This is a genomic window from Pseudomonas sp. AFG_SD02_1510_Pfu_092 (assembly GCF_003331055.1).
Taxonomy (GTDB): domain Bacteria; phylum Pseudomonadota; class Gammaproteobacteria; order Pseudomonadales; family Pseudomonadaceae; genus Aquipseudomonas.
Genome location: NZ_PUQD01000003.1, coordinates 1 through 162,308 on the forward strand (window position 1 = coordinate 1; position 162,308 = coordinate 162,308).

Below are 162,308 nucleotides of genomic sequence, written 5' to 3' on the forward strand. Positions count from 1 at the left end.
CTACCCCCCCCCTAAATTATAAAACAAAACAACCCCACAACCCCCAAAAACCCCCCGGGGGGCGCCCCCCCCCCCCCCCCGCTTCTTGTTCAGCCCTTACAGGCTAGGGAACGCGAACTGCGATGCCTCATGGCTGGCCCGCTGCGGCCAGCGCTGGGTGATCGCCTTGCGCCGGGTATAGAAGCGCACGCCATCCGGGCCATAGGCATGCAGGTCACCGAACAGCGAACGCTTCCAGCCCCCGAAGCTGTGGTAAGCCACCGGCACCGGCAGCGGTACGTTCACACCGACCATGCCCACTTCGATCTCGTCGCAGAACAGCCGCGCCGCTTCACCGTCGCGGGTGAAGATGCAGGTGCCATTCCCATATTCATGGTCGTTGATCAGCTGCATGGCCTGCTCCAGGCTGTTCACGCGCACCACGCACAGCACCGGGCCAAAGATCTCTTCTTTATAGATACGCATCTCGGGGGTCACGTTGTCGAACAAGGTGCCGCCCACGAAATAGCCGTCTTCATTACCGGCCACACGGTAGCCACGACCATCCACCACCAGCTTGGCGCCAGCAGCGACACCCTCATCGATGTAGCCCACCACCTTGTCCCGCGCCGCAGCGGTCACCAACGGGCCCATGTCCAGGCCGCACGAGGTGCCGGCACCAATCTTCAGCGCCTTGATCTGCGGTTCCAGCTTGGCGATCAGGGCATCGGCCACCTGGTCGCCCACACACACCGCCACCGAAATGGCCATGCAGCGCTCGCCACACGAACCGTAGGCCGCGCCCATCAGTGCGCTGACCGCGTTGTCCAGGTCGGCATCGGGCATCAGCACCGCGTGGTTCTTCGCACCACCCAGGGCCTGCACACGCTTGCCGCGCTTGGTACCTTCGGCGTAGATGTACTCGGCGATCGGGGTCGAACCGACGAAGCTCAGGGCTTTCACCTCTGGCGCTTCGATCAGCGCATCCACCGCTTCCTTGTCGCCATGCACCACGTTGAGGATGCCCTTCGGCAGGCCGGCCTCCAGCAGCAGCTGGGCGATGAACAGCGTCGAGCTCGGGTCACGCTCGGAAGGCTTGAGGATGAAGGCGTTACCGCAGGCAATGGCCAGCGGGTACATCCACAGCGGCACCATGGCCGGGAAGTTGAACGGGGTGATACCGGCAACCACGCCCAGCGGCTGGAAGTCGGACCAGGCATCGATATTCGGCCCGACGTTGCGGCTGTACTCGCCTTTGAGCACTTCCGGCGCGGCGCAGGCGAACTCGACGTTCTCGATGCCACGCTTCAGTTCACCGGCGGCATCTTCCAAGGTCTTGCCATGCTCTTCGCTGATCATCTGCGAGATACGCGCTTCGTTCTGCTCCAGCAGCTGCTTGAAGCGGAACATCACCTGGGCACGCTTGGCCGGTGGGGTGTTGCGCCAAGCCGGGAAGGCCGCCTTGGCCGAGTCGATCGCTGCCTGCACGGTCGCGCGGCTGGCCAGCTCGACCTTGCGCACGGCCTGGCCGGTGGACGGGTTGAAGACATCGGCGGTGCGCTCACCTTTGGTAACCAGTTCGCCGTGGATCAGGTGCTGAACAATGCTCATGCAAAACTCCAGATAAAGAAGGTTGAGCCAGGCGCGCGGTGTTCACCCGCCTGGCATCAGAATCGGAAAGATCAGTCGATCAGGTTCAGGGTTTCGCCCACTGCGTCGAACAGGCGGTCCAGCTCTTGCGGCTTGGTGTTGAAGGTTGGGCCGAACTGCAGGGTGTCGCCACCGAAGCGCACATAGAAGCCCGCCTTCCACAGTTTCATCGCCGCTTCGTACGGACGCACGATGGCATCACCGTCGCGAGCAGCGATCTGGATCGCCCCGGCCAGGCCGTAGTTGCGGATATCGACGATGTTTTTCGTACCTTTCACGCCATGCAGCAGCGTCTCGAAGTGTGGCGCCAGCTCGGCGGAAGACTGCACCAGGTTCTCTTTCTGCAGCAGGTCCAGCGCGGCGATACCAGCGGCGCAGGCCACCGGGTGCGCCGAGTAGGTATAGCCGTGCGGGAATTCCACGGCGTATTCCGGGGTCGGCTGGTTCATGAAGGTCTGGTAGATCTCGCTGCTGGCAATTACCGCACCCATCGGGATGGCGCCGTTGGTCACCTGCTTGGCGATGCACATCAGGTCCGGGGTAACGCCGAAGGCTTCCGAGCCGGTCATGGCGCCCATGCGGCCGAAACCGGTAATCACCTCATCGAAGATCAGCAGGATGTTGTGCTGGGTGCAGATTTCCCGCAGGCGCTTCAGGTAGCCCTTTGGCGGTGGCAGCACACCGGCCGAGCCGGCCAGCGGCTCGACGATCACCGCGGCGATGTTGGAGGCATCGTGCAGCTCGATCAGCTTGAGCATTTCGTCAGCCAGGGCGATACCGCCCTCTTCCGGCAGGCCTTTGGAGAAGGCGTTCACCGGCAGTACGGTGTGAGGCAGGTGGTCGACATCCAGCAACTGGCCGAACAGTTTGCGGTTACCGTTGACCCCACCCAGGCTGGTCCCAGCAATGTTCACCCCGTGGTAACCACGGGCACGGCCGATGATCTTGGTCTTGGTCGCCTGGCCTTTCAGGCGCCAGTAGGCACGCACCATCTTCAGCGCGGTGTCGGCGCACTCGGAACCGGAGTTGGTGTAGAACACATGGTTCAGGTCGCCCGGGGTCAGCTGGGTAATCTTCTCGGCCAGCTGGAACGACAGCGGGTGGCCGAACTGGAAGGCCGGGGAGTAATCCAGGGTGCCGAGCTGGCGGGCCACCGCCTCGGTGATTTCCTTGCGGGTGTGCCCGGCGCCGCAGGTCCACAGGCCCGACAGGGCATCGAAGATCTTGCGCCCCTTGTCGTCGACCAGGTAGTTGCCTTCGGCCGCCACGATCAGCCGTGGGTCACGCTGGAAGTTGCGGTTGGCGGTGTAGGGCATCCAGTGGGCATCCAGCTTCAGCTGGCTGGCGATACCGGTGACGGCGGTTTCGGGCATGTTCATCGGCGGTTCCTCGGAAAACGAATAGGCAACGATGGATGTTGTTGCGGCTAAATTGGCACGGAGATAAAGTCTGAAAAAGCCAACATTTCTAATCTTCAGACAGCCCACGACTAAACTGATGAGCCGACGCCCCGACCCACTCGCACAAGTCAGCGATTTCGACATCCGCCTGTTGAAGATCTACCGCAGCGTAGTCGAGTGCGGTGGCTTTTCGGCCGCCGAAAACGTGCTGGGCATTGGCCGTTCGGCCATCAGCCAGCAGATGAACGACCTCGAACAGCGGCTCGGCCTGCGTTTATGCCAACGCGGGCGCGCCGGCTTCTCGCTGACCGAAGAAGGCCGCGAGGTCTACCACTCCGCCCTGCAACTGCTCAGTGCCCTGGAAAGCTTCCGCACCGAGGTCAACGGCCTGCACCAGCACCTGCGCGGCGAGCTGAACATCGGCCTGACCGATAACCTGGTGACCCTGCCGCACATGCGCATCACCCATGCGCTGGCCGAACTCAAGGACCGCGGCCCCGATGTGCGCATCCAGATCCGCATGATCGCGCCCAGCCAGGTCGAGCACGGCGTGCTCGACGGCAGCCTGCATGTCGGTGTGGTGCCGCAGACCAGCCCATTGTCGGGTCTCGAGTACCAGCCGTTGTACAGCGAGCGTTCACTGCTGTATTGCGCAGTCGGCCACCCGCTGTTCTATGCCGATGATCAGCAGATCGACGACGACCGCCTCAACAGCCAGGAAGCCATCACCCCTACCTTCCGCCTGCCGGCCGAGATCCAGGCGCAGTACCAGGCACTGAACTGCACGGCCAGTGCTTCGGACCGCGAAGGCATGGCGTTTCTGATCCTCACCGGGCGCTACATCGGCTACCTGCCAGACCACTACGCCACGTTCTGGGTGCAGCAAGGCCGCTTGCGCGCCCTGAAGCCTCGGCAACGCTTCTACGACCTGAGCCTCAGCTGGGTAACGCGCAAGGGCCGGCGGCCAAACCTGGTGCTGGAAAGCTTCCTCGAAAGCCTGGCTGCGACACGCTGATGTCAGTCTGTGCCGCAAACGCTTGTCACTTCGGCACAGGCAGGTAATCTTGTCCGACAGCCGCAGCCACTGACCCGTACGGAATCGTCCATGACCCTAGAAGTCCCTGCGCATCGCCTCTCCGCCTCGGGCAAACCGGCGGGCCGCATCCGCCAGAAGAACGAACAGGCCATTATCCAGGCCGCCGAAGACGAATTTGCCCGCCATGGTTTCAAGGGCACCAGCATGAACACCATCGCCCTCAAGGCGGGCTTGCCCAAGGCCAACCTGCATTACTACTTCACTAACAAGCTCGGCCTGTACATTGCCGTGCTCAGCAACATCATCGAGTTGTGGGACAGCACCTTCAACGCCTTGAGCGTCGACGACGACCCGGGCGAGGCGCTAAGCCATTACATCCGCACCAAGATGGAATTCTCCCGGCGCAACCCGCAAGCCTCGCGGATTTTCGCCATGGAAGTGATCAGCGGCGGCACCTGCCTGACCGAATACTTCAGCGCCGACTACCGCGAATGGTTCCGTGGCCGCGCCGCGGTGTTCCAGGCCTGGATCGAAGCCGGCAAGATGGACCCGGTCGACCCGGTGCACCTGATCTTCCTGCTGTGGGGCAGCACCCAGCACTACGCCGACTTCGCCACCCAGATCTGCCAGGTCACCGGCCGTAGCCGCCTGACCAAGCAAGACATGGAAGACGCGAGCAACAACCTAATCCACATCATCCTCAAAGGCTGCGGCATCCAGCCGGCAGCCTGACCCTCATTTATGCCTTCTACCCTGCTCGACCTCTGCGAATACCGCGAGGAAATTCGCAAAAGCCGCTTCATCACCCTCGCCGGGCCGATCAGCAATGCAGCGGAAGCGATGAGTTTCATCGAACGCCACAGCGACCTGGCCGCTACCCATAACTGCTGGGCATGGAAACTGGGTGCGCAATACCGCAGCAGCGATGACGGCGAACCTGGCGGTACTGCGGGGCGGCCGATCCTGGCGGCCATCGAAGCGCAGGACTGCGACCAGGTGGTGGTGCTGGTGATCCGCTGGTACGGCGGTATCCAGCTGGGTACCGGCGGCCTGGCCAGGGCCTATGGCGGTGGCGCCAACAAGTGCCTGCAACAGGCGCCCAAACGGCTGCTGGTACAGCGCAGCGAATTTGCCTGCAGTTGCAGTTTCAGCGAACTGGCACTGGTGAAGTTGCGCCTGGCCGAGGTTGACGGCATGGTGCTGGACGAGCAATTCACTGCCAATGGCGTGGACTTGCTGATTGCGCTGGGCGACGCGCACCTGGCGCCATTGCGACAACAGCTGGCCGACCTGAGCCGCGGGCGCATTCTGCTCGAAGCACGGTGAACATTGCCCACAACAACTGTGGGCCTGCCTGTGGATAAGCTTGGGGCATTCGCCTGCAGGCTACTGTTTACAAGGCCCACAGAGCTTTGATCATATTTTGATCAGCGTCCATGACGGTCGCAAACTATTGAAAGACCGGGAGTTATCCCCAGCGCAAGCCAGCGACTTCAGCCTGACGCCTTCCGGCTTGCACACAATAACTGTGGAACAGCCTGTGGATAACCCGTGCGCCAACCGGCCGGGCGCCAAGCCCTGCAAGGCCCTGACGCAACTGGTCATTTTTCGTACAACACTGCACCAGGCGGCAAGTGCCCCTGTGCATTATCCTCAATAGCTTTCCTGGCAAACCGATCACGGAGCGCGACCACATGGCTAACGCAAAAACCGCACTTATCATTGGCGCCTCGCGCGGGCTTGGCCTGGGCCTGGTGCAACGCCTGCACGAAGACGGCTGGAACATCACCGCCACCGTGCGCAACCCGCAGCAGCCCGGGGCCTTGGCAGACGTGCCCGGCGTGCGCATCGAACAGCTGGAAATGAACGACACGGCCCAACTCGATGGCCTGCAGCAACGCTTGCAAGGCCAGCTGTTCGACCTGGTGTTCGTCAACGCCGGGGTCATGGGCCCTTTGCCACAGGACCTCGAGGCGGTGCAGAACAAAGACATCGGTGACCTGTTCATGACCAACGCCGTGGCACCGATTCGCGTGGCCCGTCGCCTGGTCGGCCAGGTTCGGGAAGGCAGCGGCGTGCTGGCCTTCATGAGCTCGATCCTGGGCAGCGTGAGCATCCCCGAAGGCGGCGAAGTCTGCTTGTACAAAGCCAGCAAGGCGGCACTCAACTCGATGATCAACAGCTTCGTCGTGGAACAGCAACGCCCCGACCTGTGCGTACTGGCCATGCACCCGGGCTGGGTAAAAACCGACATGGGTGGCGAGAACGCCGAGATCGATGTGCTGACCAGCACCCGCGGCATGCTCGAACAGATCAAGGCGCAAAGCGGCAATGCCGGCCTGCGTTTCATCAACTACAAGGGCGAGCCCCTGGTCTGGTGATTCACCGGGTCGCAGCCTGGCCGGGCGCATTGCCTGGCCAGGCTCTGTAGAATGGCGGCAACCGTACCTGATCGAGATGACCCACTATGTATGACTGGTTGAACGCCCTGCCCAAGGCCGAACTGCACCTGCACCTGGAAGGCTCGCTGGAGCCGGAGCTGCTGTTCGCCCTGGCCGAGCGCAACAAGATCGCCCTGCCCTGGGCCGATGTGGAAACCTTGCGCGGTGCCTATGCCTTCAACAACCTGCAGGAGTTCCTCGACCTGTATTACCAGGGCGCCGATGTGCTGCGCACCGAGCAGGACTTCTACGACCTGACCTGGGCCTACCTGCAACGCTGCAAGGCGCAGAACGTTATCCACAGTGAACCGTTCTTCGACCCGCAGACCCACACCGACCGCGGCATCCCCTTCGAAGTGGTGCTCAACGGCATCAACCAGGCGCTGAAGGACGGCCGTGAGCAGCTCGGCATCAGCAGTGGGCTGATCCTCAGCTTCCTGCGCCACCTCAGTGAAGAGCAAGCACAGAAAACCCTCGACCAGGCGCTGCCGTTCCGCGACGCGTTCATCGCCGTTGGCCTGGACAGCTCGGAAATGGGCCACCCACCGAGCAAGTTCCAGCGCGTGTTCGACCGCGCCCGCAGCGAAGGCTTGGTCGCCGTGGCCCATGCCGGCGAGGAAGGCCCGCCCGAGTACATCTGGGAAGCCCTGGACCTGCTGAAGATCAAACGCATCGACCACGGCGTACGTGCCATCGAGGACGAGCGGCTGATGCAGCGCATCATCGACGAGCAGATCCCGCTCACGGTGTGCCCGCTGTCGAACACCAAGCTCTGCGTGTTCGACCACATGAGCCAGCACAACATCCTCGACATGCTCGAGCGCGGCGTGAAGGTCACCGTCAACTCGGATGACCCGGCCTACTTCGGTGGCTACGTCACCGAGAACTTCATGGCCCTGCACACCCACCTGGGCATGAGCGAAGACCAGGCCCGCCGGCTGGCGCAGAACAGCCTGGACGCCCGGTTGGTCTGACGGCAACGGCGACGTTGCGCTCAACCGACCTGTAACGTCGCCACGCGGGCTATGCGATTGATCTGCTGGATACCCAGCGCGGAAATATGCAACGCCCGCGAATCCTCGGCCTCGCGTATCCAGCCCGATTGCAGGAACAGCCTGAACAAGGCCTGGCCCAGCACCCCGCCCAGGTGCGGCCCCTGGTCGTTCCACTCGGTGCAGCGGCAGACCACACAGCCACGCTGCTGATGCGGCGCCAGGGCATCGATATACACCCCGACCAGCGCCAACTGCACCCGCCCCTCCTCACTCACCATCAGTTGCCGACCACTGCCCTCCAGCCAGCCGGCGACCAAAAGACGGTGATACAGCTCACCGGCCAATTCCCCTCCCAGGTGGTCGCCACAGCGACGCGCCCTGCGTAGCGACATGGGCAGTGTCGATACCGGCGCCTTGGGCTGCTCCCCCTTGGCGCTCTCCAGCTGGACACTGGCCAGGGCCTCCACTGCCGCCCCGACCTGCGGCGTGGCCAGGCGGAAATAGCGCTTGCGCCCACGCGCCTCGTGCCGGAGCAACCCGGCCGACGACAATAACGAAAGGTGCGCGCAGGCTGATGACGAGGTCAGCCCGGTCATTACCGCAAGTTCGTTGGCCAGCCGCGGCGTGCCATCGATCAATGCCCACAACATGGCACTGCGCTTGGGGTCGGCCATCAGGCTGGCGATCTGGCTGATACTGCTGACTGCATTCATGTCCCTGTAACTCCCTGCAAGTTCACGTGTGAGTGCGATGGCCAAACCCTGGCAGGGAAGCGCCTCTCGCTGGCACCGGCCTGGCTCGCCAGTATATGCCGCAAAAAACGCCCATCAGGCAGCCCCGCACGGCGGCCCCTCTGCCGGAAAACCACTGGGTACCCCTACCCATGGCAAACAGTGAAACACGGGGTATCACCCGCCCGGACCGCGCGGGCAAGCAGCCCGGCTCATCCTGGCAAGGCCCAGGGAAGAACAGGGGGAAAAACACCGGATGCAACTTCGGACGCGACGCACAAGCATTTTCCGCAAGTAGCGCAAGCTAAAGCGAAGGTTCCACATGCTTGCGCACCCCAGCAGGGACAATGCGCAGAAAATGTTCCACTGACCGTCAGTCAGGACACCGATGCAGGTCATGGCAGGCAGAAAGGACAGCGCTACAATTCACCCGCTCTCCCCCCTTTGGAGGTATGCCACGATGAAGATTGTCGTCAGTGCATCGAGCCGAAACCCCGCCTGCCCGTGGCAAGTTCAGCTCGATCAACACGTGGTCAGTTTCCGTAGCGAGGCGGAGGCGCGCGCCTTCGTCGCCACGCTGGAAACCCGCCTGCAGGCCCCCCACCCGCTTATGCGCGAGCCTTGGCCGGCAAGCGTCGGGTCAGCAGCGCGACACTGACTACCAACACCCCGCACAAGCTGATCACCAGCGCCATCGGCACCGCACTGCCGTCATGCAGCAGCCCGACCAGTGCCGCCGCACCGGCGGCGACGCTGAACTGCAGGCAGCCCATCAACGCCGAAGCACTGCCCGCACGCGTGCCCTGCCCGCTCATGGCACAGGCAGAAGCGTTGGGGATGATGCAGCCCAGGCTGGCGATGCAGATGAACAGCGGAACCAGCAATGGCCATAGCTGTGTCGGCCGCAACGCGGCAACGCCCAGCAACACCAGGCCCGCGACCAGGTACAGCCACACCGCACGCGCCAGCAGAAACGCCGGCCCACGTTTGGCCAGCAGGCGCGCATTCACCTGCGCCACCAGAATGAAGCCGGCCGCATTGGTGCCGAACAACCAGCCGTAATGTTCAGCCGGCACGCCGTAGAGCTTGATGAATACGAAGGGTGAACCGGCGATGTAGGCAAACATGCCGGCAATGGCGATCCCGCCGGTCAAGGCATGGCCGAGGAACGCCCGGTCGGCGAACAGCCGCAGGTACTGGCGCAAGGCGCCAGACAGCGGTTGCCGCGGAATGTGCTCGGGCAGGCTTTCCGGCAGGCCCAGGCTGACCGCCAGCAGGCAGGCGGCGCTGAACAGGCTCAAGGCGAGGAAGATCGATTGCCAGCCGGCCACGTTCACCAGCACCCCGCCCAGCATCGGTGCCAGGATCGGCGCCAGGCCCATGACCAGCATCAGTTGCGAGAACACCTTGGCCGAGGCCACCGGGTCGCAGCGGTCACTGACGATGGCCCGCGACAGCACCATCCCGGCGCAACCGCCCAGTGCCTGGACGAAACGCGCCAGTATCAGCGTGTCCAGATCGGGGGCGTAGGCACAGGCCAGTGATGCCAGGGTGAACAGGGTCACACCGAACATCAGCGGCTTGCGCCGGCCAAAACGGTCAGCTACCGGCCCGTAGGCCAGCTGGCCGATGGACAAGCCAAGGAAATAGGCGGCCAAGGTGGCCTGGACGTGTTTTTCATCGGTGGCGAACGCCTGCGCCATGGCCGGGAAGGCAGGCAGGTAGAAGTCGATCGCCAAGGGCCCGAACGCACTGAGTGCACCCAGGATGAGCACCATTCGCAGGTTCATCAGGAATCCATAGCAGGCTAAGCAAGTGCCTGGATTCTACCTGCTGTGGACCCTGTCCACATGAAAACCTTTGCAACAATCCCAAGAGCGACCGCGATCCTTGTGGGAGCGGGCGCGCCCGCGAACACGGCGCAGCCGGTGCCGTCCAACGCGCTGCCTGATTCGCGGGCGCGCCCGCTCCCACAGGTTTGCAGTCAGGCAACTTCGGCCTGGTAACCTTCATCGCGAATCGCGGTAATGATCTGCTCCTGCCCGAGGTCGCTCTGCACCCGCACCTGCCTGGCCGCCAGATCGACTTCCACCTTGGCCGCCGCATCCTGCTCCTGCACCGCTCGAGTCACGGCCTTCACGCAATGGCCGCAGGTCATGCCTTGTACGTTGAACACTTGCATAAGGGTTACTCCTTCAGGTTTTTCACGAGTCTCAAGCTTGCCATCGGGGCAAGGTCAAGGCCTGCCAACCACCGCCGGGGTGGAAATCCGCGCGCGCGTCGGCCAAGCTGCGCCTTTGATGATCAGGCAAGCAGGAGATTATTCATGTTCAGGGCAGCATTGGGCGTCGTCGGGCTATTGAGCACGCTGGTTGCAGTGCCACCGGCCAGCGCCGAGGCCAACTCGGACTACAGCGTGCTGATCATTTCCCGGGAGCGCCTGGAAGTGGCCACCAGTTGCGAAATCGGCATCTACCTCAACGACCAGCTCTCCGGTCGTGTGTTCCAGGAACAGTCCACCTCGTTCAACCTGCCGCCCGGCCCGGTTGATATACGCCTGCGCGTGCTACCCGGGCAGATGCCCGGCTGCGCGCCGGGTATCGAGGACCAGCGCAGCACACGATTGAACCTGCAGGCCGGCCAGATCAACAAATACCGCATCGCCATGGGGCACCATGGGCTGGAGTTGCAGCGAGCCGGCCTGGGCTATTGACCTTACCTGCGTGGCAAGGTTGATGCTGCAGGCCTGTCCAAGGAGGAGAGCCATGCCCGCATCCACCACCTACCACCTGCCGATCTCCGGCATGACCTGCGCCAGCTGTGCCGGCCGGGTCGAACGCGCCCTGCGCAAGGTCACCGGCGCTGAACAGGTCAGCGTCAACCTCGCCACCGAACAGGCCCGGGTCCAGGCCCCGGCCGGCAGCCTGCCCGCCTTGCTCGACGCCGTCCGCCAGGCCGGCTACGGCGTGCCCACCCGCACCGTCGAACTGCAGATTGGCGGCATGACCTGCGCCAGTTGCGTCGGCCGTGTTGAGCGTGCTCTCGGCAAGCTGCCGGGGGTCGAGCAAGTCAGCGTCAACCTCGCCAGCGAACGCGCGCACCTCGAAGTGCTCGCGGCCGTCGACGACAGCCTGCTGATCGACGCTGTACAAAAGGCCGGCTACAGCGCCAGCCTGCCGCAAACCGCCAAGGACGATCAAACGGCCAGCCAGCGCCGCCTGCGTCACGAACGCCTGGCGGTCGGCGCAGCGTTGCTGCTCGCCCTGCCGCTGGTACTGCCCATGCTGGTGCAACCCTTCGGCCTGCACTGGATGCTGCCTGCGTGGGTGCAGTTCCTGCTGGCCACACCGGTGCAGTTCATTCTCGGCGCGCGCTTCTACGTCGCCGCGTGGAAAGCCGTGCGCGCCGGGGCCGGCAACATGGACCTGCTGGTGGCCCTGGGCACCAGCGCCGGTTACGGCCTGAGCCTGTACCAGTGGGCACAGGCACCCGCCGGGATGGCTCCGCACCTGTATTTCGAAGCCTCGGCCGTGGTCATTGCCCTGGTGCTGCTGGGCAAGTACCTGGAAAGCCGTGCCAAACGCCAGACCGCCAGCGCCATCCGCGCCCTCGAAGCGCTGCGCCCGGAACGTGCAGTGCGCGTGATCGACGACCGCGAAGAAGAGGTGGCCATCGCCCAACTGCGCCTCGGCGACTTGGTGCTGGTCAAGCCCGGCGAGCGCTTCCCGGTCGATGGCGTGGTCGAGGATGGCAGCAGCCATGCCGACGAAGCCCTGATCAGTGGCGAGAGCCTGCCGGTACCCAAGCAGCCTGGCGACAGCGTCACCGGCGGCGCCATCAACGGCGAAGGCCGGCTGCTGGTACGCACCCAGGCGCTGGGCACCGAGACCGTGCTGGCGCGCATCATTCGCCTGGTGGAAGACGCCCAGGCCGCCAAGGCGCCGATTCAGAAGCTGGTCGACCGGGTCAGCCAGGTATTCGTCCCGGCCGTGCTGGTGCTGGCAATGATCACCTTGGTCGGCTGGTGGCTGGCCGGCGCACCGCTGGAAACGGCGCTGATCAACGCCGTCGCCGTGCTGGTCATCGCCTGCCCCTGTGCACTTGGCCTGGCCACCCCGGCAGCGATCATGGCCGGCACCGGGGTCGCCGCCCGCCACGGCATTCTGATCAAGGACGCCGAAGCCTTGGAGCGCGCCCATGCGGTCAATCGCGTGGTGTTCGACAAGACCGGCACCCTCACCTCCGGCAGCCCACGGGTTGTCCACAGCCAGGCGCAGGCAGGCAGTAGCGCCGACCTGCACCGCCTGGCGGGCGCCCTGCAGCGCGGCAGCGAGCACCCACTGGCCAAGGCCGTGCTGGACGCCTGCGCCGAACAAGGTCTGGACGTGCCCGGCGTCAGCGACAGCCAGTCGCTGACCGGGCGAGGCATCGCCGGGCGTGTGGAAGGCCGCGAACTGGCGCTGGGCAACCGCCGCCTGCTCGACGAAAGCGCCCTGGCGCCCGGTGACCTGGCCGCCAAGGCGCAGGCCTGGGAAGCCGAGGGGCGAACCCTGTCGTGGTTGATCGAACGCGGCGCGCAGCCACGGGTGCTTGGCCTGTTCGCCTTCGGTGACAGCCTCAAGCCCGGCGCCGCGCAGGCGATCGACAGCCTGCATGCGCAACAGATCAGCAGCCATCTGCTGACCGGCGACAATCGCGGCAGCGCCAAGGTAGTGGCCGACGCCCTGGGCATCGACGATGTGCATGCCGAGGTCCTGCCGGCCGACAAGGCCGCGACCGTGGCCGCACTCAAGCAGGATGGCGTGGTCGCCATGGTCGGCGACGGCATCAACGATGCGCCGGCGCTGGCCGCCGCCGACATCGGCATTGCCATGGGTGGCGGTACCGATGTGGCCATGCAGGCCGCCGGCATCACTCTGATGCGTGGCGACCCACGCCTGGTGCCCGCCGCCCTCGAGATCAGCCGCAAGACCTATGCGAAAATCCGCCAGAACCTGTTCTGGGCATTCATCTACAACCTGGTCGGTATTCCGCTGGCCGCGCTGGGTTACCTCAACCCGGTACTGGCCGGCGCAGCCATGGCCCTGTCCAGTGTCAGCGTGGTGAGCAACGCGCTATGGCTCAAGGCCTGGAAACCCACCAGCAGCACCGAGGAGGACGCATGAACATCGGCCAGGCCGCCCGCCGCAGCGGGCTCAGCACCAAGATGATCCGTTATTACGAGGCCATCGGCCTGCTCAAGCCAGCCACGCGCAGCGACAGCGGCTACCGCCTGTACCAGGCAGAAGACTTGCACAGCCTGGCCTTCATCAAGCGCTCCCGCGACCTGGGCTTTTCCCTCGAAGAGGTCGGCAAGCTGCTGACCTTGTGGCAGGACCGCCAGCGCGCCAGTGCCGATGTGAAAGCCCTGGCCATGCAGCACATCGATGAACTGAACCGGCGCATCGAAGAGCTGGTGAGCCTGCGCGACACCTTGGGCGAACTGGTCTCGCACTGCCAGGGCGACGAGCGCCCGGACTGCCCGATCCTCAAGGACCTGGCCAATGGCAACGCGGGTGGCTGCTGTCACTGAGCCACCCTGCAACCCTTTGGTATGCCATATACGTCCAAACACGACCGAATAGTCACCAACTGCGACGCCGCCCATCAAATACCGGCGCTTTTCCTACATTTAACCCGGACGCTGCCGATGCAATTGATACCTGCCTCGTGTAACGAAAACAACAAATCCGGGAGCGTCGATGAACATCAAACAGAAACTGACCTGGGCATTCGCCGTCATCGCCGGCTTGCCCATCGTCATCGTGGCCACTCTGGTGGTGCTCAACCTGCGTGGCGAAGCCCGCGACGGATTCCTCGATGGCAGCAGCCGGGAAATCCGCCAGGTCAGCAACGCGATGAACATCTTCTTCCAGGGCATCAACCAGAACGTCGAATACATGGCTGCGCAGCCACTGGTTGCCGCCACGGGCAGCGAACTTAACAAGTACATGAGCGCCGCGCCGTCCTACGAGCTGGGCGAACAGGCCAGCAAGGTGCTGGAATTCATGACGCGCCTTGCCACTACCCACCCCAGCTACGCCTACCTTTCCTACGGGGTGAGTGACGGTGGTTACGTCGGCTGGCCGGCCGGGCAGAAGTTCGTCAATTACGACCCACGTACCCGCCCCTGGTACCAGTTGGCCATGGCCAACCCGGGCAAGACCCTGCGCACCGATGCCTACTACTGGGCGGCCGACGACGCGGTGCTGGTCAGTACCGTGCGCACCGTCGCCAACCAGCTTGGCAACCCCGGCGGCGTGGTCAACGTCGATGTCTCGCTCAAAGGCCTGACCGAGATCGTCCAGCAGATCAAGCTGGGCGAAAGCGGTTACGTGATGTTGCTGGAAAACAACGGCAACGTTCTGGTCGACCCGCGTGACGCCAAGCACAACTTCAAGCAGCTGGCGAGCTTTGGCGACGGCTACGCCGAGCTGGCCAAACATGGCAAGGGGCTGGCCGAAGTGGAGCTGGACGGCGTGCGCTACATGGCCAATATCTACCCGGATGAACAACTGGGCTGGACCTTGATCGGCCTGATCGAACAAAGCGAAGTGATGCAGACCACCACCCGTCTGACCTGGCTGATCGGCATCGTGGCCGTGGTCCTGGCCGCGCTGTTCGCGGTGGTCGGCGCGACGTTCGCCAAGCTGATCGTGCGCCCGATCAACAGCGTCACCAGCGGCCTGGAAGACATCGCCCAGGGCGAGGGCGACCTGACCCGCAACCTGGAAATTCGCGGCCGCGACGAAACCGCGCAACTGGCCAGCTGGTTCAACCAGTTCCTCGGTGCCATTCGCAGCCTCATCCAGCACATTGGTTCTGCGGCCGGCAAGATTCTCAGCACTTCGCACAGCTCGACCCGGGTGTCCAGCGACATGGCCGAAGCAGCGGGGCGCCAGCGCGAAGCCGTGGACATGGTTTCCACGGCGTTCCACGAAATGGTCGCCACCGCCAACGAAGTGGCGCGCTCGTGCAGCCAGGCGGCGCAATCGGCCGACAGTGGCCAGCAGCAGGCACGCGAAGGCCAGCAGCAGATCGACGCCGCGGTAAACAGCGTCGATCGCCTGAGCCAGGAAATAGAACAGTCGGCGCAGTCGATCCAGCAACTGGAGCGGGACAGCAACGCCATTCAGTCTATTCTCGGCACCATCCGCTCGATTGCCGAACAGACCAACCTGCTGGCGCTCAACGCCGCCATCGAAGCGGCCCGCGCCGGTGAACAGGGCCGTGGTTTTGCCGTGGTCGCCGACGAAGTGCGCGCGCTGGCCAAACGTACCGCCGACTCCACCGCTGAAATCGACGGCCTGCTGGGCAACCTGGCCAGCCGTACCGCCGAAGTGGCTGCCCAGATGCACGCCAGCCTGGAGGTTTCGCAGCAATCGGTAAGCCGTATCGGCATGGCCCGCGACAGCTTCGGGCAGATCCGTGAGTCGGTGGATGTGATTCGCGACATGAACACGCAGATCGCCACGGCGGCCGAGGAACAGCATCAGGTGGCCGAGGACATCAACCGGCACATCAGCCAGATTCACGGGGATGCACAGCTGGTGGCCGAACTGGCCCAGGCAGCGCGGGTGGATTCGGAGAGCCTGGCCGGATTGTCCAATGAACTGGATGCGCTGGTGCGCAGGTTCCGTACCTGATATACGGGTCCGGCCTCTGCGCGGGCTCGCCCGCTCCCACAGATGGCCCAGCTGCCATGCACACCTGTGGGAGCGGGCGAGCCCGCGAAGAGGCCGGTACAGGCAACCCGCTATCAGAACTTCAACTCCCCCGGCGTCGCCCCGAACAGCTGCTTGAACGCCGCAATGTAAGCCGAAGTGGAGTCATACCCACACCCCAATGCCGCCTCGGTCACATTCTCCCCCGCCTCCAGCAGCGCCAGCGACGACAGCAGCCGCATGCGCTGGCGCCAGTTACGAAAACTCAGCCCGGTCTCGCGCTGGAACAGCCGCATCAGCGTCTTCTCCGAACATCCCAACTCCCGCGCCCATTGCTGCAAGGTCTGCGCTTGGTCCGGTGCGGCGATCAACCGGTTGCACAGCCCCAGCAGCCCCGGGTGCCGTGGCAGTGGCAGCGAGAAGCCGACCTCGGGCAGCGCGCGCAACTGGTCGAGCAGCACCGCCACCAGGCGCGCCTCGGCGCTGTCGCCCTCCGGGTAGTCCGCCGGGAACAGGCAGAACTGCTTGATCAGCTCTCGCGCCAGCGGGGTCACTTCCAGCACCCGGCACTGCTGCGCTGCCCACGGGCAGGCATCCCGGCGCACGTACAGGCTGCGCATTTCGGCCTGCATCGAGGTGACGACCTCATGCTCGGCATCGGCCGGGATCCACACCCCCCACTGCGGTGGGGCGAAGTAGCTGCCTTCGTCGGTGTACACACCGAGGACGCCGCTGATGGCGTAGGAAAATTGCACCCAGTCGTGCTGGTGACGAGTAGTCCACGAGCCTGCACCGAGGCTTTCGGCACGGGCATAGAGTGGCCTGGGCAGGTGATCCAGTTCGGGAATGGGACGAGGCTGTCCGATGGTCGCCATGGCGGGCTCTTGTAGTTCCGAGCAGACAAGCCTACCAGTTGGGGGGTAGCACTGTGGGATATGTGCTGCCTTCTTCGCGGGCTTGCCCGCTCCCACAGGTCCAGCACAGCCTTCAAAGGCGGTGATTCACCTGTGGGAGCGGGCAAGCCCGCGAAGAAGGCGACCACTCTCCCAGACGCTCATCGCTCGACGATGACAGTCACCCCCTGCCCGCCCGCCGCGCAGATCGAAATCAGCCCGCGCCCCTTGCCCGCCGCCGCCAGCAACTTGGCCAGGTTGGCCAGTATCCGCCCACCCGTCGCCGCGAACGGGTGCCCGGCCGCCAGCGAACTGCCCTTGACGTTCAGCTTGCTGCGGTCGATCGCCCCGAGCGGCGCATCCAGGCCCAACCGCTCACGGCAATAATCGGCATCTTCCCAGGCCTTGAGCGTGCACAGCACCTGGGCGGCAAAAGCTTCATGGATTTCGTAATAGTCAAAGTCCTGCAACGTCAGGCCATTGCGCGCCAGCAGCCGCGGTACCGCATACACCGGCGCCATCAGCAGCCCTTCGCGGCCCGTGACGAAGTCCACCGCGGCCGTTTCGCCATCGACCAGGTAGGCCAGAACAGGCAGCCCCTGCTGCGCGGCCCATTCTTCATTGCCCAGCAACACCAGCGACGCGCCATCGGTCAGCGGCGTGGAATTGCCCGCGGTCAGCGTGCCCTGGCCACTGCGGTCGAAGGCGGGTTTGAGCCTGGCCAGCTGCTCCAGGGTCACATCGGGGCGCAGGTTGTTGTCACGGGTCAGCGACAGAAACGGCGTCAGCAGATCATCCTGCCAGCCTTCGGCGTACGCGGCCGCCAGCCTCTGGTGGCTGAGCAGCGCCAGCTCGTCCTGTTCGGCCCGGCCGATGCGCCAGGTGTGGGCCATGCGCTCGCAATGCTCGCCCATGGATAACCCGGTGCGCGGCTCGCCGTTGCGCGGTAACTCGGGTTTCAAGTGCTGCGGGCGCAGCTTGAGCAATGGCTTGAGCCGCTCGCCCAGGCTTTTGCCACGGTTGGCCTGCAGCAGAATCTGGCGCAGGCCTTCACTGACGGCGATCGGCGCATCGGAGGTGGTGTCGACGCCGCCGGCAATGCCGCAATCGATCTGCCCCAGGGCGATCTTGTTGGCCACCAGCAGGGCCGCCTCCAGCCCGGTGCCGCAAGCCTGCTGGATGTCGTAGGCCGGGGTCTGCGGCGACAGGCGCGAACCCAGCACGCACTCGCGGGTCAGGTTCATGTCACGCGGGTGCTTGAGGACCGTACCGGCAACCACCTCGCCCATACGCAGGCCATGCAGGCGGTAGCGTTCGATCAACCCTTCGAGGGTTACCGTGAGCATTGCCTGGTTGCTGGCCGTGGCGTAGGCGCCATTGGAGCGGGCGAAGGGAATTCGGTTGCCGCCCAGGATCGCGACCCGGCGAAGTGAACGCATGCGTTGGTTCCTCCTGAAACAATTTGATCCGTACAGCCTAGGTGTTTTTGCCGCATTCGAACGACCTTGCCACAAAGTTGGTCCACACTTTCAAGCTTGCCTTCCGGGAGACCCCACTCATGAGCGATCGCTACCTCGGCTTTGCCAACTCCAACCTCGGCCGCCGCCTGGTGGAGGCCCTTGGCCTGCCACACCCGGCGCCGCTGGAGCGCTGGCAGGCCGGCCGCCTGCGCCCGGTCGAGGGTGCTCTGGTACTGGGCGGCGGGCCACTGGCAAAGCAGGTCGAAGCCCTTGCCCCGCGCCTGACCGACACGCTTTACCGCTTCAATACCGACCAGCTTCAGGCCGAGGCCTGGGTGGCGGGGCTGGGGCCGAAGATCAAGGCCGTGGTATTCGATGCCAGTGATCTGTCCGACAGCGACGCGCTGAAGCAGTTGCGCGAATTCTTCCAGCCATTGCTGCGCAGCCTGGCGCCGTGCGCGCATGTGCTGCTGCTGGGCCGTGCGCCAGAGAGCCTCGACGACCCATTGGCCAGCATCGCCCAACGGGCCCTGGAAGGCTTCAGCCGCTCGCTGGCCAAGGAATTGCGCAACGGCGCGACCGCGCAGTTGCTGTATGTCGGCGCTGGCGCGCAAGGCCAGCTGGAAGGCGCCCTGCGCTTCTTCCTGTCGCCCAAAAGCGCGTTCATCTCCGGTCAGGTGCTGCGCCTGCAAGCCTGCGCCAGCCAGGTCGAGGACTGGACCCGGCCGTTGGCCGGTCGCCGTGCGCTGGTGACCGGCGCCGCACGTGGCATTGGTGCGGCGATTGCCGAAACCCTGGCGCGGGACGGCGCCGATGTGCTGCTGCTCGATGTGCCACAGGCCAGCCAGGAGCTCGATGCCCTGGCCGCGCGCCTGGGCGGCAAGGCGCTGGCCCTGGACATCTGCGCCAGCGACGCGGCAACGCAACTGCTCGCGGCGCTGCCCGAGGGCATCGACATCGTGGTGCACAACGCCGGCATCACCCGCGACAAGACCTTGGCCAACATGACCCCGGAATACTGGGACGCGGTGCTGGCGGTCAACCTCAAGGCCCCGCAGCTACTGACCCAGGCGCTGTATGAGCACGGTGCGTTGGGCGCCGACGCGCGCATTACCCTGCTGGCCTCGGTCAGCGGCATCGCCGGCAACCGCGGGCAGGCCAACTATGCCGCGAGCAAGGCCGGGCTGATCGGCCTGGCCCAGGCCTGGGCACCACGGCTGGCCGCACGCGGCGGCAGCATCAATGCAGTGGCCCCCGGCTTCATCGAAACCCACATGACCGCCGCCATGCCCATGGGCCTGCGCGAGGCCGGGCGACGCTTGAGTTCGCTGGGCCAGGGCGGTCGCCCACAAGATGTCGCCGAAGCCATCGCCTGGCTCAGCCAGCCGGGCTCCGGGGCAGTCAACGGCCAGGTGCTGCGGGTATGCGGCCAGGCCTTGATGGGGGCCTGAGCATGAGCCGACACTGGCACGACCTGCACAGCCCCGCTTCGCGCGCCAGCCTGTACCTGCGCGCAGCCAGCAAGCGCAGCATCAGCGGCGAGCAACTGCCGGACGACGGCCTGCGCTGCTTCATCCGCGTCCAGCCGGGCAACCTCGCGGCCTATCGACGGCTGTGCCATTTCCCCGACGATGGCCGCCTGCCGCCGACTTATCCACATGTCATGGCGTTCACGTTACAGCTGCAGTTGATGACCGCGCCACACTTCCCCTTCCCGCTGCTCGGCCTGGTGCACCTGTACAACCGCATCGAAGTGGTGCGCCCGCTGGGCGGTGTCGAAGGGCTGCGCTTTGCGGTGCATGCAGACAACCTGCAAGCACATGCCAAGGGCGCCACCTTCGACCTGGTCACCGAAGCCGAAGACGCCATCGGCCTGCTCTGGCGCGAGACCAGCCGCATGCTGGTGCGCGGGCTGCAGCTGGCAGGCGAAGCAGCCGAGCCTGCCGAGGACGAACCGTCCGCGTTGCCAGAGGCGACCCGCTGGTACGCCGACGGCGATATCGGCCGGCGCTATGCGAAGGTCTGCGGCGACTACAACCCGATCCACCTCAGCGCAGCCAGTGCGCGGCTGTTCGGCTTCCCCACGGCGATAGCCCATGGCATGTGGAGCAAGGCCATGGCCCTGGCGGCGTTGCGCGGGCACCTGCCGCACAGCGGTTATGCCTTCGAGGTGGATTTCCGCAAGCCAGTGCGCTTGCCGTCCGAGGTGGTGCTCAGTGCCAGTGAAGCGGGGGCTGCGGGAGAGCTGCGGCTGGATGGGCATGGAGGGGTTCTGCATATGGTCGGGCGCTGGGCCCGGCTTTGAATCGTGAGGCTGCTTCGCAGCCTTTTCGCGACACAAGGCCGCTCCCACAGGTACCGGGTTCGGTTTGATGTCGGTGAGCTCTTGTGGGAGCGGCCTTGCGTCGCGATGGGCCGCATAGCGGCCCCCTTGCTTTGCATCGGGCCTGCGCGGAAGCTATGCAGCATTAGGAGACCCCGATGAACCTGCAAGAACTCACCCAACGCCTGCACCAGATCCGCGACAACAACGATTGGCGCGGCTTCCACAGCCCGAAGAACCTGGCCATGGCCGCCAGCGTCGAAATGGCCGAGCTGGTGGAAATCTTCCAGTGGCTGAGCGAAGAGCAATCGCGTCAGCTGCCCGCCGAGCAACTGGCCCACGCTGGCCAGGAAATCGGCGATGTGGTGCTGTACCTGTTGCTGCTGTGCAGCGAACTGGGCCTGGACATGGACCAGGTGGTGCGGGCCAAGCTGGCCGACAGCGAAAGGCGCTTCGCCCGATGAACGACCGTCACTTCGATGAACTGGCCACGCGCTTTGCCGAAAAGATCTACGGCGGCGCCAAGGGCGCAATCCGCCTGGCGGTGCTGCAGGCCGACCTGGCCGAAGCCTTGCCCGACCGCCCGCTGCGTATCCTCGACATCGGTGCCGGGCTGGGCCACATGGCCTTGTGGCTGGCCGAGCGCGGTCACCAGCTGACCTTGGCCGAACCCGCCGCGCCGATGCTCGACGGCGCCCGGGCGCGCTTTGCCGAAGCCGGCCAAGCCGCCACCTTCATCCAGGCCCCTTGGCAAGACCTGCTCGGCCAACTGACCGAACCCTACGACCTGGTGCTGTGCCACGCCGTGCTGGAATGGCTGGCCGAGCCCGAAAGCATCCTGCCGGTGCTGCACCAGCTCACGGCGCCCTCGGGGTGGCTGTCGCTGGCCTTCTACAACCGCGACGCACTGGTCTATCGCAACTTGCTCAAGGGCCATTTCCGCAAGTTGCGCAGCAACCGGCTGGAAGGTGAAAAGCAGAGCCTGACCCCGCAAAAACCACTTGATCCACGCCAACTCAGGGCGCAACTTGATCCTATGTGGCAGGTTGAAAGCGAAAGTGGCGTGCGCGTATTCCACGACTACATGCCCAAGGAATTCCAGGGCAAGGCCGAGCTGCTCGACCTGCTGGAAATGGAGCTGGCCTACCGGCGCCACCCCAGCTTTGCCGGGCTTGGGCGCTACCTGCACTGGGTCTGCCGCCCGCGCTGACCGCCCGTCAGGAGGAATTCATGCCGTACCGTTTGTTGTGCCTGGCCCTGCTGCCGCTTGCCCTGGCTGGCTGCCAGGGCAGCAACCCGTACGTGGCCAGCAGCCGCCCGTTACCACCCGCCCCTGCGCAGGCGGCCGGCACCTTCGATGCCAGTGCCTATCCGGCACCCGCCCGCGACTACGGGCACTATCGCAGCTGGAGCTGGCGGGATAACCAACTGCCCAGCGGCTCGGCCAATGCCGACCCTGCGCAGTTGGCCGACGCCGTCAGCGGCGCCCTCGACCAGCACGGCCTGCGCCCCGCCCGCGGCGGCCCCGGCGACTTGCTGGTAAGCGCCGACATGCGCGTGGAAAAGCGCTTGCGCCAGGTACGTGACTACGATGCCTACGACCCCTATTACGGTCCCTATCCCTACCCATCCCCCTACGGCGGCGTCGGCTATGGCGGTTACCGCAACGGCTACGGCGCCTATGCCAGCGTGCCGGTGGTGCGCACTTACGAAGTAGAAGTGATGGTGGTGCGCATCGACCTGTACGACGCCCGCAGCGGCCAGCCGGTATGGAGTGCCAGCGCCGAAAGCGGCAGCGACAAGGACTCGCCGCGTGAACGCGAAAGTGCCTTGCGCGACTCAGTGCACAAGGCGCTCAGCGGCTATCCTCCCAGTTAGTAGCTAATGGAGAACCATCATGTTGCGCCGTCTCGTTCTATTGTCATTCGCGTTATTGCTCGCCGCCTGCTCCAGCAATAACGTCCAGCAGGATTTCGATGCCAGCCGCGATTTTGCCGCCTACCGCAGCTGGGCATGGCAGGAGCCGGGCTTGCTGTACCGCCCGGATGACCCGCGCATCAAGAGCGACCTGACCGAGCAGCGCATTCGCCAGGCGGTCGCCGACCAGCTCGACCAGCGCGGCCTGCGCCCGGCAGCCAATGGGGCGCGGCCGGATCTGAGCGTGCGCGCCTACCTGATCGTCGAGCAGCGCCAGCAGCAGATCACCACCAACTACGGCGGTGGCTGGGGTGGCTACTGGGGCGGTTACTGGGGTGGCCCGATGTACAACGAGACGCGCAGCGTCGACTACAAGGTCGCCACCATTCAGATCGACCTGTTCGATGGCCGTGATGGCAAGCTGGTGTGGCGCGGCAGCGCCGAGCAGATCATGAACAACTACCCGCCAAGCCCGGAAGAGCGCAACAGCGCGATCCAGAAGACCGTGGCCAAGGTGCTGGGCAACTACCCGCCGGGGAGCAAGAAATAGCATTCGCGCGGTTTTGGCAGCACTTCGGGCTCCTGTGGGAGCGGCTTTAGCCGCGAAGAACACGACGCGGTGGATGGCACCGGCTGTGCCGGTGTTCGCGGGTGAACCCGCTCCCACAAGTCCGCGACTCTGAGCCAGACGGCTGCACCTGCGAGTCCTGCTTCAGCGACGACAAAATCCATCCCCGCCACGCCTTTTTACCGCGCCCTCCCCACTCCCCGCAGGTTCCCGTCTATCTTCACTTAAGGAAACCTGACTGACCGGGTAGTTGTGTTCAACATTTGGGAATAGGCGACCTGCCGATGCAAAGCATTGTTCTCCTGCTGTGGCTTGCCTTGTGCTCCGAACAGGATGTGCGTCAACGCCAGATCTCCAACCTGCTGACCCTGGGCGTGGCCGCCTGCGCCCTTGTCTGGCTGTTCGCCACCGGCCGCAGCTGGATCGGCGCCGATGCCAGCGATGCCGGCTGGGCGCTGGCGATCGTCATGTTGCTGACCCTGCCCGGCTACATGCTCGGCCGTTTCGGCGCCGACGACGTCAAGCTGATGGGCGCCCTGGCCTTGGCCAGCAGCCCGCAATACGTGCTCGGCACCTTCATCGGCGCCGGCGTCAGCGTGCTGCTGTGGCTGCTCGCCCGCCGGCGCCTGTGGACCCTGCTCAACCCCAAGGTGAAAAAGCGCTTGCAGGCCCTGACCGAAGAGATGGGCGACAAGCAGGCGTTCGTCCCCTATGTGCTCAGCGGTTTTCTTCTGACTGCCGTATGGATCCAGTGAGCAATTCCGTGGTCCGATATTTGTACATGACTTGTACAAATTTGCTGCCCACGACTATTTTTAGTTTTGCCAGAGCGTCTGGCCCGGGAGCAGGATGGCATTCCAACAGGGAGTTGATCGTGTCCAGAGCATTCAGTGAAGTGAAGGTATTGGTGGTCGATGATCACCCGGTGATCGTCGAACAACTGTGTGATTTTCTCGAAGCCCAGGGTTTTCATTGCCTGCCGGCCCATTCCACTGACGAAGCCATCGACCGCTACCTGGCAGATGCGACCATTGGCCTGGTCATCTGTGACCTGCACATGCCTGGGCGGGACGGTATCGAACTGGTCCATGCCTTGAAGGCATGCGCCGAGCAACGCGTGTTCGAAGCCATCATGCTGACCGGCCGCGCGGAGAAGCAGGATGTGATCCGCGCGCTGCGTGAAGGCTTTGCCGATTACTACCAGAAGCCCATGGACTTCGACGAACTGCTGGAGGGCGTGCGCCGCCAGGAACAGGCCGTGCTGGACCGCCAGCGCAGCTTCCGCGACCTGGGCGGGTTGAACCAGCGCCTGCAAGACCTTGCGGAGTCGGTGGACGAGCTGTATCAGGACCTGGAGAAAGCGCGCGGCCACGGTGCCCACCGGCGTGCCAGCGACGCGGAAGAAGCCGAAAGCGAACTGCCCGCGGCGTTCGGCAAACTGTCGCCACGCCAGCTGGCAGTGGCGCGCCTGGTCGGCAAGGGCAAGACCAACTACCAGATTGCCTGTGAGCTGGGCATTACCGAAAACACCGTGAAACTGTACGTGTCGCAGGTGCTGCGGCTGACCCACATGCACAACCGCACCCAGCTGGCATTGGCGCTGACGCCCAGTTCGTCGCCGGTGCACCAGCGCTTTACTACCCATTGAGGGCCTGGTTCAACGATAACCAGCGCCCGCCGATAATTACTCGCTGACCTGGAAGGCCACCCGCGCCGTCTCGCCACTTTCATCCAAGGCACTGATTTCCACCTGCCCGACCTGCTGGAAGCGCACCAGCAGGCTGCCCTGCCCTTGCGTTTCGCCCAGCGGCTGGCCGTTGAGGAACCACCAGTGCCGACCGCCGCCTCCCAACGCCGACACATACAGTTGCAACGGCTCGCTGCTGGTCGCCGGGCGGCGCAGGTTGTCGCCCGGGCGCACGCCTACGATCGATAACGGTGGCGCGCTGGCGGGAAGCTGCGGCGGGCAGCTCGGGTCGATGGCCGGCAGGCGCGCAGCACGCCGTTCGATGCGTGGCAGCCAGGGCTCCAGCGGCGCCGGCCACAGGGCAATCTCGCGCGCCTTGGCGCCTGCGCAGCTGCCATCCACGCGCAGCCCCTGATCATTGACCCACACGCTTTCGCGCAAACCCAGGCCGAGCGGCTGGTCGGCCGCCTGCAGGGTTGGCGGCGTGGTGCCGTCCAGGGTCCAGGCGAAACGCTGACGACGACAGTTGGGGTCCTGCCTGCTCATCGGCTGGCCCAACGGCCAACAGATCGCTGCCACACCGACACTCGCCGGCACCCGCTGCACCGGCACGCTGATGCCACGCTGGCTGTCACGGTTGCTCAACAGGTCATGCACCTGCAGCATCAGCGGCGCTGCCGAGGCCAGGCCGAATTGCCCGGGCACCGGGGTGCCGTCGGGTCGGCCGATCCACACGCCGATCAGGTAGCGCGGCCCCACGCCAATCGACCAGGCATCGCGAAAGCCATAGCTGGTGCCGGTTTTCCAGGCCAGCTGCGGGCGTTGCACCAGCTCGGCATGCGGGTCGCGGTCGGGGCGCGCCTGGCCGCTGAGGATGCGCCGGATGATCCACGCTGCCCCTGGCGACAGCAGGCGACGTTCGACCAACGGCGCCTGCGGTTGCAGGCGCACCTGCGCACTGTTGCCATCCCGCGCCAGTGCCGCGTAGCCGCCCACCAGGTCCTCCAGGCGGCTGCCCGCGCCGCCGAGGATCAGCGACAGGTTGGGCTCGGCCAAGGGCGGCAATACCAGCGGCATGCCGGCCATGCGCAGTTGCGCGGCAAAGCGCTTCGGGCCGTAGGCTTCCAGCAGTTGCACCGCTGGCAGGTTGAGCGACAGCGCCAGCGCCGAACTGGCTGACACCGGCCCGCTGAAGCCCATCGAGAAGTTGCCGGGGCGATAGTCGCCATAGCGTCGCGGCACATCTTGCAGCAGCGACTCGGAATGGATCAGGCCATCGTCCAGCGCCATGCCATAGAGGAACGGTTTGAGGGTGGAGCCGGGCGAGCGCAGCGAACGCACCATATCGACATGCCCGAAACGGCGCTCGTCGGCCAGGTCGATCGAACCCAGGTAAGCGCGCACCGCCATGGTTTGCGCCTCGACCACCAGAATGGCAGCGGAAGTGCGCTCTGGCAGCCGCGCACGCCAGCCCAGCAGCAGGTCTTCGAGGCGCCGCTGCAGCGCGGCATCGAGCGTGGTGCGAATCAGCGGCGGGCTGTCGGCGCTGTTCAGGCGCCGGGCCAGCAGCGGTGCCAGCGTTGGCTCCTGGCGTGGCGCCAGCACCAGCGGTTCTTCGGCGGCCTCGCGGATTTGCCGGGCCGGCCACACCTGGTAGTCGGCCAGGCGTTGCAGCACCTTGTCCCGGGCACGCTGGGCGCGCTCGGGATGGCGGTCCGGGCGCAGGCGGCTGGGGGCCTGGGGCAGCACGGCCAGCAGCGCCGCTTCTGCCGGGGTGAGGTGCATGGGCGACTTGCCCAGGTAAGCCCAGCTGGCTGCGGCAACGCCCTGCAAGGTGCCACCAAAGGGGGCGCGGTCAAGGTAGATCTGCAGGATTTCGCGCTTGGACAAGTGCCATTCCAGCTGCGCCGTGCGCCACAGCTGGCGCAGTTTGCCGGCCAGGGTGCGGTCATGCGGGTCGAGCAGGCGTGCCACCTGCATCGACAGCGTGCTGCCGCCCGACACCACACGCCCGCCACGCAGGTTCAGCCAGGCGGCACGGGCCAGGGCCAGCGGGTTGACCCCGGGGTGGCTGTAGAACCAGCGGTCCTCGTAGGTCAGCAGGGCCTGCAAGTACAGCGGCGAGACCTCGTCAGGGCTGACCGGGTAGCGCCACACCCCGTCGGCGTCGGCAAAGCGCCACAGCGGCGTGCCGTCCTCGGCCAGCACCACCCGGGCCAGGTCGTCGCCGGGCATGGGCAGCGGCCACAGGCGATCGGCCAGCCACAACAGCCCGCACAGCACCAGGGTGCTGCCGACCGCAGCCAGCAACAGCTTGCCCGCACGGGTACGCGGGCGGGTTAAGCTTGGCATCGGGAACCGACCTGGCCAGGTGATGGCCAAAGGCTTGGGAACGGCAACCTCGCCGATTCGTTCATCAGGAAGCAACTATGCATGTAGAAGGTTTTTTCGAGTGGCTGGGCCAGGCGCTGGGGTCGGTGATCCGCTTCATCGTCGATGCGTTGAGCGGGCTGTTCAACCTGCTGGCCAATGCCGGTGGCAATTTCATCGACGGCCTGGCGCGCACCTTGGGCATGGACACCTCGCTGCTCAGCATCCTCGCCCTGATCGTCGGGCTGGTGCTGCTGTACTCGGCCATCCGTGCGTTCATGCGCGCCTCGATCATCCTCGGGATCATCTGGCTGCTGCTGGGGTTGTGGGTGATGAGCTGGGTGATCCACTAACATTGAACTGCCCGGCGCGGACCTGTGGGAGCGGCCTTGTGTCGCGAAAGGGCTGCGCAGCAGCCCCAGGATCTCAGCTGCGCCGCTTGAATGCCGGGGCCGCTTTGCGGCCCTTTCGCGACACAAGGCCGTTCCCACATAGTCCGCCAAGGCAGGTGCTTAGCGGGTTTTTACAGTCATCTCCCCTTGCCCATCCCCCACCGCCTGCAGGTTCGGCCGGTACATCGATTCGACCTGTGGCGGCGGCACGCGGTAGGTGCCCGGGGTCACCGCCCGCGCCAGGTACAGCAGGTGGGTGGTGCCGTAGCCGTCAAGCTTGAGCGCGGCGACGTAACGGTCATCACGGTACTCCTGGTGCACCACGCTGGCGTTCTGCATCGACTCGCGCCATTCCTTCACCGCACTGCTGGCGTTGTCCAGGCTGGCGGCGCTCTGCGCCAGGTTCTGGTTTTCCAGCTCCAGGCCTGCCGGCAGCAAGTCCACCACCAACGCATCCGGCACCGGGTCCTGGGCCTTGAGCGCCAAGTGCACCAGCACCAGCTCGCCACTGCGCAGGTTGTGCAGGTCCAGCGGCTGGCCGTTCATGCCCAGGTATTCACGGCGGATCTGCATGCCGTTGCCACCCGCCGCAGGCGCCTGGCGTGGGTAACCCGACAGGGTCAGTTGCTGGTACAGGGTCTCGCTGCCCTGGTTCTGCACGGTCAATGGCGAGGCCAGCAGCGGGCCTTCCAGCTTCATGCCGGACTCGGCATTGTTGAAGTCTCGCACTTCACCCGCGCTGTCCAGGCGCGCCTGCCAATTGCCTTCCGGCTTGCCCAGCAGGCCACGCCCGGCGAGGAACAGCGCATTGCGCTCCTGGGTCGACAGCCAGCGGTTGGCCGCCAGTTCGTCCGACAAGGCGAACAGGCGCTGGTCAACCTGACGGCTGGCCAGGTTGCTTTCCTGCAGCAGCGCCAGGATCAACGCCTGGTCACGCAGGGAGCTGCCGTAATCGGCCATCCAGCCTTTGCTGCGGCCAATCCCCAGGCCCGCCTGCAAGGCCTGCTCGGCACGCGGCTTGTCACCCATCTTGTCCAGCGCCACCGCCAGTTGTACCAGCGGCAGGCCAGAGCGGGCGTCGGCGCGGCGTTCGTACAGGCCACGCAAGGCCCCCAACGGCGCCTGCTGGCTACGCGACAGCACCAGCGCCGCATAGGCCTGCACGGCGAAGCGGGTGTGCTCGGCGTTCTCGCTGTAGTCGACTTCGATCAGGTTGCGCTCCTGCAAGTAGCGCAGCAGGCGTTCGCTGGCCTTCTTCAGGGCTTCGGCCGGCACGCCGTAGCCCTGGTCGCGGGCACGCAACAGGAAGTCGGTGACATAGGCGGTCAGCCAGTACTCTTCTTCGCTGTCCGAACTCCACAGGCCAAAGCTGCCGTTGTAGCGCTGCATGCCCAGCAGGTGCTCGATACCCATCTCGATCTTGCGCTTGCGCACATCGGCCGGTTCACCCTTGACGCCCAGGCGCTTGAGGCTGTCGGCATCGGCGTATAGGGACGGGTAGAGGCCGCTGGTGGTCTGCTCCAGGCAACCGTAGGGGTAGGCTTCCAGGGCGCGGATCTGCTCGGCCAGGTTCAGCGGCGGGCGGCTCGACAAGGCCAGGCTGGCTTCCAGGCCGGCGGGCTCGAAGGCGGCCAGGTCTGCCTCGGGCAGGGTCCATGGCTGGTCATTCAAGGCGACCCGGTAGTGCTTGAGCATCGCCGGGTAGGCCGGACGCACGCCCAACGTCCACTCACGTTCGAACGCAGTGGCCGGTTCGTTCGGCAGCTGCAGGCCAGTGACGCGCACCTGCACCTTGCCCTGCCCCAGACCACCCTGGGCCTGCACCGGAATCATCAGCGTCGAGCGCTGGCCCTCGGCCAGGGCAACGGTCTGCACGGCATTGGCCGCCAGGCTCAGCTGGCCCTGGGTAGTGATCTCGACGTTCAGCTGCTGGGCACGGCCCGACAGGTTGGCCAGGTCCAGCGCCAGGCTGGTGCGGTCGCCACCGGCGAGGAAGCGCGGCGCCGACAGCTCGGCAATCAGCGGCGCGGCGACCACGGTCTTGCCTTCGGCCATGCCGAAATGTTCCTCGGTCCAGGCCTGGGCCATCAGCCGCAGCTCGCCGTTGAAGTCGGGGATATCGACCGTGGCCTGGCCTTCACCCTTGTCGTTCAGGGTCACCGGCAGGCTCTGCTGGGCAACGATGGTCACCGTGGTATTGGGCCGCTTGCCGCCCTTGGCCATCGCCGCGTCACCGCCGAACGCCAGGCTGGCCAGGCGGCCCTGGCCGGCTTCGATCAACTGGCCATAGATATCCAACTGGTCGGCACCGTAGGCCTTGCGCCCGAACAGGCTGGCGAACGGGTCGGGGGTTTTGAAATCGGTGATGTTGAGAATGCCCACATCCACCGCCGACAGCAGCACATGCACTTGCTTGGGCACGCTGCCATCGGCATTGCTGGCCTTGACCTTCACCGTCAGCGGCTGTTTCGGGCGCATTTTCTCCGGCGCTTGCAGGCTCACCGCGAGCTTGCGCTCGGCACGGTCCAGCGGCAGGTGCAGTACGCCGACCGCACGCTTTGGCGTGGCATTGGCCTTGCGCTCACCGGGGCGAACCACCAGCGCGCTGAGGTACAGGTCGTGGCGTGCCCAGGCTTTGTCCAGCTGCACCTCGAAGGTCTTGCCTTCGGCGGGAACGTCGATTTCTTCCCACCACAGCGGGCCGTCGCTGGACTCGATCAGCAGGTAGCCAGTGCCGGCGGCAGGCGGGGTGACGGTGACCTTGGCGGTGGCGCCGTCGGCGTAGGCCGGTTTGTCCAGCGCCAGCTTGACCTGGTCCGGGCGCACCGCGCCGCCTTCGGCGTTGTCCTGGGCACGGTAGCCGGCCCAGAAGCGCGCGCTGGAGACCAGGCCGGTCTGCGGGTCTTCCACCTCGACGCGGTACGGGCCCCATTCCACCTGGAAGCTCAGCTTGGCGGTGGAGCCGGCCTTGACGCTGAGGGTCTCCTCGCTCTGGGTGAGGAACTTCTCGTTGTAGGCGTAGCTCCAGCCATCGCTCTGCGAGTAGTTCCAGTAATAGTCGCGGCGCTCACGAATCAACCGTACCTTGAGCTCGTCGGCTGCCAGCTTGTTGCCCTTGCGGTCGGCCACCAGGAACTCGAATTCGACCGGGCCGTCGCTGTCGGTCTCCTCACCTTCGAACAGGCCGCGCAGACCGGGCAGGCGCTCGGCCGGCCAGATGGGCTGCTCCAGGCGCCGGGTGATCGGCCGGCCGCCGGACTCCTGCAGGCTGGCCTGCACGGTCAGTTGCAGCGGCGAGCGGGCTTCGGCCCAGCGGCTTTCGATATCGACCACGGCCTTGCCGGCCTGGTCGAGGGTGACTTCGTCCAGCTCCAGGTCCTGGTTCAGCTCGGTTTCGGTAACCGAGCCGAACTGGTAGCCGGGCAGCGCCGGCACCGCCTCGCGCAACGGGCGCACATAGGCCTGGCCACTCAGGCGGTTGCCGGCAGCCGGGGCGCCGTAGAGGTAACGGCCATTGACGCGGATGCGCGCGGTTTCTTCAGGCGACAGCGGGGTGCTGCTGCCCTTGAGTTCCAGCGCCAGGCGCTCGGGCAGGAAGTCCTCGACCAGGAATTCGTACACCTGCTTGCGCCCGCCGCCCAGGTCGAGCAGCAGTTGCCAACGGCCGGTCGGGGCTTCGCTGGCCAGTTGCAACTGGTACTGGTACAGGCCATTGCTGTCGGCTTCCCAGACGAACTTGCGGCTGACCTGCTCATCCGGGCGGCGCACTTCCACGCTCACCGGCTGGGCCTTGACCGGTTTGCCGTCCTGGTCGCGCAGCAGGCCGTTGAGCAGCACCGTTTCGCCCGGGCGATACAGGTCACGCGGGCCGAAGATGAAGAATTGCAGCGGGTTGGCCTGCGCCCCGGTGATGTCGAACTCGGCCAGGTCCAGCGCCGCGCTGTTCAGGCGCAGCAGGGTGGTGTGCACGCCCTGGGTGGCGATCAGGGTATCGGCCTTGGGCGTGATCGGCAGCTGGGCGTGACCATCGCTATCGGTGCTGGCCTGGGCCAACAGCTTGCCCTTGTCGTCATGGATTTCCAGATTGACGCCATTCAGCGCCTTGCCGCCTTCCAGGGCCTGGGCGAAGACATCGAGGCGATCGCGGTAGCGGTGCGCGGACACCCCGATATCACTGAGGGTGAACAGGGTTGCCGGTTGCGAATAATCGTAGGTGCCCGAAGCACGCATCACCGCCAGGTACACGCCTGGCTCCTGCAGCGGCTTGATGCCGGCGATCGGCAGCAGCACGGTCTCGCGGGTGTTGCGCGCGGGGTTGAGATCGAAGCGGCCGCTGTAGACCAGCTCGGCCATGTCCAGGGTTTCCTTGGACTGGTAGTAGTACAGGCTGCTGTTGCGCCCCCAGTTGGCCAGGAAGGTCGAGAGCATGTCCGGTTTCACGCGGAAGAATTCGACATCGACCTTGTCCACGTTCAGGGCGATCACCGGCAGGCCTTCGGCCAGGCGCGTGGGCAGCAGCGAACCGCGGCTGGCGAAGCCGATGGTCGGCTGCATGTCGCGGGTTTCCAGGCGGGTGATCGATTCGTTGTCGAGCTGATTGCCGTTGACCGCCAGCAGGCCTTTGTCGACGGTGAGCACCAGCTTGCGCTGCGGCTCCAGGTGGCGCAGGCGCAGTTCCATCTGGTTGTCGGAAAGCTCCCAGGCGCCATCGAGCTTGCCTTTGACGGTATCGACCAGGTGAACCTTGCTGGCGAAGTCCTGTTTGGCATCCAGCGGTACGGAGAAGCTGATCGACAGCGTGGCAGCGCCATCGAGCTGCACTTCGGAAGCGTCCAGTACCGTCAGCTCGCGGCCCTCGTAGCGCTTGGCGAGCTTGGCCGGGTCTTCGCGCTGGGCGGCTGGGGTGGCGGCGGGGGCAGTGGCCGCGGGCTTTTCAGCCGGCGCCGGTTGCTCCGGCGTGGAAGAGTCACAGGCACTGAGCAACGCCAGCGCGCAGGCCAGCAACAATCCTTTGTTGAACATGGAGTAGGAACTCTTTGGCAGCGTTTACGTGAGGGCAGCAACTATAGCGCAACGGCGGGTGCAATACCCGGCCTCGCGCTACAAGTGAGACGTCGGTCGCGCGAAGGGATGGGCCGGCCGTTACACTGTGGCATTCGTCAAAGGGGGCCGCTGCGCGCCCCTTCGCGGGCTCGCCCGCTCCCACAGGTTTGGCGCTAGCCTAAAGAGCGGCCCCAGAGTCACCATGGAACGCAAATGTCGCAACTCCTCACCGACTGGCAGCACCGCCCCACCCATCGCAAAGTCTGGGCCCTGGCCGCGCCGATGATCCTGTCCAACATCTCGGTACCGCTGGTAGCCCTGGTCGACAGCACTGTCATCGGCCACCTGCCCCACGCCCACCAGCTGGGCGCGGTCGCGGTTGGCGCCACGCTGTTCACCTTCATGGTCGGCCTGCTGGGCTTTCTGCGCATGGGCTCGACCGGCTTCGCTGCCCAGGCGGCCGGCCGTGGTGACGGTGCGGCACTGCGCCAGGTGCTGGTGCAAGGGCTGCTGCTGGCAGTCGCCTTCGCCCTGCTGATCGGCTTGCTGGCGCTGCCCTTCAGCCAGCTGGCGCTGCATGCCATGCAACCCAGCGCCGCCCTGCAGCAGGCTACCGAAGACTTCTTCCACACCCGCCTGCTCGGCCTGCCGGCGGCACTGGCCAGCTATGCGCTGGTCGGCTGGTTCCTCGGTACCCAGAACGCCCGGGCGCCGCTGGCCATTCTGCTGACCACCAACCTGCTGAACATCGCCCTCAACCTGTGGTTCGTGCTTGGCCTGGACTGGGGCGTGCTGGGTTCGGCGCGCGCGTCGGTGATCGCCGAGTGGAGCGCCGCCCTGCTCGGCCTGGCCCTGACCCGCCCGGCACTGCGCGCCTACCCGGGGCAGGTGGTGTGGGCGGCGCTCAAGCGCTGGCCGGCCTGGCGCCCGTTGCTGGCGGTGAACCGCGACATCTTCTTGCGCAGCTTGGCGTTGCAGCTGGTGTTCCTGCTGATCACCGTACAGGGCGCGCGCCTGGGCGAGGCCACCGTGGCGGCCAATGCCCTGCTGCTCAACGGCTTGTTGCTGACGGCCTATGCGCTGGATGGGCTGGCGCACGCGGTGGAGGCTTTGTGCGGCCATGCGATCGGAGCCCGCGACCGCGACACCCTGCGCCGCGCGCTGGTGGTGGCCTGCGGCTGGTCACTGATCACCAGCCTGGGGTTTGCCGGGGTGTTCCTGCTGGGCGGGCATTTGTTCATCGACTTGCAGACCGACATCGACAGCGTGCGGGCGGCAGCTTATCCGTACTTGCCGTACCTGGCCTTGCTGCCGCTGATTGCGGTGTGGAGTTATTTGCTGGATGGGTTGTTCATCGGCGCGACACGGGCGCGGGAGATGCGCAATGCCATGCTGGTTTCGGTGCTGGTTTCGCTGCCGCTGGCGGTGGCCATGAGCGGGTTTGGCAACCATGGGCTGTGGTTGGCGTTCCTGGGCTTCATGGGGTTGCGGGCGGTGACGTTGGGGTGGGTGGGGTGGCGGTTGCAGGAAAAGGGGCTTTGGATTCAGTGACCTGGGGCCGCGGGGCTGTTGTGGGAGCGGCCTTGTGTCGCGAAATGAGGGCGAAGCCCTCACCTGCGGGTTCACAGCCACACACAATCCCAATGTGGATACTCACCAACACGCCGCACCAGGCCAGCCCGAATGGGGTTGGCGATGATGTAGCGGGCGACTGCCCTCACATCCGCCTCACGGCGCAAAGCCCGGTCATGAAAGCTGGTTTGCCAGATGTGCCGCTTTTCAGCACCCACCTTGTATAGCGCACAGCTGCTCCGGGATTTGAACTCGCACATCAGCCTGCTCAGGCTCGCAGGCCCGAGTTCGATTAGCCAGTGAAGATGATCCGGCATCAACACCCAGGCCAGCGATTGACAAACCTTGCGCTCATCGCAGAACCGCAACTGTTGGATCACGGTCCTGGCCAATCGGAAGTCGTTGAACAATGGCGTTCGGTTTCGAGTAGTTGTGGTCAACAGATAGAGGCGCCCGGATTCGGACACGCGACCTTTACGTAAACGATGGGAGCCTGGACGTTCCATGTCGTCTCCTTTGAATAGTGCATTCAAAGGTAGCGCCGCAGCGGAGACAGGCGAGAACAAGACCATTACCGAGTATGACGCGGTGAGGGCTGCGCCCTCAAATCGCGACGCAAGGCCGCTCCCACAAAAACAAGCAATCCATGCCGTTTTTGCGAGAGCAGCCCCGGCAATCACGACGACAGGTAAGAAGACCGGGTCAACCCGAGCCGCAACGCATCCAGATACTGAGTCCGCTCACGCGCAGTGATCTTGGCGCTGGCTACCTTGTCGCGGTAGTGCGTCATCAACTCCTCCGGCGACAGGTGCACATAGCGCAGCATGTCCTCGATGGTGTCGTGGGTCTCGATGCCGGCGTGGTACACGCTGCCATCGGCATTCTGGTAGATGTTCACCGAGTCGGTGTCACCAAACAGGTTGTGCATGTCGCCGAGAATTTCCTGGTAGGCACCGACCAGGAACACGCCCAGCAGGTAGTCCTCGCCGTCCTTCAGCGCATGCACCGGCATGCTGGTCTCGATGCTCTGCTCATCGACGTACTGGTTGATCTTGCCGTCGGAGTCGCAGGTCAGGTCTTGCAGCACGGCGCGGCGCATCGGCTCTTCGTCCAGGCGGTGCAGCGGGATGATCGGCAATACCTGGCCGATGGCCCAGGTGTCCGGCAGGCTCTGGAATACCGAGAAGTTGCAGATGTACTTGTCGGCCAGCTTGTCGTTGAGCTCGTCCAGCACCTGGCGATGCGAGCGCTGGCGGGCTTTCAGCGAGTTGTGCAGGCGGCGGCACACGGCGAAGTAGCACTGCTCGGCCAGGGCCTTCTCGCTCAGGCTGATCTTGCCATCGGCGTACTGCGCGGCCACGTCACCCATGTAGTGGGTGGCGCGCCAGTAGGTTTCGGTCACCATCTCGATGTCGGTCGGGCCGAGCAGGTCCGCCAGCCACTGCACGGTTTCGGGCAGGCTTTCCTTGTTCTCGATGGTCGGCACATCATCGTTGTGCTTCTCGACGTCGGTCACCTGGATCACCAGCATGGCATGGTGCGCAGTCAGCGAACGGCCACTCTCGGAGAAGATGTGCGGGTGCGGCAGGCCTTGCGCGTCGCAGAACTCCTTGAGCATGCCCACTACCACACCGGCGTAGTCGTCCATGTCGTAGTTGATCGAGCTGGCATTGCGCGAGTGGGTACCGTCGTAGTCCACACCCAGGCCGCCACCCACATCGATGTGATCGACCGGCAGGCCCAGCGCACGCAGCTCGCCGTAGTAGCGGATAGCTTCCTTGAAACCGTGCTGGTAGTCGGCCAGGTTGGCGATCTGTGAGCCCATGTGGAAGTGCAGCAGGCGAATGCCCTGGTCCAGGCCAGCATCGCGGAAGCGCTGCACCACGGACAGCAGCTGGGCGGCAGACAAACCGAACTTGGACTTCTCGCCACCGGTATCGGCCCACTTGCTCGAGGCCAGCGACGACAGGCGCACGCGCAAGCCGACCTGCGGCTTGACCTTGAGCTCGGCGGCCTCGTCGATCACCAGGGCCACTTCTGACTCTTTCTCGATGACGATGAACACGTTGTGGCCAAGCTTCTGGCCCATCAGCGCCAGGCGGATGAACTCGCGGTCCTTGTAGCCGTTGCAGACGATGGTGCCGCCCTTCGGCGCCAGCGCCAGCACCGCCAGCAGCTCGGGCTTGGAGCCGGCTTCCAGGCCGATGGAGACGTTCTGCGTGGCGATGATGTTCTCCACCACCGCTTCTTGCTGGTTGACCTTGATCGGGTACAGCGCGGTGTACTTGCTCTGGTACTCCAGGCGCGCGATGTTGGCGTCGAAGGCGCCGGTCAGCTGGCGGACGCGGTCCTGCAGAATGTCGGGGAAGCGCACCAGCAACGGCAGCGACAGGCCGCTCTGGCGCAGTTCGTCAACCTGTTCGAACAGGTCGATCGGTGCGCTTTGCGGGCCATTGGGGCGTACTTCGACGCGCCCGGCTTCATTGATGGCGAAATAACCAGCGCCCCAATGGCGGATGCCGTAAACACTGCGGCTGTCGGCCACGGTCCATTGGCTACCATCGTCTTTGCGTGTGCGTCGTACGGACATTCAAGTCCCCTATAAATAAGTCGAAGACACTGCCCCGCAAGGAGGCGGGCGCAGTGTAAAAGCCAAAAATGACGATTCGTCCGTCGCCAGGGGTAGACCCTGGCCACGCCAACGAGTTTAGAAAGCACTGGGCAAAAAATCGCCTGGCCGCATCAGCCGCCGGATTTTTTTGCCTTGAAACCCTGCTTGACCAGCTCAGCGATCAACAGCTCGACATGGTCGCCCTGGATCTCGATGACCCCGTCCTTCAACGCGCCACCGGTACCACAGCGGCGCTTGAGGGTAGAAGCCAGCTCCTTGAGCTGTTCGAGCGGCAACGGCACGCCGCTGACGGTGGTCACGGTCTTGCCGCCACGGCCTTTGCTTTCGCGGCGCACACGGGCAATGCCATCGCCTTCGGGGATGACCTGCTGCTTGCAGGTACAGGCATCCACCGGCTGGCTACATTCGGGGCAGTGCCGACCGGTGTCGGTGGAATAAACGAGACCGCCAAGGGCGGCGAAGGAAGAAGCTTTCTTGGCCACTTTTGTTCCTCTGTGCTGAGGACAAAAACTGGTCGGCCCCAGGGGGTTGAGCCCGACCGCGAAGCCCCACTCTGGCAGGGGCGGCGCTACTGCCGCAAGACCTGCGGCAGCCCGAAAAGGGCGCGCAGTGTAACGATAAATCGGGCCGTTGCTAAGTACTGGATTGCGGCATTTTGCGAATGTTTTGCGACTATTCGCGGGCACGCCCGCTCCCAGAGGTACGGCGCTGGGCTTGAGGGCAGTGCAATCCCTGTGGAAGCGGGCATGCCCGCGAACAGGCCGGCACCGCCAATACAACTATTTCAGGCCGGCTTTATAGCGCTGCAACGCCGCCAACGAGTCCGGGCAATACGGCATGCTGAGGCTCTCTTGTTCAGCCTGCTCCAGCCCTATGAACCGCGCCTCGCTGACCTCTTCCGGCTGCAAGCGCAACGGCGCATCCGACACCGCCGAATACACCGCACACCACAAGCGGTTATCCGGCTGGTCGAAGTAGAACCGCTCGTGAAAGCGCAATGCCACGCCGTCGATCCCCAGCTCCTCGGCCAGCTCTCGCGCCGCCGAATCGGCATAAGCCTCGCCAGCCGAGACCATGCCGCCGGCCGCCACATCCCAATACCCCGGGTACAGCGCCTTGCTCAGCGTGCGCCGGTGCACGCACAGCTCACCGGCACTGTTGAACAGCAGAATGAACGTGCAACGCCCGATCAGGCCGCGCTCGCGCAGCTCGGCGCGGGGCAAGGCGCCCAGCACCTGGTCGGCTTCGTCCACCCAGGTTACCAGTTCCAGGTCGGAAGCCGCCCGATGGGCGACCTCGTTTGGGCTGATAGCCATCATCAACCCTGCGACAGCAGCTGACGCAAGTCGATGACCGCGGCGTTGGCCCGGGAAATGTAGTTGGCCATGACCAGCGAGTGGTTGGCCCACATGCCGAAGCCACTGCCGTTGAGCACCATCGGGCTCCACAGGGCTTCTTGCGAGGCTTCCAGCTCACGGATGATCTGGCGCACGCTGACCGTGGCGTTCTTCTTCGCCAGCACGTCGGCAAAGTCCACCTCGATGGCGCGCAGCAGGTGCGACAGCGCCCAGGCCTGGCCGCGGGCTTCGTAGAACACGTTGTCGATCTGCAGCCACGGGGTTTCCACCAGCTCTTCGTCCACCTGCGGCGCCTGGCCGGCAACCACCGACTCGGTCTTCAGCGTGGTGTTGAGCTTGACCCGGCCAACGCTGGCCGACAGGCGCTGCGACAGCGAGCCCAGGCGGGTAGCGACATCACCCAGCCAGTTGTTCAGGTTGTCGGCACGGGTATAGAAGATGGCGCCCTTGTCGCCGGCAGCCAGACGGGTCTGATAGCGGCCAAGCGACTTGATGCCTTCTTCGAATTCCGACTCGCTCGACGGCAGGATCCAGCTCTTGTTGTCGAAGTTGAAACGCGGCTCGGCCTTGGCCAGGTCGGCGTCTTCGGTGGACTGCGACTGCGAACGGGCGAAGTCTTTGCGCAGGGCGCGGGACAGGTCGCGCACCTGGACCAGCACGCCATATTCCCAGCTCGGCATGTTGTCCATCCACAGCCCTGGCGGGAAGCGGTCGTTGGAAATGTAGCCACCCGGCTTGTTCAGCAAGGTACCGGCCACGGTCTTGAGGGTTTCGACAGTGGTGTAGCCCACCACCATCTGCTGGCCGGTGCGCTCGGCACCGGCCTGGGCACTTTGCTGTACCGGGAACAGGGCCGGCTCCTGGCTCCAATACCAGCCCAGGCCGATACACACCAGCAGGTACAACCCGATCAGGGTCCCCAGGGCACGGCTCCACAGGCCGCCAAGGTAGCTACGGGCGGCCGCGCCACGGCCGTCGACACGCTCGCGGGGCTCGGCTTTGGCCTCGCGGTTTTTCCAGTCCAGCATGGCTTTGTCCTTAATCAGTCACGACGGTTCAGGGGCTTTGACCACAGGCCTGCGCCAGGGTGCCACGGCAAGCCCGCGTGGCAGCACTATAAAGCAGACGCCGCCTTACGCATAAGCGACCAATCGGTCAGCAACTGAATATTCGTTCTGAACGCAATGTTGATGCACGGCACTCATCCAAGGGAAAAGAACTGCTAGCATAGAGCCATCATTGCCCCTGCATATCCCAACCTACAAGTAGCCAGGACATGAGCCAAGCAGTCGAGCCAAGCCCGCAGTGCCCCGACCCGCACCTTTCGCGTAGCGGCCTGCGCAAGGACGACCCCCTTGATCAGCTGCTGCTACCGCTGCGCAAGCCGGTGTACATCCTGCTGCAGGACCACGAGCGTGCCCAGCGCCTGGCCCAGCAACTGGAGTTCTTTGGCCTGGTGGTGCAGGCACTGGCCAGTGCGGCGGCGTTTCACGCATCGGTCAGCGAAGCCCCGCCTTCGGCCATGCTCATGGACGTCGACTTCACCGGCGCCGGGCAAGGCCTGGTGCTGGCCGCGCAGCTGCAACAGGGCCTGGCGCAACCTATTCCGCTGCTGTTCTTCAGCCATCACGAAGCCGACACCCCGACCCGTCTGGCGGCGGTACGCGCCGGTGGCCAGGATTTCCTCACCGGCAGCCTGGAAGCCTCAAGCCTGCTGGAAAAGCTCGAACTGCTGACCAATACCGCCCCGCACGACCCGCTGCGCGTGCTGATCATCGACGATTCGCGCACCCAGGCGCTGTACACCGAGCGCGTGCTGGCCGGCGCCGGCATGCTCACCCGCAGCCTGACCGACCCGATCCGCACCATGGCCGAGCTGGCCGACTTCCAGCCCGACCTGATCATCCTCGACCTGTACATGCCGGCCTGCACCGGCCCTGAGCTGGCCAAGGTGATCCGCCACAGCGACCGTTACGTGAGCGTGCCGATCATCTACCTGTCTGCCGAGGACGACCTCGACAAGCAGCTGGATGCCATGAGCGAAGGCGGTGATGATTTCCTCACCAAGCCGTTTCGCTCACGCCACCTGATCACCACCGTGCGCAACCGCGCCGCCCGCGCCCGGCACCTGAAAGCGCGCATGGTGCGCGACAGCCTGACGGGGCTGTACAACCACACCCACATCCTGCAATTGCTGGAAGACTGCAGCTTCCGCGCCCGCCGTGAACAGCAGCCGTTGAGCTTTGCCATGCTCGACATCGACCACTTCAAGAAGATCAACGACCGCCACGGCCACCCCATGGGCGACCGGGTTATCAAGAGCCTGGCGCTGTTCCTCAGGCAGCGTCTGCGCAAGACCGATTTCATTGGTCGTTATGGGGGTGAGGAGTTCGCAATCGTCATGCCCAACACTGCGCTCGACGCGGCGTACAAGGTGCTGGACGAGATACGCCGGCGCTTCGCCGAGATTCTTTACCCGGCGCAGCCGCGTGACCTGCAATGCACCTTCAGTGCCGGGGTGGTGCAACTGGATGAGGGGCTGGATGCGCTGACCATGGCCAGCGCGGCGGACGAAGCGCTGTACCGGGCCAAGCATGCCGGGCGCAATTGTGTGGTGCGCGTGGAGCCCTGAAGCAGGTGGACCTGTGTCGGCCTCTTCGCGGGTGAACCCGCTCCCACAGGGCCGGCGCAGGCAAACAATAGAGGCACTGTGCCACTTTTTTCCTGCCCCACCCCTCCCCGTCATCACCTCGTCACAAAATCGCAATAACTTCAGGCGCTTACCTCCACTCCCTCCCGCAGGAAGTTCGCGGCTATGCGCCTGAAGTGGCTGACCAATTTCAACACCTTGTTGCTGGTAACCGTGTGTATCGCCCTGGGCGCCACCTTGTGGTGGTCGCAACGGGCCCTGGAGCGCCCCTACCAGTTGATGGAACGCTACCTGGGCCTGTCCCAGCAGTTCCAGAACCAGGCGGCACGCAACATCCAGGCCTACCTTGGCAGCGGCGACGCCCTGCGCCACGCCGCTGCCATGCAGGCCAACCAGCAGCTGCAGGCCGCGCTAGGCGGATGGCCCAGCGAGCTGGCCGACAAACTGCGCCCCAGCCTGGACAGCCTGCAGGCCTTTACCGCCGACGAGCTGCTGGCCGCCGGCAAGCTGGCCGGCGACCCGCAGGCGCTGCTACTGCAAGCCGAGCGGGAAATGGGCGCCAACTTCGAGCAACTGGCCGGGTATGCCCGCGACAGCGGCAGCGCCGACGCCAGCCGTTACCTGGGGCCGTTGCTCGAGGCCACCGTGCACCTCGGCCGCCTGTCCCTGGCAAGGGACAAACTGGTCAGCAGTGGCCGCCCGGAGCTGGCCGACGAGGTGGAGCGCGAACTGCAGCTAATTCGCAGCCAGGCCCAGGCGATCGACGCCTTGCCGTTGCTGGGGGTAACCCGCGCCGCCGAGTCCGGGGCTGACGACTTCGCTGCGATGATGGGCCTGGAAAGCCAGGCCAGCGCCCAGCAGGAAGACATTGCCGTTGGCCTCAAGCGCGAGTTGCAGAGCCTGCTCGGCCGCTACCCGGCCGAACTGCAACGCACCCGCGAACAGATCGAACGGCGGGTCGCCCTGGCCGCCAGCAGCAGCCAGCGCCTGGAGGCCGTGCAGCAGGCCATCGCCGCGCTGGAGCCCGAGGTACGCAGCCAGCACGCGAAAATCGCCGCCGAGGTGCGCATCATTCAAGGCCTGATGATCGCCCTGATCCTGCTTATCGCGCTGTTGATCGACACCCTGCAACGGCGCCTGGCGCGCACCCTGACCGGCCTGGCCCCGGCCCTGTCGCGCTGGGCCGAAGGCGACTTCGCCGAGGCCATCGCCCTGGGCAAGACCAACCGCGAACTGCACGACATCCAGGAATCGCTCAACCGCCTGCGCCATTACCTGGTCGAGCTGGTCGGCACCATCCGCCACAACGCCGAACAGGTGGCCGGCAGCAGCCATGCACTGGCCGGCATGAGCGCCGCGCTGCACCACGGCGCCGAGCGCCAGGCCGGCGATACCGGGCAGATTCGCGATGCCCTGGGTGAACTGGAAGCGACCATCCAGCAAGTTGCCGGCGACGCCAGCGCCGCCGCCGATGCCAGCCGCGATGCCGGGCGTGCGGTGGAACAGGGCCAGGCGGTGATTGGCCAGAGCCTGTCGGGCTTGCGTGAGCTGGTCGATGAAGTGCAGGGCAATGCGCGCATGATCGAGCAACTGGCGGAAGAGTCGGCCACCATCGGCGGGGTGCTGACCGTGATCCGCTCGATTGCCGAACAGACCAACCTGCTGGCGTTGAACGCCGCGATCGAAGCGGCCCGTGCCGGTGAGATGGGCCGTGGTTTTGCCGTGGTGGCGGACGAGGTGCGCTCGCTGGCGCAGCGTACCACCGGGGCCACCGGCGAGATCCAGGCACTGATCGACCGCTTGCAGCACGCCGCCAGAAGTTCGGTGGCCGGGATGCGCGCGCAGCTCGAACATGCCGAGGCCACCGCCAACCAGGCCCAGGCTGCCGACGGGGCGCTGGACGAGATTGTCTGCGCCATCCGGACCATTTCCGATACGGCGGTGCGGATTGCCGACGTCACGGCGCAGCAGAGCGGCGCGGTGAGCGAGATTCGCGACCACAGCGAGCGGATTCATGAGCTGGGCGAAGACAACCTGCAGCGCATCGGCGAAGGGCGCGAGCAAGGCGAGCAGCTGCTGAGCCTGGGCGGTGAGCTGAACCGGGCGGTGCGGGCATTCAGAGTCTAGGTTAGCCTGGGCTGACCTCTTCGCGGGTAAACCCGCTCCCACAGGGTCAGCGCAGGGCTTGAAGTCCCTGCGGTCGAGGTGGGAGCGGGTTTACCCGCGAAGAGGCCGGTACAGGCAGCACATGAGCCAGCGGCCATGTGTCGCCCCCGATACCAGCATGGCCCCAACCCTCAGCACTTCCGTTATCATGCCCGGCACGTTCCACCTCGCGAGTTCGCCATGCGCCGCCTGTTTTTCCTGCTGTTCCTGCTGCTGGCCAGCCCGGCTTTCGCCACAGGCCTGCTCGACAACCGCCCCAGTGCCACCCTCGGCGCTGCTTCGCTGGCCAACAACGCCGATTTCCTGCCGGTGTACGAGGCGTTCAAGCTCAGCCTGGTGCAAGCCGATGCGCACACCCTCAAGCTGCGCTTCGTCGCCACCGATGGCTACTACCTCTACCGGCACCGCTTCCAGTTCCGCACCGAACCGGCCGATATCGCCCTGGGTACGCCGAACATTCCCAAGGGCGAGGCCAAGCACGATGAGTTCTTCGGCGATGTCGAGGTGTACCACGGCGTACTCGACATCGAGCTGCCGCGCAACGACCCACGCGCCTTCACCTTGCTGGTGGGCTACCAGGGCTGCGCCGACAAAGGCCTGTGCTACCCACCGGAAACCGCACGCCTGAGTATCGATGGCGAAGCCGGCGCAAGCAGCCCGGCCAGCGCCGAACAGGCCTGGAGCTGGAAGTCGCTGCTGCTGTTCTTCCTCGCTGGCGTCGGCCTGACCTTTACCCCCTGCGTACTGCCGATGCTGCCGATCCTTTCCGGTGTGGTGCTGCGCGGCCAGGTCGGCGGCCTGCGCGGGCTGGCGCTGTCGCTGGCCTACGTGTTGCCGATGGCTGCCAGCTTCGCGGCGCTCGGCGCCCTGATGGGGCTGTTCGGCGCCGGCCTGAATTTGCAGGCGCGCTTGCAGTCGGCCTGGGTACTGGTGCCCTTCGCACTGTTCTTCGTGGTGTTCGCCCTGGCCATGTTCGGCCTGTTCGAACTGAAACTGCCACAAGCCCTGAGCCACCGCCTGAACAACGTCGCCGGCCACGACCGGGGTGGCTCACTGCTGGGCGCGGCGATACTCGGCGTGCTTTCCAGCCTGCTGGTTTCGCCATGCGTATCGGCGCCCCTGGCCGGTGCGCTGCTGTACATCAGCGCCAGCGGCGATGCACTGGGTGGCGCGCTCAAGCTGTTCGCCCTGGGCCTGGGCATGGGCGCGCCGCTGCTGCTGGTGGCCACCGGTGGCGCGGCCTGGCTGCCGAAAAGCGGCCCGTGGCTGAACACGGTGAAAAACGCCATTGGCGTGCTGCTGCTGGGCTTGGCCATCGGCTTGCTCAGCCGTGTGCTGCCTGGCCCGCTGACGTTGCTGCTGGTCGGCTTCCTCGCCGCTGGCGTGGCGCTGTTCCTCGGCACCCTGGAGCTGGTGACCAAGACCACGCGCCAGCGCCTGGCACAGCTGCTTGGCCTGGCTTTGCTGGTGTATGCACTGGCGTGCTGGTATGGCGCCCTCAGCGGCCAGGGCGACCCGCTGCGCCCGCTGCCGAGCGCAACCGTTGTAGCCGCTGGCAACGGCCCGGCAGCGCACGCAGACGCCTGGCAGACCCTCACCACCCCCGCCGCACTCGACGCGGCCCTGGCTCAGGCCAAGGCCGCCGGGCAACCGGTACTGCTGGACTGGTACGCCGACTGGTGCATCAGCTGCAAGGTGATCGAGCGCGAGGTATTGAACGCGCCGCCGGTGCAAGCGCAACTGGCTGGCTTCAAGCTGCTGCGTTTCGACATGACCGAGAGCAATGCCGAACAACGCAGCCTGCTCGACCGCTACCAGCTGTTCGGCCCGCCCGCCTTGTTGTTCTTTGCCGCGAACGGCAGCGAAATAACCGCTGATCGGGTCATTGGCGAGATAAATTCCAGCGAATTTGCGCAAATTCTGACACGCGTGCGCGGCAAAGTCGGTCTATAACTTCCCGCGGGCCGGGAAAAATCCTCAAATCAGTGACCAAACCTAGTTATTTGGTCACATACTTCGCGCGAAACTCGCTCATCGTGCTGGCTATTGCCGGGAACTGGACACTTGCCGTCGCTTTACGGCACACTCGCCGCGCTGTGTCGAATTGCCCTACAAATCCAAGGAATCCGCAGATGGCAACGCTACTGGTGCTCCACGGCCCCAACCTCAACCTGCTCGGCACCCGCGAGCCTGGCCATTACGGCGCCGTGACCCTGGCCCAGATCAACCAGGACCTGGAGCAACGCGCCCGCGCTGCAGGCCACCATCTGCAATACCTGCAGAGCAATGCCGAATACGAACTGATCGACCGCATTCACGCCGCACGCAACGAGGGTGTGGACTTCATCCTGATCAATCCGGCTGCTTTCACCCACACAAGCGTCGCATTACGTGACGCATTGCTTGCGGTGAGCATCCCATTCATCGAAGTGCACCTGTCCAACGTGCACAAACGCGAACCGTTCCGTCATCACTCCTACTTTTCCGATGTTGCCGTAGGGGTGATCTGCGGTCTGGGCGCCAGCGGTTATCGCCTGGCCCTGGAGTCCGCACTGGAACAACTGGCTGCCAACGCACAGCCCAAATGATGAAAACCCTGGCCTCAGTGGGCCAGGGTTCGAGAGAAACGTTTCAGATACGTTTTTTACATTTCGCCCCCTGACCGAACCTTTGGGAGTTGATGATTAATGGATATCCGTAAAGTCAAGAAACTGATCGAGCTGCTGGAAGAGTCTGGCATCGACGAGCTGGAGATCAAGGAAGGCGAAGAGTCGGTCCGTATCAGCCGTCACAGCAAGACCCCGGCTGCCCAGCAGTTCTACGCACCTGCGCCAATGGCTGCCGCTCCTGCTGCTGCCCCGGTTGCCGCTGCTGCCCCGGCCGCCGAAGCCGCTGCCGCCCCGGCCCTGAAAGGCACCGTGATCCGTTCGCCAATGGTCGGTACCTTCTACCGCAAGCCTTCGCCGACCTCGCCCAACTTCGCTGAAGTGGGCCAGAGCGTGAAGAAAGGCGACACCCTGTGCATCGTCGAAGCCATGAAGATGATGAACCACATCGAAGCCGACGTTGGCGGTGTGATCGACGCCATCCTGGTAGAAGACGGCCAGCCGGTTGAGTTCGACCAGCCGCTGTTCACCATCGTTTGAATCGCGGAGAGCCAACGATGTCTGGGAAGCTCGAAAAAGTCCTGATCGCCAACCGCGGGGAAATTGCCCTGCGGATCCTGCGTGCCTGCAAAGAGCTGGGTATCAAGACCGTCGCCGTGCACTCCACCGCCGACCGTGAACTGATGCACCTGGGCCTGGCAGACGAGTCGGTCTGCATCGGCCCTGCATCGTCCAAGGATTCCTACCTGCATATCCCGGCGATCATCGCTGCCGCCGAAGTGACCGGCGCCACCGCGATCCACCCGGGCTACGGCTTCCTGGCGGAAAACGCCGATTTCGCCGAGCAGGTGGAAAAGTCCGGTTTCGCCTTCATCGGCCCGAAAGCCGACACCATTCGCCTGATGGGCGACAAGGTTTCGGCCAAGGACGCGATGATCAAGTCGGGCGTACCGACCGTGCCGGGCTCCGACGGCCCACTGCCGGAAGACGAAGAAGTCGCCCTGGCGATTGCCCGTGACGTCGGCTACCCGGTGATCATCAAGGCCGCCGGTGGCGGTGGTGGTCGCGGCATGCGCGTGGTGCACAAGGAAGAGGACCTGATCGCCTCGGCCAAGCTCACCCGTACCGAAGCCGGTGCCGCCTTCGGCAACCCGATGGTCTACCTGGAAAAGTTCCTGACCAACCCACGCCACGTGGAAGTGCAGGTACTGTCCGACGGCCAGGGCAACGCCATCCACCTGGGCGACCGTGACTGCTCGCTGCAGCGCCGTCACCAGAAGGTACTGGAAGAAGCGCCAGCCCCGGGTATCGACGAGAAAGCCCGTCAGGAAGTGTTCAAGCGTTGCGTCGATGCGTGCGTCGAGATCGGCTACCGGGGTGCGGGTACTTTCGAGTTCCTGTACGAGAACGGCCGCTTCTACTTCATCGAGATGAACACCCGCGTGCAGGTTGAGCACCCGGTGTCGGAGATGGTCACCGGTATCGACATCGTCAAGGAGATGCTGAGCATCGCCGCTGGCAACAAGCTGTCATTCCGCCAGGAAGACGTGGTGATCCGTGGCCACTCGCTGGAGTGCCGGATCAACGCTGAAGACCCGAAGAAGTTCATCCCGAGCCCAGGCAAGGTGAAGCACTTCCACGCCCCGGGCGGCAACGGCGTCCGCGTCGATTCGCACCTGTACAGCGGTTACTCGGTTCCGCCGAACTACGACTCGCTGATCGGCAAGCTGATCACCTACGGCAAGGACCGCGACGAAGCCATGGCGCGCATGCGCAATGCCCTGGACGAGATCGTCGTCGACGGCATCAAGACCAACATCCCGCTGCACCGCGACCTGGTGCGTGATGAAGGTTTCTGCAAAGGCGGCGTCAACATTCACTACCTCGAGCACAAACTGGCCAGCCAGGAATGATCGCGTAGTGTGATGTACCGAAAACCCCGGACTTGTGCCGGGGTTTTTTATTGCCTGGGGGATAATGGGGCCGCTTTGCGGCCCATCGCGACACAAGGCCGCTCCCACAGGGTTTCGCAAGGCCTCAAGGTTGACGCTGTACTTGTGGGAGCGGCCTTGTGTCGCGAAAGGGGCGCAAAGAGCCCCCAGGGTCCTACCCCTTCATCCGCGGCATCTCGATGTGATGCTCATGCACCCGACGGTACAAGGTCGCCCGCGATATCCCCAATGCCCGCGCGGCATCCGCCGGCTTCCAGCGATGGCGGATCAGCGCATCCAGCAACAACTGCCGCGCCGGGCACGACACGCCACTCTCACGCGCATGCAGCGCCTCGCCACGCACCTCCTGCGGCAAGTCCTGCAGCCGCACCTGCCCGTCTTCGCTCACCGCACAGGCATAGCGCAACACCTGCCGCAGCTGGCGCAGATTGCCCGGCCAGCGATACACCAGCAGCGCCTGCAAGGCATCGTCCGCCAACATCACCTCCACGCCACAGGCCTCGGCCTCCTCGGTCAGCAACTGCTGAATCAGCCCCAGGCGGTCCTCACGCTCGCGCAGGGGCGGCAGCTCGAAGCGGGCATTGGCCAGGCGGAAGTACAAGTCCTCACGAAAACGCCCATCCCCCACCATCGCCGCCAGGTCGCGGTGGGTGGCGCAAATCACCTGGATATCCACCCGCTCGCGCCGCGCAGCGCCCAGCGGCGCCACTTCGCCTTCGGCCAGCACGCGCAACAGCCGGGTTTGCAGGTTCAGCGGCATGTCGCCGATTTCGTCGAGGAACAAAGTGCCGCCATCGGCTTGCTGCAACAGCCCCTGCATGCCTTTGCTGGACGCCCCGGTAAAGGCCCCGGCCACGTAGCCGAACAGTTCGCTCTCGATCAGGCTTTCCGGAATGGCCGCGCAGTTCAGGGTGACGAACGGGCCATCACGGCGCTGGCTCTGCTGGTGCAGCTGGCGGGCGAACACCTCCTTGCCAGCGCCGGTTTCACCTTGCACCAACACCGCCAGGTTGCAGTCCTTGACCCGCGTGGCCAGGCGCAAGTGCTGCTCGATACGCGGGTCCTGGGCCTGGCGCAGCGGCTGTACCCGTTGGCGCTGCTGCGGCGCGCTGACCCGGCCATACAACCCGCCCAAGCCTGGCAAGCGCTGGGCGGACGCTGCGCTGACCCGGCGCAACTGGTCCATGTCGAACAGTTCACCGATATGCTCGGGCAAGCGCCCCAGGCGCTCCACCAGCCGTTGCCGGGCCAGGCTGTTGAGCGCCTGCAAGCGGCCATCGGCGTCCCAGGCCAGCAGGTAGTCGGGCTGGCTTTCGACATAGCCCGGCGTGCCATGCGCGCGCATCACCCAGTGGCCCTGGGCGCTGTGCATGAAAAAGGCGTTCTCGATCTCGCGCGCCGTCTGCTCGACCAGCTGGCGAATCAGGTGCTGGCTACGGCGGTCGTCCGGCGACTGCAAGGCCGACACATCGACCACGCCCAGCAACTCGCCCAGCGGGTCGAACACCGGCGCCGCGGTGCAGGTCAGGCCGATGAACGCGGCCCGAAAGTGGTCGCGCTTGTGCACCGTCACCGGCGCCTTGCTGGTCAACACCGCCGCCACGCCACAGGTGCCCTCCTCGCCTTCCGACCAGCAGGTGCCCAGGTACAGCCCGGCCTTGCGGCAGTCGTTGCGGATGGCCGACTCGACCCGGTAATCGATGGTGCGCCCCTGGGCGTCGGTGAGCAGTACGCAGTAGTCGGCACCGCGCACCCGCTCATGCAGGCGGGCCACGGCATCGCCGGCGATGCGCAGGAACAGCTCGGCGCGTTCGCGGCATTCGTTGAGCAGGCTTTGCGACAGGATGCGCGGCCCCTGCTGGGAAGCGGGGTCGAGGCGATACAGCTCCATGGAACGGCGCCATGAATCGAGGATCAGCGGTGGCACCGGCGCCTGCGGCAGGCGGTCGGCGTTCTTCAGCACCCGGCTGACGCAGTCGACATGGGCTCGGGAGTTCGCGGCAAGCATTCAGGCCCTCCGGTTCTCATTGCTGTTTTTGTCGTTGTCCGGCCATTAAGCGCTTCCCGGCATGCCCCGACAAGCACTGTGTGATTACCGGCCGGCCTGAGACGCAGCGTCTCAGCGTCTCGACAACGCCGCTGCCGCGCTGGTACCCGGCGTCTCGCCTGCCCTGCCACAAACACCTGCCAGGCCACGCCGCAAGCGCTCTAACGCGGCCACTGCAGCGATTCGCTAGAAAGCTGGCACCGCGCTTGCTCCTGCCCTGACAAACAAAAATACGAGGTGCGCCATGCCGCTGCCCGCCCCCACCGTCGGGATCATTGCCAACCCTGCCTCCGGCCGCGACCTGCGCCGCCTGACGGCCAGCGCCGGGCTCTATTCGAGCACCGACAAGGCCTCGGCGATCCAGCGCCTGCTCGCAGCCTTCGGTGCCACGGGTATCGGCCAGGTGCTGCTGCCCAGCGACATGACCGGTATTGCCGCCGCCGTGCTCAAGGCCAGCCTCGGCCCGGCAGCCCGCGAGCAACACTGGCCGGCCCTGGAAATACTCGACCTGCCACTGGCTCAGACCGTAGCCGATACCCGCCTGGCCACCCGGCACATGGTTGCGCGCGGCGTGGCCATGATCGCCGTGCTCGGCGGCGATGGCACGCACAAGGCGGTGGCCGCCGAGGCCGGTGACGTACCGTTGCTGACGCTCTCCACCGGCACCAACAATGCCTTCCCGGAACTGCGCGAGGCCACCAGTGCCGGCCTGGCCGGCGGCCTGCTCGCCAGCGGCCGGGTACCGGCCAGTATTGGCCTACGCCGCAACAAGCGCCTGCTGGTGAAAGTGCCCGAACAGCAACTTGCCGAATGGGCCCTGGTGGAGGTGGCGGTATCACCGCAGCGCTTCATCGGTGCGCGCGCACTCAGCCGCAGCGAGGACCTCAGCGAAGTCTTCGCCTGCTTCGCCGAGCCCCATGCCATCGGCCTGTCAGCCCTGTGCGGCCTGTGGTGCCCGGTGTCCCGCCACGACCCGCACGGTGCCTGGGTACGCCTGAACCCCGGCGCCGAACAAGCCTTGCTGGCACCACTGGCGCCGGGCCTGCTGCAAGGCTGCGGCATCACCGCCAGCGGCACCCTGACACCCGGCGTCGCCCATCGCCTGAGCCTGGCCAGCGGCACGCTGGCGCTGGACGGCGAGCGGGAAATCGAATTCGCCGAGCACGACACCCCGAGCATCACCCTCGACCACCAGGGCCCGTTGAGCGTGGACGTCGAGGCCGTGCTCGCGCATGCCGCCCGCCATCACCTGCTGGCCGTGCCTCGCGGCCACCGGCTGCACCCTGCAAACCCGTGTTGAGACAACCCCGGAGAACAACAAGATGTCCAATCAACTCAGTACCGAACAATTGCTGCATGCCTATGAAGTGATGCGCACCATCCGCGCCTTCGAAGAACGCCTGCATGTGGAGTTCGCCACCGGCGAGATTCCCGGCTTCGTCCACCTGTATGCCGGCGAAGAAGCGTCCGCTGCCGGGGTCATGGCCCACCTGCGCGACAGCGACTGCATCGCCTCGACCCACCGTGGCCATGGCCACTGCATCGCCAAGGGCGTGGATGTGTACGGCATGATGGCCGAGATCTACGGCAAGAAGACCGGCGTGTGCGGCGGCAAAGGTGGCTCGATGCACATCGCCGACCTGGAAAAGGGCATGCTCGGTGCCAACGGCATCGTCGGCGCCGGTGCACCGCTGGTGGCCGGGGCCGCGCTGGCGGCCAAACTCAAGGGCCGTGACGATGTGTCGGTGGCCTTCTTCGGCGACGGCGCTTCCAACGAAGGTGCGGTGTTCGAGGCCATGAACATGGCCTCGATCATGAACCTGCCATGCATCTTCGTCGCCGAGAACAACGGTTACGCCGAGGCCACGGCCTCCAACTGGTCGGTGGCCTGCGACCACATTGCCGACCGCGCGGCCGGCTTCGGCATGCCCGGCGTGACCATCGACGGCTTCGACTTCTTTGCCGTGTACGAGGCCGCCGGTGCGGCCATCGAGCGTGCCCGCAGCGGGCAAGGCCCGTCGCTGATCGAGGTCAAGCTCAGCCGTTACTACGGCCACTTCGAGGGCGATGCGCAAACCTATCGCGCCCCCGACGAAGTGAAGAACCTGCGCGAAAGCCGCGACTGCCTGATGCAGTTCCGCAACAAGACCACCCGCGCCGGCCTGCTCACCGCCGCGCAACTGGACACCATCGACGCCCGGGTCGAGGACCTGATCGAAGACGCCGTGCGCCGCGCCAAGTCCGATCCCAAGCCACAGCCCGCCGACCTGCTCAGCGACGTCTATGTCGCCTACCCCTGAGCCGCGGATTACAAGAACAACAGGAGAACCACCATGGCAAGAAAGATCAGCTACCAGCAGGCCATCAACGAAGCCCTGGCCCAGGAAATGCGCCGCGACGACACGGTATTCATCATTGGCGAAGACGTCGCCGGCGGTGCCGGTGCCCCCGGCGAGGATGACGCCTGGGGTGGCGTGCTGGGCGTGACCAAAGGCCTGTACCACCAGTTCCCCGGGCGCGTGCTCGACGCGCCGCTGTCGGAAATCGGCTACGTCGGCGCGGCCGTCGGTGCCGCCACCCAGGGCCTGCGCCCGGTGTGCGAGCTGATGTTCGTCGACTTCGCCGGCTGCTGCCTGGACCAGATCCTCAACCAGGCGGCCAAGTTCCGCTACATGTTCGGCGGCAAGGCGGTTACCCCACTGGTGATGCGCACCATGTACGGCGCCGGCCTGCGCGCGGCAGCCCAGCATTCGCAGATGCTGACCTCGCTGTGGACGCACATCCCCGGCCTGAAGGTGGTGTGCCCGTCCTCGCCGTACGATGCCAAGGGCCTGTTGATCCAGGCCATTCGCGACAACGACCCGGTGATTTTCTGCGAGCACAAGTTGCTGTACAGCATGCAGGGCGAGGTGCCCGAAGAGGTATATACCGTGCCGTTCGGCGAGGCCAACTTCCTGCGCGATGGCGACGATGTGACCCTGGTCACCTACGGGCGCATGGTGCATGTGGCGCTGGAAGCCGCCAACAACCTGGCCCGCCAGGGCATCGACTGCGAAGTGCTGGACCTGCGCACCACCAGCCCGCTGGACGAAGACAGCATTCTGGAAAGCGTGGAAAAGACCGGCCGCCTGGTGGTGATCGACGAAGCCAACCCGCGCTGCTCGATGGCCACCGACATCAGCGCCCTGGTGGCGCAGAAGGCCTTCGGCGCGCTCAAGGGCCCGATCGAAATGGTCACCGCGCCGCACACCCCGGTGCCGTTCTCCGATGCCCTGGAAGACCTGTACATCCCTGACGCGGCGAAGATCGAAGCGGCTGTACGAAAAGTGATCGAAGCCGCAAGGAGTGCCGCATGAGCCAGATCCATACCCTGACCATGCCCAAGTGGGGCCTGTCGATGACCGAGGGCCGGGTGGACACCTGGCTGAAGCAGGAAGGCGACCTGATCAACAAGGGCGACGAGGTGCTGGATGTCGAGACCGACAAGATCAGCAGCAGCGTCGAAGCGCCGTTCAGCGGCGTGCTGCGCCGCCTGGTCGCCCAGCCGGATGAAACCCTGCCGGTCGGTGCGCTGCTGGCGGTGGTGGTGGAAGGCGAAGCCGACGACGCTGAAATCGATGCGGTGGTCCAGCGCTTCCAGGCAGAGTTCGTCGCCGAAGGTGGCGCCGACCAGACCCAGGGGCCGACACCGCAGAAGGCCGAGGTGGGCGGCCGCCTGCTGCGCTGGTTCGAGCTGGGCGAAGGCGGCACGCCGCTGGTGCTGGTGCACGGATTTGCCGGCGACCTCAACAACTGGCTGTTCAACCACCCGGCACTGGCGGCGGAGCGGCGGGTGATCGCCCTCGACCTGCCGGGGCATGGCGAGTCGGCCAAGGCCCTGCAACGCGGCGATCTGGATGAACTGAGCGAAGCCGTACTGGCCCTGCTCGACCACCTGGATATCGCCAAGGCCCACCTCGCCGGCCATTCCATGGGCGGTGCGGTCAGCCTCAACGTGGCGCGCCTGGCACCGCAGCGGGTGGCCAGCCTGAGCCTGGTGGCCAGTGCCGGCCTTGGCGAGGAGATCAACGGGCAGTACCTGCAAGGCTTCGTCGCCGCCAGCAACCGCAATGCCCTGAAACCGCAAATGATGCAGTTGTTCGCCGAGCCGTCGCTGGTGACCCGGCAGATGCTCGAAGACATGCTCAAGTTCAAGCGCCTGGAAGGCGTGGAGCAGGCCCTGCAACAGCTGGCCGCAGCGATTGCCGATGGCCACCGGCAGCGCCACGACCTGCGCGAGGTGCTGGGCCGGCACCCGGCCCTGGTGGTGTGGGGTGGCAAGGACGCGATCATCCCGGCCAGCCATGCCGAAGGCCTGGAAGCCGAAGTGCTGATGCTGCCGGACGCCGGCCACATGGTGCAGATGGAGGCGGCCGAACAGGTCAACCAGCAACTGCTTGCGTTCCTGCGCAAGCACTGAGCCTTTGCGTGAGCCTGGAGAACAACCATGAATGACCTGAGCCACACCCACATGCGCGCTGCCGTCTGGCATGGGCGCAACGATATACGCGTCGAACAGGTACCGCTGCCGGCCGAGCCTGCACCCGGCTGGGTGCAGATCAAGGTGGACTGGTGCGGCATCTGCGGCTCCGACCTGCACGAATACGTCGCCGGCCCGGTATTCATCCCGGTCGACGCGCCACACCCACTGACCGGCATCCAGGGCCAGTGCATTCTCGGCCACGAGTTCTGCGGCCAGATCGCCAAACTGGGCGAAGGCGTAGAAGGGTTTGCCGTGGGCGACCCGGTGGCTGCGGACGCCTGCCAGCATTGCGGCACCTGCTACTACTGCACCCATGGCCTGTACAACATCTGCGAGCGCCTGGCCTTCACCGGCCTGATGAACAACGGCGCCTTCGCCGAACTGGTCAACGTCCCGGCCAACCTGCTGTACAAGCTGCCGCCGGGGTTTCCGGCGGAGGCCGGTGCGCTGATCGAGCCGCTGGCAGTGGGCATGCACGCGGTGAAGAAGGCCGGCAGCCTGCTGGGCCAGAGCGTGGTGGTGGTGGGTGCCGGCACCATCGGCCTGTGCACCATCATGTGTGCCAAGGCCGCTGGGGCGGCGCAGGTGATCGCCCTGGAAATGTCCTCGGCGCGCAAGGCCAAGGCCAGGGAAGTCGGCGCCAGCGTGGTGCTCGACCCCAGCCAGTGCGATGCCCTGGCGGAGATCCGTGCGCTCACTGCTGGCTTGGGGGCGGATGTGAGTTTCGAGTGCATCGGCAACAAGCACACGGCCAAGCTGGCCATCGACGTTATCCGCAAGGCGGGCAAATGCGTGCTGGTGGGTATTTTCGAAGAGCCCAGCGAGTTCAACTTCTTCGAGCTGGTGTCCACCGAAAAGCAGGTGCTGGGGGCGTTGGCGTACAACGGCGAGTTCGCCGACGTAATCGCCTTCATCGCCGACGCCAGGCTGGACATTCGCCCGCTGGTGACCGGGCGCATCGGGCTGGAGCAGATTGTCGAACTGGGCTTCGAGGAGCTGGTGAACAACAAGGAGGAGAACGTGAAGATCATCGTCTCGCCGGGCGGGCGCTGAGCCGCACAGGCAGCGACCACGCGGTGCATGGCACCGGCTCCGCCGGTGTTCGCGGCTAAAGCCGCTCCCACAGCGGTATTGCACAAGGCAAAGCAACACAATTCCTGTGGGAGCGGGCGCGCCCGCGAAGCAGGCGACGCGGTGGATGGCACCGGCTCCGCCGGTGTTCGCGGGCATGCCCGCTCCCACGGGTATTGCACAAGGCCAAGGGCAACTCAAATCCTGTGGGAGCGGGTTTACCCGCGAAGCAGACCACGCGGTGCATGGCACCGGCTTCGCCGGTGTTCGCGGGCATGCCCGCGGGTATTGCACAAGGCGAAGGGCAACTCAAATCCTGTGGGAGCGGGTTTACCCGCGAAGCAGACCACGCGGTGCATGGCACCGGCTCCGCCGGTGTTCGCGGCTAAAGCCGCTCCCACAGCGGTATTGCACAAGGCAAAGCAACACAATTCCTGTGGGAGCGGGCGCGCCCGCGAAGCAGGCGACGCGGTGGATGGCACCGGCTTCGCCGGTGTTCGCGGGCATGCCCGCTCCCACATGTATGAGCACGGTTCGATACACCCTCCGCTTATGCCCTATCTGTCTCAACCCCCCGTTCTGCGGCATACTCGACAAACCTATTGCCCGGTCCTCGTCATGCGTCCACTGCTCCCCCTCACCCTGGTCCTGCTGCTCGCCGCCTGCGGCGACGGTGAATCGCTGCTTCCGCCGGACGCGCGCCTGCCTGATGGCGGGCGCTACCGAGGGCAGGTGGTCGATGGCTTGCTGCAAGGCGAAGGCCGCATCGATTACCCCAACGGCAGCTGGTACGCCGGCGGTTTCAAGGACGGCCAATGGCATGGCCAGGGCGAATGGCACGGCCGCAACGGCGAGGTCTACCGCGGCCAGTTCGCCGCAGGGCTGTTCCAGGGCCTGGGAGAGCTGACCACCCAGGGCAGCCATTACGCCGGCACCTTCAGCCACGGCCGGCGCGACGGCGAAGGCACCCTCAAGCAAGCCGACCAGACCTACCGTGGCCAGTTCAAGGACGACCTGTACGAGGGCGCGGGCGAACTGGAGCTGGCTGACGGCAGCCGCTACCAGGGCCTGTTCGCCAAGGGCAAGCCCAACGGTGCCGGGGTACGCAGCGATGCCAGCGGCAACCAGTTCAGCGGCCGCTTCAGCAACGGCCAGCTGGAAGGCAGCGGCACCTATGACAGTGTCGACGGCGAGCAATACATCGGCGAGTTCAAGGACAACCGCCTTGAAGGCCGTGGTCGCTACGAAAACGCCGAAGGCGATGTGTGGATCGGCGAATTCAAGGACGGCTCGCTGGTCGGCGAAGGCGAACTGCTGGGCAGCGACGGCAGCCATTACAAGGGCACCTTCGTCGACTGGCGCCTGTCTGGCCAGGGCAGCCTGCAACTGGCCGACGGCAGCAAGTACATCGGCGGCTTCCTCAACGACGCCTACCACGGCCAGGGCCGGCTGATCCTGGCCAGCGGCAAAGTCGAAAGCGGCACCTGGGCCAACGGCGTGCGTGTGCGCGACCACAACGGCAAACTGCTGCCCGACCCGCTGGACCTGGCCTTGCTCAACCAGGGCCGGTTGCTGGACGAGGCGCTGGCCCGGGTACCACGCTCGGCGCCGCCGGTGCAGCTGTACAGCCTGGTGGTGGGCGGCGATGGCCAGCAAAGCGTGTTTCTGCGCGAGGCCGACTACGTCAGCAACATGCTCAAGGTACGCTTTGGTGCGCGCGGCCAGGTCACCTTGGTCAACCACCGTGACCACATGGCCAGCCGCCCCATGGCCACGCGCGAAAACCTCACCCGCACGGCCCGCACCCTGGCCGAGCGCAGCGGCCCGGAAGACCTGGTGTTCATCTACCTCACCAGCCATGGCAGCCAGGACCACCAACTGGTGCTCGACCAGCCGCGCCTGCAACTGGCCGACCTTTCTGCCGACGAGCTGGCCAGCGCCCTGGCGCCACTGAAAGAGCGCGATAAAGTCATCGTCATATCGGCCTGCTATTCAGGGGGCTACATCCCCTCGCTCAAGGACGAGCGCACGCTGATCATGACCGCAGCACGCGCCGACCGGGTGTCCTTCGGTTGCTCGGAGGAGGCCGATTTCACCTACTTCGGCGATGCGCTGTTCGCCGAGGCGCTGAACCAGACCGACGACCTGAAACAGGCGTTTGAACTGGCGCGTGCCAGCGTTGCCGAAAGAGAACATAGGGAAGGCTTCGAGGCCTCCGAGCCGCAGCTGTGGGCACCGCCGAAAGTGCTCGAGCACTGGCAGCAGCTGCGCCGGCAACAGGCCGAAGAAGCATTGCGTAACGCCGCACAGGCCAGCGTGGGGGAACAGGCACAAACGCCCCGCAACCACTAAGCTTGTGTGTAACAAGGGAGAGACATCATGTATTTGACGCCTCAGCATGTCCTGCTTGCCGGTGCCACAGGTCTGACAGGTGAACACCTGCTCGACCGCCTGCTCAACGAACCCACCATCACCCGCGTCCTGGCGCCCACCCGCCGGCCACTGGCCGAGCACCCGCACCTGGAAAACCCGGTGGGTGACCCGGCGGTATTCCTGCCGCAACTGGCCGGGCGCGTCGATATCGCTTATTGCTGCCTCGGCACCACGCTGAAGCAGGCCGGCTCCGAGTCGGCTTTCCGCGCGGTGGACCTGGACATGGTCGTGGCATTCAGCAAGCGGGCCCGGGAAATGGGCGCGCGGCACCTGCTGGTGGTCAGTGCGCTGGGCGCCGACCCAAAATCGTCGATCTTCTACAACCGGGTCAAAGGCGAGATGGAAGAGGCGCTCAAGGCTCAGGACTGGCCGCAATTGACCATCGTGCGGCCGTCGTTGCTGCTGGGCGAGCGGATTCAGCCACGGCTCAGTGAACGGCTGGCTTCGCCGTTTGCCAAGCTGATACCCGGGAAATATCGGGGGATCGAGGCGTGTACCCTGGCTCGGGCGCTTTGGCGGCTGGCGCTGGAAGAAGAGGACGGGGTGCGGATTGTGGAGTCGGATGAGTTGCGCAGGTTGGGCAAGATTTAGGCTTCACCCGTGGTGGCCTCTTCGCGGGTGAACCCGCTCCCACAGGAAACCTGCTGCATTCCGGCTGGCGGTTATCCTGTAATGGCCCTACCGCCGACAAGCCAGCTCCCACAGGTACTGCATCGGGCCTGAGGGCAGTGCAAATCCTGTGGGAGCGGGTTTACCCGCGAAAGGGCCGTCATAGGCCGCCGGTGGCCTGGAAGCCTACACCGGCCGCTGTCAGCAAGGACAACGGCAACAGCAGGGTATCGAGCAACATGCTGCCGGGCAGGTCCAGTCCCGGATACGCCGGCGCTTCTGCCCCGTAATGATCCCGCGGGCAACACCCGCCATTGATCACATACAAATCCAGCCGGGTACCGGCATACACCACTGGTGCCCCCGGCTTGTTGGCATCCAGCGTGCGCACCGTGGCGCAGCCGCCGAGCAGCCCGAGCGCCAGCACAACCGCCAGCGCTCGCTTCAATCATCCACCCCGAAGTGGTGTTCGCCCCAACGCGGCAACATGTCCTGGGGAATGTTCAGCAGGTTGAGAATGCGCGCCACGACAAAATCGACCAGGTCGTCGATGGTCTGCGGTTGGTGATAGAAGCCCGGCGCCGCCGGCAGAATCACCGCGCCCATCTGCGAAAGCTTGAGCATGTTCTCCAGGTGGATGGTGGAAAACGGCGCTTCGCGGGGCACCAGGATCAGCTGCCGACGCTCCTTGAGGGTAACGTCGGCAGCGCGTTCGATGAGGTTGTTGCAGGCACCGGTAGCAATCGCCGACAAAGTGCCAGTAGAACAAGGCACCACCACCATCGCCGCCGGGGCGCCGGAGCCCGAGGCCACCGGCGACATCCAGTCTTCCTTGCCATACACGCGGATCTGCCCGTCGGCGGCGCCGGTGTATTCGGTAAGAAAAGCCTGCATCGCCTGGGGCTTGGCCGGCAGCAACACGTCGGTCTCGGTGGCCATCACCAGCTGCGCGGCCTTGGAGATCAGAAAATGCACCTCGCGGTCCTCGCGCACCAGGCAATCGAGCAGGCGCAGGCCATACTGGGCGCCCGAGGCGCCCGTCATGGCCAGGGTGATGCGTTCCGGCCCGCTCACTTCAGCGCCTCGGCCAGCTTGCCGTGCAGGCCGCCAAAGCCGCCGTTGCTCATGATCACCACGTGGGTACCTGGGCGGGCCTGGCCCTTGACCCGCTCGATGATCGCCTCGAGGCTGTCGGCCACCACGCTCGGGACCTTGCACTGCGCGGCGGTAGCGGCCAGGTCCCAGCCAAGGTTGGCCGGGGCGTACCAGATCACCTGGTCGGCGTCGTTGACGCTTTCCGGCAGGCCATCCCGGTGGGCACCGAGCTTCATCGAGTTAGAGCGCGGTTCGATCACGGCAATCACCGGCGCCTCGCCCACGCGCTTGCGCAGGCCGTCGAGGGTGGTTGCGATCGCGGTCGGGTGGTGGGCGAAGTCATCGTAGATGGTCACGCCCTGCACTTCGGCGACTTTCTCCATGCGCCGCTTGACGCTCTTGAAGGCGCTCAGGCCTTCGATGCCCATGGCCGGCACCACGCCGACATGGCGCGCCGCTGCCAGGGTGGCCAGGGCGTTGGCGACGTTGTGCTGGCCGGTCAGTGCCCAATCCACCACGCCCTGCGCTTCGCCGTCGAACAGCACTTCGAAGCGCGAGCCATCGGGGCTGAGCAGGCGCGCCTGCCACTGGCCACCTTCACCGGTGGTCTGCACCGGGGTCCAGCAGCCCATGCCGATGACCCGCTGCAGCGCCACTTCAGAAGTGGGGTGGATGACCAGGCCTTCGCTGGGGATGGTGCGCACCAGGTGGTGGAACTGCCGCTCGATCGAAGCCAGGTCGGGGAAGATATCCGCGTGGTCGAACTCGAGGTTGTTGAGGATCGCCGTGCGCGGGTGGTAGTGGACGAACTTCGAGCGTTTGTCGAAGAACGCACTGTCGTACTCGTCGGCCTCGACCACGAAGAACGGGGTATTGCCCAGGCGGGCCGAAACCGAGAAGTTCTGCGGCACGCCGCCGATCAGGAAGCCCGGGCTCATGCCGGCGTGTTCGAGCACCCAGGCCAGCATGCTGCTGGTGGTGGTCTTGCCGTGGGTACCGGCAACCGCCAGCACCCAGCGGCCTTGCAGCACGTGGTCGGCCAGCCACTGCGGGCCGGAGACATAGGGCAGGCCCTTGTTCAGCACGTACTCGACCGCCGGGTTGCCACGCGACATGGCGTTGCCGATGACCACCAGGTCTGGCGCCGGGTCCAGCTGGGCCGGGTCATAGCCTTGGGTCAGCTCGATGCCCTGGGCTTCGAGCTGAGTGCTCATCGGGGGATAGACGTTGGCGTCGGAGCCGGTGACGCGGTGGCCAAGTTCCTTGGCCAGCACCGCCAGCGAACCCATGAAAGTGCCGCAGATACCGAGAATGTGAATATGCATGGTCGACCTCGTAAAACATCGAGGCAGGGTAGCCCAGGGCGCGACAAATCGCACCAGATGTTTCGCTCAGTCGGCCCTGGTGATGCGGTGTTTGCGCAGTTTTCGATACAAGGTGTTGCGGCTGATGGCCAAGTGCTCGGCGACACGGGTGAGGTGCCAGTGTTTTGCTTCCAGTATTTCCATTAGCGCTTGCCGTTCAGCATCTTGCAGAACCTCGGTACCCACAGGTTCCCCATCAACTTCCGGTCCAACGCTGGACCTGTGGGAGCGGGCGTGCCCGCGAACGAGGGCATCGCCCTCGCCTTGTGTCGCCTGGCCGGACGCTTTCGCGGGCTCGCCCACTCCCATAGGGGGCAGGCTGTTGCGGATGATGGCGGGCAGATCCGGGAAGCTGATGCGGGCATCTTCGCAAAGCGCCACCAGGGTGCGCAGCACATTGCGCATCTGCCGCACGTTACCCGGCCAGGCAAAGTCGAGCAGTGCCTGGCGCGCCCTCGGCTCGATATCGAGCAGTTGCCCCTGGGCCTCCTGGCGCAGCAGAAAGTCCAGCAACTGCGCCTTGTCACTGCGCTCGCGTACCGCCGGCAACGCCACCTCCAGGCCATTCAGGCGGTAATACAGATCCTCGCGGAAACTGCCCTGCTCCACCCGCTCCAGCAGGTCGCGGTGGGTGGCGCTGACAATGCGCACATCGACCGCCTGCGGCTCGCCACCGATGGGCACCACCTGGCGCTCCTCGAGCACGCGCAGCAGGCGGGTTTGCAGGGCCAGCGGCATGTCGCCGATCTCGTCCAGCAGCAAGGTGCCACCATCGGCTTGCAGCAGCTTGCCGCGCATGCCTTCCTTGCGCGCGCCGGTAAAGCTGCCGCCGCGGTAACCGAACAGTTCGCTCTCGATCAGGCTCTCCGGGATCGACGCACAGTTGATTGCAACGAACGGCTTGCTGCGCCGCTCGCTGGCCTGGTGCACAGCCTGGGCGAAGGCCTCCTTGCCGCAGCCGGTTTCGCCGCGCAACAGCAGCGGCACATCGCGCTCGAACACCCGCACGCTGCGGCGGAAGTCATTTTGCAAGGCCGGGTCAAGCAGGCAGATAAGCGGCTGCACATCGCGCGCAGGGCGTGGCTGGGCGGCGGGCACCGACCACACCGGCGCACGCGCCTGGCCACGCAGGCTGGCGAACACCTGGCGACCGTCCAGGGTGTGCAGCGGCCAGGCCGTGCTGCCGGTGGGCGTGGCACGGCTGAACAGTTCATCGTGGCTGCAGGCGAAAAAACGCTCCAGCGGCTTGCCCAGCACTCCACCGCGCACGGTGCCCAGCAGGTTCAACGCGCTCTGGTTGGCGGCACAGATGCGTCCATCGCCGTCGAACGCCAGCAGGCCTTCGCTGAACAGGCCGACCGACTCGGCCTGCAAGTGAAAGCGCAGCAGCCACTGCTGCTCGAAATGGCGCAGGAAATAGCAGCTTTCAATCATCTTCGCCGACAGGTTGACCAAGGCCATGGTGTGGAACTGGCTCTGCCGGGACACATCGGGCCGTGCCGACGACACATCCAGCACTGCCAGCAGCTCGCCATGCGGGTCGAACACCGGGCTGGCCGAGCAGGTCAGCCCGGTATGTCGGCCACGAAAATGTTCGTTCTGGTGGATGGTCAGCGCCTGGCGCTCGACCAGGCAGGTGCCAATGCCGTTGGTGCCTTCGCGCGCCTCGCTCCAGTCGGCGCCCAGCCACAGCCCGGCGCGCTCGAAGCTGCGCCGTTCGGTCGGTGCGCTGACGCAATTGAGGATGACCCCGCGGGCATCGGTCAGCAACACCGCATGGCCGGCCCCGGAGAGCTGCTGGTGCAGGCTGTTCATTTCATGATCGGCAATCTGCAGCACCTGGCGCAGGCGCTCGCGGCTTTCCAGCAGGCGCCCGTGCTCGAGCACCACTGGCGCCTCGCTTACCGACGGGTCGAGGTGGTAGTCCTCCAGGCAGCGCAGCCAGGAGCGGGCGATGGACGGATCGCTGCCGCCCTCCCCGGCGCCACCATGAGCAACGGTATGCACCTGGCGGGCATGCCGACTGAAATGATTGCTCTGCATTGTTGTAGTTCTCCGCAGATAGAGCGTTCCGCCAGCATCCTCCACCCGGGAAGGCTTTGCAATGCACCCTCCGGTTACGTGTCGCAAATGGCACAAAGTGTCACCCCTGCGCGTACCGACGCTGGCACAGCGGCCCTTGCCCACGCCCTGGGTACTGACCCAAGTCATTGATTTGCCTGGCGCTGGCAACGCTGGCCCAACCTTTGCTCTACGCTTTCCAACTCCCTAACAAGCACAATAGCCAGGAGACACACCATGCGTTACGCACATCCCGGTACCGAAGGCGCGAAGGTTTCTTTCAAGAGCCGCTACGGCAACTACATCGGTGGTGAGTTCGTTCCTCCGGTAAAGGGTGAGTACTTCACCAACACTTCCCCGGTGAACGGCCAGCCGATCGCCGAGTTCCCCCGCTCCACTGCCGAAGACATCGACAAAGCCCTGGATGCTGCCCACGCCGCAGCCGACGCCTGGGGCCGCACCTCGGTACAGGACCGCTCCAACGTCCTGCTGAAGATCGCCGACCGCATCGAACAGAACCTTGAAGTGCTGGCCATTACCGAGACCTGGGACAACGGCAAGCCGGTGCGCGAAACACTCAATGCCGACATCCCGCTGGCTGTGGACCACTTCCGTTACTTCGCCGGTTGCATCCGTGCCCAGGAAGGCGGCGCCGCCGAGATCAACGAAAACACCGTGGCCTACCATATCCACGAACCGCTGGGCGTGGTCGGGCAGATCATCCCGTGGAACTTCCCGATCCTGATGGCCGCCTGGAAGCTGGCCCCGGCCCTGGCCGCCGGCAACTGCGTGGTGCTCAAGCCGGCCGAGCAAACCCCGCTGGGCATCACCGTACTGGTCGAACTGATCGGTGACCTGCTGCCCAAAGGCGTACTGAACATCGTGCAGGGCTATGGCCGCGAGGCCGGTGAAGCGCTGGCCACCAGCAAGCGCATCGCCAAGATCGCCTTCACCGGCTCGACGCCGGTGGGTTCGCACATCATGAAATGCGCCGCTGAAAACATCATCCCGTCCACCGTCGAACTGGGCGGCAAGTCGCCGAACGTGTACTTCGAAGACATCATGCAGGCCGAGCCGAGCTTCATCGAAAAAGCCGCCGAAGGCATGGTGCTGGCGTTCTTCAACCAGGGCGAAGTGTGCACCTGCCCGTCGCGCGCCCTGGTACAGGAGTCGATCTACCCGCAGTTCATGGAAGTGGTGATGAAGAAGGTGCTGCAGATCAAGCGTGGCGACCCGCTGGACACCGACACCATGGTCGGCGCCCAGGCTTCGCAGCAGCAGTTCGAGAAGATCCTGTCGTACCTCGACATTGCCCAGGAGGAAGGCGCCGAGCTGCTGACCGGCGGCAAGGTGGAAAAACTCGAAGGCGCGCTGGCTACCGGCTACTACATCCAGCCGACCCTGCTCAAGGGCAACAACAGGATGCGCGTGTTCCAGGAAGAGATCTTCGGCCCGGTGGTCAGCGTCACCACCTTCAAGGACGAAGCCGAAGCGCTGGCCATTGCCAACGACACCGAGTTCGGCCTGGGCGCCGGGGTGTGGACCCGCGACATCAACCGTGCCTACCGCATGGGCCGTGGGATCAAGGCGGGCCGCGTGTGGACCAACTGCTACCACCTGTACCCGGCGCATGCCGCGTTCGGTGGCTACAAGAAGTCCGGGGTTGGGCGTGAGACGCACAAGATGATGCTCGACCATTACCAGCAGACAAAGAACCTGCTGGTGAGCTACGACATCAATCCGTTGGGCTTCTTCTAAACCCTGGAATGGCCTCGGGGGCTGCTTTGCAGCCCATCGCAGGCAAGCCAGCTCCCACAGGGAGCGCAGGGCTTCCAGACCTGTGCAGTACCTGTGGGAGCCGGCTTGCCGGCGATGAGGCCGGACCTGCAAACACAAAATCCAGAGCACCAACCACTCTGGCTCGCTTTCTGCAATACCCATCACCATCGGCCCGGAACCCGTCCGGCCACCAAGAAAAACAACAGGTGAATCTATGCCAAGCGATCATTCCGCCGGCTCGCCGGCAGGCTCTTCCGTCGACTTCGAAAAGGTCGGCTCGGACTATTTCCAGCAACGTGAACTGAAAAAGGGCGCCGCCGGCTGGGTGCTGCTGGTCGGCCTGGGCGTGGCCTACGTCATCTCCGGCGACTACGCCGGCTGGAACTTCGGCCTGGCCCAGGGCGGCTGGGGCGGCATGTTCCTCGCCACCCTGCTGATGGCCACCATGTACCTGTGCATGTGCTTCTCGCTGGCCGAACTGTCGTCGATGATCCCCACCGCAGGTGGCGGCTACGGCTTTGCCCGCAGCGCCTTCGGCCCGTGGGGCGGCTTTCTCACCGGCACGGCGATCCTCATCGAATACGCCATTGCCCCCGCTGCCATCGCGGTGTTCATCGGCGCCTATTGCCAGTCGCTGTTCGGCATCGGCGGCTGGATGATCTACCTGGCGTTCTACATCGTCTTCATCGGCATCCACATCTTTGGCGTGGGCGAGGCGTTGAAGCTGATGTTCATCATCACCGCCATCGCCGCCATCGCCCTGGCGGTGTTCCTGGTGAGCATGCTGCCCCATTTTGATGCAGCCAACCTGTTCGACATCGCCCAGACCGACGCCGTCGGCGCCAGCAGCTTCCTGCCGTTCGGCTATGTCGGCGTGTGGGCGGCCATCCCCTACGCCATCTGGTTCTTCCTCGCCGTAGAGGGCGTGCCGCTGGCTGCCGAAGAAACCAAGAACCCCAAACGTGACCTGCCACGCGGCCTGATCGGCGCCATGCTGGTGCTGCTGGCCTTCGCCCTGCTGATTCTGGTGGTCGGCCCCGGCGGTGCAGGCTCCGAAGCGCTGAAAGCCTCCGGCAACCCGCTGGTCGAGGCATTGGCCAAGGCCTATGGCGGCTCCACCTGGATGGGCAGTTTCGTCAACCTGGTCGGCCTGGCCGGGCTGATCGCCAGCTTCTTCTCGATCATCTACGCCTATTCCCGGCAGATTTTTGCCCTGTCCCGCGCGGGCTACCTGCCACGCAAGCTGTCGGAAACCAACAAGAGCAAGGCGCCGGTACTGGCCCTGATCATCCCCGGCATCATCGGCTTTGCCCTGTCGCTGACCGGCCAGGGTGACCTGCTGATCCTGGTCGCGGTGTTCGGCGCCACCTTGTCCTACGTGCTGATGATGGCCGCGCATATCACCCTGCGCATCCGCCGGCCGAAGATGGAGCGCCCCTACCGCACCCCCGGGGGCATCTTCACTTCGGGCGTGGCCTTGGTGTTGGCCTGCATCGCCGTGGTCGCCGGGTTCCTGGTTGACCCACGGGTGGTGATTGGCGCCGCAGTGATCTATGCGGTATTAATTGCCTACTTTGCTTTCTACAGCCGCCACCACCTGGTCGCGGGCACACCGGAAGAGGAATTCGCCGCGATCCAGAAGGCCGAAGAGGCCCTGCACTGATCGCCGCCACCCGCCGCGGGGCGACCCGCGGCTCTGGAGAGTCTGTATGGCAAGTTTCGTCCACACGGTAGGCCATATGGTCTACCGCTTCGACAGCCTCAAGGAAGTCATGGCCAAGGCCAGCCCGGCGCGTTCGGGGGACTACCTGGCGGGCGTTGCGGCCAGCAACGACGGCGAGCGCGTCGCCGCGCAGATGGCCCTGGCCAACATCCCGCTGACGCATTTCCTCAATGAAGCGCTGATCCCTTACGAAGCAGATGAAGTCACCCGCCTGATCATCGACACCCACGATGCCCAGGCTTTCGCCCCGGTCAGCCACCTGACCGTCGGCGGCCTGCGCGACTGGCTGCTGAGCGAGGCGGCCAACGAGGACAGCCTGCGCGCCCTGGCACCCGGGCTGACCCCGGAAATGGCCGCAGCGGTGTCGAAGATCATGCGCGTGCAGGACCTGGTGCTGGTGGCGCAGAAGATCCGCGTGGTCACCCGCTTCCGCGGCACCATGGGCCTGCGCGGGCGGCTGTCGACCCGGCTGCAGCCCAACCACCCCACCGATGACCCCGCCGGCATCGCCGCCAGCATTCTCGACGGCCTGCTGTACGGCAACGGTGACGCCATGATCGGCATCAACCCGGCCACCGACAGCATCGCCTCGATCTGTGCCCTGCTGGAAATGCTCGACGCCATCATCCAGCGCTACGACATCCCCACCCAGGCCTGCGTGCTGACCCACGTCACCACCTCGATAGAGGCGATCAACCGTGGCGTGCCACTGGACCTGGTGTTCCAGTCCATCGCCGGCACCGAGGCGGCCAACGCCGGGTTCGGCATCAACCTGAACGTGCTGCAGGAAGGTTACGAAGCGGGCCTGTCGCTGCAACGCGGCACCCTCGGGCAGAACCTGATGTACTTCGAGACCGGCCAGGGCAGCGCGCTGTCGGCCAACGCCCACCATGGCGTCGATCAGCAAACCTGCGAGACCCGCGCCTATGCGGTGGCCCGCCACTTCAAGCCGTTCCTGGTCAATACCGTGGTCGGCTTCATCGGCCCGGAGTACCTGTACAACGGCAAGCAGATCATCCGCGCCGGCCTCGAGGACCACTTCTGCGGCAAGCTGCTGGGCGTGCCGATGGGCTGCGATATCTGCTACACCAACCACGCCGAAGCCGACCAGGACGACATGGACACCCTGCTGACCCTGCTGGGTGTGGCCGGGATCAACTTCATCATGGGTATCCCCGGCTCCGACGACATCATGCTCAACTACCAGACCACCTCGTTCCACGACGCGCTGTACGCGCGCCAGACCCTGGGCCTGAAGCCCGGGCCGGAGTTCGAGGCGTGGCTGGCCCGCACCGGCATCTTCACCCAGGCCGATGGCCGGGTGCGCTTTGGTGACAACCTGCCGCCGGCCTTCCGCCAGGCCTTGGCACAGCTTGCATAGGGACGACCATGGACCACCGCACGCCTACCCCCGACAACCCTTGGCTGGCCCTGCGCAACCTGACCCCGGCGCGCATCGCCCTGGGCCGCGTCGGCACCAGCCTGCCGACCGGGGCGCAGCTGGACTTCCAGTTCGCCCATGCCCAGGCCCGCGATGCCGTGCACCTGGCCTTCGACCACGCCGGCCTGGCCAGCCAGCTGAGTGACCGCGGGCGCGAAAGCCTGGTGCTGCACAGCGCCGCCAGCGACCGCGACCAGTACCTGCAACGCCCGGACCTGGGGCGGCGGCTGAACGAAGCGTCGGTTACCACGCTGCGCCAGCACGCCCAGGCCAACCCCGGCGGGGTCGACCTGGCCATTGTCGTCGCCGATGGCCTGTCGGCCCTGGCCGTGCACCGCCACAGCCTGCCGTTCCTGGCCCGCTTCGAAGAGCAGGCCGCCGCCGACGGCTGGACCAGCGCCCCGGTGGTCCTGGTGGAGCAAGGCCGCGTGGCGGTGGCCGACGAAGTCGGTGAATTACTCGGTGCACGGATGACGGTGATGCTGATCGGCGAACGCCCCGGGCTAAGCTCGCCCGACAGCCTTGGCCTGTATTTCACCTATGCACCCAAGGTCGGGCTGACCGATGCCTACCGCAACTGCATTTCCAACATCCGCCTGGAAGGGCTGAGCTACGGCATGGCGGCGCACCGCCTGCTGTATTTGATGCGCGAAGCCTGCCGGCGCCAGCTTTCCGGAGTGAATCTGAAGGACGAAGCCGAGGTCCATAGCCTGGAAAGCGAGCAAGGCGCCAGCCAGCGCGGCAACTTCCTGCTCGGCAAAGGGTAAGAAACCTGTCACGCAAGGCGGATTGCGCTTGCCACGCGCATTGGGCAGCATGCCCGGGAGAACTGCTGGCAATCCGCTGTTTCCCTAATGGACTCTGAGGGCCGCACATGCGCATCATCAAGGCAACCCTGCAACACCTCGACCTGCTTACGCCAATGTTCGTCAAATACCGTGAGTTCTACGGGCAGCTCCCTTACCCGGACAGCTCGCGCAGTTTTCTGGAAAAGCGCCTGAAGCGGGACGAGTCGGTGATCTACCTGGCACTGCCGGATGACGACGACACCAGGCTGCTGGGGTTCTGTCAGCTGTACCCGAGCTTTTCCTCGCTGTCGTTGAAGCGGGTGTGGATTCTCAACGATATCTACGTGGCCGAAGATTCGCGGCGCATGCTGGTGGCTGACCACTTGATGCGCGAGGCGAAGAAAATGGCCAAAGAGACCAACGCCGTGCGCATGCGGGTATCGACCAGTGCGGACAATGAGGTGGCGCACAAGACCTACGAATCGATCGGCTTTCGTGAGGATAACGAGTTCAAGAGCTACATACTGCCGATCAGTCAGGATTGAGCGTTACTCCTGCACTGGCCTCTTCGCGGGTACTGCACCGATTTCAGATGCGTCGCTATTCCTGTGGGAGCGGGCGCGCCCGCGAAGAGGCCGCTACAGGACTACCCCTACCGTAACCCCCCGCTACAAACTCCCCAGGCATGTTCCTGACTTAGCCGTATAATGGCGCACCTGTCATGTGTGAAATTTTACCTATCCCCAGGTAACCGAGCCTACGCCCAAAGAACACAGGTGCTGTACATGGATTTCAACCCGCTGGACCTTATCCTGCATCTCGATGCCTACCTCGATCTGCTGGTCACCAATTACGGTCCCTGGATCTACGCCATCCTGTTCACCGTGATCTTCTGTGAAACCGGGCTGGTGGTCATGCCCTTCCTGCCTGGCGATTCGCTGCTGTTCATCGCCGGCGCCGTGGCCGCAGGCGGCGGCATGGACCCGGTACTGCTGGCAGGCCTGCTGATGGCCGCCGCGATCCTGGGCGACAGCACCAACTACGTGATCGGCCGCACGGTCGGCGAGCGGCTGTTCAACAACCCCAACTCGAAGATCTTCCGCCGCGACTACCTGCAGCGTACCCACGACTTCTATGAACGCCACGGCGGCAAGACCGTGACCATGGCGCGCTTCCTGCCCATCCTGCGTACCTTCGCGCCGTTCGTCGCCGGCATCGCCCACATGCACTACCCACGCTTTCTCGGCTTCAGCGTCGCCGGTTCGCTGCTGTGGGTCGGTGGCCTGGTCACCCTGGGCTACTTCTTCGGCAACGTGCCGTTCATCAAGCAGCACCTGTCGCTGATGGTGGTGGGCATCATCGTCCTGTCGCTGGTGCCGATGATCCTCGGCCTGCTGCGTGGCCGCCTGGGCCGCACGGCCAAGGCACACTGAACCCTGCCGATGTGGTCGTTCAGCGCCTGGCGGCGCAAGCGCACCCTGGCGCGCTACCCCATTACCGCCCAGCAATGGCAGGCCGTACGCGCGCGCCTGCCGATGCTGGACGGCATCACCGACGAAGAAGACCGCTGGCTGCGCGAAGCCTGCATCCTGTTTCTGGTCGACAAGCACCTCACCTGCCTGCCCAGCGTCGAACTGGACGACGAGCAGCGCCTGTTGCTGGCTGCCCAGGCGCAGTTGCCGTTGCTGCACCTGGGCGAATTGAACTGGTACCAGGGTTTTCACGAAATCATTCTCTACCCCGACGATTTCAAGAGCCCTCAGCGCCATCGCGACGCCAGTGGCGTGGAGCACGTGTGGGACGGCGAGCACAGCGGCGAAGCCTGGCAACAGGGCCCGATCATTCTTGCCTTGAGCGGGGTGCAGGCCAGTGGCGGCTGGGAGGCCTACAACCTGGTCATCCATGAGCTGGCGCACAAGCTCGACATGCTCAATGGCGACGCCAACGGCCTGCCCCCGCTGCACACCGGCATGCCGGTGGATGAATGGGCGACGGCCATGCAGCAGGCCTATGACGACCTCAACCGCCAGCTGGACGCCAACCCCGACGCCGAAACCGCCATCGACCCCTATGCAGCGGAAAACCCGGCGGAATTCTTTGCGGTCACCAGCGAATACTTCTTTAGTGCCCCCGACCTGCTGCACCAGGCTTATCCAAAGGTCTACACCCAGTTGTCGCGGTTCTACCGCCAGGACCCGCTGGCGCGCCTGTCGCGGCTGCAGGCCGAACACCCCGAATACCGTGAAAGCCACGCCTGACGGGGCCGCACATCAGGCCAGGCGTGGCATGCCCCGGCAGAATGTGCCTATAATCGCCGCCACTTTTTTGGTCAAACACGGGGGCACTGCCCAATGAGCTACAGCAAGATTCCGGCGGGCAAAGACCTGCCGAACGACATCTACGTCGCCATCGAGATCCCGGCCAACCACGCGCCGATCAAATACGAGATCGACAAGGACAGCGATACCCTGTTCGTCGACCGTTTCATGGCTACCCCGATGTTCTACCCAGCCAACTACGGCTTCATCCCCAACACCCTGGCGGATGACGGTGACCCGCTGGACGTGCTGGTCGTTACCCCTTACCCGGTTGCCCCAGGTTCGGTCATTCGCGCCCGCCCGGTCGGCGTGCTGAACATGACCGACGACGGCGGCGGCGACGCCAAGGTCATCGCTGTTCCTCACGACAAGCTGTCGCAGCTGTACGTCGATGTGAAGGAATACACCGACCTGCCAGCCCTGCTGATCCAGCAGATCGAGCACTTCTTTGCCAACTACAAAGATCTCGAGAAGGGCAAGTGGGTCAAGATCGAAGGCTGGGAAGGCGCCGACGCCGCCCGTGCCGCGATCACCAAATCGGTGGCTGCCTACAAGGGCTGATACCGGTTGCCTGAAGAACCCCGCCCTGGCGGGGTTTTTTTTGCCTGCTACTTCGTGCTGCGGCTCAGCAAGGTAAAAAGTCCGACGCAGTCTTACTCCATCGCCCTACAAACAGGTGCTTTTCGCACAACACCCATCAACACCCGGTTCATATCCTTGATGGCACCCCGCCGCTACACTCGCCGCCATGAACACATCCGGTGACCGCCTCAAAGCTCTCCTCCACGAATGTGGCCTGACCGCGTCTGATTTCGCTGTCCAGCGCGGCGTTACCCCACAGCACGTCAACAACTGGTTCAACCGCGGCGTGCCCCTGGCCCGGCTGGAGGAACTGGCTGACCTGTTCTGCGTGCACCCGCGCTGGTTGCGCACCGGCGAGGGGCCGAAATATTTCAACCCGATGCTGCGCAACTACCCCCCGGAGCCGATACCCGCCGACCTGCCCATGCCACTGGCGGTGCACGGCGGTCGGCCACGCAAGGTACCGTTCTACGAAGTGCACCAGGGCCTGCTGTTGCCGGTGGCTGGCAAACACCTGTACCTGCCGGCCAAAGCGCTGAAACGGTTGGGGGTGGCAGCCGGCAACGCCATCTGCCTGGCCATGCCCGCCAGCAACATGGCGCCACTGATTCCGCTGCAAGCCACCCTGGCCGTTGACCTCGGCATGACCCGGGTAGTCGACGGTGAAACCTATGCGCTGTTGCACAACGGCACGCTCCGGGTAAACAACCTCAGCCTTGGCCAGCACGGCACGCTGTGCCTGCACAACCATGATCGGCGCACCTATGGCGTAGAGCGCTACACCGCCGCCCAGTGCCACGCACAGCGCCTGGAAATTCTCGGCTGGGTGTTCCACTGGTCGCATTTTCGCCAGCAACGGCCAGGCTGAAACAACCTGTGGCATTTTTTGCTGGGCATCCCGCGCATGCCCTTGTATGCTACGCCGCACATTCAGCCCCTACCGGCGCAAGCCGCGGTTCAGAGGGCTCGGCGATATCCCACACGGGCATCTGCCATCTCTTTCAGGCCCTTGCTGGCCACACAGTTAAGGCGATTGCGACTTACCATAAATTAGTCGGAAGCGTCCCCGAGAAGCCGGCCACAAGCCGGCTTTTTAATGCCCAGCATAAAAGCCTCGCTCATCTTCAGCACTTTCCAAGGCTTGCCCCACAGCCAGGGAAGAGCAGTGCGTCCCAAGAAAAAAATCTCATTCGCCATTAATATGACGCGAACCTTACGCTCATCTGAAAATCGTCGGATTACTGACGTTTCGCATGGAGCTTTCACCCTCCTGATCTAGGCTCAAGCCATATGGCAGGAGGTACCGCCCATGCGCAAATTACTGGTTGGCTCGTCGATATTGGCTTGTCTTGTAGTGCTGGGCGGCTGGTTGAGTCGACCACAGCCGTTGCCTGTGCGGCTGCTGCAAGTCGAGCGGGGGCCGGTGGAAACACTGGTGGCCAACACACGCGCGGGTACGCTGAAGTCCTGCCGACGCTCGCACCTTTCATTCAATGTCGGCGGCCAGGTTGCCGAGTTGCTGGTCAGCGAGGGCCAGCGGGTGCAGACCGGCCAGGTGCTGATGCGCCTGCGCCAGGACGAGCAACAAGCCAGGCTGCAGGAAGCCGAGGCGCGGCTGGAGGCGCAACGCAACAGCCGCGAACAACGCTGCCAACAGGCTCATCTGGACCGACGCGATTTGCAACGCCTGGGCCAGCTGGCCGACCGCAAGCTGATTGCCGCCGATCGCCTCGACCAGGCCGAGACCAAGGCCAACCTGGCCAAGCTGATGTGCAGCGCCAGTGCCGTGCTGATCCGCGAGGCCGACGCCAGCCTGCAGTTGCAGCGTTCTCTGCTGGAACAGACCACCCTGCGTGCGCCATTCGCCGGCATCATCGCGGAAATCAACGGCGAACTCGGCGAGTTCGTCACCCCTTCGCCGCCGGGTATCCCCACGCCGCCGGCGGTCGACCTGATTGACGACAGTTGCCTCTATGTCGAGGCGCCGATCGATGAGGTGGACGCTGCCCGGGTTCGCCCCGGCACCGCCGTGCGGATCAGCCTGGATGCCTTCCGTGGCCAGCAGTTCGCCGGCCGCGTCAGCCGCATCGCGCCGTATGTACGTGAACTGGAGAAGCAGGCGCGCACCGTCGATGTCGAGGTGCGCTTCGACCAGCCGCCGGCAGATCTGGCCCTGCTCACCGGCTATAGCGCCGATGTCGAGATCCTGCTGGAGCAGCACGCAGGTGCTTTGCGCATCCCCACCGAGACCTTGCTGGAGGGCCAGCGGGTGCTGCGCTATGACCCGAACGCCCGGGTACTGCGCGAGGTGCAGCTGCAGACGGGGTTGAGCAACTGGCGCTGGACCGAGGTGCTCGCCGGGCTGGACGAGCAAGCGCGTATCGTCGCCAGCCTCGAACAGGAAGGGCTCAAGGACACCGCCGCGGTGATCCCGGTGGATGCCGAGGAGCACGCGCCATGATCCGCCTGCGCGGCGGCTGCCGCAGCTTCCAGCTGGGCGAGCAGCAGGTGATGGGGCTGGATGGCCTGGACCTGGACATCGCCGCCGGCGACTACATGGCGGTGATGGGCCCCTCGGGCTCGGGCAAGTCGACCCTGCTGAACATCCTCGGCCTGCTCGATGCGCCGAGCGCTGGCGAATACTGGTTGCAGGGCGAGGCCACGGCGGCGCTGAGCGAGGCGCGGCGCGCCCAGTTGCGCAGCCGACTGATCGGTTTCGTGTTCCAGTCCTACCACCTGATCGCCCGGCTGACGGTGCTGGAAAACATCGAACTGCCGATGGTCCTCGCCGGCATCGGCGCGGCGCAACGGCGCAAGCGCAGCAGCCAGCTGGTCGCGCGCCTGGGCCTGGGCGAGCGCCTAGCCCACCGCCCGGCGGAACTGTCCGGTGGCCAGCGCCAGCGCGTCGCCATCGCCCGGGCGATGGTCATGCAACCGGCGCTGCTGCTGGCCGACGAGCCCACCGGCAACCTCGACAGCCAGGCCGGTGCCGAGGTGTTCAAGCTGCTGGAGGAACTTAACGATGAGGGCCTGACGCTGATCGTGGTGACACACGATGCCAGCCTGGGTGCCCGCGCACAGCGCCAGTTGCACATGCGTGACGGGCGTATTCACAGCGCCACGCCGCAGCGGGCGCTGGCCTGATGCGCGCCGCCGATGCCCTGGGCTTCTGGCTCGGCGCCTTGCGTGGGCATCGCTCGCGTAGCCTGATGCTATTGCTGGCCATCGCTATCGGGGTGGTTGCGGTCAACCTGCTGACCGGGCTCGGTGCAGGCGCGCGGGCCTTCGTCCTGAACGAATTCGCGCTGCTCGGGCGCGACATCCTGATCGTTTTCCCGGGCCGCAAGGAAACCACCGGGCGAATGCCACCGCTCACCGGCCTGACCCCACACGCGTTGACCTTGCAGGACATGCAGGCCGTCAGCCGCTTGCCGGGCATTCGCCGGGTCGCGCCGCAGCAGGCCGGGCAGATGGAGGTAATCGCCGGCAACCGCAACCGTGAGGTCCTGACCCTGGGCACCACCCGGGACTTCTTCGCCATTCGCCAACTGACGGTGCTCCAGGGCCAGCCCCTGCCGGCGCTGGACCCCGAGCAGGCCGAGGCCGTCTGCGTGATCGGCGGCAAGCTCCGACGCGAGCTGTTCGGTACACGCCCGGCCCTGGGTGAATGGTTGCGCGCCGGCGACCGGCGCTTCCGGGTGATCGGCATCCTCGCTGAGCGGGGCGAGTCGCTGGGGATGGACTTCGCCGAGATGCTGATCATTCCGGTCGCCAGCGCCCAGGCCTTGTTCAACAGCGAAGGGCTGTCACGGGTGTTCGTCGAGGTACAGGGTCCGGGTTCCCTGGAACGTGGCAAGCGGCTGATAGGCGCCGCGCTGAAGGAACGCCACGAGGGCGAGGAAGACATCACCCTGGTCAGCCAGGACAGCCTGCTCGGCGCCTTCGACCAGATACTCGCGGTGCTGACCCTGGCCGTGGCCGGGATTGGCGCGATCAGCCTGCTGGTGGCCGGTATCCTGATCATGAACGTGACCTGGATTGCCGTCAGCCAGCGCAGCGCCGAAATCGGCCTGCTCAAAGCCATCGGCGTGACCGCCGCGCAGCTACGCCTGCTGTTTCTCGGCGAAGCAGCGCTATTGGCCTTGAGTGGGGCGCTGGCCGGGCTGCTGCTGGCGGAAACCTTGCTTTGGCTGGGGCGCCTGGCGTTCGATGTGCCGCTTTATGCGCCCTGGTGGGCGCGGGCTGGCGCGGTGCTGTTGGCCCTCGGAACGGCGCTGCTGTTCGCCTGGCTGCCGGCCGCGCGGGCCGCGGCGCTGGAGCCGGTGACGGCATTACGCCCGCCGGGGGCGCACTGATGCGCTGGCAAGACAGTTTGCGCCTGACCGGCTCGGCGCTGACCAGCCGCCCGTTGCGCAGCCTGCTGACCCTGCTCGGGGTAGCGATCGGCATCGCCGCCGTGGCGCTGCTCACGGCCATCGGTGAAGGCGTGCGCGGCTATGTGCTGGAGAATTTTTCCCAGTTCGGTACGCGGATCATCACCGTGCGCCCGGGCAAGACCCAGACCAGCGGCCTCGGCGGCCTGCTCGGTAGCGTACGGCCACTGACCATCGCTGATACCGACGCCCTGCGGCGTTTGCCGCATGTCGAGGCGGCGCTGCCGATCATCCAGGGCAGCGGCGATATCCAGTTCGCTCAACTGAGCCGGCGCAGCGACATTCTCGGTAGCGGCCATCAACTGGCGCAGGCTTGGCGCATGCAGCTGAGCCTGGGCGAGTTTCTGCCCGAGGCGCGTGACGGTCGCTCGCCGCCCTACGTGGTGCTCGGCCACCAGCTGCGCGCCGAGCTGTTCGGTGCGCGTAACCCGCTGGGTGAGCTGGTTCGCGTCGGTGGCATGCGTTTCCGGGTGATCGGCGTGATGGCGGAAAAGGGCCAATTGCTCGGCTTCAACCTCGACGATATCGCCTACATCCCGGTGGACTGGGCGCAAAGCCTGTTCAACCGCACCGGGGTGGTCAAAGCCCATGTGGTGTTCGACGCCGGCACCACATCGCGCGCGTTGAGCCGGCAGATTCGCCAAGTGCTCGGCGAGCGGCACGGCATCGAGGACTTCAGCCTGACCACCCAGGACGACATGCTGCGCAGCTTCAACCGGGTGCTCGCCAGCCTGAGCCTGGCCATCGGTGCGCTGGGCGGCATTTCCCTGCTGGTCGGCGCCGTCGGCATCGTCACCATCATGACCACCACCGTGGCTGAGCGCACTGCGGAAATCGGCCTGTTGCGGGCGATGGGTGCCAGCCCGCGGCAGGTGCTCGGGCTGTTTCTCGCCGAAGCGACGCTGCTGTCCCTGGCGGGTGGGGTGCTGGGGTTGCTGTTGATGGGGCTGCTGCTCGGGCTGCTGCACTTGGCCATGCCGGGCCTGCCCTTGGCGTTGCAGCCGCTGTTCCTGCTGTTGGCACTGCTGCTGGCGGCGGGGCTCGGCATAATCGCCGGCCTGGCGCCCGCACTGCGGGCCGCCCGCCTGCACCCGGTGGCGGCGCTGCGCAGCGAATAGTGGCCATCGGCGTAGCACCCTGTGGGAGCGGGTTTACCCGCGAACACCGGCACGGCCGGTGCCATGCACTGCGTCGCATTCTTCGCGGGTGAACCCGCTCCCACAGGGTGCGCGAATTCGCCCCAGCGCAAGCTGACAGAAAAGTAATCCACAACTCAGCCGACTGACAGCGCAGAGCCGCTAAGGTAAAGGAAGACCGTGGGACTTTCTGGCCCACCGGCTGGGGCATCCAAGCGCCCGAACAGCCGCGACTCATCGACCGACTGGACGCAACGGCATGCAAAGCAGAACCACAAGACGCTCCTTCGTCAAAGGCCTGGCCGCTACCGGACTACTGGGTGGGCTGGGCATGTGGCGCACGCCGGTCTGGGCGCTGAACAGCCCCGGCCAGCCGAATGTGCTCAGCGGCAGCGACTTCGACCTGTACATCGGCGAACTGCCGGTCAACATGACCGGCACCAAGCGTACCGCCATGGCCATCAACGGCTCCGTGCCGGGACCGATTCTGCGCTGGCGTGAAGGCGACACCGTGACGCTGCGCGTGCGTAACCGTTTGCAGCAGGACACGTCCATCCACTGGCACGGCATCATCCTGCCGGCGAACATGGATGGCGTACCGGGCCTGAGCTTCCATGGCATCGCCCCCGACGGCCTGTATGAGTACAAGTTCAAGGTCCGGCAGAACGGCACCTACTGGTACCACAGCCACTCCGGGTTCCAGGAGCAGGTCGGGGTGTACGGTGCCCTGGTCATCGATGCGAAAGAGCCTGAGCCGTTCACCTATGACCGCGATTACGTGGTCATGCTCAGCGACTGGACAGATGAAGACCCTGCCCGGGTGCTGGCCAAGCTAAAGAAGCAATCCGACTACTACAACTACCACAAGCGCACGGTGGGTGACTTCGTCAACGACGTGAGCGAGATGGGCTGGTCCGCCGCGCTGGCCGACCGCAAGATGTGGGCTGAGATGAAAATGAGCCCCACCGACCTCGCTGACGTGAGCGGCTTCACCTACACCTACCTGATGAATGGCCAGGCCCCGGACGGGAACTGGACGGGCGTGTTCAAGCCGGGCGAGAAGATCCGCCTGCGCTTCATCAACGGCTCGGCGATGAGCTATTTCGATGTGCGTATTCCGGGCCTGAAGATGACGGTGGTCGCGGCGGACGGGCAGCACGTGCAACCCGTTTCGGTCGACGAATTCCGTATCGCGGTTGCCGAAACCTACGACGTCATCGTCGAGCCGGAGCACGAACAGGCCTACACCCTTTTCGCTCAATCCATGGACCGCACCGGCTACGCCAGGGGCACCCTGGCTGTTCGCGAAGGCTTGCAGGCGCCTGTTCCGGCCGTAGACCCACGGCCGATCATCGCCATGAGCGACATGGGCATGGACCATGGTGGCATGGGCGGTATGGATCACGGCGACATGGCTGGCATGGACCATGGCAGCATGGCCGGCATGGACCACGGCAGCATGCCTGACCGTAGCGATGCCATGCAGGGCCATCCCGCCTCCGAGCGCAACAACCCACTGGTCGACATGCAGACCATGAGCCCGACGCCAAAGCTGAACGACCCGGGTATCGGGCTGCGCGACAACGGCCGCCGTGTGCTGACCTACGCGGACCTGCGCAGCACCTTCCCGGACCCGGACGGCCGCGCGCCAGGTCGCACAATCGAACTGCACCTCACCGGCCACATGGAAAAGTTCGCCTGGTCGTTTGACGGCATCAAGTTTTCCGATGCCGAGCCACTGCGCCTCAAGTACGGCGAGCGCCTGCGCATCACCCTGGTCAACGACACCATGATGACTCACCCCATCCATCTGCATGGCATGTGGAGCGACCTGGAGGATGAGAACGGCAACTTCATGGTGCGCAAACACACGATCGACATGCCGCCTGGCTCGAAACGAAGCTACCGCGTCACTGCCGATGCCTTGGGGCGTTGGGCCTATCACTGCCACCTGCTGTTCCATATGGAAATGGGCATGTTCCGTGAAGTCCGTGTTGACGAATGAACTGGAGATCCGAGATGAGCATGACAGCGACAAAGCTGAGGCAGGGAAAGATGCTCGATAGCCTGGCACGTCCGTCGCTGCTGGCCTTGACCGTTTCGCTCGGCGTGCTGGGCGCTACGCCCAGCTTCGCCGCTGAACAGATGGACCATTCGACGATGGACCATGGCAGCATGCAGGGCATGGACCATGGCGCTATGGATCATTCGAAGATGAACCATGATGCTATGGGCCATGGCGCCATGGACCATTCGAAGATGAACCATGGTTCGGCGGATACACCGACGACCAGCCGCACGCCGATCCCGGTGCTGACCGATGCCGATCGCCAGGCGGCCTTCCCCCCGCTGGGCGGGCATCACGTGCATGACAGCGCGATCAACAGCTTCTTCCTGCTGGATCAGCTCGAGTACCAGGATGCAGATGAGGGCAGCACGCTGGCCTGGGATGCTTCGGGCTGGGTAGGCGGCGATATCAACCGGCTGTGGATCCGCTCCGAAGGCGAACGTACCAACGGTGTAACCGAGGATGCCGAACTGCAGTTGCTGTACGGCCGCGCGATCAGCCCCTGGTGGGATGTGGTGGCCGGGGTGCGCCAGGACTTCAAGCCGGAATCCCCCCAGACCTGGGCGGCGTTCGGTATCCAGGGCATGGCGCTTTACGACTTCGAAGCCGAGGCTACCGCGTTCATTGGCGAAAATGGCCAGACTGCCGCTCGCCTGGAAGGCGACTACGACATTCTGCTGACCAACCGCCTGATCCTGCAGCCAACCGCTGAGGCCAATTTCTATGGCAAGAACGACCCGCAGCGCGGCGTAGGCTCAGGCCTTGCGAACACCGAAGTCGGCCTGCGCCTGCGCTACGAAATTGTTCGTCAGTTTGCCCCTTACATCGGCGTCACCTGGAACCGCTCCTACGGCAAAACCGCCGATTTCATCCGCGACGAGGGTGGTGAGGTGGATGAAGCGCGTTTCGTAGCCGGTATTCGCATGTGGTTTTGAGAACCCGTCATGAAAACAACAATAACAACGCTTGTTGCAGCAGGCGCAGTGGCCAGCGTGGCCGTGCTGGGCGCTGCATACTCCGGCCTGGTCAACGTCGGCGCCGATGATCCCCATTTCCCCGCCGTGCATGCCTTTCTGGCCATGGCACGGGACCGCTCGATCGCGGTGCGGGCCAGGGACATCGAGGTGCCAGACCTGAAGGATGAAGCGCTGATTCGTACCGGCGCCGGAAACTACAACGCCATGTGCATCGGTTGCCACCTCGCCCCTGGCGTCGAGAAGACCGAGCTCAGCCAGGCGCTGTATCCATCTCCCCCCAACCTGACCAAAAGCGGGACCGGTGGCGACCCCGCTGCGGCGTTCTGGATCATCAAGCACGGCATCAAGGCCTCTGGCATGCCGGCCTGGGGCAAGAGCATGAGCGATGAATACATCTGGGGCATTGTCGCTTTCCTGGATCAGCTACCCCAGTTGAACGCCCAGCAGTACCAAACGATGGTCGCGGCCAGTAGCGGCCACCAGCACGGTGGTGGTGAAAGTGAAATGCATGGCCATGAAGGCCAGCATGGCGACAACATGCCTGGTCACCACGCGAAGCCGGCTTCGAAGGCGCACCTGCACCGGGACGGGAAGGCGCACAGTCATGAAAACTGAAGGCTGGCTGATCCAGGCACGGTCGCTTGTCTCAATGCTTCATGCCTAACTCAGCATCGTCCATCAGCGCCTTGGCCATTGCACTCAGGTAGTGGGCAGCCCAGATCATCATCGGTTTCTCGTCCATCAGGCCGGTGATGGTCAGTTCGCGGACATAGCCCATCAGTTCCGAGGACTGCTCGCGGGCGTCCTTGCACGGGATACCGGGTTCGATGCGGAACAGTGGGTGGGTGCCGTTTTCGCCTTGGTAGAAGGTGGTTTTGCCGACGGTGAATTGGGTGTCTTCTGTGGTCATTATTGAATCCCCTGAAAATTCTCGACTGCCTGGACGGGCCCTTTCGCGGGTGAACCCGCTCCCACAGGTATTGCATCTACCTCATGGCTTGTGGAGATCCTGTGGGAGCGGGTTTACCCGCGAAGAGGCCAGCCCAGACAAAGCAACACTAAAACCTCAGTGCAAAGTCCGAGGCCCAGTGGGCATCTGCACCTGAATCAGTGCCGACTCCAGCAAAGCCCGCAACGTCTCCAGTTCATGCATCGACGTCATCATCAAAACCGACGCCGGCGACTTGGGCTGCAGCTGCATGGCCTGATGCACAACGGTCGCAGCGCACAGCGCGTAGTCCGTGGCCTGGATCAGTGTGTCTTCAAGGGAATGAATATCGTGGGGTGGATCGGGGACAATTTTTAGCATAGTGACATTCTCTGTGGGTTAATCAGAGACCGGCACTCATGACTTGCAGTGTGATGGGTGGCGGCCACGTACGGGTCTGCAAGACCGGCAGAGAACGAAACCGGCAGGTTCGAAAACCTCCCGTACGCAGCCACCATAAAGCGCGCACAATGGCATGCCATTGGCTATCGGTGATCGGTAATCGTTCTCTGAGCGGGCTTGCAGGCCCGGTCGCTGGTTTGGCAACGACGGGGCCAGACTAGGCCGCTGAGAAAAGCACCGCAATGGCGCAAAGGCGCTAGGAAGCTATTTCAGAAATGGCCTACGCGCAACGGGAAAAATCTGATTATTACCGGCGCGATTGAAGGGATGTCGCCGTAAACCTGTGGCGGCCTCTTCGCGGGCGCGCCCGCTCCCACAGGTACTTTACCGGCTTGCCGCCGGCGACCTGGAGAATATCCATGGGCTGTTCCTCGAATGCATAGCCGCATGATACCGCCAAAGGTCGTAGAGCCGTGGCTTGCCAGCAAGGAGGCAATCTGCTGTATGCTTGGCCGGTCTTCAGGGCGGGGTGAAAGTCCCCACCGGCGGTAAATCGAAAGATGAGCCCGCGAGCGCCCCGGCCATGCCGGGGGTCAGCAGATCTGGTGCAACTCCAGAGCCGACGGTCATAGTCCGGATGAAAGAAGGCGTCAGGCAGGGGCCATCGGGCGCCCCTGCGCGCGCATTTTGTTCGCCCCGAGACGTTCATCGATTTTTCACGAGGAGCGTTTCATGTCCACCAAGCACCACCCGCAATTCCCCAATGTCAGCGCCGCCATCGCCGCCTTCCAGGCCGGGCGCCCTGTGCTGCTGCTCGATGACGACGACCGCGAGGACGAAGCGGACATCATCGCCGCCGCCGAGAACATCTCGCTGCAGACCATGGCCATGATGATTCGCGATTGCAGCGGCATCGTCTGCCTGTGCCTGGACGAGGCCACCGTCGACGACCTGCAGCTGGCACCGATGGTGCAGAACAACCAGGCCCGCCATGGCACCGGTTTCACCGTCACCATCGAGGCGGCGGAAGGCATTACCACCGGAGTGTCGGCCCAGGACCGCATCACCACCATTGGCGCGGCACTGCGCTCCACTGCGGACCAGCGCCATATCGTCAGCCCGGGGCATGTGTTCCCGCTGCGCGCCCGCAATGGCGGGGTACTGACCCGCCGTGGGCACACCGAAGGTTCGGTGGACCTGGCGCGCCTGGCCGGCCTGCGCCCGGCGGCAGTGCTGTGCGAGCTGATGAACCCCGATGGCAGCATGGCCCGTGGCGAGCAGGTGGCGGTGTATGCGCGGCAATACAATTTGCCGGTGCTGACCATCGAAGAGCTGGCGCGGTATCGGGTGGCGATGGTCGAGCGGGAAGCCGAGATTGCCTGATCCATCGTATGGGGCCGCTTTGCGGCCCATTCGCGGGTAAACCCGCTCCCACAGGTACTGCGCCGGTTCTGAACCTGACGCGGCACCTGTGGGAGCGGGTTTACCCGCGAAGTGGCCGGCAAATGCAACTCAGGCTGCCGGAAGTTTGCTCCCCCCGCCCCGCTCTGCTAGTGTCGCGCCGTTCTGAATGCCACCGAGACAGTCGCCATGGCCCGCAAAAAAGCCTCCCTCGATTTCGAGCAATCCCTCGCAGACCTGCAAGTACTGGTCGAGCGCCTGGAGAACGGCGAGTTGTCGCTGGAAGAGTCGCTGGCCGCCTTCGAGCAAGGCATCGCCCTGACCCGTGATTGCCAGGGCGCGCTGGCCCAGGCCGAACAGAAGGTGCAGATTCTGCTGGAGCGCGATGGCGAACTGGCAGCACAGCCCTTCGACGCGGAGCCGGAAGCATGATCGGCACCTACCAGGCCAGCTGCCAGGCTCGGGTCGACGCCGCGCTCGAGCCGTTGTTCGTACCCCCGACCAAGGAACTCGAACGGCTGTACGCAGCCATGCGCTACAGCGTGATGAACGGTGGCAAACGCGTACGCCCGTTGCTGGTCTATGCCGCCTGCGAAGCCTTGGGCGCCCCGGCCGAACAGGCCAACGGCGCGGCCTGCGCGGTGGAGCTGATTCATGCCTACTCACTGGTGCATGACGACCTGCCGGCCATGGACGACGACGACCTGCGCCGGGGCCAGCCGACCACCCACAAAGCGTTCGACGAAGCCTGCGCGATTCTCGCCGGCGATGGCTTGCAGAGCCTGGCCTTCAGCGCCCTGCTCGACCCACGCCTGAGCCCGCAGGCCGACAGCATCCGCCTGGCCATGGTCCAGGCCCTGGCCAAGGCCGCCGGCCCGGCAGGCATGGTCGGTGGCCAGGCCATCGACCTTGGCTCGGTGGGCCTGAAGCTGGACCAGCAGGCGCTGGAATTCATGCACCGGCACAAGACCGGGGCGTTGATCGAAGCCAGCGTGCGCCTTGGTGCCCTGGCCAGCGCCCGGGCCGAACAGCCACAGCTGGATGCCCTGCAGACCTATGCACAGGCCATCGGCCTGGCGTTTCAGGTGCAGGACGATATTCTCGATGTGGAAAGCGACACTGCCACCCTGGGCAAACGCCAGGGCGCCGATATCGCCCGTGACAAACCGACCTACCCGGCGCTGCTGGGGCTGGAAGCGGCCAAGGCCTATGCGGTCGAACTGCGCGACCAGGCGCTGGTCGCACTGCAAGGGTTCGGCGAAAACGCCGAACCGCTGCGGGCGCTGGCACGCTACATCGTCGAACGCCGCAACTGATTTGACTGGGGCCGCTGTGCGGCCCTTCGCGGGCATGCCCGCTCCCACAGGTTTTCATAGCACTCAAGGCCAGTGAGGTTCCTGTGGGAGCGGGCTTGCGCGAAGGGCTGTACAGCGGCCTCATGCGACACCCGTCTGAATGGGCAGTATTTCCTACAATGGGGTAAACTGCCGCGTCTTCACACACCTATAACGACTCGCCTGATGCCCACGACGTTTCAAGAGATCCCCCGCGAACGCCCGGTCACGCCGTTGCTCGACCGCGCTGACACGCCTGCCGGCCTGCGCCGGCTGGCCGAAGCCGACCTGGAGACCCTGGCCGACGAATTGCGCCAGGAATTGCTCTACACCGTGGGTCAGACCGGTGGGCATTTTGGTGCCGGACTGGGCGTCATCGAGCTGACCATCGCCCTGCACTACGTGTTCGACACCCCGGATGACCGGCTGGTGTGGGATGTGGGCCACCAGGCCTACCCGCACAAGATCCTCACCGGGCGCCGCAACCGTATGCTCAGCCTGCGCCAGAAGGACGGCATCGCCGCGTTCCCGCGGCGCAGCGAAAGCGAGTACGACACCTTTGGCGTCGGCCATTCCAGCACCTCGATCAGCGCCGCGCTGGGCATGGCCATTGCTGCCCGCCTGCAGAACAGCGCACGCAAGTCGATCGCGGTGATCGGGGACGGCGCGCTGACCGCCGGCATGGCCTTCGAGGCGTTGAACCACGCCCAGGAAGTCAACGCCGACATGCTGGTGATCCTCAACGACAACGACATGTCGATTTCGCGCAATGTCGGCGGCCTGTCCAACTACCTGGCCAAGATCCTCTCCAGCCGCACCTATGCGAGCATGCGCGAAGGCAGCAAGAAAGTGCTGTCGCGCCTGCCAGGTGCCTGGGAAATCGCCCGCCGCACCGAGGAATATGCCAAGGGCATGCTGGTGCCTGGCACGCTGTTCGAAGAACTGGGCTGGAACTACATCGGCCCGATCGACGGCCACGACCTGCCGACCATGATCGCCACCCTGCGCAACATGCGCGACCTCAAGGGCCCGCAGTTCCTGCATGTGGTGACCAAGAAGGGCAAGGGCTTCGCCCCGGCCGAGATCGACCCGATCGGCTACCACGCCATCACCAAGCTGGAGCCGGCCGACAAACCTGCCGCGCCGAAAAAAGCCAGCGGCCCGAAGTATTCTGCGGTGTTCGGCCAGTGGCTATGCGACATGGCCGCTGCCGACAACCGCCTGGTGGGCATCACCCCGGCGATGAAGGAAGGCTCCGACCTGGTCGAGTTCAGCGAGCGCTACCCGGAACGCTACTTCGATGTAGCGATCGCCGAACAGCATGCGGTAACCCTGGCCGCCGGCATGGCCTGCGAGGGCAGCAAGCCGGTGGTGGCGATCTACTCGACCTTCTTGCAGCGCGCCTATGACCAGCTGATCCATGATGTGGCGGTGCAGAACCTGGATGTACTGTTCGCCATTGACCGCGCCGGCCTGGTCGGCGAAGACGGCCCGACCCACGCGGGCAGCTACGACCTGTCGTACCTGCGCTGCATCCCGGGCATGCTGGTGATGACCCCGAGCGACGAGAACGAGCTGCGCAAGATGCTCAGCACCGGCCACCTGTACAACGGCCCGGCAGCGGTGCGCTACCCGCGCGGCACCGGCCCGAATGCACCGATCAGTGGTGACTTGGCGCCGCTGGAAATCGGCAAGGGCGTGGTCCGCCGTCAGGGCGAGAAGGTGGCCTTGCTGGTGTTCGGCGTGCAACTGGCCGAGGCCATGCAGGTGGCCGGGCAGATCAACGCGACCGTGGTCGACATGCGCTTCGTCAAACCGCTGGACGAGGCGCTGGTGCTGGAGCTGGCGGCCAGCCACGCGCTGCTGGTGACCATCGAAGAGAACGCCATCATGGGTGGTGCGGGGGCTGCCGTGGGCGAGTTTCTGGCCAGCCAGGCGATCGTCAAACCCCTGTTGCACCTGGGCCTGCCGGACATCTATGTCGAGCATGCCAAGCCGGCGCAGATGCTGGCCGAGTGCGGGCTGGATGCAGCGGGCATCGAAGCTGCGGTGACGGCTCGGATGGCCAGGCTCGGGCTGTAATCGCCGGGGCCGCTTTGCGGCCCATCGCCGGCAAGCCAGCTCCCACAGGGATCGCGCCAGCCTTTAGAAATTGAGTAAGACAGTTGCTCCCACAGGGATCGCGCCGGCCTTTAGAAATTGAGTAAGGCAGTTGCTCCCACCTCGACCGCGCCGCTCTCAAGCCATGTGCGGCCCCTGTGGGAGCCTGGCTTGCCAGCGATCGAGGGCGCAGCCCTCGCCGAAGCTCAGCTGATCGGCGCCATCAAGCAGACAATCAGCCGAGCTGGCGCGGAATACGATAGAGGTACAGCATCACCACGCTGGACAATGCCAGCAGCACCTGTGGCACCGCCTCGAGGCCGACCAGTACCGACAGCGCGGCGACCCAGGCGGGGAAACAGGCATACAGCATGGCCAGGCGCCGTACCCGCGCCAGTTCGATCCAGGCGGCGGGCTCTTCAGCCGTGCCAAGCACTTTCGAAGTGGCAATCAACGTGCGCTTGTAGGCACCGAAACGCGGCAGGCTGAGGAACATGGTCGCCGCACCGGCAATGAACAGCGGCATGGCCAGCACCGAAGCCAGCGCCTCACCACCACCGAAGGCCCAGGCCATCACTGGCAGCGGCACCAGGCCGACCGCCAGGTACTGCCACCAGGCCAGCGCCAGGCGCCGTTTGACCTCGGTGCGGGTCACGCCTGAGGCACCTCGCCCTGGTGCTCGTTACCCAGCATATGCCCCAGCTTGCCGGCCTTGGTCGCCAGGTAGTAGCGGTTGTGCGGGTTGTGCCCGGTGTGCAGCGGGACGCGCTCGGCAACGACGATGTTCATGTCGGTCAGCGCTTTGACCTTGCGCGGGTTGTTGGTCATCAGGCGCAGCGACTTCACGCCCAGATGCTCCAGCATCGGCAGGCACATGGCATAGTCGCGCTGGTCGGCAGCGAAGCCCAGGCGCTCGTTGGCCTCGACGGTATCGGCGCCGCCATCTTGCAGTTCATAGGCGCGAATCTTGTTCAGCAGGCCGATGCCACGGCCTTCCTGGCGCAGGTACAGCAGCACGCCACGGCCTTCGCGGGCGATCGCCTGCAGTGCAGCTTCCAGCTGCGAGCCGCAGTCGCAGCGCTGGCTGAACAGGGCATCGCCGGTCAGGCACTCGGAGTGCAGGCGCCCCAACACCGGCTGGCCGTCCGCGATGTCACCCAGGCTGAGCACCACGTGCTCACGGCCGGTAGCTTCATCGAGGAAGCCGTGCATGGTGAAGGTCGCGAAGGGAGTCGGGAGTTTAGAGGCGGCAACAAAGACGACGGGCACGTTGTGCTCCTGGAATAAGTAGGACATTTCTCGTTGGCCGATTGTATCAGCAGGTTGGGCAATGTGGGCTGGCTGAATACCGTGGTCTAAGATCGAAAAGTTCGATGCTTAGGTTGAGCAGGCCCCGCCCCGGGGTCAATGCGGCTTGCTGTCCGCCCGGAACGGATACGGCTGCTGCCACTGCTTGAATATCGCCTTCAGCTCGCCGCTGCGCACCAGCTCGGCCATGCGCTTGTCGAACAGGTCGCGCAGGGCTTTGCCCTGGTCGTTGCGGGCGAAGGCCAGGTACAGCGGCAGGTCGACCACATGGGTGCGACGGAAGCGTTCGGGCTGGGAGGTCTGGCCAAGCACGTAATCGACCTCGGTCTGCGCATCGATGTAGAAGTCCACACGGTCATGCTCGAGCATGGGCAGAATGCCTTCGCGGCGCTGCACTTCGCGGGCATCATGCACATTCGCCAGGTAACTGCCAAAAGCGTAGCCACGCACCCAGACCAGGCGGTACTGGCCGACGGTGTCCGCGGTAGGTATGGGCTTGCTGGCCAGGCCCAGGGCGTAGATGTGATCCACATCGAAGTGCCAGCGCGGGTACAGGTTGTCTGGGGTCTCTTCCTTGTACGAACCCACCCAGGCATCGGCCTCGCCACGCTTGACCAGGCCGAGCGCACGGCTGTAAGGGGCGCTCTGGATCACCACCTTGACCCCGGCCGGCTCGAATACCTTGCGCAGCACATCCCAGGCCACTCCGCTGCCATCGGCGTTGGTGTAGTCGAGCCATTCTTCGCTGACCAGGTGAATCTGCTTCGGCACGCCGTCGGCAGCCGACAGCCAAGGGGCAAGGCTCAGCAGCATCGCCAGCAGCGCTGCCCTCAGGGTCATGCGCGCGCTTCCTGTATCAGGCAACCGCCCACACCAGCACCTGCATGCCCAGCCAGGCGAATACACCGGCAAGGATATCGTCGAGCATGATCCCGACACCGCCGTGCACATGGCGATCGACCCAGCGGATCGGCCATGGCTTGAGGATGTCGAAGAAGCGGAACATCAGGAACCCCGCCAGCAGCCATTGCCAACCTTCCGGCACCAGCCAGAGGGTGATCCACATGCCGACGATTTCGTCCCAGACAATGCCTTCGTGGTCGTGCACTCGCAAATCGTTGGCCACCTTGCCGCACAGCCAGAAGCCGAACAGCATGCTCACGCCCAGCAGCAGCCAGTAGCCCCAGTCGGGCAACATCTGCCACAGCGGAATGAACGGTATGGCCACCAGCGAGCCCCAGGTGCCCGGCGCCTTGGGCAAGGTGCCGGAGCCGAAGCCGAAGGCAATGAAGTGCCACGGGTTGCGCCAGACCGAAGGCGGAACGAACTCCGCAGGCACCTGGTTGGGGTGATCGGTCACGGTGTCTCCCTAAAGTGTTGATAGCCCCGCTGCTCGGGGGTGATGTCGCGGCCTTGTGCGTCACGCAGGGTCACACCCTGCCCTTCGAGCACCCGACCAATGGTGTGCACCTCGATGAAACCGAGGTTCGCCAGAGGCGCCAGCGCTTCGGGCGGCAAGGTGAAAGCCAGTACGTAATCGTCGCCACCGCTGAGCGCTGCCTGCACTGCCGCTTCGCGGCCGAGGAACGCCTCTACAGCAGGAGACACTGGGACCTGGGCCAGGTTCACCTCAAGCGCCACACCGGACGCCTTGGCGATATGCCCGCAATCAGCCAGCAAGCCGTCGGAGATGTCCAGCGCCGCCGTTGCCCGGCCACGCAGCCACTCGCCCAGGGTAAGCTGCGGCATCGGCGACCAGTAATGGGCCAGCAGCGGCTCGGCCTGCGCAGCAGGCGCCTCGCGCTCACCCAGCACCAGCGGCAAGGCACCGGCGGCCTTGCCCAGCGTGCCGCCAACACACAGCAGGTCGCCTGGCCGGGCGCCGCTGCGGCGCAACGCCTGGCCAGCCGGCACGCGGCCGAACACGGTGACGGTGATGCTCAGCGGACCACGGGTGGTGTCGCCGCCAATCAGGCTCATACGGCAGCGGTGGGCCATGCGGCTGAGGCCGTTGGCGTAGGCCGCCAGCCAGTCCGGGCCAACGTCGGGCAGGGTCAGGGCGAGGGTAAAGCCGATGGCAGTCGCGCCCATGGCTGCCAGGTCACTGGCCGCCACGGCCAAGGAACGCTGGCCCAGCAGTAGCGGGTCGCAAACAGCAGGAAAATGCACCCCGGCGACCAGCGTGTCGGTCGACACTGCCAGGTGTTCACCGGGGGGTAGCGCCAGCAGGGCGCAGTCGTCGCCGATACCCAGGGCCACGCCTTCGCCGCCCTGCGCACAGGGCGCGGCGGCGAAGTAATGGTTGATCAGCTCGAACTCACCCATGGTCAGGCAGCGCCAGAATCAGCGCTTGTTCGCCTTGACTTCTGCTTCGCGCAGGCTGGGCGCCAGCTTGTCCAGCACGCCGTTGACGAACTTGTGGCCGTCGGTGGCACCAAAGACCTTGGCCAGCTCGACACCTTCGTTGATCACCACGCGGTACGGTACATCGACGCGCTTGATGAACTCCCAGGTGGACAGACGCAGCACGGCCAGTTCGACCGGGTCGAGCTCTTCCAGTGCCAGGTCCAGGCACGGCTTCAGGGCGCTGTCGATTTCGCTCTTGATCGCCGGGACCCCATGCAGGATCTCGCGGAAATAGGCACCGTCGACATCGGTGAAATCGTTATCGACCCGGAACTGCGCTTCGATCTCGTTCAGCGAATGCTGCGCCATGTGCCACTGGTACAGCGCCTGGGTCGCGAGCTTGCGGGCTTCGCGGCGCTTGGCGCTCTTCGAGGGCTTGCCGGCATCCGCAGGTTTTGGATCGCGCGGGTTGAAACGATCGCTTTCGTCGCTAATCACTTGGCCTCCAACTGCGCCAGCAGGCTGACCATTTCCAGAGCGGACAGGGCAGCTTCAGCACCTTTGTTGCCGGCCTTGGTGCCGGAGCGCTCGATGGCCTGTTCGATGGAGTCGACGGTCAGCACGCCGAACGCCACCGGAACACCGAATTCCATGGACACCTGGGCCAGGCCCTTGGTGCATTCGCCCGCCACGTATTCGAAGTGCGGGGTGCCACCACGGATCACGGCGCCCAGGGCGATGATCGCGTCGTAGGCGCCTTGCTGGGCGACCTTCTGTGCCACCAGCGGGATTTCGAACGCGCCCGGGGCACGGATGATGGTGATGTCGCTTTCGCTGACACCGTGGCGTACCAGGGCATCAACGGCACCGCTTACCAGGCTTTCGACGACGAAGCTGTTGAAGCGGCCAACCACCAAAGCATAGCGACCTTTGGGGGCGATGAAGGTACCTTCGATGGTCTTCAGGGTCATTCCGATATTCTCATGTTCAAGAGCGAGGCCGCATACAAGCGGCCTCGACAGGGGTCTGGACTCGAGCAGAGGGCGTCATTGCCGCCTCAAGTCACTCGGAGGGCACGTATTCTACAACTTCCAGATCGAATCCGGATATCGCGTTGAACTTCATCGGCGAACTCATCAGGCGCATCTTGCGCACACCGAGGTCACGCAGGATCTGCGAACCGGCACCCACGGTGCTGTAGGTGGTCGGTGCCTTGACCGGCGCATCGCCGGCGCTTTCGCGAATGTGTGCCAGCAGCACATCGCCATCCAGCGGGTGGCCCAGCAGCAAGACCACGCCGCTACCGGCCTCGGCCACGGCGGCCATGGCCGCGCGCAGGCTCCAGCGGCCCGGTTGCTTGACCAGCAGCAGGTCACGCAGCGGGTCCATGTTGTGCACGCGCACCAGGGTCGGCTCTTCGGCGCAGATCTTGCCCAGGGTCAGGGCCATGTGCACGTCGCCTTCCACTGCGTCGCGGTAGGTGACCAGGTTGAACTCGCCCAGCTCGCTTTCCACCGGTTGCTCGGAGACCCGCTGTACGGTGCGCTCGTGGATCATGCGGTAGTGGATCAGGTCGGCGATGGTGCCGATCTTCAGGCCGTGCTCGGCAGCGAACACTTCCAGCTCGGCGCGGCGCGACATGGTGCCGTCGTCGTTCATCACTTCGCAGATCACGCCACTCGGCTCGAAACCGGCCATGCGCGCCAGGTCGCAGGCAGCCTCGGTGTGGCCGGCGCGGGCCAGGGTGCCGCCAGGCTGGGCCATCAGCGGGAAGATATGGCCCGGGCTGACGATGTCTTCGGCCTTGGCATCCTTGGCGGCGGCCGCCTGCACGGTACGCGCGCGGTCAGCGGCCGAGATGCCGGTGGTGACACCTTCGGCGGCTTCGATCGACACGGTGAACTTGGTGCCGAAGCCCGAGCCGTTGCGCGGCGCCATCAGCGGCAGCTTCAGCGTTTCGCAACGCTCGCGGGTCATCGGCATGCAAATCAGGCCACGGGCGTGCTTGGCCATGAAGTTGATGTGCTCGGGCTGGCAGCACTCGGCTGCCATGATGATGTCGCCTTCGTTCTCGCGGTCTTCGTCATCCATGAGGATGACCATTTTGCCCTGGCGGATGTCTTCGACCAGTTCTTCGATGCTGTTGAGCGCCACGCGGCACCCCCTTCTCAATCAGGATTTCAAGAAGCCGTTGGCGGCCAGGAAGCTTTCGGTAATGCCACTGCCCTTGCTCGGCTCGGCAGCCTTGTCACCCAGCAGCAGACGCTCCAGGTAACGGGCCAGCAGGTCGACCTCAAGGTTTACCCGACGCCCTGCACGGTAGTCGGCCATGATGGTTTCGGACAGGGTGTGCGGGACAATGGTCAGCTCGAACTCGGCGCCATTGACCTCGTTGACCGTCAGGCTGGTGCCGTCGACGGTGATCGAACCCTTGTGGGCAATGTACTTGGCCAGTTCCTTCGGTGCGCGTACGCGGAACTGGATGGCGCGGGCGTTATCGCTGCGCGAGATGATTTCGCCGACCCCATCGACATGGCCGCTGACCAGGTGCCCGCCCAGGCGGGTGGTCGGGGTCAGGGCCTTCTCCAGGTTGACCTTGCTGCCGCTTTTGAGGTCGATGAAGGCAGTGCGCTTGAGGGTTTCGACGCTGACGTCGGCCCAGAAGCCGTCACCCGGCAGTTCGACGGCGGTCAGGCACACGCCGTTGACGGCGATGCTGTCGCCGAGCTTGACGTCACCCAGGTCGAGCTTGCCGGTTTCGACGTAGACGCGCACGTCGCCACCCTTGGGGGTCAGGCTGCGGATGGTGCCGATGGATTCGATGATGCCGGTGAACATGGGGTCTTCCTCAAAAACGGTTTGCGCGGGGCAAGCCCGGCATTATACGCCGGGCGCCAGCAGGGGGATGGCCGTGACCCGCCAGTCATCGCCCACTGCACGCATTTCGGTAATTTTCAGCCGCGGCGCCTCGCTCATCTTCGTCAGCGGCCAGTCCAGCAGCGGGCGGGCCTGGGAGCCAAGGAACGTGCCGGCGACGAACAATTGGTACTCGTCGATCAGGCCCTGCCGGGCGAACGCGCCGACAAGACCGGCACCGGCTTCCAGCAGGATTTCGTTGACGCCGCGCGCGGCCAGCACCTGCAGCAGCGCCGGCAGGTCGACCTGGCCATTGTCGCCCGGCAGGCTGAGCAGTTCGTGGCCGGCAGCGGCATAGCGCGGGTCATCTGCGACAGCGGTCACCACCAGGGCCGGGCCGGCGCGGAAGAATGGCGCGTCCAGTGGCAGGCGCAGGCGGCCATCGACCAGCACGCGCAGCGGTGTACGGCTGACGGCCAGCGTCGTGGTCTCGGCGTCCAGGCCAAGCTCGCCGGCGCGCACGGTCATCCGCGCGTTGTCGGCCAGCACGCTGGCGGCGCTGGTCAGCACCACGCTGGAACGGGCGCGCAGGCGCTGCACGGCGGAACGCGCAGCCGCGCCGGTGATCCACTGGCTTTCGCCACTGGCCATGGCGGTGCGGCCGTCCAGGCTCATGGCCAGCTTGGCGCGGACAAACGGCAGGCCGTGCTCCATGCGCTTGAGAAAGCCCGGGTTGAGGGCTCGGGCCTCGGCCTCGAGCACGCCGCTGGTCACTTCGATACCGGCCTCGGCCAGGCGCCGCAGGCCCTGCCCCGCCACCTGCGGGTTGGGGTCCTGCATGGCCGCGACCACGCGCGCCACACCAGCCTTGACCAGCGCTTCGGCGCACGGCGGCGTGCGCCCATGGTGGCTGCATGGCTCCAGGGTGACGTAGGCGCAAGCGCCGCGGGCGCGTTCACCGGCCTGGCGCAGGGCATGCACTTCGGCATGCGGCTCGCCGGCGCGCACGTGCCAGCCCTCGCCGACCACCTCGCCATCGCGCACGATCACGCAGCCTACGCGCGGGTTCGGGTGAGTGCTGTACACGCCCTTGCGCGCCAGCTCCAGCGCGCGGGCCATGTAGTGGGCGTCGAGGATGGCCGTCTGGCTGGGCATGCTCACTCTTTGGCCGGCTCGCGGGCCAGGCGGTCGATTTCTTCGCGGAATTCGTCGAGGTCCTGGAAGCGCCGGTAGACCGAGGCGAAACGGATGTAGGCCACTTCGTCGAGCTTGCGCAGCTCGGCCATGACCATTTCACCCACTACCAGCGATTTGACTTCGCGCTCGCCGGTGGCCCGCAGACGGCTCTTGATATGCGCCAGCGCCGCTTCCAGGCGCTCGACGCTGACCGGGCGCTTTTCCAGTGCCCGCTGCATGCCCGCGCGCAGTTTTTCTTCGTCGAAGGGCTGGCGCGTGCCGTCCTGCTTGATCAGCCGCGGCAGTACCAGTTCGGCGGTTTCGAAGGTGGTGAAGCGCTCGCCGCAGGCAACGCATTCACGGCGACGGCGCACTTGCTCGCCCTCGGCGACGAGGCGCGAGTCGATGACCTTGGTGTCGTTGGCACCGCAAAAGGGACAGTGCATGGTGGCAGGCAACAAAAAAAGGGAGGGCCATGGTAGCGCATCCCACTGGCAAGACAAGCCAAAGGGGTTAACATCCATGGGAAATCTGCCCGTGAAGGACTACCCCATGCACTACCGAGCGCTCGTCGTGCTGTGCTGCGCCGCCCTGCTCGCTGCCTGTGGCAGCGACCGGCCGAAGCCCGACACCCCTCCGGCCCCCAGCCCGGCCCGCGCGGCCAAACCGGCCGAAGTACTGGGCCCGCTGCCGGCCTACCAGCGCGAACTGAGCGGCACCTTGCAAGGTATCCCGGCCGGCGCCGAGGTGGAGCTGGCGCTGCTGGTCATCGATGAACGCGACCGCCCGCAACGCCTGCTGGCCAGCAGCAACCTGACCGGCACCGGTCAGGCCTTGCCCTACCAGTTGCGCTTCAACCCCGAAGCCTTCCCGGCCGGCGCGCGCGTCGAGCTGCGTGGCCGCGCCAGCAGCTCCGGCCAGCTGATCATGCACCTGCCGCCGGTGCGCATTACCCAGGCGCAAACCCAGGCCACCGGCCCGCTGCGTTTCGAGAAGGCGCCGTAAGTGGCGGCGCAGGCTCTGCATCAGACCTTGCAACAGGCCCTTTGCGGCCTGATCGGCGAAGCGCGGCTGATCGTCAGCGAACTGCCCGGCTGCGAGCTGAAATTGTGGCTGATCGACGAGCAGAACATGGACCGCGCCTTCAGCAGCGAAGAAACCCGGCGCATTCTTGAAGAGCCGCCCTACTGGAGCTTCTGCTGGGCCAGCGGCCTGGCCATGGCCCGGTACCTGGCCGAGCGCCCGGAGTGGGTGGCGGGCAAGCGGGTGCTGGATTTTGGCGCCGGCTCCGGCATCGCCGGCATTGCCGCTGCGCGGGCCGGGGCCCTGGAAGTGGTCGCCTGCGACCTCGACCCGCTGGCGCTCGACGCCTGCCGCGCCAATGCCGCGCTGAACGGGGTCGAGCTGGGTTACAGCAGCGATTTCTTCGCCGAACAGGACCGCTTCGATCTGATTCTGGTGGCCGATGTGCTGTACGACCGCGCCAACCTGCCATTGCTGGATGCTTTTCTCGGGCGCGGTCGCCAGGCACTGGTAGCCGATTCGCGGGTACGTGACTTCAGCCATCCGCTGTACCAGCCACTGGGCGTGCTCGACGCCCTGACCCTGCCTGATCTGGCCGAGCCACACGAATTCCGCCGGGTCAGCCTGTACCACGCCAGCCGCGACACTTTATAGTGGTGCCATTCACGAGTTTGCGAGAGTCGCGATGAGCCAGGACACGCCTTACATTTTCGACGCCACCGATGCCACCTTCCAGCAGCTGGTGATCGAGAACTCCTTCCACAAACCGGTGCTGGTAGATTTCTGGGCCGAGTGGTGCGCGCCGTGCAAGGCGCTGATGCCGCTGCTGGCGAAGATCGCCGAGGGTTACCAGGGCGAATTGCTGCTGGCCAAGATCAACTGCGATGTGGAACAGCAAGTGGTCGCCCAGTTCGGCATCCGTAGCCTGCCGACCGTGGTGCTGTTCAAGGACGGCCAGCCGGTCGATGGCTTTGCCGGTGCGCAACCGGAGTCGGCGATCCGCGCCATGCTCGAGCCGCACGTGCAGCTACCGGCAGCCCCCACCGCTTCGCCGCTGGAACAGGCCAAGGCGCTGTTTGCCGAAAGCCGTTTTGCCGAGGCAGAAGCGCTGTTGCAGGCGCTGCTGGGTGAGGACAACAGCAATGCCGAGGCGTTGATCCTGTACGCCCGCTGCCTGGCCGAACGCGGTGAGCTGGGTGAGGCCCAGGTGGTGCTGGACGCGGTCAAGACTGACGAACACAAAGCTGCACTGGCCGGCGCCAAGGCCCAGCTGACCTTCTTGCGCCAGGCCGCCAGCCTGCCGGAAGTGGCCGACCTGAAAAGCCGCCTGGCGCAGAACCCGCAGGATGACGAGGCGGCTTACCAGTTGAGCATCCAGCAGCTGGCACGCCAGCAGTACGAAGCGGCGCTGGAAGGGTTGCTGAAGCTGTTCCAGCGTAACCGTGCCTATGAGAACGGGCTGCCGCAGAAGGCAATGCTGCAGGTGTTCGAGCTGCTGGGTGGTGATCACCCGCTGGTTGGGGTTTATCGTCGCAAGCTGTCGGCGGCGATGTTCTGACCTGAGGCTCATTGCGAGGGCTTCGCCCTCGTTCGCGGGTAAACCCGCTCCCACAGGTACCGCACAGGTCCCAAGTGCTGTGAAATCCTGTGGGAGCGGGTTTACCCGCGAATAGGCCATCACAGGCAATACAGGTTTATCCCACCCAGTGATAAACCGGCGCATCCGCGCCACTTTCCACCTTCACTTCACTGCTGTGCCGCAAGCGCACCAGCAGCCGCTTGCCCGCCGCCGTACTCCCCGCCAGTGCTTCCAGCCGATCGAGCAGCTCCGGCCCGCTGATCTGCCCTGCCAGGCGCAACACCTCACGCGCCGCAGTCCACTGGCTGTCATCCTGGCGCTGCCCCGCCACTGCCGGCGCAGCGGCCTGCGCCACCACCGGCACCTCGATCTGTCGCCCCAGCTGCGCCCACTCTTCAGGCTCCAGTTCGATGGTCAGGTCCACCGGCCAGTCGCCAATCTGCCCACGAATTCTCACGATGCGTTCCTTGAAGCCAGGTCGATGCAGCCATGCTACCGCAAGATGAAACCTGCGCCACACAGGCTGGCGGCACGCCGAAAAGTTGTTATAACATAACCCGATCTTTCAGCCCCGCCCCGGAGTCGTCCATGCGTCGTCTGCTGCTCGCCCTGCCCTTCGCCTTGCTGCCACTGGCCGTGGCCTATGCCCACGACGATGATCATGACCACGCCCACGGCACCCTTGGCGCCCACGAGCACGGCGTGGCCAAGCTCAATGCCGTGCTCGATGGCAACACCCTGGAACTGGAACTGGATAGTCCGGCGATGAACCTGGTCGGCTTCGAGCACGCCGCCAGCAGCGATGCCGACAAGGCCAAGGTCGCGGCGGTGCGCCAGCAGCTCGAGCAACCGCTGAAGCTGTTCGGCCTGCCGGCTGCCGCCGATTGCAAGGAAGACCAGCAGGAACTGGAAAGCCCGCTGTTCGGTAACGCCCCGAAAGCCGACGACGATGGCGACGAACATGAACACGACCACCCGCACAGCGACATCGGCGCCCATTACCAGCTGACCTGTGCCAACCCCGACAAACTGGCACAGGTGGACCTCGCACCGCTGTTCAAGGCCTTCCCGGCCACGCAGAAAATCAATGTGCAACTGATCGGCCCGAATGGCCAGAAAGGTGTGGAAACCACGCCGGCCAAGGCAACGGTCGCGTTCTGAATGCGCCAGCCGTTGATCGAACTGCATGACCTGGTGTTCGCCTGGCCGGGCCAGCCCGCACTGCTGGATATCCCCGCATTCCGCCTGGAGGCCGGCGAGGCCCTGTTTCTCAAGGGCCCCAGCGGCAGTGGCAAGACCACCCTGCTGGGCTTGCTCGGTGGCGTGAACGTGCCGGGCCAGGGCCGCATCCAGCTGCTCGGCCAGGACCTTGGCAGCCTGGGCCAGGGCGCCCGTGATCGTTTCCGGGTCGACCACACCGGCTACATCTTCCAGCAGTTCAACCTGCTGCCATTCCTTTCGGTACGTGAAAACGTCGAGCTGCCCTGCCGCTTCTCGCACAGCCGGGCCGAACGTGCCAGGCAGCGCCACGGCAGTGTCGACCAGGCCGCAAGCGAACTGCTTGCGCATCTGGGCCTGGGCGACACAGCGCTGCTGGCGCGCCGCGCCGACAGCCTGTCGATTGGCCAGCAACAACGGGTGGCAGCGGCCCGCGCACTGATCGGCCAGCCCGAGCTGATAATTGCCGACGAGCCGACCTCGGCACTGGATGCCGACACCCGCGAAGCGTTCATCCGCCTGCTGTTCGACGAGTGCCGCGCCGCCGGTGCCAGCCTGCTGTTCGTCAGCCACGACCAGAGCCTGGCGCCACTGTTCGACCGCCACCTGTCGCTGGCCGAACTCAACCGCGCCGCCAAGCCCCGGGAGGCCTGATGTACCTGCTCCGTCTTGCCCTGGCCAGCCTGGCCAACCGCCGTTTCAGCGCCTTTCTCACGGCCTTTGCCATCGCCCTGTCGGTGTGCCTGCTGCTGGCTGTCGAACGCGTACGCACCGAAGCACGCGCCAGCTTCGCCAGCACCATCAGCGGCACCGACCTGATCGTCGGCGCTCGCTCCGGCTCGGTCAACCTGCTGCTGTATTCGGTGTTTCGCATCGGCAACGCCACCAACAACATCCGTTGGGACAGCTACCAGCACTACGCCAGCGACCCACGGGTGAAATGGGCCATCCCCATCTCGCTGGGCGACTCGCACCGTGGCTATCGGGTGATGGGCACGACTGACGCGTACTTCAGCCATTACCAGTACGGTCGCCGCCAGCACCTGGAACTGAGCCAGGGCCGCGCCTTTGCCGATGACCCGTTCGAGGTGGTACTCGGCGCCGAAGTGGCCGAGGCACTGCATTACCAGCTGGGCGACAGGCTGGTGCTGGCCCACGGGGTCGCTGCGGTCAGCCTGGTCAAGCACGACGACAAGCCGTTCACCGTGGTCGGTGTGCTCAAGCGCACCGGCACGTCTGTCGACCGCACCTTGCATATCGGGCTGGGCGGCATGGAGGCCATCCACATCGACTGGCACAACGGCGTGCCGGCCCGTGGCGCCGGGCGTATCAGCGCCGAGCAGGCACGCGCGATGGACCTGCAACCTGCCGCCATCACCGCGTTCATGCTTGGCCTGAACAACAAGATCGCCACCTTCAGCCTGCAGCGGGAAATCAACGAATACCGCAGCGAGCCGTTGCTGGCGATCTTGCCCGGGGTGGCCTTGCAGGAGCTGTGGAGCCTGATGGGCACTGCGGAACAGGCGTTGTTCGTGGTATCGCTGTTCGTGGTCCTGACCGGGTTGATCGGCATGCTCACGGCGATTCTGACCAGCCTCAACGAACGTCGGCGGGAGATGGCGATACTGCGCTCGGTCGGCGCCAGGCCTTGGCATATCGCCGGGCTGCTGGTGCTGGAGGCACTGTCGCTGGCGCTGGTCGGCATCGTCGCCGGGCTTGGCTTGCTGTATGCGGGCATAGGGGTGGCGCAGGGGTATGTGCAAGCCAATTATGGTTTGTATTTGCCTCTGGCCTTGCCGAGCGCTCATGAATGGACGTTGCTGGCTATCATCCTGGGAGCTGCGCTGCTGATGGGCAGCGTGCCGGCCTGGCGGGCCTACCGGCAGTCGCTGGCCGATGGCTTGTCCATTCACCTTTGAGGGCGTGCAATGATCCAATACCTCATTGGCTTCTTCGCGGGTGAACCCGCTCCCACAGGGTCCACCACAGACTTCAAGGCCTGCGTAGGACCTGTGGGAGCGGGTTCACCCGCGAAGAAGCCAGTACAGGCAGTACAACTTCTACTGGTAGTGCTGCTCTCAATGGCATCGCCTGCCTGGGCCTCGGAGCCCCGCGAACTGGACTGGCCTGCCCTCATCCCCGAAGGCGCCCCGGTCACCCCGCCGCAACTCGCCCCGCTGCACGACCTGTCGCAGCTGGGCAACGCCCTGTCCGCCGAGGCCGCGCCACCCGCGCGCCAGCAGGCTGCCGACGCCCCGGTGGTAAAAAGCCTGGACGGCCAGCAGGTCAAGCTGCCCGGCTACATCGTGCCGCTGGAAGTCAGCGAAGAAGGCCGCACCACCGAATTCCTGCTGGTGCCTTACTACGGCGCGTGCATCCATGTGCCGCCACCACCGTCGAACCAGATCGTGCATATCTTCAGCGAAATGGGCGTGCGCATCGAAGACCTCTACCAGCCCTACTGGATCGAGGGAAAGCTGCAGGTCAGAGCCTCCAGCAGCGAACTGGCCGACGCCGGATACCAGATGGAAGCCGAGAAAATATACGCTTATGTGCTCAAGTGAGAACTGTTTCGAATTCGTGACGACGCTTCTTTGAGCTGGGTCAAACTTTCTGTTTAAGCGCATCCGTACCATTGGGCCACTCGATTACTCACGTCCTCTGGGAGCTTCCATGAACAAGTCCTTGCTCAGCGCCGCCCTCGCGGCCCTGGCGCTCGCTGCCCCTGCCGCCCACGCCCACCAGGCAGGCGATATCATCGTTCGCGCCGGCGCCATCACCACCGCGCCCAACGAAAGCAGCGGCGACCTGAAATTCGATGGCAACAAGGTTTCGGGCACCAAAGCGACCCTGGACAGCGACACCCAGCTGGGCCTGACCTTAGCCTACATGCTCACCGACCATGTCGGCCTGGAGCTGCTGGCAGCCACCCCGTTCAAGCACACCGTTGGCGTCAAGGGCCTGGGCGGCGGCCTGGACGGCAAGCTGGCCGACATCAAGCAACTGCCACCGACCTTGTCGCTGCAGTACTACCCGATGGAGCCGAGCTCCAAGTTCCAGCCGTATGCCGGCGTGGGCATCAACTACACCCTGTTCTTCGATGAAGACCTCAGCAGCGCCCGCAAGCAGCAAGGCTTCAGCAACCTGAAACTGCAGGATTCGGTCGGTATCGCCGGCCAGCTGGGCATGGATTACATGATCACCGACAACCTGCTGGTCAACGCCTCGGTCTGGTACGTCGACATCGACACCAAAGCCAGCGTCAACGGCCCGACTGCGCTGGGCTACAGCAAGACCAAGGTCGACGTCGAAGTCGACCCGTGGGTGTACATGGTCGGCCTTGGCTACAAGTTCTGACCTGAACACTGCAGGGCGGCTTCGGCCGCCCTCGTTCTTTGCAGCCATAGCCAGTACCCCAGCGCAGCCGCGCTGATGGCCATGCCCAGCCCACACACCGCGGCCCACCCCCACTGCGCATATACCCAGCTCGCCAGCACCGCCCCCACACCGCTACCCAGCGAATAGCAACACATGTAGGCACCGATCAGGCGACTGGCCATTTCGCCACGCCCGGCCAGCAACACGCTCTGGTTGGTGACATGCACGGCCTGCACGGCGAAATCCAGCATCAGCACTCCCAGCACGAAGGCCAGCAGGGAATGCCCGACGAAAGCCGTGGGTAGCCACGACAGGGTCAGCAGAACCAACGCCAGCCCGGTGGTGCGCTCAGCCAGCCCTCGATCAGCCAGGCGACCGGCGCGCGATGCCGCCAAAGTGCCTGCCACCCCTGCCAGGCCGAACAGGCCGATCTCGGTATGGCTCAGCGCCAACGGCGCAGCACTGAGCGGCAAGACCATGGCACTCCACAGCACACTGAACGCGGCGAAGATCAACACCCCGAACACGCCGCGCTGGCGCAGCAATCGGTCGTGCCGATACAGCCGCAACTGCGCCGCGATCAACGCCGCGTAACCCGACCGATGCCTGGCCGGCTGCACCGCGGGCAAGCTTCGCCACATCACCAGCGCCAGCAGAATCAGAACGCCTGCGGCCAGCCAATACACGCTGCGCCAACCCGCCAGGTCGGCCAGCCCACCGGAAACCAGGCGCGCCAGCAGGATGCCCAGCACCACACCGCTGGTGACCGTGCCCACCGCCTGCCCCTGCTGGCCGGGTGCTGCCAGGCTCGCGGCATGCGCCACCATGACCTGCACCATGACCGCCATCAGCCCGGTGATGGCCAGCGCCAAAAGCAGCATCGCCCAGTTCGGCGCCAGGCCAACGCCGACCAGCGCCAGCGCGCAGACCAGCAACTGGCCGAGCAGCAGGCGTTTTCGCTCTAGCAGGTCGCCGAGCGGCACGATCAGCAGTAGCCCCAGGGCATAACCGGCCTGGGTCGCACCGACCACCCAGCCAATCTGCTGCTGCGCCACGCCCAGGTCGGTGGCCATCGATTCGAGCAAAGGTTGGGCAAAATAGACCGTTGCCACGGCCACGGCGCTGGTCATGGCCAGCAACAGGGTTATCCAGCGTGTCGGCAGAGATGTCATCGGGCTGGCCTCGGCATTCTGGTTTCGAAATGAAACCACATACTGGCTATTTAACAAATGTGGTTTTAATCTGCAACCAGACAACCAAGGCAGATTCACCATGCTCGATGAAAACAATGCACAATGCCCCGTAGCCCGGGCTTTGCAGGTACTGGGTGACCGCTGGGCACTGCTGATCCTGCGCGACGCCTTCGATGGCTTGCGGCGTTTCAGTGAATTTCAGAAAAACCTGGGGTTGGCGAAGAACATCCTCGCTTCACGACTGAAGCTGTTGGTGGAGAGCGGGCTGTTGACCTTGCAGCCAGCGTCGGATGGCAGTGCCTACAAGGAGTATGCGCTGACCGAGAAAGGGCGCTCGGTGTTTCCGGTGGTGGTTGGCTTGAGGCAGTGGGGGGAGCGCTTTCTGTTCGAGACGGGAGAGGTGCGCTCGGAACTGGTGGATGGTGCCAGAGGGCAGGCGATCGAAACCTTGCAGGTACGGGCCCAGGACGGGCGGGTTCTGGCGGCAGAGGATTGCCTGAGGAAAGTGGTGCGGCATGGCTGATTGGGGCTGCTGCGCAGCCCATCGCCGGCACGCCAGCTCCCACATCGACCGCGCTGCTCTCGAGATCAGGACAGTACCTGCGACAACTGTCTGACTAAAAAGCTGAAAGATGACGCAACCCCTGTGGGAGCTGGCTTCCGGCGATTGGGGCGCAAAGCGCCCCCAAGGTTTCAGCCTTTGCCCAACAGCCGCGCCAGCCCTTCGACAATCGGCGTCGCCTGCGGGAAGTCGAAACGCGCCAGCAGACGCTGGTTGTCCGCCCGCGAATGGCGAATGTCGCCCGAACGCGCCGCGCCGTAGCTGATCGCCGGCAAACTGCCCACTACCTGCTCCAGCGCCGCCAGCAACTGGTTCAGCGAAGTGGCCTGGTTGAGGCCGATATTCACTGCCCCCTCCTCCACCTGCGGCTGTTCCAGCGCCTGCACCATCACCTGGACCAGGTCACCCACGTAGAGGAAGTCGCGGGTCTGCTCGCCGTCACCGAACACCATGATCGGCAAGCCTTGCACCGCACGTTCGGCGAAAATGCTGATTACCCCGGAATAGGGCGAGGAAGGGTCCTGGCGTGGCCCAAAGATATTGAAGAAGCGGAACACCACCGGCTCCAGGCCATGCTGGCGGCGGTAGAAGTCCAGGTACTGCTCACTGGCCAGCTTGTCCACCGCATACGGCGTCAGCGGTGCCTTGGGGGTGTCTTCGGCAATCGACTCGCCTTCACCATTGTTGCCATACACCGCCGCACTGGACGCGAACAGCACCCGGCGCAGGCCATGCACACGCATGGCTTCACACACGTTGAGCGTGCCGATGAAGTTGCTCTGGTGGGTGCGTACCGGGTCATCCACCGAAGCCTGCACCGAGGCCACCGCGGCCAGGTGCACCACGGCGCGGCAGCCAGCGGCGACCTGCAACACCAGCCCGGCATCGGCGACATCGCCTTCAACCAGCTCCAGCCTTGGGTGGTCGACCTGCAGGTTGCCCCGGCGGCCGGTGGAAAAGTCGTCGAGAATGCGTACGGCGTAGCCTTTGTCCAACAACGCATCGCACAGGTGGGAGCCAATGAAGCCGGCACCGCCGGTGATCAGGATGGGGGCGTCAGCCATGGCGGTAGAACCGGTCCAGTAGAGGCGGCAGGCCAGCGCGCCAGGCACGCGGCTTGATGCCGAAGGTGTGAAGGATTTTCTTGCAGGCCAGTACCGCATGCTGCGGCTCTTCGCTGGCGTCCGGCCGCGCGGCATGGGCCTGCGGCGTCGGAGCCTGCACCGCCAGCTGGCGGTATTGGCCGGCCTCGGCGAGGATCGCCTGGCCCAGCGCTAGCGGCGTGGTGGCCTCGTTGCCGGCGTAATGGTAGGTGCCCCACAGCGGCGCACTGCAATCGAGCTGCTTGAGCACCGAGAGAATCACCCGGGCGGCGTCGTCGACAGGCGTCGGGTTGCCGCGCCGGTCATCGGCCAGCAGCAGTTCCTGCGGTTGCTCGGCGCGGGTCAGAAACCGGCCCAGCGCCCCGTCGATGCTTTCATCGAGCAACCAGCCAAAGCGCAGCAGCACGTGTTGCGGGCAGGCCGCGCGCACGCTCTGCTCGATGCGCCACAAGGCCTGGCCACGCAGGCCCAGCGGCACCGGTTCGTCCTTTTCGCTGTAGGCCGTGGCCCGCGAACCATCGAATACCCGGTAGCTGGAAGGCTGCACCAGGGTGATCTGGTGGTGCTGGCACAGCTCCGCCAGCCGCTCCACGGCCCGCTCCTGCTGGGCCAGGCGCTGCTCGCTGACCGCCTCGGCCTGGAACCAGTCGAAGTAGTAGGCCAGGTTGACCAGGGCATCGGGGCGATGATCGTCGAGCAGTTGGGTGAGGCTGGCCGGGGTCCAGCCGTTCTCGGGCGGGCGCGGTGCCAGGAATGCAATGTCCTCCTCGGCCCCAAGACGAATCAGCGCTTGCCCGAGGGCATTGCCACCACCCAACAGCATTAGGCGCATACGCATAGAGTCAGCAGATCCGGAGAGGTTGATTGAGGGAAAGGGGTCATTTTGCGGTTTCCGGGCAGGGAAGTCCAACCCTGGCCTCTCTCGCACCGTTACCTCGACATTCCTACGGCTGCGCAAGATATGCCCTACAAGCTCCAGCACCACCGCCTTGCATCCACCCCACGGAAAACCTGACTCAATAGCGCCCAATTCCGTAGCACCTTCAATTCATCCTTACAGACAATTAAAAAATTACGGCGAACATGGAAATTGAAATCGCTTCTTTGATGGCTCTCGCCGGTGTGGCTTTGTTCGCCGGCTTCTTTGATGCAATTGCCGGAGGCGGCGGTTTGCTCACACTTCCCGCGCTTTTCATTGCAGGCATCGACCCATTAGCGGCACTGGCGACCAACAAATTTCAGGCCTCTTCAGCCAGTTGCTCGGCAGTCTGGGCGTTTGCCCGCAAGCGAATGATCGATTGGAGAACGGACTGGCGCATGGCCGTTCTCTCATTTGCCGGTGGCTGTGCAGGCGCCTTGTCGATCAGCATGCTCGACAGAGCAATCCTCGAGTCAACCGTTCCGATCTTGCTGATTGCAGTGGCCAGCTATTTCGCTTTCAGCCCGAAGCTTGCTGACAGAGACAGAAGACAACGGATGTCCCATCTCGGCTTCACACTGATCGTTGCTCCAGTCATTGGCTTCTATGACGGTGTCTTTGGCCCAGGCACCGGATCATTCTTCATGGTCGCGTTCACAGTGTTGCTCGGGCAGCACCTCATGCAGGCGATCTGCAGCAGCAAATTGCTGAACGCCTCCTGCAACCTCGGCGCGCTGTCGGTGTTTGCTTTCAGTGGCGGGATCATCTGGTCTTTGGCGCTGACAATGGCAGCCTGCGCCATCATCGGCGCCCAGGTTGGCGCGCGCTGCGCCCTCTACTTCGGGCCTCGGCTGGTAAAACCGTTACTGATCAGCGTGTGCTGCCTGATGGCAATCAAGTTACTCCTCGGTGATGGCCACCCGTTAGGCGAATGGTTGCGTCAGTTGTGAAGCGTACAGCCGGCCCCTTTATTCAATTTCGAACAGACTGTTACGCAACGGCCTCTCACTCAGTCGCTCCCGTATATCGTCATCTATACGCGGATCATCCGGCTGGTACAGTTTTACCTGCCGGTAGGCATTGATACGATTGATCTCCTCTCCCAGGTAATCCCAAACCACCCGGGTGCAGGCCGGGTTGCGCCGGTCGCCGCTGGAAACGCCGGCCTTCAGGCCATTCAGGCGGGTGATGCGGCTTTTGAAGCTGGGGATGAGAATGGTCTGGCTCATCTCGTTGTAGGTCAGCGACTCGTAGTCGACCAGGAACATCCGGTCCTGCAACTGGAACGCAGCCCCCAGGTAGCGGCAACGCACTTCGGCATGCGGGTCGGTGGCGCTGGAGCGTTCCTGCCGTTCCTGGCGCTCGAACAGAAAGCGCCCGCGTTCTTCCCACAGGTGCACCAGCGACACCAGCACCGTGCCCGGCACCGACATGCAGTTGGAATACTCCAGGTAATAACCGCAGTAGCGCGACAGGTTCCCGGCGTGGTCGTGCAACGGGCGGAACAGTTCGCTGATCGGATCGCCGTGCTGCTCGGCCGGGGTCGACACGCGGGCACCGATCAGGCGGCTGAACTGCTCGGGGGGCAAATTCAGCTCGTAATCCTCGACGCCGAAGAAATCGCCGATGCGCTTGAGGTTGTAAGCCGTCGGGCGGCTCTGCCCGCTCAGGTACTTGTTGAATTGCGCGCGGTTTATCGACAGCTGGCGGCAAACTTCGGAGATAGAGCGGTAGTGGCTGCAGGCCAGTTTGAGGTTGGTAGCGAAATGATCGCTCATGACAGCGGACTCAGGTGACGCGAATGGCGCAAGTGTAGCATCAAGTCGCACCAAAACAGAGCAAGCCGCGAAATTGTAACCGCTCTTGTCATAGCCAACCATGCGCCCCAACGAATAGCGGTGCGCCTGCCGTCCGCTGGTCTTTCCACACGAACAATAAGAATCGAGGTCATTTTCCAATGCTCGAAGTAATCAACGATTTCCTCTCGGGGAAACTTCTCATCGTGCTGATCGTGGGCCTGGGTAGCTACTTCACCATCCGCTCGCGGTTCGTGCAGTTCCGCCATTTCGCCCATATGTTCGGTGTGTTCAAGGAATCGCTGCGCGGCCAGGCAGGCCAGTTGAGCTCCTTCCAGGCCCTGATGCTGAGCCTTGCAGGCCGTGTGGGCGCCGGTAACATCGCCGGTGTCGGCATTGCCGTGACCCTGGGTGGCCCGGGCGCCGTGTTCTGGATGTGGGTGACCGCACTGGTGGGCATGTCCAGCAGCTTCTTCGAATGCACCTTGGCCCAGGTCTACAAGCGCGCCGACGGCGACGGCCTGTACCGTGGCGGCCCGGCGTACTACATCCAGCATGGTCTGAAGCTGAAGAGCATGGCCATCGTGTTCTCGATCCTGCTGCTGGTCACCTACGGCTTCGCCTTCATCGGACTGCAGTCGTACACCGTGACCCACTCGCTGCAGAATGCCTTCGCCTTCGACCCCAAGCACACCGGCATCGTCCTCGCCGTACTGCTGGCCATCACCTTCATCGGCGGCATCAAGCGCATCGCCGCGGTGTCGGACCTGCTGGTACCGGTCAAGACCCTGGCCTACATCGGTGTGACCCTGTACGTGATCGGCACCCAGATCGAACACGTGCCAGCCATGCTGGAAACCATCTTCAAGAGCGCCTTCGGCCTCGACCCAGCGTTCGCCGGCCTGCTCGGCAGCGCCATCGTCATGGGCGTGAAGCGTGGCGTGTTCGCCAACGAAGCAGGCCTGGGTAGCGCGCCGAACGTCGCCGCCGTGGCCGCCGTGAAACACCCGGGTGCCCAGGGCGTGGTCCAGGCCTTCAGCGTGTTCCTCGACACCTTCGTGATCTGCACCTGCACCGCGCTGCTGATTCTGCTGTCGGGCTTCTACACCCCGGGCTTCGAGGGTGACGGCATCGTCCTGACCCAGAACTCGCTGGCCGCCGTGGTCGGTGACTGGGGCCGTGTGTTCGTCAGCGTGGCACTGTCGCTGTTCGTCTTCACCTGCATCCTCTACAACTACTACCTGGGCGAGAACAGCCTGCAGTTCCTCAGCCGCAACCGCGTGGTGCTGATGGTGTTCCGTGGCCTGGTGCTGGCGCTGGTGGTATGGGGTTCGCTGCAAGACCTGTCGACCGTGTTCGCCTTCGCCGACATCACCATGACCTGCCTGGCCTTCGTCAACCTGATTGCCCTGGCCCTGCTGTTCAAGGTCGGCCTGCGGGTAATGCGCGACTACGACGACCAGCGCAAGGCCGGCGTCGCCCAGCCAGTGTTCGACTCGGCCAAGTTCGCCGACCTGGACCTGGACCGCAATGCCTGGCCTGCCAATCCGCAGGCGGAAACAGCCACTGACAAAGCAGTCGGCGAAGTCCAGACACAGCGCTGATATTCTCCCCTGCCAGCCGCCCCGTCCGTGGGCGGCTTACCTTCTTCCGCTCACCGCTACGGATACTTCCCATGCGAGCAGTAAAGAATCTCCTCGTCCTCTACACCGGGGGCACCATCGGCATGCTCGAAACCCCCGAAGGCCTGGCGCCGGCAGGTGGTTTCGAAGCGCGCATGCGCGAACACTTCGCCCACATGGCCGACGCGCCACAGCTGCGCTGGGCCTTGCAGGAACTGGACCCGCTGCTGGACAGCGCCAACATGCAGCAGCACAACTGGCTGGCGATGCGCGACGCCATCGTCGCTGCCGTGGAAACTGGGCATGACGGCGTGCTGGTGCTGCACGGTACCGACAGCCTGGCCTACAGCGCGGCGGCGTTGTCGTTCCTGCTGCTGGGCTTGCCGGTACCGGTGCTGCTGACCGGCTCGATGCTGCCGGCAGGCGCTGCAGACAGCGATGCCTGGGGCAACCTGTGTGGCGCCCTGGGCCAGTTCGAACAGGGGTTGGAAGATGGCGTGCAGCTGTACTTCCATGGCCAGCTGCTGCATGGCAGCCGGGCGACCAAACTGCGCAGCGAGGCGTTCGACGCCTTTGTCGCGCTGCCGCGCCATCGTGACAGCGAGCGGGCCGGGGCGATTCCCGCAGAACTGGGCTATCAGCACCCGCGCCAGCCGGTGAACGTGGCAGTGGTGCCGGTGTTCCCGGGCTTGCAGGCCAGCCACTTGCAGGCGCTGCTGGGGAGCGGTGTGCAAGGGTTGCTGCTGGAATGCTATGGCAGCGGTACCGGGCCTTCGGATGACCAGGCTTTGCTCGATGTGCTGAGCGCGGCACGCCAGCGCGGCGTGATGCTGGCGGCGATCAGCCAGTGCCCTGAAGGGTCGGTGGTGTTCGATACCTATGCAGCCGGTAACCGCTTGCGCGGGGCCGGGCTGGTCAGCGGTGGCGGCATGACCCGCGAGGCGGCGCTGGCGAAGATGGTTGCCCTGCTGGGGGCCGGGTTGGATGTCGACACGGCAGAGCGTTGGTTTGCCCTGGATCTGTGTGGGGAGCGGGCCTGACTGTTGCCTGGTCTGGCCCTATCGCCGGCAAGCCAGCTCCCACAGGGATAGCATCAGCCTGAGGGTTATGCAGGCTCTGTGGGAGCGGGCGAGCCCGCGAAGAGGCCCTCACAGGCAAAAGAAAATGGCGGAAGGCAGCGGGAGTCGAACCTGCCCGGGAACGGCTGCCGTCCCCAACCGGGTTTGAAGCCCGGCCGCGCCACCGGGCGCGATTGCCTTCCTTGAACTCAGTGCCTGGCCTGCTGCTGGGCCAGGGCGCTGTCGGCGCGAATGTGACGCTGATCGGCCACCCTGCGGGTCAGGCCGATGCGGTCAAAATACTCCAGTATCTGCACACTGCGCTTGCGACCGATGCCCAACATATCGCGAAACGCGGCAACCTGCACTATCGGTGTGTCACCGGCCTGGCCCAGCAACAGCTCTGCCATGCGCTGTAGCGTCGCCTCGGGGTAGAACAGGTCGCGCACCACCTGGTGCACCAGGCCCAGCCGGGCGAGCTTGCGCAGCAACAGGCGCACATCGGCTTCGGCACAATTCTCCTCGCTCGCCAGCGTCCTGACCCAGGGCGGATCGTATTGCCCTGCCAGCAACTTCGGCTGCAGACGCGCCCACAGCGCGCTGTCGGCTTCGCTCAACTGCACCTTGTGATCGGGCAGGTGCAACCACGGCCCACTGCTGGCAATGGCACCCTCTTCAAGCAGCTCATCCAGCAGGCTGACAAATGCCGGCCGCTCCAGCGGCAAGGCCGCAAAGCGGCGCAGGCGGTCGCGGTCCGGGCCGAGCTGGTCGGGCTCCTGGGCGTGGAACCGCGCCAGCTGCTCGAGCACCTGGCGCTTGAGCGCCTGCCAGTTCGCATTGCTGAACAACAGTTGCCCCAGGCGCGTGGCCACCACCCGTGCGTCTTCCGGCAACTGCCAGGTTTCGCGCAGGCGATTGAACTGCCGCTCGAGGCGCTGTGGGTCGATACCGCCCGGGGCGCTGGCGAGCAGTGCCGGCAGGGCCTGCTCCAGGTCCTCGGCGTCACGCAGCACCTGCAACTGGCGCAGACGTTCATCGCTGCGGCGCTGCCGGCTTGGCGCGAACGGGTCGAGCACCTTGCCGCCCCCCAGGGTGCGCTGGGCACGCTGGTCGCGCAGCACCAGGCGGTCGCCATGAACCGCTTGCAGCGGCGCGTTGAGCAGCAGTTGGGCGAACATGCGCTGGCCTGCTGTCAGGGTTTCGCCTTCGAGCAAGGCGACCCGGGCGGTCACATCCTGGGTGCCGAGGTGTACGTGAACCGCGCTGAAATGTTCGAAGGTACGGGTTTCGCCCGGCAGCAGGTGCAGTTCGATATCGACCCGCACGCTGGGGGCGTGCAGCCATTCGGGCACCAGCCAGTCACCACGATGCAGCTGCTCCAGCGCCAGGCGCTCGGCAGCGATGTTCAACGCCACCCGCTGCCCCGCGTCGGCCACCAGCGCGGCCTGGTTCTGGGCATGCAGGCCGCGCACACGCACCGATTTTCCAGCCTTGCCCAGCAACAAGGTGTCGCCGGCACTGACCCGCCCGGCCAGCGCGGTGCCCGTCACCACCACGCCCGCACCGGTAACGGCGAACGCACGGTCCACGGCCAGGCGAAAACCGCCGCGTACGCTGCGCTGGCGTACGCGCTGCTGCGCTGCCAGCAAGGCCTGGCGCAGGGCTTCGACACCTTCGCCGGTCACGCTCGACAAGGGAAACTGCAGGGCACCGGCATGCCGACCGGGCGCCAGCAACTGGCTGACCTGCGCCTGCACTTCGGCCAGACGGGCCGGTTCTACCCGATCGCATTTGCTGATTGCCACCAGTGCCTGGGGAATAGCCAGCAGTTCGATGATCGCCAGGTGCTCACGCGTCTGCGGCATGACCCCGTCGTCGGCCGCCACTACCAGCAGCACCAGGTCGATACCGTGGGCGCCAGCCAGCATGTTATGGATGAAGCGCTCGTGGCCCGGTACGTCGATGAAACCGGTCAGCGGCGCCCCTTCGGTCAAGGCCGCGTAACGGTAGCCAAGATCGATGGTCATGCCACGCGCACGCTCCTCCTGTCGCTGGTCACCGGCCTGGCCGGTCAGCGCCTGCAGCAGTGCGGTCTTGCCGTGGTCGATATGGCCGGCAGTGCCAACGATCACTGGACCGGCCCCAATTGCAGGGCCGGCAGCTGCGCCAGCCACTGGGCTTCGTCATCCAGCTGGCGCAGGTCCAGCCACAGGGCGTCGTCGGCGATACGGCCGAGCACCGGCACCGGCAGGTCACGCAGGGCCCGCTCCAGCACATGCAGGCTGCGCCCACGCAATTTCTTCGACACCTGCGGGCGCAGACACAGCGCAGCACTGGGCAGGCGCGCCACCGGCTGGCTGCCACTGCCGATCATGCCCAACGCCGGCTCCACGCTGACCTGCCACTGCTCGCCGAGACGGGCCTTGAGCGCCGGCGCCAGGCGCTCGGCCTGGGCCTGGATTTCGGCCTGGCTGCGGGTCAGCAGGCGCAAGCTGGGCAGGCGCTCGGCCAGGCGGTCGGGGTTGCGGTACAGCGCCAGCACCGCTTCGAGTGCAGCGAGGGTGATCTTGTCGACACGCAGCGCACGCTTGAGCGGGTTCTTCTTGATCCTGCCGATCAGCTCCTTGCGCCCGACGATGATCCCGGCCTGCGGCCCGCCGAGCAACTTGTCGCCACTGAAGGTGACGATATCGGCGCCGTCAGCCAGGGCCTGGCGCACGGTCGGCTCGGCGGGCAGGCCCCAGCGGGTAAGATCGAGCAGGCTACCGCTGCCGAGGTCTTCGAGCAGCGGCAGATGGTGTTGGTGGGCGATGCACGCCAGTTCGGCGGTGGGTACCTGGGTGGTGAAGCCATGAATGCTGTAGTTGCTGCAATGCACGCGCATCAGCAGGCCGCTGCGCGGGTTGACGGCAGCCTCGTAGTCGCGCGCGTGGGTGCGGTTGGTGGTGCCGACTTCGTGCAGCTTCACGCCGGCGCGGGCCATGATGTCGGGGATGCGGAAGGCACCGCCGATCTCGATCAGTTCGCCACGGGAAATGATGCCTTCCTTGCGCGCGCCCAGGCTGTTGAGCGCCAGCAGCACGGCGGCGGCGTTGTTGTTGACCACGGTGACGGCTTCGGCGCCGGTCAGCTCACGGATCAGGCCTTCGATCAGGTCGTCACGGTCGCCGCGCTTACCGGTGGCCAGGTCGAACTCCAGGTTGAGCGGGTAACGGGCGGCGGTGTGCATGGCCTCGATGGCCTGCTCCGGCAGCAGGGCACGGCCGAGGTTGGTGTGCAGCACGGTACCGGTGAGGTTGAACACACGGCGAACCTGGCTGCGTTGCTGGACCGCCAGGCGTTCGCCGGTGCGGCCCAGTAGCACTTCTGCGGCCAGTTCGGCGGCACTGAGCTGGCCGTTGCGGGCGGGGTCGCGCAGCTCGTCGAGCAGTTGCCGCAGGGTGGCCAGGACTGCATCGCGGCCGTGGCGGTCGATCAGCGGGAGGCAGGCCGGGTGGCGCAGCAGAGTGTCGATGGAGGGCAGGCGTGGGGTGTCGCTGGCGAGGCTGGAGGGCATGCGGTACTACCTTGACTATTCCGTTGTCTGTTCTGGCCTCTTCGCGGGCGCGCCCGCTCCCACAAGGTTCTGCGCAGGCCTTTGTGGGAGCGGGCATGCCCGCGAATAGGGCGACTCGGTCTTACAGTGTAGACACTCAGCCACTATCCGGGCGCGAGCATCAGGTTCGGTGCCAGGCGATGAAAGCCCTCCTCGTCCAGGCGGATATCCAGCGCCAGGCTGGCCAGGTCGTCGGCCAGCGGTTCAGCCGCCGCATCGTTTTCCAGGTAGTTCTGTTTCAGGTAGCTGTCGCACCCTGGGCAGCACTCGGCGCGCAGCGGCGCCTTGCCCGGCGCATGGCGGTCATCGTCGAGGCTGGTGTAGCGCAGGTCCGTGCTCGACTCGCAGTACACACACTTGACCCGCACCACATGCCATTCGCAGGCGCACAGTGAACAGGCCAGGTAGCGCAGGCCATTGTGCTTGCCACGGTTGCGCACCACTCCGGCCATCGCCGGCGAACCGCAGGCCGGGCACTGGGCAAGGCTGCCAGCGGGCTTGAGTTCGGGCGCGGGCAACGCCAACAGCCAGCTGGACCACGCCGCCTGCAAGGCCGCGCCAATGAACGGCACCAGCGCTGCGGGTACCGCGTCGTACTGGCCGCCGAGCAAGGCGATGCCCCAGCCCTTGCGCTGCTCGCCATCACTGCCGCGCAGCACCTGCAACGCATCACCCAGCGGACCGCCGGTTTCACCCTGAAAGCGCTCGAGCAAAGCCTGCAGCCAGACCAGCCACGGCCCTTCGCGCACCAGGCTGTCGGCCGCCAACGGCGGCAAGCCATGACTTATACACAGGCGCTGACGCTGCTCGGCCACCGGCATGCCAGCAGGCGGGTTATCCACAAGCTGCTGCTGGATACGGCACAACCGCGCGACGAGCTTCAGGTAATCCCCCAGGGCATTGCCATCAGCCAGCTGCTCCAGGCGCGCGGCGCGCAGCTCGAACAGGTTGGCGGGGGGCAGGTGCAGAAACGGTGGCATCACCGCCGACGCTTCGATCTGCCCAGGTTCGAGTATCGTGCTCAAGCGTTCATCCTTCTTTTCGTCCGTGATTGCCTGGCGTCTTGTCGCCAGTCACTTCGCGGTACCACAACTCATGGTGCTTGCGCGCCCAGGCGCGGCTGACCCAGCCATGCAGCATGGCGCCGACCGAGCCCTTGATCCAGATGCCGGCGTAGATGTGCACGATAATGCTGAGGATCAGCACGAACGCCGCCAGGGCGTGAAGCAAGGTGGCGAGGCGAATGGCGCCGATGTCGAAGTAATGACTGAACCAGGCACGCCAGATCACCACGCCGCTGACCAACAGCACCAGCATGCACAGCAACAGGGTCCAGAACAGCAGCTTCTGCCCGGCGTTGTACTTGCCGATCGCTGGCACGCCGTCCTCCCTGTTCAGCATCACCCGATCGATACGCCGCAGCCATAGCCGATCATTGGCAGTGATGAAGTTCGCGCGCCAGAAACGCAACACCAGGCCGAGGAAGAACACGAACATCGCCACGCCCAGAAACGGATGCAGAATGCGCGTCCAAGGCCCGCCGCCGAACAGGTGGCTGAGCCAGAACAGCGCCGGGTGGAACAGCGCCAGCCCGGACAGCCCGGCAAGCATGAACAGGATCGCGACGACCCAGTGGTTGCTACGTTCGTTGGCGTTGTAGCGCAGGATGGGTTTGTTGTCGTTCATGGTCGCTGCTCCCCTTGCCCGCCGGGCTTGGCCGGATCATAGACATGGACCGACGGGTCCACCTGGTGCACGCTTTCATCCTGCGCTGCGGGCTGCTCGTCCTCCTCCACCCGCTGTGGCCCGACCCGCACATAGTGGAAGAACCCGGCCAGTACCGCCGCGCCCATGGCCAGCAGCGCCAGCGGTTTGGTGATGCCCTTCCACAGCCCGACCAGCGGGCTGATAACGGGCTGGTCCGGCAGGCCGGCGTACAGCTTAGGCGTATCGGCATGGTGCAGCACGTACATCACGTGGGTGCCGCCGACGCCGTCCGGGTCATACAGCCCGGCCTGGTCGTAGCCGCGCGACTTCAGGTCGACGATACGTTCGGCGGCATGCACCTTCATCTCGTCCTTGCTGCCGAACACGATCGCCCCGGTCGGGCAGGTTTTCACGCAGGCTGGCTCCAGGCCTACGGTCACGCGGTCGGAACACAGGGTGCACTTGTAGGCCTTGTGGTCCTTCTGCGAGATGCGCGGGATGTTGAACGGGCAGCCGGTGATGCAATAACCGCAACCGATGCAATGGTCCTGGTTGAAGTCGACGATGCCGTTGGCGTGCTTGATGATCGCCCCCGGGCTCGGGCAGGCCTTCAGGCAACCTGGCTCGGCGCAGTGCATGCAGCCGTCCTTGCGGATCAGCCACTCGAGGTTGCCGTCGTCGCGCTCGTGCTCGGTGAAGCGCATCAACGTCCAGGTCTCGGCAGTGAGGTCCTGGGGGTTGTCGTAGGTGCCGTGGTTGTGGCCGACCTCGTCACGCAGTTCGTTCCACTCCGAACACGCCACCTGGCAGGCCTTGCAGCCGATGCACTTGGTGGTGTCGATCAGCTTGGCGACTTCCTGCTGCTGGCGTACCGAAGGCGGCACGGTGGTGGTGGCCGAGCGGGCAATGATGTCTTGGCTGGCCATCAGAGTTTCTCCACTTTGACGAGGAACGACTTGGACTCTGGCGTCTGGGTGTTACCGTCACCCAGGAAAGGCACCAGGGTGTTGGTCAGATAGCCATGCCGCGTGGCCCCGGTGAAGCCCCAGTGCAGCGGGATGCCGATCTGGTGCACGGTCTGGTTGTTGACCTTGAGCGGGCGAATCCGCTTGGTCACCACCGCCACCGCCTCGATATGCCCGCGCTTGCTCGACACCCGCACCCGGTCACCGGCCTTGATGCCCTTCTCGTTGGCCAGCACCTCGCCAATCTCGACGAACTGCTCTGGCTGGGCGATGGCGTTGAGCCCGCAGTGCTTGCTCCAGAAATGGAAGTGCTCGGTCAGCCGGTAGGTGGTCGCCGCGTACGGGAACTCGTCGTGCGTGCCGAGGGTTTCCCACACCGAGTCGAAGACCCGCCCGGCCGGGTTGCTGGTGGCCTTCTTGTTCTGCGGATGCAGCAGGTTGATGCCAATCGGCGTCTCGAACGGCTCATAGTGCTCGGGGAACGGGCCTTCGGCCATCTTGTCGATGGCGAAGAACCGCGCCACGCCTTCGGGGTTCATGATGAACGGGTTCATCCCCGCCTCGGGCGGCGAGTCGACCTTGAAGTCGGGCACGTCGGTACCGGTCCAGGCCTTGCCGTTCCACCACACCAGGCGCTTGTTCTGCGGGTCCCACGGCTTGCCTTGCGGGTCGCTGGAGGCACGGTTGTAGAGGATGCGCCGGTTGGCCGGCCAGGCCCAGGCCCAGTTCTGCACCTGGTGCATGCCGTACGGGTCACTGTTATCGCGGCGGGCCATCTGGTTGCCTTGCTCGGTCCAACTGCCGGCGAAGATCCAGCAGCCGGATGCAGTGCTGCCGTCATCCTTGAGCTGGCCGAAGCCCGCCAGTTGCTGGCCGGCCTTGATCACGGCCCCGGTCGGGTCGGTGACGTCGGCTACCGCCCAGCCATTCATTTCCTTGGCCAGTTCCTCCGGGGATGGCTCTTCGGCAATCTTGTAGGGCCAGCTGATGTTCATCAGCGGGTCGGGGTAGGCGCCGCCCTCGGCCTGGTAGCGTTGGCGCAGGCGCAGGAACAGCTCGCTCATGATGTGCACATCGGTGCGGGTCTCGCCCGGGCCGTCGGCACCCTTCCAGTGCCACTGCAGCCAGCGGCTGCTGTTGACCAGCGAGCCGTCCTCCTCGGCAAAGCAGGTGGTGGGCAGGCGGATCACTTCGGTCTGGATATTGGCCGTGTCGACATCGTTGAACGGCCCGGCGTTGCGCCAGAACTCCGAGGTCTCGGTGGCCAGCGGGTCCATGATCACCAGCCACTTGAGCTTGCCAAGCGCTGCGGTGACGCGGTTCTTGTCCGGCAGCGCGGCGATCGGGTTGAAGCCTTGGCACATGTAGCCGTTGACCTTGCCCTGCCCCATCATCTCGAACATGCGCAGCACGTCGTACGCAGGTACATCGAGCTTGGGCAGCCAGTCGTAGCCCCAGTTGTTTTCTGCCGTGGCATTGGCGCCGTACCAGGCCTTCATCAGGCTGACATGGAACTTGCCGTAGTTCTGCCAATACGACAGTTGCCCCGGGCGCAGCGGCTTGGAGGCGCGCTTGTCGATGTACGCGGCGTAGTCCTGCTCGGCATCGCCAGCCAGGGTCAGGTAACCCGGCAGCGAATTGGACAGCAGGCCGAGGTCGGTCAGGCCCTGGATATTGGAGTGCCCGCGCAAGGCGTTGACCCCGCCACCCGGCATGCCGACGTTACCCAGCAGCAGCTGGACCATGGCCGCACTGCGAATGATCTGCGCGCCGATCGAATGCTGCGTCCAGCCCAGCGCGTAGAGAATCGTCATGGTCTTGCCCGGTACCGAGCAGCTGGCGATCTCTTCCCAGATTTTCAGCATCGCGTCCTGCGGCATGCCACAGGTCATGCTGGCCAGTTCCGGGGTATAGCGGCTGTAATGCTGCTTCATCAGCTGGAACACGCAACGCGGGTGCTGCAAGCTCGGGTCGACCTTGGCAAAACCGTCTTCGCCCAACTCGTAGCCCCAGCCGGACTTGTCGGCGTATACGCGCTTGGCCTCGTCATAGCCGCTGAACAGCCCGTCCTCGAAGCCATAGTTCTCTTTGACGATGAACGACACGTCGGTGTAGTTGCGCACGTACTCGTGCTGGATCTTGTCGTTGCTCAGCAGGTAGTTGATCAGCCCGCCCATGAAGGCGATGTCGGTACCGGTACGGATCGGTGCGTAGTAGTCCGCCACCGAAGCGGTACGGGTAAACCGCGGGTCGACCACGATCAGCCGCGCCTTGTTGTGCGCCTTGGCCTCGGTCACCCACTTGAAGCCGCACGGATGCGCTTCTGCTGCGTTGCCACCCATCACCAGGACCAGATTCGCGTTGGCGATATCGGACCAGTGATTGGTCATGGCGCCACGGCCGTACGTCGGGGCAAGACTTGCCACCGTCGGGCCGTGTCAGACACGAGCCTGGTTATCGAACCCCAGCATGCCTGTTGCACGGATGACCTTATGGGTCAGGTAGCCAGCCTCGCTGGAGGCGGCGGAGGCAGCGAGAAAACCGGTGGTGAGCCAGCGGTTGACCGTTTGCCCCTGGGCGTTCTTCTCGATGAAGTTGGCGTCGCGGTCCTGCTTCATCAGGTCGGCGACGCGGTCGAGTGCCTCGTCCCAGCTGACCCGCACCCATTCCTTACTGCCGGGCTTGCGTACCTGCGGGTACTGCAGGCGGCTCGGGCTGTGGATGAAGTCCAGCAGGCCGGCACCTTTCGGGCACAGGGTGCCGCGGTTGACCGGGTGGTCGGCGTCACCTTCGATATGGATGATGTTCTGTTTGACATTCTTGCCCGCATCGCCCTGGCTGTACATGATCAGGCCGCAGCCGACCGAGCAGTAGGGGCAGGTGTTACGGGTTTCTTTGGTATGCGCCAACTTGAAGTGACGCACCTGCTCGGCGAATGCCGGTGTCGGGGCCATGCCCAACGCCGCAAGGCTCGAGCCTCCAAGGCCGACGGCGGCGACCTTGAAGAACTGCCGACGGTTCAGGTCCATCGTGCACTCCTGATCAGGTGGTGGACGCACGGAACATGGCCGGCGCCTCTTGGTAGTCACGGTGGCGGCCAGTTGATGGCCGCCAACAGGTAAGACTAGCCAAGAATCGCGAAGGTGCGATGACATGAGTCAGCAGAAGGCTCTATCGCAGGCCCATCAACAGCGCGGCAGGTTGCGCACCACGTTCAGCGCCGCGCTGCTCTGGGCCACAGGCATGATTTCGATGGTGTTGATGTTCACATGCGCCGGCTGTTCGGCAATCCAGGCCACCGTGGCGGCAATGTCCTCGGGCAGGATGGCCTCTACGTCGCGATACAAGGCCTGCACGGCATCCAGGTCACCGTTCAGGCGCACCAGCGAGAAATCGGTGCCCGAGCACAGCCCCGGCTCGATGTTGCTCACCCGCACGCGAGTGCCCGCGAGGTCGGCGCGCAGGTTGAGGCTGAACTGCCGGACAAAGGCCTTGCTGGCGCCATATACGTTACCGCCCGGGTAAGGGTAGGTGCCGGCGATCGAGCCGATGTTGATGATCATGCCGCTGTCGGCTTCCACCATCTGCGGCAGGATCTTGTGGGTGACCATGGCCAGGCCGGTGATGTTGGTGTCGATCATCCGCTGCCAGTTTTCTGCGCTGCTGGCCTGGGCACGGTCTACGCCCAGCGCCAGCCCGGCGTTGTTGACCAGCAGGTCGATCTGCAGCGAAGCATCGCGAATCTGCCCGACTGCCGCCTCGAGCGATGCCGGGTCGGTCACATCGAGTGCCAGCGGAATGAAGTTGACGCCCAGTTCGGCTTCCAGCACCTGCAGTTTGTCCATGCGCCGGGCGCCACCGATCACGCGGTAGCCTTTGCCGATCAGGGTACGGCAGATGGCGCGGCCAAAGCCCGAGGAGGCGCCGGTTACGAATGCGGTTTTCATCAGTTTTCTCCTATGGATGGGGTCAGGCCAGGTACTTCACGCCCAGGCTGGTGAACAGGCAGAGCATCGAGAACACCAGCACCTTGCGCACCACTTCGTTGCCCTTGCGCAGGGCCAGGGCGCTGCCCAGGTGGTTGCCGAGGATGTTGCAGGCCACCAGCGGCAAGGCCAGCAGGTAGACGACCTTGCCGGCCATGATGAAGGCCACCAGGGCGCCGATGTTGGATGCAAAGTTGAAGGTCTTGGAGTTGGCCGAGCTGGAAACCAGGTCCATGCGCAGCAGGTAATGGAAGGCGATGATGAACATGCTGCCGGTACCAGGGCCGAAGAAGCCGTCATAGAAACCGATGGCCAGGCAGGTCAGCGGAACCACGGTGAACAGCATGCGCGATGAGAGTTCGCGCTCTTCGACCGGGCGATCCTTGGGCGTGAGGAAGATGAGGATGCCCAGCGGGATCAGCGCCAGGATGATCTTGCCTACGGTTTCCTGGGAGATCGACACGATCAGGTGTGCGCCCAGGTAGGCACCGAGCAGCGAAAACGGCACGCCGACCAGCGCCACCTGCCAGACCATCTTGCTGTTGGCCAGGAAGTTGCGAATGGCCGCCAGGGTGCCAAGGGTACTGACCAGTTTTTCCTGGCCGAGCGCCACTTGCGGCGGCATGCCGACCAGCAGGAAGCCCGGCACTAGGAACAGCCCGCCGCCCCCGGCGATGCTATCGACGAAGCCGGCGACGAAGGCAATCGCGCCCAGCATGAGGATCGCCAGCAGCCAGTGTTCCGCCCAAAAAGCGCCTAACAGTTCCATAAAAATGCTTCCGTCGAGTCAGTGAAAGGGATCAGGAGAGAACTTCGTAGAGATGGTCGGCCCGGGCGAAGTACACCCGGTTCAGGTCGTTGACCGCGAACAGGCGCAACAGCCAGCGGTCGGCGCCATCGTTCTGCGGCTCGAAACCGTCGCGGGCATGCAGCACGCGCTGGTTCTTGAAGATCATGAAGTCGCCCGGCAGCAACAGGTGCGGCTCATCGAAGCGGCGGGTTTCCAGTACGCCGCGCAGGCTGCCCAGGGCCTGCTCGGCGCGCAGGTTCAGGCCGTGGGTGTTCTCGCTGTCGAAGCGGCACAGCCATTCACCAGCGTGGCCACGCACCAGAACCGGCAACTCTGCGGTGCAACGACGCTTGCCGGTGAACGAGTCCGGGCGGCGAATTTCGAATTGCGGCAGGCACAGCTCACGCACGGTCGATGCAGGCAGCGCCCCGACTACCGCATCGAGGTTGACCAGCGTGGTGCTGATCCGCGGGTCGCAGCGCATGCCGAAGAACGACAGGTACTCCGGGCAGCAGGAAGCGCTGGCCAGTGGCTCCGAAGACAGCGGCAGGTCCGGGTTATCCACATGGTAGGAAAAGCGCAGCCGCGAACCATGGGAACTCTTGTGACTGGAAGAATTGCGCGACGGGATCACATGGCGGAACAGGCGGCCATCGTTCTCACCTTCATAAACAACCGGGTTGATGCCCATCAGGCTCTGCATGGTCAGGCTGACCAGGCAGGCAATGGGCGTGCTCCGTGGGCTGAGTACACCGGAATAGGGCGTGGGTGGGATGTCCTGATCACGGGGGCAGTTGCGCACGATCATGCTGGTGAGGTGCGGGTCTTCGACGAAGCCACGGATGCGCTGGCACAGGGCCTTCCCCAGCACTTCCTGCGCCTGGTCCTTGAGCTGTGGATAAAGTTCTTTGCTCGTCTCGAAATCGAGCGGGGTGTTGTTCAGCAGGGTTTGCCAGGCGCTGGAGATGACCCAGGGCAGGCGGATCTCGAGTGAGGTCTGAGGCTCGGCCCCTTGTTGCAGGTGTGCGCTTTCCATTTCGAGTGATATTCCGTTGAGCTGGCTTGAGGCCGTCGGTGTCGTGCTAAGCCGGGCAGAGGCGGCAGACGTTGTATTTTTTGAAGCCGTTCACAGCTGTGCGATGGCAGCGCTGAAAGCCGCTGGGGCATTCGCACATTGCATCGACTCAATCATTGTAATTACAAAACTTGAGTCGATTCAATCCATTTCCAAAGGTGCAAAAACACCTGATTGCATCGAATCAATCAACTTATTGATTTCAAAAGATTTCTACTCCTCTTGCCAAGCAACACGTGCTCTTCAGAAGAGACCGTCGCTTCGCGGACGAGTAGCTGATACCGAATAAGACAAACAAGGAACGACTCAATCGGGGCAATTTACCCGTAAGAAAACACAATTACTTCCATCAGACCTTTCGTGCTAGGCTTCCGCGTTCTCGCAGATTCTGGTGCCATTTCTATGTGGGTTCCTCACTACAGCGACCTGGCGCAGCCGGTCTACCTGATGATCGCCGACGCCTTGGAGCAGGACATTGGCAGTGGCCGGCTGGTGGCTGGCGAACGCTTGCCGACACTCAAGGACCTAGCCGAGTCCCTGAACGTGACCCCCGGCACCATCGGCCGCGCCTATGACGAAGCCGCCAAACGCGGCCTGGTGGTGGGTGAAGTCGGCCGCGGCACGTTCGTGCTGCAGCAACGGCAGCTACAAGGGTCTACCCCTGTGCCGGCCGCACCGTCGAAGCCTGCAACCGCGCAGCGTGAGAGTGGCCAGATCGACCTGTCGATCATCAAGCCCAACGATGCCCACATGACCGACTGGCTGCGCGGGGCCATAAACGAGCTGGCCGCCTCGCCAGACCTGGGGCAGGTACTCGATTACGTCACCGAGGGCGGTCACGCAACCCACAAGCAGGCCGGTGCCGCCTGGATCCAGCGCTGGCTGCCCGAGGCGCGCTGGCAGCAAGTAGTGCTCACTTCAGGTGCCCAGCACGGCCTGCTGGTGGCCATCAGCAGCCTGTCGAAAAGTGACGATGTGGTGCTGTGCGAGTCGTTCTGCTACCCAGGCATCATCTCCCTGGCGCACAGCATGGGCCGCCGCCTGCGCGGCGTAGCCATGGACGAGCACGGCCTGATTCCCGAGGCATTGCGTGCGGCCTGTGTGGAACACCGCCCTTCCCTCCTGGTGTGCGTCACCACCCACCAGAACCCGACCAATTCGATCATGCCCCACGCACGGCGCCAGGCTATCGCCGAGATCGCCCGAGAGTTCGACTTGTTCATCGTTGATGACGATATCTACGGCTTCCTCGAGCCCGCACCGGATTACCAGCCACTGGCCGCTTATGCGCCCGAGCGCTCGGTGTACCTCACCAGCCTGTCCAAGAGCGTATTGCCGGCGCTGCGCATCGGCTATCTGTACGCCCCACCGCAAACCCTCTCGCGGCTGTCGTCGATGGTCCGCAGCAGTGTCTGGATGCCGTCACCGCTGATGGCGCAACTGGCCAGCAACCTGATCAACAGCGGCATGGCCGACCAACTGGTGCGGGTTCAACAGGAAGAAGCAGCCGCGCGCCAGCAAATGGCCCGGGAGATTCTTGGCAAGTACAAGATCCGCAGTCAGCCGAACAGCTTCCATATCTGGCTGGAGTTGCCAGAGCCATGGACCAGCGACGAATTCGCCAACCTGGCGCGCAACAACGGCGTCACGGTAGTCAGTGGCAGCCAGTTCCTGCCAGAACGCAGCCACGCCACCTGCGGCGTACGCATCGCCTTGATGGCGCCCAAGCGCGAGGAATTGGGTTTTGCCTTGACCAAGCTGGTCAGCTTGCTGGATTCGCCGGAGCCGCGGTTGTTCTATTGAAGCGCTGGCTGATTGGACCCACCCTCACAGGATTGCGCCATAGCAGTAACCCACGCGCCCTGTGGGAGCGGGCATGCCCGCGAACACCGGTGTAGCCGGTGCCAGGCACTGTGTTGGATTCTTCGCGGGCACGCCCGCTCCCACAGGGTACGTGCCATTGCATATAAAAAAGCCTCATCACCAAATGGTGGGAATTAGCACCGGTGATGTGCTCGCCGGGAGATAGGCTCAAGGCAGCCCTCACCTTCTCTTCTGGCATTCCCCACAAATGAAAAACCCAGGGCAACTCTGCCCTGGGCTTCTGGTCTTGTCAGACGCCTAACCGTTCAAATCAGAACGGAATATCGTCATCGAAGCTGTCGAAGTCAGCCGCCGGCTGCGGGGCTGGCTGCTGCGGTGCCGGGCGCTGCGGAGCCTGCTGCGGACGCGGAGCCTGCTGGCGTGGAGCCTGGTTGTACTGTTGCTGCTGGCCGCCACCGTAGTTGCCGCCACCCTGGTTGTACGGGTCACCGCCCTGCTGCTGACCCTGTGGGCGACCGCCGAGCAACTGCATGGTGCCGTTGATGTCGACGATGATTTCGGTGGTGTAGCGCTTGATACCGTCTTTTTCCCATTCGCGGGTCTGCAGCTTGCCTTCGATGTAGCACTGCGAACCCTTGCGCAGGTATTCGCCGGCAATTTCGGCAACCTTGCCGAACAGCGACACACGGTGCCACTCGGTACGCTCGACCTTCTGGCCCGACTGCTTGTCGGTCCACTGCTCGCTGGTGGCCAGGCTCAGGTTGGTCACGGCGTTACCGTTGGGCAGGTAGCGGACTTCGGGATCCTGGCCACAGGTGCCGACCAGAATGACTTTGTTAACCCCACGGGCCATAACGTTCTCCTAGGCTTCGCACGCCGAAGAGGCCGGGTTCACCAGGCGCTCGAGGGTCGTACGGTCCAAAATTTTCGTATCCAGTTTGATATAGATGGCAGCTTCTTCTGCTACCACGACGGCGTCGGTCACACCCGGCACGGCCATCAGGCGCTCGGTCAGGCCGGCTTCCCGGACTGCTTCTGGCGTCAGTGGCATGCGCAGGCTGGTCACATAGGGCGGCTCGTTCATGCGCAAGGCAACGACCAACCAGATGGCACACAGTACCGCACAACCGAGGAACACCATGTTCAGCCCGCCGTGCTGGAACAACCAGCCACCGAGGATTCCTCCCAAGGCAGCGCCGAGGAACTGGCTGGTGGAGTAAACCCCCATGGCCGTTCCCTTGCCACCTGCAGGCGACACCTTGCTGACCAGCGAAGGCAGCGATGCCTCCAGCAGGTTGAATGCAGTAAAGAATACCACGGTGCCAATCACCAGTCCGCGCAAACCGTCAGCCCACTGCCAGAAGAACACCTCCACCAGCAGCAACACGCTGACCGCGCCAGCCAGCACGCGTTTCATCTTGCGCTTTTTCTCGCCGTAAATGATAAACGGGACCATTGCAAAAAATGAGATGAACAACGCGGTCAGGTATACCCACCAGTGCTGCTCCTTCGGCAGGCCGCCACGCTCGACGAAAGCCAGCGGCAGCGCGACGAAGCTGGCCATGAGGATGGCGTGGAGGATGAATATGCCCACGTCCAGGCGCAGAAGGTCCGGATGACGCAGGGTCGGGCCGATGGCCTGGCGCGCCACGCCCGATTCACGGTGCTGCAGAATGCTGTGGGCATTGGGTACGACAAAGGCGATCAGCAGAATGCCGACCAGGGCAAGTCCTGCCGTGGCGAGGAACAATCCTGACAACCCGAAGGCACTGGTCAACAATGGCCCGACGACCATGGCGACAGCGAACGACAGGCCGATGCTCATGCCAATCATCGCCATGGCCTTGGTCCGGTGCTGCTCGCGGGTAAGGTCGGACAGCAACGCCATGACCGCTGCGGAAATCGCCCCGGCCCCCTGCAGGATACGCCCGGCGATTACGCCCCAGATCGAGTCGGCCTGGGCCGCCAGCACACTGCCCAGGGCGAAGATTACCAGCCCCAGGTAAATGACCGGCCGGCGGCCGATGCGGTCGGAAATCATCCCGAACGGGATCTGCAGTACGGCCTGGGTCAGGCCATAGGCACCGATGGCCAGGCCGATCAGCGCAGGCGTGGCGCCGGCCAGGTCCATGCCGTAGGTGGCCAGCACCGGCAAGACCATGAACATGCCCAGCATACGAAAGGCAAAGACCAGGGCCAGGCCGCCAGCAGCGCGGGTTTCGTCGCCACTCATGCGCTCGTTGTGGGTGTCGTGCATGGATTAATCTCGTGTGAACCGGCGGCGATTCTATCAGTCCGACAGCTTGACGGCATCTACGCGACGCTTTGCCGCGTACTGGCAGCGCGCCGTATACTTCCTTGTTTATGCCCGCCGAGCGAGGCCGCAGTGGACAAGATCCTGATTCGTGGGGCACGTACCCACAACCTGAAGAACATCGACCTGACCCTGCCCAGGGACAAGCTGATCGTGATCACCGGCCTGTCCGGTTCCGGCAAGTCATCCCTAGCGTTCGACACCCTGTACGCCGAAGGCCAGCGCCGCTATGTGGAATCGCTGTCGGCCTATGCCCGGCAGTTCCTGTCGATGATGGAAAAGCCCGATGTCGACACCATCGAAGGCTTGTCACCGGCCATTTCCATCGAGCAGAAGTCGACCTCGCACAACCCCCGCTCCACGGTCGGCACCATCACCGAGATTTACGACTACCTGCGCCTGCTGTACGCCCGCGTCGGCACCCCACGCTGCCCGGACCACGATATCCCGCTGGAGGCGCAAACGATCAGCCAGATGGTCGACCTGGTGCTCGAACGCCCGGAAGGCAGCAAGCTGATGCTGCTCGCGCCGGTGGTGCGCGAACGCAAAGGCGAGCACCTGGCGGTGTTCGACGAGCTGCGCGCCCAGGGCTTCGTGCGTGCCAGGGTCAATGGCAAGCTCTACGAACTCGATGAACTGCCCAAGCTGGACAAGCAGAAGAAACACAGCATCGATGTGGTGGTGGACCGTTTCAAGGTTCGCGCCGACCTGCAACAGCGCTTGGCCGAATCGTTCGAAACCGCGCTCAAGCTGGCCGACGGTATCGCCCTGGTGGCGCCGATGGACGACGAACCCGGCGAAGAGACGATCTTTTCCGCGCGCTTCGCCTGCCCGGTCTGTGGCCATGCCATCAGCGAGCTGGAACCGAAGCTGTTCTCCTTCAACAACCCGGCCGGCGCTTGCCCGACCTGCGATGGCCTGGGGGTGAAGCAGTTCTTCGACACCAAGCGCCTGGTCAATGCCGAGCTCACCCTGGCCGAAGGCGCGATTCGTGGCTGGGACCGGCGCAACGTGTACTACTTCCAGATGCTCGGTTCGCTGGCCGCGCACTACGGCTTCAGCCTGGAGGAACCGTTCGGCGAACTGTCGGCCGAGCACCAGAAGGTGATTCTGCAGGGCAGCGGCAAACAGAGTGTCGATTTCAAGTACCTCAACGACCGTGGCGACATCGTCAAGCGTTCGCACCCGTTCGAAGGCATCGTGCCGAACCTGGAACGCCGCTATCGCGAGACCGAATCGGCCACTGTGCGCGAAGAACTGGCCAAGTACCTTGGCACTCAGCCATGCCCGGACTGCCGCGGCACGCGCCTGCGCCGTGAGGCTCGTCATGTGTGGGTGGGCGAGAAGACCCTGCCGGCGGTGACCAACCTGCCGATCGGTGAAGCCAGCAACTACTTCGGCGACCTGACCCTCACCGGCCGCCGGGGCGAAATCGCGGCGAAGATCCTCAAGGAAATCTGCGAGCGCCTGCAGTTTCTGGTCAACGTCGGCCTCGACTACCTTACCCTCGACCGCAGCGCCGATACCCTGTCTGGCGGCGAAGCGCAGCGTATCCGCCTTGCCAGCCAGATCGGCGCCGGCCTGGTGGGGGTGATGTACATCCTCGACGAGCCGTCCATCGGCCTTCATCAGCGCGACAACGACCGCTTGCTGGCCACCCTCAACCACCTGCGCGACCTGGGTAACACGGTGATCGTGGTGGAACACGACGAGGACGCCATTCGCTTGGCCGACTATGTGGTGGACATCGGCCCAGGGGCCGGTGTGCACGGCGGGAAGATCGTCGCCGAGGGCTCGCCGCAGGAGGTCATGGCCCACCCTGATTCGCTGACCGGCAAGTACCTTTCCGGGCGCAAGAAGATCGCTGTGCCGGCCAAGCGCACCCCACGCAACAAAAAGCTGCAGCTCAAGCTCAAAGGGGCGCGGGGCAACAACCTGCAGAACGTCGACCTGGAAATCCCGATCGGCCTGCTGACCTGTGTGACCGGGGTGTCCGGGTCGGGCAAATCAACCCTGATCAACAATACCTTGTTCCCGCTGGCGGCCACGGCACTGAATGGTGCAAGCAGCCTTGAGGCGGCGCCGCATGCCAGCATGGATGGCCTGCAGCACCTGGACAAGGTGGTGGATATCGACCAGAGCCCGATCGGCCGAACGCCCCGCTCGAACCCGGCAACCTACACCGGTATTTTCACGCCGATCCGCGAGCTGTTCTCCGGCGTGCCGGAATCGCGTTCGCGCGGCTATGGCCCGGGGCGCTTCTCGTTCAACGTCAAGGGCGGCCGCTGCGAAGCCTGCCAGGGCGATGGCCTGATCAAGGTAGAGATGCACTTCCTGCCCGACATCTACGTGCCGTGCGATGTGTGCAAGAGCAAGCGCTACAACCGCGAAACCCTGGAAATCAAATACAAGGGCAAGAACATCCACGAGGTGCTGGAAATGACCATCGAGGATGCCCGCGAGTTCTTCGACGCGGTACCGGCGCTGGCGCGCAAGCTGCAGACGTTGATGGATGTAGGGCTTTCATACATCAAGCTGGGGCAGTCGGCGACCACGCTGTCGGGCGGTGAAGCGCAGCGGGTAAAGCTGTCGCGCGAACTGTCCAAACGCGATACCGGCAAGACCCTGTATATCCTCGACGAGCCGACCACGGGCCTGCACTTCGCCGATATTCAGCAACTACTGGATGTGCTGCATCGTCTGCGCGACCACGGCAATACCGTGGTGGTGATCGAGCACAACCTGGATGTGGTCAAGACTGCGGACTGGCTGGTGGACCTGGGGCCGGAGGGTGGTTCCAAGGGGGGGCAGATCATTGCCTGCGGAACGCCGGAAGAGCTCAGCGAGATGAAGCAGTCGTATACCGGGCATTACCTGAAACCGCTGCTGGAGCGGGATCGGGCGTAAGGCCATGGGGGCTGCAACGCAGCCCCCGTCTTTTTACATCTGCGACTGCAGGTAATTCTCCAGGCCGATGGCCTTGATCAGCCCCTGCTGCTTCTCCAGCCAGTAGGTATGATCTTCTTCGGTATCAGCCAGCTGCGCCCGCAGGATGTCGCGGCTGATGTAGTCCTTGTGCAGTTCGCACAGCTCGATACCTTTGCACAGCGCAGCGCGCACCTTGTACTCGAGCTTCAGGTCAGCCTCGATCATTTCCGGTACGGTAGTGCCCACTTCCAAGTCGTCCGCACGCATGTCTGGAGTGCCTTCGAGCATGAGGATGCGGCGCATCAGGGCATCGGCGTGCTGCGTTTCTTCTTCCATTTCGTGGTTGATGCGCTCGTAGAGCTTGGCCAGGCCCCAGTCTTCGTACATACGCGAGTGAATGAAGTACTGGTCGCGTGCTGCCAGTTCGCCCTTCAGCAGCGTGACGAGGTAGTTGATTACGTCCGGGTGACCTTGCATCGCCCTGTTTCTCCATGTGAAAACGTCTATGCCACATAGTGTGAACCAGCTTTTGCCTTCGGTCACTGAAAAACGCGCAATTAGAAGCAAAAAATCGGTTAAACAGTAGTGATATTCATTGAAAAACCGCCCAAATGAGGGCGGTTCTTCTTATCACTTCGACTTAAGCGAGATTGACGCCCAAGGCCTTGGCAATCCCCTCGCCGTAGGCCGGGTCGGCCATGAAGAAGTACTGCAGCTGACGCTGCACGACATCCTCGCTGACCCCTGCCAGGGTCCCGGCAATGTTGCTGATCAGCAGGGCTTTCTGCTCATCGCTCATCAGGCGGAACAATGCACCGGCGTGGCTGTAGTAGTCGGTGTCCTCGCGGTGGTCGTAGCGGTCAGCGGAACCATTCAGGGCCAGTGCAGGCTCGGCATGGCGTGGCGACTGCTTGGGCGCATCGCTGTAACTGTTGGGCTCGTAGTTCGGCGCGCTACCGTAACTGCCGACAGCCATCGACCCATCACGCTGATAGCTGTTGACCGGGCAGCGCGGCGCGTTGACCGGCAGTTGCTGGTGGTTGGTGCCCACGCGGTAGCGGTGCGCGTCAGCGTAGGCAAATACCCGACCTTGCAGCATGCGGTCCGGCGACAGACCGACACCCGGTACCATGTTGCTCGGGCCAAACGCAGCCTGCTCGACCTCAGCGAAGTAGTTGAGCGGGTTGCGGTTGAGTTCCAGCACGCCTACCTCGATCAACGGGTAGTCCTTCTGCGACCAGGTCTTGGTCACATCGAAAGGGTTTTCATCACGGCTGGCAGCCTCAGCTTCGCTCATCACCTGGATGCATACAGTCCAGCGCGGGTAATCGCCCCGCTCGATGGCCTCGAACAAATCGCGCTGGGCGTAATCCGGGTCAGTGCCAGCCAGGCGTGCGGCGTCTGCCGGAGCAAGGTTCTTGATGCCTTGCTGGGTCTTGAAGTGCCATTTGACCCAGGTGCGCTCACCCGCAGCGTTGATCAGGCTATAGGTGTGGCTGCCAAAGCCGTGCATGTGACGGTAGCCATCCGGAATGCCACGATCAGAGAACAGGATGGTGATCTGGTGCAGCGCCTCCGGGGAGTGCGACCAGAAATCCCACATCATCTGGGCATTCTTCAGGTTCGATTGCGGATGGCGTTTCTGGGTGTGGATGAAATCCGGAAACTTCAGCGGGTCACGGATGAAGAACACCGGCGTGTTGTTGCCGACGATGTCCCAGTTGCCTTCCTCGGTGTAGAACTTCACGGCAAAACCGCGCGGGTCGCGTTCGGTATCCGCAGAGCCACGCTCGCCACCAACGGTGGAGAAGCGCAGGAAGGTCTCGGTCTGCTTGCCAATCTGCTCAAACAGCTTGGCACTGGTGTAGGCGGTGATATCGCGGGTAACGGTAAAGGTGCCATAAGCGCCCGAGCCCTTGGCGTGCACGCGGCGCTCAGGAATGTTCTCGCGGTTGAAATGGGCAAGCTTCTCGATCAGGTGGAAGTCGTCGAGCAGCAACGGGCCACGCGGGCCGGCGGAACGGGAATTCTGGTTATCGGCTACGGGTGCACCGCTGGCGGTGGTGAGAATCTTGCTCATGGGCTCTCCATATCGGTCTTCAAATGCCGGCTTGGCGGCTGTGGAGAGAGTATTGACGAGCCATGTTACAGACACAAATTCATTACATGTCTTGTATCAATAGAAATAAACAATATATGCAGAAACAAAAAACCGGGCACTAGGCCCGGTTCTTTGCAGCAGACAGAACGTCTTACTCAGCAGCTTCTACAGCACCGCCGACAGGACGATCAACCAGCTCGACGTACGCCATAGGCGCGTTGTCGCCAGCGCGGAAACCGCACTTCAGGATGCGCAGGTAGCCGCCCTGACGAGTGGCGTAACGCTTGCCCAGGTCGTTGAACAGCTTACCAACGGCGGACTTCGAACGGGTACGGTCGAAGGCCAGACGACGGTTAGCTACGCTGTCTTCCTTGGCCAGGGTGATCAGCGGCTCGGCAACGCGGCGCAGTTCCTTGGCTTTCGGCAGGGTGGTTTTGATCAGCTCGTGCTCGATCAGCGACACTGCCATGTTCTGGAACATAGCCTTGCGGTGAGAGCTGGTACGGCTCAGGTGACGTCCACTTTTACGATGACGCATGATTCATTCCTTACCAAACACTACGTTCGGTGATTACGACGATCAGGCGGTCGCCTTGTCGTCTTTCTTAAGACTTGCAGGCGGCCAGTTGTCGAGGCGCATGCCGAGAGACAGACCACGAGAGGCCAGGACGTCCTTGATTTCAGTCAGGGACTTCTTGCCCAGGTTAGGAGTCTTCAACAGCTCTACTTCGGTACGCTGAATCAGGTCGCCGATGTAGTAGATGTTCTCCGCCTTCAGGCAGTTGGCCGAACGTACAGTCAGTTCCAGGTCGTCAACCGGACGCAGCAGGATCGGATCGATCTCGTCTTCCTGCTCGACTACGACAGGCTCGCTGTCACCCTTGAGGTCGACGAACGCGGCCAGCTGCTGTTGCAGGATGGTCGCAGCGCGGCGGATAGCCTCTTCAGGATCCAGGGTGCCGTTGGTTTCCAGATCAATGACCAGCTTGTCCAGGTTGGTACGCTGTTCAACACGGGCGTTCTCGACCACGTAGGCGATACGACGCACCGGGCTGAACGAAGCGTCCAACTGCAGACGGCCAATGCTACGGCTTTCGTCTTCGTCGGTTTGACGGGAGTCGGCCGGCTCGTAACCACGACCACGAGCTACGGTGAGCTTCATGTTCAGGGCGCCGTTCGACGCCAGGTTCGCGATTACGTGATCGGGGTTGACGATCTCGACATCGTGATCCAGCTGAATATCGGCAGCGGTAACCACCCCCGAACCCTTTTTCGACAAGGTCAGCGTAACTTCGTCACGACCGTGCAGTTTGATAGCCAGGCCTTTCAGGTTCAACAGGATTTCAATGACGTCTTCCTGAACACCTTCGATCGCGGAGTACTCGTGGAGTACGCCGTCGATCTCGGCCTCGACTACTGCACAGCCAGGCATGGAGGACAACAGGATGCGACGCAGCGCGTTGCCCAGGGTATGGCCGAAACCACGCTCGAGAGGCTCGAGCGTAATCTTGGCGCGGGTCGGACTGACTACCTGCACATCAATGTGGCGGGGAGTCAGGAACTCATTTACCGAAATCTGCATGGATGCACCTATTTTCTAGCCCTTACTTGGAGTAGAGCTCGACAATCAGGTTCTCGTTGATGTCGGCAGACAGGTCGCTGCGAGCAGGAACGTTCTTGAAAACGCCCGACTTTTTAGCAGCATCCACATCAACCCACTCAACGCGGCCACGCTGGGCGCACAGTTCAAGGGCTTGAACAATGCGCAGCTGGTTCAGCGACTTCTCGCGAACCGCGACCACGTCACCCGGACGAACTTGGTAGGATGGAATGTTCACAGTCTTACCGTTGACGCTGATCGCTTTGTGCGAAACCAGCTGACGCGACTCGGAACGAGTCGAGCCGAAGCCCATACGGTAGACGACGTTATCCAGACGGCACTCGAGCAGTTGCAGCAGGTTCTCACCGGTTGCGCCTTTTTTCGAGGCTGCAGCCTGGTAGTAACCGCGGAACTGACGCTCCAGAACACCGTAGATACGACGAACTTTTTGCTTCTCGCGCAGCTGGGTACCGTAGTCGGACTGACGGCCACGGCGCTGGCCGTGGATACCTGGGGCTGCTTCGATGTTGCACTTCGATTCCAGAGCGCGAACGCCGCTCTTCAGGAACAGGTCAGTGCCTTCACGACGAGACAGTTTGCATTTTGGACCAATGTAACGTGCCATTTATCTGTCTCCTGATTACACGCGACGCTTCTTCGGCGGACGGCACCCGTTATGCGGGATTGGCGTCACGTCGGTGATGCTGGCGATCTTGTAGCCGCAGCTGTTCAGTGCACGAACGGCGGACTCACGACCTGGACCTGGACCCTTGACGTTTACGTCGAGGTTCTTCAGACCGTATTCCAGCGCAGCTTGACCAGCACGCTCAGCAGCGATCTGGGCTGCGAACGGGGTGGATTTGCGCGAACCACGGAAACCCGAACCACCGGAGGTCGCCCAGGACAAAGCATTGCCCTGACGGTCGGTGATGGTCACGATGGTGTTGTTGAAAGAAGCGTGGATGTGGGCGATGCCATCAACCACTGTCTTTTTGACTTTCTTACGAGGACGAGCAGCAGGTTTTGCCATGTCTATATTCCTGGGCGATTACTTGCGGATCGGCTTACGCGGGCCCTTACGGGTGCGTGCGTTGGTCTTGGTGCGCTGACCGCGAACCGGCAGACCTTTACGATGACGCAGGCCGCGGTAGCAACCCAGGTCCATCAAGCGCTTGATCTTCATGTTGATGTCACGACGCAGGTCACCTTCGGTGGTGAACTTCGCGACTTCGCCACGCAGGGTTTCGATTTGCTCGTCGCTCAGATCCTTGATCTTAGCGGCTGGGTTGACACCAGCGTCTGCACAGATCTTCTGTGCAGTAGTGCGACCGACACCATAGATGTAGGTCAGCGAGATAACAGCATGCTTGTTATCTGGAATGTTGACGCCTGCAATACGGGCCATTCAGTGGGACTCCAATTGACAGCTACCTACGCCCCGGAAGCCAAGAAATAGGGCGCGAGATAATATCGCTGTAGAAACGAATAATCAACCCAGCAGCACACTAGCTGCTGGGTTTGAAGCGCAGATCACACTCAGCCTTGGCGCTGTTTGTGACGCGGTTCCGCGCTGCAGATCACTCGTACGACGCCTTCGCGACGGATGATCTTGCAGTTACGGCACAGCTTTTTCACCGATGCACGAACTTTCATTACCGACTCCTCGAACCTTAGGGGCGTATCAGCGCAGCAGACCGCTGCCACCGTAGCCTTTCAGGTTGGCTTTCTTCATCAGGGATTCGTACTGGTGCGAAACGAGGTGCGATTGTACTTGGGACATGAAGTCCATCACAACCACTACCACAATCAGCAACGAGGTCCCGCCAAGGTAGAACGGCACATTTGCTGCCACCACCAGGAACTGGGGCAGAAGGCAGACGGCCATCATGTAAAGAGCACCGAACATGGTCAGACGGGTCAGAACGCCATCAATGTAGCGCGCCGACTGCTCACCAGGACGGATACCCGGAATAAAGGCACCGGACTTCTTCAGGTTTTCCGCTACGTCTTTCGGGTTGAACATCAACGCTGTGTAGAAGAAGCAGAAGAAAATGATCCCTGCACTAAACAGCAGAATGTTCAACGGCTGACCAGGAGCGATCGACTGCGAGATGTCCTGCAGCCAGCCCATACCTTCGGACTGACCGAACCAGGCACCCAGCGAAGCCGGGAACAGCAGAATGCTGCTCGCGAAAATGGCCGGGATAACCCCCGCCATGTTCACCTTAAGCGGCAAGTGGCTAGTCTGCGCAGCGAAGACCTTGCGGCCCTGCTGACGCTTGGCGTAGTGAACGGCGATACGACGCTGACCACGCTCAATGAACACCACGAAACCGATAATCGCTACTGCCAGCAAACCGATAGCGACCAGGGCGAAAATGTTGATATCGCCTGTGCGCGCAGACTCGAAAGACTGCCCGATTGCTCTCGGAAGACCGGCAACGATACCTGCGAAGATCAACATCGAGATACCGTTGCCCACACCGCGCTCGGTGATCTGCTCGCCCAGCCACATCATGAACATCGCGCCTGCCACGAAGGTGGAGACGGCGACGACATGGAAGCCCAGACCTACAGAAAACGCCACGCCCTGGTTGGCCAGGCCAATGGACATGCCAATGGCTTGAACCAGTGCCAGGATAACGGTGCCGTAGCGGGTGTACTGGCTGATCTTGCGACGGCCAGCTTCACCTTCCTTCTTCAACTGCTCCAGTTGCGGGCTGACCGCCGTCATCAGCTGCATGATGATCGATGCCGAGATGTACGGCATGATCCCCAGTGCAAAGATGCTCATGCGCTCGAGCGCGCCACCGGAAAACATGTTGAACAAGCTAAGAATGGTCCCCTCATTCTGCCGAAACAGATCCGCCAGACGGTCTGGATTGATGCCAGGAACCGGGATATGCGCACCTATCCGATAGACGATGATCGCCATGAACAGAAAGCGCAGACGAGCCCAGAGTTCCGACATCCCGCCCTTACCGAGCGAAGAGAGAGCACCTTGCTTAGCCATTTATTCCTCGAACTTGCCGCCAGCTGCTTCGATAGCCGCACGCGCACCCTTGGTGGCTGCGATACCCTTGATGGTGACTGCGCGAGTGACTTCGCCAGACAGCATGATTTTCACGCGCTGTACGTTCTGGCCGATCACGTTGGCATCCTTCAGGGATTGCACGGAGATCACGTCGCCTTCCACTTTGGCCAGCTCGGACAGACGCACTTCGGCGCGGTCCATGGCTTTCAGGGAAACGAAGCCGAACTTCGGCAGACGACGGTGCAGCGGCTGTTGACCGCCTTCGAAGCCAGGAGCGATCGAACCACCCGAACGGGAAGTCTGACCTTTGTGGCCACGGCCGCCGGTCTTGCCCAGACCGCTACCGATACCACGACCTGGACGATGCTTCTCGCGACGGGAACCCGGCGCTGGACTCAGATCATTGAGTTTCATCGATTAACCCTCGACCTTCAGCATGTAGTAAGCCTTGTTGATCATCCCGCGGTTCTCGGGAGTATCCTGGACTTCTACAGTGTGACCGATGCGACGCAGACCCAGGCCTTTAACGCACAGCTTGTGGTTAGGCAGACGGCCCGAGACGCTCTTGATCAGCGTTACTTTTACGGTTGCCATGATCAGAAGATCTCCTCGACGCTCTTGCCGCGCTTGGCAGCAATGGATTCAGGAGATTGCATGGCTTTCAGACCCTTGAAGGTGGCGTAAACCACGTTCACAGGGTTGGTCGAACCGTAGCACTTGGCCAGAACGTTCTGAACACCAGCAACTTCCAGGACAGCACGCATTGCGCCACCGGCGATGATACCGGTACCTTCCGAGGCAGGCTGCATGTAAACCTTCGAGGCGCCGTGGGCGGCCTTGGTGGCGTACTGCAGGGTGGTGCCCTTCAGGTCAACCTGGATCATGTTGCGGCGAGCAGCTTCCATGGCTTTCTGGATCGCGGCAGGTACTTCGCGCGACTTGCCACGGCCGAAGCCAACACGACCTTTACCATCACCCACCACGGTCAGCGCGGTGAAGGTGAAGATACGGCCGCCTTTTACGGTTTTGGCAACGCGGTTAACTTGAACCAGCTTCTCGATGTAGCCTTCGTCGCGCTTTTGATCGTTATTTGCCATAACTTAGAACTCCAGCCCGCCTTCACGAGCAGCATCAGCCAGCGCTTTGACGCGGCCATGGTACTTGAAGCCGGAACGGTCAAAGGCAACTTGAGATACACCGGCGGCTTTCGCACGCTCAGCTACCAGCTTGCCAACCTTAGTGGCCGCGTCGATGTTGCCAGTGGCGCCATCACGCAGTTCTTTGTCCAAGGTCGAGGCGCTTGCCAGAACCTTGCTGCCGTCGGCCGAAATGACCTGGGCATAGATGTGCTGCGAGGAGCGGAACACGCACAGGCGCACGACTTCGAGTTCGTGCATCTTGAGACGTGCTTTGCGAGCGCGACGCAGTCGGATAACTTTTTTGTCGGTCATTTGCTAGGCCCTACTTCTTCTTGGCTTCTTTACGACGGACTACTTCGTCCGCGTAACGCACACCCTTGCCTTTGTAAGGCTCTGGCGGACGGAAGTCGCGGATTTCAGCGGCCACCTGACCCACCAGCTGCTTGTCGATACCCTTGATCAGGATATCGGTCTGGCTTGGGGTTTCAGCGGTGATGCCGGCTGGCAGTTCGTAGTCCACTGGGTGCGAGAAGCCCAGGGCCAGGTTCAGGACGGTGCCCTTGGCCTGTGCCTTGTAACCAACACCGACCAGCTGGAGCTTGCGCTCGAAGCCTTGGCTTACGCCCTGGACCATGTTGTTCACCAGAGCACGGGTAGTACCGGCCATGGCGCGAGCTTGCTGGTCACCGTTGCGAGCGACGAAACGCAGCTCGCCAGATTCTTCGGTAACTTCAACAGACGAGTGAACGTTCAGTTCGAGAGTGCCTTTGGCACCCTTCACCGAAAGCTGCTGGCCGGCGAATTTGACTTCGACGCCTGCTGGCAGCTTAACGGGGTTCTTAGCGACGCGAGACATGCCTATCTCCCCTTAGAACACTGTGCACAGAACTTCGCCGCCGACACCGGCAGCGCGCGCAGCGCGATCAGTCATCACACCTTTGTTGGTGGAGACGATAGACACGCCCAGGCCGCCACGTACTTTCGGCAGTTCTGCGACGGACTTGTACTGGCGCAGGCCTGGACGGCTGGAGCGCTTCAGTTCCTCGATGACCGGACGGCCTTCGAAGTACTTCAGTTCGATCGACAGGGAAGGCTTGGCCTCACCAGTTACCTGGTAGCCAGCGATGTAACCTTCGTCTTTCAGAACTTTGGCAACCGCGACCTTCAGGGTGGAGGAAGGCATGCTTACGACGGACTTTTCAGCCATCTGGGCATTACGGATGCGAGTTAGCATGTCCGCTAACGGGTCCTGCATACTCATGGGCTAGATGCTCCTGATACAAGAATTATTAGCCTTGCGGCTATCACAACCACCTGAGCGGACAGGGCAAAAAACCCAGGCTCAGGTGAGCCGGTCATTCTAGACACAAGGTAGAAACGAAACAAGCCCCATATAGGGGCTTGTTTGTTGGCGAGGTCACCGGCGGTCGGAAGATTGCTCCCCTTCCACCGGGATCACACCGGCAGCGATTACCAGGAGGCTTTGACCAGACCTGGTACGTCACCGCGCATTGCAGCTTGACGCAGCATGTTACGGCCCAGGCCGAACTTACGGTATACACCGTGAGGACGACCGGTCAGGCGGCAACGGTTGCGCAGGCGCGAGGCGCTAGCGTCACGTGGCTGCTTCTGCAGAGCGACAACGGCAGCGAAACGCTCTTCTGGAGAGGCGTTCTGGTTGACGATGGTCGCTTTCAGCTCAGCACGCTTCTTAGCGAACTTGGCTACCGTGAGCTGACGCTTCAGCTCGCGGTTTTTCATGCTCTTCTTGGCCATTTTCCTACTCCAATCAGTTGCGGAACGGGAACTTGAAAGCACGCAGCAGAGCGCGGCCTTCGTCGTCCGAACGAGCAGTGGTGGTCAGGGTGATGTCCAAACCGCGCAGAGCATCGATCTTGTCGTAGTCGATTTCCGGGAAGATGATCTGCTCTTTCACGCCCATGCTGTAGTTGCCACGGCCATCGAAGGACTTGGCATTCAGGCCGCGGAAGTCGCGAACCCGAGGCAGGGAGATCGCCAGCAGGCGGTCCAGGAATTCGTACATCTTGTCGCTACGCAGGGTCACCTTGACGCCGATCGGCCAGCCTTCGCGGACTTTGAAGCCAGCGATGGATTTGCGAGCGAAAGTCACGACCGGCTTTTGACCGGTGATCTTTTCCAGGTCAGCTACTGCGTGCTCGATGACTTTCTTGTCGCCGATCGCTTCGCCCAGACCCATGTTCAGGGTGATCTTGGTAACGCGCGGAACTTCCATCACGTTCGACAGCTTAAGTTCTTCCTTAAGCTTAGGAGCGATTTCGTTCCGGTAAATCTCTTTCAGTCGTGCCATGGTCTTCTACCTAGCAGTGTTCAAGCATCAACCGCTTTTTGGGTCGACTTGAAGACACGAATTTTCTTACCGTCTTCTACTTTGAAACCAACGCGGTCAGCCTTGTTGGTTTCGCCGTTGAAGATGGCAACGTTGGAAGCGTGCAGAGGCGCTTCTTTCTCGACGATACCGCCCTGAACGCCCGCCATCGGGTTAGGCTTGGTATGACGCTTGACCAGGTTCACACCACCGATGACCAGACGGTCATCAGCCAGAACCTTCAGCACCTTACCGCGCTTACCTTTGTCTTTGCCGGCGATCACGATGATCTCGTCGTCACGACGAATCTTTTGCATGTCGGATCTCCTTACAGCACTTCAGGGGCGAGCGAGACGATCTTCATGAACTTCTCGGTACGAAGTTCACGGGTCACTGGCCCGAAGATGCGAGTGCCGATCGGCTCTTGCTTGTTGTTCAGCAGAACAGCAGCGTTGCCGTCGAAACGAATGATGGAACCGTCAGCGCGACGTACACCGTGACGGGTACGGACGACAACAGCGGTCATCACCTGGCCTTTCTTGACCTTACCGCGCGGAATTGCTTCCTTGACGGTTACTTTGATGATGTCACCGATGCCGGCGTAACGGCGGTGCGAACCGCCGAGAACCTTGATGCACATGACGCGACGAGCGCCGCTGTTATCGGCCACATCGAGCATGGATTGAGTCTGAATCATAAAATTTCTCCGACCCCTAGCCCTTAGACTTCAACAGCGCGTTCGAGGACTTCAACCAGTGCCCAGGACTTGGTCTTGGCCAGCGGACGGGTTTCACGGATGGAAACCTTGTCGCCGATCTTGCACTGGTTGGATTCGTCGTGCGCGTGCAGCTTAGTCGAACGCTTAACGTATTTACCGTAGATCGGGTGCTTTACGCGACGCTCGATCAGAACGGTGATGGTCTTGTCCATTTTGTCGCTGACGACACGGCCAGTCAGCGTACGGACGGTTTTTTCAGCTTCAGCCATGATCACTTACCTGCCTGCTGGTTGAGCACAGTTTTCACGCGAGCGATGTCACGCTTAACTTGCGAGAGCAGGTGCGACTGCCCCAACTGGCCAGTTGCTTTCTGCATACGCAGATTGAACTGGTCGCGCAGCAAGCCGAGCAGTTGCTCATTCAGCTGCTGTGCAGATTTTTCACGAAGTTCATTCGCTTTCATCACATCACCGTCCGCTTAACAAAGGAGGTGGCGAGAGGCAGCTTTGCAGCAGCCAGGGCGAAAGCTTCGCGCGCCAGCTCTTCAGAAACACCTTCGATTTCATACAGGACTTTGCCTGGCTGAATCTGGGCAACCCAGTATTCCACGGAGCCCTTACCTTTACCCATACGAACCTCGAGAGGCTTCTTGGAGATCGGCTTGTCCGGGAACACACGGATCCAGATCTTACCGCCACGCTTGACGTGACGGGTCAGCGCACGACGTGCGGACTCGATCTGGCGAGCGGTGAGGCGACCGCGAGCAACAGCTTTCAGGGCGAATTCGCCGAAGCTGACTTTGCTACCGCGCAGTGCCAGACCACGGTTGTGGCCAGTCATCTGCTTGCGGAATTTTGTACGCTTTGGTTGCAACATTTGGCGTACCCCTTACTTAGCAGCTTTTTTACGAGGCGCTGGTGCTTGTGGTTTCAGTTCTTCTTGGCGACCACCAATAACTTCGCCTTTGAAGATCCAAACCTTCACACCGATCACACCGTAAGTGGTGTGAGCTTCGTAGGTGTTGTAGTCGATATCGGCACGCAGGGTGTGCAGAGGCACACGACCTTCGCGATACCACTCGGTACGAGCAATCTCAGCACCGCCGAGACGACCGCTCACCTGGATCTTGATGCCCTTGGCACCAATACGCATGGCGTTCTGTACGGCGCGCTTCATGGCGCGACGGAACATTACGCGGCGTTCCAGCTGCTGAGCTACGCTCTGCGCAACCAGCATGGCGTCGAGTTCCGGCTTGCGGATCTCTTCGATGTTGATGTGCACAGGCACACCCATCTGCTTGGTCAGGTCCTGACGCAGCTTCTCGACATCTTCACCTTTCTTACCGATAACGATACCGGGACGAGCGGTGTGGATGGTGATGCGTGCAGTTTGAGCCGGACGATGAATATCGATACGGCTTACGGACGCGCTTTTTAGTTTGTCTTGGAGGTACTCACGCGTTTTCAGATCCTTCAACAGGTAATCTGCGTAAGTAGCACCGTCTGCGTACCAGACGGAGGTGTGCTCCTTGACGATTCCCAGGCGAATGCCAGTGGGATGTACTTTCTGACCCATCTGATCGACTCCGTTACTTGTCCGCAACCTTGACAGTGATATGGCAAGACCGCTTGACGATGCGATCAGCACGGCCTTTGGCACGTGGCATGATGCGCTTCAGCGAACGCCCTTCGTTGACGAAGACGGTGGAGACCTTCAGGTCATCAACGTCTGCGCCTTCGTTGTGTTCGGCGTTGGCAACGGCCGACTCGAGGACTTTCTTCATGATTTCAGCGGCTTTTTTGCTGCTGAAGGCCAACAGGTTGAGCGCTTCGCCCACCTTCTTCCCGCGGATCTGGTCGGCGACCAAGCGGGCTTTCTGGGCGGAGATGCGAGCGCCCGACAACTTAGCGGCTACTTCCATTTCCTTACCCCTTAACGCTTGGCTTTCTTGTCAGCCACGTGCCCGCGGTAGGTGCGGGTACCGGCGAACTCGCCCAGTTTGTGGCCGACCATGTCTTCGTTCACGAGAACTGGGACATGTTGACGACCGTTGTGTACCGCGATGGTCAGACCGACCATTTGTGGCAGGATCATCGAACGGCGCGACCAGGTTTTAACTGGCTTGCGATCGTTCTTCTCCACCGCCACTTCGACCTTCTTCAGCAGGTGAAGATCGATAAAAGGACCTTTTTTCAGAGAACGTGGCACTGTCGTATCCCTCTAGTTACTTGCGACGACGGACGATCATGTTGTCGGTACGCTTATTACCACGGGTTTTAGCACCCTTGGTTGGGAAGCCCCATGGCGATACCGGATGACGACCACCGGAGGTACGACCTTCACCACCACCGTGTGGGTGGTCAACCGGGTTCATGGCAACACCACGAACGGTTGGGCGAACGCCGCGCCAGCGTTTGGCACCAGCTTTACCCAGCGAACGCAGGCTGTGCTCGGAGTTCGAGACTTCGCCCAGGGTCGCACGGCACTCAGCCAGGACTTTACGCATTTCACCAGAGCGCAGACGCAGGGTCACGTAGACACCTTCGCGAGCGATCAGCTGAGCCGAAGCACCAGCGGAACGAGCGATCTGAGCACCTTTACCCGGCTTCAGTTCGATGCCGTGAATGGTGCTACCCACTGGAATGTTGCGCAGCTGCAGGGAGTTACCGGCCTTGATTGGGGCCAGGGCACCTGCGATCAGCTGGTCGCCAGCGCTCACGCCTTTAGGGGCGATGATGTAGCGACGCTCACCGTCTGCGTAGCACAGCAGGGCGATGTGAGCAGTACGGTTCGGGTCGTATTCGATACGCTCGACAGTGGCTGGAATGCCATCTTTGTCGTTGCGACGGAAGTCGACCAGACGGTAATGCTGCTTGTGACCACCACCAACGTGACGAGTGGTAATGCGGCCATTGTTGTTACGACCACCAGACTTCGATTTTTTCTCGATCAGCGGTGCGTGAGGAGCGCCTTTGTGCAGCTCCTTGTTGACCACCTTGACCACGAAACGGCGGCCAGGGGAAGTCGGTTTGCATTTAACGATTGCCATGATGCACCCCTTCCTTACTCAGCACTGCTGCTGAAATCGAGATCTTGGCCTGGCTGAAGGGAGACGATCGCCTTCTTCCAGTCATTACGCTTGCCCAGACCACGTGCGGTACGCTTGGTTTTACCCAGAACGTTAACAGTCGACACGTTTTCAACTTTTACGTTGAACAGGCCTTCGACAGCTTTCTTGATTTCCAGCTTGGTTGCATCGGTAGCAACCTTGAATACGAACTGGCCTTTTTTCTCAGCCAGAACGGTAGCCTTCTCGGAAACGTGCGGGCCAAGGAGGACTTTGAATACGCGTTCCTGGTTCATCCCAGCAGCTCCTCGAATTTCTTCACGGCCGAGACAGTGATCAACACTTTCTCGTATGCGATCAGACTGACCGGGTCGGAACCTTGTACGTCACGAACGTCGACGTGCGGCAGGTTGCGAGCAGCCAGGTACAGGTTCTGATCAACAGCGTCGGAAACGATCAGTACGTCGCTCAGACCCATGCCGTTCAGCTTGTTCAGCAGATCTTTGGTTTTCGGCGCTTCAACAGCGAAGTCCTGAACCACGACCAGACGGTCGCTACGCACCAGCTCAGCGAGGATGGAGCGCAGAGCTGCGCGGTACATCTTCTTGTTGAGCTTCTGCGAGTGATCCTGAGGGCGAGCTGCGAAGGTTACACCACCGCCACGCCAGATCGGACCACGAGTGGTACCAGCACGAGCACGGCCAGTACCCTTCTGACGCCATGGGCGCTTACCGCCACCAGCCACGTCGGAACGGGTCTTTTGCTGCTTGGTGCCCTGACGGCCGCCGGCCATGTAGGCCACGACTGCTTGGTGTACCAGCGTCTCGTTGAATTCGCCACCGAAAGTCAGTTCGGAAACTTCGATCGCCTGAGCGTCATTTACATTGAGTTGCATGTCAGTTTCCCCTTAACCGCGAGCCTTGACAGCTGGACGTACAACCACGTCGCCGCCAGTAGCGCCTGGAACGGCACCCTTGACCAGCAGCAGGTTGCGTTCAGCGTCTACGCGAACAACTTCCAGGGACTGAACAGTCACGCGCTCGGCGCCCATGTGACCGGACATTTTCTTGCCCTTGAACACACGACCAGGAGTCTGGCACTGGCCGATGGAACCTGGGACACGGTGCGACACGGAGTTACCGTGGGTGTTGTCCTGGCCACGGAAGTTCCAGCGCTTGATGGTACCGGCGAAGCCTTTACCTTTGGACTGACCAGTAACGTCTACCAGCTGGCCTGCAGTGAAGAGTTCAGCTTTGATCAGATCGCCAGCCTGGAAATCGCCTTCTTCAAGACGGAACTCCCAAACACCGCGACCAGCGGCAACGTTGGCCTTGGCGAAGTGGCCTGCCTGAGCGGCAGTCACACGCGAAGCACGACGCTCGCCGACAGTGACTTGCACTGCACGGTAGCCATCGGTTTCTTCAGTTTTGAACTGGGTGACGCGATTCGGCTCGATCTCAATGACCGTGACCGGAATGGAGACACCTTCTTCGGTGAAAATGCGGGTCATACCGCACTTGCGACCGATTACACCAATAGTCATGTTGTAAACCTCATGAGTGTACGGGGCTTTCACCCGCTATGGCCGCCCATTTCAGAGCGTTACACGACTAGACCGAAGTCTTAGCCGAGGCTGATCTGTACTTCCACACCTGCCGCCAGATCAAGCTTCATCAGCGCGTCAACGGTTTTATCCGTTGGCTGGACGATGTCCAGAACACGCTTATGAGTGCGAATCTCGTACTGGTCACGCGCGTCTTTGTTGACGTGCGGGGAAACCAGAACGGTGAAACGCTCTTTGCGGGTAGGCAGTGGAATTGGACCACGCACTTGTGCACCAGTACGTTTCGCGGTTTCCACGATTTCCTGGGTGGATTGGTCGATCAGGCGATGGTCGAAAGCCTTCAACCTGATACGGATTTGCTGATTTTGCATTGGATTTCAGACTCCAGGCTGTTCCCAACGGACGCACTACGCCCGCTAAAAGGAGGCGTGATTCTATAGACGCCCCCATTTAGTGTCAACCCAATAAAAAAAACCCCCGCTGAGCGGGGGTTTTTTCAATCGGTCGAGTGATTACTCGATGATTTTGGCTACGACGCCGGCGCCGACGGTACGACCGCCTTCACGGATAGCGAAGCGCAGACCGTCTTCCATTGCGATGGTCTTGATCAGGGTAACAGTCATCTGAATGTTGTCACCTGGCATTACCATTTCAACGCCTTCCGGCAGTTCGCAGTTACCGGTCACGTCAGTGGTACGGAAGTAGAACTGAGGACGGTAGCCTTTGAAGAACGGAGTGTGACGACCGCCTTCTTCCTTCGACAGAACGTAGACTTCTGCGGTGAACTTGGTGTGCGGCTTGACCGAACCTGGCTTGACCAGAACCTGGCCACGCTCAACGTCGTCACGCTTGGTACCACGCAGCAGAACGCCGCAGTTCTCGCCAGCACGGCCTTCGTCCAGCAGCTTGCGGAACATCTCAACACCGGTGCAGGTGGTGGTGGTGGTGTCACGCAGACCAACGATTTCCAGCGGATCCTGAACGCGGACGATACCACGCTCGATACGACCGGTAACAACGGTACCACGACCCGAGATCGAGAATACGTCTTCGATCGGCATCAGGAACGGCTGGTCAACGGCACGAATTGGCTCAGGGATGTAGGCATCCAGAGTTTCTACCAGCTTCTTGACAGCGGTAGTGCCCATTTCGTTGTCGTCTTTGCCTTCCAGCGCCATACGAGCCGAACCGATGATGATCGGGGTGTCGTCGCCTGGGAAGTCGTAGGTGGACAGCAGGTCGCGAACTTCCATCTCGACCAGTTCCAGCAGCTCAGCGTCGTCTACCAGGTCAGCCTTGTTCAGGAAGACCACGATGTAAGGAACGCCTACCTGACGGGACAGCAGGATGTGCTCACGGGTTTGTGGCATCGGACCATCGGCGGCCGAGCAAACCAGGATCGCGCCGTCCATCTGGGCAGCACCGGTGATCATGTTCTTCACGTAGTCAGCGTGACCTGGGCAGTCAACGTGAGCGTAGTGACGAATGTTCGAGTTGTACTCGACGTGAGCGGTGTTGATGGTGATACCGCGCGCTTTTTCTTCCGGAGCCGAGTCGATCTTGTCGAACTCAACGACTGCCGAACCGAAAACTTCGGAGCAGACGCGAGTCAGAGCTGCGGTCAGAGTGGTCTTACCGTGGTCAACGTGGCCGATAGTGCCGACGTTAACGTGGGGAAGGGAACGATCAAATTTTTCTTTAGCCACGACAGTGAACCTCTTGCCTAAAGGGGATTAGCCTTGTTTTTTAACGAGTGCTTCGACGATGTTCGACGGAGCTTCGGCGTATTTGGAGAATTCCATGGAGTAGCTTGCGCGACCCTGAGACATGGAACGAACGTCGGTTGCGTAACCGAACATTTCTCCGAGCGGAACTTCAGCGCGGACGACGCGGCCAGAGACCGACTCATCCATACCCTGGACCAGACCACGACGACGGTTCAGGTCACCCATCACGTCACCCAGGTAGTCTTCCGGGGTTACAACTTCGACCTTCATGATCGGCTCGAGAACCACGCCACCGCCCTTCTGGGCCAGTTGCTTGGTTGCCATCGAAGCAGCGATCTTGAACGCCATTTCGTTGGAGTCGACGTCGTGGTACGAACCGTCGAATACCGCGGCCTTCAGGCCGATCAGAGGATAACCGGCAACAACGCCGTTTTTCATCTGTTCTTCGATACCCTTCTGGATCGCAGGGATGTATTCCTTAGGAATCACACCGCCAACGACTTCGTTGGAGAACACCAGACCTTCGGTGATGTTGCCCTTGTCGTCCTGATCCGGCTCCGAGAAACGGATCCAGCAGTGACCGAACTGACCACGACCGCCCGACTGACGAACGAACTTGCCTTCGATCTCGACGTTGGACTTGGTGATCTTCTCGCGGTACGAAACCTGCGGCTTGCCGATGTTGGCCTCGACGTTGAACTCGCGCTTCATGCGGTCAACGAGGATGTCCAGGTGCAGCTCACCCATACCGGAGATGATGGTCTGACCAGTTTCTTCGTCGGTCTTGACGCGGAACGACGGGTCTTCCTGGGCCAGCTTGCCCAGTGCGATACCCATCTTCTCCTGGTCGGCCTTGGTTTTCGGCTCTACGGAGAGCGAAATCACAGGCTCCGGGAAGTCCATACGCTCGAGGATGATCGGCTTGTCGGCGTTGCACAGGGTGTCACCGGTGGTGACGTCCTTCATGCCGATCAGAGCAGCGATGTCGCCTGCACGTACTTCCTTGATCTCTTCACGCTGGTTGGCGTGCATCTGCACCATACGACCAACGCGCTCTTTCTTGCCCTTGACCGAGTTGATGACGGAGTCACCGGAGCTCAGGAAGCCCGAGTAAACGCGAACGAAGGTCAGAGTACCAACGAACGGGTCGGTGGCAATCTTGAACGCCAGGGCCGAGAACGGCTCGTTGTCGTCAGCGTGACGCTCGTCGAACTGCTCAGGCTTGACTTCGTCCTTCGGCACGTCGATCAGGTCAGGGTGGATACCCTTGATCGCCGGGATCTCGGTCGGAGCTGGCAGGAAGTCGATAACGGCGTCGAGAACCAGGGGAACGCCCTTGTTCTTGAACGACGAACCGCAGACAGCCGGAACGATCTCGCTGGCCAGGGTGCGCGCACGCAGGCCTGCCTTGATCTCTTCGACGGTCAGCTCACCTTCTTCAAGGTACTTGTTCATCAGCTCTTCGTTGGCTTCGGCGGCGGCTTCAACCATGTTGTTGCGCCATTCGTTAGCCAGCTCGACCATATCCGCAGGAATTTCTTCCTCGCGGTAGGTGGTGCCTTTGTCGTCTTCGTTCCAGTAGATGGCTTTCATCTTGATCAGGTCGACCTGACCCTGGAAGTCGTCTTCTGCACCGATCGCCAGCTGGACCGGAACCGGGGTGTGACCCAGGCGGTTCTTGATCTGGCCGACAACGCGCAGGAAGTTGGCACCGGCACGGTCCATCTTGTTCACGTAGACAACACGTGGAACGCCGTATTTGTTGGCCTGACGCCATACGGTTTCGGACTGCGGCTCAACGCCGGAGGTACCGCAGAACACAACGACCGCGCCGTCGAGTACACGCAGCGAACGCTCTACTTCAATGGTGAAGTCAACGTGGCCGGGGGTATCGATGACGTTTACGCGGTAGTTGTCGTACTGACCACGAGAACCTTTCCAGAAGGTGGTAACGGCAGCGGAGGTAATGGTGATACCGCGCTCCTGCTCCTGCACCATCCAGTCGGTGGTCGCGGCGCCGTCGTGCACCTCGCCCATCTTGTGGCTCAGGCCTGTGTAGAACAGGATCCGCTCGGTAGTGGTAGTCTTGCCCGCGTCAACGTGGGCACAGATACCGATGTTACGGTAGCGGTTAATTGCTGTAGTACGAGCCATAAAGCCCTCGCAAAATAATTGATGCTTGAATTAGAAGCGGTAGTGCGAGAACGCTTTGTTGGCTTCGGCCATACGGTGCACGTCTTCACGCTTCTTGACTGCAGCACCCTTGCCTTCGGCAGCATCCAGCAGTTCGCCGGCCAGGCGCAGAGCCATCGACTTCTCGCCGCGCTTGCGGGCGTAGTCTACGAGCCAGCGCATTGCCAGAGCGTTACGACGGGATGGACGAACTTCAACCGGAACCTGGTAAGTGGCACCGCCGACACGGCGGGACTTTACTTCGACCAGCGGAGCGATGGCGTCGAGAGCTTTCTCGAAGATTTCCAGGGGGTCGCTGTTCTTGCGTGCTTTGACGGTATCCAGAGCACCGTAAACGATGCGCTCGGCTACGGCCTTCTTGCCGCTTTCCATCACGTGGTTCATGAACTTGGCGAGAATCTGGGATCCGTACTTAGGATCGTCAAGGATCTCACGTTTTGCTGCTACACGACGTCTTGGCATGATAAGCCCTCAAACGGTCTTCAGGTTAGCCCGGGACGCGGGTCTTCGACCCCTGCCCGACCTTACTCTTATCGACTCAAATAAATGGATGTCTGCAAACGGCCGATTACTTCGGACGCTTGGTACCGTACTTCGAACGACCCTGGTTACGGCCTTTGACGCCCGAAGTATCCAGAGAGCCGCGAACGGTGTGGTAACGAACACCTGGCAAGTCTTTTACACGGCCGCCACGGATCAGGACGACGCTGTGCTCTTGCAGGTTGTGGCCTTCACCACCGATGTACGAGGAAACCTCGAAACCGTTGGTCAGACGCACACGGCATACTTTACGTAGTGCCGAGTTAGGTTTTTTCGGCGTGGTGGTGTACACACGGGTGCACACGCCACGACGCTGCGGGCAGTTCTGCAGCGCAGGTACGTCGGATTTCTCGACGGTACGCTTACGCGGCTGACGTACCAGCTGGTTGATAGTTGCCATCTACTAGCTCCACTGATTGTCTTGCGACGCTATTGTCTTGCAAGAAAGCCAAAAATTGGCGAGACGGAGCCTCACCAAATTTAAGGGTACAAAAGTCTAAAGAGGATCTTGCACCCAGTCAAGACGAGGCCCCGGCCCTCCCCGCCCGATCATCGGCAACATTTGCTGTCGCCGATGGCCGTTCGAGGCTAGCCGGGGCCCTGCCCTGTACTTAGTTACCGCTGGAATTCAGCGCTTCGGTCAGTGCGGCTTCCACCTCACTGGCGCTTACACGCAGCGGTTTGTCGGCATCACGGCGACGCTTGCGCTCGCTGTGGTAGGCCAGACCAGTACCGGCCGGGATCAGACGACCCACGACCACGTTCTCTTTCAGGCCGCGCAGGTAGTCGCGCTTGCCGGTTACCGCCGCTTCGGTCAGTACGCGGGTGGTTTCCTGGAAGGAAGCCGCGGAGATGAACGACTCGGTCGACAGCGACGCCTTGGTGATACCCAGCAGCACACGGGTGAACTTGGAGACGAACTTGTCATCGGCAGCGAGACGCTCGTTCTCGACCAGCACCTGAGTCAGCTCCATCTGGTCGCCCTTGATGAAGCTGGAATCGCCCGACTCGGAGATCTCGACCTTGCGCAGCATCTGACGCAGGATGGTCTCGATGTGCTTGTCGTTGATCTTCACGCCCTGCAGACGGTAAACGTCCTGGATCTCGTTGACGATGTACTTCGCCAGCGCGCTCACACCCAGCAGACGCAGGATGTCGTGCGGATCGCTCGGGCCGTCGGAGATAACTTCGCCGCGGTTTACCTGTTCGCCTTCGAAGACGTTCAGGTGGCGCCACTTCGGAATCAGCTCTTCGTACGGGTCGCTACCGTCGGTCGGAGTAATGACCAGACGACGCTTGCCCTTGGTCTCTTTACCGAACGCGATGGTGCCGCTGACTTCAGCCAGAATCGAGGCTTCTTTCGGACGACGAGCTTCGAACAGGTCGGCAACGCGCGGCAGACCACCGGTGATGTCACGGGTCTTCGACGTTTCTTGCGGGATACGCGCGATAACGTCACCAACGCCGATCTGGGCACCGTCAGCCACACCGACAAGGGCGTTGGCCGGCAGGAAGTACTGGGCAGGTACGTCGGTACCTGGCAGGTACAGATCCTTGCCAGAAGCATCGACCATCTTGATCGCCGGACGGATTTCCTTGCCAGCGGCAGGGCGATCCTTGACGTCCAGGACTTCGATGTTGGTCAAACCGGTCAATTCGTCGGTCTGACGCTTGATGGTGATGTTTTCTTCCATGCCCACGAAGGTCACGGTACCTTTCAGTTCGGTAACGATCGGGTGGGTGTGCGGGTCCCACTTGGCGACGATGGCGCCAGCTTCGACCTTTTCACCTTCCTTGACCGAAATTACCGCACCGTATGGCAGCTTGTAGCGCTCACGCTCACGGCCGAATTCGTCGGCAATGGCCAGTTCGCCAGAACGCGATACGGCAACCAGGTTGCCATCGGCACGCTCGACCTGCTTCAGGTTGTGCAGACGCACCATACCGCCGTTCTTCACCTGGACGCTGTCGGCAGCCGAGGTACGGCTTGCAGCACCACCGATGTGGAACGTACGCATGGTCAGCTGGGTACCCGGCTCACCGATCGACTGAGCAGCGATAACGCCGACAGCTTCACCGATGTTTACCTGGTGACCGCGAGCCAGGTCACGACCGTAGCACTTGGCGCAGATACCGTAGCGGGTTTCGCAGTTGATCGGCGAACGCACGACCACTTCGTCGATGCTGTTCAGCTCGATGAACTCGACCCACTTCTCGTCGACCAAAGTACCGGCCGGAACGATGACGTCCTCGGTGCCTGGCTTGAACACGTCACGGGCGATGACACGGCCCAGTACGCGCTCACCGAGCGGCTCTACTACGTCGCCACCTTCGATGTGCGGGGTCATCAGCAGGCCCTGGTCGGTGCCGCAGTCGATCTCGGTAACTACCAGATCCTGGGCAACGTCTACCAGACGACGAGTCAGGTAACCGGAGTTCGCAGTCTTCAGTGCGGTATCCGCCAGACCCTTACGAGCACCGTGGGTCGAAATGAAGTACTGCAGAACGCTCAGGCCTTCACGGAAGTTCGCCGTGATCGGCGTCTCGATGATGGAGCCGTCCGGCTTGGCCATCAGACCACGCATACCGGCCAGCTGACGGATCTGGGCTGCGGAACCCCGCGCACCGGAGTCAGCCATCATGTACATCGAGTTGAAGGACTCTTGCTCGACTTCCTTGCCTTCGCGGTCGATGACCTTCTCTTTCGAGAGGTTGGCCATCATCGCCTTGGACACTTCGTCGTTCGCCTTCGACCACAAGTCGATGACCTTGTTGTACTTCTCGCCCTGGGTTACCAGGCCGGAGGCGTACTGGCTCTCGATTTCTTTCACTTCGTCGGTAGCGGTACCGATGATGCGGGCTTTCTCGTCCGGGATAACGAAGTCGTTAACACCGATGGAAACGCCGGAAATGGTCGAGTAAGCGAAACCGGTGTACATCAGCTGGTCAGCGAAGATCACGGTCTCTTTCAGGCCAACCACGCGATAGCACTGGTTGATCAGCTTGGAGATCGCCTTCTTCTTCATCGGCTGGTTGACCACGTCGTACGGCAGGCCTGCCGGGACAACCTGGAACAGCAGCGCACGGCCGACAGTGGTGTCGACGATGCGGGTGTTCTTGACCACGGAACCGTCACGCTCTTTCACGGTTTCGTTGATACGAACCTTGATTTTCGCGTGCAGGGCAGCCTCGCCGGCGCGGAATACGCGGTCGACTTCCTGCAGGTCGGCGAACACGCGACCTTCGCCCTTGGCGTTGATGGCTTCGCGGGTCATGTAGTACAGACCCAGTACAACGTCCTGCGACGGAACGATGATTGGCTCACCGTTGGCTGGCGACAGAATGTTGTTGGTCGACATCATCAGCGCGCGCGCTTCGAGCTGGGCTTCGAGGGTCAGCGGCACGTGAACGGCCATCTGGTCACCGTCGAAGTCGGCGTTGTACGCGGCACAGACCAGCGGGTGCAGCTGGATAGCCTTACCTTCGATCAGAACCGGTTCAAAGGCCTGGATACCCAGACGGTGCAGGGTCGGCGCACGGTTGAGCAGCACGGGGTGTTCGCGGATCACCTCGGCGAGTACGTCCCACACCTCTGGCAGTTCGCGCTCGACCATCTTCTTGGCAGCCTTGATGGTGGTCGCCAGACCACGCATTTCCAGCTTGCCGAAAATGAACGGCTTGAACAGCTCGAGGGCCATCTTCTTCGGCAGACCGCACTGGTGCAGACGCAGGGTCGGGCCTACGGTAATTACCGAACGGCCGGAGTAGTCCACACGCTTACCGAGCAGGTTCTGACGGAAGCGACCTTGCTTACCTTTGATCATGTCGGCCAGGGACTTCAGCGGACGCTTGTTCGAGCCAGTGATGGCGCGACCGCGACGGCCGTTGTCCAGCAGGGCGTCGACCGCTTCCTGCAGCATGCGCTTTTCGTTGCGCACGATGATGTCCGGCGCCGACAGATCCAGCAGGCGCTTCAGACGGTTGTTACGGTTGATCACCCGACGATACAGGTCGTTCAGGTCGGAGGTCGCGAAGCGGCCGCCATCCAGCGGCACCAGCGGACGCAGGTCCGGCGGCAGCACTGGCAGGACGGTCAGGACCATCCACTCAGGCAGGTTGCCCGAGCCCTGGAACGCTTCCATCAGCTTCAGGCGCTTGGACAGCTTCTTGATCTTGGTTTCCGAGTTGGTCTGCGGAATTTCTTCGCGCAGGCGACCGATCTCGTGCTCCAGGTCGATAGCGTGCAGCAGCTCGCGCACAGCCTCGGCACCCATGCGGGCGTCGAAGTCGTCACCGAACTCTTCCAGCGCTTCGAAGTACTGCTCGTCGTTCAGCAGCTGACCCTTTTCCAGGGTGGTCATGCCCGGGTCGATAACGACGTAGCTCTCGAAGTAGAGCACGCGCTCGATGTCACGCAGGGTCATGTCCATCAGCAGGCCGATACGGGACGGCAGCGACTTCAGGAACCAGATGTGGGCAACCGGCGAGGCCAGTTCGATGTGCGCCATGCGCTCACGACGAACTTTGGCCAGGGCAACTTCAACGCCGCACTTCTCGCAGATCACACCGCGGTGCTTGAGGCGCTTGTACTTGCCGCACAGGCACTCGTAGTCCTTGACTGGGCCAAAGATCTTGGCGCAGAACAGGCCGTCACGCTCAGGTTTGAACGTACGGTAGTTGATGGTTTCCGGCTTCTTAACTTCACCGAACGACCACGAACGGATCATTTCAGGCGACGCCAGACCGATGCGGATGGCGTCGAACTCTTCGACTTGACCCTGGTTTTTCAGCAAATTCAGTAGGTCTTTCAAGGCCTTTCCTCCTGGCGGAGCAGGGAGCGGGCATTACCTGCCCCACTCCCCTTCGCGTCACGTGTTATTCGGTTTCCAGATCGATATCGATACCGAGCGAACGGATCTCTTTGATCAACACGTTGAAGGACTCGGGCATGCCCGGCTCCATACGGTGATCGCCATCCACGATGTTCTTGTACATCTTGGTACGGCCGTTCACGTCGTCCGACTTCACTGTGAGCATTTCTTGCAGGGTGTATGCCGCGCCGTATGCTTCCAGCGCCCACACTTCCATCTCCCCGAAACGCTGACCACCGAACTGCGCCTTACCACCCAGCGGCTGCTGGGTAACCAGGCTGTAGGAACCAGTGGAACGCGCGTGCATCTTGTCGTCCACCAAGTGGTTCAGCTTGAGCATGTACATGTAACCAACGGTCACAGGACGCTCGAACTTGTTGCCGGTACGGCCATCGAACAGCACCATCTGGCCGCTCTCTGGCAGGTCGGCCAGCTTCAGCATGGCCTTGATCTCGCGCTCCTTGGCACCGTCGAAGACCGGGGTAGCCATTGGCACGCCCTTCTTCAGGTTGTGGGCCAGAGCCAGGATCTCTTCGTCGGTGAACTCGTCGAGGTTTTCCTGACGACCGCCGATCTCGTTGTAGACCTCGGTCAGGAACACGCGCAGTTCAGCGGCCTTGCGCTGCTCTTCGATCATGCGATCGATCTTCTCGCCCAGACCTTTGGCCGCGAGGCCCAGGTGGGTTTCGAGGATCTGACCGACGTTCATACGCGAAGGTACGCCCAGCGGGTTCAGTACGACATCGACCGGAGTACCGTTGGCGTCGTGGGGCATGTCTTCGACCGGCATGATTACCGAGACAACACCCTTGTTACCGTGACGACCGGCCATCTTGTCACCCGGCTGGATGCGACGGCGGATTGCCAGGTAAACCTTGACGATCTTCAGTACGCCCGGCGCCAGGTCATCGCCCTGCTGCAGCTTGCGCTTCTTGTCTTCGAACTTGTCGTCCAGCAGACGGCGACGGTCGACGATGTACTGCTGAGCCTTTTCCAGCTGCTCGTTCAGTGCATCTTCAGCCATGCGCAGCTTGAACCACTGGCCGTGCTCCAGACCGTCCAGCACTTCGTCAGTGATCACGGTGCCTTTCTTCAGGCCCGCGCCACCGTCGACCACCTGGCCGTTCAGGGCGGAACGCAGACGCTCGAAGGTTGCGCCTTCGACGATGCGGAACTCTTCGTTGAGGTCCTTACGGATCTCGTCCAGCTGCATCTTCTCGATGGCCAGGGCGCGGCTGTCGCGCTCGACGCCATCACGGGTGAAGACCTGTACGTCGATGACGGTACCCTTGGTGCCGGTCGGCACGCGCAGGGAGGTGTCTTTAACGTCGCTGGCCTTCTCACCGAAGATCGCGCGCAGCAGTTTTTCTTCCGGAGTCAGCTGGGTTTCGCCTTTTGGCGTGACCTTGCCGACCAGGATGTCGCCAGCGCCGACTTCGGCACCCACGTAGACGATACCGGCTTCGTCCAGCTTGTTCAGTGCGGCTTCACCCACGTTCGGGATGTCCGCAGTGATTTCCTCTGGGCCAAGCTTGGTGTCACGCGCCACACAGGTCAGTTCCTGGATGTGGATGGTGGTGAAGCGGTCTTCCTGAACCACACGCTCGGACAGGCAGATGGAGTCTTCGAAGTTGAAGCCGTTCCATGCCATGAACGCGATGCGCATGTTCTGACCCAGCGCCAGTTCACCCATGTCGGTGGACGGGCCGTCGGCCATGATGTCGCCACGCTGCACCTTGTCACCCTTGCTGACCAGCGGACGCTGGTTGATGCAGGTGTTCTGGTTCGAACGGGTGTACTTGGTCAGGTTGTAGATATCCACACCTGCTTCGCCGGTTTCCACTTCGTCGTCAGCAACGCGAACGACGATACGGCTGGCGTCGACCGAATCGATCACACCACCGCGGCGAGCAACCACGCAGACACCGGAGTCACGGGCAACGTTGCGCTCCATGCCGGTACCTACCAGCGGCTTGTCGGCACGCAGGGTCGGTACAGCCTGACGCTGCATGTTCGAACCCATCAACGCACGGTTGGCGTCGTCGTGCTCGAGGAACGGAATCAGCGACGCAGCGACCGAAACAACCTGCTTCGGCGAGACGTCCATCAGGGTGACGTCTTCCGGCGCCTTGACGGTGAATTCGTTCAGGTGACGAACAGCTACCAGCTCATCGATCAGCTGCTTCTTCTCGTTCATCGCGGCCGAAGCCTGGGCGATGACGTGATCCGCTTCTTCAATGGCCGACAGGAACACGATGTCGTCGCTGACCACGCCTTCCTTCACCACGCGGTACGGGCTTTCAAGGAAGCCGTACTGGTTGGTGCGGGCATAGGCTGCCAGGGAGTTGATCAGACCGATGTTCGGACCTTCAGGGGTCTCGATCGGGCACACACGGCCGTAGTGGGTCGGGTGTACGTCACGGACTTCGAAGCCGGCACGCTCACGGGTCAGACCGCCAGGGCCGAGTGCGGAGACGCGGCGCTTGTGGGTGATCTCGGAGAGCGGATTGTTCTGGTCCATGAACTGGGACAGCTGGCTGGAACCGAAGAACTCTTTCACCGCCGCCGCAACCGGCTTGGCGTTGATCAGGTCTTGCGGCATCAGGCCTTCGCTTTCCGCCATCGACAGGCGTTCCTTGACCGCGCGCTCGACACGCACCAGGCCAACGCGGAACTGGTTCTCGGCCATCTCGCCGACGCAACGTACGCGACGGTTACCCAGGTGGTCGATGTCGTCGACGATGCCTTTGCCGTTACGGATGTCGACCAGGGTCTTCAGAACCTCGACGATATCTTCCTTGCTCAGCACGCCCGAACCTTCGATCTCGGTACGACCGATACGACGGTTGAACTTCATGCGACCAACGGCGGACAGGTCGTAACGCTCGGCGCTGAAGAACAGGTTGTTGAACAGGGTCTCGGCAGCATCCTTGGTTGGCGGCTCACCTGGACGCATCATGCGATAGATCTCGACCAGAGCTTCCAGCTGGTTGCTGGTGGTGTCGATCTTCAGGGTGTCGGAGATGAACGGACCGCAATCGATGTCGTTGGTGTACAGGGTCTCGATACGGACAACCTGTGCCTTGGCGACCTTGATCAGCAGCTCGGTGGTCATCTCGGTGTTGCATTCGGCCAGGATCTCGCCGGTAGCCGGATGCACGATGGCCTTGGCGGTGGTGCGGCCGAGGACGTATTCCATTGGAACGTCCAGCTGCTTCACGCCAGCCTTCTCGAGCTGGTTGATGTGGCGCGCAGTGATACGGCGACCCTGCTCAACGATGACTTTGCCGGTTTCGTCATGGATATCCATGACCGCAACCTCACCACGCAGACGCTGCGGCACCAGTTCCAGGCTGAGTTTTTCGCCGGAAACGTGGAACACGTTGGTGGTGTAGAAGGTGTTCAGCACTTCTTCCGTGCTGTAACCCAGGGCACGCAGCAGCACCGAGGCCGGCAGCTTGCGGCGACGGTCGATACGTACGAACACGCAGTCCTTCGGGTCGAACTCGAAGTCCAGCCAGGAACCGCGGTAAGGGATGATGCGAGCGGAGTACAGCAGCTTGCCGGAGCTGTGAGTCTTGCCACGGTCGTGGTCGAAGAACACACCAGGCGAACGGTGCAGCTGGGAAACGATCACACGCTCGGTACCGTTGATAACGAAGGTACCGTTCTCAGTCATCAGGGGGATTTCACCCATGTAGACTTCTTGCTCTTTGATGTCCTTGATCGCTTTGTTCGACGATTCCTTGTCGAAGATGATCAGGCGCACCTTGACCCGCAGTGGGACCGCGAAGGTCACGCCACGCAGGACACATTCCTTCACATCGAAGGCGGGTTCGCCCAGGCGATAGCCTACGTACTCCAGGGCAGCATTGCCGGAGTAGCTGATGATCGGAAATACCGATTTGAAGGCCGCGTGCAGGCCGACGTCGCGGAACTGATCCTTGGATGCTCCCGCTTGCAGGAATTCGCGATACGAATCCAGCTGGATGGCCAGGAGGTAAGGCACATCCATGACGTCCGGCAACTTGCTAAAGTCCTTGCGGATACGTTTTTTCTCAGTGTATGAGTAAGCCATCAGCGTTCCCCAGCTTGGTCACCTGCTTGTTTGGCTTCTCCCGGCGGGAGCAGCCAGAAAATCGTGCAAACCCCTTGGTTTGCGCCACCCACATGGGTGTCTTGCAGCTTGTTATCGGGGCCGGCCTGACCGGCCACCAATAACGGAAAAAGGCCGGTGGCATAAGCCACCAGCCATCAGCCCTTCGCTCAACGCTCGGACTGGAGTCGCAAGGTCGAGATTACTTCAGCTCGACTTTAGCGCCAGCTTCTTCCAGCTTCTTCTTCGCGTCTTCAGCGGCTTCTTTCGAAACGCCTTCAGCGATAACCTGAGGAGCGCCGTCGACTTTCTCTTTGGCTTCTTTCAGGCCCAGACCGGTCAGTTCACGAACGGCCTTGATCACGTTTACTTTCTTGTCGCCAGCTTCGGTCAGAACGACGTTGAACTCGGTCTGCTCTTCAACAACGGCAGCAGCAGCAGCTGGGCCAGCAGCGGCAACAGCAGCGGTAACGCCGAAGGTTTCTTCCATAGCTTTGATCAGCTCAACAACTTCCAGAACGGTTTTCTGGCCGATTGCTTCGATGATTTGTTCGTTAGTCAGAGACATGACTTAAATCCTGTATTGGGGTGACAGCCTACGCAGCCATCAAATTAAACGTATGATTTTGAAAGAGTTCGCGCGCCTTAGGCGGCGGTAGCTTCTTTCTGGTCGCGAATGGCTGCCAGAGTACGAGCCAGCTTGCTGGTGGCGCCTTGAATAACGCTCATCAGTTTTGCGATAGCTTCGTCGCGGGTCGGCAGGGTAGCCAACACGTCGATCTGGTTCGCTGCAATGAAATTGCCGTCAAACGCAGCTGCCTTGATCTCGAACTTGTCCTGACCCTTGGCAAACTCTTTGAACAGACGAGCAGCAGCGCCCGGGTGTTCGTTGGAGAAAGCAATCAGGGTCGGGCCTTTGAACGCGTCGTTGAGGATCGAAAATTCGGTGCCTTCAACAGCGCGCTTGAGCAGGGTGTTACGTACGACACGTACGTAAACGCCAGCTTCGCGGGCCTCTTTACGGAGTCCGGTCATTGCGCTTACAGTCACACCACGGGCATCGGCCACGACAGCGGACAGAGCGACTTTGGCAGCCTCGTTGACTTCAGCGACGATGGCCTTCTTGTCTTCGAGTTTAATTGCCACGGGTTTACTCCTGGTTTTTACCGTTTCATCTGGCCGAAGCCGGATGTCGTTTTGGTGTCTGATTCGGTAACGAATCGGGAGCACCATCTGCGTGGGCTGGAATTTTAAGGCTTGCGCCGCCTACGGTCTTGGATAGCCCCCGCCAGGCAGGGACCCCAATTTTTGCTGGCGGCACGACAGGTCGCGCCGCCATGTTCTTACACGTTCAGCGAGCTCTGATCGATGACCAGACCTGGGCCCATGGTGGTGCTCAGGGTAACGCGCTTGACGTAGATACCTTTCGAGGAAGCTGGCTTGATACGCTTCAGGTCAGCGATCAGGGCTTCAACGTTTTCCTTCAGCTTGCCAGCTTCGAAGCCGATCTTGCCAACGGAGGTGTGGATGATACCGTTCTTGTCGGTACGGTAGCGAACCTGACCAGCCTTGGCGTTCTTGACGGCGCCGGCTACGTCTGGGGTCACGGTACCTACTTTCGGGTTAGGCATCAGGCCGCGAGGACCCAGAACCTGACCCAGCTGACCTACAACGCGCATGGCATCAGGCGATGCGATGACGACGTCATAGTTCAGGTCGCCGCCTTTCATTTCGGCAGCCAGATCGTCCATACCTACGCGGTCAGCGCCGGCAGCCAGAGCGGCTTCAGCAGCTGGACCCTGGGTGAAGACGGCAACGCGAACGGTCTTGCCAGTGCCGTGCGGCAGCACAGTAGCGCTACGTACGACCTGGTCGGATTTACGCGGGTCAACACCGAGGTTAACGGCGATGTCGTAGGACTCTACGAACTTGGCAGCAGGCAGCGAGGCCAGCAGAGTTGCCGCTTCTTCGAAGTTGTAGGCCTTGCCTGCTTCGATTTTTTCGGCGATTGCCTTTTGGCGTTTGGTCAGCTTAGCCATTACACACCCTCCACGTTCAGGCCCATGCTGCGGGCAGAGCCAGCGATGGTGCGTACAGCAGCGTCCAGGTCAGCGGCAGTCAGATCAGCCTGTTTAGCCTTGGCGATGTCTTCCAGCTGAGCACGGGTAACGGTACCGACTTTAACGGTGTTCGGACGAGCCGAACCACTGGTCAGGCCAGCAGCTTTCTTCAGCAGAACCGAGGCAGGGGTGCTCTTGGTCTCGAAGGTGAAGCTACGGTCGCTGTAGACAGTGATGATCACAGGAGTCGGCAGGCCGGCTTCTTGACCCTGAGTACGGGCGTTGAAGGCCTTGCAGAATTCCATGATGTTCACACCGTGTTGACCCAGTGCTGGACCAACGGGTGGGCTTGGGTTGGCCTGGCCGGCCTTAACTTGCAGCTTGATGTAAGCCTGAATCTTCTTAGCCATGAGCTACTCCAAAATCGGGTACGAACGCCTGATGGCTCCCCGGATGACTTGCGTTTTATCCCAGTGACGACAAAACCCCGCAGCACACAGGGCTGCGGGGTATGGGATGCTTCGTCCGCCTAGACCTTTTCGACCTGGCTGAACTCGAGCTCTACCGGAGTAGAGCGACCGAAAATGAGCACTGCAACCTGCAGGCGGCTCTTCTCGTAGTTAACCTCTTCGACACTACCATTGAAGTCGGCGAACGGACCGTCAATGACTCGAACCACTTCACCCGGCTCGAACAGCGTCTTCGGCTTCGGCTTGTCGCTACCGTCGGCAACGCGACGCAGGATGGCCTCAGCTTCTTTATCAGTGATCGGCGCAGGCTTGTCTGCGGTACCACCAATAAAGCCCATCACACGAGGGGTATCCTTGACCAAGTGCCAAGTCCCTTCGTTCATCTCCATCTGGACCAATACATAGCCAGGGAAGAATTTACGCTCACTCTTGCGCTTCTGGCCGTTGCGCATTTCGACGACTTCTTCGGTCGGGACCAAGATCTCGCCGAAACCGTCTTCCATGCCAGCCAGCTTGACGCGCTCGATCAGGGAGCGCATTACATGCTTCTCGTAACCCGAGTAAGCATGCACAACATACCAACGCTTAGCCACGGATCACCTTTAGCCAACGATCAAGGAGACCGCCCAGCCGAGCAGGGAATCAAGACCCCACAGCAGCAGTGCCATAACCAGCACGACAGCCACGACAATCAGCGTGGTCTGGGTGGTTTCCTGGCGGGTCGGCCACACGACTTTACGAATCTCGGTACGAGCTTCCTTCGCCAGCGTAAAGAACGACTTGCCCTTCGCAGTCTGCAAGGCAACAAAGCCCGCGACAGCAGCCAGGACGAGAAGTGCAAGGACGCGATACAGGATCGGGGATGCGGAGTAATACTGGTTACCCACTACACCGACAACCACCAAAGCCACTACAGCCAGCCACTTGAACAGATCAAAACGCGATTCTTGGGCTTCAGATTTGGGAGTCATCGAGGAGGATCCTGTGAGAAGAAAGCCATCACACCGAGGTGAAATGGCAGGTCAGGAGGGAATCGAACCCCCAACCTACGGTTTTGGAGACCGTCGCTCTGCCAATTGAGCTACTGACCTGTAACGCTGTATCAGGCCGGCCATTATACCGGCCTGATCAAGTAAATCAACTACTTATTCAATAATTTTTGCTACGACGCCGGCGCCGACGGTACGACCGCCTTCACGGATAGCGAAGCGCAGACCGTCTTCCATTGCGATGGTCTTGATCAGGGTGACAGTCATCTGAATGTTGTCACCTGGCATTACCATTTCAACGCCTTCCGGCAGTTCGCAGTTACCGGTCACGTCAGTGGTACGGAAGTAGAACTGAGGACGGTAGCCTTTGAAGAACGGAGTGTGACGACCGCCTTCTTCCTTCGACAGAACGTAGACTTCTGCGGTGAACTTGGTGTGCGGCTTGACCGAACCTGGCTTGACCAGAACCTGGCCACGCTCAACGTCGTCACGCTTGGTACCACGCAGCAGAACGCCGCAGTTCTCGCCAGCACGGCCTTCGTCCAGCAGCTTGCGGAACATCTCAACACCGGTGCAGGTGGTGGTGGTGGTGTCACGCAGACCAACGATTTCCAGCGGATCCTGAACGCGGACGATACCACGCTCGATACGACCGGTAACAACGGTACCACGACCCGAGATCGAGAATACGTCTTCGATCGGCATCAGGAACGGCTGGTCAACGGCACGAATTGGCTCAGGGATGTAGGCATCCAGAGTTTCTACCAGCTTCTTGACAGCGGTAGTGCCCATTTCGTTGTCGTCTTTGCCTTCCAGCGCCATACGAGCCGAACCGATGATGATCGGGGTGTCGTCGCCTGGGAAGTCGTAGGTGGACAGCAGGTCGCGAACTTCCATCTCGACCAGTTCCAGCAGCTCAGCGTCGTCTACCAGGTCAGCCTTGTTCAGGAAGACCACGATGTAAGGAACGCCTACCTGACGGGACAGCAGGATGTGCTCACGGGTTTGTGGCATCGGACCATCGGCGGCCGAGCAAACCAGGATCGCGCCGTCCATCTGGGCAGCACCGGTGATCATGTTCTTCACGTAGTCAGCGTGACCTGGGCAGTCAACGTGAGCGTAGTGACGAATGTTCGAGTTGTACTCGACGTGAGCGGTGTTGATGGTGATACCGCGCGCTTTTTCTTCCGGAGCCGAGTCGATCTTGTCGAACTCAACGACTGCCGAACCGAAAACTTCGGAGCAGACGCGAGTCAGAGCTGCGGTCAGAGTGGTCTTACCGTGGTCAACGTGGCCGATAGTGCCGACGTTAACGTGGGGAAGGGAACGATCAAA

159 protein-coding genes, 2 tRNA genes and 1 riboswitch are annotated in these 162,308 nt (G+C 63.3%); of the genes, 68 read left to right on the top strand and 93 right to left on the bottom strand.

The window, feature by feature from the left end; all coding sequences use genetic code 11:
* Nucleotides 1-96: 96 nt before the first annotated feature.
* Nucleotides 97-1,590, bottom strand: coding sequence for a CoA-acylating methylmalonate-semialdehyde dehydrogenase (locus tag C6A77_RS02205; protein WP_114167835.1), 1,494 nt, complete (start codon nucleotides 1,588-1,590; stop codon nucleotides 97-99).
* 71 nt (nucleotides 1,591-1,661) lie between these two features.
* Nucleotides 1,662-3,008 carry an aspartate aminotransferase family protein gene (locus C6A77_RS02210; protein WP_114167836.1) on the bottom strand — a complete coding sequence of 449 codons (1,347 nt, stop codon included), beginning with the start codon at nucleotides 3,006-3,008 and terminating at the stop codon, nucleotides 1,662-1,664.
* A 115-nt stretch (nucleotides 3,009-3,123) separates the two neighbouring features.
* On the opposite strand from C6A77_RS02210, the gene C6A77_RS02215 reads away from it, so the two are divergent.
* The 5 genes from C6A77_RS02215 (at nucleotide 3,124) to C6A77_RS02235 (ending at nucleotide 7,480) form a co-directional block, all read left to right on the top strand.
* Entirely contained in the window at nucleotides 3,124-4,044 is a 921-nt protein-coding gene (locus C6A77_RS02215) for a LysR family transcriptional regulator (protein ID WP_178082368.1), read from the top strand.
* A gap of 90 nt (nucleotides 4,045-4,134) precedes the next feature.
* A complete protein-coding gene (locus C6A77_RS02220) occupies nucleotides 4,135-4,797 on the top strand; it encodes a TetR/AcrR family transcriptional regulator (protein ID WP_114167838.1) in 663 nt (220 codons plus the stop codon).
* Nucleotides 4,798-4,806: 9 nt separating this feature from the next.
* Entirely contained in the window at nucleotides 4,807-5,391 is a 585-nt protein-coding gene (locus tag C6A77_RS02225) for a YigZ family protein (protein ID WP_114167839.1), read from the top strand.
* A gap of 368 nt (nucleotides 5,392-5,759) precedes the next feature.
* A complete protein-coding gene (locus C6A77_RS02230; RefSeq protein ID WP_114167840.1) occupies nucleotides 5,760-6,446 on the top strand; it encodes an SDR family oxidoreductase in 687 nt (228 codons plus the stop codon).
* An 86-nt stretch (nucleotides 6,447-6,532) separates the two neighbouring features.
* A complete protein-coding gene (locus C6A77_RS02235; RefSeq protein ID WP_114167841.1) occupies nucleotides 6,533-7,480 on the top strand; it encodes an adenosine deaminase in 948 nt (315 codons plus the stop codon).
* Nucleotides 7,481-7,500: 20 nt separating this feature from the next.
* Here C6A77_RS02235 and C6A77_RS02240 read toward each other — a convergent pair whose 3' ends face one another.
* The gene (locus C6A77_RS02240; protein WP_114167842.1) at nucleotides 7,501-8,214 is read right to left on the bottom strand and encodes a helix-turn-helix transcriptional regulator; all 714 of its coding nucleotides are present in this window, start codon (nucleotides 8,212-8,214) and stop codon (nucleotides 7,501-7,503) included.
* Nucleotides 8,215-8,692: 478 nt separating this feature from the next.
* On the opposite strand from C6A77_RS02240, the gene C6A77_RS25850 reads away from it, so the two are divergent.
* Nucleotides 8,693-8,890: a hypothetical protein gene (locus C6A77_RS25850; RefSeq protein ID WP_075044510.1), complete on the top strand. Its 198-nt coding sequence runs from the start codon at nucleotides 8,693-8,695 to the stop codon at nucleotides 8,888-8,890.
* Here C6A77_RS25850 and C6A77_RS02250 read toward each other — a convergent pair.
* Both C6A77_RS02250 and C6A77_RS02255 read right to left on the bottom strand, forming a co-directional pair.
* Nucleotides 8,841-10,022 (bottom strand): multidrug effflux MFS transporter, encoded by a 1,182-nt coding sequence (locus tag C6A77_RS02250; protein WP_114167843.1) that lies wholly within the window; start codon nucleotides 10,020-10,022, stop codon nucleotides 8,841-8,843. The genes C6A77_RS25850 and C6A77_RS02250 overlap by 50 nt on opposite strands.
* 194 nt (nucleotides 10,023-10,216) lie before the next feature.
* Nucleotides 10,217-10,414, bottom strand: a complete 198-nt coding sequence (locus C6A77_RS02255) for a cation transporter (protein ID WP_114167844.1) — start codon at nucleotides 10,412-10,414, stop codon at nucleotides 10,217-10,219.
* A gap of 144 nt (nucleotides 10,415-10,558) precedes the next feature.
* Here C6A77_RS02255 and C6A77_RS02260 point away from each other — a divergent pair, with 144 nt between their 5' ends.
* The 4 genes from C6A77_RS02260 (at nucleotide 10,559) to C6A77_RS02275 (ending at nucleotide 15,917) form a co-directional block, all read left to right on the top strand.
* Nucleotides 10,559-10,945, top strand: a complete 387-nt coding sequence (locus C6A77_RS02260; protein ID WP_114167845.1) for a hypothetical protein — start codon at nucleotides 10,559-10,561, stop codon at nucleotides 10,943-10,945.
* A gap of 52 nt (nucleotides 10,946-10,997) precedes the next feature.
* Entirely contained in the window at nucleotides 10,998-13,397 is a 2,400-nt protein-coding gene (locus tag C6A77_RS02265) for a heavy metal translocating P-type ATPase (RefSeq protein WP_114167846.1), read from the top strand.
* The gene (gene cueR, locus C6A77_RS02270) at nucleotides 13,394-13,804 is read left to right on the top strand and encodes a Cu(I)-responsive transcriptional regulator (RefSeq protein ID WP_114167847.1); all 411 of its coding nucleotides are present in this window, start codon (nucleotides 13,394-13,396) and stop codon (nucleotides 13,802-13,804) included. The genes C6A77_RS02265 and cueR overlap by 4 nt, the downstream gene beginning before the upstream one ends.
* A gap of 169 nt (nucleotides 13,805-13,973) precedes the next feature.
* Nucleotides 13,974-15,917, top strand: coding sequence for a methyl-accepting chemotaxis protein (locus C6A77_RS02275; RefSeq protein ID WP_114167848.1), 1,944 nt, complete (start codon nucleotides 13,974-13,976; stop codon nucleotides 15,915-15,917).
* Nucleotides 15,918-16,030: 113 nt separating this feature from the next.
* Here the strand turns inward: C6A77_RS02275 and C6A77_RS02280 are convergent, their stop codons facing one another.
* Together C6A77_RS02280 and C6A77_RS02290 are read right to left on the bottom strand one after the other, a co-directional pair.
* The gene (locus C6A77_RS02280; RefSeq protein ID WP_114167849.1) at nucleotides 16,031-16,810 is read right to left on the bottom strand and encodes a helix-turn-helix transcriptional regulator; all 780 of its coding nucleotides are present in this window, start codon (nucleotides 16,808-16,810) and stop codon (nucleotides 16,031-16,033) included.
* Between the two features lie 179 nt (nucleotides 16,811-16,989).
* On the bottom strand, nucleotides 16,990-18,267 hold the full coding sequence (locus C6A77_RS02290; RefSeq protein ID WP_114167850.1) for an acetyl-CoA C-acetyltransferase: 1,278 nt from the start codon (nucleotides 18,265-18,267) through the stop codon (nucleotides 16,990-16,992).
* A 119-nt stretch (nucleotides 18,268-18,386) separates the two neighbouring features.
* Here C6A77_RS02290 and C6A77_RS02295 point away from each other — a divergent pair, with 119 nt between their 5' ends.
* The 8 genes from C6A77_RS02295 (at nucleotide 18,387) to C6A77_RS02335 (ending at nucleotide 24,744) form a co-directional block, all read left to right on the top strand.
* Nucleotides 18,387-19,739, top strand: coding sequence for a 3-oxoacyl-ACP reductase (locus tag C6A77_RS02295; protein WP_114167851.1), 1,353 nt, complete (start codon nucleotides 18,387-18,389; stop codon nucleotides 19,737-19,739).
* A 2-nt stretch (nucleotides 19,740-19,741) separates the two neighbouring features.
* Entirely contained in the window at nucleotides 19,742-20,593 is an 852-nt protein-coding gene (locus C6A77_RS02300) for a MaoC/PaaZ C-terminal domain-containing protein (RefSeq protein WP_114167852.1), read from the top strand.
* A 176-nt stretch (nucleotides 20,594-20,769) separates the two neighbouring features.
* Nucleotides 20,770-21,075 (top strand): MazG-like family protein, encoded by a 306-nt coding sequence (locus C6A77_RS02305; RefSeq protein ID WP_114167853.1) that lies wholly within the window; start codon nucleotides 20,770-20,772, stop codon nucleotides 21,073-21,075.
* A complete protein-coding gene (locus C6A77_RS02310) occupies nucleotides 21,072-21,821 on the top strand; it encodes a methyltransferase domain-containing protein (protein ID WP_114167854.1) in 750 nt (249 codons plus the stop codon). The genes C6A77_RS02305 and C6A77_RS02310 overlap by 4 nt, the downstream gene beginning before the upstream one ends.
* A gap of 20 nt (nucleotides 21,822-21,841) precedes the next feature.
* Nucleotides 21,842-22,489 carry a DUF4136 domain-containing protein gene (locus C6A77_RS02315; RefSeq protein ID WP_114167855.1) on the top strand — a complete coding sequence of 216 codons (648 nt, stop codon included), beginning with the start codon at nucleotides 21,842-21,844 and terminating at the stop codon, nucleotides 22,487-22,489.
* A 19-nt stretch (nucleotides 22,490-22,508) separates the two neighbouring features.
* A complete protein-coding gene (locus C6A77_RS02320) occupies nucleotides 22,509-23,078 on the top strand; it encodes a DUF4136 domain-containing protein (RefSeq protein WP_114167856.1) in 570 nt (189 codons plus the stop codon).
* Between the two features lie 302 nt (nucleotides 23,079-23,380).
* Nucleotides 23,381-23,851 (top strand): A24 family peptidase, encoded by a 471-nt coding sequence (locus C6A77_RS02330; RefSeq protein WP_114167857.1) that lies wholly within the window; start codon nucleotides 23,381-23,383, stop codon nucleotides 23,849-23,851.
* 119 nt (nucleotides 23,852-23,970) lie between these two features.
* Nucleotides 23,971-24,744 carry a response regulator transcription factor gene (locus C6A77_RS02335; protein ID WP_114167948.1) on the top strand — a complete coding sequence of 258 codons (774 nt, stop codon included), beginning with the start codon at nucleotides 23,971-23,973 and terminating at the stop codon, nucleotides 24,742-24,744.
* A gap of 36 nt (nucleotides 24,745-24,780) precedes the next feature.
* Here the strand turns inward: C6A77_RS02335 and pbpC are convergent, their stop codons facing one another.
* Nucleotides 24,781-27,135, bottom strand: coding sequence for a peptidoglycan glycosyltransferase PbpC (gene pbpC, locus C6A77_RS02340; RefSeq protein ID WP_114167858.1), 2,355 nt, complete (start codon nucleotides 27,133-27,135; stop codon nucleotides 24,781-24,783).
* 77 nt (nucleotides 27,136-27,212) lie between these two features.
* On the opposite strand from pbpC, the gene C6A77_RS02345 reads away from it, so the two are divergent.
* Nucleotides 27,213-27,506: a hypothetical protein gene (locus tag C6A77_RS02345; RefSeq protein ID WP_114167859.1), complete on the top strand. Its 294-nt coding sequence runs from the start codon at nucleotides 27,213-27,215 to the stop codon at nucleotides 27,504-27,506.
* 159 nt (nucleotides 27,507-27,665) lie between these two features.
* Here the strand turns inward: C6A77_RS02345 and C6A77_RS02350 are convergent, their stop codons facing one another.
* The gene (locus C6A77_RS02350; protein WP_114167860.1) at nucleotides 27,666-32,567 is read right to left on the bottom strand and encodes an alpha-2-macroglobulin; all 4,902 of its coding nucleotides are present in this window, start codon (nucleotides 32,565-32,567) and stop codon (nucleotides 27,666-27,668) included.
* Between the two features lie 234 nt (nucleotides 32,568-32,801).
* Between C6A77_RS02350 and C6A77_RS02355 the strand changes: the two genes are divergently transcribed.
* On the top strand, nucleotides 32,802-34,139 hold the full coding sequence (locus C6A77_RS02355) for an MATE family efflux transporter (RefSeq protein ID WP_114167861.1): 1,338 nt from the start codon (nucleotides 32,802-32,804) through the stop codon (nucleotides 34,137-34,139).
* A 71-nt stretch (nucleotides 34,140-34,210) separates the two neighbouring features.
* Here the strand turns inward: C6A77_RS02355 and C6A77_RS02360 are convergent, their stop codons facing one another.
* From C6A77_RS02360 to C6A77_RS02380, 5 genes are all read right to left on the bottom strand, one after another.
* Nucleotides 34,211-34,666: a transposase gene (locus tag C6A77_RS02360; RefSeq protein WP_114167862.1), complete on the bottom strand. Its 456-nt coding sequence runs from the start codon at nucleotides 34,664-34,666 to the stop codon at nucleotides 34,211-34,213.
* 170 nt (nucleotides 34,667-34,836) lie between these two features.
* On the bottom strand, nucleotides 34,837-36,750 hold the full coding sequence (gene speA / locus C6A77_RS02365; RefSeq protein ID WP_114167863.1) for an arginine decarboxylase: 1,914 nt from the start codon (nucleotides 36,748-36,750) through the stop codon (nucleotides 34,837-34,839).
* Between the two features lie 152 nt (nucleotides 36,751-36,902).
* Entirely contained in the window at nucleotides 36,903-37,274 is a 372-nt protein-coding gene (locus tag C6A77_RS02370) for a translation initiation factor Sui1 (protein ID WP_114167864.1), read from the bottom strand.
* Nucleotides 37,275-37,571: 297 nt separating this feature from the next.
* Entirely contained in the window at nucleotides 37,572-38,108 is a 537-nt protein-coding gene (locus tag C6A77_RS02375; protein ID WP_114167865.1) for an NUDIX hydrolase, read from the bottom strand.
* A gap of 2 nt (nucleotides 38,109-38,110) precedes the next feature.
* The gene (locus tag C6A77_RS02380) at nucleotides 38,111-39,178 is read right to left on the bottom strand and encodes a DUF2333 family protein (protein WP_114167866.1); all 1,068 of its coding nucleotides are present in this window, start codon (nucleotides 39,176-39,178) and stop codon (nucleotides 38,111-38,113) included.
* Between the two features lie 248 nt (nucleotides 39,179-39,426).
* Between C6A77_RS02380 and C6A77_RS02385 the strand changes: the two genes are divergently transcribed.
* The 6 genes from C6A77_RS02385 (at nucleotide 39,427) to accC (ending at nucleotide 47,485) form a co-directional block, all read left to right on the top strand.
* Nucleotides 39,427-40,782 carry a diguanylate cyclase gene (locus C6A77_RS02385; protein WP_114167867.1) on the top strand — a complete coding sequence of 452 codons (1,356 nt, stop codon included), beginning with the start codon at nucleotides 39,427-39,429 and terminating at the stop codon, nucleotides 40,780-40,782.
* 183 nt (nucleotides 40,783-40,965) lie between these two features.
* A complete protein-coding gene (locus tag C6A77_RS02390) occupies nucleotides 40,966-42,927 on the top strand; it encodes a methyl-accepting chemotaxis protein (RefSeq protein WP_114167868.1) in 1,962 nt (653 codons plus the stop codon).
* Nucleotides 42,928-43,146: 219 nt separating this feature from the next.
* On the top strand, nucleotides 43,147-44,919 hold the full coding sequence (locus C6A77_RS02395; RefSeq protein WP_114167869.1) for a protein-disulfide reductase DsbD: 1,773 nt from the start codon (nucleotides 43,147-43,149) through the stop codon (nucleotides 44,917-44,919).
* Nucleotides 44,920-45,098: 179 nt separating this feature from the next.
* On the top strand, nucleotides 45,099-45,554 hold the full coding sequence (gene aroQ / locus C6A77_RS02400) for a type II 3-dehydroquinate dehydratase (protein WP_003255330.1): 456 nt from the start codon (nucleotides 45,099-45,101) through the stop codon (nucleotides 45,552-45,554).
* Nucleotides 45,555-45,653: 99 nt separating this feature from the next.
* On the top strand, nucleotides 45,654-46,112 hold the full coding sequence (accB, locus tag C6A77_RS02405; protein ID WP_114167870.1) for an acetyl-CoA carboxylase biotin carboxyl carrier protein: 459 nt from the start codon (nucleotides 45,654-45,656) through the stop codon (nucleotides 46,110-46,112).
* Between the two features lie 17 nt (nucleotides 46,113-46,129).
* Complete coding sequence (gene accC, locus C6A77_RS02410; RefSeq protein ID WP_114167871.1) at nucleotides 46,130-47,485, top strand: acetyl-CoA carboxylase biotin carboxylase subunit; 1,356 nt, start codon at nucleotides 46,130-46,132, stop codon at nucleotides 47,483-47,485.
* Between the two features lie 193 nt (nucleotides 47,486-47,678).
* On the opposite strand, the gene C6A77_RS02415 is transcribed toward accC, so the two are convergent.
* Entirely contained in the window at nucleotides 47,679-49,532 is a 1,854-nt protein-coding gene (locus C6A77_RS02415; protein ID WP_114167872.1) for a sigma-54-dependent Fis family transcriptional regulator, read from the bottom strand.
* Nucleotides 49,533-49,815: 283 nt separating this feature from the next.
* Here C6A77_RS02415 and C6A77_RS02420 point away from each other — a divergent pair, with 283 nt between their 5' ends.
* The 7 genes from C6A77_RS02420 to C6A77_RS02455 all read left to right on the top strand — a co-directional run bounded on the left by C6A77_RS02420 (nucleotide 49,816) and on the right by C6A77_RS02455 (nucleotide 58,188).
* Nucleotides 49,816-50,871 carry an NAD(+)/NADH kinase gene (locus tag C6A77_RS02420; protein ID WP_114167873.1) on the top strand — a complete coding sequence of 352 codons (1,056 nt, stop codon included), beginning with the start codon at nucleotides 49,816-49,818 and terminating at the stop codon, nucleotides 50,869-50,871.
* Between the two features lie 22 nt (nucleotides 50,872-50,893).
* Nucleotides 50,894-51,871, top strand: coding sequence for a thiamine pyrophosphate-dependent dehydrogenase E1 component subunit alpha (locus C6A77_RS02425; RefSeq protein ID WP_114167949.1), 978 nt, complete (start codon nucleotides 50,894-50,896; stop codon nucleotides 51,869-51,871).
* Between the two features lie 33 nt (nucleotides 51,872-51,904).
* A complete protein-coding gene (locus tag C6A77_RS02430) occupies nucleotides 51,905-52,927 on the top strand; it encodes an alpha-ketoacid dehydrogenase subunit beta (RefSeq protein ID WP_114167874.1) in 1,023 nt (340 codons plus the stop codon).
* A complete protein-coding gene (locus C6A77_RS02435; protein ID WP_114167875.1) occupies nucleotides 52,924-54,030 on the top strand; it encodes an acetoin dehydrogenase dihydrolipoyllysine-residue acetyltransferase subunit in 1,107 nt (368 codons plus the stop codon). Before C6A77_RS02430 ends, C6A77_RS02435 begins: the two co-directional genes overlap by 4 nt.
* A 51-nt stretch (nucleotides 54,031-54,081) precedes the next feature.
* Nucleotides 54,082-55,146 (top strand): 2,3-butanediol dehydrogenase, encoded by a 1,065-nt coding sequence (locus C6A77_RS02440; protein WP_241507379.1) that lies wholly within the window; start codon nucleotides 54,082-54,084, stop codon nucleotides 55,144-55,146.
* 636 nt (nucleotides 55,147-55,782) lie between these two features.
* On the top strand, nucleotides 55,783-57,516 hold the full coding sequence (locus C6A77_RS02450; protein WP_114167878.1) for a C13 family peptidase: 1,734 nt from the start codon (nucleotides 55,783-55,785) through the stop codon (nucleotides 57,514-57,516).
* A gap of 27 nt (nucleotides 57,517-57,543) precedes the next feature.
* Nucleotides 57,544-58,188 carry an oxidoreductase gene (locus C6A77_RS02455; protein ID WP_114167879.1) on the top strand — a complete coding sequence of 215 codons (645 nt, stop codon included), beginning with the start codon at nucleotides 57,544-57,546 and terminating at the stop codon, nucleotides 58,186-58,188.
* 178 nt (nucleotides 58,189-58,366) lie between these two features.
* Here C6A77_RS02455 and C6A77_RS02460 read toward each other — a convergent pair whose 3' ends face one another.
* The 4 genes from C6A77_RS02460 to C6A77_RS02475 all read right to left on the bottom strand — a co-directional run bounded on the left by C6A77_RS02460 (nucleotide 58,367) and on the right by C6A77_RS02475 (nucleotide 62,708).
* Nucleotides 58,367-58,654 (bottom strand): YceK/YidQ family lipoprotein, encoded by a 288-nt coding sequence (locus C6A77_RS02460; protein ID WP_114167880.1) that lies wholly within the window; start codon nucleotides 58,652-58,654, stop codon nucleotides 58,367-58,369.
* A complete protein-coding gene (gene ubiX, locus C6A77_RS02465; protein WP_016715383.1) occupies nucleotides 58,651-59,280 on the bottom strand; it encodes a flavin prenyltransferase UbiX in 630 nt (209 codons plus the stop codon). The genes C6A77_RS02460 and ubiX overlap by 4 nt, the downstream gene beginning before the upstream one ends.
* Nucleotides 59,277-60,626 carry a UDP-N-acetylmuramate:L-alanyl-gamma-D-glutamyl-meso-diaminopimelate ligase gene (gene mpl / locus C6A77_RS02470; RefSeq protein ID WP_114167881.1) on the bottom strand — a complete coding sequence of 450 codons (1,350 nt, stop codon included), beginning with the start codon at nucleotides 60,624-60,626 and terminating at the stop codon, nucleotides 59,277-59,279. Before mpl ends, ubiX begins: the two co-directional genes overlap by 4 nt.
* A gap of 66 nt (nucleotides 60,627-60,692) precedes the next feature.
* On the bottom strand, nucleotides 60,693-62,708 hold the full coding sequence (locus C6A77_RS02475; RefSeq protein WP_114167882.1) for a sigma-54-dependent Fis family transcriptional regulator: 2,016 nt from the start codon (nucleotides 62,706-62,708) through the stop codon (nucleotides 60,693-60,695).
* Between the two features lie 255 nt (nucleotides 62,709-62,963).
* Here C6A77_RS02475 and C6A77_RS02480 point away from each other — a divergent pair, with 255 nt between their 5' ends.
* From C6A77_RS02480 to C6A77_RS02560, 16 genes are all read left to right on the top strand, one after another.
* Nucleotides 62,964-64,484 carry an aldehyde dehydrogenase family protein gene (locus C6A77_RS02480; RefSeq protein ID WP_114167883.1) on the top strand — a complete coding sequence of 507 codons (1,521 nt, stop codon included), beginning with the start codon at nucleotides 62,964-62,966 and terminating at the stop codon, nucleotides 64,482-64,484.
* A 235-nt stretch (nucleotides 64,485-64,719) separates the two neighbouring features.
* Nucleotides 64,720-66,168 (top strand): ethanolamine permease, encoded by a 1,449-nt coding sequence (gene eat / locus C6A77_RS02485; protein WP_114167884.1) that lies wholly within the window; start codon nucleotides 64,720-64,722, stop codon nucleotides 66,166-66,168.
* A gap of 46 nt (nucleotides 66,169-66,214) precedes the next feature.
* The gene (locus C6A77_RS02490; RefSeq protein WP_114167885.1) at nucleotides 66,215-67,609 is read left to right on the top strand and encodes an ethanolamine ammonia-lyase subunit EutB; all 1,395 of its coding nucleotides are present in this window, start codon (nucleotides 66,215-66,217) and stop codon (nucleotides 67,607-67,609) included.
* 8 nt (nucleotides 67,610-67,617) lie between these two features.
* Nucleotides 67,618-68,436 (top strand): ethanolamine ammonia-lyase subunit EutC, encoded by an 819-nt coding sequence (gene eutC, locus C6A77_RS02495; protein ID WP_114167886.1) that lies wholly within the window; start codon nucleotides 67,618-67,620, stop codon nucleotides 68,434-68,436.
* Nucleotides 68,437-68,543: 107 nt separating this feature from the next.
* The gene (locus C6A77_RS02500) at nucleotides 68,544-69,002 is read left to right on the top strand and encodes a GNAT family N-acetyltransferase (RefSeq protein ID WP_114167887.1); all 459 of its coding nucleotides are present in this window, start codon (nucleotides 68,544-68,546) and stop codon (nucleotides 69,000-69,002) included.
* Nucleotides 69,003-69,242: 240 nt separating this feature from the next.
* Complete coding sequence (locus tag C6A77_RS02505) at nucleotides 69,243-69,890, top strand: DedA family protein (RefSeq protein ID WP_114167950.1); 648 nt, start codon at nucleotides 69,243-69,245, stop codon at nucleotides 69,888-69,890.
* 9 nt (nucleotides 69,891-69,899) lie between these two features.
* The gene (locus C6A77_RS02510; RefSeq protein WP_114167888.1) at nucleotides 69,900-70,715 is read left to right on the top strand and encodes a zinc-dependent peptidase; all 816 of its coding nucleotides are present in this window, start codon (nucleotides 69,900-69,902) and stop codon (nucleotides 70,713-70,715) included.
* Between the two features lie 93 nt (nucleotides 70,716-70,808).
* Nucleotides 70,809-71,336: an inorganic diphosphatase gene (ppa, locus tag C6A77_RS02515; protein ID WP_003255365.1), complete on the top strand. Its 528-nt coding sequence runs from the start codon at nucleotides 70,809-70,811 to the stop codon at nucleotides 71,334-71,336.
* Between the two features lie 187 nt (nucleotides 71,337-71,523).
* Nucleotides 71,524-72,225: a helix-turn-helix transcriptional regulator gene (locus tag C6A77_RS02520; protein ID WP_114167889.1), complete on the top strand. Its 702-nt coding sequence runs from the start codon at nucleotides 71,524-71,526 to the stop codon at nucleotides 72,223-72,225.
* A 441-nt stretch (nucleotides 72,226-72,666) separates the two neighbouring features.
* Nucleotides 72,667-73,818 carry an efflux RND transporter periplasmic adaptor subunit gene (locus C6A77_RS02525; protein WP_114167890.1) on the top strand — a complete coding sequence of 384 codons (1,152 nt, stop codon included), beginning with the start codon at nucleotides 72,667-72,669 and terminating at the stop codon, nucleotides 73,816-73,818.
* Nucleotides 73,815-74,501, top strand: a complete 687-nt coding sequence (locus tag C6A77_RS02530; protein ID WP_114167891.1) for an ABC transporter ATP-binding protein — start codon at nucleotides 73,815-73,817, stop codon at nucleotides 74,499-74,501. The genes C6A77_RS02525 and C6A77_RS02530 overlap by 4 nt, the downstream gene beginning before the upstream one ends.
* Nucleotides 74,501-75,712, top strand: coding sequence for an ABC transporter permease (locus C6A77_RS02535; protein ID WP_114167892.1), 1,212 nt, complete (start codon nucleotides 74,501-74,503; stop codon nucleotides 75,710-75,712). The genes C6A77_RS02530 and C6A77_RS02535 overlap by 1 nt, the downstream gene beginning before the upstream one ends.
* Nucleotides 75,712-76,908 (top strand): ABC transporter permease, encoded by a 1,197-nt coding sequence (locus tag C6A77_RS02540; RefSeq protein WP_114167893.1) that lies wholly within the window; start codon nucleotides 75,712-75,714, stop codon nucleotides 76,906-76,908. Before C6A77_RS02535 ends, C6A77_RS02540 begins: the two co-directional genes overlap by 1 nt.
* 277 nt (nucleotides 76,909-77,185) lie before the next feature.
* On the top strand, nucleotides 77,186-78,931 hold the full coding sequence (locus C6A77_RS02550; protein WP_114167895.1) for a copper resistance system multicopper oxidase: 1,746 nt from the start codon (nucleotides 77,186-77,188) through the stop codon (nucleotides 78,929-78,931).
* A gap of 50 nt (nucleotides 78,932-78,981) precedes the next feature.
* A complete protein-coding gene (locus C6A77_RS02555; protein ID WP_114167896.1) occupies nucleotides 78,982-79,929 on the top strand; it encodes a copper resistance protein B in 948 nt (315 codons plus the stop codon).
* 9 nt (nucleotides 79,930-79,938) lie between these two features.
* The gene (locus C6A77_RS02560; RefSeq protein WP_114167897.1) at nucleotides 79,939-80,586 is read left to right on the top strand and encodes a cytochrome c; all 648 of its coding nucleotides are present in this window, start codon (nucleotides 79,939-79,941) and stop codon (nucleotides 80,584-80,586) included.
* Between the two features lie 31 nt (nucleotides 80,587-80,617).
* On the opposite strand, the gene C6A77_RS02565 is transcribed toward C6A77_RS02560, so the two are convergent.
* Both C6A77_RS02565 and C6A77_RS02570 read right to left on the bottom strand, forming a co-directional pair.
* Complete coding sequence (locus C6A77_RS02565; protein WP_114167898.1) at nucleotides 80,618-80,881, bottom strand: DUF3077 domain-containing protein; 264 nt, start codon at nucleotides 80,879-80,881, stop codon at nucleotides 80,618-80,620.
* 156 nt (nucleotides 80,882-81,037) lie between these two features.
* The gene (locus C6A77_RS02570) at nucleotides 81,038-81,280 is read right to left on the bottom strand and encodes a hypothetical protein (protein ID WP_114167899.1); all 243 of its coding nucleotides are present in this window, start codon (nucleotides 81,278-81,280) and stop codon (nucleotides 81,038-81,040) included.
* Between the two features lie 532 nt (nucleotides 81,281-81,812).
* A riboswitch (FMN riboswitch) is annotated at nucleotides 81,813-81,954 on the top strand.
* 79 nt (nucleotides 81,955-82,033) lie between these two features.
* On the opposite strand from C6A77_RS02570, the gene ribB reads away from it, so the two are divergent.
* From ribB to dxs, 4 genes are all read left to right on the top strand, one after another.
* Nucleotides 82,034-82,684 (top strand): 3,4-dihydroxy-2-butanone-4-phosphate synthase, encoded by a 651-nt coding sequence (gene ribB, locus C6A77_RS02580; protein WP_114167901.1) that lies wholly within the window; start codon nucleotides 82,034-82,036, stop codon nucleotides 82,682-82,684.
* Between the two features lie 207 nt (nucleotides 82,685-82,891).
* Nucleotides 82,892-83,134, top strand: a complete 243-nt coding sequence (locus C6A77_RS02590; RefSeq protein WP_114167902.1) for an exodeoxyribonuclease VII small subunit — start codon at nucleotides 82,892-82,894, stop codon at nucleotides 83,132-83,134.
* Entirely contained in the window at nucleotides 83,131-84,018 is an 888-nt protein-coding gene (ispA, locus tag C6A77_RS02595) for a (2E,6E)-farnesyl diphosphate synthase (protein ID WP_114167903.1), read from the top strand. The genes C6A77_RS02590 and ispA overlap by 4 nt, the downstream gene beginning before the upstream one ends.
* A 204-nt stretch (nucleotides 84,019-84,222) precedes the next feature.
* Nucleotides 84,223-86,118, top strand: coding sequence for a 1-deoxy-D-xylulose-5-phosphate synthase (gene dxs, locus C6A77_RS02600; RefSeq protein WP_114167904.1), 1,896 nt, complete (start codon nucleotides 84,223-84,225; stop codon nucleotides 86,116-86,118).
* Nucleotides 86,119-86,371: 253 nt separating this feature from the next.
* On the opposite strand, the gene C6A77_RS02605 is transcribed toward dxs, so the two are convergent.
* The 11 genes from C6A77_RS02605 to nrdR form a co-directional block, all read right to left on the bottom strand.
* Complete coding sequence (locus tag C6A77_RS02605; protein ID WP_114167905.1) at nucleotides 86,372-86,791, bottom strand: MFS transporter; 420 nt, start codon at nucleotides 86,789-86,791, stop codon at nucleotides 86,372-86,374.
* Nucleotides 86,788-87,405, bottom strand: a complete 618-nt coding sequence (gene ribA / locus C6A77_RS02610; RefSeq protein ID WP_003260612.1) for a GTP cyclohydrolase II — start codon at nucleotides 87,403-87,405, stop codon at nucleotides 86,788-86,790. The genes C6A77_RS02605 and ribA overlap by 4 nt, the downstream gene beginning before the upstream one ends.
* A 135-nt stretch (nucleotides 87,406-87,540) precedes the next feature.
* Entirely contained in the window at nucleotides 87,541-88,284 is a 744-nt protein-coding gene (locus C6A77_RS02615) for a transporter substrate-binding domain-containing protein (protein ID WP_114167907.1), read from the bottom strand.
* A 16-nt stretch (nucleotides 88,285-88,300) separates the two neighbouring features.
* The gene (locus C6A77_RS02620; RefSeq protein WP_004376077.1) at nucleotides 88,301-88,804 is read right to left on the bottom strand and encodes a phosphatidylglycerophosphatase A; all 504 of its coding nucleotides are present in this window, start codon (nucleotides 88,802-88,804) and stop codon (nucleotides 88,301-88,303) included.
* Nucleotides 88,801-89,769: a thiamine-phosphate kinase gene (thiL, locus tag C6A77_RS02625; protein ID WP_114167908.1), complete on the bottom strand. Its 969-nt coding sequence runs from the start codon at nucleotides 89,767-89,769 to the stop codon at nucleotides 88,801-88,803. Before thiL ends, C6A77_RS02620 begins: the two co-directional genes overlap by 4 nt.
* A gap of 18 nt (nucleotides 89,770-89,787) precedes the next feature.
* Nucleotides 89,788-90,288 carry a transcription antitermination factor NusB gene (gene nusB, locus C6A77_RS02630; RefSeq protein WP_114167909.1) on the bottom strand — a complete coding sequence of 167 codons (501 nt, stop codon included), beginning with the start codon at nucleotides 90,286-90,288 and terminating at the stop codon, nucleotides 89,788-89,790.
* Nucleotides 90,285-90,761, bottom strand: coding sequence for a 6,7-dimethyl-8-ribityllumazine synthase (ribE, locus tag C6A77_RS02635; RefSeq protein WP_003255395.1), 477 nt, complete (start codon nucleotides 90,759-90,761; stop codon nucleotides 90,285-90,287). The genes nusB and ribE overlap by 4 nt, the downstream gene beginning before the upstream one ends.
* A 91-nt stretch (nucleotides 90,762-90,852) precedes the next feature.
* On the bottom strand, nucleotides 90,853-91,944 hold the full coding sequence (gene ribBA / locus C6A77_RS02640) for a bifunctional 3,4-dihydroxy-2-butanone-4-phosphate synthase/GTP cyclohydrolase II (RefSeq protein WP_114167910.1): 1,092 nt from the start codon (nucleotides 91,942-91,944) through the stop codon (nucleotides 90,853-90,855).
* A gap of 18 nt (nucleotides 91,945-91,962) precedes the next feature.
* Nucleotides 91,963-92,628 carry a riboflavin synthase gene (locus tag C6A77_RS02645; protein ID WP_003255399.1) on the bottom strand — a complete coding sequence of 222 codons (666 nt, stop codon included), beginning with the start codon at nucleotides 92,626-92,628 and terminating at the stop codon, nucleotides 91,963-91,965.
* Nucleotides 92,629-92,670: 42 nt separating this feature from the next.
* Entirely contained in the window at nucleotides 92,671-93,801 is a 1,131-nt protein-coding gene (ribD, locus tag C6A77_RS02650; RefSeq protein ID WP_114167911.1) for a bifunctional diaminohydroxyphosphoribosylaminopyrimidine deaminase/5-amino-6-(5-phosphoribosylamino)uracil reductase RibD, read from the bottom strand.
* 2 nt (nucleotides 93,802-93,803) lie between these two features.
* Entirely contained in the window at nucleotides 93,804-94,268 is a 465-nt protein-coding gene (nrdR, locus tag C6A77_RS02655) for a transcriptional regulator NrdR (protein ID WP_003255402.1), read from the bottom strand.
* 106 nt (nucleotides 94,269-94,374) lie between these two features.
* Between nrdR and C6A77_RS02660 the strand changes: the two genes are divergently transcribed.
* The 3 genes from C6A77_RS02660 to trxA are packed head-to-tail and all read left to right on the top strand — an operon-like array spanning nucleotide 94,375 to nucleotide 96,403.
* Nucleotides 94,375-94,827 (top strand): YbaY family lipoprotein, encoded by a 453-nt coding sequence (locus C6A77_RS02660; RefSeq protein ID WP_114167912.1) that lies wholly within the window; start codon nucleotides 94,375-94,377, stop codon nucleotides 94,825-94,827.
* A 15-nt stretch (nucleotides 94,828-94,842) separates the two neighbouring features.
* Nucleotides 94,843-95,499, top strand: a complete 657-nt coding sequence (locus C6A77_RS02665; protein ID WP_114167951.1) for a 50S ribosomal protein L11 methyltransferase — start codon at nucleotides 94,843-94,845, stop codon at nucleotides 95,497-95,499.
* Nucleotides 95,500-95,530: 31 nt separating this feature from the next.
* A complete protein-coding gene (trxA, locus tag C6A77_RS02670) occupies nucleotides 95,531-96,403 on the top strand; it encodes a thioredoxin (RefSeq protein ID WP_114167913.1) in 873 nt (290 codons plus the stop codon).
* A 136-nt stretch (nucleotides 96,404-96,539) separates the two neighbouring features.
* Here the strand turns inward: trxA and C6A77_RS02675 are convergent, their stop codons facing one another.
* A complete protein-coding gene (locus tag C6A77_RS02675; RefSeq protein ID WP_114167914.1) occupies nucleotides 96,540-96,881 on the bottom strand; it encodes a hypothetical protein in 342 nt (113 codons plus the stop codon).
* Between the two features lie 131 nt (nucleotides 96,882-97,012).
* Here C6A77_RS02675 and C6A77_RS02680 point away from each other — a divergent pair, with 131 nt between their 5' ends.
* From C6A77_RS02680 to C6A77_RS02700, 5 genes are all read left to right on the top strand, one after another.
* On the top strand, nucleotides 97,013-97,585 hold the full coding sequence (locus tag C6A77_RS02680; RefSeq protein WP_114167915.1) for a DUF2796 domain-containing protein: 573 nt from the start codon (nucleotides 97,013-97,015) through the stop codon (nucleotides 97,583-97,585).
* Nucleotides 97,586-98,296, top strand: coding sequence for an ABC transporter ATP-binding protein (locus C6A77_RS02685; RefSeq protein ID WP_114167916.1), 711 nt, complete (start codon nucleotides 97,586-97,588; stop codon nucleotides 98,294-98,296). It abuts the gene before it with no gap.
* Nucleotides 98,296-99,561: an ABC transporter permease gene (locus C6A77_RS02690; RefSeq protein WP_114167917.1), complete on the top strand. Its 1,266-nt coding sequence runs from the start codon at nucleotides 98,296-98,298 to the stop codon at nucleotides 99,559-99,561. The genes C6A77_RS02685 and C6A77_RS02690 overlap by 1 nt, the downstream gene beginning before the upstream one ends.
* Before the next feature lie 162 nt (nucleotides 99,562-99,723).
* The gene (locus C6A77_RS02695) at nucleotides 99,724-100,206 is read left to right on the top strand and encodes a DUF3299 domain-containing protein (protein WP_114167918.1); all 483 of its coding nucleotides are present in this window, start codon (nucleotides 99,724-99,726) and stop codon (nucleotides 100,204-100,206) included.
* 109 nt (nucleotides 100,207-100,315) lie between these two features.
* A complete protein-coding gene (locus C6A77_RS02700) occupies nucleotides 100,316-100,999 on the top strand; it encodes an OmpW family outer membrane protein (protein ID WP_114167919.1) in 684 nt (227 codons plus the stop codon).
* Here C6A77_RS02700 and C6A77_RS02705 read toward each other — a convergent pair.
* Nucleotides 100,987-102,192 (bottom strand): MFS transporter, encoded by a 1,206-nt coding sequence (locus C6A77_RS02705; protein ID WP_114167920.1) that lies wholly within the window; start codon nucleotides 102,190-102,192, stop codon nucleotides 100,987-100,989. The two genes, C6A77_RS02700 and C6A77_RS02705, sit on opposite strands and share 13 nt — an antisense overlap.
* Before the next feature lie 100 nt (nucleotides 102,193-102,292).
* Between C6A77_RS02705 and C6A77_RS02710 the strand changes: the two genes are divergently transcribed.
* The gene (locus tag C6A77_RS02710) at nucleotides 102,293-102,736 is read left to right on the top strand and encodes a helix-turn-helix domain-containing protein (protein WP_114167921.1); all 444 of its coding nucleotides are present in this window, start codon (nucleotides 102,293-102,295) and stop codon (nucleotides 102,734-102,736) included.
* Between the two features lie 170 nt (nucleotides 102,737-102,906).
* Here the strand turns inward: C6A77_RS02710 and C6A77_RS02715 are convergent, their stop codons facing one another.
* Together C6A77_RS02715 and C6A77_RS02720 are read right to left on the bottom strand one after the other, a co-directional pair.
* Nucleotides 102,907-103,839 (bottom strand): NAD-dependent epimerase/dehydratase family protein, encoded by a 933-nt coding sequence (locus C6A77_RS02715; protein WP_114167922.1) that lies wholly within the window; start codon nucleotides 103,837-103,839, stop codon nucleotides 102,907-102,909.
* Nucleotides 103,832-104,716: a sugar nucleotide-binding protein gene (locus C6A77_RS02720; RefSeq protein ID WP_114167923.1), complete on the bottom strand. Its 885-nt coding sequence runs from the start codon at nucleotides 104,714-104,716 to the stop codon at nucleotides 103,832-103,834. Before C6A77_RS02720 ends, C6A77_RS02715 begins: the two co-directional genes overlap by 8 nt.
* Nucleotides 104,717-104,961: 245 nt before the next feature.
* Between C6A77_RS02720 and C6A77_RS02725 the strand changes: the two genes are divergently transcribed.
* The gene (locus C6A77_RS02725; RefSeq protein ID WP_114167924.1) at nucleotides 104,962-105,747 is read left to right on the top strand and encodes a TSUP family transporter; all 786 of its coding nucleotides are present in this window, start codon (nucleotides 104,962-104,964) and stop codon (nucleotides 105,745-105,747) included.
* A gap of 18 nt (nucleotides 105,748-105,765) precedes the next feature.
* Here C6A77_RS02725 and C6A77_RS02730 read toward each other — a convergent pair whose 3' ends face one another.
* Nucleotides 105,766-106,575: a helix-turn-helix transcriptional regulator gene (locus C6A77_RS02730; RefSeq protein ID WP_114167925.1), complete on the bottom strand. Its 810-nt coding sequence runs from the start codon at nucleotides 106,573-106,575 to the stop codon at nucleotides 105,766-105,768.
* A 179-nt stretch (nucleotides 106,576-106,754) separates the two neighbouring features.
* On the opposite strand from C6A77_RS02730, the gene C6A77_RS02735 reads away from it, so the two are divergent.
* On the top strand, nucleotides 106,755-108,197 hold the full coding sequence (locus tag C6A77_RS02735) for an alanine/glycine:cation symporter family protein (RefSeq protein WP_114167926.1): 1,443 nt from the start codon (nucleotides 106,755-106,757) through the stop codon (nucleotides 108,195-108,197).
* 71 nt (nucleotides 108,198-108,268) lie between these two features.
* Nucleotides 108,269-109,255, top strand: a complete 987-nt coding sequence (locus tag C6A77_RS02740) for an asparaginase (RefSeq protein WP_114167927.1) — start codon at nucleotides 108,269-108,271, stop codon at nucleotides 109,253-109,255.
* A 125-nt stretch (nucleotides 109,256-109,380) separates the two neighbouring features.
* Here C6A77_RS02740 and C6A77_RS02745 read toward each other — a convergent pair.
* From C6A77_RS02745 to C6A77_RS02795, 10 genes are all read right to left on the bottom strand, one after another.
* Nucleotides 109,381-109,476 (bottom strand) — tRNA-Sec (locus C6A77_RS02745).
* A 6-nt stretch (nucleotides 109,477-109,482) separates the two neighbouring features.
* A complete protein-coding gene (selB, locus tag C6A77_RS02750) occupies nucleotides 109,483-111,405 on the bottom strand; it encodes a selenocysteine-specific translation elongation factor (RefSeq protein WP_114167928.1) in 1,923 nt (640 codons plus the stop codon).
* Nucleotides 111,402-112,829, bottom strand: coding sequence for an L-seryl-tRNA(Sec) selenium transferase (gene selA, locus C6A77_RS02755; RefSeq protein WP_114167929.1), 1,428 nt, complete (start codon nucleotides 112,827-112,829; stop codon nucleotides 111,402-111,404). Before selA ends, selB begins: the two co-directional genes overlap by 4 nt.
* Before the next feature lie 143 nt (nucleotides 112,830-112,972).
* Complete coding sequence (gene fdhE, locus C6A77_RS02760) at nucleotides 112,973-113,893, bottom strand: formate dehydrogenase accessory protein FdhE (RefSeq protein WP_114167930.1); 921 nt, start codon at nucleotides 113,891-113,893, stop codon at nucleotides 112,973-112,975.
* A gap of 4 nt (nucleotides 113,894-113,897) precedes the next feature.
* Nucleotides 113,898-114,554, bottom strand: a complete 657-nt coding sequence (locus C6A77_RS02765; RefSeq protein ID WP_114167931.1) for a formate dehydrogenase subunit gamma — start codon at nucleotides 114,552-114,554, stop codon at nucleotides 113,898-113,900.
* Nucleotides 114,551-115,501, bottom strand: coding sequence for a formate dehydrogenase subunit beta (gene fdxH, locus C6A77_RS02770; protein WP_114167932.1), 951 nt, complete (start codon nucleotides 115,499-115,501; stop codon nucleotides 114,551-114,553). Before fdxH ends, C6A77_RS02765 begins: the two co-directional genes overlap by 4 nt.
* Entirely contained in the window at nucleotides 115,501-118,569 is a 3,069-nt protein-coding gene (fdnG, locus tag C6A77_RS02775) for a formate dehydrogenase-N subunit alpha (RefSeq protein ID WP_153064658.1), read from the bottom strand. The genes fdxH and fdnG overlap by 1 nt, the downstream gene beginning before the upstream one ends.
* A gap of 156 nt (nucleotides 118,570-118,725) precedes the next feature.
* Complete coding sequence (locus tag C6A77_RS02785; RefSeq protein ID WP_114167935.1) at nucleotides 118,726-119,487, bottom strand: SDR family NAD(P)-dependent oxidoreductase; 762 nt, start codon at nucleotides 119,485-119,487, stop codon at nucleotides 118,726-118,728.
* A gap of 22 nt (nucleotides 119,488-119,509) precedes the next feature.
* Nucleotides 119,510-120,295, bottom strand: a complete 786-nt coding sequence (locus C6A77_RS02790) for a TSUP family transporter (protein WP_114167936.1) — start codon at nucleotides 120,293-120,295, stop codon at nucleotides 119,510-119,512.
* Nucleotides 120,296-120,326: 31 nt separating this feature from the next.
* Nucleotides 120,327-121,352 carry a TauD/TfdA family dioxygenase gene (locus C6A77_RS02795; protein ID WP_114167937.1) on the bottom strand — a complete coding sequence of 342 codons (1,026 nt, stop codon included), beginning with the start codon at nucleotides 121,350-121,352 and terminating at the stop codon, nucleotides 120,327-120,329.
* A gap of 16 nt (nucleotides 121,353-121,368) precedes the next feature.
* Between C6A77_RS02795 and C6A77_RS25255 the strand changes: the two genes are divergently transcribed.
* Nucleotides 121,369-121,680 (top strand): hypothetical protein, encoded by a 312-nt coding sequence (locus C6A77_RS25255; RefSeq protein ID WP_133295861.1) that lies wholly within the window; start codon nucleotides 121,369-121,371, stop codon nucleotides 121,678-121,680.
* Between the two features lie 113 nt (nucleotides 121,681-121,793).
* On the top strand, nucleotides 121,794-123,194 hold the full coding sequence (locus C6A77_RS02800) for a PLP-dependent aminotransferase family protein (protein WP_114167938.1): 1,401 nt from the start codon (nucleotides 121,794-121,796) through the stop codon (nucleotides 123,192-123,194).
* Nucleotides 123,195-123,525: 331 nt separating this feature from the next.
* Here C6A77_RS02800 and C6A77_RS02810 read toward each other — a convergent pair whose 3' ends face one another.
* Together C6A77_RS02810 and C6A77_RS02815 are read right to left on the bottom strand one after the other, a co-directional pair.
* The gene (locus C6A77_RS02810) at nucleotides 123,526-124,068 is read right to left on the bottom strand and encodes a single-stranded DNA-binding protein (RefSeq protein WP_114167939.1); all 543 of its coding nucleotides are present in this window, start codon (nucleotides 124,066-124,068) and stop codon (nucleotides 123,526-123,528) included.
* 9 nt (nucleotides 124,069-124,077) lie between these two features.
* The gene (locus C6A77_RS02815; RefSeq protein ID WP_114167940.1) at nucleotides 124,078-125,472 is read right to left on the bottom strand and encodes an MFS transporter; all 1,395 of its coding nucleotides are present in this window, start codon (nucleotides 125,470-125,472) and stop codon (nucleotides 124,078-124,080) included.
* Nucleotides 125,473-125,601: 129 nt separating this feature from the next.
* On the opposite strand from C6A77_RS02815, the gene uvrA reads away from it, so the two are divergent.
* Nucleotides 125,602-128,436: an excinuclease ABC subunit UvrA gene (gene uvrA / locus C6A77_RS02820; protein WP_161959642.1), complete on the top strand. Its 2,835-nt coding sequence runs from the start codon at nucleotides 125,602-125,604 to the stop codon at nucleotides 128,434-128,436.
* A gap of 33 nt (nucleotides 128,437-128,469) precedes the next feature.
* Here uvrA and bfr read toward each other — a convergent pair whose 3' ends face one another.
* From bfr to tuf (C6A77_RS03040), 44 genes are all read right to left on the bottom strand, one after another.
* Complete coding sequence (gene bfr, locus C6A77_RS02825; protein ID WP_114167941.1) at nucleotides 128,470-128,934, bottom strand: bacterioferritin; 465 nt, start codon at nucleotides 128,932-128,934, stop codon at nucleotides 128,470-128,472.
* A 163-nt stretch (nucleotides 128,935-129,097) separates the two neighbouring features.
* Nucleotides 129,098-130,537, bottom strand: coding sequence for a catalase (locus tag C6A77_RS02830; RefSeq protein WP_114167942.1), 1,440 nt, complete (start codon nucleotides 130,535-130,537; stop codon nucleotides 129,098-129,100).
* Nucleotides 130,538-130,709: 172 nt separating this feature from the next.
* Nucleotides 130,710-131,096 (bottom strand): 50S ribosomal protein L17, encoded by a 387-nt coding sequence (rplQ, locus tag C6A77_RS02835; protein WP_003255451.1) that lies wholly within the window; start codon nucleotides 131,094-131,096, stop codon nucleotides 130,710-130,712.
* A 42-nt stretch (nucleotides 131,097-131,138) separates the two neighbouring features.
* The gene (rpoA, locus tag C6A77_RS02840) at nucleotides 131,139-132,140 is read right to left on the bottom strand and encodes a DNA-directed RNA polymerase subunit alpha (protein WP_003255452.1); all 1,002 of its coding nucleotides are present in this window, start codon (nucleotides 132,138-132,140) and stop codon (nucleotides 131,139-131,141) included.
* Between the two features lie 22 nt (nucleotides 132,141-132,162).
* The gene (gene rpsD, locus C6A77_RS02845) at nucleotides 132,163-132,783 is read right to left on the bottom strand and encodes a 30S ribosomal protein S4 (RefSeq protein ID WP_003257114.1); all 621 of its coding nucleotides are present in this window, start codon (nucleotides 132,781-132,783) and stop codon (nucleotides 132,163-132,165) included.
* 15 nt (nucleotides 132,784-132,798) lie between these two features.
* Entirely contained in the window at nucleotides 132,799-133,188 is a 390-nt protein-coding gene (rpsK, locus tag C6A77_RS02850; protein WP_003255454.1) for a 30S ribosomal protein S11, read from the bottom strand.
* Between the two features lie 18 nt (nucleotides 133,189-133,206).
* On the bottom strand, nucleotides 133,207-133,563 hold the full coding sequence (gene rpsM / locus C6A77_RS02855) for a 30S ribosomal protein S13 (protein ID WP_003257112.1): 357 nt from the start codon (nucleotides 133,561-133,563) through the stop codon (nucleotides 133,207-133,209).
* Between the two features lie 131 nt (nucleotides 133,564-133,694).
* Complete coding sequence (gene rpmJ / locus C6A77_RS02860; RefSeq protein ID WP_002555468.1) at nucleotides 133,695-133,811, bottom strand: 50S ribosomal protein L36; 117 nt, start codon at nucleotides 133,809-133,811, stop codon at nucleotides 133,695-133,697.
* Nucleotides 133,812-133,839: 28 nt separating this feature from the next.
* On the bottom strand, nucleotides 133,840-135,171 hold the full coding sequence (secY, locus tag C6A77_RS02865) for a preprotein translocase subunit SecY (RefSeq protein WP_003257108.1): 1,332 nt from the start codon (nucleotides 135,169-135,171) through the stop codon (nucleotides 133,840-133,842).
* Entirely contained in the window at nucleotides 135,172-135,606 is a 435-nt protein-coding gene (gene rplO, locus C6A77_RS02870; RefSeq protein WP_003257107.1) for a 50S ribosomal protein L15, read from the bottom strand. It lies immediately after the preceding gene.
* A gap of 3 nt (nucleotides 135,607-135,609) precedes the next feature.
* A complete protein-coding gene (gene rpmD / locus C6A77_RS02875; protein WP_003255463.1) occupies nucleotides 135,610-135,786 on the bottom strand; it encodes a 50S ribosomal protein L30 in 177 nt (58 codons plus the stop codon).
* A 2-nt stretch (nucleotides 135,787-135,788) separates the two neighbouring features.
* Nucleotides 135,789-136,289: a 30S ribosomal protein S5 gene (gene rpsE / locus C6A77_RS02880; protein WP_003255465.1), complete on the bottom strand. Its 501-nt coding sequence runs from the start codon at nucleotides 136,287-136,289 to the stop codon at nucleotides 135,789-135,791.
* 3 nt (nucleotides 136,290-136,292) lie between these two features.
* Nucleotides 136,293-136,643, bottom strand: coding sequence for a 50S ribosomal protein L18 (rplR, locus tag C6A77_RS02885; protein ID WP_009681973.1), 351 nt, complete (start codon nucleotides 136,641-136,643; stop codon nucleotides 136,293-136,295).
* 10 nt (nucleotides 136,644-136,653) lie between these two features.
* Nucleotides 136,654-137,187 carry a 50S ribosomal protein L6 gene (gene rplF, locus C6A77_RS02890; RefSeq protein WP_009681972.1) on the bottom strand — a complete coding sequence of 178 codons (534 nt, stop codon included), beginning with the start codon at nucleotides 137,185-137,187 and terminating at the stop codon, nucleotides 136,654-136,656.
* 12 nt (nucleotides 137,188-137,199) lie between these two features.
* Complete coding sequence (gene rpsH / locus C6A77_RS02895; RefSeq protein ID WP_009681971.1) at nucleotides 137,200-137,592, bottom strand: 30S ribosomal protein S8; 393 nt, start codon at nucleotides 137,590-137,592, stop codon at nucleotides 137,200-137,202.
* A gap of 209 nt (nucleotides 137,593-137,801) precedes the next feature.
* On the bottom strand, nucleotides 137,802-138,107 hold the full coding sequence (gene rpsN, locus C6A77_RS02900; protein WP_110637824.1) for a 30S ribosomal protein S14: 306 nt from the start codon (nucleotides 138,105-138,107) through the stop codon (nucleotides 137,802-137,804).
* A gap of 13 nt (nucleotides 138,108-138,120) precedes the next feature.
* The gene (gene rplE / locus C6A77_RS02905; protein WP_003255474.1) at nucleotides 138,121-138,660 is read right to left on the bottom strand and encodes a 50S ribosomal protein L5; all 540 of its coding nucleotides are present in this window, start codon (nucleotides 138,658-138,660) and stop codon (nucleotides 138,121-138,123) included.
* A gap of 20 nt (nucleotides 138,661-138,680) precedes the next feature.
* The gene (gene rplX, locus C6A77_RS02910) at nucleotides 138,681-138,995 is read right to left on the bottom strand and encodes a 50S ribosomal protein L24 (RefSeq protein ID WP_003255476.1); all 315 of its coding nucleotides are present in this window, start codon (nucleotides 138,993-138,995) and stop codon (nucleotides 138,681-138,683) included.
* Nucleotides 138,996-139,006: 11 nt separating this feature from the next.
* Nucleotides 139,007-139,375: a 50S ribosomal protein L14 gene (gene rplN / locus C6A77_RS02915; RefSeq protein WP_002555479.1), complete on the bottom strand. Its 369-nt coding sequence runs from the start codon at nucleotides 139,373-139,375 to the stop codon at nucleotides 139,007-139,009.
* Between the two features lie 23 nt (nucleotides 139,376-139,398).
* Nucleotides 139,399-139,665: a 30S ribosomal protein S17 gene (gene rpsQ, locus C6A77_RS02920; RefSeq protein WP_008089812.1), complete on the bottom strand. Its 267-nt coding sequence runs from the start codon at nucleotides 139,663-139,665 to the stop codon at nucleotides 139,399-139,401.
* Between the two features lie 2 nt (nucleotides 139,666-139,667).
* Nucleotides 139,668-139,859 carry a 50S ribosomal protein L29 gene (gene rpmC / locus C6A77_RS02925; protein ID WP_002555481.1) on the bottom strand — a complete coding sequence of 64 codons (192 nt, stop codon included), beginning with the start codon at nucleotides 139,857-139,859 and terminating at the stop codon, nucleotides 139,668-139,670.
* Nucleotides 139,859-140,272 carry a 50S ribosomal protein L16 gene (gene rplP / locus C6A77_RS02930; protein ID WP_003255479.1) on the bottom strand — a complete coding sequence of 138 codons (414 nt, stop codon included), beginning with the start codon at nucleotides 140,270-140,272 and terminating at the stop codon, nucleotides 139,859-139,861. The genes rpmC and rplP overlap by 1 nt, the downstream gene beginning before the upstream one ends.
* Before the next feature lie 12 nt (nucleotides 140,273-140,284).
* On the bottom strand, nucleotides 140,285-140,971 hold the full coding sequence (rpsC, locus tag C6A77_RS02935; RefSeq protein ID WP_003255481.1) for a 30S ribosomal protein S3: 687 nt from the start codon (nucleotides 140,969-140,971) through the stop codon (nucleotides 140,285-140,287).
* Nucleotides 140,972-140,984: 13 nt separating this feature from the next.
* The gene (gene rplV / locus C6A77_RS02940) at nucleotides 140,985-141,317 is read right to left on the bottom strand and encodes a 50S ribosomal protein L22 (RefSeq protein ID WP_003103908.1); all 333 of its coding nucleotides are present in this window, start codon (nucleotides 141,315-141,317) and stop codon (nucleotides 140,985-140,987) included.
* Between the two features lie 11 nt (nucleotides 141,318-141,328).
* Nucleotides 141,329-141,604 carry a 30S ribosomal protein S19 gene (gene rpsS / locus C6A77_RS02945; protein ID WP_003255482.1) on the bottom strand — a complete coding sequence of 92 codons (276 nt, stop codon included), beginning with the start codon at nucleotides 141,602-141,604 and terminating at the stop codon, nucleotides 141,329-141,331.
* 16 nt (nucleotides 141,605-141,620) lie between these two features.
* Nucleotides 141,621-142,445 (bottom strand): 50S ribosomal protein L2, encoded by an 825-nt coding sequence (gene rplB / locus C6A77_RS02950; RefSeq protein ID WP_003255483.1) that lies wholly within the window; start codon nucleotides 142,443-142,445, stop codon nucleotides 141,621-141,623.
* 14 nt (nucleotides 142,446-142,459) lie between these two features.
* Nucleotides 142,460-142,759, bottom strand: coding sequence for a 50S ribosomal protein L23 (rplW, locus tag C6A77_RS02955; RefSeq protein WP_003255484.1), 300 nt, complete (start codon nucleotides 142,757-142,759; stop codon nucleotides 142,460-142,462).
* A complete protein-coding gene (gene rplD, locus C6A77_RS02960; protein WP_003255485.1) occupies nucleotides 142,756-143,358 on the bottom strand; it encodes a 50S ribosomal protein L4 in 603 nt (200 codons plus the stop codon). Before rplD ends, rplW begins: the two co-directional genes overlap by 4 nt.
* Nucleotides 143,359-143,370: 12 nt before the next feature.
* A complete protein-coding gene (gene rplC, locus C6A77_RS02965) occupies nucleotides 143,371-144,006 on the bottom strand; it encodes a 50S ribosomal protein L3 (protein WP_003257089.1) in 636 nt (211 codons plus the stop codon).
* An 80-nt stretch (nucleotides 144,007-144,086) separates the two neighbouring features.
* A complete protein-coding gene (rpsJ, locus tag C6A77_RS02970; protein ID WP_003186070.1) occupies nucleotides 144,087-144,398 on the bottom strand; it encodes a 30S ribosomal protein S10 in 312 nt (103 codons plus the stop codon).
* A 141-nt stretch (nucleotides 144,399-144,539) separates the two neighbouring features.
* On the bottom strand, nucleotides 144,540-145,733 hold the full coding sequence (tuf, locus tag C6A77_RS02975) for an elongation factor Tu (RefSeq protein ID WP_114167943.1): 1,194 nt from the start codon (nucleotides 145,731-145,733) through the stop codon (nucleotides 144,540-144,542).
* 27 nt (nucleotides 145,734-145,760) lie between these two features.
* Nucleotides 145,761-147,908, bottom strand: a complete 2,148-nt coding sequence (fusA, locus tag C6A77_RS02980) for an elongation factor G (RefSeq protein WP_114167944.1) — start codon at nucleotides 147,906-147,908, stop codon at nucleotides 145,761-145,763.
* Between the two features lie 30 nt (nucleotides 147,909-147,938).
* The gene (gene rpsG, locus C6A77_RS02985) at nucleotides 147,939-148,409 is read right to left on the bottom strand and encodes a 30S ribosomal protein S7 (protein ID WP_003246741.1); all 471 of its coding nucleotides are present in this window, start codon (nucleotides 148,407-148,409) and stop codon (nucleotides 147,939-147,941) included.
* 106 nt (nucleotides 148,410-148,515) lie between these two features.
* A complete protein-coding gene (gene rpsL / locus C6A77_RS02990; protein ID WP_003257088.1) occupies nucleotides 148,516-148,887 on the bottom strand; it encodes a 30S ribosomal protein S12 in 372 nt (123 codons plus the stop codon).
* Nucleotides 148,888-149,098: 211 nt separating this feature from the next.
* Complete coding sequence (rpoC, locus tag C6A77_RS02995) at nucleotides 149,099-153,298, bottom strand: DNA-directed RNA polymerase subunit beta' (protein ID WP_114167945.1); 4,200 nt, start codon at nucleotides 153,296-153,298, stop codon at nucleotides 149,099-149,101.
* Between the two features lie 64 nt (nucleotides 153,299-153,362).
* Nucleotides 153,363-157,436 carry a DNA-directed RNA polymerase subunit beta gene (gene rpoB / locus C6A77_RS03000; protein WP_114167946.1) on the bottom strand — a complete coding sequence of 1,358 codons (4,074 nt, stop codon included), beginning with the start codon at nucleotides 157,434-157,436 and terminating at the stop codon, nucleotides 153,363-153,365.
* 220 nt (nucleotides 157,437-157,656) lie between these two features.
* Nucleotides 157,657-158,022, bottom strand: a complete 366-nt coding sequence (rplL, locus tag C6A77_RS03005; RefSeq protein ID WP_085626169.1) for a 50S ribosomal protein L7/L12 — start codon at nucleotides 158,020-158,022, stop codon at nucleotides 157,657-157,659.
* A gap of 77 nt (nucleotides 158,023-158,099) precedes the next feature.
* Nucleotides 158,100-158,600: a 50S ribosomal protein L10 gene (gene rplJ, locus C6A77_RS03010; RefSeq protein WP_016715872.1), complete on the bottom strand. Its 501-nt coding sequence runs from the start codon at nucleotides 158,598-158,600 to the stop codon at nucleotides 158,100-158,102.
* A gap of 197 nt (nucleotides 158,601-158,797) precedes the next feature.
* Nucleotides 158,798-159,493: a 50S ribosomal protein L1 gene (rplA, locus tag C6A77_RS03015; protein WP_085626170.1), complete on the bottom strand. Its 696-nt coding sequence runs from the start codon at nucleotides 159,491-159,493 to the stop codon at nucleotides 158,798-158,800.
* The gene (gene rplK, locus C6A77_RS03020) at nucleotides 159,493-159,924 is read right to left on the bottom strand and encodes a 50S ribosomal protein L11 (protein ID WP_003255500.1); all 432 of its coding nucleotides are present in this window, start codon (nucleotides 159,922-159,924) and stop codon (nucleotides 159,493-159,495) included. The genes rplA and rplK overlap by 1 nt, the downstream gene beginning before the upstream one ends.
* A gap of 119 nt (nucleotides 159,925-160,043) precedes the next feature.
* Entirely contained in the window at nucleotides 160,044-160,577 is a 534-nt protein-coding gene (gene nusG / locus C6A77_RS03025) for a transcription termination/antitermination protein NusG (protein ID WP_003255501.1), read from the bottom strand.
* 9 nt (nucleotides 160,578-160,586) lie between these two features.
* Complete coding sequence (gene secE / locus C6A77_RS03030; RefSeq protein ID WP_114167947.1) at nucleotides 160,587-160,955, bottom strand: preprotein translocase subunit SecE; 369 nt, start codon at nucleotides 160,953-160,955, stop codon at nucleotides 160,587-160,589.
* A gap of 44 nt (nucleotides 160,956-160,999) precedes the next feature.
* Nucleotides 161,000-161,075, bottom strand: a tRNA-Trp gene (locus tag C6A77_RS03035).
* 54 nt (nucleotides 161,076-161,129) lie between these two features.
* Nucleotides 161,130-162,308: elongation factor Tu (gene tuf / locus C6A77_RS03040; RefSeq protein ID WP_114167953.1), on the bottom strand; the 1,179-nt coding region annotated here is incomplete at its 5' end.

Coding starts and splice junctions, on each gene's coding strand:
- C6A77_RS02380 (WP_114167866.1), bottom strand. CDS start 39,178: ATGCTGGACTGGAAAAACCGCGAGGCCAAAGCCGAGCCCCGCGAGCGT.
- C6A77_RS02430 (WP_114167874.1), top strand. CDS start 51,905: ATGGCAAGAAAGATCAGCTACCAGCAGGCCATCAACGAAGCCCTGGCC.
- accC (WP_114167871.1), top strand. CDS start 46,130: ATGTCTGGGAAGCTCGAAAAAGTCCTGATCGCCAACCGCGGGGAAATT.
- C6A77_RS02800 (WP_114167938.1), top strand. CDS start 121,794: ATGTGGGTTCCTCACTACAGCGACCTGGCGCAGCCGGTCTACCTGATG.
- secE (WP_114167947.1), bottom strand. CDS start 160,955: ATGACTCCCAAATCTGAAGCCCAAGAATCGCGTTTTGATCTGTTCAAG.
- C6A77_RS02615 (WP_114167907.1), bottom strand. CDS start 88,284: ATGACCCTGAGGGCAGCGCTGCTGGCGATGCTGCTGAGCCTTGCCCCT.
- rpsJ (WP_003186070.1), bottom strand. CDS start 144,398: ATGCAAAATCAGCAAATCCGTATCAGGTTGAAGGCTTTCGACCATCGC.
- C6A77_RS02425 (WP_114167949.1), top strand. CDS start 50,894: ATGTCCAATCAACTCAGTACCGAACAATTGCTGCATGCCTATGAAGTG.
- rplL (WP_085626169.1), bottom strand. CDS start 158,022: ATGTCTCTGACTAACGAACAAATCATCGAAGCAATCGGCCAGAAAACC.
- C6A77_RS02590 (WP_114167902.1), top strand. CDS start 82,892: ATGGCCCGCAAAAAAGCCTCCCTCGATTTCGAGCAATCCCTCGCAGAC.
- eutC (WP_114167886.1), top strand. CDS start 67,618: ATGGACCACCGCACGCCTACCCCCGACAACCCTTGGCTGGCCCTGCGC.
- dxs (WP_114167904.1), top strand. CDS start 84,223: ATGCCCACGACGTTTCAAGAGATCCCCCGCGAACGCCCGGTCACGCCG.
- C6A77_RS02435 (WP_114167875.1), top strand. CDS start 52,924: ATGAGCCAGATCCATACCCTGACCATGCCCAAGTGGGGCCTGTCGATG.
- ribD (WP_114167911.1), bottom strand. CDS start 93,801: ATGCCCAGCCAGACGGCCATCCTCGACGCCCACTACATGGCCCGCGCG.
- C6A77_RS02560 (WP_114167897.1), top strand. CDS start 79,939: ATGAAAACAACAATAACAACGCTTGTTGCAGCAGGCGCAGTGGCCAGC.
- C6A77_RS02810 (WP_114167939.1), bottom strand. CDS start 124,068: ATGGCCCGTGGGGTTAACAAAGTCATTCTGGTCGGCACCTGTGGCCAG.
- rplW (WP_003255484.1), bottom strand. CDS start 142,759: ATGAACCAGGAACGCGTATTCAAAGTCCTCCTTGGCCCGCACGTTTCC.
- C6A77_RS02220 (WP_114167838.1), top strand. CDS start 4,135: ATGACCCTAGAAGTCCCTGCGCATCGCCTCTCCGCCTCGGGCAAACCG.
- C6A77_RS02440 (WP_241507379.1), top strand. CDS start 54,082: ATGCGCGCTGCCGTCTGGCATGGGCGCAACGATATACGCGTCGAACAG.
- C6A77_RS02720 (WP_114167923.1), bottom strand. CDS start 104,716: ATGCGTATGCGCCTAATGCTGTTGGGTGGTGGCAATGCCCTCGGGCAA.
- C6A77_RS02710 (WP_114167921.1), top strand. CDS start 102,293: ATGCTCGATGAAAACAATGCACAATGCCCCGTAGCCCGGGCTTTGCAG.
- C6A77_RS02315 (WP_114167855.1), top strand. CDS start 21,842: ATGCCGTACCGTTTGTTGTGCCTGGCCCTGCTGCCGCTTGCCCTGGCT.
- C6A77_RS02385 (WP_114167867.1), top strand. CDS start 39,427: ATGAGCCAAGCAGTCGAGCCAAGCCCGCAGTGCCCCGACCCGCACCTT.
- rplE (WP_003255474.1), bottom strand. CDS start 138,660: ATGGCACGACTGAAAGAGATTTACCGGAACGAAATCGCTCCTAAGCTT.
- C6A77_RS02765 (WP_114167931.1), bottom strand. CDS start 114,554: ATGAACGACAACAAACCCATCCTGCGCTACAACGCCAACGAACGTAGC.
- C6A77_RS02375 (WP_114167865.1), bottom strand. CDS start 38,108: ATGGCTATCAGCCCAAACGAGGTCGCCCATCGGGCGGCTTCCGACCTG.
- rpoB (WP_114167946.1), bottom strand. CDS start 157,436: ATGGCTTACTCATACACTGAGAAAAAACGTATCCGCAAGGACTTTAGC.
- rplQ (WP_003255451.1), bottom strand. CDS start 131,096: ATGCGTCATCGTAAAAGTGGACGTCACCTGAGCCGTACCAGCTCTCAC.
- C6A77_RS02815 (WP_114167940.1), bottom strand. CDS start 125,472: ATGCACGACACCCACAACGAGCGCATGAGTGGCGACGAAACCCGCGCT.
- C6A77_RS02420 (WP_114167873.1), top strand. CDS start 49,816: ATGCCGCTGCCCGCCCCCACCGTCGGGATCATTGCCAACCCTGCCTCC.
- rpmD (WP_003255463.1), bottom strand. CDS start 135,786: ATGGCAACCGTAAAAGTAACGCTGATCAAGAGCGTCTCGGGCCGTCTG.
- C6A77_RS02355 (WP_114167861.1), top strand. CDS start 32,802: ATGTCGCAACTCCTCACCGACTGGCAGCACCGCCCCACCCATCGCAAA.
- C6A77_RS02360 (WP_114167862.1), bottom strand. CDS start 34,666: ATGGAACGTCCAGGCTCCCATCGTTTACGTAAAGGTCGCGTGTCCGAA.
- C6A77_RS02685 (WP_114167916.1), top strand. CDS start 97,586: ATGCGCCAGCCGTTGATCGAACTGCATGACCTGGTGTTCGCCTGGCCG.
- cueR (WP_114167847.1), top strand. CDS start 13,394: ATGAACATCGGCCAGGCCGCCCGCCGCAGCGGGCTCAGCACCAAGATG.
- C6A77_RS02235 (WP_114167841.1), top strand. CDS start 6,533: ATGTATGACTGGTTGAACGCCCTGCCCAAGGCCGAACTGCACCTGCAC.
- C6A77_RS02645 (WP_003255399.1), bottom strand. CDS start 92,628: ATGTTCACCGGCATCATCGAATCCATCGGCACCATCCGCAGCCTGACC.
- rpsH (WP_009681971.1), bottom strand. CDS start 137,592: ATGAGTATGCAGGACCCGTTAGCGGACATGCTAACTCGCATCCGTAAT.
- C6A77_RS02455 (WP_114167879.1), top strand. CDS start 57,544: ATGTATTTGACGCCTCAGCATGTCCTGCTTGCCGGTGCCACAGGTCTG.
- C6A77_RS02680 (WP_114167915.1), top strand. CDS start 97,013: ATGCGTCGTCTGCTGCTCGCCCTGCCCTTCGCCTTGCTGCCACTGGCC.
- rplR (WP_009681973.1), bottom strand. CDS start 136,643: ATGACCGACAAAAAAGTTATCCGACTGCGTCGCGCTCGCAAAGCACGT.
- C6A77_RS02415 (WP_114167872.1), bottom strand. CDS start 49,532: ATGCTTGCCGCGAACTCCCGAGCCCATGTCGACTGCGTCAGCCGGGTG.
- C6A77_RS02705 (WP_114167920.1), bottom strand. CDS start 102,192: ATGACATCTCTGCCGACACGCTGGATAACCCTGTTGCTGGCCATGACC.
- C6A77_RS02490 (WP_114167885.1), top strand. CDS start 66,215: ATGGCAAGTTTCGTCCACACGGTAGGCCATATGGTCTACCGCTTCGAC.
- C6A77_RS02700 (WP_114167919.1), top strand. CDS start 100,316: ATGAACAAGTCCTTGCTCAGCGCCGCCCTCGCGGCCCTGGCGCTCGCT.
- speA (WP_114167863.1), bottom strand. CDS start 36,750: ATGTCCGTACGACGCACACGCAAAGACGATGGTAGCCAATGGACCGTG.
- fusA (WP_114167944.1), bottom strand. CDS start 147,908: ATGGCTCGTACTACAGCAATTAACCGCTACCGTAACATCGGTATCTGT.
- C6A77_RS02790 (WP_114167936.1), bottom strand. CDS start 120,295: ATGGAACTGTTAGGCGCTTTTTGGGCGGAACACTGGCTGCTGGCGATC.
- C6A77_RS02330 (WP_114167857.1), top strand. CDS start 23,381: ATGCAAAGCATTGTTCTCCTGCTGTGGCTTGCCTTGTGCTCCGAACAG.
- trxA (WP_114167913.1), top strand. CDS start 95,531: ATGAGCCAGGACACGCCTTACATTTTCGACGCCACCGATGCCACCTTC.
- rpsK (WP_003255454.1), bottom strand. CDS start 133,188: ATGGCAAAACCTGCTGCTCGTCCTCGTAAGAAAGTCAAAAAGACAGTG.
- C6A77_RS02830 (WP_114167942.1), bottom strand. CDS start 130,537: ATGAGCAAGATTCTCACCACCGCCAGCGGTGCACCCGTAGCCGATAAC.
- C6A77_RS02280 (WP_114167849.1), bottom strand. CDS start 16,810: ATGGCGACCATCGGACAGCCTCGTCCCATTCCCGAACTGGATCACCTG.
- C6A77_RS02275 (WP_114167848.1), top strand. CDS start 13,974: ATGAACATCAAACAGAAACTGACCTGGGCATTCGCCGTCATCGCCGGC.
- C6A77_RS02520 (WP_114167889.1), top strand. CDS start 71,524: ATGAACACATCCGGTGACCGCCTCAAAGCTCTCCTCCACGAATGTGGC.
- C6A77_RS02570 (WP_114167899.1), bottom strand. CDS start 81,280: ATGCTAAAAATTGTCCCCGATCCACCCCACGATATTCATTCCCTTGAA.
- C6A77_RS02660 (WP_114167912.1), top strand. CDS start 94,375: ATGCACTACCGAGCGCTCGTCGTGCTGTGCTGCGCCGCCCTGCTCGCT.
- secY (WP_003257108.1), bottom strand. CDS start 135,171: ATGGCTAAGCAAGGTGCTCTCTCTTCGCTCGGTAAGGGCGGGATGTCG.
- C6A77_RS02390 (WP_114167868.1), top strand. CDS start 40,966: ATGCGCCTGAAGTGGCTGACCAATTTCAACACCTTGTTGCTGGTAACC.
- aroQ (WP_003255330.1), top strand. CDS start 45,099: ATGGCAACGCTACTGGTGCTCCACGGCCCCAACCTCAACCTGCTCGGC.
- C6A77_RS02475 (WP_114167882.1), bottom strand. CDS start 62,708: ATGCAGAGCAATCATTTCAGTCGGCATGCCCGCCAGGTGCATACCGTT.
- C6A77_RS02395 (WP_114167869.1), top strand. CDS start 43,147: ATGCGCCGCCTGTTTTTCCTGCTGTTCCTGCTGCTGGCCAGCCCGGCT.
- C6A77_RS02480 (WP_114167883.1), top strand. CDS start 62,964: ATGCGTTACGCACATCCCGGTACCGAAGGCGCGAAGGTTTCTTTCAAG.
- rpoA (WP_003255452.1), bottom strand. CDS start 132,140: ATGCAGATTTCGGTAAATGAGTTCCTGACTCCCCGCCACATTGATGTG.
- C6A77_RS02260 (WP_114167845.1), top strand. CDS start 10,559: ATGTTCAGGGCAGCATTGGGCGTCGTCGGGCTATTGAGCACGCTGGTT.
- ribB (WP_114167901.1), top strand. CDS start 82,034: ATGTCCACCAAGCACCACCCGCAATTCCCCAATGTCAGCGCCGCCATC.
- C6A77_RS02230 (WP_114167840.1), top strand. CDS start 5,760: ATGGCTAACGCAAAAACCGCACTTATCATTGGCGCCTCGCGCGGGCTT.
- rpsE (WP_003255465.1), bottom strand. CDS start 136,289: ATGGCAAATAACGATCAAAAGCGCGACGAAGGCTACATCGAGAAGCTG.
- C6A77_RS02695 (WP_114167918.1), top strand. CDS start 99,724: ATGGCATCGCCTGCCTGGGCCTCGGAGCCCCGCGAACTGGACTGGCCT.
- rplO (WP_003257107.1), bottom strand. CDS start 135,606: ATGAAACTCAATGATCTGAGTCCAGCGCCGGGTTCCCGTCGCGAGAAG.
- rplV (WP_003103908.1), bottom strand. CDS start 141,317: ATGGAAGTAGCCGCTAAGTTGTCGGGCGCTCGCATCTCCGCCCAGAAA.
- C6A77_RS25850 (WP_075044510.1), top strand. CDS start 8,693: ATGAAGATTGTCGTCAGTGCATCGAGCCGAAACCCCGCCTGCCCGTGG.
- rpsD (WP_003257114.1), bottom strand. CDS start 132,783: ATGGCACGTTACATTGGTCCAAAATGCAAACTGTCTCGTCGTGAAGGC.
- ispA (WP_114167903.1), top strand. CDS start 83,131: ATGATCGGCACCTACCAGGCCAGCTGCCAGGCTCGGGTCGACGCCGCG.
- C6A77_RS02500 (WP_114167887.1), top strand. CDS start 68,544: ATGCGCATCATCAAGGCAACCCTGCAACACCTCGACCTGCTTACGCCA.
- C6A77_RS02525 (WP_114167890.1), top strand. CDS start 72,667: ATGCGCAAATTACTGGTTGGCTCGTCGATATTGGCTTGTCTTGTAGTG.
- C6A77_RS02350 (WP_114167860.1), bottom strand. CDS start 32,567: ATGTTCAACAAAGGATTGTTGCTGGCCTGCGCGCTGGCGTTGCTCAGT.
- C6A77_RS02730 (WP_114167925.1), bottom strand. CDS start 106,575: ATGAGCGATCATTTCGCTACCAACCTCAAACTGGCCTGCAGCCACTAC.
- rpsG (WP_003246741.1), bottom strand. CDS start 148,409: ATGCCAAGACGTCGTGTAGCAGCAAAACGTGAGATCCTTGACGATCCT.
- C6A77_RS02310 (WP_114167854.1), top strand. CDS start 21,072: ATGAACGACCGTCACTTCGATGAACTGGCCACGCGCTTTGCCGAAAAG.
- C6A77_RS02540 (WP_114167893.1), top strand. CDS start 75,712: ATGCGCTGGCAAGACAGTTTGCGCCTGACCGGCTCGGCGCTGACCAGC.
- C6A77_RS02255 (WP_114167844.1), bottom strand. CDS start 10,414: ATGCAAGTGTTCAACGTACAAGGCATGACCTGCGGCCATTGCGTGAAG.
- pbpC (WP_114167858.1), bottom strand. CDS start 27,135: ATGCCAAGCTTAACCCGCCCGCGTACCCGTGCGGGCAAGCTGTTGCTG.
- C6A77_RS02290 (WP_114167850.1), bottom strand. CDS start 18,267: ATGCGTTCACTTCGCCGGGTCGCGATCCTGGGCGGCAACCGAATTCCC.
- rplB (WP_003255483.1), bottom strand. CDS start 142,445: ATGGCAATCGTTAAATGCAAACCGACTTCCCCTGGCCGCCGTTTCGTG.
- rpsL (WP_003257088.1), bottom strand. CDS start 148,887: ATGGCAACTATCAACCAGCTGGTACGTCAGCCGCGTAAGCGTACCGTC.
- C6A77_RS02240 (WP_114167842.1), bottom strand. CDS start 8,214: ATGAATGCAGTCAGCAGTATCAGCCAGATCGCCAGCCTGATGGCCGAC.
- rplP (WP_003255479.1), bottom strand. CDS start 140,272: ATGTTGCAACCAAAGCGTACAAAATTCCGCAAGCAGATGACTGGCCAC.
- rplF (WP_009681972.1), bottom strand. CDS start 137,187: ATGTCTCGCGTCGCTAAGAACCCCGTTAAGCTGCCAGCAGGCGTCGAA.
- rpmJ (WP_002555468.1), bottom strand. CDS start 133,811: ATGAAAGTTCGTGCATCGGTGAAAAAGCTGTGCCGTAACTGCAAGATC.
- C6A77_RS02505 (WP_114167950.1), top strand. CDS start 69,243: ATGGATTTCAACCCGCTGGACCTTATCCTGCATCTCGATGCCTACCTC.
- C6A77_RS02345 (WP_114167859.1), top strand. CDS start 27,213: ATGCATGTAGAAGGTTTTTTCGAGTGGCTGGGCCAGGCGCTGGGGTCG.
- C6A77_RS02555 (WP_114167896.1), top strand. CDS start 78,982: ATGCTCGATAGCCTGGCACGTCCGTCGCTGCTGGCCTTGACCGTTTCG.
- fdxH (WP_114167932.1), bottom strand. CDS start 115,501: ATGGCCAGCCAAGACATCATTGCCCGCTCGGCCACCACCACCGTGCCG.
- rplD (WP_003255485.1), bottom strand. CDS start 143,358: ATGCAACTCAATGTAAATGACGCTCAGGCGATCGAAGTTTCCGAACTG.
- C6A77_RS02535 (WP_114167892.1), top strand. CDS start 74,501: ATGCGCGCCGCCGATGCCCTGGGCTTCTGGCTCGGCGCCTTGCGTGGG.
- C6A77_RS02320 (WP_114167856.1), top strand. CDS start 22,509: ATGTTGCGCCGTCTCGTTCTATTGTCATTCGCGTTATTGCTCGCCGCC.
- rplA (WP_085626170.1), bottom strand. CDS start 159,493: ATGGCTAAGCTGACCAAACGCCAAAAGGCAATCGCCGAAAAAATCGAA.
- C6A77_RS02205 (WP_114167835.1), bottom strand. CDS start 1,590: ATGAGCATTGTTCAGCACCTGATCCACGGCGAACTGGTTACCAAAGGT.
- ppa (WP_003255365.1), top strand. CDS start 70,809: ATGAGCTACAGCAAGATTCCGGCGGGCAAAGACCTGCCGAACGACATC.
- C6A77_RS02690 (WP_114167917.1), top strand. CDS start 98,296: ATGTACCTGCTCCGTCTTGCCCTGGCCAGCCTGGCCAACCGCCGTTTC.
- rpmC (WP_002555481.1), bottom strand. CDS start 139,859: ATGAAAGCGAATGAACTTCGTGAAAAATCTGCACAGCAGCTGAATGAG.
- C6A77_RS02550 (WP_114167895.1), top strand. CDS start 77,186: ATGCAAAGCAGAACCACAAGACGCTCCTTCGTCAAAGGCCTGGCCGCT.
- C6A77_RS02785 (WP_114167935.1), bottom strand. CDS start 119,487: ATGAAAACCGCATTCGTAACCGGCGCCTCCTCGGGCTTTGGCCGCGCC.
- selA (WP_114167929.1), bottom strand. CDS start 112,829: ATGCCCTCCAGCCTCGCCAGCGACACCCCACGCCTGCCCTCCATCGAC.
- C6A77_RS02510 (WP_114167888.1), top strand. CDS start 69,900: ATGTGGTCGTTCAGCGCCTGGCGGCGCAAGCGCACCCTGGCGCGCTAC.
- C6A77_RS02225 (WP_114167839.1), top strand. CDS start 4,807: ATGCCTTCTACCCTGCTCGACCTCTGCGAATACCGCGAGGAAATTCGC.
- C6A77_RS02715 (WP_114167922.1), bottom strand. CDS start 103,839: ATGGCTGACGCCCCCATCCTGATCACCGGCGGTGCCGGCTTCATTGGC.
- C6A77_RS02295 (WP_114167851.1), top strand. CDS start 18,387: ATGAGCGATCGCTACCTCGGCTTTGCCAACTCCAACCTCGGCCGCCGC.
- C6A77_RS02725 (WP_114167924.1), top strand. CDS start 104,962: ATGGAAATTGAAATCGCTTCTTTGATGGCTCTCGCCGGTGTGGCTTTG.
- rpsN (WP_110637824.1), bottom strand. CDS start 138,107: ATGGCCAAGAAGAGCATGAAAAACCGCGAGCTGAAGCGTCAGCTCACG.
- rpsC (WP_003255481.1), bottom strand. CDS start 140,971: ATGGGTCAGAAAGTACATCCCACTGGCATTCGCCTGGGAATCGTCAAG.
- C6A77_RS02265 (WP_114167846.1), top strand. CDS start 10,998: ATGCCCGCATCCACCACCTACCACCTGCCGATCTCCGGCATGACCTGC.
- rplN (WP_002555479.1), bottom strand. CDS start 139,375: ATGATTCAGACTCAATCCATGCTCGATGTGGCCGATAACAGCGGCGCT.
- C6A77_RS02740 (WP_114167927.1), top strand. CDS start 108,269: ATGCGAGCAGTAAAGAATCTCCTCGTCCTCTACACCGGGGGCACCATC.
- C6A77_RS02565 (WP_114167898.1), bottom strand. CDS start 80,881: ATGACCACAGAAGACACCCAATTCACCGTCGGCAAAACCACCTTCTAC.
- C6A77_RS02735 (WP_114167926.1), top strand. CDS start 106,755: ATGCTCGAAGTAATCAACGATTTCCTCTCGGGGAAACTTCTCATCGTG.
- C6A77_RS02305 (WP_114167853.1), top strand. CDS start 20,770: ATGAACCTGCAAGAACTCACCCAACGCCTGCACCAGATCCGCGACAAC.
- C6A77_RS02450 (WP_114167878.1), top strand. CDS start 55,783: ATGCGTCCACTGCTCCCCCTCACCCTGGTCCTGCTGCTCGCCGCCTGC.
- ribE (WP_003255395.1), bottom strand. CDS start 90,761: ATGACCCTGAAGACCATCGAAGGTACCTTCATCGCCCCCAAAGGTCGC.
- C6A77_RS02795 (WP_114167937.1), bottom strand. CDS start 121,352: ATGGAAAGCGCACACCTGCAACAAGGGGCCGAGCCTCAGACCTCACTC.
- accB (WP_114167870.1), top strand. CDS start 45,654: ATGGATATCCGTAAAGTCAAGAAACTGATCGAGCTGCTGGAAGAGTCT.
- rpsM (WP_003257112.1), bottom strand. CDS start 133,563: ATGGCCCGTATTGCAGGCGTCAACATTCCAGATAACAAGCATGCTGTT.
- mpl (WP_114167881.1), bottom strand. CDS start 60,626: ATGCATATTCACATTCTCGGTATCTGCGGCACTTTCATGGGTTCGCTG.
- bfr (WP_114167941.1), bottom strand. CDS start 128,934: ATGCAAGGTCACCCGGACGTAATCAACTACCTCGTCACGCTGCTGAAG.
- C6A77_RS02210 (WP_114167836.1), bottom strand. CDS start 3,008: ATGAACATGCCCGAAACCGCCGTCACCGGTATCGCCAGCCAGCTGAAG.
- rplC (WP_003257089.1), bottom strand. CDS start 144,006: ATGACTATTGGTGTAATCGGTCGCAAGTGCGGTATGACCCGCATTTTC.
- rplX (WP_003255476.1), bottom strand. CDS start 138,995: ATGCAAAAGATTCGTCGTGACGACGAGATCATCGTGATCGCCGGCAAA.
- C6A77_RS02300 (WP_114167852.1), top strand. CDS start 19,742: ATGAGCCGACACTGGCACGACCTGCACAGCCCCGCTTCGCGCGCCAGC.
- C6A77_RS02250 (WP_114167843.1), bottom strand. CDS start 10,022: ATGAACCTGCGAATGGTGCTCATCCTGGGTGCACTCAGTGCGTTCGGG.
- thiL (WP_114167908.1), bottom strand. CDS start 89,769: ATGGGTGAGTTCGAGCTGATCAACCATTACTTCGCCGCCGCGCCCTGT.
- eat (WP_114167884.1), top strand. CDS start 64,720: ATGCCAAGCGATCATTCCGCCGGCTCGCCGGCAGGCTCTTCCGTCGAC.
- C6A77_RS02530 (WP_114167891.1), top strand. CDS start 73,815: ATGATCCGCCTGCGCGGCGGCTGCCGCAGCTTCCAGCTGGGCGAGCAG.
- rplK (WP_003255500.1), bottom strand. CDS start 159,924: ATGGCTAAGAAGATTCAGGCTTACATCAAGCTGCAAGTTAAGGCCGGC.
- rpsQ (WP_008089812.1), bottom strand. CDS start 139,665: ATGGCTGAAGCTGAAAAAACCGTCCGTACGCTGACTGGCCGTGTCGTC.
- nrdR (WP_003255402.1), bottom strand. CDS start 94,268: ATGCACTGTCCCTTTTGCGGTGCCAACGACACCAAGGTCATCGACTCG.